The sequence below is a fragment of the Microvirgula curvata genome, from assembly GCF_054781615.1.
On the sequence record NZ_BAAGUB010000028.1, the window covers coordinates 1 to 225,818 of the forward strand.

Annotated in this window: 206 protein-coding genes, 3 tRNA genes and 1 riboswitch (1 of these 210 running past the window's edge); of the genes, 139 read left to right on the forward strand and 70 right to left on the reverse strand. The window is 65.6% G+C overall.

Features of this window, described 5'->3' with window-relative positions:
• Positions 1–217: 217 nt before the first annotated feature.
• From nadB to ACYVG8_RS11055, 6 genes are all read right to left on the reverse strand, one after another.
• Positions 218–1,810 (reverse strand): L-aspartate oxidase, encoded by a 1,593-nt coding sequence (gene nadB, locus ACYVG8_RS11030; protein ID WP_028498729.1) that lies wholly within the window; start codon positions 1,808–1,810, stop codon positions 218–220.
• Positions 1,811–1,942: 132 nt separating this feature from the next.
• Positions 1,943–3,031: a polyamine ABC transporter substrate-binding protein gene (locus ACYVG8_RS11035; RefSeq protein ID WP_036385513.1), complete on the reverse strand. Its 1,089-nt coding sequence runs from the start codon at positions 3,029–3,031 to the stop codon at positions 1,943–1,945.
• 166 nt (positions 3,032–3,197) lie between these two features.
• Positions 3,198–4,541 carry a glutamine synthetase family protein gene (locus ACYVG8_RS11040; protein ID WP_460745808.1) on the reverse strand — a complete coding sequence of 448 codons (1,344 nt, stop codon included), beginning with the start codon at positions 4,539–4,541 and terminating at the stop codon, positions 3,198–3,200.
• Positions 4,542–4,729: 188 nt separating this feature from the next.
• The gene (locus ACYVG8_RS11045) at positions 4,730–4,918 is read right to left on the reverse strand and encodes a hypothetical protein (protein ID WP_146745005.1); all 189 of its coding nucleotides are present in this window, start codon (positions 4,916–4,918) and stop codon (positions 4,730–4,732) included.
• A 148-nt stretch (positions 4,919–5,066) separates the two neighbouring features.
• Positions 5,067–6,494: a hypothetical protein gene (locus ACYVG8_RS11050; RefSeq protein ID WP_460745809.1), complete on the reverse strand. Its 1,428-nt coding sequence runs from the start codon at positions 6,492–6,494 to the stop codon at positions 5,067–5,069.
• Between the two features lie 8 nt (positions 6,495–6,502).
• A complete protein-coding gene (locus ACYVG8_RS11055; protein ID WP_028498724.1) occupies positions 6,503–6,862 on the reverse strand; it encodes a DsrE/DsrF/TusD sulfur relay family protein in 360 nt (119 codons plus the stop codon).
• Between the two features lie 180 nt (positions 6,863–7,042).
• Here ACYVG8_RS11055 and ACYVG8_RS11060 point away from each other — a divergent pair, with 180 nt between their 5' ends.
• From ACYVG8_RS11060 to ACYVG8_RS11075, 4 genes are all read left to right on the forward strand, one after another.
• Positions 7,043–8,179 (forward strand): alpha-hydroxy acid oxidase, encoded by a 1,137-nt coding sequence (locus ACYVG8_RS11060; protein WP_028498723.1) that lies wholly within the window; start codon positions 7,043–7,045, stop codon positions 8,177–8,179.
• 323 nt (positions 8,180–8,502) lie between these two features.
• Positions 8,503–10,800 (forward strand): TonB-dependent receptor, encoded by a 2,298-nt coding sequence (locus tag ACYVG8_RS11065; RefSeq protein WP_051528738.1) that lies wholly within the window; start codon positions 8,503–8,505, stop codon positions 10,798–10,800.
• Positions 10,801–10,870: 70 nt separating this feature from the next.
• The gene (locus ACYVG8_RS11070) at positions 10,871–11,551 is read left to right on the forward strand and encodes a Fe2+-dependent dioxygenase (protein WP_460745811.1); all 681 of its coding nucleotides are present in this window, start codon (positions 10,871–10,873) and stop codon (positions 11,549–11,551) included.
• Positions 11,552–11,573: 22 nt separating this feature from the next.
• The gene (locus ACYVG8_RS11075; RefSeq protein WP_460745812.1) at positions 11,574–14,087 is read left to right on the forward strand and encodes a PepSY domain-containing protein; all 2,514 of its coding nucleotides are present in this window, start codon (positions 11,574–11,576) and stop codon (positions 14,085–14,087) included.
• Positions 14,088–14,339: 252 nt separating this feature from the next.
• Here ACYVG8_RS11075 and ACYVG8_RS11080 read toward each other — a convergent pair whose 3' ends face one another.
• The 4 genes from ACYVG8_RS11080 to ACYVG8_RS11095 all read right to left on the reverse strand — a co-directional run bounded on the left by ACYVG8_RS11080 (position 14,340) and on the right by ACYVG8_RS11095 (position 17,814).
• Positions 14,340–15,947, reverse strand: a complete 1,608-nt coding sequence (locus ACYVG8_RS11080; RefSeq protein ID WP_199489722.1) for a Fic family protein — start codon at positions 15,945–15,947, stop codon at positions 14,340–14,342.
• Positions 15,948–16,029: 82 nt separating this feature from the next.
• Complete coding sequence (locus ACYVG8_RS11085; protein ID WP_028498719.1) at positions 16,030–16,452, reverse strand: ExbD/TolR family protein; 423 nt, start codon at positions 16,450–16,452, stop codon at positions 16,030–16,032.
• Positions 16,439–17,116, reverse strand: a complete 678-nt coding sequence (locus ACYVG8_RS11090) for a MotA/TolQ/ExbB proton channel family protein (protein ID WP_028498718.1) — start codon at positions 17,114–17,116, stop codon at positions 16,439–16,441. The genes ACYVG8_RS11085 and ACYVG8_RS11090 overlap by 14 nt, the downstream gene beginning before the upstream one ends.
• A gap of 14 nt (positions 17,117–17,130) precedes the next feature.
• Complete coding sequence (locus tag ACYVG8_RS11095; protein ID WP_159075944.1) at positions 17,131–17,814, reverse strand: energy transducer TonB; 684 nt, start codon at positions 17,812–17,814, stop codon at positions 17,131–17,133.
• A 198-nt stretch (positions 17,815–18,012) separates the two neighbouring features.
• Between ACYVG8_RS11095 and hslV the strand changes: the two genes are divergently transcribed.
• The 3 genes from hslV to ACYVG8_RS11110 all read left to right on the forward strand — a co-directional run bounded on the left by hslV (position 18,013) and on the right by ACYVG8_RS11110 (position 20,959).
• On the forward strand, positions 18,013–18,546 hold the full coding sequence (gene hslV / locus ACYVG8_RS11100; RefSeq protein ID WP_028498717.1) for an ATP-dependent protease subunit HslV: 534 nt from the start codon (positions 18,013–18,015) through the stop codon (positions 18,544–18,546).
• Between the two features lie 11 nt (positions 18,547–18,557).
• Positions 18,558–19,898: an ATP-dependent protease ATPase subunit HslU gene (hslU, locus tag ACYVG8_RS11105; RefSeq protein ID WP_028498716.1), complete on the forward strand. Its 1,341-nt coding sequence runs from the start codon at positions 18,558–18,560 to the stop codon at positions 19,896–19,898.
• 605 nt (positions 19,899–20,503) lie between these two features.
• Entirely contained in the window at positions 20,504–20,959 is a 456-nt protein-coding gene (locus ACYVG8_RS11110; RefSeq protein ID WP_051528736.1) for a hypothetical protein, read from the forward strand.
• 5 nt (positions 20,960–20,964) lie between these two features.
• Here ACYVG8_RS11110 and ACYVG8_RS11115 read toward each other — a convergent pair whose 3' ends face one another.
• Positions 20,965–21,690, reverse strand: a complete 726-nt coding sequence (locus ACYVG8_RS11115) for a 16S rRNA (uracil(1498)-N(3))-methyltransferase (RefSeq protein ID WP_112692019.1) — start codon at positions 21,688–21,690, stop codon at positions 20,965–20,967.
• Positions 21,691–21,809: 119 nt separating this feature from the next.
• Between ACYVG8_RS11115 and ACYVG8_RS11120 the strand changes: the two genes are divergently transcribed.
• Positions 21,810–22,604 (forward strand): inositol monophosphatase family protein, encoded by a 795-nt coding sequence (locus tag ACYVG8_RS11120; RefSeq protein WP_028498713.1) that lies wholly within the window; start codon positions 21,810–21,812, stop codon positions 22,602–22,604.
• Positions 22,605–22,672: 68 nt separating this feature from the next.
• Here ACYVG8_RS11120 and pyrI read toward each other — a convergent pair whose 3' ends face one another.
• Together pyrI and pyrB are read right to left on the reverse strand one after the other, a co-directional pair.
• On the reverse strand, positions 22,673–23,140 hold the full coding sequence (pyrI, locus tag ACYVG8_RS11125; RefSeq protein WP_036385572.1) for an aspartate carbamoyltransferase regulatory subunit: 468 nt from the start codon (positions 23,138–23,140) through the stop codon (positions 22,673–22,675).
• Between the two features lie 26 nt (positions 23,141–23,166).
• Positions 23,167–24,093: an aspartate carbamoyltransferase gene (gene pyrB, locus ACYVG8_RS11130; RefSeq protein ID WP_028498711.1), complete on the reverse strand. Its 927-nt coding sequence runs from the start codon at positions 24,091–24,093 to the stop codon at positions 23,167–23,169.
• 442 nt (positions 24,094–24,535) lie between these two features.
• Between pyrB and ACYVG8_RS11135 the strand changes: the two genes are divergently transcribed.
• The 5 genes from ACYVG8_RS11135 to waaA all read left to right on the forward strand — a co-directional run bounded on the left by ACYVG8_RS11135 (position 24,536) and on the right by waaA (position 29,291).
• The gene (locus tag ACYVG8_RS11135) at positions 24,536–25,189 is read left to right on the forward strand and encodes a protein-L-isoaspartate O-methyltransferase family protein (protein WP_028498710.1); all 654 of its coding nucleotides are present in this window, start codon (positions 24,536–24,538) and stop codon (positions 25,187–25,189) included.
• Positions 25,189–25,512 (forward strand): rhodanese-like domain-containing protein, encoded by a 324-nt coding sequence (locus tag ACYVG8_RS11140; protein WP_028498709.1) that lies wholly within the window; start codon positions 25,189–25,191, stop codon positions 25,510–25,512. The genes ACYVG8_RS11135 and ACYVG8_RS11140 overlap by 1 nt, the downstream gene beginning before the upstream one ends.
• A 147-nt stretch (positions 25,513–25,659) precedes the next feature.
• Positions 25,660–26,355: a uracil-DNA glycosylase gene (gene ung / locus ACYVG8_RS11145; RefSeq protein WP_460745815.1), complete on the forward strand. Its 696-nt coding sequence runs from the start codon at positions 25,660–25,662 to the stop codon at positions 26,353–26,355.
• A gap of 705 nt (positions 26,356–27,060) precedes the next feature.
• A complete protein-coding gene (waaC, locus tag ACYVG8_RS11150; protein ID WP_460745817.1) occupies positions 27,061–28,020 on the forward strand; it encodes a lipopolysaccharide heptosyltransferase I in 960 nt (319 codons plus the stop codon).
• Entirely contained in the window at positions 28,017–29,291 is a 1,275-nt protein-coding gene (gene waaA / locus ACYVG8_RS11155) for a lipid IV(A) 3-deoxy-D-manno-octulosonic acid transferase (RefSeq protein WP_460745819.1), read from the forward strand. Before waaC ends, waaA begins: the two co-directional genes overlap by 4 nt.
• Before the next feature lie 48 nt (positions 29,292–29,339).
• Here waaA and thiD read toward each other — a convergent pair whose 3' ends face one another.
• Entirely contained in the window at positions 29,340–30,125 is a 786-nt protein-coding gene (gene thiD, locus ACYVG8_RS11160) for a bifunctional hydroxymethylpyrimidine kinase/phosphomethylpyrimidine kinase (RefSeq protein WP_036385506.1), read from the reverse strand.
• A gap of 82 nt (positions 30,126–30,207) precedes the next feature.
• Between thiD and ACYVG8_RS11165 the strand changes: the two genes are divergently transcribed.
• The 5 genes from ACYVG8_RS11165 (at position 30,208) to hemL (ending at position 33,522) form a co-directional block, all read left to right on the forward strand.
• Entirely contained in the window at positions 30,208–30,372 is a 165-nt protein-coding gene (locus ACYVG8_RS11165; RefSeq protein WP_460745821.1) for a rubredoxin, read from the forward strand.
• Between the two features lie 21 nt (positions 30,373–30,393).
• Positions 30,394–31,203 (forward strand): M48 family metallopeptidase, encoded by an 810-nt coding sequence (locus ACYVG8_RS11170; RefSeq protein ID WP_028498703.1) that lies wholly within the window; start codon positions 30,394–30,396, stop codon positions 31,201–31,203.
• 67 nt (positions 31,204–31,270) lie between these two features.
• Positions 31,271–31,687 carry a CopD family protein gene (locus ACYVG8_RS11175; RefSeq protein ID WP_028498702.1) on the forward strand — a complete coding sequence of 139 codons (417 nt, stop codon included), beginning with the start codon at positions 31,271–31,273 and terminating at the stop codon, positions 31,685–31,687.
• 22 nt (positions 31,688–31,709) lie between these two features.
• Entirely contained in the window at positions 31,710–32,201 is a 492-nt protein-coding gene (locus ACYVG8_RS11180) for a CYTH domain-containing protein (protein WP_028498701.1), read from the forward strand.
• A gap of 43 nt (positions 32,202–32,244) precedes the next feature.
• Positions 32,245–33,522: a glutamate-1-semialdehyde 2,1-aminomutase gene (gene hemL, locus ACYVG8_RS11185; RefSeq protein WP_028498700.1), complete on the forward strand. Its 1,278-nt coding sequence runs from the start codon at positions 32,245–32,247 to the stop codon at positions 33,520–33,522.
• A 64-nt stretch (positions 33,523–33,586) separates the two neighbouring features.
• Here the strand turns inward: hemL and ACYVG8_RS11190 are convergent, their stop codons facing one another.
• Genes ACYVG8_RS11190 through lptM form a run of 3 tightly spaced genes read right to left on the reverse strand, consistent with a single transcriptional unit; the run spans position 33,587 to position 35,518 of the window.
• Positions 33,587–34,066, reverse strand: coding sequence for a GNAT family N-acetyltransferase (locus ACYVG8_RS11190; protein WP_028498699.1), 480 nt, complete (start codon positions 34,064–34,066; stop codon positions 33,587–33,589).
• Entirely contained in the window at positions 34,059–35,315 is a 1,257-nt protein-coding gene (gene lysA / locus ACYVG8_RS11195) for a diaminopimelate decarboxylase (RefSeq protein WP_028498698.1), read from the reverse strand. Before lysA ends, ACYVG8_RS11190 begins: the two co-directional genes overlap by 8 nt.
• Positions 35,316–35,317: 2 nt before the next feature.
• The gene (lptM, locus tag ACYVG8_RS11200) at positions 35,318–35,518 is read right to left on the reverse strand and encodes an LPS translocon maturation chaperone LptM (protein WP_084299923.1); all 201 of its coding nucleotides are present in this window, start codon (positions 35,516–35,518) and stop codon (positions 35,318–35,320) included.
• Positions 35,519–35,599: 81 nt separating this feature from the next.
• Here lptM and cyaY point away from each other — a divergent pair, with 81 nt between their 5' ends.
• From cyaY to ACYVG8_RS11240, 8 genes are all read left to right on the forward strand, one after another.
• Complete coding sequence (cyaY, locus tag ACYVG8_RS11205; protein WP_028498697.1) at positions 35,600–35,908, forward strand: iron donor protein CyaY; 309 nt, start codon at positions 35,600–35,602, stop codon at positions 35,906–35,908.
• Positions 35,908–36,327 carry a YqaA family protein gene (locus ACYVG8_RS11210; RefSeq protein ID WP_112692015.1) on the forward strand — a complete coding sequence of 140 codons (420 nt, stop codon included), beginning with the start codon at positions 35,908–35,910 and terminating at the stop codon, positions 36,325–36,327. Before cyaY ends, ACYVG8_RS11210 begins: the two co-directional genes overlap by 1 nt.
• Positions 36,328–36,358: 31 nt before the next feature.
• Positions 36,359–37,156: a 16S rRNA (adenine(1518)-N(6)/adenine(1519)-N(6))-dimethyltransferase RsmA gene (rsmA, locus tag ACYVG8_RS11215; protein WP_028498695.1), complete on the forward strand. Its 798-nt coding sequence runs from the start codon at positions 36,359–36,361 to the stop codon at positions 37,154–37,156.
• Positions 37,157–37,304: 148 nt separating this feature from the next.
• Positions 37,305–38,042, forward strand: coding sequence for an amino acid ABC transporter ATP-binding protein (locus tag ACYVG8_RS11220; RefSeq protein WP_028498694.1), 738 nt, complete (start codon positions 37,305–37,307; stop codon positions 38,040–38,042).
• A gap of 232 nt (positions 38,043–38,274) precedes the next feature.
• Positions 38,275–39,174, forward strand: a complete 900-nt coding sequence (locus ACYVG8_RS11225; RefSeq protein WP_373280113.1) for a transporter substrate-binding domain-containing protein — start codon at positions 38,275–38,277, stop codon at positions 39,172–39,174.
• 91 nt (positions 39,175–39,265) lie between these two features.
• Positions 39,266–40,012 (forward strand): amino acid ABC transporter permease, encoded by a 747-nt coding sequence (locus tag ACYVG8_RS11230; RefSeq protein WP_028498692.1) that lies wholly within the window; start codon positions 39,266–39,268, stop codon positions 40,010–40,012.
• The gene (locus ACYVG8_RS11235) at positions 40,009–40,671 is read left to right on the forward strand and encodes an amino acid ABC transporter permease (RefSeq protein ID WP_028498691.1); all 663 of its coding nucleotides are present in this window, start codon (positions 40,009–40,011) and stop codon (positions 40,669–40,671) included. Before ACYVG8_RS11230 ends, ACYVG8_RS11235 begins: the two co-directional genes overlap by 4 nt.
• 10 nt (positions 40,672–40,681) lie before the next feature.
• Positions 40,682–41,410: an amino acid ABC transporter ATP-binding protein gene (locus ACYVG8_RS11240; protein ID WP_028498690.1), complete on the forward strand. Its 729-nt coding sequence runs from the start codon at positions 40,682–40,684 to the stop codon at positions 41,408–41,410.
• A 257-nt stretch (positions 41,411–41,667) separates the two neighbouring features.
• Here the strand turns inward: ACYVG8_RS11240 and thpR are convergent, their stop codons facing one another.
• Positions 41,668–42,225, reverse strand: coding sequence for an RNA 2',3'-cyclic phosphodiesterase (gene thpR / locus ACYVG8_RS11245; protein WP_051528735.1), 558 nt, complete (start codon positions 42,223–42,225; stop codon positions 41,668–41,670).
• Between the two features lie 266 nt (positions 42,226–42,491).
• Between thpR and ACYVG8_RS11250 the strand changes: the two genes are divergently transcribed.
• The 6 genes from ACYVG8_RS11250 to aroG all read left to right on the forward strand — a co-directional run bounded on the left by ACYVG8_RS11250 (position 42,492) and on the right by aroG (position 47,087).
• Positions 42,492–43,193, forward strand: coding sequence for a YggS family pyridoxal phosphate-dependent enzyme (locus ACYVG8_RS11250; protein ID WP_028498689.1), 702 nt, complete (start codon positions 42,492–42,494; stop codon positions 43,191–43,193).
• Positions 43,194–43,215: 22 nt separating this feature from the next.
• Positions 43,216–44,022: a pyrroline-5-carboxylate reductase gene (proC, locus tag ACYVG8_RS11255; RefSeq protein WP_460745824.1), complete on the forward strand. Its 807-nt coding sequence runs from the start codon at positions 43,216–43,218 to the stop codon at positions 44,020–44,022.
• Between the two features lie 4 nt (positions 44,023–44,026).
• Complete coding sequence (locus ACYVG8_RS11260; protein ID WP_028498687.1) at positions 44,027–44,608, forward strand: YggT family protein; 582 nt, start codon at positions 44,027–44,029, stop codon at positions 44,606–44,608.
• Positions 44,609–44,742: 134 nt separating this feature from the next.
• Positions 44,743–45,042: a c-type cytochrome gene (locus ACYVG8_RS11265; protein WP_460745826.1), complete on the forward strand. Its 300-nt coding sequence runs from the start codon at positions 44,743–44,745 to the stop codon at positions 45,040–45,042.
• Positions 45,043–45,405: 363 nt separating this feature from the next.
• Positions 45,406–45,822, forward strand: a complete 417-nt coding sequence (dksA, locus tag ACYVG8_RS11270) for an RNA polymerase-binding protein DksA (RefSeq protein WP_028498685.1) — start codon at positions 45,406–45,408, stop codon at positions 45,820–45,822.
• A gap of 188 nt (positions 45,823–46,010) precedes the next feature.
• Entirely contained in the window at positions 46,011–47,087 is a 1,077-nt protein-coding gene (gene aroG / locus ACYVG8_RS11275) for a 3-deoxy-7-phosphoheptulonate synthase AroG (RefSeq protein ID WP_028498684.1), read from the forward strand.
• A 98-nt stretch (positions 47,088–47,185) separates the two neighbouring features.
• Here the strand turns inward: aroG and mobA are convergent, their stop codons facing one another.
• The 8 genes from mobA to tkt all read right to left on the reverse strand — a co-directional run bounded on the left by mobA (position 47,186) and on the right by tkt (position 55,083).
• Complete coding sequence (gene mobA, locus ACYVG8_RS11280) at positions 47,186–47,812, reverse strand: molybdenum cofactor guanylyltransferase (protein ID WP_460745827.1); 627 nt, start codon at positions 47,810–47,812, stop codon at positions 47,186–47,188.
• A 269-nt stretch (positions 47,813–48,081) separates the two neighbouring features.
• Positions 48,082–48,546 (reverse strand): molybdenum cofactor biosynthesis protein MoaE, encoded by a 465-nt coding sequence (locus tag ACYVG8_RS11285; protein ID WP_107888959.1) that lies wholly within the window; start codon positions 48,544–48,546, stop codon positions 48,082–48,084.
• Between the two features lies 1 nt (position 48,547).
• Positions 48,548–48,799 carry a molybdopterin converting factor subunit 1 gene (gene moaD / locus ACYVG8_RS11290; protein ID WP_460745829.1) on the reverse strand — a complete coding sequence of 84 codons (252 nt, stop codon included), beginning with the start codon at positions 48,797–48,799 and terminating at the stop codon, positions 48,548–48,550.
• A 184-nt stretch (positions 48,800–48,983) separates the two neighbouring features.
• Positions 48,984–50,048, reverse strand: coding sequence for a class II fructose-bisphosphate aldolase (fba, locus tag ACYVG8_RS11295; protein WP_028498680.1), 1,065 nt, complete (start codon positions 50,046–50,048; stop codon positions 48,984–48,986).
• Between the two features lie 58 nt (positions 50,049–50,106).
• On the reverse strand, positions 50,107–50,739 hold the full coding sequence (locus ACYVG8_RS11300; RefSeq protein WP_028498679.1) for a LysE family translocator: 633 nt from the start codon (positions 50,737–50,739) through the stop codon (positions 50,107–50,109).
• A gap of 45 nt (positions 50,740–50,784) precedes the next feature.
• A complete protein-coding gene (locus ACYVG8_RS11305) occupies positions 50,785–51,963 on the reverse strand; it encodes a phosphoglycerate kinase (RefSeq protein ID WP_028498678.1) in 1,179 nt (392 codons plus the stop codon).
• A gap of 55 nt (positions 51,964–52,018) precedes the next feature.
• Positions 52,019–53,035: a type I glyceraldehyde-3-phosphate dehydrogenase gene (gap, locus tag ACYVG8_RS11310; RefSeq protein ID WP_028498677.1), complete on the reverse strand. Its 1,017-nt coding sequence runs from the start codon at positions 53,033–53,035 to the stop codon at positions 52,019–52,021.
• 62 nt (positions 53,036–53,097) lie between these two features.
• A complete protein-coding gene (gene tkt / locus ACYVG8_RS11315) occupies positions 53,098–55,083 on the reverse strand; it encodes a transketolase (protein WP_028498676.1) in 1,986 nt (661 codons plus the stop codon).
• A 187-nt stretch (positions 55,084–55,270) separates the two neighbouring features.
• Here tkt and ACYVG8_RS11320 point away from each other — a divergent pair, with 187 nt between their 5' ends.
• Entirely contained in the window at positions 55,271–56,029 is a 759-nt protein-coding gene (locus tag ACYVG8_RS11320) for a BPSS1780 family membrane protein (RefSeq protein ID WP_028498675.1), read from the forward strand.
• A 76-nt stretch (positions 56,030–56,105) separates the two neighbouring features.
• On the opposite strand, the gene ACYVG8_RS11325 is transcribed toward ACYVG8_RS11320, so the two are convergent.
• On the reverse strand, positions 56,106–58,130 hold the full coding sequence (locus tag ACYVG8_RS11325) for an NADPH-dependent 2,4-dienoyl-CoA reductase (RefSeq protein WP_028498674.1): 2,025 nt from the start codon (positions 58,128–58,130) through the stop codon (positions 56,106–56,108).
• 226 nt (positions 58,131–58,356) lie between these two features.
• Here ACYVG8_RS11325 and ACYVG8_RS11330 point away from each other — a divergent pair, with 226 nt between their 5' ends.
• The 3 genes from ACYVG8_RS11330 to tolQ all read left to right on the forward strand — a co-directional run bounded on the left by ACYVG8_RS11330 (position 58,357) and on the right by tolQ (position 61,059).
• A complete protein-coding gene (locus tag ACYVG8_RS11330) occupies positions 58,357–59,517 on the forward strand; it encodes an MFS transporter (RefSeq protein ID WP_028498673.1) in 1,161 nt (386 codons plus the stop codon).
• Positions 59,518–59,760: 243 nt separating this feature from the next.
• Positions 59,761–60,318 carry an L-threonylcarbamoyladenylate synthase gene (locus ACYVG8_RS11335; RefSeq protein ID WP_028498672.1) on the forward strand — a complete coding sequence of 186 codons (558 nt, stop codon included), beginning with the start codon at positions 59,761–59,763 and terminating at the stop codon, positions 60,316–60,318.
• A 54-nt stretch (positions 60,319–60,372) separates the two neighbouring features.
• A complete protein-coding gene (gene tolQ, locus ACYVG8_RS11340) occupies positions 60,373–61,059 on the forward strand; it encodes a protein TolQ (RefSeq protein WP_028498671.1) in 687 nt (228 codons plus the stop codon).
• Between the two features lie 62 nt (positions 61,060–61,121).
• On the opposite strand, the gene ACYVG8_RS11345 is transcribed toward tolQ, so the two are convergent.
• From ACYVG8_RS11345 to dprA, 4 genes are all read right to left on the reverse strand, one after another.
• Positions 61,122–61,403, reverse strand: coding sequence for a hypothetical protein (locus ACYVG8_RS11345; RefSeq protein ID WP_112692013.1), 282 nt, complete (start codon positions 61,401–61,403; stop codon positions 61,122–61,124).
• Positions 61,400–63,703 (reverse strand): type I DNA topoisomerase, encoded by a 2,304-nt coding sequence (gene topA, locus ACYVG8_RS11350; RefSeq protein WP_028498669.1) that lies wholly within the window; start codon positions 63,701–63,703, stop codon positions 61,400–61,402. The genes ACYVG8_RS11345 and topA overlap by 4 nt, the downstream gene beginning before the upstream one ends.
• Before the next feature lie 155 nt (positions 63,704–63,858).
• Positions 63,859–64,314, reverse strand: coding sequence for a Smg family protein (locus tag ACYVG8_RS11355; RefSeq protein ID WP_028498668.1), 456 nt, complete (start codon positions 64,312–64,314; stop codon positions 63,859–63,861).
• A gap of 113 nt (positions 64,315–64,427) precedes the next feature.
• On the reverse strand, positions 64,428–65,528 hold the full coding sequence (gene dprA, locus ACYVG8_RS11360) for a DNA-processing protein DprA (protein WP_107888955.1): 1,101 nt from the start codon (positions 65,526–65,528) through the stop codon (positions 64,428–64,430).
• A gap of 236 nt (positions 65,529–65,764) precedes the next feature.
• On the opposite strand from dprA, the gene def reads away from it, so the two are divergent.
• Both def and fmt read left to right on the forward strand, forming a co-directional pair.
• Positions 65,765–66,268: a peptide deformylase gene (gene def, locus ACYVG8_RS11365; RefSeq protein ID WP_028498666.1), complete on the forward strand. Its 504-nt coding sequence runs from the start codon at positions 65,765–65,767 to the stop codon at positions 66,266–66,268.
• Between the two features lie 55 nt (positions 66,269–66,323).
• Positions 66,324–67,253 (forward strand): methionyl-tRNA formyltransferase, encoded by a 930-nt coding sequence (gene fmt / locus ACYVG8_RS11370; protein ID WP_028498665.1) that lies wholly within the window; start codon positions 66,324–66,326, stop codon positions 67,251–67,253.
• A gap of 24 nt (positions 67,254–67,277) precedes the next feature.
• Here fmt and ACYVG8_RS11375 read toward each other — a convergent pair whose 3' ends face one another.
• From ACYVG8_RS11375 to ACYVG8_RS11385, 3 genes are all read right to left on the reverse strand, one after another.
• Positions 67,278–69,251 (reverse strand): peptidase U32 family protein, encoded by a 1,974-nt coding sequence (locus ACYVG8_RS11375; protein WP_460745832.1) that lies wholly within the window; start codon positions 69,249–69,251, stop codon positions 67,278–67,280.
• A gap of 71 nt (positions 69,252–69,322) precedes the next feature.
• Positions 69,323–69,712 carry a hypothetical protein gene (locus tag ACYVG8_RS11380; RefSeq protein WP_028498663.1) on the reverse strand — a complete coding sequence of 130 codons (390 nt, stop codon included), beginning with the start codon at positions 69,710–69,712 and terminating at the stop codon, positions 69,323–69,325.
• A gap of 303 nt (positions 69,713–70,015) precedes the next feature.
• On the reverse strand, positions 70,016–71,878 hold the full coding sequence (locus ACYVG8_RS11385; protein ID WP_107888953.1) for a ribonuclease catalytic domain-containing protein: 1,863 nt from the start codon (positions 71,876–71,878) through the stop codon (positions 70,016–70,018).
• A gap of 71 nt (positions 71,879–71,949) precedes the next feature.
• Between ACYVG8_RS11385 and ACYVG8_RS11390 the strand changes: the two genes are divergently transcribed.
• The gene (locus tag ACYVG8_RS11390; RefSeq protein ID WP_146745004.1) at positions 71,950–73,446 is read left to right on the forward strand and encodes a diguanylate cyclase domain-containing protein; all 1,497 of its coding nucleotides are present in this window, start codon (positions 71,950–71,952) and stop codon (positions 73,444–73,446) included.
• Positions 73,447–73,453: 7 nt separating this feature from the next.
• On the opposite strand, the gene ACYVG8_RS11395 is transcribed toward ACYVG8_RS11390, so the two are convergent.
• Complete coding sequence (locus tag ACYVG8_RS11395; RefSeq protein ID WP_028498660.1) at positions 73,454–75,070, reverse strand: methyl-accepting chemotaxis protein; 1,617 nt, start codon at positions 75,068–75,070, stop codon at positions 73,454–73,456.
• An 18-nt stretch (positions 75,071–75,088) separates the two neighbouring features.
• Complete coding sequence (locus tag ACYVG8_RS11400) at positions 75,089–76,216, reverse strand: EAL domain-containing protein (protein ID WP_028498659.1); 1,128 nt, start codon at positions 76,214–76,216, stop codon at positions 75,089–75,091.
• A 757-nt stretch (positions 76,217–76,973) separates the two neighbouring features.
• On the opposite strand from ACYVG8_RS11400, the gene ACYVG8_RS11405 reads away from it, so the two are divergent.
• The gene (locus tag ACYVG8_RS11405; RefSeq protein WP_051528734.1) at positions 76,974–77,930 is read left to right on the forward strand and encodes a LysR family transcriptional regulator; all 957 of its coding nucleotides are present in this window, start codon (positions 76,974–76,976) and stop codon (positions 77,928–77,930) included.
• Positions 77,931–78,048: 118 nt separating this feature from the next.
• Positions 78,049–79,083 carry a Holliday junction branch migration DNA helicase RuvB gene (ruvB, locus tag ACYVG8_RS11410; RefSeq protein ID WP_028498658.1) on the forward strand — a complete coding sequence of 345 codons (1,035 nt, stop codon included), beginning with the start codon at positions 78,049–78,051 and terminating at the stop codon, positions 79,081–79,083.
• 30 nt (positions 79,084–79,113) lie between these two features.
• Here ruvB and ACYVG8_RS11415 read toward each other — a convergent pair whose 3' ends face one another.
• The 3 genes from ACYVG8_RS11415 to ACYVG8_RS11425 form a co-directional block, all read right to left on the reverse strand.
• Positions 79,114–79,953, reverse strand: coding sequence for a tRNA threonylcarbamoyladenosine dehydratase (locus tag ACYVG8_RS11415; protein ID WP_051528733.1), 840 nt, complete (start codon positions 79,951–79,953; stop codon positions 79,114–79,116).
• 72 nt (positions 79,954–80,025) lie between these two features.
• Positions 80,026–81,084, reverse strand: coding sequence for a M48 family metallopeptidase (locus ACYVG8_RS11420; protein ID WP_107888951.1), 1,059 nt, complete (start codon positions 81,082–81,084; stop codon positions 80,026–80,028).
• Positions 81,062–82,111 carry a YjgN family protein gene (locus ACYVG8_RS11425; RefSeq protein WP_460745836.1) on the reverse strand — a complete coding sequence of 350 codons (1,050 nt, stop codon included), beginning with the start codon at positions 82,109–82,111 and terminating at the stop codon, positions 81,062–81,064. The genes ACYVG8_RS11420 and ACYVG8_RS11425 overlap by 23 nt, the downstream gene beginning before the upstream one ends.
• A gap of 151 nt (positions 82,112–82,262) precedes the next feature.
• Here ACYVG8_RS11425 and ACYVG8_RS11430 point away from each other — a divergent pair, with 151 nt between their 5' ends.
• Complete coding sequence (locus ACYVG8_RS11430) at positions 82,263–83,021, forward strand: TlyA family RNA methyltransferase (protein WP_107888950.1); 759 nt, start codon at positions 82,263–82,265, stop codon at positions 83,019–83,021.
• Positions 83,022–83,045: 24 nt separating this feature from the next.
• Here ACYVG8_RS11430 and ACYVG8_RS11435 read toward each other — a convergent pair whose 3' ends face one another.
• Positions 83,046–83,753 carry a pseudouridine synthase gene (locus ACYVG8_RS11435; RefSeq protein ID WP_028498654.1) on the reverse strand — a complete coding sequence of 236 codons (708 nt, stop codon included), beginning with the start codon at positions 83,751–83,753 and terminating at the stop codon, positions 83,046–83,048.
• A gap of 326 nt (positions 83,754–84,079) precedes the next feature.
• Between ACYVG8_RS11435 and ACYVG8_RS11440 the strand changes: the two genes are divergently transcribed.
• Complete coding sequence (locus ACYVG8_RS11440; protein WP_107888948.1) at positions 84,080–87,007, forward strand: HD domain-containing phosphohydrolase; 2,928 nt, start codon at positions 84,080–84,082, stop codon at positions 87,005–87,007.
• On the opposite strand, the gene ACYVG8_RS11445 is transcribed toward ACYVG8_RS11440, so the two are convergent.
• Entirely contained in the window at positions 87,004–87,645 is a 642-nt protein-coding gene (locus ACYVG8_RS11445; RefSeq protein WP_028498653.1) for a bifunctional 4-hydroxy-2-oxoglutarate aldolase/2-dehydro-3-deoxy-phosphogluconate aldolase, read from the reverse strand. The genes ACYVG8_RS11440 and ACYVG8_RS11445 overlap by 4 nt on opposite strands.
• 171 nt (positions 87,646–87,816) lie before the next feature.
• On the opposite strand from ACYVG8_RS11445, the gene bioH reads away from it, so the two are divergent.
• From bioH to ACYVG8_RS11495, 10 genes are all read left to right on the forward strand, one after another.
• Positions 87,817–88,596 carry a pimeloyl-ACP methyl ester esterase BioH gene (gene bioH, locus ACYVG8_RS11450; RefSeq protein ID WP_331638769.1) on the forward strand — a complete coding sequence of 260 codons (780 nt, stop codon included), beginning with the start codon at positions 87,817–87,819 and terminating at the stop codon, positions 88,594–88,596.
• 111 nt (positions 88,597–88,707) lie between these two features.
• Positions 88,708–89,604, forward strand: coding sequence for a malonyl-ACP O-methyltransferase BioC (gene bioC / locus ACYVG8_RS11455; protein WP_028498651.1), 897 nt, complete (start codon positions 88,708–88,710; stop codon positions 89,602–89,604).
• A gap of 73 nt (positions 89,605–89,677) precedes the next feature.
• Entirely contained in the window at positions 89,678–90,595 is a 918-nt protein-coding gene (locus tag ACYVG8_RS11460; RefSeq protein ID WP_028498650.1) for a patatin-like phospholipase family protein, read from the forward strand.
• Between the two features lie 69 nt (positions 90,596–90,664).
• Positions 90,665–91,261 carry a Holliday junction branch migration protein RuvA gene (gene ruvA / locus ACYVG8_RS11465; RefSeq protein ID WP_028498649.1) on the forward strand — a complete coding sequence of 199 codons (597 nt, stop codon included), beginning with the start codon at positions 90,665–90,667 and terminating at the stop codon, positions 91,259–91,261.
• A gap of 2 nt (positions 91,262–91,263) precedes the next feature.
• Positions 91,264–91,872: a phosphatase PAP2 family protein gene (locus ACYVG8_RS11470; RefSeq protein WP_460745839.1), complete on the forward strand. Its 609-nt coding sequence runs from the start codon at positions 91,264–91,266 to the stop codon at positions 91,870–91,872.
• A 151-nt stretch (positions 91,873–92,023) separates the two neighbouring features.
• Positions 92,024–92,239 (forward strand): hypothetical protein, encoded by a 216-nt coding sequence (locus ACYVG8_RS11475; protein ID WP_112692007.1) that lies wholly within the window; start codon positions 92,024–92,026, stop codon positions 92,237–92,239.
• Positions 92,240–92,304: 65 nt separating this feature from the next.
• Positions 92,305–93,408 carry a hypothetical protein gene (locus tag ACYVG8_RS11480; RefSeq protein WP_146745003.1) on the forward strand — a complete coding sequence of 368 codons (1,104 nt, stop codon included), beginning with the start codon at positions 92,305–92,307 and terminating at the stop codon, positions 93,406–93,408.
• 15 nt (positions 93,409–93,423) lie between these two features.
• Positions 93,424–95,289: an alpha/beta hydrolase family protein gene (locus ACYVG8_RS11485; protein ID WP_460745842.1), complete on the forward strand. Its 1,866-nt coding sequence runs from the start codon at positions 93,424–93,426 to the stop codon at positions 95,287–95,289.
• Positions 95,290–95,292: 3 nt separating this feature from the next.
• Entirely contained in the window at positions 95,293–96,534 is a 1,242-nt protein-coding gene (locus tag ACYVG8_RS11490) for an HlyD family secretion protein (RefSeq protein WP_107888943.1), read from the forward strand.
• A gap of 5 nt (positions 96,535–96,539) precedes the next feature.
• A complete protein-coding gene (locus ACYVG8_RS11495) occupies positions 96,540–98,621 on the forward strand; it encodes a peptidase domain-containing ABC transporter (RefSeq protein ID WP_233495172.1) in 2,082 nt (693 codons plus the stop codon).
• A gap of 66 nt (positions 98,622–98,687) precedes the next feature.
• On the opposite strand, the gene ACYVG8_RS11500 is transcribed toward ACYVG8_RS11495, so the two are convergent.
• From ACYVG8_RS11500 to ACYVG8_RS11510, 3 genes are all read right to left on the reverse strand, one after another.
• Positions 98,688–99,656 (reverse strand): septal ring lytic transglycosylase RlpA family protein, encoded by a 969-nt coding sequence (locus tag ACYVG8_RS11500; protein WP_028498648.1) that lies wholly within the window; start codon positions 99,654–99,656, stop codon positions 98,688–98,690.
• 203 nt (positions 99,657–99,859) lie between these two features.
• The gene (locus tag ACYVG8_RS11505) at positions 99,860–100,324 is read right to left on the reverse strand and encodes a tRNA (cytidine(34)-2'-O)-methyltransferase (RefSeq protein ID WP_107888941.1); all 465 of its coding nucleotides are present in this window, start codon (positions 100,322–100,324) and stop codon (positions 99,860–99,862) included.
• An 82-nt stretch (positions 100,325–100,406) separates the two neighbouring features.
• Positions 100,407–101,195, reverse strand: a complete 789-nt coding sequence (locus ACYVG8_RS11510) for a ComF family protein (protein WP_107888940.1) — start codon at positions 101,193–101,195, stop codon at positions 100,407–100,409.
• A gap of 49 nt (positions 101,196–101,244) precedes the next feature.
• Between ACYVG8_RS11510 and bioB the strand changes: the two genes are divergently transcribed.
• Together bioB and bioF are read left to right on the forward strand one after the other, a co-directional pair.
• Positions 101,245–102,255 (forward strand): biotin synthase BioB, encoded by a 1,011-nt coding sequence (bioB, locus tag ACYVG8_RS11515; protein ID WP_036385495.1) that lies wholly within the window; start codon positions 101,245–101,247, stop codon positions 102,253–102,255.
• Position 102,256: 1 nt separating this feature from the next.
• Positions 102,257–103,402, forward strand: coding sequence for an 8-amino-7-oxononanoate synthase (gene bioF / locus ACYVG8_RS11520; RefSeq protein ID WP_028498645.1), 1,146 nt, complete (start codon positions 102,257–102,259; stop codon positions 103,400–103,402).
• Between the two features lie 53 nt (positions 103,403–103,455).
• On the opposite strand, the gene ACYVG8_RS11525 is transcribed toward bioF, so the two are convergent.
• On the reverse strand, positions 103,456–106,239 hold the full coding sequence (locus tag ACYVG8_RS11525) for a hypothetical protein (RefSeq protein WP_460745845.1): 2,784 nt from the start codon (positions 106,237–106,239) through the stop codon (positions 103,456–103,458).
• 211 nt (positions 106,240–106,450) lie between these two features.
• On the opposite strand from ACYVG8_RS11525, the gene ACYVG8_RS11530 reads away from it, so the two are divergent.
• The 5 genes from ACYVG8_RS11530 (at position 106,451) to ACYVG8_RS11550 (ending at position 113,439) form a co-directional block, all read left to right on the forward strand.
• Positions 106,451–107,527, forward strand: a complete 1,077-nt coding sequence (locus ACYVG8_RS11530; protein WP_460745847.1) for an efflux RND transporter periplasmic adaptor subunit — start codon at positions 106,451–106,453, stop codon at positions 107,525–107,527.
• A gap of 22 nt (positions 107,528–107,549) precedes the next feature.
• Positions 107,550–110,606 carry an efflux RND transporter permease subunit gene (locus ACYVG8_RS11535; protein ID WP_028498642.1) on the forward strand — a complete coding sequence of 1,019 codons (3,057 nt, stop codon included), beginning with the start codon at positions 107,550–107,552 and terminating at the stop codon, positions 110,604–110,606.
• Between the two features lie 33 nt (positions 110,607–110,639).
• Positions 110,640–111,629: a serine/threonine protein kinase gene (locus ACYVG8_RS11540; RefSeq protein ID WP_028498641.1), complete on the forward strand. Its 990-nt coding sequence runs from the start codon at positions 110,640–110,642 to the stop codon at positions 111,627–111,629.
• 156 nt (positions 111,630–111,785) lie between these two features.
• Positions 111,786–112,802, forward strand: a complete 1,017-nt coding sequence (locus ACYVG8_RS11545; protein ID WP_028498640.1) for a class I SAM-dependent rRNA methyltransferase — start codon at positions 111,786–111,788, stop codon at positions 112,800–112,802.
• 421 nt (positions 112,803–113,223) lie between these two features.
• Positions 113,224–113,439, forward strand: coding sequence for a hypothetical protein (locus tag ACYVG8_RS11550; RefSeq protein ID WP_028498639.1), 216 nt, complete (start codon positions 113,224–113,226; stop codon positions 113,437–113,439).
• A 94-nt stretch (positions 113,440–113,533) separates the two neighbouring features.
• Here the strand turns inward: ACYVG8_RS11550 and ACYVG8_RS11555 are convergent, their stop codons facing one another.
• Together ACYVG8_RS11555 and ACYVG8_RS11560 are read right to left on the reverse strand one after the other, a co-directional pair.
• Positions 113,534–115,216: a methyl-accepting chemotaxis protein gene (locus tag ACYVG8_RS11555; protein ID WP_028498638.1), complete on the reverse strand. Its 1,683-nt coding sequence runs from the start codon at positions 115,214–115,216 to the stop codon at positions 113,534–113,536.
• A gap of 13 nt (positions 115,217–115,229) precedes the next feature.
• Positions 115,230–116,324: an HD-GYP domain-containing protein gene (locus ACYVG8_RS11560; protein WP_028498637.1), complete on the reverse strand. Its 1,095-nt coding sequence runs from the start codon at positions 116,322–116,324 to the stop codon at positions 115,230–115,232.
• Between the two features lie 308 nt (positions 116,325–116,632).
• On the opposite strand from ACYVG8_RS11560, the gene ada reads away from it, so the two are divergent.
• The 8 genes from ada (at position 116,633) to ACYVG8_RS11600 (ending at position 126,863) form a co-directional block, all read left to right on the forward strand.
• Entirely contained in the window at positions 116,633–117,709 is a 1,077-nt protein-coding gene (gene ada, locus ACYVG8_RS11565) for a bifunctional DNA-binding transcriptional regulator/O6-methylguanine-DNA methyltransferase Ada (RefSeq protein WP_107888930.1), read from the forward strand.
• Positions 117,710–118,089: 380 nt separating this feature from the next.
• A complete protein-coding gene (gene kdpF / locus ACYVG8_RS11570) occupies positions 118,090–118,185 on the forward strand; it encodes a K(+)-transporting ATPase subunit F (RefSeq protein WP_084299915.1) in 96 nt (31 codons plus the stop codon).
• A 124-nt stretch (positions 118,186–118,309) separates the two neighbouring features.
• A complete protein-coding gene (gene kdpA, locus ACYVG8_RS11575; RefSeq protein WP_460745851.1) occupies positions 118,310–120,028 on the forward strand; it encodes a potassium-transporting ATPase subunit KdpA in 1,719 nt (572 codons plus the stop codon).
• Between the two features lie 11 nt (positions 120,029–120,039).
• Positions 120,040–120,723 (forward strand): K(+)-transporting ATPase subunit C, encoded by a 684-nt coding sequence (gene kdpC / locus ACYVG8_RS11580; protein ID WP_460745854.1) that lies wholly within the window; start codon positions 120,040–120,042, stop codon positions 120,721–120,723.
• 15 nt (positions 120,724–120,738) lie between these two features.
• On the forward strand, positions 120,739–122,820 hold the full coding sequence (kdpB, locus tag ACYVG8_RS11585) for a potassium-transporting ATPase subunit KdpB (protein ID WP_112692000.1): 2,082 nt from the start codon (positions 120,739–120,741) through the stop codon (positions 122,818–122,820).
• Between the two features lie 48 nt (positions 122,821–122,868).
• Entirely contained in the window at positions 122,869–125,538 is a 2,670-nt protein-coding gene (locus tag ACYVG8_RS11590; RefSeq protein ID WP_460745855.1) for a DUF4118 domain-containing protein, read from the forward strand.
• Positions 125,535–126,296, forward strand: coding sequence for a response regulator (locus ACYVG8_RS11595; protein WP_460745856.1), 762 nt, complete (start codon positions 125,535–125,537; stop codon positions 126,294–126,296). The genes ACYVG8_RS11590 and ACYVG8_RS11595 overlap by 4 nt, the downstream gene beginning before the upstream one ends.
• A 78-nt stretch (positions 126,297–126,374) precedes the next feature.
• Positions 126,375–126,863 (forward strand): M48 metallopeptidase family protein, encoded by a 489-nt coding sequence (locus ACYVG8_RS11600; protein WP_281661063.1) that lies wholly within the window; start codon positions 126,375–126,377, stop codon positions 126,861–126,863.
• A 6-nt stretch (positions 126,864–126,869) separates the two neighbouring features.
• On the opposite strand, the gene ACYVG8_RS11605 is transcribed toward ACYVG8_RS11600, so the two are convergent.
• Together ACYVG8_RS11605 and ACYVG8_RS11610 are read right to left on the reverse strand one after the other, a co-directional pair.
• Positions 126,870–127,808, reverse strand: coding sequence for an alpha/beta hydrolase (locus ACYVG8_RS11605; RefSeq protein WP_460745857.1), 939 nt, complete (start codon positions 127,806–127,808; stop codon positions 126,870–126,872).
• A 52-nt stretch (positions 127,809–127,860) separates the two neighbouring features.
• Positions 127,861–128,754, reverse strand: coding sequence for a DMT family transporter (locus tag ACYVG8_RS11610; RefSeq protein WP_112691998.1), 894 nt, complete (start codon positions 128,752–128,754; stop codon positions 127,861–127,863).
• Between the two features lie 85 nt (positions 128,755–128,839).
• Here ACYVG8_RS11610 and ACYVG8_RS11615 point away from each other — a divergent pair, with 85 nt between their 5' ends.
• Entirely contained in the window at positions 128,840–129,424 is a 585-nt protein-coding gene (locus ACYVG8_RS11615) for a helix-turn-helix domain-containing protein (RefSeq protein ID WP_036385490.1), read from the forward strand.
• Here ACYVG8_RS11615 and metH read toward each other — a convergent pair.
• On the reverse strand, positions 129,409–133,119 hold the full coding sequence (gene metH / locus ACYVG8_RS11620) for a methionine synthase (RefSeq protein WP_112691997.1): 3,711 nt from the start codon (positions 133,117–133,119) through the stop codon (positions 129,409–129,411). The genes ACYVG8_RS11615 and metH overlap by 16 nt on opposite strands.
• A 250-nt stretch (positions 133,120–133,369) precedes the next feature.
• Between metH and ACYVG8_RS11625 the strand changes: the two genes are divergently transcribed.
• From ACYVG8_RS11625 to ACYVG8_RS11675, 11 genes are all read left to right on the forward strand, one after another.
• Positions 133,370–134,194 carry a MetQ/NlpA family ABC transporter substrate-binding protein gene (locus ACYVG8_RS11625; protein WP_028498626.1) on the forward strand — a complete coding sequence of 275 codons (825 nt, stop codon included), beginning with the start codon at positions 133,370–133,372 and terminating at the stop codon, positions 134,192–134,194.
• Positions 134,195–134,204: 10 nt separating this feature from the next.
• The gene (locus ACYVG8_RS11630; protein ID WP_281661066.1) at positions 134,205–135,329 is read left to right on the forward strand and encodes a methionine ABC transporter ATP-binding protein; all 1,125 of its coding nucleotides are present in this window, start codon (positions 134,205–134,207) and stop codon (positions 135,327–135,329) included.
• Positions 135,322–135,966 carry a methionine ABC transporter permease gene (locus ACYVG8_RS11635; RefSeq protein WP_107888925.1) on the forward strand — a complete coding sequence of 215 codons (645 nt, stop codon included), beginning with the start codon at positions 135,322–135,324 and terminating at the stop codon, positions 135,964–135,966. Before ACYVG8_RS11630 ends, ACYVG8_RS11635 begins: the two co-directional genes overlap by 8 nt.
• A gap of 60 nt (positions 135,967–136,026) precedes the next feature.
• Complete coding sequence (locus ACYVG8_RS11640; protein WP_460745858.1) at positions 136,027–137,280, forward strand: SfnB family sulfur acquisition oxidoreductase; 1,254 nt, start codon at positions 136,027–136,029, stop codon at positions 137,278–137,280.
• 16 nt (positions 137,281–137,296) lie between these two features.
• Positions 137,297–138,529 (forward strand): SfnB family sulfur acquisition oxidoreductase, encoded by a 1,233-nt coding sequence (locus ACYVG8_RS11645; RefSeq protein WP_460745859.1) that lies wholly within the window; start codon positions 137,297–137,299, stop codon positions 138,527–138,529.
• Positions 138,529–139,884 carry an LLM class flavin-dependent oxidoreductase gene (locus ACYVG8_RS11650; RefSeq protein WP_112691994.1) on the forward strand — a complete coding sequence of 452 codons (1,356 nt, stop codon included), beginning with the start codon at positions 138,529–138,531 and terminating at the stop codon, positions 139,882–139,884. The genes ACYVG8_RS11645 and ACYVG8_RS11650 overlap by 1 nt, the downstream gene beginning before the upstream one ends.
• 363 nt (positions 139,885–140,247) lie before the next feature.
• Positions 140,248–141,222, forward strand: a complete 975-nt coding sequence (locus ACYVG8_RS11655) for a quinone oxidoreductase family protein (protein WP_107888921.1) — start codon at positions 140,248–140,250, stop codon at positions 141,220–141,222.
• Between the two features lie 132 nt (positions 141,223–141,354).
• Entirely contained in the window at positions 141,355–142,137 is a 783-nt protein-coding gene (gene cysE / locus ACYVG8_RS11660; protein ID WP_028498619.1) for a serine O-acetyltransferase, read from the forward strand.
• A gap of 195 nt (positions 142,138–142,332) precedes the next feature.
• Positions 142,333–142,905 (forward strand): DUF6088 family protein, encoded by a 573-nt coding sequence (locus tag ACYVG8_RS11665; protein ID WP_233495170.1) that lies wholly within the window; start codon positions 142,333–142,335, stop codon positions 142,903–142,905.
• Positions 142,898–143,938, forward strand: coding sequence for a nucleotidyl transferase AbiEii/AbiGii toxin family protein (locus tag ACYVG8_RS11670; RefSeq protein WP_460745860.1), 1,041 nt, complete (start codon positions 142,898–142,900; stop codon positions 143,936–143,938). Before ACYVG8_RS11665 ends, ACYVG8_RS11670 begins: the two co-directional genes overlap by 8 nt.
• Positions 143,939–144,025: 87 nt before the next feature.
• A complete protein-coding gene (locus ACYVG8_RS11675; protein WP_107888919.1) occupies positions 144,026–144,604 on the forward strand; it encodes a YqiA/YcfP family alpha/beta fold hydrolase in 579 nt (192 codons plus the stop codon).
• A gap of 3 nt (positions 144,605–144,607) precedes the next feature.
• Here ACYVG8_RS11675 and ACYVG8_RS11680 read toward each other — a convergent pair whose 3' ends face one another.
• From ACYVG8_RS11680 to ACYVG8_RS11690, 3 genes are all read right to left on the reverse strand, one after another.
• Entirely contained in the window at positions 144,608–145,969 is a 1,362-nt protein-coding gene (locus ACYVG8_RS11680) for a sodium-dependent transporter (RefSeq protein WP_028498615.1), read from the reverse strand.
• A 135-nt stretch (positions 145,970–146,104) separates the two neighbouring features.
• Positions 146,105–147,628, reverse strand: coding sequence for a ribonuclease G (gene rng / locus ACYVG8_RS11685; protein ID WP_028498614.1), 1,524 nt, complete (start codon positions 147,626–147,628; stop codon positions 146,105–146,107).
• Between the two features lie 74 nt (positions 147,629–147,702).
• Entirely contained in the window at positions 147,703–148,302 is a 600-nt protein-coding gene (locus ACYVG8_RS11690; protein WP_460745861.1) for a Maf family protein, read from the reverse strand.
• A 221-nt stretch (positions 148,303–148,523) separates the two neighbouring features.
• Here ACYVG8_RS11690 and ACYVG8_RS11695 point away from each other — a divergent pair, with 221 nt between their 5' ends.
• The gene (locus tag ACYVG8_RS11695) at positions 148,524–148,913 is read left to right on the forward strand and encodes a VOC family protein (protein WP_199489719.1); all 390 of its coding nucleotides are present in this window, start codon (positions 148,524–148,526) and stop codon (positions 148,911–148,913) included.
• Between the two features lies 1 nt (position 148,914).
• Here ACYVG8_RS11695 and ACYVG8_RS11700 read toward each other — a convergent pair whose 3' ends face one another.
• Positions 148,915–149,370, reverse strand: coding sequence for a GNAT family N-acetyltransferase (locus ACYVG8_RS11700; RefSeq protein ID WP_051528722.1), 456 nt, complete (start codon positions 149,368–149,370; stop codon positions 148,915–148,917).
• Positions 149,371–149,517: 147 nt separating this feature from the next.
• Between ACYVG8_RS11700 and parC the strand changes: the two genes are divergently transcribed.
• The 9 genes from parC to ACYVG8_RS11745 all read left to right on the forward strand — a co-directional run bounded on the left by parC (position 149,518) and on the right by ACYVG8_RS11745 (position 158,620).
• A complete protein-coding gene (parC, locus tag ACYVG8_RS11705; protein WP_460745862.1) occupies positions 149,518–151,848 on the forward strand; it encodes a DNA topoisomerase IV subunit A in 2,331 nt (776 codons plus the stop codon).
• A 107-nt stretch (positions 151,849–151,955) separates the two neighbouring features.
• The gene (locus ACYVG8_RS11710; RefSeq protein WP_107888917.1) at positions 151,956–152,417 is read left to right on the forward strand and encodes a cupin domain-containing protein; all 462 of its coding nucleotides are present in this window, start codon (positions 151,956–151,958) and stop codon (positions 152,415–152,417) included.
• Positions 152,418–152,481: 64 nt separating this feature from the next.
• Positions 152,482–152,862 (forward strand): fluoride efflux transporter CrcB, encoded by a 381-nt coding sequence (crcB, locus tag ACYVG8_RS11715; RefSeq protein ID WP_028498609.1) that lies wholly within the window; start codon positions 152,482–152,484, stop codon positions 152,860–152,862.
• 78 nt (positions 152,863–152,940) lie between these two features.
• Positions 152,941–153,786: a sulfurtransferase gene (locus ACYVG8_RS11720; protein ID WP_028498608.1), complete on the forward strand. Its 846-nt coding sequence runs from the start codon at positions 152,941–152,943 to the stop codon at positions 153,784–153,786.
• A gap of 146 nt (positions 153,787–153,932) precedes the next feature.
• Positions 153,933–154,934: a sulfate ABC transporter substrate-binding protein gene (locus ACYVG8_RS11725; RefSeq protein WP_281661077.1), complete on the forward strand. Its 1,002-nt coding sequence runs from the start codon at positions 153,933–153,935 to the stop codon at positions 154,932–154,934.
• A gap of 13 nt (positions 154,935–154,947) precedes the next feature.
• A complete protein-coding gene (locus tag ACYVG8_RS11730) occupies positions 154,948–155,772 on the forward strand; it encodes an EAL domain-containing protein (protein WP_051528720.1) in 825 nt (274 codons plus the stop codon).
• 26 nt (positions 155,773–155,798) lie between these two features.
• Positions 155,799–156,629 (forward strand): sulfate ABC transporter permease subunit CysT, encoded by an 831-nt coding sequence (cysT, locus tag ACYVG8_RS11735; protein WP_028498606.1) that lies wholly within the window; start codon positions 155,799–155,801, stop codon positions 156,627–156,629.
• Between the two features lie 12 nt (positions 156,630–156,641).
• Positions 156,642–157,532 (forward strand): sulfate ABC transporter permease subunit CysW, encoded by an 891-nt coding sequence (cysW, locus tag ACYVG8_RS11740; RefSeq protein ID WP_028498605.1) that lies wholly within the window; start codon positions 156,642–156,644, stop codon positions 157,530–157,532.
• Positions 157,533–157,558: 26 nt separating this feature from the next.
• The gene (locus ACYVG8_RS11745; protein WP_028498604.1) at positions 157,559–158,620 is read left to right on the forward strand and encodes a sulfate/molybdate ABC transporter ATP-binding protein; all 1,062 of its coding nucleotides are present in this window, start codon (positions 157,559–157,561) and stop codon (positions 158,618–158,620) included.
• 40 nt (positions 158,621–158,660) lie between these two features.
• On the opposite strand, the gene ACYVG8_RS11750 is transcribed toward ACYVG8_RS11745, so the two are convergent.
• Positions 158,661–160,106, reverse strand: coding sequence for a cobyric acid synthase (locus tag ACYVG8_RS11750; protein WP_234413007.1), 1,446 nt, complete (start codon positions 160,104–160,106; stop codon positions 158,661–158,663).
• Between the two features lie 125 nt (positions 160,107–160,231).
• Positions 160,232–160,409, forward strand: a riboswitch (cobalamin riboswitch).
• A gap of 168 nt (positions 160,410–160,577) precedes the next feature.
• Between ACYVG8_RS11750 and ACYVG8_RS11755 the strand changes: the two genes are divergently transcribed.
• The 13 genes from ACYVG8_RS11755 (at position 160,578) to ACYVG8_RS11815 (ending at position 177,409) form a co-directional block, all read left to right on the forward strand.
• Positions 160,578–160,907, forward strand: a complete 330-nt coding sequence (locus ACYVG8_RS11755) for a (2Fe-2S) ferredoxin domain-containing protein (RefSeq protein ID WP_107888914.1) — start codon at positions 160,578–160,580, stop codon at positions 160,905–160,907.
• On the forward strand, positions 160,904–164,986 hold the full coding sequence (locus ACYVG8_RS11760; RefSeq protein ID WP_460745865.1) for a cobaltochelatase subunit CobN: 4,083 nt from the start codon (positions 160,904–160,906) through the stop codon (positions 164,984–164,986). The genes ACYVG8_RS11755 and ACYVG8_RS11760 overlap by 4 nt, the downstream gene beginning before the upstream one ends.
• On the forward strand, positions 164,983–166,929 hold the full coding sequence (locus tag ACYVG8_RS11765; protein ID WP_460745867.1) for a putative cobaltochelatase: 1,947 nt from the start codon (positions 164,983–164,985) through the stop codon (positions 166,927–166,929). Before ACYVG8_RS11760 ends, ACYVG8_RS11765 begins: the two co-directional genes overlap by 4 nt.
• Positions 166,930–166,962: 33 nt before the next feature.
• The gene (locus ACYVG8_RS11770) at positions 166,963–167,667 is read left to right on the forward strand and encodes a cobalt-precorrin-7 (C(5))-methyltransferase (protein ID WP_028498599.1); all 705 of its coding nucleotides are present in this window, start codon (positions 166,963–166,965) and stop codon (positions 167,665–167,667) included.
• Positions 167,664–169,235 (forward strand): precorrin-8X methylmutase, encoded by a 1,572-nt coding sequence (locus tag ACYVG8_RS11775; protein WP_460745868.1) that lies wholly within the window; start codon positions 167,664–167,666, stop codon positions 169,233–169,235. Before ACYVG8_RS11770 ends, ACYVG8_RS11775 begins: the two co-directional genes overlap by 4 nt.
• Complete coding sequence (gene cbiD, locus ACYVG8_RS11780) at positions 169,232–170,386, forward strand: cobalt-precorrin-5B (C(1))-methyltransferase CbiD (protein ID WP_112691986.1); 1,155 nt, start codon at positions 169,232–169,234, stop codon at positions 170,384–170,386. Before ACYVG8_RS11775 ends, cbiD begins: the two co-directional genes overlap by 4 nt.
• Positions 170,383–171,114 (forward strand): precorrin-2 C(20)-methyltransferase, encoded by a 732-nt coding sequence (gene cobI, locus ACYVG8_RS11785; protein WP_460745869.1) that lies wholly within the window; start codon positions 170,383–170,385, stop codon positions 171,112–171,114. Before cbiD ends, cobI begins: the two co-directional genes overlap by 4 nt.
• On the forward strand, positions 171,111–171,926 hold the full coding sequence (gene cobM / locus ACYVG8_RS11790; protein ID WP_281661084.1) for a precorrin-4 C(11)-methyltransferase: 816 nt from the start codon (positions 171,111–171,113) through the stop codon (positions 171,924–171,926). Before cobI ends, cobM begins: the two co-directional genes overlap by 4 nt.
• A gap of 23 nt (positions 171,927–171,949) precedes the next feature.
• The gene (locus ACYVG8_RS11795) at positions 171,950–172,789 is read left to right on the forward strand and encodes a cobalamin biosynthesis protein (protein WP_234413005.1); all 840 of its coding nucleotides are present in this window, start codon (positions 171,950–171,952) and stop codon (positions 172,787–172,789) included.
• A 71-nt stretch (positions 172,790–172,860) separates the two neighbouring features.
• Positions 172,861–174,402, forward strand: a complete 1,542-nt coding sequence (gene cobJ / locus ACYVG8_RS11800) for a precorrin-3B C(17)-methyltransferase (protein WP_028498594.1) — start codon at positions 172,861–172,863, stop codon at positions 174,400–174,402.
• Positions 174,399–175,487 carry a CobW family GTP-binding protein gene (locus ACYVG8_RS11805; RefSeq protein WP_460745870.1) on the forward strand — a complete coding sequence of 363 codons (1,089 nt, stop codon included), beginning with the start codon at positions 174,399–174,401 and terminating at the stop codon, positions 175,485–175,487. Before cobJ ends, ACYVG8_RS11805 begins: the two co-directional genes overlap by 4 nt.
• Positions 175,488–175,496: 9 nt before the next feature.
• Positions 175,497–176,099, forward strand: a complete 603-nt coding sequence (gene cobO, locus ACYVG8_RS11810; RefSeq protein WP_028498592.1) for a cob(I)yrinic acid a,c-diamide adenosyltransferase — start codon at positions 175,497–175,499, stop codon at positions 176,097–176,099.
• Between the two features lie 2 nt (positions 176,100–176,101).
• Entirely contained in the window at positions 176,102–177,409 is a 1,308-nt protein-coding gene (locus ACYVG8_RS11815; RefSeq protein WP_460745871.1) for a cobyrinate a,c-diamide synthase, read from the forward strand.
• On the opposite strand, the gene pyrC is transcribed toward ACYVG8_RS11815, so the two are convergent.
• Together pyrC and ACYVG8_RS11825 are read right to left on the reverse strand one after the other, a co-directional pair.
• Positions 177,406–178,446 carry a dihydroorotase gene (gene pyrC, locus ACYVG8_RS11820; RefSeq protein WP_028498590.1) on the reverse strand — a complete coding sequence of 347 codons (1,041 nt, stop codon included), beginning with the start codon at positions 178,444–178,446 and terminating at the stop codon, positions 177,406–177,408. The genes ACYVG8_RS11815 and pyrC overlap by 4 nt on opposite strands.
• Positions 178,447–178,463: 17 nt before the next feature.
• A complete protein-coding gene (locus ACYVG8_RS11825) occupies positions 178,464–178,694 on the reverse strand; it encodes a sulfurtransferase TusA family protein (protein WP_028498589.1) in 231 nt (76 codons plus the stop codon).
• A 143-nt stretch (positions 178,695–178,837) separates the two neighbouring features.
• On the opposite strand from ACYVG8_RS11825, the gene ACYVG8_RS11830 reads away from it, so the two are divergent.
• The 5 genes from ACYVG8_RS11830 (at position 178,838) to ACYVG8_RS11850 (ending at position 182,497) form a co-directional block, all read left to right on the forward strand.
• Positions 178,838–179,599: an NRDE family protein gene (locus ACYVG8_RS11830; RefSeq protein WP_107888906.1), complete on the forward strand. Its 762-nt coding sequence runs from the start codon at positions 178,838–178,840 to the stop codon at positions 179,597–179,599.
• Positions 179,596–180,111, forward strand: coding sequence for a CNP1-like family protein (locus ACYVG8_RS11835; RefSeq protein WP_028498587.1), 516 nt, complete (start codon positions 179,596–179,598; stop codon positions 180,109–180,111). The genes ACYVG8_RS11830 and ACYVG8_RS11835 overlap by 4 nt, the downstream gene beginning before the upstream one ends.
• A gap of 3 nt (positions 180,112–180,114) precedes the next feature.
• Entirely contained in the window at positions 180,115–180,846 is a 732-nt protein-coding gene (locus tag ACYVG8_RS11840) for a pseudouridine synthase (RefSeq protein WP_460745872.1), read from the forward strand.
• A 101-nt stretch (positions 180,847–180,947) separates the two neighbouring features.
• Entirely contained in the window at positions 180,948–181,997 is a 1,050-nt protein-coding gene (locus ACYVG8_RS11845) for an AAA family ATPase (protein WP_199905537.1), read from the forward strand.
• A gap of 2 nt (positions 181,998–181,999) precedes the next feature.
• A complete protein-coding gene (locus ACYVG8_RS11850; protein ID WP_107888905.1) occupies positions 182,000–182,497 on the forward strand; it encodes a cysteine--tRNA ligase in 498 nt (165 codons plus the stop codon).
• Between the two features lie 48 nt (positions 182,498–182,545).
• On the opposite strand, the gene ACYVG8_RS11855 is transcribed toward ACYVG8_RS11850, so the two are convergent.
• The gene (locus ACYVG8_RS11855) at positions 182,546–182,731 is read right to left on the reverse strand and encodes a DUF3460 family protein (protein ID WP_028498585.1); all 186 of its coding nucleotides are present in this window, start codon (positions 182,729–182,731) and stop codon (positions 182,546–182,548) included.
• Positions 182,732–182,864: 133 nt separating this feature from the next.
• Here ACYVG8_RS11855 and argH point away from each other — a divergent pair, with 133 nt between their 5' ends.
• A complete protein-coding gene (gene argH / locus ACYVG8_RS11860; RefSeq protein WP_028498584.1) occupies positions 182,865–184,244 on the forward strand; it encodes an argininosuccinate lyase in 1,380 nt (459 codons plus the stop codon).
• A gap of 262 nt (positions 184,245–184,506) precedes the next feature.
• Here argH and ppc read toward each other — a convergent pair whose 3' ends face one another.
• A complete protein-coding gene (ppc, locus tag ACYVG8_RS11865; protein WP_028498583.1) occupies positions 184,507–187,224 on the reverse strand; it encodes a phosphoenolpyruvate carboxylase in 2,718 nt (905 codons plus the stop codon).
• A 108-nt stretch (positions 187,225–187,332) separates the two neighbouring features.
• On the opposite strand from ppc, the gene hemC reads away from it, so the two are divergent.
• From hemC to ACYVG8_RS11900, 7 genes are all read left to right on the forward strand, one after another.
• Positions 187,333–188,253, forward strand: coding sequence for a hydroxymethylbilane synthase (gene hemC / locus ACYVG8_RS11870; protein ID WP_028498582.1), 921 nt, complete (start codon positions 187,333–187,335; stop codon positions 188,251–188,253).
• Positions 188,254–188,489: 236 nt separating this feature from the next.
• Positions 188,490–188,873, forward strand: a complete 384-nt coding sequence (tolR, locus tag ACYVG8_RS11875) for a protein TolR (RefSeq protein ID WP_233495167.1) — start codon at positions 188,490–188,492, stop codon at positions 188,871–188,873.
• Between the two features lie 5 nt (positions 188,874–188,878).
• Entirely contained in the window at positions 188,879–189,763 is an 885-nt protein-coding gene (locus tag ACYVG8_RS11880) for an energy transducer TonB (protein WP_036385481.1), read from the forward strand.
• Positions 189,764–189,765: 2 nt separating this feature from the next.
• The gene (tolB, locus tag ACYVG8_RS11885) at positions 189,766–191,052 is read left to right on the forward strand and encodes a Tol-Pal system beta propeller repeat protein TolB (protein WP_084299909.1); all 1,287 of its coding nucleotides are present in this window, start codon (positions 189,766–189,768) and stop codon (positions 191,050–191,052) included.
• A gap of 89 nt (positions 191,053–191,141) precedes the next feature.
• A complete protein-coding gene (pal, locus tag ACYVG8_RS11890; protein ID WP_028498578.1) occupies positions 191,142–191,654 on the forward strand; it encodes a peptidoglycan-associated lipoprotein Pal in 513 nt (170 codons plus the stop codon).
• A gap of 144 nt (positions 191,655–191,798) precedes the next feature.
• Positions 191,799–192,563 (forward strand): tol-pal system protein YbgF, encoded by a 765-nt coding sequence (gene ybgF / locus ACYVG8_RS11895; protein WP_233495166.1) that lies wholly within the window; start codon positions 191,799–191,801, stop codon positions 192,561–192,563.
• Between the two features lie 4 nt (positions 192,564–192,567).
• Positions 192,568–193,080, forward strand: a complete 513-nt coding sequence (locus tag ACYVG8_RS11900) for a GNAT family N-acetyltransferase (RefSeq protein WP_107888901.1) — start codon at positions 192,568–192,570, stop codon at positions 193,078–193,080.
• Between the two features lie 106 nt (positions 193,081–193,186).
• On the opposite strand, the gene paeA is transcribed toward ACYVG8_RS11900, so the two are convergent.
• Positions 193,187–194,491 (reverse strand): polyamine export protein PaeA, encoded by a 1,305-nt coding sequence (paeA, locus tag ACYVG8_RS11905; protein WP_460745873.1) that lies wholly within the window; start codon positions 194,489–194,491, stop codon positions 193,187–193,189.
• A 166-nt stretch (positions 194,492–194,657) separates the two neighbouring features.
• On the opposite strand from paeA, the gene ACYVG8_RS11910 reads away from it, so the two are divergent.
• Positions 194,658–195,065, forward strand: coding sequence for an HIT family protein (locus tag ACYVG8_RS11910; RefSeq protein WP_460745874.1), 408 nt, complete (start codon positions 194,658–194,660; stop codon positions 195,063–195,065).
• A gap of 53 nt (positions 195,066–195,118) precedes the next feature.
• Positions 195,119–195,991, forward strand: coding sequence for an endonuclease (locus ACYVG8_RS11915; protein ID WP_460745875.1), 873 nt, complete (start codon positions 195,119–195,121; stop codon positions 195,989–195,991).
• On the opposite strand, the gene ACYVG8_RS11920 is transcribed toward ACYVG8_RS11915, so the two are convergent.
• A complete protein-coding gene (locus ACYVG8_RS11920) occupies positions 195,992–196,672 on the reverse strand; it encodes an enoyl-CoA hydratase/isomerase family protein (RefSeq protein WP_028498572.1) in 681 nt (226 codons plus the stop codon).
• A 130-nt stretch (positions 196,673–196,802) separates the two neighbouring features.
• Between ACYVG8_RS11920 and ACYVG8_RS11925 the strand changes: the two genes are divergently transcribed.
• The 11 genes from ACYVG8_RS11925 to ACYVG8_RS11975 all read left to right on the forward strand — a co-directional run bounded on the left by ACYVG8_RS11925 (position 196,803) and on the right by ACYVG8_RS11975 (position 210,946).
• Positions 196,803–198,959 carry a 3'-5' exonuclease gene (locus tag ACYVG8_RS11925; RefSeq protein ID WP_460745876.1) on the forward strand — a complete coding sequence of 719 codons (2,157 nt, stop codon included), beginning with the start codon at positions 196,803–196,805 and terminating at the stop codon, positions 198,957–198,959.
• Between the two features lie 7 nt (positions 198,960–198,966).
• Positions 198,967–200,682, forward strand: a complete 1,716-nt coding sequence (locus tag ACYVG8_RS11930; protein ID WP_028498570.1) for a response regulator — start codon at positions 198,967–198,969, stop codon at positions 200,680–200,682.
• On the forward strand, positions 200,670–201,380 hold the full coding sequence (locus ACYVG8_RS11935; protein ID WP_028498569.1) for a LytR/AlgR family response regulator transcription factor: 711 nt from the start codon (positions 200,670–200,672) through the stop codon (positions 201,378–201,380). The genes ACYVG8_RS11930 and ACYVG8_RS11935 overlap by 13 nt, the downstream gene beginning before the upstream one ends.
• A gap of 168 nt (positions 201,381–201,548) precedes the next feature.
• On the forward strand, positions 201,549–202,415 hold the full coding sequence (gene htpX, locus ACYVG8_RS11940) for a zinc metalloprotease HtpX (RefSeq protein ID WP_028498568.1): 867 nt from the start codon (positions 201,549–201,551) through the stop codon (positions 202,413–202,415).
• A gap of 74 nt (positions 202,416–202,489) precedes the next feature.
• Complete coding sequence (gene rsmB / locus ACYVG8_RS11945) at positions 202,490–203,728, forward strand: 16S rRNA (cytosine(967)-C(5))-methyltransferase RsmB (protein ID WP_028498567.1); 1,239 nt, start codon at positions 202,490–202,492, stop codon at positions 203,726–203,728.
• Between the two features lie 10 nt (positions 203,729–203,738).
• Positions 203,739–204,347 carry a DUF4390 domain-containing protein gene (locus ACYVG8_RS11950; RefSeq protein ID WP_036385479.1) on the forward strand — a complete coding sequence of 203 codons (609 nt, stop codon included), beginning with the start codon at positions 203,739–203,741 and terminating at the stop codon, positions 204,345–204,347.
• Positions 204,347–206,464 carry a sensor histidine kinase gene (locus ACYVG8_RS11955; protein WP_028498565.1) on the forward strand — a complete coding sequence of 706 codons (2,118 nt, stop codon included), beginning with the start codon at positions 204,347–204,349 and terminating at the stop codon, positions 206,462–206,464. Before ACYVG8_RS11950 ends, ACYVG8_RS11955 begins: the two co-directional genes overlap by 1 nt.
• Positions 206,443–207,714, forward strand: a complete 1,272-nt coding sequence (locus tag ACYVG8_RS11960; RefSeq protein ID WP_028498564.1) for a sigma-54-dependent transcriptional regulator — start codon at positions 206,443–206,445, stop codon at positions 207,712–207,714. Before ACYVG8_RS11955 ends, ACYVG8_RS11960 begins: the two co-directional genes overlap by 22 nt.
• A 54-nt stretch (positions 207,715–207,768) precedes the next feature.
• Complete coding sequence (locus ACYVG8_RS11965; RefSeq protein WP_028498563.1) at positions 207,769–208,530, forward strand: HesA/MoeB/ThiF family protein; 762 nt, start codon at positions 207,769–207,771, stop codon at positions 208,528–208,530.
• A 100-nt stretch (positions 208,531–208,630) separates the two neighbouring features.
• Positions 208,631–209,749: a glutamate 5-kinase gene (proB, locus tag ACYVG8_RS11970; protein ID WP_028498562.1), complete on the forward strand. Its 1,119-nt coding sequence runs from the start codon at positions 208,631–208,633 to the stop codon at positions 209,747–209,749.
• A 132-nt stretch (positions 209,750–209,881) separates the two neighbouring features.
• Positions 209,882–210,946, forward strand: coding sequence for an ABC transporter substrate-binding protein (locus ACYVG8_RS11975; protein WP_460745879.1), 1,065 nt, complete (start codon positions 209,882–209,884; stop codon positions 210,944–210,946).
• A 61-nt stretch (positions 210,947–211,007) separates the two neighbouring features.
• Here the strand turns inward: ACYVG8_RS11975 and ACYVG8_RS11980 are convergent, their stop codons facing one another.
• From ACYVG8_RS11980 to ACYVG8_RS12005, 6 genes are all read right to left on the reverse strand, one after another.
• Positions 211,008–211,499, reverse strand: a complete 492-nt coding sequence (locus ACYVG8_RS11980) for a peroxiredoxin family protein (protein WP_460745881.1) — start codon at positions 211,497–211,499, stop codon at positions 211,008–211,010.
• Positions 211,500–211,528: 29 nt separating this feature from the next.
• The gene (locus ACYVG8_RS11985) at positions 211,529–211,936 is read right to left on the reverse strand and encodes an acyl-CoA thioesterase (RefSeq protein WP_233495165.1); all 408 of its coding nucleotides are present in this window, start codon (positions 211,934–211,936) and stop codon (positions 211,529–211,531) included.
• A gap of 107 nt (positions 211,937–212,043) precedes the next feature.
• The gene (locus tag ACYVG8_RS11990; protein WP_028498558.1) at positions 212,044–212,421 is read right to left on the reverse strand and encodes a hypothetical protein; all 378 of its coding nucleotides are present in this window, start codon (positions 212,419–212,421) and stop codon (positions 212,044–212,046) included.
• Positions 212,422–212,482: 61 nt separating this feature from the next.
• Entirely contained in the window at positions 212,483–213,340 is an 858-nt protein-coding gene (locus ACYVG8_RS11995; protein ID WP_156952483.1) for an energy transducer TonB, read from the reverse strand.
• Between the two features lie 47 nt (positions 213,341–213,387).
• Entirely contained in the window at positions 213,388–216,741 is a 3,354-nt protein-coding gene (locus tag ACYVG8_RS12000; RefSeq protein WP_460745884.1) for a bifunctional diguanylate cyclase/phosphodiesterase, read from the reverse strand.
• Between the two features lie 366 nt (positions 216,742–217,107).
• Positions 217,108–217,569 (reverse strand): Dps family protein, encoded by a 462-nt coding sequence (locus ACYVG8_RS12005; protein WP_028498556.1) that lies wholly within the window; start codon positions 217,567–217,569, stop codon positions 217,108–217,110.
• A 61-nt stretch (positions 217,570–217,630) separates the two neighbouring features.
• Between ACYVG8_RS12005 and ACYVG8_RS12010 the strand changes: the two genes are divergently transcribed.
• The gene (locus ACYVG8_RS12010) at positions 217,631–217,921 is read left to right on the forward strand and encodes a DUF167 domain-containing protein (RefSeq protein ID WP_028498555.1); all 291 of its coding nucleotides are present in this window, start codon (positions 217,631–217,633) and stop codon (positions 217,919–217,921) included.
• Here ACYVG8_RS12010 and ACYVG8_RS12015 read toward each other — a convergent pair.
• The gene (locus tag ACYVG8_RS12015) at positions 217,918–218,376 is read right to left on the reverse strand and encodes an FxsA family protein (RefSeq protein ID WP_028498554.1); all 459 of its coding nucleotides are present in this window, start codon (positions 218,374–218,376) and stop codon (positions 217,918–217,920) included. The two genes, ACYVG8_RS12010 and ACYVG8_RS12015, sit on opposite strands and share 4 nt — an antisense overlap.
• Here ACYVG8_RS12015 and cutA point away from each other — a divergent pair.
• From cutA to ACYVG8_RS12040, 5 genes are all read left to right on the forward strand, one after another.
• Positions 218,375–218,725, forward strand: coding sequence for a divalent-cation tolerance protein CutA (gene cutA, locus ACYVG8_RS12020; protein WP_036385476.1), 351 nt, complete (start codon positions 218,375–218,377; stop codon positions 218,723–218,725). The genes ACYVG8_RS12015 and cutA overlap by 2 nt on opposite strands.
• Positions 218,726–218,748: 23 nt before the next feature.
• Positions 218,749–220,569, forward strand: a complete 1,821-nt coding sequence (gene dsbD / locus ACYVG8_RS12025) for a protein-disulfide reductase DsbD (RefSeq protein ID WP_028498552.1) — start codon at positions 218,749–218,751, stop codon at positions 220,567–220,569.
• A 62-nt stretch (positions 220,570–220,631) separates the two neighbouring features.
• A tRNA-Lys gene (locus ACYVG8_RS12030) sits at positions 220,632–220,707 on the forward strand.
• 32 nt (positions 220,708–220,739) lie between these two features.
• Positions 220,740–220,815 (forward strand) — tRNA-Lys (locus ACYVG8_RS12035).
• A gap of 31 nt (positions 220,816–220,846) precedes the next feature.
• Positions 220,847–220,922, forward strand: a tRNA-Lys gene (locus ACYVG8_RS12040).
• 6 nt (positions 220,923–220,928) lie between these two features.
• On the opposite strand, the gene hepT is transcribed toward ACYVG8_RS12040, so the two are convergent.
• Positions 220,929–221,390, reverse strand: a complete 462-nt coding sequence (gene hepT, locus ACYVG8_RS12045; RefSeq protein ID WP_051528718.1) for a type VII toxin-antitoxin system HepT family RNase toxin — start codon at positions 221,388–221,390, stop codon at positions 220,929–220,931.
• The gene (gene mntA, locus ACYVG8_RS12050; RefSeq protein ID WP_036385474.1) at positions 221,380–221,799 is read right to left on the reverse strand and encodes a type VII toxin-antitoxin system MntA family adenylyltransferase antitoxin; all 420 of its coding nucleotides are present in this window, start codon (positions 221,797–221,799) and stop codon (positions 221,380–221,382) included. Before mntA ends, hepT begins: the two co-directional genes overlap by 11 nt.
• 195 nt (positions 221,800–221,994) lie before the next feature.
• Here mntA and ACYVG8_RS12055 point away from each other — a divergent pair, with 195 nt between their 5' ends.
• The 4 genes in view from ACYVG8_RS12055 to ACYVG8_RS12070 are tightly spaced (at most 15 nt apart) and all read left to right on the forward strand, a layout consistent with a single transcriptional unit that may run on beyond the window.
• On the forward strand, positions 221,995–223,659 hold the full coding sequence (locus ACYVG8_RS12055) for a TIGR04028 family ABC transporter substrate-binding protein (RefSeq protein WP_460745888.1): 1,665 nt from the start codon (positions 221,995–221,997) through the stop codon (positions 223,657–223,659).
• Between the two features lie 15 nt (positions 223,660–223,674).
• On the forward strand, positions 223,675–224,625 hold the full coding sequence (locus ACYVG8_RS12060) for an ABC transporter permease (protein WP_112691976.1): 951 nt from the start codon (positions 223,675–223,677) through the stop codon (positions 224,623–224,625).
• Positions 224,622–225,506, forward strand: coding sequence for an ABC transporter permease (locus tag ACYVG8_RS12065; protein ID WP_112691975.1), 885 nt, complete (start codon positions 224,622–224,624; stop codon positions 225,504–225,506). Before ACYVG8_RS12060 ends, ACYVG8_RS12065 begins: the two co-directional genes overlap by 4 nt.
• Positions 225,503–225,818, forward strand: the beginning of a protein-coding gene (locus ACYVG8_RS12070; RefSeq protein WP_460745890.1) for a dipeptide ABC transporter ATP-binding protein. The gene runs 1,328 nt beyond the window's last position; 316 of the gene's 1,644 nt are visible here — the first part of the coding sequence; its start codon is at positions 225,503–225,505; its stop codon lies beyond the right edge, outside the window. The genes ACYVG8_RS12065 and ACYVG8_RS12070 overlap by 4 nt, the downstream gene beginning before the upstream one ends.

Below are 225,818 nucleotides of genomic sequence, written 5' to 3' on the forward strand. Positions count from 1 at the left end.
GACTGTGTAAGCCTTGCTTTTCAGCAAGCGCCTACACTTATCGGTTGTCTGTTTTGTTAAAGAGCGTTTTTCCGAACTGAATCAGCGACTTGCTGCTTCGGCCGGCGCTGCGTTGTGCAGCGAGGAAGCGAACTATACGTCCGCCTCTCCCTTCCGTCAACACCTCTTCGCACTTTTCCTGTCACAAAAAGGTCAAACTACTGTTCGTAAAGGATATTTACTTTGCCGTCTCCGGCACCAGGATCGTGTCGACCGCATCAGCCAGCGTATCCGGATAGTCGCGACTGTAGTGCAGGCCCCGGCTTTCATGCCGCGCCATGGCCGAACGCACGATCAATTCGGCGGTCTGCACCAGGTTGCGCAGTTCGATCAGGTCATTGGTGACGTGGAAGTTGCTGTAGTACTCGTTGATTTCGGTCTTCAGCAGTTCGATGCGGTGCAGTGCCCGCTCCAGCCGCTTGTTGGTACGCACGATGCCGACGTAGTCCCACATCGAGCGGCGCAGTTCGTCCCAGTTGTGCGAGATGACCACGGCCTCGTCGGCATCGGTCACCCGGCTGTCGTCCCAGTCCGGGACCGCCGGTGTCTGCTGCTTGCCGGCCTTGAGGATGTGTTCCGCCGCCGCCCGCCCGATCACCATGCATTCGAGCAGCGAGTTCGACGCCAGCCGGTTGGCGCCATGCAGCCCGGTGCAGGCGACTTCACCCACTGCATACAGGTTGTCGACGTCGGTCTTCCCGCACAGGTCGGTCTTGAGGCCGCCGCAGGTGTAGTGCGCCGCCGGCACCACCGGGATCGGTTCCTTGCAGATGTCGATACCCAGCGCCAGGCAGGTGGCATGGATGTTCGGGAAGTGTTCGCGCACGAAGCTTTCCGGCTTGTACGAGATATCAAGGTATACGCAGTCGAGGCCATGACGCTTCATCTCGAAGTCGATGGCCCGGGCCACGATGTCGCGCGGGGCGAGTTCCGCCCGCGGATCATGGTTGGGCATGAAGCGGGTGCCGTCCGGCAGGCGCAGGATGCCGCCTTCGCCGCGCACGGCTTCGGAGATCAGGAACGACTTGGCATGCGGGTGATACAGGCAGGTCGGGTGGAACTGGATGAACTCCATGTTCGCCACCCGGCAGCCGGCGCGCCAGCCCATGGCGATGCCATCGCCGGTCGCGGTGTCCGGATTGGTCGTATACAGATAGACCTTGCCGGCGCCGCCGGAGGCCAGGATGGTGTGCTGTGCGGTGACGGTGTGGACTTCGTCGAGTTCAATGTCGAGCACATAGGCGCCGAAACAGCGCTTGCCTTCCAGCCCAAGCTTCTGCGCAGTGATCAGGTCGATGCAGATGTGCTGTTCCAGCAGGGTGATGTTCGGATGGGCGCGGATCTTCTGCCCCAGCGTCGAGGTGACCGCGCTGCCGGTCGCATCGGCGGCATGGATGATGCGGCGATGGCTGTGTCCGCCCTCGCGGGTCAGGTGAAAGCCGCGGTAGCTGTTTTCCTCGCCGTCGTCGGGAGAAAACGGCACGCCGAGCGAGATCAGCCAGTCGATGGCCTGGCGCGAGTTCTCGACGATAAAGCGTGTCGCCGGTTCGTTGCACAGCCCGCCGCCGGCCACCAGCGTGTCCTGGATATGCGCCTCGACCGAGTCGCCGGCATCGAGCACGGCGGCGATGCCGCCCTGTGCATAACTCGAACTGGCCTCGAGCAGTTCCTTCTTGGTGATCAGCCCGACCTTTTTCTTCTCGGCCAGATGCAGCGCCAGCGTCATGCCCGCCAGTCCGCTGCCCACGATCAATACGTCGAACGTCATCATCCCGTGTTGCCTGCGCAGTTTGCAATGCAGCGCAGCATAGCAAAAGCGGAACGGGAAAAGCTTATGCCGATTGCCTGAGCCGGCAAGCAGTAGTGCATGCAACCGCTTGCCGGCACCACAGGACGGTTGCCCTTACTTGCGGGTCTTGATTTCCTGCCAGTAGCGGGTAATCAGGCGCTGGGATTTCGGATCGAGCGGCATCTGCACATAGCCGGCGTTGACGGTCGCCGCCGACGGGTAGATCGACGGGTCACTGGTCAGGCTCTTGTCCAGCAGCGGCCTGGCCGCCTGGTTGCCGTTGGCGTAGGTGACCTTGGTCGAGATCGCCGCGATGATCTCCGGCCGCATGATGAAGTTCAGGAACTTGTGCGCGTTGTCGGGGTGTCTGGCGTCTTTCGGGATCACCATGCTGTCGAACCACAGTTCCACGCCTTCCTTCGGCACCAGCGGCTTGATGTCGACACCGTTTTTGGTTTCGATCGCACGCCGCCTGGCAATGTTCAGGTCACCGCCATAGCCGAACACCAGGCACAGCTCGCCATTGGCCAGCTCATTGATATAGCCGGACGACGAGAAGCGGGTGATATGCGGGCGGATGGATTTCAGCAGGTCGGCGGCGGCCTTCAGGTCGGCGGGATCGGTCGAGTTCGGGTTTTTGCCCAGGTAGTGCAGCGCAGTCGGAAAGACTTCTGACGGCGAGTCGAGCACCGACACCCCGCACGATTTCAGCTTCGATACATATTCGGGCTTGAACAGCAGATCGAACTGGCGCTCCGGCAGTTTGCCGCCCAGCGCCTGGTTGACCTTCTTCACATTGATGCCGACCGTGTTCATCCCCCACAGGTAAGGAATCGCATAGGCATTGCCGGGATCGAACTTGGTAGTGGTCTTCAGTACCTGCGGATCGAGGTTCTTGTAGTTGGACAGCTTCGCCTTGTCGAGCTTCTGATAGATGCCGGACTGGATCTGCCGGGCCAGGAAGGCATTGGTCGGCACCACGATGTCGTAGCCGGATTTGCCCGACAGCAGCTTGGCCTGCAGGATCTCGTTGCTGTCGTAGACGTCGTAGCGCACCTTGATGCCGGTTTCCTTCTCGAACCGGGCCACGGTGTCGTCGGCGATATAGTCCGACCAGTTGTAGATATTGAGGACTTTCTCCTCGGCGGCGGACACGAACGGCGATACGGCGAGCAAGGTCAGCAAAAGTGTTTTCTTCAGCATGATGCGGGCTTCTCCTCGTTATGAACGGACCGCGCCATGCGGAGGGCATGACGCGGGTGCTGCCAATACCGAAACATCACCGACTGCGGGCACTCGGCATCCTGCCCGGCAAACAAGCAAAACCCTTGCCCGCCATGGCAGTGCTCAGGACCGCGGGGAAAACCGGCTACACATGCAGCAGCAGATGGCGGCGCTCCCAGGGACTGATCACGCGCGCATACTCTTCATATTCGGCTTCCTTGACTGAACAATAGGCACGCACGAAGCGCTCGCCCAGCACTTCGGCCAGCGGGGCGCAGCCGCGCAGCCACTCGATGGCATCGTCCAGATGCCGTGGCAGTTCGTACGGCATGCCATAGGCGCTGGTCGCCAGTGGCGGCGTCGGCGTGCGTTCCTCGATCATGCCGAGGTAGCCGGCGGCCAGCGAGGCGGCAATCGCGATATACGGATTGCAGTCGACGCCGGGCAGCCGGTTCTCCACCCGCCGGGCCGCCGGGCCGGAATGCGGCACCCGCAGCCCGCAGGTCCGGTTGTCATAACCCCAGCGCACATTGATCGGCGCCGCACTGAAACGGGTCAGCCGGCGGTACGAGTTCACATACGGGGCGAAGAACGGCATCGATTTCGGCAGGTAGTGCTGCTGACCGCCGAGGAAATGCAGGAACAGCGCGGATGGCTCCCCATCCGGACGCGAAAACAGATTGCCGCCACCATCGACGCCGACCACGCTCTGGTGCAGGTGCATGGCGCTGCCCGGCTCGCCCTCCATCGGCTTGGCCATGAAGGTCGCGTACATCGAGTGGCGGATGGCGACCTCGCGCACGATGCGCTTGAACAGGAACACCTGGTCGGCCAGCGCCAGCGGGTCGCCATGGCTGAAGTTGATCTCCATCTGCGCCACGCCGACCTCGTGGATCAGGGTCTCGATCTTCAGTTCCTGGGTTTCACAGTAGGCATAGATATCCTCGAACACCGGATCGAACTCGTTGACCGCATCGACGCTGTACGCCTGGCGCCCGGTTTCCGAGCGCCCGGTGCGGCCGACCGGCGGCTCCAGCGGCAGGTCCGGGTCGGGATTGGTCGTGACCAGGTAGAACTCCATTTCCGGCGCCACCACTGGCTCCCAGCCCCGGGCGCGATACAGCGACAGCACCCGGCGCAGCACGTTGCGCGGTGACAGGTCGACCGGCGTACCGTCGAACTTGTAGCAGTCATGGATCAGCACCGCGGTCGGCTCCAGCGCCCACGGCACCAGCCGCGCGGTGGGCGGATCCGGCATCAGCACCATGTCCGGGTCGACCGGGGCCACATAGTCCTCGTCATCGTCCGGGTAGTTGCCGGTCACGGTCTGCAGCAGCACGACCTCCGGCAGCCGCAATCCTTCGACGTCGTCGTATTTGTCGCGCGGCACGATTTTGCCGCGTGCGATGCCGGTCATGTCCGGCACGATGCATTCCACTTCGGTCACGCGCTGGCGATCAAGCCAGCCGCTCAGGGATTCCTGATTCATGATCAACACTCCGGGCCGCCGACGCGCGACCGGGACGCGCAGGGGCGCACCGGGTCGACGCAGGGGTCGGCAACCGCGTTGGCTGCCCGCACCGGCGCACGCGCCAGCGGACGGCGGCTTGCGGCCGCGGTCCATGCGGGACTTCAATTCGGATGGGGGGGAGTAGCCGGACGGGCCGGCGATGGCGGTCAGGCCGCCGGGGACAGGCAGTCGCCGTGGGTGTCGAATGGCTGGACAAATACGCCGAGTGCGATGCGGGCGCGGCAGACGCCGGCATTGTGCGGCGACACGCGTCTCACCCCGGCGTCGAAATCGGCCAGCGGGTTGTTGAACGTGTAGGCGGCCAGCGGGGCAAAACGCATCGGGTCGGCACTCATCAGGTGTGACCGGCCACGGCTGGCCGGCCGGGTTGCCGACAGCGCGAACGGCACAGGCCGCCCGCGTGCATTTCATCAGCAACGCAGTGAGTTCACTTTACGCCGGGGTCATCGGCGGCGGCAAGGACTATCCGCCGCCTCCGGTACGCTAGTGCAGCAGGTCGCGCGGCGGGACCATGCTGATTTCGAACTGCTGCAGCAGCTCGGACAACTGTACCAGTGCCGCGTCGCGATCCGGTGCCAGATCCGGACTGATCAGCCAGGCAAAACTGGTCAGGCTTTCCCCGTCCCGGGTATGCAGCAGCGACAGCCACCAGGCACTGGCCTGCGGCCGGTACTCGACCTCGGCACGCACGGCGTTCAGGCCGATGCTCTTTTCCAGGTAGGACAGGCAGAACATCAGCCGCTTCACATTGTATTCCTGGGTACCGGTGGCAAAACTCTGCCACAGCGGCTCGGGCTGGAAGATGGTCGCTTCGCCGTAGTCGATCTCGGCGTTCATCGACTGCTCGATCACCGGCATCATCGCATCGAGCAGCAGTTGCGGATCGGCATGCTCTCCCTGCAGCGTGCCGCGCTCGACCGCAAACACGATCCAGTTCAGCGTCAGCCGTGGCAGGTAGTTCTGCCGTTCCTCTTCGTAGCGGCGACGCATGGCATCAACCTCTTCCGGCACGAACACTTCACCGGCATCGAGCGCGTCGGCAACGTGGATCAGCGTCTGGCAGGCCGAGTCGCGCAGCATCCCGTGGGTGAACAGCGCCGGCGAGACGTGCAGCTGCACCTTCGGCGCCAGGTGGTAGTGCTCGCGCAGCACCGCCTCCAGTCCGTCCAGGCCGGGGAAATACCAGCCCTCGCCGGCATGCTCGACGGTGTACATCAGCGGCACCGCCCACAGCTCGTAGGGCTTGAAGCTGCCGTCCGGCCGCGCCACGTCGGGGAAGGCAATCAGTTCGCGCGCGCGCGACAGCAGCGTATTGCGCGCCTGCGGCTCCTCGACCAGCGCCAGTTGCGCCTCGGTGAAGATGCGCGGGTCGTTGCTGTTCAGTGCGGCCTGGGTCTGCACTGCCAGCTGGATGCCGGCGGCCGGGTCGCTGTCGGCACCGCGCGCGGCGGCGGCCAGACTGGCGGCGCGTTCGGCGACACTGGCGCTCTCGTCGGTCTCGCGCTTCATGACCCGCAGCCGGCGGATCGGCTCGGCCTCGCGCTTCTTGCAGGCCTCGTCGATGGCCCAGTAGCAGGCGATGGCGTCGTCACAGATCTTCTGCAGTACCCCGGCGGTCGGCTCGCCATTGCCGTAGAAATTGAAGTCGGTCAGCGTCACGCCGTCATTACAGGCGTAATAGCTGACGTTTTCCGCCTCGTCATACAGCATGGCCGAGCAGAAACCTTCGGCGTCCGAGCCCTTGAATTCGAGATCCTGGACCACGATGCGGCAGACAAAGGTCGGCTCTTCGGTATGGACCAGGTATTCATGTTCTTCGAGACCTTCCGCGTCAACGGCATCACCGAAGATGAACCGGTTCGGCAGGAAGGGATCGCCAGGCAGGGTGGAAGAAGCTTTGATGGTTCGCATGGGCACCCTCAGAACGTCAGGATCTGGTCGGCCGTGCGCATCCAGCCCGCCACGTCGGCCAGCGTGCCGATGGCCGCGCCAGGAACGAAGCCGGCATCGAGCAGGCCGCGGGCGGCCAGGCAGGTCCGGCACAGCCGGATCTCGGCACCGCCGCGCGCCAGTTCCGCCAGCATGTCGCCGAGGTTCTGGGTCGAACCGCCGGTGTCCTGCCCGGCCAGCGCCGCCACCACGGCATCCGACATCAGGAACAGACGCAGGGAAACCGGCTCCGCCTCCGGATCAGTCAGCGCGGCGGCAAGGCGCAGGGCAGACAGGGCGGCTTCATGACCGTAGGGGCTGGCATTGAGGATGAACAGAAAGGATTTCATGACGATACGGCGTGTCGGCCGGCCTGACGGAAAGCGAAGATGAACGAATTATACCGTTACCGCTCAGGCCCGGCCGTTTGCCGGCACATATAAGAAAGCAGCCGTCGGCGCGCACGGCTCTCCCGCACCGGGCGGCACACGGTTAGAATGCGAACCATTATCAGTTCAGTATCCTGCCCCATGCCTCCCGCCCCTCGCCCTGGCTCCATCCCGCGTGACATCGCCGCCGTCGCCGACTACGAACCGTTCGCCCGCCGCTGCCTGGATGACAATGCCTGGGCCTATCTGGCCGGCGGTGCCGCCGACGAGCATACGCTGCGCTGGAACCGCGCAGCCTTCGATGCCATCCGCCTGCAGGGCAGCGTGCTGGCCGATGTCAGCGGCGGACACACCCGGCTGACCCTGTTCGGTCACGACTACGCGCACCCGGTGTTTCTGGCGCCGGTCGCCCATCAGCGCCTGTTCCACCCCGATGGCGAACTGGCAACGGCGCAGGCGGCCGAGGCGATGGAGGCGGCGATGCTGGTCAGCACGCTGGCCAGCACCCGGCTGGAAGACATTGCCCGGGCCGGCCGGGCGCCGCTGTGGTTCCAGCTCTATGTGCAGCCGGATCGCGGCTTTACCCGCACTCTGGTCGAACGGGCCGAGGCCGCCGGCTGCCGCGCGCTGGTGGTCACGGTCGACGCCCCGGTCTGGGGCCTGCGCAATCGTGAGCAGCGCGCCGGCTTTCAGCTGCCGCCGGGGGTGGAACCAGTCAACCTGCGCGGCATGTCCATGCCGGGCACGCCGCAGCTGGCGCCCGGTCAGAGCATGGTGTTTGACGGCCTGATGGCTCATGCCCCGACCTGGCGCGATATCGAAGCCCTGCGCGGGCTGACCCGCCTGCCGCTGATCCTGAAAGGCATCTGCTCGGCACGGGACGCGCAGCAGGCGGCACGCCTCGGCATTGATGGCGTGATCGTGTCCAATCATGGCGGGCGAACGCTGGATACCCTGCCTGCCAGCATCGACGCGCTGCCGGTCATTGCCGACGCGGTCGGCCCCTCGCTGCCGCTGCTGCTCGATGGCGGTATCCGCCGTGGCAGCGACATCGTCAAGGCGCTGGCGCTCGGCGCCCGCGCGGTGCTGATCGGCCGTCCTTATCTGCATGGACTGGCCACGGCCGGGGCGCTCGGCGCCGCCCATGTGATCAAGCTGCTGCGCGAGGAACTCGAAGTGACCATGGCGCTGTGCGGCTGCGCACGGCTGCAGGATATCGACCGTCGCATTTTGTTCACACCGCTGCCAGGCAGGACCAGCGAGCCGGAAAAGCGCTGAAATACAGTCTTTTACCGTTTCTGATACAGAAAATTCTCGTTTCATGACGGTTAATTCTGAGCAAGGTCAATAACACTTGGATTGACCCTTGAAAATAGGAAGCATTATCATTCCACATTCTGAAGCCGATCTTGTAACGAAGCCCTCAAGCAAGCCACCACCGCCCGCCTTTGCGGCGCCCAGGAAGCCAGCCAGAAGATTCTTACAACAACTAAAGCGGCGAAGCCCCGCCCCCGGTCCAGACCGCGTTTTCATGACATGAGCACGACGATCCGGGCCGGCGGACAGCGCTTACGCCGCTATTCCCCGCATGGAGTTCCTGGATGTCGTATATCAAAAGCCGCAAGCACGCGCCTTGTCACCCGCCGCGCCTGAACCGCACCGTCGCGCTGACGGCACTGGCCATCACCCTGCCGGCGACCGCACTGGCGGACGAACCGAAACAACTGCAGGCCGTCGACGTGTCAGCGCCGGCCATCAATCCGGACAGCTATACGGCCGAGCGCGCCGCCTCGACCAAATACACCGCACCACTGGTCGACACGCCGAAGTCGGTAACCGTGATCACCCGGGAAGTGCTCCGCGAAACCAATGCCACCAGCCTGCAGGATGCACTGCGCAGCACGCCGGGCATCACCTTCGGCATGGGGGAAGGCGGCAACCCGGCCGGCGACCGTCCGTTCATCCGTGGCTTCGATTCGCAAGGCAATCTGTTTATCGACGGTCTGCGCGACCCGGGTTCGCAATCGCGTGACATGTTCAACGTCGAGCAGGTCGACGTGATCAAGGGGCCTGACTCGGCCTTCAGCGGCGGCGGCGCGGTCGGCGGCAGCATCAACCTGACCACCAAGCAGGCCCGCCTCGGTGATTTCGGCGAGGTCGATGTCGGCTTCGGCACCGACAAGTACATGCGCGCCACCGTCGACCTGAATCGCCAGCTCGGCGAGACGTCGGCCCTGCGCCTGAACCTGCTTGGCTTCAGGAGCGATGTACCGGGCCGCGACGAGGTCGATCTCAATCACTGGGGCGTGGCGCCGTCGCTGGCCCTGGGCCTGGGCACGCCGACCCGGGTGAATCTGGACTATTACCACTTCCAGACCGACGACATGCCCGACTACGGCATTCCGTACAACAATCCGATCTCGCCGTACCTCACCGTAACCAGCCCCACGGCACCGACCGGCAAGCCGACCGCGAACCCGGCTGCGTCGCAGAACGGCGATGGCGGTCCGCTCGGTGTGGACCGCAACAATTTCTATGGCCTGGTCGATCGCGATTTCCGCAAGACCCGGGTCGACAGCGGCACGGTCAGGATCGAGCATGACCTGAACGACCAGTTCACCCTGCGCAATGCGACGCGCTACACCCGCTCGCTGAACGACTATGTGGTCACCAATCCGGGCGACTCCAGCGCGAATATCGTCAATGGCAGCCCGGCCATGCCGCGCAGCTCGAAAAACCGCCATTCGAGCAGCGAAGTCATCATCAACGCGACCGAGCTGACCGGCCATTTCCTGACCGGCGCCATCAAGCACACCATCGCTACCGGTTTTGAAATCAGCCGTACCGAAGTCGACAATCGCGGCTACACCGTCACCGGCACCTCGAACGCCAATATCCAGAACCCGAACCCGCACGACCCGTGGACCGGCTCGGTGGTCCGCGCGACCGCCGGCACCAAAACCACGACCAACACCCAGGGCCTGTATGCGTTCGACACGCTGACGCTGAATCCGCAATGGCTGCTGAACCTTGGCCTGCGCTATGACCGCTTCGATACCGAGCAGCGTGCGTACACCACCAACGGCACGGCACCGAATGCGGCCAGCAATCTCAGCAGCGACAGCACCTTCTGGAGCTACCAGGCCGGCATCGTGTTCAAGCCGCTCGAAAACGGCAGCATCTACCTGAACTATTCGACCGCCGCCAACCCGCCGGGTATTGCCGCCGGTGACGGCGCCGACTCGATCTCGGCCACCAACAAGGACCTGGAACCGGAAAAGACCCGCAGCATCGAGCTTGGCACCAAGTGGAACCTGCTCGACAACAGGCTGTCGCTGAGCGGTGCGATCTTCAACATCACCAAGACCAATGCCAAGGTCAACGTCGATGCGAACACCATGGCCACGGTCGGCAAGCAGGAGATCAACGGCTTCGAGCTCGGCATCGCCGGCGTGCTGACGCCGAAATGGCAGGTGTTCGGCGGCTACACCTATCTGGACAGCGAACTGAAGGAAACCGGCGGCTCGTACTGGAGCACCCGCAACGGCACCAGCTGGAGCTACAACAACAACGCGGCCAACAAGGGCAACCAGTTCCCGAATACGCCGAAGAACAGCTTCAGCCTGTGGACAACTTACAAGTTCCTGCCGCAACTGACTGTCGGCGGTGGCGCGTACTACATGTCCAGGGTCTACGGCGATCCGGCCAATACCAAGTGGGTGCCGTCGTACTGGCGCTTTGATGCCATGGCCAGCTACGACATCACCAGGAATGTCAGCGTCCGCCTGAACGTGACCAATCTGTTCGACAAGACCTACTACGACAAGGCCTACGTAACCCACATGGTGTCGGTGGCACCGGGACGTCAGGCGGTGCTGAGCGCCAACGTCAAGTTCTGAGTCTGCAGTCCCCCTCCCCGTCCGGTGCCTACCGCACCGGGCGGTTTTTGCCATTCAGGAGATCCGCATCATGATGCTGCACGTACCGGAAGTGCTGAGCCGCGAACAGGTGGCCGAATGCCGCCGCATCCTGGCCAGTGCCGAATGGGTCGACGGCCAGGCAACCGCCGGCATCCAGGCATCGCAGAGCAAACGCAATCTGCAACTGCCGGAGAACTCGCCGGTCATCGAGGGGCTGCGCGAAGTCGTGACCGACGCGCTGACCCGCCATCCGCTGTTTTTCTCGGCCGCGCTGCCGCACCGCATCCTGCCGCCGTACTTCAATCTGTACCAGGGCGGCGGCCAGTACGGCAATCACGTCGACAACGCCATCCGCCGCGCGCGCGGCCAGGGCCCGGCGCTGCGCACCGACGTATCGACCACGCTGTTCCTGTCCGACCCGGACGAGTACGAGGGCGGCGAACTGGTGGTCGAGGACGCCTATGGCGAGCACCAGGCCAGGCTGCCGGCCGGTGATGCCATCGTCTATCCGTCCACCAGCCTGCACCGGGTCGAACCGGTCACGCGCGGCAGCCGGGTCTGTGCGTTCCTGTGGACGCAAAGCATGATCCGCGACGACTGGCGCCGCACCATGATGTTCGATCTGGACCTGACCATCCAGCGCCTGCGCGAACAGGTTGGTGACAGTACCGAAGTGCTGTCGCTGACCAGCCACTATCACAATCTGCTGCGCCAATGGGCCGAGATCTGACGGTCCCGCGGAGACTCCCTTGTTGAAAAAAGTCTGGTTCCAGCTGCACTGGCTGTTCGGCATCACTGCCGGGCTGGTGCTGGCGGTCGTCGGTCTGACCGGCGCCCTGCTGTCATTCGAGGACGAAATCGTCTCGCTGCTCAATCGCGGCAATATCGTGCCGCCGCCTGCCGCCGTCCGGCTCGCCCCCGATGCGCTGGCCGCGCGCGTGGCCGGGCCCGGCAAGCGCATTGCGTTCATCATGCTGCCGGCCGATATCGACCGGCCGGCGCGAATCGCGTTTGCCGGCCCCGGCGGCAAGCGTGGCGAAACCCTGTATCTGAATCCCTACAGTGGCGAACGGATGGCGACGCCGACCGGCGCCGATGCGATGAAGCTGATTCGCGAACTGCACCGCTTCCTGCTTGCCGGTCCGACCGGCAAGTCCATTGTCGGCGCCTCGACCCTGGCGCTGCTGTTCCTGTGCCTGAGCGGGCTGTATCTGCGCTGGCCACGGCTGATGCGGCAATGGCGCAACTGGCTGGCCTTCAAACCGGCCCTGAAAGGCCGTGCCTTCCTGTGGAATCTGCATGCCACCGCCGGTACCTGGGTACTGGTCTGCTATCTGCTGTCGGCGCTGACCGGGCTGTTCTGGTCGTATGACTGGTACCGCGATGCGGTCAACTCGCTGGCCGGCGTCTCCCGCGATCGCGCCGGCGACGGCCCGCCGCGCGGCGAACGCGGCGACAGGCGCGCATCGCCCCGCTTCGACCTGCAGGCCCGCTGGCCGGCCATTGCCGCCGAGGTCGGCAGTTACCAGTCGATGATCCTGCGCCTGCCGAGCAAGCCGGGCCAGCCGCTGCAGGTCAGTTACCAGCGCGCTGGCGCGGCGCATGAACGCGCCTTTGATGTGCTGAAATTCGACCCGGCCAGCGGCGCCCTGCTGTCGCGGGAAAACTACGCCGACAAGCCGGCCGGCGCACAACTGGTCGCCAGCGTGCTGCCTCTGCATACCGGCGCCTACTTCGGCCTGCCAGGTCGCCTGATCCTGATGCTGTCCAGCCTGGCCATGCCGCTGTTCGCGATCACCGGCTGGATGCTGTACCTCGATCGCCGGCGCAAGAAAAAACAGGTCGCGGCAGCCGCGCGTCTGGCCGGTACACCGGCAGCGACGACTGGCGACGCGATACTGGTCTGCCATGCCAGCCAGAGCGGTCAGGCGACCGAACTGGCCTGGCAGACCGCCGCCAGCCTGCAGGCAGCCGGCCGTACCGTGTGCGTCGAGGCGCTGGGCCGCCTGCCGCCCGACGCCATCGGCCGTTATCACAATGTGCTGTTTATCGTCAGTACCTTTGGCGATGGCGAGGCGCCCGACAGCGCGCGGGCATTCCGGAAGCGGATGGCTTTGCCGGCCACGCTCGACGGCGTCCGTTTCGCCCTGCTCGCGCTTGGTGACCGCCAGTACGATGATTTCTGCGCGTTCGGGCGCCAGTTGCAAGACTGGCTGATCCGCTCCGGCGCCAGCGCCCGCTTTGCCCCGATCGAAGTCGATGCCGGTGATCCGGCCGCGCTGGCACAGTGGCAGGCCGCCCTGGCCAGCCATTACGGCGCCGGACCGGTTGCCGAAGCCGAACCGGCCGCGGCCGACTGGCGCATCGTGAGCCGCCAGCACCTGAACCCCGGCAGCCTGGGGGGGGCCACCTACCATCTGGAACTCGCGCCGCCAGCCGACCAGCGCCCGCACTGGACGTCGGGGGATCTGGTCGAAGTCACACCACGCCATGCGCAGGAGGTGGTCGATGCCTGGCTGGCCGCTGCCGGTCTCGATGCCGGTCTGACCGTAGCCGTGGAGGGAGAGTCGCGCCCGCTGGGCGAGTATCTGGCCGATGTGGTGCTGCCGGATCCGGCCAGCGTGAAGGACCGGCCGCTGGCCGGCTGGCTGTCGGGTCTGACGCCACTGCGGCCGCGCGAGTACTCGATCACCTCGCTGCCGGAAGACGGCCATGTTCATCTGCTGGTGCGCCAGGTGCAGACGGCAACCGGCGCCGGTACCGGTTCCGGCTGGCTGACCCGGCATGCGCCGCTGGGCGGCAAGGTCAGCGTGCGCGTACGCCGCAATGCCGGCTTCCACCTGCCGTCGACCGAACGGCCGCTGATCCTGATCGGCAACGGTACCGGACTGGCCAGCCTGCTCGGCCACCTGCGCGCCCGCGCGCGCCAGGGTCAGGGCCGCAACTGGCTGATCTTTGGCGAGCGCAACGCCGACCGCGATTTCTACTATAGAGACGAGCTCGAACACTGGCGCGAACAGGGCCTGCTGGAACGGCTGGATGCGGTGTTCTCGCGCGATCCGTCACCCGGCCGCTACGTGCAGGATGTACTGCGCACGACGGCGGATACCTTGCGGGAATGGCTGGATGCCGGCGCCGCCGTCTATGTATGCGGCAGCCTGAAGGGCATGGCGCCAGCCGTCGACACCGCGCTGCGCGAACTGGTCGGCGAACAGGCACTCGACGAGATGATGGCGGAAGGCCGCTATTGTCGCGACGTGTATTGACTGCCGTTCGGGGTAGGCAGCAACGGCCTCTTTGACCTTGCTGCCCGCCCGGCAGGCATTGGCGTGAGCATGACCGTCTGCACGCGGGAAATACTGACTTTTTATCCACAGGGCAAGTGAAACGGCAGTCGACCGGAGGCGCCCTGACCAGCAATGGCAGGCTTTCTGGCCAATGGGAAAAGTTATCCACAACCGGATACGGACGCCCGCTTACCTGACTTGTCCACAGGAGAGAAAATGCGTGCCCCCTGATCAGTCATCAAAGGCAGCGACTACGGCGTGTACGATTCTTTCCCCCAGTCCGGGTTTCTCCGTCAGGAGCGGGTAGCGCTTGCGCAACTGGTTTGAAATGCAGTTTCCGTTCTGCCGGATACTCCGGATGATTCTGTCGAGCTCGTGGTCCGGGGCTTCGAGAAACTGCTTGACCCCCTTCCTGGCATTGTCATTGGCCTGAAGGAACCTTGCCTCGGCCCGCATTTCATGTGTCAGCGTCGTGTCAATCACCTCCGCAAGGTAGATCACGTGCGCAGTCAGGTCTGGATAGCGCCAGGCTGGCAAGGCGTCGTCGTAGCCGCTGAAATGGAAGTTGTACTCGATTCCATCATCGCCAATAACGTCATTGCCAAAATGATATTGATCCGCGTAGTGCAGCATCAAGGGGCGGGAGAAGCGCTCAAGCACCTGTTCATACGCTGCCCGCGCATGAGTGCTGTTTGTGATTGTCGCCGATACCGGGAGGATGACCGGCGTCGGCAATACCCCGTCCCGCCGCAGTATGTCGTTGATCAGGAAGCGGGAAATACGGCCGTTTCCATCAGCCATCGGGTGGATATAGACAAAACCGAACGAGGCCGTTGCCGCCCGCACAATGGAAGCACTTCCCCTTGTCCTGTCCAGAAAGCAGGACAGGCCCGAAAGCAGCGACCCCGTATCGCTCCAGTGCGGTGCGATGTAGTCCACTACGGGCTGATAACGTTCGGCATGCCCCACGTAGACCGGAGACTGGCGCAATCCATAGCGCAGAGCCGAGTCCCCAAGGATGCCATTCTGCAGAGTAGCCAGTGTTTCCGGTGCAAAGGGGTTGTCATGTTTGCCGCATTCATTCTCCATCACCGCAGCGAAGCGACGGATCCGGTCTTCCTTGTCCTGTTCATGTTCGATCAGAAAGCTGGCCCTGCTTTCCTTCACGGTCAGCCAGACAGTGCTGCGCATGATCAAGTCAATACCGAAAGTTGACTCCAGCTCGGTCAGTCTGGCCTGGATGTCATACTGTTCCGACTCTTTCACACGGTCTGCACGCCGGATAATCGGGCAGAAGTCCCGGTTTCCCGGCAGATTGTCATTCACGCGCCAGCGCTGGTTTCTGACCCGCGCACCCACTACATACTCTTCCGGATCCAGCGCGTCCGTGTAGTTGCCCCTGCCAACATCCGGAACATCCAGTCTGGTCGGCATCAGCCACTCATAAAAGAAGCATGCGCGACGGGCATAGGCCCCTGTTGGCTCTCTGGCAATCCACTGTTCAAGCGCTTCCCTGGCTTGTGGCAAGCGATACAAGCGCGCCAGGAACTCCAGATGCACGCCCTGATAGCGGAACGCAAAGTTCAGATGCTCACTGAAGGTATCACCAGGGCGGTAGCTTTCCGTGTAGGTCTCAACCCGGTGATCGCCATCGGTCGTGGTAGACCGGCTTCGTCCTATGCCGCTCTGCACGGCAAAGGCATGCACGGGAGACACGCCGAGTGCATTTGCCAGCCATTGATAACCGATGAGTTCCATAAATTTGATTATTGCCCATAAAAAACGATTATAAAACAGCGTTTTCTCTGAAATTTGATTACGGAACGCAAGTCTCTGCACCCTCCGTTACGGTAGCGCCCCGACACAGAACGACAAAAAGCCCACCAGCAGGCGGGCTTTTCGATGTGGACAACAGGCCGGTCTACCGCGTGGTTGCCGGCGCCTCGGTCACGAAACCGATCCTGGCAACGCCACCGCGCTGGGCGGAAGCCATCACTTCGGCGACCTGTTCATAACGCGCAGCCTTGTCGGCACGCACGTGAACTTCAATCTCCGGCTTCACGCGCACCGCATCGGCAAAGCGCTTTTCCAGCGATGCTGCGTCGACCGGTTTGTCGTCCCAGAACATCTTGCCCTCGGCATCGACGGCCAGCCGGATGGCTTCCGGCTTGTCCTGGTGCTGGACGGCGGCCTCGCGCGGCAGCTGGATCGGTACCGCATTGGTCAGCAGCGGCGCGGTGACGATGAACACCACCAGCAGCACCAGCATCACGTCGACCAGCGGCGTGGTGTTGATGTCCGCCATCGGGGCCGCACCTTGCGAATGGAAACTACCGAACGCCATCGGTTTCTCCCGTTTGCGTCAACAACTGCGCATGCAGGTCATGCGCAAAACCGTCCATGTCGGCGCTGAGCACGCGATTGGCACGCAGCAGCGCGTTGTAGGCAACCACGGCCGGGATGGCGACCGCCAGACCGGCGGCAGTGGCCACCAGGGCTTCCCCGATCGGACCGGACACGGCGCCAATTGATGCCTGTCCCTCGTGGGCAATGCCGATCAGCGCGTTGTAGATGCCCCACACCGTGCCGAACAGACCGACGAACGGTGCAACGGCGCCAACGGTCGCCAGCCAGGTCATGCCGTTTTCCAGCTTGGCGTTTTCACGCGACAAGGTCTGGCGGATGACACGGGTCAGGTAATCGTCGATACCGCAGGCCTGGCCCAGCGTGCGCGTTGCGTGCTGGCGGTAATGCGCCAGCGCGTCCAGCCCGGCCTGGGCGATGCGCGCAATCGGCGCCTCGGCGTTGTGCACCATCTCGCTGGCGCGCACCCAGTCCGGCGTGGCCCAGAATGCCTGGTCCAGCGCCCGGTTCGCCCGGCGGATCGTGATGTAGCGCACGCTGCGCATCAGGATCAGCCACCAGCTGCTGACAGACATGGCGAGCAAGAGCAGAAAGACTGCGATCAGAATCGCGTCACCCTGGTGAAAAACCAGACTCAGATCCATCGTTTACGACATCCTTAGGTCAAATTGAACTTCATGGGAACCAGCACGCTGCCGGCAACGGCAGTGCTGCCGCGCTTGGCCGGCACGAAGCGCCAGCGCTGCACGGCATCCAGCGCCGCGCGGTCAAGACGGCCGAAACCGCTGGACTTGTGCAGCTTGACGGCGACAGGCGCGCCCTCGGCACTGACTTCAACGCGCAGCATGACGGTTCCCTGCTCGCCCATTTCCCGCGAGATCGGCGGGTAGGACGGCCGGGGGTTGGACAAATAGGCGGCATTGAAGGACGGCGCGACTTCCGCCGTCGATTCACTGCGTTCGGCGCCGCTGCGACTGTCGCTGTGCGAGTCGCTCGACGCCGTCCTGTCAGGGGAAGCATCACTGGCCGCCGACGCCGTGGACGGCGCGGCCTTTTCTGTCGGCACCGGGATTACCGGCGACTTGTCCGCCACCCTGGGCACCGGGCGCGGCTCGCGCTTGACGACCGGTTGCGGCTTGACCGGCGTCGGCTCGCTCCTGGGCGCAGCCGGCGCGGCGGCGGCAGGCGCGGGGGCTTCCTCGGTGATCGGCGCGAGGCTGACATAGTCGATGCGCGGCGCGGTCAGCGTCGTGTGTTCGACCGGCTTGGCGACGGCTGCCAGCAATACGACGTGCAGGCCGACGGCGATCAGGAGCGTGGAAGTTTCTGTCTTGCGATTCATGGCGGACATCATCTTAATGAGAACTTATCTCATGTTCAATAGAAATAAGAAGCTTTCTCACTCGTTTTCCGCATGACGGACGGCCCCGCTGTCGCCCGCCCCCCCGCTTGCAATCCGGCCCGGCGGCTTCATATGCAGGGGAACCCGGCCCGACCCCGTGTCGCGCGCCATTCCCCTTTTTCTTATCAAGGTCATTCCATGCAACAGTTCGACGGCACCACCATCGTTTCGGTGCGCCGCGGCGATCTTGTCGCCCTGGGCGGCGACGGCCAGGTCACCCTCGGCAACATCGTTATCAAGGCCACCGCGCGCAAGGTTCGCAGGCTGCACAACGACTCGGTCCTGGCCGGATTCGCCGGCGGTACCGCTGACGCATTCACGCTGATCGAGCGCTTCGAGGCCAAGCTGCAGAAATACCAGGGCAACCTGCTCGTCTCCGCCATCGAACTGGCCAAGGACTGGCGCTCGGATCGCGCGTTGCGCCGGCTGGAAGCCATGCTGATCGTGGCCGACAAGGAACGCACGCTGGTCATTACCGGCAACGGCGACGTGCTCGAACCGGAACAGGGCATCGCCGCAATCGGCTCCGGGGGCGCCTATGCCCAGGCTGCCGCGCGCGCCCTGTACGAGAACACCGAGCTGCCGCCGGCCGAGGTGGTGAAGAAGGCGCTGGCCATTGCCGGCGACATCTGCATCTACACCAACCAGAACCACGTGATCGAAACACTGTAGGAAAGATTGTTATGTCCTCCCAGATGACCCCGCAGGAAATCGTCCACGAACTCGACAAGCATATTGTCGGCCAGGGAGCCGCCAAGAAAGCGGTGGCCATCGCCCTGCGCAACCGCTGGCGTCGCCAGCAGGTCGAAGAGCCGCTGCGCAGCGAGATCACGCCGAAGAACATCCTGATGATCGGGCCGACCGGTGTCGGCAAGACCGAGATTGCCCGCCGGCTGGCACGGCTGGCCAATGCGCCGTTCATCAAGGTCGAAGCCACCAAGTTCACCGAGGTCGGCTATGTCGGCCGCGACGTCGAGACCATCATCCGCGATCTGGCCGAAGCCGCGATCAAGCAGGCGCGTGACGAGGCGGTCCATCGCAACCGCTACCGTGCCGAAGACGCGGCCGAGGACCGCATCCTCGATGCGCTGATCCCGCCGCCGCGTCAGCCCGGCTTCAGTGGCGAAAACACGGCCCCGGTCGAGCGCCATGACAACGACACCCGGCAGAAATTCCGCAAGATGCTGCGCGAGGGCAAGCTCGACGACAAGGAAATCGAGATCGAGATCGCCGTCAATGGCCCCGAAACCCAGATCTTCGCGCCGCCGGGCATGGAAGACCTGACCAGCCAGATCCAGGGCATGTTCGCCAATATCGGCGCCGGCAAGAAAAAGCCGCAGAAGCTGAAGATCAAGGAAGCGCTGAAGCTGGTCACGGATGAGGAAGCCGCCAAGCTGGTCAATGACGAGGACATCAAGGCGGCGGCAGTCCGCAATGTCGAGCAGAACGGCATCGTGTTCATCGACGAGATCGACAAGGTCACCGCACGCGGAGAAGGCACCAGCGGCGCCGACGTGTCACGGGCCGGCGTGCAGCGCGATCTGCTGCCGCTGGTCGAAGGCACCACGGTCAGCACCAAGTACGGGATGATCAAGACCGATCACATCCTGTTCATTGCATCGGGTGCCTTCCATCTGTCCAAGCCGTCCGACCTGCTGCCGGAGCTGCAGGGCCGTCTGCCGATCCGGGTCGAGCTGTCGGCATTGTCGGTCGAGGACTTCGAGCAGATCCTGACCGCAACCGATGCCTGCCTGACCCGTCAGTACCAGGCGCTGCTGGCCACCGAGGGCACCGAGCTGTCGTTCACTGACGAAGGGATCCGCCGTCTGGCCGAGATTGCCTATCAGGTCAACGAGAAAACCGAGAACATCGGTGCGCGCCGTCTGCATACCGTGCTGGAAAAGCTGCTTGAAGAGCTGTCGTTCGATGCGAAGACCGGTCCGGTCTCCATCGATGCCGACTATGTGAACGCAAAGCTGGAAGGCATTGCCCGGCGCGAGGACCTGGCCCGCTACATTCTGTGACCGGACAGTCTGCAGCAGAAAGGGCCGGCGCGAATGCCGGCCCTTTTTTTGACAATGATATTACGCACGTATCTCATAATATTTATTACAAATCGCACAGAATGGCTTTGTCTTTTCGCCTTGCCGGCAAAGCCTGCCGCAAAAATTTCAGCCCGGATTGCAGCCCGGTCCGGGCCGGTTCAGGCCGCGCTGGCCCGGTTTGCCGCATGCCCGGGGAAAACCTGGCTGCCCGTGGCCAGCCAGCCTGCCTGGCGGGGGATAAGATGGTGGATAACTTTAGCAACGCTCGGCCGGATTGCCGCGAAAACCCCACCGGCATTCCGCCGTATCCGGTGCAATCCCGCCACTGGCGCGGATTTCGTCCGGCCAGGCGCAGGCCATGCCCGCCAGCCACGATGACTGACTCCCCTGTGGATAATATGGGGAAATTTCCGCCGGCAAAGCAATGTCTTTGTTAAGATGAATCCGAGCTTCCAAGTATCAGGCCCATGCCCAAACCCAATCGACTGTCTCATTTTCTGCCTTTGGCGTTCAGGAATGGCCAGAGCATCAGCCGCTTTGCCAAGCACTGCGTACGATGCAATGAACTGGTCACCGCAGATCACATGCACGGCGTCGCGGCCGTGATCCAGAACCGGATAGTGATTGCGGCCAAGGCGCGCTGCCCGGCATGCGATGCCGAGTTCGCCATTTCCTGCGTCATTACCGAGGACAAGAAAGTCCATCGGGTTCTGCTGCCCGGCTGGGTGCTGCGCTGGTGGCTGTCGACAGCCAGGACCGAGGTGCCGCGAACCCGTTCCCGCGACTGGCAATACGAGGAAGAAGCACAGCGCGCACCGGAACCGCCACGTTCACCATCCGTCGACCGCGACAGCGCAACACTGTCACCCGAGGCACTGGGACAGTTCGACGGCGAACCGATCCCGGCCTGGATCAGTGTTGACGGCACCACACTGCATTTCGTCCGCACGGCACCCAAGGGCATCCACGAACCGCTGCGCCCCGGCGAAGTGCTGTTCAACGACCGCCTGATCTACAGCGCGGCACAACGGCCGGCCTGAACCGGTCAGCCAAGGTCGCCCCAGACCGTCTGCAGCGCAGCCGCCGCGGCCAGTGCCGCGGTTTCGGTACGCAGCACCCGTGGCCCGAGCGCCAGTGGCGTCCAGCCCCGGGCAAAGGCAGCCTGCTCCTCACCATCGCTGAGCCCGCCCTCGGGACCGGCCATCAGCCAGACCTTGCCCTGCGGCGGCGCATAGTCGGCCAGCCGCCGGTTGCCGACCGGCGACAGCAGCAGCCGGTGCGATGCCTCCAGCGACTGCTGCAGGAAGGCATCCAGGCTCATCGACGGCAGTACTTCCGGGATGGTATTGCGGCCGCACTGTTCACAGGCCGCCTGCACGATATCGCGCCAGCGTTCGGTCTTGCGCCCGGCGCGTTCCCCGCCCAGTCTCAGCACTGCGCGCTCAGTCACTAACGGCTGAAACACGCTGATACCCAGCTCCACGCCTTTCTGCAGCGTGAAATCCATGCGTTCACCGGTGGAAACGCCCTGCGCCAGACACAGGGTCAGCGGCGACTCGCGGTTGATTGCCAGCCGCTCGCCGAGTTCGACCCGCGCATGTCGCTTGCCGAGGTCACGCAGGATGGCCCTGACCTCGCCCCCGCTGCCGTCAAACAGCCTCATCTCGTCATCGGCGCGCATGCGCAGTACCTGTACGTGTCTGACCACATCGTCCGGCAATGCGTATTCACCGGCTTGCGGAAGCGTCTCGGGGATGAAAAAACGGGGCATGCATACCTCTGGGGGCGAATTCATTGGGTCCGTGCTTTGACACGGCCATCGGCAAGCCGGTATTTTGCCAGTTGAGCGCTGACAATGCCGAGTCGGTGTAGCCGTGGAGAATAATGACAATGCAGGCTGTCGACCAGGTCATCCATCTGTTGCGCGAAATTGCGCAGACAGAGGTCATGCCGCGTTTCCTGCGCGTGTCCGCTACGCGAAAGCATGACGGAACCCCGTTTACCGAAGCCGATCTCGCTACCCAGGAAGCACTGGCCAGGGCACTGCCCGACATTATCGCCGCGCCGGTGCTCGGCGAGGAAATGACGCCGTGTGAGCAGGCGGCCCTGTGGGACAAGGCCGGCGATGCCGGTATCTGGGTGGTCGATCCGATCGACGGCACCACCAATTTCATTCACGGCCTGCCGTATTTCGCCATTTCGGTAGCCTGGATGGTCAATGGCCGCAGTGAACTCGGCGTGATCTACAACCCGGTGGCCGACGAGATGTTCTATGCCGAGCGGGGCGGCGGTGCCTACCTGAACGGCGTCCGCCTGCCGCTGAAGCCATCTCCCGAGCATTTCACCGACACCATTGCCGCGGTGGAGATCAAGTATCTGAAAAGTGGCCGGCTGTCGAACCGGCTGCTGGCCACCGCGCCATTCGGCAGTCTGCGCAATCTCGGCTCGTCGACGCTGGACTGGTGCAATCTGGCCAGCGGCCGCTATGACCTGTACCTGCATGGCGGCCAGCGCCTGTGGGATTACGCGGCCGGCGCACTGATTCTGGAAGAAGCCGGCGGCCGCTCCGCCACCATAGAGAGCGATGACTACTGGTCCAGTCAGCTATGGCACCGGACCGCCATCGCCGCACTGGACCCGCGTTTCTTCGAACCATGGAAGCACTGGATCCGCCTGAACCAGTAATCCTGTTTCACGTGAAACAAAAAGCGCCCCGGGGGGCGCTTTTTCCATCAGCCTGCATTTGCAACCGATTACAGCTCGGCCACGATATCCTGGCTGAACGATTTCTCGCAGTACTGGCAGCGCATCTTGGTGCTGCCATCCTTGGCGCGACGCACGTGAAACACGCTCTTGACCGGTTCGTTGTGCGAAATGCAGTTCGAGTTCGGGCAGGCAAAGACGCCCTCGATCAGCTCCGGCAGATCCAGCGTGTACTTCTCGGCCACTTCGAAGTTGCGGATCACGTTCACCGTTGCATCCGGCGCGAACAGTGCCAGCTGGTTGGCCTGCGACGGCGTCAGCAGCACGTTCTCGATCTTGATCAGGTCCTTCTTGCCCAGGCGACGGCTGGGCAGGTTCAGACCGACATACAGCCGTTCGCCCGATTCCATCAGCTTGAACATGCGCAGGATCTTCACCCCCTGGCCGGCGGTGATATGGTCGATGGCGGTGCCGTCCTTCAGTGCTTCGACTTTCAGCGTGTAATCAATCTTTTCCATCTTGCTCAATCCTTCTTTCCGGCCCATCACAGCGTTTCGTTCAGTACCAGCGCCAGCAGCGCTTCACGGGCGTAGACACCGTTTTCGGCCTGCTGGAAGTAGTACGCGTACGGCGTATCGTCGACATCGATCGAAATTTCATCGACGCGCGGCAGCGGGTGCAGGATGCGCAGATTGTCGCGGGCGCCCTTCAGCGTATCGGTGTTCAGCACGAACTTTGACTTCATGTGCTTGAATTCGGTTTCGTCGAAGCGTTCCTTCTGCACCCGGGTCATGTACAGCACGTCGAGTTCCGGCAGCACTTCCTCGATATTCTGATGCAGGCTGTATTCGATGCCCTTTTCATCCAGCTCTTCGCAGATGTACTCCGGCATGGCCAGCGGCTTCGGGGCAATGAAGTAGAAACGGCAACCGAAGTGGGTCAGCGCCTGGGCCAGCGAATGCACGGTGCGGCCGTACTTCAGATCGCCGACGAAAGCCACCTTCAGGCCGTCCAGCGTGCCCTGGGTTTCGTAGATCGAGAACAGGTCGAGCAGCGTCTGGGTCGGATGCTGGTTCGAGCCGTCGCCACCGTTGATGACCGGCTTGCCATTGGAGAACATCGACGCCAGGCGGGCCGCCCCTTCCTGCGGGTGACGCATCACATAGGCATCGACATACGAGGTGATGATCTTCACCGAGTCGGCCAGCGTCTCGCCCTTCTTGGCCAGCGATGTGTTGCCGCCGTCGGCGAAACCGATCACCGAGCCCCCGAGGCGGTGAACGGCGGTTTCGAACGACAGCCGGGTGCGGGTCGAAGCCTCGAAGAAGCAGCTGGCCACCACCTTGTTTTTCAGCAGGTCATGGCGCGGCTCGCGCTTCAGCTCGCCGGCGACATGAACGACCAGTTCGAGCTCCTCGCGGGACAGGTCCGAGATGGAGATGATGTGCTTTTGATAGAGCGTATTCTTCATGCTTTCCTTCCTTGCAGCACGGCCGCCCCGTGACGAGCGGCCGAAAAAAAAGCCCCAAATCATTGGGGCTTTTAAAAAATCGGATTCCTGATTTCGCGAAACTGAAAAATGTCGCCGCTGTCGACGCATTTCAGCGCGACATTCGCATGAGTAAAGCTGCTGGCTACGACGTACATCATCTGTCCCGAAAAAAATCGCGAAATTATACGTCCGGGAGCCACGCCGGGAAAAGGGGTCCGACGAACGGCTGTTTGCTGACGTCGCTTTCAGGCAAAACAACGTCGCACAGAATTATTTATACCACCTTGAGCACATTTCGCCGCCCCAGGATGGGCGATCCCGGTCGCATGTGGAATAATTCCAAGGTTTGTCTACCCCTTTCCGGGGGAAGCTTGACGCTCACCCGCCGGATACCGCCATCCAGTCTGAACCGGAGCCCTCCATGGATTTCGAAAAAGCCCGCTTCTACATGATCGAACAACAGATCCGTCCGTGGGACGTTCTCGATCAACGTGTTCTCGATCTGCTCGCCGAAGTTAAGCGCGAGGATTTCGTGCCCGCCGGCAACCATTCGCTTGCCTTCGTCGACATGGAGCTCCCGCTGCCGACCGGCGGCAAGATGCTGCAGCCGAAAGTCGAGGCGCGCATCGTGCAGGAAATGGACATCCAGCCCACTGACGTCGTGCTCGAAGTCGGTACCGGCACCGGCTATCTGACCGCACTGCTCGCGCGCAGCGCCCGTCACGTCTATTCGCTGGATATTTCGGCGCAGGCGATCGAGATCGCCCAGGCCAACCTGGCCCGCGCCGACATCCGCAACGTAACGCTCGAAGTGGCCAACGGCAGCGAGGGCAACACGGCCCACGCCCCGTACAACGTCATCGTTATCGGCGGCTCGCTGCCGGTGCTGCCGGAAGCACTGAAGGCACAGCTGGCCCCTGGCGGCCGCCTGTTCGCCACCATCGGTGACGAACCGGTGATGCGCGCCATCCGCGTCGTTCGCGACGCTGGTGGCCAGTACCGTGAGGAAACCCTGTTCGATACCGTGATCGACCCGCTGTTCCAGATCACCGAACCGGAACGCTTCGTATTCTGATGCGGGAAATCTCGCCGCACGACCTGTCCGCCTGGCTGGCCGATCCGGCGCGTGATGCGCCGTTTCTGCTCGATGTGCGCGAACCGGCCGAAGTTGCCATCTGCCGGCTGGCCGACAGTGTCAACATCCCGATGAACCTGATCCCGTCACGGCAGTCAGAGCTGCCCGACGACCGGCCCATCGTCGCCATCTGCCACCACGGCGTGCGCAGCTTCCATGTTGCAGCCTGGCTCGAGCACGCCGGTTTCAGCGAACCGCTGAGTCTGGCAGGCGGCGTCGCGGCCTGGGCGGACCAGATCGAACCGTCGATGCCCCGTTACTGACCGTTCACGCAACAGGCTGCCAAATGGACATCCCCGGATGTCCATTTTTTCGTCCCGGTCGCGCCATGTCATGGGCAAAAGCACGCTCGACGGCACCGGGGCGGACAAGGGACAATTCACGTTGTCCACACAGCCGTCCACACCTTCATGCACAAGTCCCTGCCCTTGCTCGCCCCTGCCCTGTCCCGCGTCCATCCCGACTGGCAAAGCCGCCTCAGGCCTGACATTCTGGCCCGTATCGACCACCAGCTGAGCGAGCGCGCAGCAGCCGGCGAACAGATCTATCCACAGCCTGTGGATATTTTTAATGCACTGCGCGACACCCCGCCGTCCGGGGTGCGGGTGGTCATTCTCGGCCAGGACCCGTACCACGGCGACGGCGAAGCCTGCGGGCTGGCGTTCTCGGTCAGGCGCGGCATCCGCGTTCCACCATCGCTGCGCAATATCTACAAGGAACTCCTGCGCGATACCGGCACGGCAACGCCCCTTCACGGCGATCTGGCGGCCTGGACCCGTCAGGGTGTGCTGCTGCTGAACGGCGTGCTCACCGTGGCGGCAAACCGTGCTGGCAGCCATCGTGAACTCGGCTGGCAGGTCATTACCGACGACCTGATCGATCTGCTTGCCGCCGAAGACAGTCCGCGCGTGTTCGTACTGTGGGGCAAGGACGCCCAGAACAAGCATGCCAGGCTGACCAATCCGCGCCATCTGGTGTTGCAGGGCCCGCACCCGTCACCGCTGTCTGCCTACCGGGGTTTCTTCGGTTGTGGACACTTTTCCCGCATCAACGACTACTTGCGCGAACAGGGCTGCGTTCCGATCGACTGGCATTTGCCGGAGTGAATCCGGGACTGTTTATCCACAAGTGACGTGCACTGCCGTGCGTTGAATATATTAGACGACGGCAAGGTCTTTGATTTGTCACGCTTTTTCTGTTTTCCGGCAATCCCCGCTTCTGGCTGGCTGCGTTTTTTCGTTACGTAATCCGCTTTTTTTTCCACTGCCTGGATGCCGGGTTTCTGCTTGCCTGCTTTTCTTATTCTTTTTTACAGATAGTTATTAAAGAAATGGATGAAGGGCGCCCTGTTCTGTGGATAACACGGTTTTTTTATTGCAGAACAAATGCTTGCCGTTCATGGAAACCGGATGGACTGGCTACGGGTTTGCTGTTGCCCGTCTGTGGATTGTTTTCACCCTGTGGATAGCGGTGACCCTTATGCACAGCCTTGCGCCAGTTGTGTCCGCCAGCCTGTGCATTGTTGTCTGCACGGCTTTTCGTTTGTGCCCGGTTCACATTCTTGTTTGTCCAAATATAAACTGATGATACTGATGTAGTGACTCCTGCCCTGTTGATAACTCTTTTTCCACTGCAAATTCATGGCCTTGGGAGAGTTGTAAACATGTGGGCGAAATGGCCGGAGGCAGTTATCCACTTGTGGACAGTTTTGGGTGTCAGTGGATATCCGTCTTTACCCACAGGTGCGGAAGCGGTTGCCGGTCGCTTTGTCCACATGCCGGAATCGGTCCGGGACGAATACAATGCCGGCCATGAGTCGACTTCTACTGATACGCACTTCGTCGATGGGGGATCTGGTGCATACCCTGCCGGCCGTCACTGATCTGGCGCGACGCTTTCCTGCCATGGCCATCGACTGGCTGGTCGAGGAAAGCTTTGCCGATATCGCCCGTCTGCACCCCGCCGTTGCCGGGGTGGTCCCGATAGCCATGCGCCGCTGGCGCAAGGCGCTGTTTTCCACCGGCACCTGGCGCGAATTGCGGGCGGTAAGGACGACGCTGCGTTCGTCGCACTACGATCTGGTGCTGGACAGTCAGGGGCTGATGAAAAGTGTGCTGTTCGGCAAGCTGGTCCGGGATGCACCGATGGCCGGCTATGACCGGGCCAGCATTCGCGAGCCGATGGCGAGCCTGTTCTACGACAAGCGCTATTCCGTGTCCTGGGAACGCAATGCGGTGGATCGCAACCGTCTGCTGTTCGGCCAGGTCTTCGGTTACGAGCCGGATCTGGCGCAATGCAATTTTGGCGTTCACACCGGCCCGGCGCCGGACTGGTGTCCGGCGCGCTATGCCGTGCTGCTGACGGCGACCTCCAGGGACAGCAAGCTGTGGCCGGAGGCGTCGTGGGTGGCGCTGGGAAGCACGCTGACGGCCCGTGACGGCCTGCAGTGCGTGTTGCCGTGGGGGAATGCCGCCGAGCAGCAGCGCGCGCAGCGGCTGGCCGCCCTGATCCCGGGCGCGCTGGTTGCGCCGCGTGAGCGGCTCGATGTCGCGGCGGCACTGCTTGCGCACGCACAGGCGGTAGTGGGCGTCGATACCGGGCTGACCCACCTGGCCAATGCCGTCGACGTGCCGCTGGTGGCGATCTATACCGATACCGATCCCTTGCGGACCGGGGTGGTCGAAACGTCGCGTTCGCGCAATATCGGCGGTATCGGTCAGTGTCCGGATGTCGGGGCGGTGCTGGCCGTGCTGGCGGAGTGCCGCGCATGAGTGCGGCGCTGGGCGCCTATCGGCTGCTGACCCGGGCGCTGCTGCCTCTGGCGCGGGTCTATCTGCGACGGCGGGCACGCCGGCAACCGGCCTATCTCGAACACTGGGACGAACGTTTCGAACAGAATGCGCCGCCCCTGCCGCAGGGCGGCATCTGGCTGCATGCCGTTTCAGTCGGGGAAACCCGCGCCGCGGCGCCGCTGGTCGAGGCGCTCGGCCGGCGCTTCGATACCCTGCCACTGGTCATGACCCAGATGACGCCCACCGGCCGCGAAACGGCCTTGCAGCTGTTTGCCGACCGGGCGACGGTCAGCTACCTGCCGTACGACACGGCAGCCAATGCTGCGCATTTTGTTGAACGGCTGGCGCCGCGCTTCGGTGTGCTGATGGAAACCGAACTGTGGCCGAATCTGATCCACGCCTGCCATGAACGGCGGGTGCCGCTGTTTCTGGCCAATGCGCGCCTGTCGGAGAAATCGGCCCGTGGCTATGCGCGCATCCGGGCACTGATCGCGCCGGCACTGGCGGCGCTGACCGGCATTGCTGCCCAGAGCGAAGCGGATGCCGAGCGCTTGCGTGCGCTGGGCGCTCTGCGGGTCGAGGTGCTCGGCAATACCAAATTCGATTGTTCGCCACCGGACGGCGTCGAGGCCCAGGTGTCGGCGTTGCGCGCGCTGGCCGGGCCGCGTCCGGTCGTGGTGCTGGCCAGTACCCGCGAGGGCGAGGAAGCCTTGCTGCTGGATGCGTTGCCTGAGGATTTTCCGGCAGTGGTCGTGCTGGTGCCGCGTCATCCGCAGCGCTTCGATGCCGTGGCCACGCTGCTGGCCGAGCGCGGGATTGCATTCCAGCGCCGCAGCGACATGGTGCCGGTTGCCGCCACCACCCGGGTGTGGCTTGGTGATTCGATGGGAGAACTGTTCGGCTGGTATTCGTTGGCTGATGCCGCGTTTGTCGGCGGCAGCCTGCTGCCGCTGGGGGGACAGAACCTGATCGAGCCGGCCACGGTCGGCTGCCCGGTGTTGATCGGGCCGTCGACATTCAATTTTGCCGCCGCCAGCCAGGCCGCTTTCGCTGCCGGTGCGGCGCGTCAGGTCGGGGATGCGGCGGCAGTCTGGTCCGGACTGGGCGCCCTGCTGGCCGATGCCGGTCGCCGGCATGACATGGGCCAGGCCGGGCTGGCATTTGCCGGGGAGCATCGCGGAGCCAGCCAGCGCATCGTCGACTGGATCGCCGGCCACCTGGAAGGACAGTTGATCAGGCAAGGCATATAAAACAGGCCATATGAATTTATTTGGCCAATGTTTATATGTTTGGCATGTTCAGCCCTGATTGACCGGTGGTCTGCCCGGCATCAGCGACCCCATGCCCGGGCGATAGGCATGGTCGAGCGCCTGCTGCAGATACTGCTGGGCGTGGCCGACGGCATCGGTCATCGGCATGCCCTGTGCCAGACAGGCGGCTATGCTGGCCGCCAGAAGTTCATTGGCTCCGCGGACCACGCCGGCGCGACGCGGCCAGCTGTCACGGCGCAGCAGCGCTTCCTTGTGATACAGATGGTTGATGATCTGGCGCGTCGGCGCCTGGGCACCGGTCAGCAGCGTGTGTTCGGCGCCGAGTGCGGACAGCGCGCGGCCGAGCGTGGCGGCATCGGCCATGTTGTCGCTGTCGCCTTCTCCCTCGTCACCATCGCCGAAGCGGCTGGCCAGCAGCGATGACACGACCAGGATGTCGGACTGCGGAATCAGCAGATCGGCACAGGCGGACACCAGATCGTCTTCGCTGTCTTCCTGATGCCCGGACCAGGCCGGTGCCAGCACCAGCGGCACATTGGCGTAGTCGCTGACGATTTCCGCCAGCACGCTGACCGTTTCCGCATCCGCCAGCATGCCGATGACGAAGGCCGAGACCGGCATGTCCTCCAGCACGGTGCGGGCCTGGTCGTTGATCAGCTCCGCATCGGCCGGCACGGCATCGTGCTGGCGCTCGGAATCCGCTGATAACTGGACGGTCGGCACGGCCACCGGATGACAGCCGAAGGCGGACAGGGTCAGGGCGTCTGCGGTAATCCCGGTCAGTCCGGAAGGATCGAAGGCGGAGAAAGTCATTATCACGGGGTGATGCGTCACGGTGCCGGGTCGGTTGGTTGTCGATACAATCGCTATTCTAAGCCCGTATGAGTGACTGACCATGAATACCTGGATGTGCCTGATCTGTGGATTTATCTATGACGAGGCCGCCGGCCGGCCAGAAGACGGCATCGCGCCCGGCACGCACTGGGACGATGTACCGCCCAACTGGACCTGCCCGGACTGCGGTGCGCGCAAGGAAGACTTCGAGATGGTCCAGTTCTGATCTGCGACGGGAGACGGCAAGATGACTAGACGCATGCTGTCATGGGTGCTGCTCGCGCTGCTGACGGCAGGTTGCCAGCAGATCAGCACCACGGCGCCCGGCATGGTAGGGGTGACCCGCAAGCAGACCATGCTGGTGTCCGAGCAGGAAGTGAACCAGGCGTCGGCCCAGGCCTATCAGCAGCAGATGGCCGCAGCGCGTGGCCAGGGGGTGCTGAACAGCAATGCGGCGCTGACCCGGCGCGTGCGGGCGATCAGCAAGCGGCTGATTGCGCAGACGCCCTACTTCCGCCCGGATGCCGCCCAGTGGCGCTGGGAAGTGAATGTGGTGCAGTCGCCGGAGATGAATGCCTATGCAATGGCCGGTGGCAAGATTGCCGTGTATTCCGGTCTGGCGCAGAAGCTGTCGCTGACGGACGACGAACTGGCGGCGGTCATCGGCCACGAGATTGCCCATGCACTGCGTGAACACTCGCGCGAAAAGGCCAGCCAGGCGCAGATGCAGCAACTCGGCGTCGGCCTGCTCGGCATTATCGGCGGGCTGAACAGCAACCAGCTCGGGCTGGCGAACAGCGCGGCCGATCTGGCGTTTGGCCTGCCGTACAGCCGCAATATGGAAAGCGAAGCGGACACCGTCGGTCTGGAACTGATGGCCCGTGCCGGCTACGACCCGCGTGCGGCGGTCAGCGTGTGGAAGAAAATGCAGATGGCCGGCCAGAGCGGCGGCCCCGGTTTCCTGTCCACCCATCCGAATGCCGGTCAGCGCATCGAGTCGATCAGCGCGCAATTGCCGAATGTGCAGCCGCTGTACGAGGCGGCACGACGCAAATAGCGATCGGTCTGATCAGTGTTTCACGTGAAACCCCGTTTTATTTTTTCCGGCACCCGGAGCCCTTTGCATGACCTATCTGTACGTCAAGGCGTTTCACCTTTTTTTCGTGGTCTCCTGGTTCGCCGGGCTGTTTTACCTGCCACGTCTGTTCGTCAATCTGGCGATGGCCGAAGACGGGCGCGAACGCGACCGGCTGCTGCTGATGTCCGGCAAGCTGTACCGCTTCATGACCCCGCTCGGTGTGCTGGCGCTGGCGTTCGGCCTGTGGCTGTGGCTCGGCTTCGGTTTCAGTGGTGGCTGGCTGCATGCCAAGCTGACGCTGGTGGCCGGTCTGGTCGCGTACCACGGCTACTGTCGCAAGCTGCTGGCCGACTTCGTGGCCGGGCGGAATGCGCGCAGCCACAAGTGGTATCGCGTATTCAACGAGGTGCCGGTGCTGGTGCTGCTGGCCTGTATCCTGCTGGTCGTAGTCAAGCCGTTCTGAGCGGTCGGACAAAGGAACTGATATGGGAATGGAAATCGAACGCCGCTTTCTGGTGACGGCGGATGGCTGGCGCGGCCAGGGCGAAACCCGGCGTCTGCGCCAGGGCTTCATGTGCGTGGAGCCGGAGCGGACCGTGCGCGTGCGGGTGATTGGTGACCAGGCGTGGCTGACACTGAAGAGCAAGATCAGCTTCGTGTCGCGCTACGAGTTCGAGTACCCGGTGCCGCTGGCCGATGCCGAAACCATGCTCGACGTGATGTGCGCGCTGAAGATCGAAAAAAACCGTACCCGTATCGAGCGGGACGGACGGGTGTGGGAGGTCGACGAGTTTTTCGGCGACAATAGCGGTCTGGTGCTGGCCGAGATCGAACTGCCGGATGAAGACACGCCGTTCGATCGTCCCGACTGGCTGGGTGCGGAAGTGACCCGCGATCCCCGCTACACCAATGCCCATCTGGCCGGCCACGCATACGCGGGCTGGAGCGCGGAAGAACGGGCCCGCATTCTCGACTGACCGCCGGTTGGCTTGAAACCGGCATCACCCTGCAAGGATAGTCATGACCCGCAGCGAACAACTTTTCGAACGTGCCAAGAAAACCATTCCCGGTGGCGTGAATTCGCCGGTACGCGCGTTCGGCAGCGTCGGCGGTACGCCGCGCTTTATCGAACGCGCCGAGGGCTCGGCGATCTGGGACGCGGATGGCAAGCGCTATATCGATTTCATCGGCTCCTGGGGCCCGGCCATTGTCGGCCACGCCCACCCGGAGGTGATCGCCGCCGTGCAGCAGGCTGCCGTCAACGGGCTGTCGTTCGGGGCGCCGACCGAGGCGGAAATTGATATCGCCGAGGAAATCGCCAGACTGGTGCCGTCGATCGAGCAGGTGCGCCTGGTCAGTTCCGGCACCGAAGCGACCATGAGCGCGATCCGCCTGGCGCGCGGTTTTACCGGTCGTGACAAGATCATCAAGTTCGAGGGCTGTTATCACGGTCATTCCGATTCGCTGCTGGTCAAGGCCGGTTCCGGCCTGCTGACCTTCGGCAATCCGTCGTCGGCCGGTGTGCCGGCCGACTTCACCCGTCATACCCTGGTGCTCGAGTACAACAATGTCGATGAGCTGAGCGAGACGTTTGCCGCCATGGGCGAGCAGATTGCCTGCGTGATCATCGAGCCGTTCGCCGGCAACATGAACCTGATCCGGCCGAGTGATGCCTTTGTCCGCACCCTGCGCGAGCTGTGCACCGCCCACGGTGCGGTGCTGATCTACGACGAAGTGATGACCGGCTTCCGCGTCGCGCTCGGCGGCGCGCAGCAACTGCACGGCATCCGTCCCGATCTGACCACGCTGGGCAAGATCGTCGGTGGCGGCATGCCGATCGGCGCGTTTGGTGGCCGGGCCGACATCATGAGCTGCATCTCGCCGCTGGGCGGCGTGTATCAGGCCGGTACGCTGTCCGGCAACCCGGTGGCGGTGGCCGCCGGTCTGACCACACTGCGGCTGATCCAGGCGCCGGGTTTCCACGACGCGCTGGGTCGCAAGGCGGCGTCGCTGGTCGAAGGGCTGGTGTCGGCAGCGCGCGATGCCGGCGTGCCGTTCTCGGCCGACAGCGTCGGCGGCATGTTCGGTCTGTACTTCGGCGACAAGGTACCGACCTGCTATGCCGAAGTGACCGCCAGCGATCGCGACCGCTTCAACCGCTTCTTCCACCTGATGCTGGATGCCGGCGTCCATCTGGCGCCGTCGGCCTACGAGGCGGGCTTCGTGTCCGCCGCGCACAGCGAGGCCGATATCGCCGCGACGGTCGATGCCGCGCGCAAGGCGTTCGCCCAACTGTAAGAGTGGCGTGCAAGAAAAATCCCGCGAGCATTGCGCTGGCGGGATTTTTTTGTGCCGGATCAGCCTACAGCGGCTTTTCCATCATCAGGTAAGCCTGGCCACACAGGGCCGACAATTCAAAGCCGACGTCGGCATACAGATGGCGGCCGACGTCATTGTCCGGACGCACTTCCAGCGTGACCTTGCAGGCATCGCGGCGACGGGCGGCATCGGCCACTGCTTCGAGCAGCCGGCGGCCGATGCCGAGTCCGCGCTGGCCCGGCAGCACGGCCAGGTCGTGCAGGTTGACCGACGGACGTGCGGCGAAGCTCGACAGGCCGAGCACGCACAGGGCGACGCCGACCGGCGTGTCGCCGGCAAAGGCGAGCACGGCGAAGGCGGTCGGGTGGGTGGCCAGCAGGCGTGGCAGGCGCTCGCGCACCTCGGCGCTCAGCGGCGTGCCGCCGCCCATCGGGTCGCTGGCATAGGCATCGACCAGCGCTACCACGCGGGCCAGATCGTCGGCCGAGCTGAAGTCGGCCTCGCGGAGAGTCAGTTCAGTCATTGCCGTCCAGCAGGCCGATTTCGTTGGCGATCAGTTGCTCGAAGGTTTCGCGGGCACGCACCAGCCGGACGCTGTCGCCGCTGACCAGCAGCTCGGCGCCGCGCGGGCGGGTGTTGTAGTTCGAGCTCATCGTCGCACCGTAGGCCCCGGCGGACATCACCGCCAGCAGATCCCCTTCCTGCACCGCCAGTTCGCGGTCCTTGCCGAGGAAGTCGCTCGACTCGCACACCGGGCCGACCACGTCATAGGTGGCGACCGCGTCGTCGCGGCGGGTGACCGGGCGGATCTGGTGGTAGGCCTGGTAGTACGACGGGCGCATCAGGTCGTTCATCGCCGCGTCGACAATGGCGAAGTGCTTGCCGTCGCCCTGCTTCAGGTACTCGATGCGCGTCAGCAGCACGCCGGCGTTGCCGACCAGCGAGCGGCCCGGTTCGAGCAGCAGCGACAGTCCGCGACCGGCCAGCCGCTGCTTGATGGCTGCCGCGTAGGCGGCGACATCCGGCGGGGTCTCGTGGTCGTAGCGGATGCCGAGCCCGCCGCCGATGTCGACGTGCTTCAGGCGGATGCCGGCCTCGCCGAGCTGGTCGACCAGTACCAGCAGGCGATCGAGCGCGTCGATCAGCGGCGTGGCGTCGGTCAGCTGGCTGCCGATATGGCAGTCGATGCCGATCACGTTCAGGTTCGGCAGCGCGGCGGCGCGGCGATAGGTATCGAGCGCCTGCTCGTAGGCGATGCCGAACTTGTTGTTCTTCAGCCCGGTCGAGATATACGGATGGGTCCTGGCATCGACGTTCGGGTTCACGCGCAGGCTGATCGGTGCCCGCTTGCCGGCCTCCCCTGCCACCCGGTTGAGGCGTTCGAGCTCGTTGACCGATTCGACGTTGAAACAGTGGATGCCGATTTCCAGCGCCTGGCGCATTTCGTCCGCGCTCTTGCCGACGCCGGAGAACACGATCTTGCCGGCTTCGCCGCCGGCGGCCAGCACGCGACGGATTTCGCCGATCGACACGGTGTCGAAACCGGAACCGAGGCTGGCGAAGTGGCGGATGACGGCCAGGTTCGAGTTGGCTTTCAGCGCGTAGCAGACCAGATGGTCGATGCCGGCAAACGCATTGCTATAGGCGCTATAGGCTTGCGTCAGTGCCGATTCGGCGTATACGTAGCACGGCGTGCCGAAGGTGTCGGCGATTTGCGCGAGCGGGACGTCTTCGACGAAGAGTTCGCGATCCTGATACTGAAAAGCTTGCACGGTTATTGATCCTCGGGGAGCTGATCGGGAGTGACCGGTTCGGTTTGCGGAGCGGCAGGTCTGGCCGGCGTCGCCGGTGCGGCGGTCGGTCCCGACTTGTGCTTGGCGGGCGGATTGGTCGGCAGATAGAGCGGACCTTTGTAGCCGCACGCCGAAAGCAGCACGGCGGTCAGCACGAGGGGAACAAGGACGAGTCGGCGCATGGCGGGAGAGTGGCTTGTGGCAAAATCCCGATGTTAACGCAACCTTCGAATGCACGCGGGGCAACCGCGTGGCAAATACCCATGAATGACAGTGAATTTCTTGCCGCTTCCGAGGCGGTGCTTGACCGCATCCTGAATGCATTCGACGACGCCGGCATCGGTGACGCGTTGCGTACCGGCAATGTGCTGACCCTCGAGTTTGACAATGGCAGCCAGATTATCGTCAACCGGCACGAACCGAACCGGGAAATCTGGGTGGCCGCGCGCAGTGGCGGTTTCCACTTCCGCCATGACGGCACGGCCTGGATCGACACCCGCAACGGCGGCGAACTGTTTGCCCGCCTGGGCGAGATGGTGGCCGGTCAGGCTGGCGAGCCGTTCTCGTTCTGATGGATTTTCTCAACAGCATTCCCGCCGACTGGGGGCTGGCCGGCGTGACGCTGTCGGCCTTCCTGTCGGCGACCGTGCTGCCGGGGAACTCCGAAATCGCGCTGGCCGCGTTCCTGTCGGTCTACCCGGAGCAGGCGCTGTCCGCCGTACTGCTGGCGACGCTGGGCAATACCCTCGGCGGGGCCACCAGTGTCTGGCTCGGCCGCGCCCTGCCGCGCAAGGAAACGTCCGGCCGTGCCCTGGCCTGGCTGTCACGCTGGGGCACATCGGCGCTGCTGCTGTCCTGGGTGCCGGTGATCGGTGACGCGCTGTGCGTCGCCGCCGGCTGGCTGCGGCTGCCGTGGCGCCCGACCCTGTTCTACCTCGCCATCGGCAAGCTGGTCCGCTACGGCCTGATCAGCCTGCCCTTCGTGTGGTGATCTCCACACTTCATTTACGCTGACGATACCCATGTCCCGACATATTCCGAAAAAACGCTTCGGGCAGAATTTTCTGCAAGATCCGATCATCATCGACGACATCGTGTCCGCCGTCGCCGCGCGACGCGACGATACGGTGGTCGAGATCGGACCGGGGCTCGGCGCGCTGACGCGGCCGCTGCTGGACCGGCTCGATCATCTGCACGTGGTCGAGATCGACCGCGACATCATTGCCCGCCTGCGCCGCCAGTTCCAGCCGGAACGGCTGACCATCCATGAAGGCGACGCGCTCGAATTCGATTTTGGCACGCTTGTTGCTGGCAAACCGTTCAAGGTGGTCGGCAACCTGCCGTACAACATTTCGACCCCGCTGCTGTTTCATCTGGCCGACTACGCGGAGTCGGTGGTCGACATGCATTTCATGCTGCAGAAGGAAGTGGTCGACCGCATGGTGGCCGAGCCCGCCACGGCCGATTACGGCCGCCTTGGCGTGATGCTGCAGTACCGTTTCGACATGGAGCGCATTCTCGACGTGCCGCCGGAAGCCTTTGATCCGCCACCGAAAGTCGATTCTGCCGTGATCCGCATGGTCCCCCATGCCGCACTGCCGCACCCGGCGCGCGACACGGCGGTGTTTGCCGAACTGGTGGCCTCGGCCTTTGGCCAGCGGCGCAAGACCCTGCGCAACAATCTGCGCGGCCTGCTGGGTGATGAGGATTTTGCCGCGCTGTCGATCGACCCGCAGCGGCGGCCGGAAACGCTGACGCTGGCGGAGTTTGTCGCCCTCGCCGATCGTGTTGCAGTGCAACGCATTGAATCAGGGCAGTGAATCAGCGAATTATGCTGTTGATAGGGTTCGACCTTATTGCCATCGGGTAAGACGCGCCTTACACTCGGCCGAAAATTCTACATGACAAAACGTTACGTCAATTACGTTGCCGAAGAGCACGCGATGACGTGGCAATAGAGGGGAATACGTGATCCGCTTTGTCGACGTACACAAGTGGTACAACAAGGATCTGCACGTCCTGAACGGCATCAACCTGGAAGTGAAACAGGGTGAGGTGGTCGTGGTGTGCGGTCCGTCCGGCTCGGGCAAATCGACGCTGATCCGTTGCGTGAACCAGCTGGAGCCGATTTCGTCCGGCGAGCTGTGGGTGGATGGCAAGAACGTCGTCGACCAGAAGACCGACCTGAACGCGCTGCGCGCCGAAGTCGGCTTCGTGTTCCAGCACTTCAATCTGTATCCGCACCTGTCGGTGCTCGACAACATCACGCTGGCGCCGATGCAGGTGCGGCGGATGTCGCGGGCGAGCGCTGAGAAGCGTGCCGGCGAGTTGCTGGAGCGCGTCGGTCTGGCGCACAAGAAGGACGCGTTCCCGAGCCAGCTGTCCGGTGGACAGCAGCAGCGCGTGGCCATCGCGCGCGGACTGGCCATGCAGCCGAAGGTCATGCTGTTCGACGAACCGACATCGGCGCTCGACCCGGAAATGATTGGCGAAGTGCTGAAGGTGATGAAAGACCTGGCCGATACCGGCATCACCATGATGGTGGTAACCCACGAAATGGGTTTTGCCCGTGAAGTGGCAGACCGGGTGATCTTTATCGACCAGGGCGAGATTCTCGAGCAGGCCAGACCGGAAGATTTCTTCAAGAACCCGCAACACGAGCGGGCAAAACAATTCCTGAAGCAGGTGCTGTCCCCGATGCATTGACCGGGGCGCTTGCGCCACTGCGGGCCCTGCCCTCTTTCCTGCCCTGCGGGCTGGCGGGGGCGGCACGGCTGCGCGATATGAACGGCGCATGCCGGCATTCAGGAAAAACGTTTCTACATTCGCCCGGTGCGGCTCGCCGCACCATGAAATAGGGGTCGGTCCGAGTCAGGCCGGCTGCTGGACCATGGGTGTCGTTCAAAGGCACCCATCACCAAAGAAGGAGAGACTCTTCATGATGCAATTTGCCTCCCGCCTGATCGTTACCGCAGTCGCTGCTGCGGTCGTGTCAGCACCCGCACTGGCCGCCGAACTGACCGGCACGCTGAAGAAAGTCAAGGACAAGGGAGAAATCGTCATCGGCTACCGCGAGTCGTCGATTCCGTTTTCCTACCTTGACGGCAACCAGAAGCCGGTCGGCTACATGATGGACCTGTGTAACCGCGTGGTCGCCGACGTGAAGAAAGAACTGAACATGCCGACGCTGGTGACCAGGCTGGTACCGGTCACGTCGCAGACGCGCATTCCGCTGATGACCAACGGCACCGTCGACCTCGAGTGCGGCTCGACCACCAACTCGGTCGAACGCCAGAAGCAGGTCGCCTTCAGCGTGTCGACCTATGTGACCAGCGTGCGCATGCTGGTCAAGTCGCGTTCGGGCATCAAGTCGATCGACGACGTCGACGGCAAGTCGGTGGTGACCACCACCGGCACCACGTCGGACCGCTACATCAAGCAGAACGAGAAGGGCAAGCAGCTGAACATCAAGAACGTCTACGGCAAGGATCACGCCGACTCGTTCCTGATGGTCGAAACCGGCCGTGCCGCCGCCTTCGTGATGGATGACGTGCTGCTGGCCGGCCTGATCGCCAACTCGAAGAGCCCGAAGGATTACGCGATTGTCGGTCCGGCCCTGTCGGTCGAGCCATACGGCATCATGATCCGCAAGGACGATCCGCAGTTCAAGGCTGCCGTCGACGGTACCCTGACCAAACTGATGAAGTCCGGTGAAATCAACAAGCTGTACAGCAAGTGGTTCACCAGCCCGATTCCGCCGCGCAACATCAACCTGAACCTGCCGATGAGCCCGCAGCTCAAGGAAGCCGTCAAGAACCCGACCGACAAGGGTATCTGATTGCAGTTGGCATGAGCGACAGGAGGCCGCCAGGCCTCCTGTTGTTTCCGGCCTGTGCCCAGGCCGGATCTAGCGTTGGAGTAACAAAGGTATGGGTCAGTATCAATGGAACTGGGGCGTGATTCTCGAACGCGTCCCGGATACCGACGAGTTCTACTATCAGTGGCTGCTGTCCGGCCTGGGCTGGACGGTGGCGACCGCGCTGGCGGCCTGGGTCATCGCGCTGATCGTCGGTTCGATCATCGGTGTCGGTCGCACGGCGCCGAACAAATGGATTTCGGGCATCTGTACCGTGTACGTGGAAATTTTCCGCAACGTGCCGCTGATCGTGCAGATGTTCCTGTGGTTCTTCGTCTTCCCGGAGTTCCTGCCGCAAGCGGCCGGCGACTGGGTCAAGCAGGACATGCCGCTGCCGGAATTCTTCACCGCCGTGTTCTCGCTTGGTGCGTATACCGCCGCCCGGGTGGCCGAGCAGGTGCGGACCGGCATCATGGCGCTGTCGCGCGGACAGAAGAACGCCGGCCTGGCGCTGGGCTTTACGCTGCCGCAGACCTATCGCTACGTACTGCTGCCGATGGCGTACCGGATCATGATTCCGCCGCTGACCAGCGAGTTCATGAACATCTTCAAGAACTCGGCGGTTGCGCTGGTGATCGGGCTGACCGAACTGACGTTCCAGATGCGCCAGATTACCGGTGAATACGCACCGGCCAACCCGATCGAAGTGATGACGATGACCAGTGTGCTGTACCTGATCGTCGCGCTGGCGGTGAACCGCGTCATGGCGTTCATCGAGAAGAAATCCCGCGTGCCGGGCTACGTGGGCGGGGGCAAATGATGAATTTCGATTTCTCCGCTGTCGTTCATGCGCAGGGCTTCCTGTGGCAGGGCCTGAAGTACTCGCTGTCGCTGACGCTGACGTCGACCGTGTTTGGTGTGCTGTTCGGCACCCTGCTGGCCATGGCCCGCCTGTCGTCGATGAAGTGGCTGAACCTGCTCGCGTCCAGCTACGTGAACCTGTTCCGCTCGATTCCGCTGGTGCTGGTGATCTTCTGGATCTACATCCTGGTGCCGCTGATGCTGGGCCTTGATGTCGGCGCCGAGCGCTCGGCCTATGTGACCTTCGCCGTGTTCGAGGCCGCCTATTTCTGCGAGATCATCCGTGCCGGCATCCAGTCGATCTCGACCGGCCAGGTCAGCGCCGGGGCGGCGATGGGCTTCACCTACGGGCAGAACATGCGCTATGTGATCCTGCCGCAGGCGTTCCGCAACGTGGTGCCGCTGCTGCTGATGCAGGTCATCATCCTGTTCCAGGATACCTCGCTGGTCTATGTGGTCGGCGCGACCGACCTGCTGGGGGCGGCCAGCAAGGTGGCAAACCGTGACAACACGCTGGTGGAAATGTACTCCGCCGTTGCGGTGATCTACTTCGTGATCAGCTATGCGCTGTCGCGACTGGTGAAACGGCTGCATGCCAAAATCGCCATCGTGCGTTAAGGAATTCCCCATGATTGAAATCAAGAATATTTCCAAGTGGTACGGCGAGTTTCAGGTGCTGACCGACTGCACGACCGCCGTGCAGACCGGCGAAGTCGTCGTGGTCTGCGGGCCGTCCGGCTCGGGCAAGTCGACGCTGATCAAGTGCGTGAATGCGCTGGAACCGTTCCAGAAGGGCGAGATCATCGTCGACGGCATCTCGGTCGGTGACCCGAAGACCAACCTGCCGAAACTCAGAAGCCGGGTCGGCATGGTGTTCCAGCACTTCGAGCTGTTCCCGCACCTGTCGATCACCGAGAACCTGGCCATCGCCCAGCAGAAAGTGCTCGGCCGCGGCAAGGAAGAAGCGATGAACAAGGGCATGAAGCTGCTGGAGCGTGTCGGCCTGAAGGCACAGGCGAACAAGTTTCCGGGACAGCTGTCCGGTGGCCAGCAGCAGCGCGTCGCCATTGCCCGTGCGCTGGCGATGGACCCGATTGCCATGCTGTTCGACGAACCGACGTCGGCCCTCGACCCGGAAATGATCAATGAAGTGCTGGACGTGATGACCGAGCTGGCGCGCGAAGGGATGACCATGATGTGCGTGACGCACGAAATGGGCTTCGCCAGACGCGTGGCCGACCGGGTGATTTTCATGGACCGCGGTTCGATCGTCGAGGATTGCAGCAAGGACGACTTCTTCGGCGCACCGCGCGGCGAACGCGCGCAGCAGTTCCTGTCGAAGATCCTGAATCACTGATCGCGGGTTTCCGCCCCGGTAATGGACAAACGGTGAGCGCTGGCTCACCGTTTGTCCATCCACCCCGCCCGCGAAGAACGGACGAGCGAAGCGAGGTTTCCCCGCGGCGGCGGGGACGGAAGAGGCCGGATTCAATCAGGCAGACTGCCGTGCTCACGACAGATTCTGTCAGTCGGGCGTGCACCAACGCCACTGCAACCGTCTGTGCCAACCTTTATCAGCAGTCTGACGGTGAGCTGAGGCTCACCGTTCTGCATTTACGGAAGCGGCTGCTGCACCGTTCCGCTTTCACTGTTCTGATCCTGCAGCCGCCCGAACCGGCACATGATCTTGTAGCGCGGGCCGTGCGGCGTCAGGGTCGAGGCGACCAGCGCATAGTGGTCGATGTACCAGTCGAGCGGTTCGGCAAGCGCCTGTGCCGGCAGGGGCTGCTGCAGTGAGCGCAGGACGGTCAGGTGTGCGCGGTACGCGCGTTGTTCCACGTGAAACCCGTTGCCGTTCAGTGTCGAGGTCAGCACCTCGACCAGCTGGCGCAGTTCCGCCGGTGTCTGCGAGGGGGCCAGCCAGCCGGCGCGGGTGGAAAAGCTGCCGGCGCGGCTCAGGGTCAGCGTGAACGGAATGAACGGCAAGGGAGCGGCCAGTGCATTGAGCACCGGCACCCGTGCCGAGGGCATCTCGCCGAGAAAGGCCAGGGTCAGGTGGATCAGCCGGGGCGGGACCTGGCGCCCGCCGCTTTGCGGCAGCAGGGTCTGCGACACGGCGCACAGGGCCGCAGACAGTGGCGGCGGCGGTGTCGCGGCAAAGAACAGGCGCATTTCGGTCTCCCTGGCGGTGGACGCCGTCAACGGTCCGGCTGGCGTGGATTGGACTATCATGGCGATCGGGCATGCTGATGCCTTGGCTTCCCCGCCGACAGTCCGCGACTGTCCGCCGTGGTGGTGCGCGCCGGGGTCTTGCAAGCCGTTGCTGCCCGCCAATCTCCGCAGTCCGGCCGTCAACGCACCGTTTATACTTTCTCCGCGAGTGGCATGACTGCATTCTGAGTTGTAGAAACCGTTTACCCCCACCGCAACGCGAAAACATGACAATGTCCCTTTCTTCCGCGCTGGAGCAGGTGAACCAGCGTATCCGCCTGGCGGAACAAGCCTCGAACCGGCCTGCGGGCAGCGTACGCCTGCTGGCCGTGAGCAAGACCTTTCCCGCCGATGCCATCCGCGACGCCCATGTCGCCGGGCAGCGTGCCTTCGGCGAAAACTATGTGCAGGAGCTGGAAAGCAAGTGCGCCGAACTGGCGTCACTGACCGATATCGAGTGGCATTTCATCGGCCCGCTGCAAAGCAACAAGACGCGCGTCGTGGCCGAGCTGGCACACTGGGTGCATTCGGTCGACCGGCTGAAGATTGCCGAGCGGCTGTCGGCACAACGCCCGGCACAGCTGCCGGCGCTGAACGTCTGTGTGCAGGTCAATGTCTCCGGCGAGCAGAGCAAGAGCGGCTGCGAGCCCGGGCAGGCAATTGCCCTCGCGCAAGCCGTGGCTAAGTTGCCGCGGTTAACGTTGCGCGGGCTGATGTGCATACCGGACCCGCATGCCGACCCGGCCACGCTGGCCGGCCAGTTCTCCCGGCTGGCGGCGCTGCGTGAGCAGCTGCGCGCCGACGGGCTGACACTCGACACGCTGTCGATGGGCATGTCGTCCGATCTGGAAACGGCCATCGGCGCCGGCTCGACACTGGTTCGGGTCGGTACGGCGATTTTCGGTGCGCGCGACTACGGCGTGCGTTAACCCCCCTTTTTCTGGAGCACTCATGAACGTCTTGTTTATTGGCGGCGGCAATATGGCCACCGCCATCATCGGCGGTTTGTACCGCCAGCCCGGAACGACGATCAGCGTGGTCGAACACAGCGAGGAAAAGCGTGATGCCCTGGCGGCGAAGTATGGCGTGACGGCGCTGTCCGCCCTGCCCGCCGCGCTGTCTGCCGACGATGTCATCGTGCTGGCGGTCAAGCCGCAGAACCTGAAGGCGGTCTGCACCGAACTGGCCCCGCGACTGAACGGCGCGCTGCTGGTGTCGATCGCTGCCGGCGTGGATATCGCCACCCAGTCGCGCTGGAGCGGCGGCACGACGCGCATCGTGCGGGTGATGCCCAACACCCCTGCCCTGGTTGGCAAGGGCGTCAGCGGCCTCTACGCGGCGGCAGACGTGGCCGTGGCCGACCGGAACGCTGCCGAAGCGATCATGACGGCGGTAGGTCGCGTGCTGTGGGTCGGGACCGAGAGCGGCATCGACGATGTCATCGCCGTGTCCGGCAGCGGTCCGGCTTATGTGTTCCATTTTGTCGAAGCGCTGGAAGCGGTCGGCCGCGACGTCGGTTTCGATGCCGAGACCGCGCGACAACTGGCGCTGGAAACGTTCGAGGGTGCCATCGCGCTGCTGCGCGACAGCGGCGAGCCGGCTGGCGAACTCAAGCGCAAGGTGATGAGCAAGGGCGGTACCACGGAGCGGGCGATCGCCAGCTTCGAGGATGACCGGGTCAAGGAGGCCATCGTGCGCGGTGCGCTGGCTTGCCGCGCCCGGGCGGTCGAAATGAGCGCCGACTTCTCGCGGAGCTGAGCCGATGCTAGCCGATACCCTGCGTTTCCTGATCCAGACCGCCTCCGACCTGTTCGTGCTGGTCCTGCTGCTGCGCTTCTACCTGCAGCTGGCCAACGCGCCGTTGCGCCATCCGCTGGTCCAGTTCGTCCGTTCGGCCACCGACTTTATCGTACTTCCGCTGCGCAAGCGGATTCCGGCCTGGCGCGGCTACGATACGGCCACGCTGCTGACCGCATGGCTGACCTCGCTGATCGCCATCGTGCTGCTGCTGGTGCTGGCACCGCTGCCGTACAATTTCGCACTGCCATCCAACTGGCTGTCGATGGCGCTGCTGGCGGTACTGTATGTGTTCCGTGCCACGGTCTACCTGCTGATGGGAGCGGTCATCGTCCAGGCGGTACTGTCCTGGGTCAGCCCGTACAATCCGCTGGCACCGTTGCTGGAACTGCTGACGCGACCGTTCCTGCGGCCGTTCCGCCGGCTGATGATCGGCCAGGTGGATCTGTCGCCGCTGGCGCTGCTGATCGTGCTTCAGGTGGTGCTGATGCTGCCGATAGCCTTCCTGGAGCGGATGCTGCTGGCACAATTGCAGTTCGGTGTCTGAGCGGGGCCGACTGACGGCGGTTTATGTCAGTTGCCTAGAGGTTGATCAATATTTTCCAGAAAAATAAAGAGTATGCTGACGCGCACGCGGGGCAGTGTCCCCGCGTGGCCTGATTACCCTGTGGAGAACAATCGATGAAAAAAATACTCGTGGCGTTGACCGTGCTGGGCACGATGACGACCCTGCCGGCGTTTGCCAACCTGCAACTGGCTCAGCAGAAGAACTGCATGTCCTGTCACACCGTCGACAAGAAGCTGGTCGGCCCGGCGTTCAAGGACGTGGCTACCAAGTACAAGGGTGGCAATGAAGCCGCGCTGGTGCAAAAGGTGATGAAGGGCGGATCGGGTGTCTGGGGTCCGGTCCCGATGCCGGCCAACAACATCAGCGAAGCGGATGCGAAGACGCTGGTCAAGTGGGTGCTGTCGCAGAAGTAATCTGGCGCTCCATGCCGGGCGCGGCGGCATCGTCCCCGCCTTGCGTCCGGCGCATCACCGCACGTGGCCGCTTTTCCGCACCATGCTGCTATAAAAGGTGGGCACCGACGGCCACCACCCTCGCCCGTCGCGGGGGAACCTCGCGGACCGCAGCGTCCTGACCTGGCGGGGTTTGTCGACCGTCCGGAGCGGGGATCGTTTTCCCGCTTCACTTTTATTGAAATACCTTGTAGAACGGCATTCCCCCCTCTATATATGTGCGTTGAAACGGGGGAACGGGGCATGTCCCCGCATTGCGGTGGTTGCTCTCAAGCGCTACCACCGGTAATCTGCCCGCCGTTTTCATCTCGCCGGATAACAAATATGGCCAAGCTGACCGAACAGGACGTCCTCAACTGGAACGGCGACGATAGCGACTACATGAACGCCGATCATCTGGAGTTCTTCCGCGAACGTCTCCTGCAGATGCAGGAAGAGTTGATCAACAACGCCAGTGCCACAACCAACCACCTGCAAGAGCAGGAGGCCACGCCGGACCCGGCGGATCGGGCCACACTGGAAGAAGAATACGCGCTGGAGCTGCGCACCCGCGATCGCGAGCGCAAGCTGCTGCAAAAGATCCAGTCGACGCTGAAGAAGCTCGAAGACGGCTCCTACGGCTTCTGCGAAGACACCGGCGAGCCGATCGGCCTCAAGCGCCTGCTGGCCCGCCCGACCGCGACGCTGTCGGTCGAAGCCCAGGAACGCCGCGAACGGCTGAAGAAGCAGTTCGCCGACTGATCCGGCACCCCGGCAATGTCTGGCGACATTGCCGCCATGAGCCTGCGCCGCCCTCACGGGCGGCGTTTTGCTTGCCGGGAATCCTGTCGCCGGTCCATGACGGCGCGGTATCGCGTTTGCACCTGCCGGCAAAGCGCGATAGATTTGATGCCTCGCAACATTTTCCCTCGCAGCCGAAAGCCTTCATCATGCAACGCCAGACCGACGACGTCCGAATCCGTGAGATCAAGGAACTGCTTCCGCCGATCGCCCATCTGTATGAACTCCCGATCAGCGAGGCGGCGTCGGAACTGATTTTTAATACGCGTCGCGATATTTCCCGCGTGCTGCATGGTGAGGATGACCGTCTGCTGGTCGTGGTCGGCCCGTGTTCGATCCACGATACCGCTGCCGCGCACGAGTACGCGAATCGTCTGCAGGCGCTGCGCCAGCAGCACGAAGACGCGCTGGTGGTGGTGATGCGGGTCTACTTCGAGAAACCGCGCACGACCGTCGGCTGGAAGGGGCTGATCAACGACCCGAACCTGGACGAGTCCTACGATATCAACAAGGGCCTGCGCATTGCGCGCAAGCTGCTGCTGGAACTGAACGACCAGGGCATCCCGGCCGCGACCGAATTCCTCGACATGATCACGCCGCAGTACTTCGCCGACCTGATCAGCTGGGGCGCGATCGGCGCGCGGACCACCGAGTCGCAGGTGCACCGCGAACTGGCGTCCGGTCTGTCCTGTCCGGTTGGCTTCAAGAACGGTACCGACGGAAACCTGAAGATCGCCATCGACGCCATCCGTGCCGCCGGCAATTCCCACCACTTCCTGTCGGTGACCAAGACTGGGCACTCCGCCATCGTCAACACCGGCGGCAACCCGGACTGCCATGCGATCCTGCGCGGCGGCAAGGAACCGAACTACTCGGCTGCGCACGTGCAGGCCGCAGCGGCCGAACTGGCCGCCGTCGGCCTGCCGCAGAAGCTGATGGTCGACTTCAGTCATGCCAACAGCCGCAAGGACTTCCGCCGGCAGATGGAAGTCGGCGATGACATCGCTGCCCAGCTGGCCGGTGGCGACGAACACATTTTCGGCGTGATGATCGAGTCGCACCTGGTCGAAGGCCGCCAGGACCAGAAGCCGAACTGCCCGCTGACCTACGGCCAGAGCATCACCGACGCGTGCATCGGCTGGGACGATACGGTCGACCTGCTGGGCACCCTGGCCGATGCGGTCCGCGCCCGCCGGGCGAAGAACGGCGCACCGTCCGGCAAGTAAGCATCGGCAGTGGAGACAGAAACCGCCCCGTGGCATCGGCCACGGGGCGGTTTCTTTCTGTCTGGCGGCTGTGGACAGCACGGTCGAAAAGCCGGCCTTCAGTCGGGCGCGACACCGCCCTGCCCGGCCGCCAGGCTGGCCACATCGTCCAGCGTATTGAGATTGGGGAACGGCTGCCCGAATGCCACCGTGGCGTGGCGCAGGCCGCCCAGCCAGCCGCGGATGCTGCGCCCGCCGCCAAGCAGGTAATCCGCCAGCGACGCGGCCTGGCCGGTCCTGACCATCATCAGTGTCGGGTGCCAGCGCTCACTGTCGCTGGCGGATACGGCGTCGTGGCCGGCTGCCAGGGCATCCAGTAATCGCGAAGCGAAATTGTCCGGCAGTCTGACCGTGTCCACGCTGATGACCAGCAGCGGTTCGCCTGTGGATAACAATGGGGACAATTGTGCCGCGTGCAGGCCGGCCAGCGGTCCGAGCGAGCCGGGAAGCACGTCCGGCAGCACCGGTACGCCCAGTGCCGCATAGTCGTCGAGGTGGCGGTTGGCGCTGATCAGAACCTGCCGCGGCGGCTCTGCCTGGCGTGACAGCGCCGCGAGCGAGCAGCGGATCAGCGGCGTCTGGCCGAGGCGGACCCAGCCCTTGTCGACGCCGCCCATCCGCGATGCCTGGCCGCCTGCCAGGATCAGTGCCGAGTAGGCGCGGACATTTCCGGTCTTATTTTCCATGCAGGAAAATCCGGCCTGAGTTGTGGATAACTTTGTGCATGGAAATTGTCAATACTCTTGTCTTATGGCGGGCTTATTCCGGTTTCACGCAGAACATGCTGTTATTGCAGGATTTTCTGCTGCCATTGCTGAAATGTTTCACGGGAAACATTGCCGTGCAGCCTGTGCATAAAACGGTGGATGAAAATCGCGGTGGCACGGTCTGGGCGGAAGCGGGACAACGCCGCGCTGTGGACAAGTCTATGGATAAAGTGTGGGCAGGGTGTGACTTATTTGGGGGTATCTTCCCAGCGCGCGGCGGCGCTGTCGTCGCTGTCCTTGGCGTCCACCCAGCGCGACTGACCATCCGCTCCCCATTCGCGCTTCCAGAACGGCGCCCGGGTCTTCAGCCAGTCCATGACGAACTCGCAGCCCTCGAAGGCCGCGCGGCGGTGGGCCGAGGCGGTGACGACCAGCACGATGCGTTCGGACAGTTCCAGCCGGCCTACCCTGTGGATAACCGTGACGCCATCCAGTGGCCAGCGGCGGCCGGCGTCATCGATGATGGCCGCCAGTTCGCTTTCGGTCATGCCCGGATAGTGCTCGAGTTCCAGGGCGACCACGTTGTCACCATCACCGAAATCGCGGACCAGGCCGACAAAGGCGGTCACGGCGCCGATACCGGGGCGCTGGTAACGCGCGATCTCGGCGGCAGTATCGAAGTCGTCGTGGCTGACACGGATATGGACGTCCATTTCAGCCTCCGGTGACCGGCGGGAAGATCGCGATTTCGTCGCCCTCGCTGAGCACGGTGTCCACGGTGGCGATCGCCTGGTTGCGGGCGACGCGGAACGGGCGCCCGCCTCCCAGCGCTTCGCGCCAGTTGTCGCCCCGGGCGACCAGCAGGTCGATCAGGGCGCCGATGGTGGTGCCGGAGAATTCCAGGTGTTCTTCCGCGCGGCCGAAGGTGTCGCGCAGGCGGGCGAAGTACAGGATGTGTAGCTGCATGGCGTTTTCAGATGGGTGACAGACGGGGCAACGGAACTATATGCGTTCGACGGCCGGGCTGCCATCGTCCGGACGGCATAGACGACAGAGGCCGTTCGCGGACGAACGGCCTCTGATGCCTGCCCGGGCCATGTCATGCCCACGGCCGGGCGGTCCCCGTTAGCGGGGACGAAAGGTGCGGGATTTAGCGCACGACCTGGGCCAGCGCGCCGCTGGCGTAGCGATTGGCCATGGTGTCGAGGTTGACCGGCTTGATCTTGCTGGCCTGACCGGCCGAGCCGAAGGCTTCGTAGCGGGCGATGCACAGGTCGCGCATCGCGTCGGTGGAGACCTTCAGGAATTTGCGCGGGTCGAATTCGGCCGGATGCTGGGCCAGGAAGCGACGCACGGCGCCGGTGCTGGCCAGACGCAGGTCGGTGTCGATATTGACCTTGCGCACGCCGTGCTTGATGCCTTCGACGATTTCCTCGACCGGCACGCCATAGGTTTCACCGAGATCGCCGCCGAACTCGTTGATGATCTTCAGCCATTCCTGCGGCACGCTGGACGAGCCGTGCATCACCAGATGGGTGTTCGGGATGCGGGCGTGGATTTCCTTGATGCGGTCGATGCGCAGCACGTCGCCGGTGGGCTTCTTGGAGAACTTGTACGCGCCGTGGCTGGTGCCGATGGCGATGGCCAGCGCGTCGACGCCGGTATCCTTGACGAATTGCGCGGCTTCTTCCGGGTCGGTCAGCAACTGGCTGTGATCGAGCACGCCTTCGGCGCCGACGCCGTCTTCCTCGCCGGCCATGCCGGTTTCCAGACTGCCGAGGCAGCCGATCTCGCCTTCGACCGACACGCCGCAGGCATGGGCGAAGTTGACCACGGTGCGGGTCACGTCGACGTTGTAGTCGTAGTCGGCCGGGGACTTGCCGTCACTCTTCAGGCTGCCGTCCATCATCACCGAGCTGAAGCCGAGCTGGATCGAGCGCTGGCACACATCCGGGCTGGTGCCGTGGTCCTGGTGCATGACCACCGGGATATGCGGAAACTCTTCGATCGCGGCCAGGATCAGGTGGCGCAGGAACGGTGCGCCGGCGTATTTGCGCGCACCGGCCGAGGCCTGGACGATCACCGGCGCGTCGACCTTGTCGGCGGCTTCCATGATGGCGCGCATCTGTTCGAGGTTGTTGACGTTGAAGGCCGGCAGGCCATAGCTGTATTCGGCTGCATGATCGAGCAGCTGGCGCAGGGAAACGAGAGCCATGTTTGGATTCTCCAGAAAACGGCGCGCACGGCAGGGGCCGCGCGCGAACGGGTAATGATCAGGCCTTGCTCACGCTGCTCAGCGCAACGCCGGCCACCATGAAGGAACTGCCGGCAAAGCGGTTCACCCAGCGCATCCGCAACGGGCTGGTCAGCCAGTGCTTGAGCCGGGCGCCGCCGGTGGCGTAGACGAACTGCCAGCTGGTCTCGATCACGTAGAACGTGATGGCCAGCACCAGCAACTGCGGGCCTTGCGGCGCATCGGCATGCATGAACTGCGGGAACAGGGCGGTAAAGAAAATGAAAGCCTTCGGGTTGCTCATCGACACCAGAAAACCGGTGCGAAAGCGCTGCTGCCAGCTGGCATCGCGCAGCTGCGGATCGGTCTCGGCGACGGCGGGCGCTTCGACCCGGGCAAACCAGGTGCGCAGCCCGAGCCAGATCAGGTAGGCGGCGCCGGCGTACTTGATGACGGCGAACAGCAGCTCGGACGTGGCCAGTACCGCCCCCAGTCCGGCGGCGGAACCGGCCATGATCAGACCGAGCCCGACCAGCAGGCCGGACATGGTCGGCAGCGTATGGCGCACGCCATAACGAATGCCGTGGGTCATCGCCAGCAGCATGTTCGGGCCGGGAGTGGCCGAGACGAAGAACACGGTCACGACGAACAGGAGCCAGGTATTGAACGACATGGGCCACTCCAGGAGTTGCCGGGCCGGCATCTGCCGGGACCGGGATCAGTGCGAGGCGCGTTCGGCCAGGATGGCGACGGCCGGCAATTCCTTGCCTTCCAGGAATTCGAGGAAGGCGCCGCCGCCAGTGGAAATGTAGCCGATGCGGTCGGTCACGCCGAACTTGGCGATGGCGGCCAGGGTATCGCCGCCGCCGGCGATCGAGAACGCGTCGCTGTCGGCGATGGCGCGCGCCAGGGTCTGGGTGCCACCGGAGAACTGGTCGAACTCGAACACGCCGACCGGGCCGTTCCAGACCACGGTGCCGGCATGGGCGACGATTTCGGCCAGGCGGCATGCGGACTGCGGGCCGATGTCGAGGATCATGTCGTCCTTGGTGACGTCATCGACCAGCTTCAGCGTGTCGTCGGCGTTTTCCGAGAATTCCGGCGCGACGACCACATCGGTCGGCAGCGGCACATCGCCGCCATTGGCGCGGATCTTGGCAATGACCTTCTTCGCTTCGCCGACCAGTTCGGATTCGGCGAGCGACTTGCCGATGCCATGGCCTTCGGCCAGCAGGAAGGTGTTGGCGATGCCGCCGCCGACGATCAGCTGGTCGACCTTGTCGGCCAGCGATTCGAGGATGGTCAGCTTGGTCGACACCTTGGAGCCGGCGACGATGGCGACCAGCGGGCGGGCCGGGGCCTCCAGGGCGCGGCCGAGGGCTTCCAGTTCGGCGGTCAGCAGGATGCCGGCACAGGCCAGGGGCGCAAAGCGGGCAACGGCATGGGTCGAGGCCTCGGCACGGTGGGCGGTGCCGAACGCGTCGTTGATGAAGACATCGCACAGGCTGGCATACGCCTGGCCCAGCTCGGGCAGGTTCTTTTTCTCGCCGCGGTTCAGGCGGACGTTTTCCAGCATCACCACCTGGCCCGGCTTGATGTCGATGCCGTCCTGCCATGCGGTAATGACCGGTACCGGCTGGCCCAGCAGCTCGGACAGACGCTGCGCGACCGGCGCGAGGCTGTCCTCGGGCCGCGGTTCCCCTTCGGTCGGGCGACCGAGGTGGGACATCAGGATGACGGCGGCGCCGTGCTTCAGGCAGTGTTCGATCGATGGCATCGACGCGCGGATGCGGGTGTCGTCGCCGAGTTTGCCGTGTTTCACCGGCACGTTCATGTCCACGCGGATCAGCGCGCGCTTGCCGTCGAGATTGATGTCGGTCAGTTTGTTGAAATGCATGGCCTTGGAGCCCGTTAATAAATTGAGTGGAGGGCCGTAGCGGCCCTCCGGGGGATTACTGACGCGCGGCGAACATCGCGCGGGCAGTATTCAGCATCTGGCAGCTGAAGCCCCACTCGTTGTCGTACCAGGCCAGAACCTTGACCAGGTTGCCGTTGGACACCTTGGTCAGCGTGGCGTCGAAGTGCGAAGCCTCACGGGTGTGGTTGAAGTCCATCGACACCAGCGGCAGCGTGTTGTAGCCGAGCACGCCCTTCATCGGGCCGTCGGCCGCCGCCTTCATCAGTTCGTTGACTTCGGCCACCGTGGTGTCACGGGCCGCTTCGAAGGTCAGGTCGACCAGCGACACATTGATGGTCGGCACCCGCACCGAGAAGCCGTCGAGCTTGCCGGCCATGTCCGGCAGCACCAGGCCGACGGCCTTGGCCGCGCCGGTCTTGGTCGGGATCATGTTCTGGGTGGCGGAACGGGCGCGACGCAGGTCCTTGTGGCGGACGTCGGTCAGCACCTGGTCGTTGGTGTAGGCGTGGATGGTGGTCATCAGGCCCTTGACGATGCCGAGGCTGTCATTCAGCGCCTTGGCGACCGGTGCCAGGCAGTTGGTGGTGCAGCTGGCGTTGCTGACCACGGTCATGCCGGCGCGCAGCACGTCATCGTTGACGCCATAGACCACGGTGGCATCGACGTCATCGCCGCCCGGCGCCGAGATCAGCACCTTCTTCGCGCCGGCCTCGAGGTGGACGCGGGCCTTTTCCTTCGAGGTGAAGGCGCCGGTGCATTCGAGCACCAGGTCGACATTCAGCGCCTTCCACGGCAGTTCGGCCGGGTTGCGGGTGGCGAAGAACGGAATGGCGTCGCCGTTGATGATCAGGTGGCTGTCGTCATGGCTGACTTCGCCGGCGAAACGGCCGTGGACGGTGTCGAAGGCGGTCAGGTGCGCATTGGTAGCCAGGTCGCCGGAGGCGTTGACCGCCACGACTTCAAATTCGTTGCGCAGATTGTATTCGTAGATGGCGCGCAGGACCTGGCGGCCGATGCGGCCGTATCCGTTGATGGCAAGGCGAAGAGCCATGGCGTAGATCTCCAGTCATTCGTAAAGGGTGCGGCGGCGCCCGCAGGCGCCGCCGGTCAGGCTTACAGTACCGATTTCACCGTGGCGACGACGTTGTCGACGGTAAAGCCGAAGGTTTCGAACAGCACCTTGGCCGGCGCGGATTCGCCAAAGTGGTCGAGGCCGACCACGGCGCCGTCCAGGCCGACGTATTTGCGCCAGCCGTCCGGGTGGCCGGCTTCGATGGCGACGCGCGGCAGCGCCTTCGGCAGCACCGAGGCGATCCAGTCCTTGCCCTGGCGGTCGAACACACTGGTCGACGGCATCGACACCACGCGAACCGGAATGCCCTGCCCGGCCAGCGCGGTCTGCGCCTTCAGTGCCAGCTCGATTTCCGAGCCGGTGGCGATCAGCACGGCACGGGCATTGTCGGCATCGCGCAGCACGTAGCCGCCGCGGCGGATTGCGGCCACCTGACCGGCATCACGCGGGATGAACGGCAGGTTCTGGCGACTGAAGATCAGCGTGCTCGGGCCGTCGTTGCGCTCGATGGCAGCCTGCCAGGACACGGCGGATTCCACCGTGTCGCACGGGCGCCAGGTGTCCATGTTCGGGATCAGACGCAGGGTGGCGACCTGTTCGACCGGCTGGTGGGTCGGGCCGTCCTCGCCCAGACCGATCGAGTCGTGGGTGAACACGAAGATCGGGCTGATCTTCATCAGCGCCGCCATGCGCAGTGCATTGCGTGCGTATTCGCTGAACATCAGGAAGGTGGCGCCGTACGGCTTGAAGCCGCCGTGCAGGTACAGGCCGTTCATGATTGCGGCCATGCCGAACTCGCGCACACCGTAGTACACGTAGTTGCCGCCTTCGGCGCTGTTGGCGTCCTTCGAGCCGGACCACAGCGTCAGGTTCGAGCTGGCCAGGTCGGCCGAGCCACCGAGCAGCTCCGGCAGCTTCGGCGCGAAGGCTTCAATGGCGTTCTGCGATGCCTTGCGGGTGGCCAGCGTCTCGCCCTTGGCGGCGATCTGCGCGACCACGTCGGCGGCGAAGGCGGCCCAGTCGGCCGGCAGCTTGCCACCGATGCGGCGTTCGAATTCGTCGGCGAGGGCCGGGAAAGCGGCACGGTAGGCATTGAAGCGCGCGGTCCAGTCGGCTTCGGCGGCATTGCCGCTGTCGCGGGCGCTCCAGCCGGCATAGATGTCGGCCGGGATCTCGAACGGCGCATGCGGCCAGCCGAGGAATTCGCGGGCGGCGGCGATTTCGGTCGCGCCCAGCGGGGCGCCGTGCACGTTGTGGCCGCCCTGCTTGTTCGGCGCGCCCATGCCGATCACGGTCTTGCAGCAGATCAGCGTCGGCTTGCCGGTTTCGGCGCGGGCGGCGTCGATGGCCTTCAGCACGGCGTCGACATCATGGCCGTCGACGTTGCGGATCACGTGCCAGCCGTAGGCTTCGAAACGCTTCGGCGTGTCGTCGGTGAACCAGCCTTCGACGTCGCCGTCGATGGAGATGCCGTTGTCGTCCCAGAACGCGGTCAGCTTGGACAGGCCCCAGGTGCCGGCCAGCGAGCAGGCCTCATGGCTGATGCCTTCCATCAGACAGCCGTCACCGAGGAAGACCCAGGTGCGGTGGTCGACGATGTCGTGGCCCGGCCGGTTGAAGCTCTTGCCGAGCACCTTCTCCGCCAGCGCCATGCCGACCGCGTTGGTGATACCCTGCCCCAGCGGCCCGGTCGTGGTCTCGATGCCCGGCGCATAGCCGTATTCGGGATGGCCCGGCGTCTTCGAATGCAACTGGCGGAACTGCTTCAGGTCGTCGATGGACAGATCGTAGCCGGTCAGGTGCAGCAGGCTGTACAGCAGCATGGAGCCGTGCCCGTTCGACAGCACGAAGCGATCGCGGTCGGCCCACTTCGGGTTGGCAGGGTTATGCTTAAGGTGATGCTTCCACAATGCGACGGCAATGTCCGCCATCCCCATCGGCATGCCGGGGTGGCCGGAATTGGCTTGTTGCACTGCATCCATGCTGAGAACGCGAACGGCGTCAGCGAGCTCTTTGCGCGTGACCATCAAAAAAACCTCGGAAGAGTGGCTGTGTAGGCGGGCCTGCCGCGCGGCACGGCGTCCGGGTCGGAGGGTCACCGGAGGCGCAGGACGCGAAAGCCTGCAAAAAAATCATGCGATTATCGCCGAATGACGACGTGGGCGGCAACCTTCCGCCTGCATCGAAGCTGTAATAAGCCCTGAGGGAGTTTTCATGCAGTCCACCCCGTTGCCGGAAGTCCGGCGCGTTCCTGCCAGTGCCGGTCGGCGCTGGATCGTCGCCGCATGGCGTCTGTTCCGTGACTATCCGCTGCCATGGATCGGCATCGGTGTTGTCTTCATGCTGATTCAGCTGGTGCTGAGCATGGTGCCGGTGCTCGGCCAGTTGCTGGCCGCGATCCTGACCCCGGCACTGATGGCCGGCGGCGCCGTGGCTGCGGCCCGCGCTGCGCGCGACGAACGCCCGCGCGTGCTCGACCTGTTCGGCTGTTTCGAGTCGCAGCGGGCGCTGCCGTTCTTCGTGCTCGGCGCGATGTACCTGGCCGCATCGGTACTGATGTACCTGGTGTTTTTCTCGCTGGCGGCCATGCTGGGCTTCAGCATGCCGACCGGCACGCTGGCGCCCGAGGACCCGGCGCTGCTGGGCGAGGTGGTGTCGGCCCTGCTGGTGGCGGCACTGCCGGCGACCTTCCTGCTGACGATGGCCTTCTGGCTGGCACCGATCCTGGTGCTGTGGCACGGACTGGCGCCGCTGGCTGCGCTGCGCGAATCGTTCACTGCCAGCGTGCGCAACTTCGGCGCGTTCTTCGTCATGTTCCTGTGGATGATGGCGCTGATGATGCTGGCGGCCATGCTGCTCGGCCTCGGCATGCTGGTGTTCACGCCGCTGGCGCTGCTGGTGCCGGTCGTCGGCTACCACGACCTGTTCGGCAGCGGGCGCGAGACCGGCCAGAATGTGGATGTCATCGGCTGATTGACCTGCACCAGAACGACAATGGCGGCCTGATGGCCGCCATTGCTTTTGCTTCGTTTGCTGCCCCCGGGGGCGATCAGATCGACAGTGCCAGTTGCGTGCCCTGCAGGATGGCGCGCTTGGCGTCGAGTTCGGCCGCCACGTCGGCGCCGCCGATCAGGTGCACGGTCTGTCCGCGCGCCTGCAGCGGCTCGACCAGCTCGCGCAGCGGGTCCTGACCGGCACAGATCACCACATTGTCGACCGGCAGCACCTGGGTCTCGCCCTTGACGGTGATGTGCAGGCCGGCGTCGTCGATCAGGTCGTAGCTGACGCCGTTGACCATCTTCACGCCGCGCATCTGCAGGCTGGCACGGTGGATCCAGCCGGTGGTCTTGCCGAGGCCGTCGCCGACCTTGCTTGCCTTGCGCTGCAGCAGGTACACCTTGCGCGGACTGGCATGCGGCGCGACCCCGGCGGGAGCCAGGCCGCCGCGATGGGCCAGCGCCATGTCGATGCCCCACTCGCGGGCGAAGGCAGCCGGGTCGAGGCTGGTCGATTCGCCGCCCTGGGTCAGGTATTCGGCGGTGTCGAAGCCGATGCCGCCGGCGCCGATGATGGCGACGGTCTTGCCGACCGGTTTCTTGTGCTTCAGCACGTCGACGTAGCTGAGCACCTTCGGGTGTTCGATGCCGGGAATGGCCGGCAGGCGTGGCGCGATGCCGGTGGCCAGGATCACCTCGTCGAAGCCGGCCAGGTCGTCGGCGCCGACGCGGTGGCCGAGGCGCAGCTCGACGCCGGTCAGCTCGATCTGGCGACGGAAATAGCGCAGCGTTTCGTTGAATTCTTCCTTGCCCGGAATCTGGCGGGCGATATTGAACTGGCCGCCGATCGCGTCGGCCGCGTCGAACAGCGTCACCGCATGGCCGCGACGGGCGGCTTCGGTGGAAAAGGCCAGGCCGGCCGGGCCGGCGCCGACCACGGCCAGGCGCTTGCTGCGGGCCGGGGCCGGCGGCGTGACCAGCACGGTTTCGTGGCAGGCGCGCGGGTTGACCAGACAGGAGGTCAGCTTGCCGGCGAAGATGTGGTCCAGACAGGCCTGGTTGCAGCCGATGCAGGTGTTGATCTCGTCGGCGCGGTTTTCCGCGCTTTTCTGCACGAAAGCCGGGTCGGCGAGGAACGGGCGCGCCATCGACACCATGTCGGCGCAGCCGTCGGCGATCACGCGTTCGGCCACCGCCGGGTCGTTGATGCGGTTGGTGGTCACCAGCGGGATGCCGACCGAGCCCATCAGCTTGCGGGTTACCCAGGCGAAGCCGGCACGCGGCACCATGGTGGCGATGGTCGGGATACGGGCCTCGTGCCAGCCAATGCCGGTATTGATGATCGTGGCGCCAGCCGCTTCGACCTGCCGGGCCAGGGCGACGATTTCGTCCCAGCTCGAACCGTCGTCGACCAGATCCAGCATCGACAGGCGGTAGATGATGATGAAGTCGGGGCCGGTCGCGGCGCGCACGGCACGAACCGCCTCGAGCGCAAAGCGGCAGCGGTTCTCGAACGAGCCGCCCCACTCGTCGTCACGGTGGTTGGTGCGCGTGGTGAGGAACTGGTTGATCAGATAGCCTTCCGACCCCATCACCTCGACCCCGTCATAGCCGGCATCGCGCGCCAGCACGGCGCAGCGGGCGAAATCGGCCAGGGTCTGGCGGATGTCGTCCCCGGTCATGGCCAGCGGCGCGAACGGGTTGATCGGCGCCTGCAGCGCGGATGGCGCATGCGGTTCGGGCTGGTAGCTGTAGCGACCGGTATGCAGGATCTGCAGCGCGATCTTGCCGCCGGCTTCGTGCACGGCGTCGGTCACGACACGGTGGCGCGCGCCCTCGGCGGCGCTGGTCAGTTCCGACCCGCCGGCATACACCCGCCCCTTTTCGTTCGGCGCGACGCCGCCGGTCACGATCAGGCCGACGCCGCCGCGTGCGCGTTCGGCATAGAACGCCGCCAGCCGCTCCGGGCCGTCGGGCAGCTCTTCCAGTCCGGTGTGCATGGACCCCATCAGGACGCGGTTTTTCAGGGTGGTGAAGCCGAGGTCCAGCGGGGCAAGCAGGTGCGGATAGGCGGTCATGTTTTTCTCCACGGAGGGGGCGTGCGGGTCACGGGAAGGCGGATGGCCGACGGCTTGGCCATGGTCCCGAACATACCGGCGGCCGTCGATGCTGTCAAACGACCGTTTGATTCTTTGGGCTTGTCATGGCCCGGGTGCCAATGGAATAGTAGGCCCGAATGCCGACAAACCCCGCCATGCAGTCAGAACGAGCGGCGGTCGCGGTGGAGAAATGGGGAAAAACGTCATGCCATTGACGCGCGTATTGTGGTTCGCCGGGGTCATCATCACCCTGGCCATGGGCATCCGTCACAGCTTCGGCCTGTTCCTGGAGCCGCTGTCGGCCGGCGGCGGACGGGAGACGATCGCCTTTGCCTTTGCGATCCTGAACCTGCTGTGGGGCGCGGCGCAGCCGTTCGCCGGCGCCTGGGCCGACCGTGCCGGCGCGCGCCGGGTGCTGGTGGCCGGCGCCCTCGCCTACGCCGCCGGTCTGTGGACGCTGGCGGTGCCCGGCATGCCGCTGCTCGGCAGCGTGATGATCGGCATCGGTCTGGCCGGCACGACCTATGGCGTCGTGTTCGGCGTGGTCGGCAAACTGGCGCCACCGCATCGCCGCAGCCAGGCGATGGGGCTGACGGCGGCCGCCGGCTCGCTGGGCCAGTTCCTGCTGCTGCCGGCCGGCCAGTGGGGCATCGATCATCTCGGTGCCAGCCCCACCCTGCTGGTGTTCGCCGCGCTGACGCTGCTGATCGTGCCGCTGGCATGGCCGTTGCGGGTCGAGGGGATCGAGCGACCATCGCAGCCGGTCGGCGACGCCTTCCGCGAAGCGATGCGTCATCCCGGTTTCCTGCTGCTGTCGGCGAGTTATTTCGTCTGCGGTTTCCAGGTGTCCTTCGTCGGCGTCCACCTGCCGGCCTTCCTGGCTGATCGCGGGCTGTCGTCCTCGGTCGGTGCGCTGAGTCTGGCACTGATCGGGCTGGCCAATATCGTCGGCACCTGGCTGTTCGGCCATATGGGCGCGCGGCACGACAAGTCGCGGCTGCTGTCGGGCATTTATGCCTGTCGTGCGCTGGCCATCGTGCTGTTCGTGCTGCTGCCGGTGACGCCGGCCAGTGCCATTGCCTTCTCGGCCGCCATCGGTTTCCTGTGGCTCGGCACCGTGCCGCTGACCAACGGCATCATCGCCGGCATCTTTGGTGTCCATTACCTGTCGATGCTGGGCGGGCTGGTGTTTTTCGCTCACCAGCTCGGCAGTTTCTTCGGCATCTGGCTTGGCGGGCGGGTGTACGACAGCACCGGCAGCTACGACCCGGTGTGGTGGGCCAGCGTGGTGCTGGGGGTGATGGCGGCGCTGCTGTGCCTGCCGATTCGCGAGCGACCGCTGCAGCGCGCGGAGGCCGGCGCATGAAGTGGCTTGGCGGTGCGCTGATCCTGGCCGCAGTGCTGCTGGCGCTGTATGGCTATACGCGGCCGGAGGCGGCGCTGGTCTACGGCAATCTGGTCGGGATGTGCCGTTAGCGGGCTGCGCTGCGCCCGTTCGCGCTTTTTTGTGGCCTGCCCCGGGGCCGGCCGTCTGGTATTCTTTTGCGCTTCTGCCTGCATCCGGGCCGGCAACGTGCCAAAATGGCGCCGTCGTCCCATTTTTGCCGTCATGTACCGCTTCCCTTCCGCCTCTCTCCTTCGTCAGACCCGCAGACATCTCAAGCGCGGCGGCGTGATCGCCTACGCGACCGAGTCATGTTTCGGACTGGGTTGTGATCCGCGCAATGCGCGCGGGCTCAAGGCCATTCTGCGCATCAAGGGGCGGCCGAATCACAAGGGAATGATCGTGGTCGGCGCCGGGGTGGAGGCGTTTCGCGGCCTGATCCGCATGCCGGACACGGCCGGGCGCGCGCGTCTGGCCACGCGCTGGCCGGGTCCGACCACGTTTCTGCTGCCGGCCGGTCGTCAGGCGCTGCCGTGGCTGCGGGGCCGGCATACTACGCTGGCCGTTCGCGTCTCGGCCCATGCCGGCGTGGCCGCGCTGACCCGCCGGCTGGGGCCGCTGGTGTCGACGTCGGCCAATGTGGCCGGCAAGCGTTCACTGCGCAGTGCCGCTGCGTGCCGGCATGCGTTCGGTGACCGCCTGCTGACGCTGCCGGGCCTGGTCGGCCGTCGTCGTCGCCCATCCACCATTATCGATTTTGCCAGTGGGCGTGTATTGCGATAGCTTTCGCACGCCAGTTAAAGTCCTAACTCGTCTAAGACAAAGGTTCTCTCAGTCGTGGAAACCACCCAATCCCTGTCGGTCGTCAAGCTGTTGCTGGATGCGAGTCTGCCGGTTCAGTTCATCATGGCCCTGCTGATGGTCATGTCGGTCCTGTCGTGGACCCGCATCATCATGAAATGGATCGACGTGCGCCATGCCCGTCTGCATACCGAGGATTTCGAGCGCGCGTTCTGGAGCGGTGCCGACCTCAACCACATGTACCAGCAAGTGTCGGGCAAGAAGGACGGCATCGGCATGGAAAAGATCTTCCAGGCCGGCTTTGCCGAATTCGTCAAACTGCGCCGCCAGCCGGGCGGTGAGCTGTCCGACACCATGGACGGCACCCGCCGCGCGATGAAGGCCGCCGCCCAGCGCGAGCTGGACGAGCTGGACCGCCATACCGCCTTCCTGGCCACGGTCGGCTCGGTCAGCCCGTATATCGGCCTGTTCGGTACGGTCTGGGGCATCATGCATGCGTTCATCGGGCTCGGGAACGCCGGCAATGCGACGCTGGCCACGGTCGCTCCGGGTATCGCCGAGGCGCTGATCGCCACCGCCATCGGCCTGTTCGCCGCCATCCCGGCCGTTGTCGCCTACAACCGCTTCGCCTACGACATCGACCGCTTCGCCAACCGCTTCGACACCTTCATGGAGGAGTTCTCGAACATCCTCCAGCGTCAGGCGACCAAGGCCCCGAACTGAGGCTGACCCGACAAGAAAACCGCCCGGACATCACTGTCCGGGCGGTTTTTTTTGCGGGGTGCTCAGCGTGGCGCGGGCGGACTGGCCGGCGGGGTGTCCTGCCCGGCCGGGCGGGTCGAGGCGATGCCGGCGCTGCGCGGCGTCGGCCGCTGATCGTCGAGGGCGGCACGGCGGCCGATGGCGAGCGGGCTGGTCGAGACCGGCACCGCGGCGCGAATGGCGTCGTACGGCGTTGCCGTGGCGCGCGGACGGTCCGTGGTGTCCCCGGACCCGGCCGCCAGTGCCGGCAGGCCGGTGAAGGCGCCGGCCATGGCAGCAAGGACGATCAGGCGCTTCGGCATCATTCTTCCGCCGTCTTCGCTTCCGGCGGGGCAATGACCTCGCTGTAGCCGCATTCCTTCTGCGGGCACACCTTCTCGGTACCGCGACGCTTGGTGGTCTTGATGGTCAGGATCGGCCAGCCGCATTTCGGGCAGGTCTCCGCCACCGGCGGGTTCCAGGTCGCGTACTTGCACTTCGGGTAGGTGTTGCAGCTGTAGAACAGCTTGCCGTAGCGGCTCTTGCGTTCGATCAGGTGACCGGTCTTGCATTCCGGGCACTCGACACCGGTGTCGCGCGGCTTTTCCAGCGGCTCGATGTGCTTGCACTTCGGGTAGTTGGCGCAGCCGATGAACTTGCCGTAGCGGCCCTTCTTGACCACCAGCTGACCCCCGTCCTCCGGGCAGACCCGGTCTTCGATGATGACCGGTGCTTCTTCTTCGGCGGCGGCCTGCTCGGCGGTTTCGTTCAGGTTGCGGGTGTAGTCGCAGTCCGGGTAGCCGGTGCAGCCGATAAAGCGACCGCGCTTGCCGAAGCGGATGTTCAGCGGCTTGCCGCACTTCGGGCAGGCTTCGTCGAGGCTTTCGGTGGTGACCTCGGCGCGGCTGATGCTTTCCTTCTCGGTGATCTGCTTGTGGAATCCCTTCCAGAAGCCGTCGAGCACCGGGATCCACTGGCGCTTGCCGGTGGAGATATCGTCAAGCTGGTCTTCGAGCCGGGCGGTGAAGTGATAGTCGACGTACTGGGCGAAGTGCTCGGTCAGGAACTTGTTGACGATCTCGCCGGTATCGGTCGGCTGGAAGCGCTTCTTGTCGAGGATCACGTACTCGCGATCCTTCAGCGTCGAGATGATCGACGCATAGGTCGACGGACGGCCGATGCCATATTCTTCCAGCGTCTTCACCAGCGACGCTTCCGAGTAGCGCGGCGGCGGCTGGGTGAAATGCTGCTCGCCGGACAGTTTGTCCACCGGCAGCACGTCGCCGACTTCCAGCAGCGGCAGCTTGGCGCTGTCCTCGTCGTCGTCGGCGGTATCGTCGACGTCTTCCTGGTACACGGCGATAAAGCCGGCGAAGGTCTGCACCTGACCGGTGGCGCGGAACACGCCGTCACCGACCGCGATGTCGACCGCGGTGGTGTCGAACTTTGCGGCGGTCATCTGGCAGGCCAGCGTCCGCTTCCAGACCATGTCGTACAGTTTGAACTGGTCGGCAGTCAGGAATGGCTTGACCGATTCCGGCGTGCGGAAGATCGACGTCGGGCGCACGGCTTCGTGCGCTTCCTGGGCGTTCTTGGCCTTGTTCTTGAACACCGACGGCGTTTTCGGCAGGTAGTCGGCGTCGAAGTGCTGGCCGATGTAGAAGCGGATCTCCTCGACCGCGTCGTTGGCGAGCGCCACCGAGTCGGTACGCATGTAGGTGATCAGACCGATCTGGCCCTGGCCGACGTCGATGCCCTCGTACAGCTGCTGTGCGGTGCGCATGGTGCGGTCGGTGGTCATGCCGAGCTTGCGCACCCCCTCCTGCTGCAGCGTCGAGGTCGTGAACGGTGCGGCCGGGTTGCGCGATTTTTTCTTCTTTTCCACCGCCGTGACCGCAGCGTCGTGGCCGGACAGCGCGGCCAGCACCGAGGCCTGGGTGGCTTCGTCGGGAATGTCGAACTGCTCGAGCTTCTTGCCCTGCCACTCGTTCAGCTTGGCGCCGAATTTCTGCCGGCCCTTGTGGCTGTCCAGATGTACCGACCAGTATTCCTGGGCGGTAAACGCACGGATTTCGATCTCGCGCTCGCAGATCAGGCGCAGGGCCGGGCTCTGCACGCGGCCGGCGGACAGGCCGCGACGGATCTTCTTCCACAGCAGCGGCGACAGGTTGAAGCCGACCAGATAGTCGAGCGCACGGCGCGCCTGCTGGGCATCGACCATGTCCTGCGAAATTTCACGCGGATTGGCGACGGCTTCCAGCACCGCGTTGCGGGTGATCTCGTGGAACACCACGCGCATCACCTTCTTGTCCTTCAAGAGCTTCTTGTTCTTGAGGATTTCCATCAGGTGCCACGAAATGGCTTCACCCTCGCGGTCCGGGTCGGTCGCGAGATAGATGGTGTCGGCTTCGCGCACGGCGGCGGCGATGGCGTCAACGTGTTTCGAGTTCCGCGCGATGATCTGGTACTTCATCGCGAAGTCGTGTTCGGGGTCGACCGCGCCGTTCTTGGGCACCAGATCGCGAACGTGACCATAGGAGGCGAGTACCTCGAAATCGGACCCGAGATATTTTTTCAGTGGCTTCGCCTTGGACGGCGATTCGACGATCAGCAGATTGGCGGACATGGAGTTCGAGACGTCAATAGTCCCTAAATGTATTCGGGAAAGCGGCGCCAAATGCAAGCGCCGGCCGGGTGAAGGGCGCGATGGTAGAGCCTAAAGCCGTTCGCTCACAAGCGTTCGGCGCTTTCGGTGCGGTCCGGGACGATGCCGGACCGGCGTTATTGCAACGGTGGCTGACCGTCGATGGCGACCATCAACTCGTCGGCCACCAGAATGTCGATGTCGGCAGCGTGACGCCACAGAACGGCCAGGGTGGCAAGGCGGACGGCATCGAGATCGAGATCGTCCGAGGGCAGTGCCATCAGCCGGTCGATCAGTTGCTCCCGCTGCAGATTGGTCAGGGCGCCGGCCGTATCGAGAAAGTGGATGAACCCCTGGGTATCGACCGGCAGGTGTTCGCATTCGCTGGCGCTGAACATGCGCGTGGCGGTGCTTTCCGCAAACACGATCGGCGACGCATCGTCGGCGGCCAGTTCGGCCAGCCAGTCCAGCGCATCGTCGATTTCCTCGTCTTCGAAACCGACTGCGGACAGTTTTTGCGCCAGGTGTTCCGGTTCGGGACAGGCGGCGAAGTCGCGGTATTCCTGGACAAGAAAGGCAATGATATCGAGCATGGCGGCGGCTTTTTCAGTGGAAACAAAGGGCGGTGAGGCCCGACGCCGGCGGCGACTCGCACCCTGCCCGTCGCGTGGAGCCCGAATTCGGCTCCGGCATGAACGGGCGGGCGTCAAACGACCCGCTGGTAGCGGCCGCCCGGTAGCGGGGCGACCCGTCCAGCGAGCTCTAGCGGCAGCAGCATCGCCAAAACCCCCTCCACCGTCAAGCCCGTACGTTGCGCCAGGGTATCGGCATCGACCGGATCGAAGCCCAGCGCAGCCAGCAGCCGCGCGTCGCCGGCGGCGAATTCACTCTCCGGGACGGCGGCGGGTCCGGCGACCGGCGGCAGTGCCGGCAAGGGCGGCAGTTCGGCCAGGATGTCATCCAGCGACTCGGTCAGCCTGGCGCCGTCGCGGATCAGCGCATGGCAGCCGCGCGACAGTGGCGAGTGAATGGACCCGGGAATGGCGAACACTTCGCGGCCTGCCTCGGCAGCCTGGCGCGCCGTGATCAGCGAGCCGCTGCGCAGGCCGGCCTCGACCACCAGGCAGCCGGCGCCGAGCCCGGCGATGATGCGGTTGCGGCGCGGGAAATGGGCGGCCAGCGGCGGCGTGCCGAGCGGAAACTCGCTGACGATCAGGCCGTGACCGGCGATGCGTCGCGCCAGCGGCCGGTTGCAGGCCGGATAGACGCGGTCGATACCGGTGCCGATCACGGCGACGGTGGCCGCCGGGGTGTCGACCGCGCCGTCATGGGCCGCCGCGTCGATGCCGGCGGCCAGGCCGCTGACGATGGTATAGCCGGTGTCGGCCAGCGCCCGGGCGAAGCGGCCGGCATCGCGGATGCCCTGCGCGCTGGCATGCCGGCTGCCGACGATGGCGAACAGCGGCCGGGACAGCAGTTCGCGCCGGCCGTGCAGGAACAGCAGCGGCGGCGCGGCCGGCGACTGTGCCAGCGCCAGCGGGTAGTCTGCGTCGAGCCGTGTCTGCAGCGAACGGGTCGCGTCGGCGGCCAGCCAGTCGGCTGCCGCCTGGCGCGCAGCCCGGCTGTCGTCGCCGGCAATCGCCGCGGCCAGCTGGCGCGATACGACGCTGGCCAGCTGCCGGGGCGGCGCAGCGCAGATGGCCTCCGCCGTGCCGAATGCCTCCAGCAGGGCATTGAACCCGATCGGACCGAGGCCCCGGACATGGAACAGATGCAGCCAGGCATCGTGGCCGGTCAGCAGGCTCATGGCCGTATCGCCACGGCGATAAGGTCTGGCGTCGTCACAGCCGATATAATGGAAAAGCGCATGGAAGCCTCTTGCCGGACGAAACGGACAGCACCATGTTGCAGATGAACGACAATGACGGGCGGCGCCGACGGTCAGGCTGTCCGGAATACCGGGCATGACCACGGTGCGGCGAGGCCCCGCCGCCTCCGGCGACCCGTCCCCAGACAACGCAATGTATTAGATAACATCACCCTATGGCGCTGCTCAACATCCTGAATTACCCGGACGACCGTCTGCACACCATCGCCAGGCCGGTGGCCGAGGTGGACGATCGCATCCGCACCCTGATCGACGACATGGGCGAGACCATGTACGCCGCGCACGGCATCGGCCTGGCGGCGACGCAGGTCGACGTGCACGAACGCCTGCTGGTGATCGACCTGTCCGACACCCATGACGAACTGCAGGTGTTCATCAACCCGGTCATCACCCATCGCGATGGCGAGGTGGTGTACGAGGAAGGCTGCCTGTCGGTGCCGGGCGTCTACGACAAGGTGACCCGTGCCGAGCACGTGATCGTCGAGGCGCTGGACCGCGACGGCAAGCCGTTCACGCTGGATACCGACGGCCTGCTGGCCATCTGCATCCAGCACGAGATCGACCACCTCGACGGCAAGGTCTTCGTCGAGTACCTGTCGCCGCTGAAGCAGAACCGGATCCGGAACAAGCTCAAGAAGCGCGAACGCCAGAGCATGTAGCGTGGTCGCACCGGGCCTGGCGCCCGGATTTCGCTTTTTCAGATCGGATCGTCACATGAAACTCATCTTCGCCGGCACGCCGGATTTCGCCGCCGCCGCCCTGTCCGCGCTGCATGCCGCCGGACACGACATCGCCCTGGTGCTGACCCAGCCCGACCGGCCGGCCGGCCGTGGCATGAAGCTCAAGCCGTCGGCGGTCAAGGCGCGCGCGCTGGAACTGGGACTGCCAGTCAGCCAGCCGCAGACGCTGCGCGATGCCGGCGCCCGGCAAGCGCTGCACGACATCGGGGCCGACGTGATGGTGGTGGCCGCCTACGGGCTGATCCTGCCGCAGGCGGTACTGGACATCCCGCCGCTCGGCTGCCTGAACATCCATGCGTCGATCCTGCCGCGCTGGCGTGGCGCCGCGCCGATCCAGCGCGCGCTGCTGGCCGGCGATGCCGAGTCCGGCGTCACCATCATGCAGATGGAAGCCGGGCTGGACACCGGTCCGATGCGGCATGTCGTGCGCACGCCGATCAGCGCCACCGACACTGCCGCCAGCCTGCACGACCGGCTGATGGCGCTGGGCGCGGCCGCCATTGTCGAGGTGCTGGCCGATCCGGCCGCCTTCCCGCCCTGCACGCAGCCGGAAGCGGGCGTCACCTATGCGGCCAAGCTCGACAAGGAAGAGGCCCGGCTCGACTGGACCCGGCCGGTGGCGGAACTCGACCGTGCCGTGCGCGGCTACTGCCCGGTGCCGGGCGCGTGGACCACGCTGGGCGGCGATCTGCTGAAAGTGTGGGGGGCGAGCCCGGCCGACGGGCGCGGTGCGCCTGGCACGGTGCTGGAAGCCGGCCACGACGGCCTGCTGGTCGCTTGCGGTGATGGCGCGCTGCGCCTGAGCGAAGTCCAGCCTGCCGGCGGCAGGCGCCTGGCGGCCAGTGCCTTCGCGGCCGGCCGGCACGGGCTGGTCGGCCAGTTGCTCGGCACCGACCCTGCATAAGGGCGGTCGCCCGGGCCGCTGACCCTACGGCTGCTTGCGGTGGAAGGTCAGCGGCTGGACCGGCACGCTGGACGGCGGCGGGGCGTTGAAAATGTGTTTCTTCATCTTGCCCATGACGTGCATTTCGCACGGCTTGCAGTCGAAGGTCAGGGTATAGGTCTCGCTGCCGGACTTCAGTGTCATCGGCTCGGCGCGGATCTGGCCCTTGACGCCGATGACCCCTTTGGCCTGCTTCGGGCACAGGTTGTAGCTGAAGCGCAGGCAATGCTTGGTGATCATCAGGCTGACCTCGCCCGGCTCCTCGTGCGCCTCGTAGGCCGCATCGATCAGCGTGACGCCGTGGCGGGCATAGAACGCCCGGGCCTTGTCGTTGTACACATTGGCCAGATACGACAGTGAGGTCTCCGGATACGGCACCGGCGGTTCCAGCGGCGCCTTGCGCGGCGGGCGCGGCCAGTTGGCGATGCGCGCGGCGGCCAGCCGGGCGACCACGTCGCGGCGCAGGGCGTTGATGGCCGAGGCCGGCACGAACCAGGCCGAGGCCAGCGCCAGCTCGACGCCGTGGGCGACGAACATGGTGCTGCCCAGCTTGGCCAGGCTGTCGCGCAGCCCGGCTTCCGCCCGCGCGGCGTCACGGGCCGGTTCCAGCGTCAGCGCCATGGCGGCCGATGCCGTCCCGCCATCCTCGTCGGTGGCAGTCAGTTTCAGCCCGTCGGGCTGGTCTTCCAGCTTCAGCCAGACGCCGACCCGGCGCTCGGCCGACTTGCGTGTCAGCGCCTGCTCCCAGGCATGGTCGCGGTTGCGGCTGACTTCCGTGCCCGGCTTCAGCCCGTCCAGCGCGCGCATGCCCTCGTTTGGATACACCCGCCAGCGCGTGGTGCCGTTCTCGCCAGGACCGGTCATTTCGACGGTATTGGCCTGCATGCCGTGCACTTCGCGCTTTTTCATGTAGTTGAGGCCGTCGCCGTTGGCGAGCGGCTCGGTGGCGTCGATCTCGAACCAGTCCTGGGCCAGCCGCGTTACCGTGCCGACCGGTACGCCGATAAAGGTCGGCGAATCGAAGGCGCCGATATCGTCATGGCGGCCGTTGACGAAATAATCGGTATGGCCGCGATGGAAGGACTTGTCGATATCCGGCGTGAACAGGATCTCGCTGCGGCCGCTGGAGGCGCGCGCCAGTTCCGGGCGGCGTTCGAGGATCTCGTCGAGCAGCAGCCGGTAGTGGGCGGTGATGTTCTTGACGTAGTTGGCTTCCTTGTAGCGCCCCTCGATCTTGAACGAGCGCACGCCGGCGTCGATCAGCGCTTCCAGATTGGCGCTCTGGTCGTTGTCCTTCATCGACAGCAGATGCTTGTCGAAGGCGACCACGCCGCCACTGGCATCGGTCAGCGTGTACGGCAGCCGGCAGGCCTGCGAACAGTCACCCCGGTTGGCGCTGCGGCCGTTGTCGGCATGGCTGATATAGCACTGGCCGGAAAACGCCACGCACAATGCGCCGTGGATGAAGAATTCGAGTGTGGTGTCGGCCGGCAGCGCATCGCGCACGGCGCGGATCTGCGCCAGCGTCAGCTCGCGCGCCGGCACCACCTGGGAAAAACCGGCATCGGCCAGGAAGCGCGCCTTTTCCGGTGTGCGGATGTCGCACTGGGTGCTGGCGTGGAGCTGGAGCGGTGGCAGGTCGAGTTCCAGCAGGCCCATGTCCTGCACGATCAGCGCATCGACGCCGGCCTCGTACAGCTGCCAGACCAGCTGGCGCGACGGTTCCAGCTCGGCATCGTGCAGGATGGTGTTCAGGGTGACGAAGATGCGGGCGTGGTAGCGGTGAGCGAATTCGGCCAGACCGGCGATCTCGCTCACCGTGTTACAGGCGTTGTGGCGCGCGCCGAACGACGGGCCGCCGATGTAAACCGCGTCCGCGCCGTGCAGGATCGCCTCGCGGCCGATGTCGGCGGTCCTGGCGGGCGCGAGCAGTTCAAGCTGGTGGGCGGGCAGGCTCATGACGTGGTCGTCCGGGGTCGGTAGGAAAAGGGCGGCAGTATAACGGATCGACCGGGCGCCGCCGCGACCGCTCACGTGCCGCTGTGTGCCGCCTGCCCGTACAGGTAGCCGGGAAACACGCAGATCGACACGTCGGGCGCGTCGACCTCGTCGCGGTGGCCGAGGAAGATCCACAGCTGCTGACCGTCGCTGAGGAGGCGGTACACCGGTTGCCCGGCACTGTAGAACATCAGTTCGCGGCCGCGAAAGCCGTCGAGCGGCATCATCGGTTTGCGCGGGGTATCCAGCAGCATGGCGGCGGCATCGGTGTCGAGCGAACGCAGGCGACGGCAGTCGTCGATCGCCACGGCGGTGAACATCAGCAGCAGCGGGATCGGCAGCAGGATCCAGGCGGCATTGACGAGAAACAGGGCGCCGCAAATGGCGGCACCGGTGAAAAAGAACGCGCTGTCGAACTTCACGGGACTCTCCGGTAAGGGCGCCTGCAGTGGCGTCCGGACGTGTCCCCTTGACGGACGAGGGGGCGAAAACGGTGTCGCGACCCTCCGCCTGGCCAGGCTGTCGGGCCGGGCCTGACACCACTTGCAATAATGGCATACGGACGGCGTGATTGCCGTCCGTGATCGGGAGGGATTCTAGTGGCAGTCGGCGCGCGTAACGAGTGCAAGTGACTGAGCAGAAAGGGAAATGGCGCAATTGTGTAGCGTTGCGTCGCGCCGGTGCCGCCGACGGCCGGCGAACCGGCCCTGGCGGCACCACTGGCGTCAGGCGCTTTCCGGCGTGACCTTGCCGAGCACGCGGAATTCGATTTCCAGCGCCAGCTCGTCGATGCGTGCCACCTGCAGCCGCACCCGCTCTCCGGATGCCATTTCCGGCAGACCGGCCACGCGCGTGGCCATCGGCAGGCCGTCGAGGCGGACCAGGTCGTCCTTGATCCACTGCGCGGTGATGTCGCTCACGTTTTCCTGACTGAACCAGCGCAGGCACCAGAAGCGCTCCATCTGGTACTGGAAATCGCCATAGGCGTTGTAGGCGACGTCGAAATCGCGCAGCCGGGCGAACAGGTCGGGGTCACCGCGCTTGTAGCGCGGGGTCTCGCCGCGAACCATGGCCACGATCTGCTGCTGGTTGACGAAGTCGGCCGCGCGGCGCAGCGGCGAGGTCGACCACGCGTACTGCGGCACGCCGAGGCCGACGTGCGGTTCGGCGGCGGTGGTCATGCGTACCTTGCCGGCCGTCTGTGCCCGGTACATGGCCGGGATGCCGGCGGCGGCCAGGTCGCCGCCCCAGGTGGCGTTGGCCAGGATCATCAGCTCGGACACCAGCTTGTCCATCGGCGCGCCGCGGCGGCGCGGCGTCAGCACCACCTTGCCATCGACGATGGCGAAGTTGTAGTCGAGACGCTGCTGCTGGTTGCTGTCGGCCTTGCCGCGGCCGACTTCCAGCGCGTTGGCGAATTCCCACAGCACGCGCAACTCGTGCTTGTATGGATAGTCGCGGCCCGGATCGTGGGCCAGCGTGTCTTCGTTGAATACCGTTTCCAGCCAGTCGTGGCGCAGGTTGGCGGTGATTTTCACGCTGTCGACCCGGCTTTCGTGGCCGAGGATGCGATAGTCGTCCGGCGCCACCTCGAAGTACACGCTGACCGCCGGGCAGTGCCGGCCTTCGGCCAGCGTGAACTGCTGGACCAGCGAATCAGGCAGCATGGTGATCTTCTCGCCGGGGAAATACACCGTCGACAGGCGCTGGAAGACCAGCTTTTCCACGTCCGAATCCGGACCGACGCCAAGCGTCGGCGCGGCGATATGGACGCCGATGCGCCAGTTGCCGTTGTCGAGGCGGGTCAGCGACAGCGCATCGTCGATCTCGGTGGTAGCGGAATCGTCGATCGAGAACGCTTCGACACCGGCGTCGGGCAGGCCGGCCGGCATCTCGACCGCCTCGAACACCGGGAAGCCGCGTCCGCGCGGGAAGTGCTCCATGATGAAACCGGCCAGCAGATAGTCGGGCACCGACGAAATGCCGCCGCGCTCGGCCACCAGCTTCAGCGGCGACACCTGCAGTGCCTTGCTGGCGGCTTCCAGCCCCTTCCATTCCAGCGTGTTCTTGTCCGGACGCCACAGCAGCGACATCAGGTGCGGCTTCCACTCTTCCGGCAGCTGGCCGGCGCGGCAGGCGTCGACCCAGCCGTCAATCTGCTGCTGCTGGCGCTTTTTCTTCTCGATGCCGGCCAGCGCAGCCTGCAGCGCCTCGTGCGGGGCGGCCTTGTAGCGGCCCTTGCCCTTCTTGTAGAAATACATCGGGGCGCCATGCACGCGCAGGGCAATCGCCGCACTTTCCAGTGCTGACGGCTTGTGGCCGAAATAATCTTCTGCCAGCGTTGCCGCATCGAACTCCGCGTCGCCGCAGCACTCCCACAGGAAGTCGATGTCGATTTCCGCCGCCTGCTGCTCGGCTGCAGGCAGGAAATCGGCCAGGGCCGAGCTAAAGCGCAGCAGGATCGCTGCCGATTTGATTTTGGATCGCTTGCCGTGAGGGGCCTCCACCTGGAGGCTGGTATCGTTGTCGGTCAGGACGGCGCCCACTTTGAATCCGCCGTCTTCCTCGTAAAATACGTTGGTCGCCATCGCCTTGACCGCATTGCTGAAAAAGGCGGCGATTATAACAGCGGCGCCTGACTGTGCGCCCGGAGCCCTGCATGCCAGACCTGTCCCGAGAATTGACCGACATCGAGCGGGGCCTCGCCTTGCTGGGCCGTGGCTGGGATACGCCACTGGCGGCTCACCTCGCCTATCTGGCGCTGAACCTGAAATGCCAGGCCGAGCGCGATGGCGAGGATGAGCTGGTCGCCGCTGCCCAGACCCTGGCGCATTCACTGCACGATGCCGTTCGCGAGGCCAGGCAGACCGGGCACCCGCCGGCCGACCTGACCCAGGCGCTGGCGGCCCGCCTCGCCCGGCTCAAGGCCAGCCGCAAGCTGGCCTCGCCGCCGCCGGGCCTGCCGGTGGTGCATGGCGGCATCCTGCTGCTGGCCGGGCCCGGCGATGACGTCGCGGCGCTGGAACAGTCGCTGGCCCGCTATGGCGTAACGCTCAGCGTCCACCCGGACCCGGATGCGCTGATCGCCGCGCTGGACACTTTTCAGCCGGCCGCGCTGGCGCTGGTGCGTACCGACAGCCGCCACGATGCGGCGATGTCGGCGCTGGCGCGGACCCGGCTGGCCCACATACCGTTCGTCGTCCTGTCGCCGGAATCGGACTTTGCCAGCCGCATTGCCGCCGTCCGGCTGGGGGCGAGCGTGTTCCTGCCATGGCCGGTCGGTCACGACGAACTGCTGACGGCGCTGGCGGTCCCGCTGGCGGACAGCCAGCCGTTGCGCGTCCTGGTGATCGACCCGCAGGTCGATCTGGTCCACTGGTATGCCGACGCGCTGACCGCTGCCGGCATCGAGGTCCTGCTGGCCTCTTCCGGCGCCGAAGGCTACGACAGCATGTTGCGCAATCACCCGGACGTGCTGCTGGTCAACCGCATCCTGCCCGACTGCGACGGCCTGGATTTTGCCCGGGTGGTGCGGCAGACCTGCCCGGTACCGCCGATGCCGGTCCTGATGCTGGCCAGCGAGGCGCTGCAGCCGCAGCGACGGCTGTCCGACGAAAGCATCGAATACTGGCTGGCGCGGCCGGTCGCGACCGATGAACTGCTGGTGGCGGTCCAGCGTGCCGGCCGCCGCCGCCGGCTGCAGCTCGGACTGAGCCAGCGCGACGCGCTGACCGGGGCGCTGACGGTCCAGGCGCTGTGCGAACGGCTGGACGAGGAACTGTCGCGCGTGGCACGCAGCGCGCAGCCACTGGTGCTGGCGCTGGTCGACCTGAACGGCTTCTCGTCGTTCAACCGGCGCCGGGGCTATGCCGCCGGCGACCGGGTGCTGGCGACCTGGGCGCGCTTCCTGCGCAAGCGGCTGCGCCGCAACGACCTGATCGGGCGTGTCGATGGCGACGCCTTCGTGCTGGTGCTGCCCGATACCGGGCTGGAAGCCGCGCAGGCGCTGCTCGACAGCCTGTCGCTGGCCTTCTCCGAGCTGGCGCTCGGTGACGGCGACGCCGCCGAACGGCTGTCGTTCAGCATGCGTCTGTGCGAGGCAGATCCCCGGCTGCCGGCTGCCGAGCAGCTGACCACGCTGGAGACGGACGTCTGAGGCGACACTAGACGCGGAAGGCCTGGAGGGTGTCCTGCATCTCGGCGGCCGCCTCGCGCAGGGAGGCGGCCGACGCCGCCGTATGCGTGGCGCTGGTATGGCTCTGCTCGGTCATCCGGGCGATATGTTCGACCCCCTGGGCAATGCTGGTGCTGGTCAGCGACTGTTCGCGCATCGAACCGGAAATTTCCGCCACCTGGGTCACCGTGCCGTCCGTGCTGTCGATGATGCGCTGAATGGCGACCGTGGCCAGTTCCGCCTGGCTCATGCCGTGGCCAAGCAGGGACACGACACCCTGCATCGACTCCACGGTTTCATTGGCCCCCTGCTGGATCAGGCGCACGGTCCGGGTGATCTCCTGCGTCGAGGTTGCCGTTCGCTCGGCCAGCATGCGGACTGCATCGGCGACCACGGCAAAGCTGCGGCCGGACTCGCCGGCGCGGGCGGCTTCAATCGCCGCGTTCAGCGCCAGCAGATTGGTCTGTTCGGCGATATCCTTGATCACGGCGATGACCGTGCCAATGGCCGCAGTATGGGCCTTCAACTGCTCGATCTGGCCTGCGGCCAGCTGCACGGTCGACTCGGTGTTGCGGAAGCCGCGGATGGTGTCGTCGATGACTTCGCCGCCATGGCTGGCTTCCTTGCCGGCCTGCTGGCTGCTGTGACTGGCCTGTTCGGCGCGGTCGGCCGCATGGGTCACACTGACGGTCATCTGCTCGACGGCCGCCGACATGCTGGCCGCCGATTCGCTGACCTGCAGCGAGGCCTGCGAGACGTCAGCCGAGGCGGCTGCCACCGTTTCCGCCGCTGCATTCACATTGCTGCCCAGGGTGTGGAGGCGCTGGAAACTGCCCTGCAGTACGTCCAGCAGCCCGTTCAGCGCCTGGTAGGTCTCACTGATTTCGTCTTGTTGCCGGCGCCGGAAGCGGCGGGTGAAGTCGAAATCCCGGGCAAGCTGGTTCAGCCCGTCGCGCAGGGACGTCATCGGCCCGTAAATGGTCCTGACCGCCCAGATGCCGCCGCCCAGCAGCAGCAAGACGACCACGGTTGTCACCCCCAGCAGCACCAGTCGGGCATTGTCGATCGATTCGTCCACGTCCTGCTCGGACTGATCCAGCACCGAGATGTTGAAGTCGACGGTTCGCTTGAAGGTCTCGAGGGTTACTTTCCCTTGAGGGCGTGTGGCCTGGGCGATCATGGCGGCCGCCTGGTCGGTCTGCCCGAGGTCGGACAATGCCAGCACCTGGTACATCAGCGCCTGATAGCGCTCCACTTCCGTCTGCAGCACCTTGATGTTGGCTGTGTCCTGCGCATTCGTGGCCAGGTTGTCGGCATAGTATTTGAAGTGCTCGTTCAGCCATTTGCTGCCTTCGGCGATATTCGCGCGCAATGCGGCCTTGTCTTCGGCGTGAAGGCTCAGGACATGCAGCAGCATATTGTGGCGCAGGGTTGAAAACTGGTCCTGCAGCTCTGCCAGTGCCTTGACCGACGGCAGTGAATCGTCGGTGATGCTGGCGATGGAGGTCCGGATGCTGCCGAAGGCCAGCAGGGCGGAAAGGGACACAATCAGCAGGCCGATGATGCCGGTGCTGCACAGCGCATAGAGGCGGGTCGATATTTTCATGTGTGACTCGGAGGAGGCTCAGTGAGGTTCGAGCTGATTCAGCGGAACGGGTTTTTCGATCGCATAGCCCTGGGCATAGTCGATGCCCAGTCCGGTGACGCAGTCGAGTACCTGCATGTTCTCGACCTTCTCGGCCACGATCTGCTTGCCGAGGTGCCGGCAGGTTCGGCACAGCTCGCGGACCAGATCGCGGTTCAGCGGGCTCTGGTCCAGGCCAATGATGAAGCTGCCGTCGATCTTGACCAGGTCGACGGGCAGGTCGCGCAGATAGGACAGCGTGGCGCTGCCGCTGCCATAGTCGTCCAGTGCGAAGCGGTAGCCGTACTCCCGCAGCCGCTGCATCACGGCGATGGCGCGCGGCAGATCCCTGATGCGGCTGGTTTCCGTCAGCTCAAAGCAGATTTCCGCCGGATTGATGCGGTGCTCACGCTGGCGGGCTTCGATGAACGCGGGCAGGTCGGTTTCCGTCAGGCTGTGCGCGGACAGATTGATGGCGGTCCACCGGCACGGCGTGTTGCCGCCCGGACGATGGTTTGCCAGCCAGGCATAGGCGCGGTCGACGACCCGGCGATCCAGCTCCGGCATCAGGCCGAGTCTCTCCGCCTCCGGCAGGAAGGAGTCCGGCATCCACAGCGCGCCGTCGTGGTCGGTCAGGCGGGCCAGGATTTCATGGTGATAGCAATCGCTGCCGATCGAGTCGAGCGGCAGGATGCGCTGCGAGTACAGCGTGAGACGATCGGCTTCCAGTGCCCCGCGGACCCTGTCCTCCCTGCGCAGCGGCTCGATTCTCTCGTCCAGTTGTTCGGCGTCGTCGATCAGCGTCAGGCGGGAGTGGGCGGCCGGCCCGGCCCGCTGGCTGGCCACCAGCGCCCGGTCGATGAGGCTGTCCGGCGAATGGACGGGGGTGTGGGCCGCCAGCAGGATGAGGTGGACCGGGATCGGCAGTGACTCGCTCGAGCGCATCTGGCGCACGCTGGTGATGCGGGCCAGCAGGGCATTGCCGAGGATCTGCAGGTCCTGCCCGGCCTGGTACGGAAGCACAAAAGCCAGACTGTCATCGGCAATGTGGCAGCTGTGCTGTTCCAGCAGATCGCAGATCAGCCGGATTTGCGCCTGTGCGCGGGCCCGTCCGTCAATTGCCAGCATGGCGTGGTAATCGCTGAGAGTCAGTACGCCAAGGGCAAAGGGCTGCCGATTGGCGGGAGAGCGTAATTTCTCCTGCAAGACGTTCAAAATTTTCCCCGTCCTTGTCAAATTTCAACCGGGTACCGAAGAGGTAACCGCTCGTTCCGGAAAAATGCCTGGTGTGCCCGGAACATCGGCCTGCGGATTTTTATCTTGAATCAGGGCAGGGGTTCTGCGGAATGGTGTTAATTATATAGTTGCTGCAAAAAAACACCTGTTGGTTATTCAGGTAAATCATTTATGGGATGCCGGCAGATTATATGGTGGAAATCCGTTTTATTTATCCGGCGCGAGGAAAACAGCCAGCATTTTCTGCAAAAACATATGTCTATGGGATCGAATAGTTTTTATGCTACTTGCGTCAAGGACACGGTAATGTAGTGACGGTGCGAGGCTGCCAAACGCCGGAGCCAGTGCGTTTTTATTACATTGCAATTTTTGGATGCCGGAAAACTTGGATTTTGCATCGCCTGTTTTCTCGCCTGCCAGAAAAAGCCGGTAGCCGCCGCTCGTCCGAAGTCTATTGTCTGGCAACTTACATACACCTATGATTGTAAACGTGGATTGCAGCTATCTGGCCTTTCGGTGACAGACAGTGAGCAGTGATTGGAAATAGGTGGTGGCTTCATCCCTGATTCCCCACACGGTGGCGACGGGACGAAAGCTCATTCTCCTTCGCTTTGAAGGCCTGATCGAAATAACAATTGGTTTTATTCCTATGGACAATTACAAAATCCTGCACCCGGAGTGCGTGCTTGCCTTTGTGGCACTGGGCGAAGAAGGTTCTTTTACCGCCGCAGCGGCAGCACTGAGAGTCAGTCATTCCGTCGTCAGCGAGCGCATCAAGAAACTCGAGACCTACGTGAATGCACAATTGGTGCTGCGCACGACACGGAGCATGTCACTGACACCTGCCGGCGAGAAATTCCTGCAGGCCTGTCGGCGGATCATTGATGAATACCGTGATGCGGTGGCCGTGGTCCGCAGCGATCACGAATATCCGCACGGGCTGTTGCGCATTGCCGCGCCGGATTATCTGATCCTGCACTATCTGACCGAAAGTGCCGTGGCGTTTGCCGGACAATACGCGGAGGTCACGTTCGACCTGATGGCCACGGAAAACCACATCGATCTGCTGGCCTCGCGGGTCGACATCGACATCCGCGTCGGCCAGCCGCGGGACTCCAGCCTGCATGCGGTCAAGCTCGCGGACTGCCGCCAGAGCCTGGTGGCCAGCCGCGACTATCTGACGCGTCACGACCGGATCTGCACGCCGCAGGATCTGCTGGAGCATTCGCTGATCGCGCATGAAACCAGCGCGCAGTCCTGGCACTGGGTGTTCTCCCGTCCCGGTGACAAGGACGAAAAAGTGCTGGTCAAGGGGCGTCTGCGCGCCAACAGCACCAGCATCATGCGGAATCTGGCGCTGGCGGGTGGCGGTGTGACGGAACTGCCGGACTTTCTGGTCGCCGACGATCTGGCGGCCGGCCGTCTGGTCCATGTGCTGCCGGAATGGAACCTGTCGGCCGGGGGCATCTATGCCATCTACCCCAGCCGCAAGCACCTGCCTGCCCGGGTACGCCTGTTTATCTCCCTGCTGCGCGAGCAGTTTGGCGCGGCCCCGGCATTCAAGCGCCGGCTGCTGGGGGCGATGGCGGCATCCGCCCTGAATTGAACGGGCGGCTGTCAGCCGAATTCTGACCAGCATCGGGCTGACGGCGGCTACACTTGGCACATTTCCGCGCATGGCCGCGTTGTGCCGACGGGGCCGCCAATCCGCAAGAAGCCAGCTCATGATTGAAACCGACTCCCTTACCAGCGGTGCGCCCGAACGCGTCGTTGCGCCCCGCCCGCTGTCCAACCAGGAAGAAGCGCTGGAGCGTGCACTGCGCCCGAAGCAGCTCGACGACTATGTCGGCCAGCACAAGGCGCGCGAACAGCTGACCATCTTTATCGAGGCGGCCAAGATGCGCGGCGAGGCGCTGGACCATGTGCTGCTGTTCGGACCGCCGGGGTTGGGCAAGACCACGCTGGCCCATATCGTGGCGCGCGAGCTGGGGGTCAACCTGCGCCAGACCAGTGGTCCGGTCCTGGAGCGTGCCGGCGACCTGGCGGCGCTGCTGACCAATCTGGAACCGCACGATGTGCTGTTCATCGACGAAATTCACCGCCTGTCGCCGGTGGTGGAGGAAATCCTCTATCCGGCGCTGGAGGACTACCAGCTCGACATCATGATCGGCGAAGGGCCGGCCGCCCGTTCGGTCAAACTCGACCTGCCGCCGTTCACGCTGGTCGGGGCGACGACCCGCGCCGGCATGCTGACCAACCCGCTGCGCGACCGCTTCGGCATCGTGGCGCGGCTGGAGTTCTATACCGCCGACGAGCTGAAGCAGATCGTGACCCGGTCGGCCGGTCTGCTGAACGTGGATCTGGCCGATGACGGCGCCTTCGAGATCGCCCGCCGTGCCCGCGGCACGCCGCGGATTGCCAACCGCTTGCTGCGCCGGGTGCGCGACTACGCCGACGTCAAGCACGACGGCCGCGTGACCGCCGCCGTTGCCGATGCCGCTCTGGCAATGCTCGATGTCGATCCGGCCGGGCTCGACGTGATGGACCGCAAGCTGCTCGATGCCATTCTGAACAAGTTTGCCGGCGGGCCGGTCGGCCTCGACAACGTGGCCGCCGCGATCGGGGAATCGACCGATACCATCGAGGACGTCATCGAGCCATATCTGATCCAGCAGGGCTATCTGCAGCGTACGCCGCGCGGCCGCATGGCGACGGCGCTGTCGTGGAGCCATTTCGGGCTGGATGCGCCGTCCGTCTAGGGCTGTGGCAGCCGGGGCGGGGACTGCCGGTCAACAGCTGGTGTGCTGTTCCGTCGTTTGCCCGCCGGTGTTGCCGTCCGTCGCCTCGTCCCGGTTTGCCGGCGCAACCCGGGTCAGCCGTGCCAGTACACGGCTGACCGCGACCAGGCCGAACACGGCGGTCACGGTGACTGCCGAGCCATAGCCGGCACAGGCCAGTCCCTGCGGGGCGGTACCGGTGTCACAGGCGGCGCCGGCCTGCGGGCGGCGTATCGGCTCGGCCGAATACACGCACTCGATGCCGAATTTGCGCCCGGCCTCGCGCGGGAAACCGTAGCCGCGGCGCAGCGTATAGCGCAGCCGGGCACAGACGGCGTCGCCGGTCACCCGCGACAGGTCGTCGACCTGCACCCGGGTCGGGTCAACGCGGCCGCCGGCGCCGCCGCTGACCACCAGCGGGATTCGCGCCCGGTGACAGTGCGCCGCGATCGCTGCCTTGGCACGAATGTCGTCGATCGCATCGACAACGGCGTCGAACGGGCCAGCCAGCAAATCGGCAACGTTGTCGACGGTGACGAAATCCTCGATCAGCCGGATCTCGCACTGCGGGTGGATGGCGCGCAGGCGGGCGGCCATGGCCTCGACCTTGGGCTGGCCGAACACGCCGTCCAGCGCATGGATCTGACGGTTCACATTGGATTCGTTGACATTGTCCAGGTCGATCAGTGTCAGCCTGCCGACCCCTGAGCGGGCCAGCGCCTCCGCTGCCCAGCTGCCCACCCCGCCGATCCCGATGACACAGACGTGCGCCGCGCGGATGCGAAGGGCGGCATCGTCGCCATACAGACGGTTCATCCCGCCGAATCGGCGGTCAAGGTCGGGCGCGGTCATGGCAGGCAAGTTCTTGAAAAAACGGCGGATGCTAGCGCCGGTGCCGCCCCGGCGCAAGCATCGCGTCGTCTATCAGCCCGGGAAGCGCTCGCGGTCCGCCTGACGCAGCCGGGCAATTCGTCCGGCGGTGTCCGGGTGGGTCGATGCCCACTCCATGTTCCGCTGGTGCGCATCCGCCGCCGATGGCGCATGTGCGGCGTCGAGCCGGCCAAGCAGCGCGGCCAGCGGCGCGGCGTGCAGGCCATTCATATGCAGCAGCCGGATCGCGTATTCGTCGGCCTCGGTCTCGTCGTCGCGCGAATGGCGCAGTTCGAGCCAGGTGGCCGGCAAGACCGCCAGCAGGCTGGAGAAGTCGCCGAGCCAGAAGGCGAATGCGCTGCCGACCACCGTGGTCTGCACCATCTGCCGCAGCGCGTGTCGCCGGTCGACGTGGCCTGCCTCGTGCAGCAGCACACCGATCAGCGCGTCGTCATCGCGGCTCAGGGCCACCAGTTCGTCGGTCATGACCAGCGTGCCGCCCGGCAGGGCAAAGGCATTGGGACCGATGTCACTGGCGCGGAACAGCAGCGGCCCGGCCCCGGCCGGCACACCGTCCAGCGCGGCGAAACGCGCCCGCAGCGCCGCCTGCCGGCTGGCCGGCAGCGTGGTCGGACGCATCAGGCTGCGATCGAGCAGGTCGAGCGTGGACGCATCCATCACCGTCGTGACCGAATCCGGCACGGCGGCGGCCAGTTGCGCCGACACCCATGGCAGGGCGAAGCGGTAGCCGCCGACGATGACGGCGACCATCAGCAGCAACGCCAGCAGCGCGGCCCGCCAGTGTTGCTGCCAGCGGTCGATGCGGCTGGTGCGCATGCCGGCCTGCACCAGCAGCCGTTCCAGCCCCTGCTGATCGTCGACTTCGCACAGGCTGCCGTCGGGAAAACCGAGCTGGCGCGGGGCATGACGGTGGGCATCGGACAGCTGCACGCTGCGCGGTGCGACCTCGAAGGCGATGCCGTCGCCCTGCACCTGCAGCGCGCCATGGCGGAACGACAGCACCACCGCGCGGGCCTGCGCGGTCTTGCCGTCGAACAGACGGGCATCGACCCTGGCCGGGCCGGCCGGATCAGAGACTGATATCGATGTCATACCAGTCCGTCATGGCGTCGCCAAGCGCAGAAACACCTTGCGTCTGGCCGGCGGCGAAGCTGTCGAGCGGCACGCTGGCGGCCACGCTGACATGCTGCAGCCGGTAGCGCAGCAGACGGATGCGGGCGAACGGGTAGAACAGGCCCAGAGTGACGATCATGCCCAGCAGGTTGGTGACCAGAATGGCCAGCAGCGGCAGCGTGCGCACGTCGCTGCGGAAGCGCAGCGCGTCGTCGCCGAGCGTGGTGCCCGACCAGACCAGGTTCTGCAGCGATGCCACCATGAAGGCGTTGATGGCGAAGATCCCGGCATAGGCCGGCAGCGCGATCATCAGCAGGCTCGACACGGCCGGCATTTCCAGATTGCCGCCATCCAGCAGGATCGAGGTCAGCGTGGCGACAATGACGCCGGTGACGATCAGCATGCCGATCACGGCGAACATCAGTCCGTACACGCTGCCGGTGCGCAACCGGATATGGAACGGGGTGCTGCCGTAGCGGGAGTGCTCATGCTGGTATTGCTTGAAGCGCTGGTAGGCGATCGGCGCCAGCAGGCCGCACGAGACCAGGGCCAGCACCGGCCACAGCAGCAGCGTCCGGTAGGCGCCAGCCAGCCGGCCATCGAAACCGAAGCGCAGGCCGCGATGGCTGGTATAGGCCATGCGGAAGCTCAGCGAGCGCATGATCAGCCAGGGCAGGACGGCGACGAACAGTGCGCTCAGTACCAGCGACAGCAGCGGCAGGATGCCCTCCAGCACCTGCGTCACCACCACCAGCGCGAAGACGATGATGCGGCCCTTGAGGATGGAGAGCGGGTTGCCGTGATAGTCGAAACCGTGGCCGTCCAGCTGCGTGTTGCGGTACAGGTAACGCAGCGTGCGCACCTTGGCCCAGGCGGAATAGATGCCGAGGGTGAGGATGGACAGGAACAGATTGACGATCCAGATGCGGAAATATTCGCTGCCGGTTGCGGTGAAAGTCAGCGGCGTGGCGTCGGCCATCGGTGCGTCGTCGGGTATAAAGGTCATAATTTGCATGATTTTTTGATCGAAACGGCATGGTAGCAAGGCTTGCGGCGCTCCGGGATCGGATGAGTCCTAAATTGCGCGGCCGGCGCTTGACAGCGTGCAGCCGGGTGCCGACCATCGCGACCCTGTCCGTTACCGTCGATAAAACGCCATGCCGCGTGCCGATCTCCTGCTGGTTGAACTGGGTTTTGCCTCGTCGCGCACTGCCGCGCAGCGGCTGATTGCCGCCGGGCGCGTCAGCGTCGCCCGCCATGATGGCGCCCATGTCCTGAAGAAGCCGAGCGATACGCTGCATGCCGGCGACGATATCGTCGTCACGCCGGACCCGGCCGACCGCTATGTGTCGCGTGGCGCGCTGAAGCTGGCCGGTGCGCTGGCACAGACCGGCGTGCGTGTCGACGGCGCGATCGCGCTGGATGTGGGCCAGTCGACCGGCGGCTTCACCGACTGCCTGCTGCAGGCCGGTGCGGCACGGGTGGTCGGCATCGACGTCGGCCACGGCCAGCTGCATCCGCGCATTGCCGCCGACCCGCGCGTGGTGGCTTTCGAGGGCATCAATGCCCGTGCCCTGGACCTCGACGCCATTCGTGCCGCGGCCGGGGCCGGGCATGTCGACCTGATCGTGTGTGACGTGTCCTTTATCTCGCTGACCCTGGCGTTGCCGCCGGCCCTGCCGCTGCTGGCGTCCGGCGGTGTGCTGCTGAGTCTGGTCAAGCCGCAGTTCGAGGTCGGGCGTGACGGCGTCGGCGGCGGCGGCATCGTGCGTGACGAGAGTCTGTACGCCGGGGTGGAAACCCGGATTCGTGCGTTGCTGGCCGAACACGGGCTGCAGGTCCTGCACTGGCTGGACAGCCCGATCCTTGGCGGCGACGGCAACCGTGAATTCTTCGTGGCAGCCGTGCGCCACTGAGCGCACGGCGGTCATTGCCGCCGGCTAACCCGGCGTGCCGCGCAGGGCGGTGACTTCGTCCGCCGTCAGTTCGCGCCACTGGCCTTCGGCCAGGTCGCCCAGTGTGACCGTGCCCACGGCAACCCGGTGCAGCGCTTCGACGCGATTGCCGACGGCGGCCAGCATGCGCTTGACCTGGTGGTAGCGGCCCTCGCCAATGACCAGCGTCAGCCGGCGGGCGTCGACGCGTTCGCACTGCCGCGCGGCGACCGGTGCCGGATCGTCGCGCAGCACCACGCCGCCGAGCAGCGCGTCGATCTGCGCGTCGTCGATCTCGTGCCGGCAGGTGACCAGATAGGTCTTGGGCACGTGGTGGCGTGGCGAACTGATCCGGTGCAGGAGCGGTCCGTCATCGGTCAGCAGCAGCACGCCGGTGGTGTCCTGGTCCAGCCGGCCGACCGGCTGGACGCCGCGTGCGGCAAACCGGGCCGGCAGCAGCGAGAACACGCTGTCGTGGGCCTGTGGCTCGCGCGAACATTCATGGCCGGCCGGCTTGTGCAGCAGCAGGTACAGCGATGCGCGCCAGACGGCGGCTTCGCCGTCCACGGCATGGTGCAGGCCATCCGGCTCGAAGGTGGCTGTCGGGCGGGTGACGATTTCGTCGCCGACGGTCACTCGTCCGGCGCGTATCCACTGCTGGCACTGCTTGCGACTGCCCCAGCCCTGGCTTTGCAGCAGGCGGTCGAGCTGCATCAGACCCGGGCGAGATTGCGGAAGGCCAGCGCCGCCTGTCTGGCGGCTTCAAGTGCGGCGGCCAGGCGTTCGTTCGGGACCGGCAGGGACGGGGAAGGTGACGGGATCGGCGAAGTCATGGTGCAGTGCAGTAAAAAGAGTGGCGCGGAGCATAGCGCTCCGGGCGGGCCGCGGCAAGCAAGAGGTTGATATGTCAGCGGTTTTCTGTTGCGATTACGCAACCGCGTGTGTCATTGCACAGAAAGGGCGAGGCGACGAACGGCATATTCTCACTACCGCCTTCTATAACGAATCTGGACTGTTCCCTCCCAACTTTGCGGGACATCATGCGCAACCGGCTTTTCCATGCCCAGGTCTACCTGGCCTCCCTGTTCGTCGTGCTGATCCTGGCTGCCGGCGGCATCCTGACCTGGTCGCACTATCGCGATTCGACCCGGATGCTGCTGGATGCGACCACGCATATCTTCACCGCCTCGTCCGACTCGGTGCAGGTGCATCTCGACCAGGCAATGAGGCCGTCCGGGACCCTGTTGCGCCAGCTTGGCCAGGGACCGCTGGCCCGGGCCGGGTCGCTGGCGCAGCGCCAGGCCTCGCTGCCGGTCCTGCTGGCACTGCTGAAAGACTTTCCGCATCTGTCTGCGCTGTACGCCGGCTACGACACCGGTGATTTCTTCCTGGCGCGGCGGCTGGACAGCGCGGCCCTGCGCGAGCGTCTGGACCTGCCGGCGGAGGCCGCTTTTCTGGTACAGAGCATCGAGCACCGGCCGGATGGCGTGGCCGATGCGCGCTGGATCAGCTACGACAGCCGGGGCAATGAAATCGCCAGCCTTGCCCGGCCCGGTTATGTGTTCGATCCGCGCACCCGGCCGTGGTACCAGCATGCCGTCCACAATCCCGGCCTGCATACCATGACCGGGCCGTACCTGTTCTACACCAGCGGTACGGCCGGGATGTCGTTCGCGCGCGAAGCCGTGCCGGGCGTGGTGGTCGGTCTGGACATGGAACTCAGTGACCTGTCGGCCCTGCTGACGCGGCAGAAGGTGTCGCCGAGTGCCGAGATCGTGCTGTTCAGCGCCCAGGGCAAGGTGCTGGCCTACCGCGGCGACCCCGGCCATCCGGCGGCGACCCCGGCCGGCAAGCCCGAGCTGCCGGATCTGGACGCGCTGGGTTCGGCACCGCTGGCGGTCTTCTCCCGCCATGCGCTGAAACCCGGCGAAACCCACTTTCAGGTCGATGGCCGGGACTGGTTTTCATCATCGAGTGCGCTGGCGACCGGACATGGTCCGCCGCTGTATCTGGCGGTGCTGGCGCCGATGGACGAATTGCTGGTGGCCGCGACCCGCCAGCGCAACCAGTCGCTGCTGCTGACGGGATTGCTGGCACTGCTGTTGCTGCCGGTGTCGTGGTGGATCTCGCGCCGGGTGTCACGGCCGCTGGCCGAGCTGGCCGAGCGCACCCGGGCGATCCACACCTTCGATTTTTCGCAGTCGGCGCGGGTCCGGTCGCGGGTGCGCGAAATCGACGACCTTGGCCAGGCGCTGGAATCGATGCAGGGGACAATCCGCAATTTCCTCAATATCGGTCTGGCGCTGGTGCGCGAGCGCGATGTCGAGTCGCTGTATGCACGGGTGCTGCAGGAAACGCTGGATGCGAGCCAGGCCGGTGCCGGCGTGCTGTATCTGCTCGACGAGTCGGCCGCGCACCAGCTGCTGCCGGTCGGCAGCCGGGTGGCGGGGGGCGGGCAGCCCATCCTGCCGTGCCTGTTGCTGGAACAGTATCCGGATGCCGCGCTGGCCCGGGCCCTGGCCAGCGGCGAGACCTCGATCGAACGGCTGGCGGCCGCATCGCCGGCACTGGCGTCGTTCGGCCCCGGGCTGACGGCACTGGCCGGCACGGACGGGGTGACGCTGGTGGCGGTGCCGCTGAAAAACCGCGACGGCCGCGCCATTGGTGCGCTGGCGCTGTTTGTCGGCGAGGCGGCCAGTGCCAGCCATGAGCGGATCGCCTTTGTCGAGGCGCTGTCCGGGCTGGCGGCGGCGATGATCGACAACCAGCGCTTGCTGGCAGGGCAGAAAGGGCTGCTGGAGGCGTTCATCAAGCTGGTGGCCGGGGCCATCGACGCCAAGAGCCCGTATACCGGCGGCCACTGTCAGCGGGTGCCGGAGCTGACCAAGATGCTGGCGCGTGCGGCCTGCGACGCGAACAGCGGGCCATTCGCCGACTTCCGGCTGTCCGGCGACGAGTGGGAGGCGATTCATATCGCCGCCTGGCTGCACGACTGCGGCAAGGTCACCACGCCGGAATACGTGGTCGACAAGGCGACCAAGCTGGAAACACTGCATGACCGCATTCACGAGGTCCGCATGCGCTTCGAGGTGCTGAAGCGCGATGCCGACATCGACTACTGGCGCGGCGTGGCCGAAGGCGGTGAGGCGATGCTGCTGGCCGCCGCCTGCGACGCGCGCAAGCGCGAACTGAACGACGAGTTCGCCTTTGTGGCCGCCTGCAATATCGGCGGTGAATACCTGTCGCCGGACAAGATCGAGCGCCTGCAGCAGATTGGCGCCCGCCACTGGACCCGTACGCTGGACGATACGCTCGGCATCAGCCAGGACGAGGCGCGGCGCAAGGGCGCGCGCATCCCGCCGCCGGTGGCCGAAGCGCTGCTGGCCGACAAGCCGGAACACCTGTTCGTGCGCAAGGAAGCCGAGGTCCATGGCGAAGGTAACCCGTGGGGATTCCGGCTCGAGATTCCCGAGTACAAGTACAACCGGGGCGAGCTGCACAATCTGTCGGTGTCGCGCGGCACGCTGACGCCGGAAGAGCGCTACAAGATCAACGAGCACATCGTCCAGACCATCATCATGCTGTCGCAACTGCCGTTCCCGCCGCACCTGAAGCAGGTGCCCGAGATCGCCGGCGGCCATCACGAGAAAATGGACGGCACCGGCTACCCGCTGCGGCTGAATGGCGGGCAGATGAGCGTGCCGGCACGCATGATGGCCATTGCCGACATCTTCGAGGCGCTGACGGCCGTCGACCGGCCGTACAAGGAGGGCAAGACGCTGTCGGCGGCGCTGGCGCTGATGCGCGGCATGCGCGACGGCGGGCATATCGATCCCGATCTGTTCGCGCTGTTCCTGACCAGCGGCGTATACCGGCGCTATGCCGAGCGCTACCTGCGCCCGGAGCAGATCGACGAGGTCGACGTGGCCCGGCTGCTGGAGCCTGCCCCCGCGCCTCCGCAGGGCTAGCCGGCCCGGCAGTCCGCCAGTGCCTCGCGCGCGGCGGCGGCGTTGTCCTCGATCCACGCCCAGTCGCGCCGCTGCAGGTGGTCGCCGGTCGCGATCCAGCCGGCGCCGATGGCGGCCACGCCATCCTGGGCGATAAAGCTGTCGGCATTCAGCGCGTCGACGCCGCCGGACACGATAAAGCGCAGGTCGGGCAGGGCCTGGTGGAAGGTGGCGACCTGGGCGACGCCGCCCTGGATCGGCACCGGCCCCAGCCGTACCCGGCTGAAGCCGGCTTCGCGGACCGCCATCGCTTCCGAAATCGTCGCCACGCCGGGCAGGTAGAGGACGCCGGCGTGACTGCGCGCCACGGCCTGCAGGCTGGGCGTGCTGCCGGGGCTGGAGATGAAGCGGGCCCCGGCTTCGACCGCATGGGTATAGGTGGCGGCGTCGATCACGCCGCCGATGCCGACGACCATCTGCGGGCACTGGGTGGCGATGGCGCGAATGGCGGCCAGGGTGTCGGCGCCGTGCCAGCGCAACTCGACCAGCGACAGGCCGCCGGCGCTCAGTGCGCGCGCCAGCGGGACGGCGTCGAGCGGGTCCGGCAGCGACACTTCGGGAATCAGCGGTACTCGGGCGAAATGGGCGTCTAGCGGCATGGGCGCATCCTGGGTTGGCATGAGGGGCCGCGCGGGGCGGCGGGCTGTTCGCATGGTGAGGGCGGCCGGCCCGGTTACAATACGGTTTTGACCCGTTGCCCGTCTGCCGGATGACTCTCTCTTCCCACGCTGTTACAGCCCGCATTATCGCGCCCGTCGCGCCGCTTGCCCATGTCCGCTGAGGCGCCGCTGATCCATTTCGAGACCCGGGGCCAGGGCTCTGACGTCGTGCTGCTGCATGGCTGGGGCCTGCACGGCGGCGTCTGGGACCGGATTGCCGACCGGCTGGCCGAACAGCATGCCGTGCATCTGGTCGACCTGCCCGGCCATGGGCTGAGCCCGGCCCCGACCCATGCCACGATCGACGCGGTGACCGGGCGGATTGCCGACGCTTTCCCGCTGCCGGTGCACGTGGTCGGCTGGTCGCTGGGCGGTCTGGTCGGCCAGCACTGGGCGGCGACCCGGCCCGATGCCGTGCGTTCGCTGACGCTGACTGCCACCAGTCCGCGCTTCGTGCGTGCGCCGGACTGGCCGCATGCGCAGGAGGCGGCGCAGATCGAGGCGGTCGGCGCCAGCCTGGCCACGGCGTTCGATGCCACGCTGACCCGCTTTCTTGCATTGCAGACCCTGGGTTCGGACTCGGCGCGCGAGACGCTGGCGACGCTGCGTCGCGACCTGTTTGCCCACGGCCGGCCGCAGGGGCTGGAGGCAATGCTGGAGGTGCTGGTCCGCAGCGACCTGCGTGCCGGTGCGGCGGCCATCGCCTGCCCGACCCTGTTGCTGTTCGGTCTGCGCGACGCCATCACGCCGATCGGCGCCGGCCGCTGGCTGGCCGGGGAGATCGCCGATTCGCGGCTGGTCGAGTTTCCGCGCGCCAGCCACGCGCCGTTCCTGTCGCACGAGGCGGATTTTCTCGCCGCGCTGACGACGTTCCTGGCGGAACATGACTGACCCGACCGTCCGTCCCGTGGTGGCTTGGCATCCCGGCCGGCTGCCCCCATCTACCCGCGTTATGGTTTCCGACAATGCGCATATTCGCCCGTCGCGGGCAGGCTGAATCCGATGAGCTCTGAATCGTTCTACACCGACAAATCGCGCGTCCGCGCCTCGTTCGACCGTGCCGCGCGCAGCTATGACGGTGCCGCCGTACTGCAGCGCGAGGTGTCGGACCGCATGGCCGGCCGCCTTGACCTGATCCGGCATGCGCCGGGGGTGATCCTCGATGCCGGCAGCGGCACCGGCTATGGCGCGGCAACCCTGCGCGACCGCTATGCCGATGCGCGGGTGGTCGAATTCGATCTGGCGCTGTCGATGCTGCAGGCGTCGCGCGCCAAGCAGATGCCGGCCGGCCTGCTGAAGAAGCTGTTCACCCGGGCGCCGGCCCAGGTCTGTGGCGACCTGGAAAACCTGCCGCTGGCGACCGGCTCGGTCGATATGGTCTGGTCGAACCTGGCCGTGCAGTGGATGAATACGCCGGACCGGGTTTTCGCCGAATTCCACCGCGTGCTGAAAGTCGACGGCTTGCTGATGTTCTCGACACTCGGTCCCGACACGCTGAAGGAACTGGGCGCCGCCTTTGCCGGTGTGGATGCCGCTACCCACGTCAACCGCTTCATCGACATGCACGATCTGGGCGATGCACTGGTGCGTGCCGGCTTTGCCACGCCGGTCATGGACATGGAAAAGATCGTGCTGACCTATGACGACGTAAAAGGCGTCATGCGCGACCTGAAGGCCATCGGCGCGCGCAACGCGACCGAGGGCCGCGGGCGCGGGCTGATGGGCAAGCATGCCTGGGCACGGGTCGAGGCCAACTATGAGCAGTGGCGCCGGGAAGGACGGCTGCCGGCCACCTATGAGGTGGTATACGGCCATGCCTGGCGACCGGCCGCAGCGCCGAAGCGCAAGCTCGACGATGGCCGGGACATTGTCGAGTTCATGCCCCGACGTCCGGCGTAGAATGGCCGGACGTCAGCTTCCCTTCACCTGCTTCCTTCACGCTGGCGGCTTTTCGCCGCCCGGTCTGCCCATCATGCAACGCCGTCGTTTCCTCGCCGCTTCCCTGTTCCTGCTGCTTTCCGCCTGCGCGACCACGCCGCCGCCGGAGCCGGTTACCCCGCCGGCGGCACTGCCCAAGCCGCGCATTGCGCTGGCGCTTGGCGGTGGTGCGGCCAAGGGCTTTGCCCATATCGGCGTGATCAAGGTGCTGGAAGCGCATGGCATCCATGCCGATATCGTCACCGGGACCAGTGCCGGCAGCGTGGTCGGCAGCCTGTACGCGGCCGGCTACAGCGGCTTCCAGCTGCAGAAGGTGGCCCAGCAGCTCGACGAGGCCGACCTGCGCGACCTGACCGTGTCCAGCCAGGGTTTCATCAAGGGCGAGGCGCTGCAGGCCTACGTGAACCGGCTGGTCGGCAATCGCAATATCGAAAAGCTCGGCAAGCCGTTTGGCGCCGTTGCCACCGACCTGTCGTCCGGTCGCCGGGTCGTGTTCCGGCGCGGCAATACCGGCCAGGCAGTGCGTGCGTCGTGCAGTATCCCGAATGTGTTCATCCCGCCGGTGATCCAGGGGCGTCGCTATGTCGACGGCGGCCTGACCAGCCCGGTGCCGGTCTCGGCCGCGCGGGAAATGGGCGCAGACCTGATTATCGCCGTGGACATTTCCGCCCGCGCCCGCAACGGCAAGGCCGAAGGCTTCCTCGGCCTGCTCGACCAGAGCGTGACCATCATGGGCGAGCGGCTGCTGAACCAGGAGCTGAAGGATGCCGACGTGGTGATCCACCCGTCGGTCGGCCAGATCGGCGGCGCCGATTTCGACGCGCGCAACCGTGCCATTCTCGAAGGCGAAAAAGCCGCGCAGCAGATGATGCCGCTGATCCGTGCCCGCATCGATGCCAAGGCGCGCGAACTGGCTGCCGCGCAGGCGGCAACCCGGACCGTCTCCCGCTAGCGTCTGGCCCCGTGGCCGCATTCCGGGCGACAATCCCCGTTTTCCCCTTCTAGCAAAGAACACGACGCCATGATCGGACGCCTTGCCGGCACCCTGCTGGAAAAACACCCGCCCCAGATTCTGATCGACGTCGCTGGCGTCGGTTATGAAGTCGACGTGCCGATGAGCACCTTCTGCCTGCTGCCCGCGCCCGGCGCGGCGACCACGCTGTGGACCCATCATGCGGTGCGCGAGGACGCGCAGCTGCTGTACGGCTTCGCCAGCCGCGCCGAGCGTGAAGTGTTCCGCCAGTTGATCCGCATTTCCGGTGTCGGCGGCAAGCTGGCGCTGGCGCTGCTGTCCAGCCTCAGCGGTGACGAGCTCGCGCTGGCGGTCGAGCGCGACGACATCAAGGCGCTGTCGCGCGTGCCCGGCATCGGCAAGAAAACCGCCGAGCGGCTGATCCTCGAACTGCGCGGCAAGCTGGTTGCCTCCAGCGGCGTGCCGTTGCCGATGGTCGCCGGCAATGCCGTCAGCGAGATCGACCCGCGCGACGACATGGTCAACGCGCTGCTGGCACTGGGCTACAACGCCCGCGAGGCTGATGCCGCGCTGAAGGGCGTGCCGGCCGGCACCGACGTCGGCGCCGGTATCCGCATGGCGCTGAAGGCGCTGGCAAAGGGCTGAGCATGAAGTGGCCGGGCTGGATCGCAGCGGCGGTATTCGTCGCGGTGGCGACAGGACTCAATACGCCGCAGATGGCCGCGCTGGACCAGTCCGTCTTCCGCGGGCTGGCCGCTGCGCCGGCGCCATTCCTGTCGTTCGCCTATGGCTGGGATCTGGCAGGCAAGGCGCTGCCGACACTGGGCATCGCCGCGCTGGTGGCGGCACTGGCCTGGCGGGCCGGCCGGCAGCGCGATGCAGGGTTCCTGATGCTGGCTGCTGCAGGGGCCTGGGGCGTCAATGGTGCGCTGAAACTGGTGGTCGAGCGCCCCCGGCCGCCTGGCATGGCGGATGTCGGTACCTTCGGCAGCTCGTTCCCGAGCGGTCACGCGATGGGCACGACCGCCCTGTATGCCGCGCTGGCCTGGCTGCTGGCGTCCCGCCTGCAGCGTCCGGGCGCGCGGATCGCCGTCTGGCTGGCGCTGGCGGCCTGGCTGACGCTGACCGCCCTGACCCGGCCGGCGCTGGGCGTCCACTACTTCAGCGACGTGCTGGCCGGCACCGCCGCCGGGCTGGCCTGGGTGGCGCTGTGCGTGAGCTGGCATGCGCGAAGCATGGGAAACGAATGTCAATAATCATATGCCAATTCAAATGGCATTAATGGTTTTTTTGCCACAGTAACCAGCCACACATGTTCCGCAACTTTTGACTGAATCTTTCCTTCTGTGCAGTCTGGATTCGCCACTCTATTCCGAGAGGCAATTTCGACCGCAATGGAGGTTTGAAATGAAAGGCATGGAAAACACGGGCCAGGCGATGGCCAGTCATGGGGCCAATACGGAGGCCACTTCCGCAATGGAAGCCGGAAATGTCCGTACGCTGGCGGGAACGCTGATGCGTGAACTTGCTCCGTCCGAGCTGGATCTGGTGGCGGGTGGTGTATTTGCGTTTGCTGGTGCTTCCCAATATCGAGGTGGGGGTGACGTAATTATTATGGCTTGACCTGAGTCGATCGCCTCTGTCCTTTGCCATGGATGGGGGCGGTCAGCCCGTGGGGTTTTCTCATTATGGCAAAGAAAATTCTGATTATTTCCCACCCGCTGGATCTGCATGCGGCAGCGGTGTCCTTTTCGCTCAAACTGGCCGGCCACCAGGTTGAAATCTGGTATCCGTCCGAGTTTCCTGCCTTCCAGACAGTGACGTACCGTATTGATGCGCAGGAGGCGAGGCTGGAAATCGGCGAGGCAGAGGCATTGCATCATGCCTTCGACGTGATCTGGAACCGGCGGCTTGCCGCCCCGGCCATGGCGAATCATCTGCATCCCGCGGATGTGGAAGCGGCGGCCAGGCAGAGCCGCTGGTTTCTTGAATATCTACCGGACTTGCTGCCGTCCGCCCGCTGGGTCAATCCTTTTGCAAGCTGGCGCCGGGCCGAATACAAGCCGCTGCAACTCCGGATCGCAAGGCAATGCGGATTCCGGCTGGCACCCACCCTGATTTCAAATAGCCCGTCGCGAATCACTGCTTTCTTTCATCAATATGCCGGGCAGGTGGTGGCGAAGCCACTATTGCCTGAATGGAGGGAAATGCACAATGGTGGCATTCGCGCCCTGCATGCCGAAGCCTTACTGGAATCGCATCTTGAAAATGTGCAGCGGCTACAGGCCATGCCTTACGTGTTTCAGCGAAAAATCGATATTGATTACGAGATCCGGGTCACCGTACTGGGTCGCGAACTGCTTGCCGCCCGGATAGCGCGCAGCGGCAATCCGGACGTGTCGGATCTGCATCTGGACACCACGACGGCGGCGTGGCTTGCGTTGCCGCGCAAGCTGGAACGCCCGTGCCGGGCCTTGATGTTGGCCATGGAGCTCGAGTTCGCCTGCATCGACCTGGCCGTGGACCGGTCGGGCATGGTGTTCTTTCTTGAGGTCAACCAGGCCGGGCAGTTCCTCTGGCTTGACCAGGCCTTGCCGGGTCGCAATGTGTTGCGCCGCTTTTGCGCGTTTCTGACCGGGAATGACGGGGCATGGCTGGATCGTATCCGGTCTTTCCCGGACACGCTGGCCTGCCACGAATTCAGGGATGCCTTGCGGCATACCCTGCGGACGACCCGGAATCATGAGGGTCTTTTACCGGCGACGGCGGCGGCAAGCCTGCGCCAGTCGTGAGTGATGGAGGTTTGCATGACCACATCGATCCGTAGCGCCCCCCGATACGAAGCTCATGGCCGCGGTCGGCAGTTGCAGGCGCTGCCCGACACGCTGGCCAGGCTGCTTGAGTGTCTGGTCAATCAGCCGGAACCCTTGTGCCCGGGTCTGTCGCCCGATGGGCAGACGCTGTTCCATCTCCGGAGAGAGGACGCCGGGGCGTCCCTGATTGCCAGGGAGGTGGCCCGCGGCCTGGAAACCGTGCTGATCCGGCAGGACGCCTCCCTGTTCGCGCAGTACCCTTCTCCGGATGGCCGGTACCTGGCTTTGGGTGTGTCGCCGGGCGGCATGATTCATGAGTCTGTCCTCGTCATGGATCTGGCCACTCGGCAGATACAGTCGGTTCAGACCAGTCAGGACGCAATCTGCAGGGTGGCCGGCTGGTTGGATACCAGCAGCCAGCTCGTGGTCTGGACAGACGGCTTTGCGAAAATGACCTGCGGGCTTTATGTGATTGAAGATGATGGGGCATGGAGTATTCTGTTTGCCGCGCCTGGGGGTAGCCGACTGGCTGACGCTTCTCGCGATGGCAAGCGGGTATTAGTCATCCATTGTCCCCAGCGTGGTCAGGTGCATTTGTACGAGGTCGTTCTTGCGACGCGACAAGCGAGGCTGCTGACGCCGCTTGAACCTGAGGCGGAAGTGGTCTTTGCCCACTATTCGGGATGCGGGAAATACATCCATGTGGTCAGCAATCTCGGGGCTGACCGCCATTATCTGGGCACGATTCAGGTCGGTACCGCGCAGCCGGTGCTGCCAACACCGCTGTATGCGAGGGACGACGCGGATCTGAGCTGGTTTGCCCCGCTGGGGCAAGGAACGGCGGCGGTCATGCGCTGGACGTCTGCCCGTTCGGATGCGCTAGAGACGGTCAGCATGGTGGGGCCGGTGCTCAAGTCGCTGGGCTCGCGCGAATTCGCCAGTATCCCGGGCCTGTCTGTCGCAAGCCAGGCGGCACGGATTGCCGTGTGCGCCGAGCGTGCCTCGCGACCGGCCTCCATCGAAGTGAGGGATCTCATGTTACGGGTGCAGGGGCCTGAAAATCCGAATGCCGCCCTTGCTGGTTTCGTGATGCAGGAGCCTGAATTCGTTGAATTCAGTGCCCACGATGGGCTGCTGCTGTCCGGCTGGCTGTACCGTGCGCCGCCGGCGGAGGGCCAGGCGCCGCGGGTCGTGCTGTATTTTCACGGCGGGCCCGAAACGCATGAACGCGCCGAATTCAGACCGCTGTTCCAGACGCTGCTGGCGGCCGGCATTTCCGTGTTTGCACCCAATGTCAGGGGCTCGACTGGACGGGGCCGCCACTTCAGTGAACTCGACAATGGTGCGCTGCGTCGGGATGCGCTTCTGGATATCGGCAATTGTGCCGAGCTGATGCTGGCGCATGAAATTGGCCTGCCGGGCCGACTCGGCATCATGGGGGAATCCTATGGCGGTTATATGACGCTGGCTGGCCTGGCCGCCTTCCCTGAGTACTTTGCCGCCGGAGTCAGCATCTGCGGGATCAGCAATTTCCTGACCTTTTTCGAGCGGACGGCGGTCTACATAAAAGAGATCTCCAGGCGCGAATATGGCGATCCAGACACCGAGCGGGACATGCTGAAAGCGCTGTCGCCCTGCTACCGGTTTGCGTCTGTCGAGGCACCGATTCTGTTCATTCATGGCGAGAACGATGGCAACGTGCCGTATACGGAATCGCTGGAGGCCTTCCGGACCCTGGTCGGGCTCGGCAAGGACGCGGGTCTGTTGAGCTTCCCGGGAGAGGGGCACAGCGTCTCCGGCAAGAAAAACCAGATAACCGAGCGCGACCATACGGTCCGGTGGTTTCTGCAGTTCCTGTAGGCCATGCGACTCTTCCGCGCCGCGGTCCTCGTCCACGATGACACACGACAGTACGGACGTATCGTGCTGGCGCGGCCAGTGAGTTTTGCCTGGCTGACCGGGCTGTTTGTCGCCATCGCCGTGTCGATCGGGCTGTTTCTGGCCGGGTTTTCCACCACGCGCAAGGTTCAGGTCGGCGGGGTGCTGCTGCCGCGCGACGGGTTGATCGGGGTGCTGCCGGCACAGTCCGGCAGGGTCATGGAAGTTCGGGTGCGGGAAGGACAGGAGGTGGCGGAAGGGGATGTGCTGTTCGTGCTGGGCAATGACCGGACCAGCGCTACCCGGGGAGAAGCCGGGGTGGCGATGACCGAGCTGCTGACTGCGCGACGCGACAGTCTGGTCCGGGAACGGCAGTGGCTCGATCGGCAGGCGATGCAGAAGCACACGGCCCTGCGGCGGCGGGTGAGCGAGTTGACGCACGAGCTCCGTCGAATCGATGCGCAGATCGCCTTGCTGCGCCGCCGTGTTGATCTGGCCGGGCAGTCCGTGGCGCGCAGCCGCGAACTGCTGCTGGCCGGTTTCATTTCCGCCGCGGGTGTGCAGGATGCGGAATCGGGATGGATAGACCAGCAGGCCCGGCTCAGTGACTTGCAACGTATCCGCGCGTCTGTGCTGCGCGAGCGGGATACCGTGCGGGCCGATCTGGATGATACGGTCATACAGGCGCGACGCGATGCGGCTGCCGTGCAGCGGCAGGCGGATGGCGTGGAGCAGGACCTGACCGAGAACGAGGCGCGGCGGCGACTGCTGGTGCGTGCGCCACATACCGGCAGGGTCAGCGGCATGACGGCGCAAGCGGGCCAGGTCGTGGCGGCGGAGCAGTCGCTCGCCTGGCTGCTGCCACGGGACTCGCGGCTGGAGGCGGAGCTGTATGCGCCCTCGCATGCGGCAGGCTTCGTCAGACCGGGCATGGTCGTACTGATTCGCTATCAGGCCTATCCCCATCAGAAATTCGGCCAGTTTCGCGGCATGGTGCGCGAGGTCTCGCACAGCCCGATCAGCGGGAGGGCGCCACTGGACCGTGGCGAGCAGGATGAGCCGCGCTATCGCATCCGTGTGACGCTGGCCCGGCAGCACGTGACCGCATATGGCCGGCCGGAAGCGCTGCGGCCGGGCATGAGGCTGGAGGCGAGCCTGTTGCTCGAACGGCGAAAGCTCCATGAATGGGTGCTGGCGCCGCTCTACAGCTTTCATGGGCGGATGTGATGCGCGTGCCGCTTCGGCTCGCCTTCTGGCCGCGCCGGCGCCTTCCCGTGGTGCTGCAGACCGAAGCCGCGGAGTGCGGGCTGGCCTGCCTGGCCATGGTGGCCGGCTTCTGGGGGATGACGCTGGACCTGCTCAGCCTGCGCCGCCGTTTTCCGGTATCCCTGAAGGGCGTCACGCTGAAAGGGTTATTGGCTATGGCTGCAGGGCTGGGTTTTCAGGCGCGTCCCCTGACGCTGGAGATGGCCGGTCTGCCGTACCTGAAGCTGCCGTGCGTGCTGCACTGGAACATGAACCATTTTGTGGTGCTGAAGGCGGTGGGGCGCGGGCAGGCGCGGATCCACGATCCGGCCGTCGGTGAACGCCGGCTGTCCCTGGCTGCAGTTTCCCGGCAGTTCACCGGCGTGGCGCTGGAGCTGGCGCCGGGGTCGGCATTCCGGAAAGTAGAAGCAAAACGGTCGTTTACCCTGCGCTCGCTGATGGGGCGGATAGAGGGACTCGGATGTGGGCTCGGGCAGATGCTGCTGCTGGGGCTGGCGTTGCAGGTGTGCGCGCTGGTGCTGCCGTTCTATCTGCAATGGGTGGTTGACGAGGTGCTGGTCTCGTCGGACCGCGACCTGCTGACCGTGCTGGGCTCGGGCTTTCTGTTGCTGGTACTGCTGCAGACCGCCATTGGCGGGGTCCGCAGCTGGGTGACCACGGTGCTGGCCACCAGCCTCCACTTCCAGTGGCTGGGCAATGCGTTTGCCCACTTGCTGCGTCTACCGCTGCCGTGGTTCGAAAAGCGTCATCTTGGCGACATCGTCTCGCGTTTCAGCTCCATCCAGCACATCCAGCAAAGCCTGACGACGCAGCTCGTGGAAACCCTGCTCGACGGTCTGCTGGTCATCGTCACGCTGGGGATCATGGGGATGTACAGCGCCGGTCTGGCCATGGTGAGCCTGATCGCCGTCGCGCTGTATGTGTTGCTGCGCCTGGTCCTCTTCCGTGCGCTGAGGGATGCCACCGCCGAACAGGTGCTCCATGCGGCCCGGCAAAATACCCATTTCATTGAATCGGCTCGCGGCGTGCAAAGCCTGCGGCTGTTTCATCGTCAGGAAGTGCGTCGCATTGGCTGGATGAATATCCTGGCCGAACAATTCAATGCCGACCTGCGCGTCGCCCGGCTGTCGGTCTCGTGTCAGACCGCCAGCACCTTGCTGTTCGGTGCGGAGCGGGTGGTCGTGGTCTGGCTGGCCGCGCTGGCGGTGATGGACAACCGTTTTTCCGCCGGCATGCTGTTCGCTTTCCTCAGCTACAAGGACCAGTTCAGCCAGCGCATGGCTGCGCTGATCGACACGCTGTTCGAACTGCGCCTGCTGCGCCTTCATGGCGAACGCGTGGCGGATATCGTGCTGACTGAGCCGGAGCCGGAGCGGAACGGGATGGAAACCGACCTGGCCCGGCTGCCGATGACGCTGGAGATCCGTCGTCTGGGGTTTCGCTACGCCGACACTGAGCCTTATGTGCTGAGAAACATCAATCTGCACATTCCCGCCGGTCAATGCCTGGCCATTACCGGTGCCTCGGGCTGCGGCAAGACCACCTTGCTGAAGCTGATTCTGGGTCTGCTTGAGCCCACCGAAGGCGAGATTCTGGTCGGAGGCATTCCGCTCGGACGGTTGGGTCTGAACAATTACCGTCAGCTGCTGGGGACAGTCATGCAGGATGACTCGCTGTTCGCCGGCTCGATTGGCGACAATATCTGCTTTTTCGACCCCCAGCCGGACCCCGGGCGCATCCGGCAATGCGCCGAACGGGCAGCGATCCATGAAGACATCATGGCCATGCCGATGAATTACCACACGCTGGTCGGCGATATCGGAACCGGTCTGTCCGGCGGACAGAAGCAGCGCGTGCTATTGGCTCGGGCCCTGTACAAGCAGCCCAGATTGCTGGTGCTGGATGAGGCGACCAGCCATCTGGACGTGGAAAACGAACGACGGGTCAACACCGCCTTGCGCGGCATCGACATGACCCGCATCCTGGTGGCTCACCGGCCGGAAACCCTCGCCATGGCCGAACGTGTCGTTATTCTCGAATCACCATGAAACATGGCCCCGGCTTTTCGAGCCTGGGGCCATGTCTGTCATGCCTGTCTTGCTGCACCCGGGGGGTCAGCGCATCACCACCGTCTGGACCTTCAGCGCCTGTGCGACTTCGCGGGCGCGGGCCGGGCTGACGAACGGGCCGAGGCGGACCCGGTACAGGCCGTCACGGTCCACGATCTCCAGATCGCCTTCCTGGTTCTCGTCATTGATCATCGCCTGCAGCCGGGTACGCTGCGCTTCGGCATTGGCCTGGCTGCCGAAGGCACCCAGTTGCAGCCAGATACCGGCCGAGTCCATCGACTTGCGGGTCGTGGTGGCGACGGTATCGTTGGCGATGGTCGCCGGACGCGACACCGGCATCAGCGCCGAGGCGAACGGACGGGCATCAGCCGGCTTCGGCAGATCGTTGGCGGCCAGGCGGGTCGTGCTGTTCACCCGGTCGTCCGGCCATACGCGTTCGACGCTGACACTGGCGCTGCCGGTGTCGACGTAGCCGAGCTTGTAGGCGGCCGCATATGACAGGTCGATCAGGCGTCCCTTGTGGAACGGGCCGCGATCATTGATCCGCACCACAACGGTCTTGCCGTTGCGCTTGTTGGTGACGCGGACAAAGCTGGGAATGGGCAGGGTCGGATGCGCGCCGGTCATGGCGAACATGTCGTAGGCTTCACCGGACGAGGTCCGCTTGCCGTGGAACTTCTTGCCGTACCACGAGGCGGTGCCGCTGGCCTGGTACGGTTTGTTGCTGGTGTCCGGTGTGTAGTTGACGCCGAGGGCGGCGTACGGACGGTTGGCCCAGCGATGGTTGGGTTCATCCACCGGAATGGCGTCGGGGATGCTGTCGAGGTTGGCCGGGACCAGGTCGCCGGGACCGTCGTCTAGGTAGTAACCGCCGCCCTTCTTGGCGGGGATGAACTTCTTGCCGGCGTACTTGCCGGCGGAAGCGGTCTTGTTGTTCGGTGCCGACGATGTAGAACAGCCGGCAAATATCAGCGTGCTCAGCAGCGCGAGCCACAGCCATCGTAAAGGCTTCATCGGCACTTTCCTTATGCTGTTGCGCGGGGTGCGCAAGGTTGATGGGAACGGGATGTCGCTAATGCTCTTTCTGTAACCCGAGGACATGAATGGCTTGATAGGCGAGGCCAGCGGCCCGCCACAAGCGTTACTGGACGAACGGCAGGCAAAATGCTGCACTGCAACCCGTCATTGACCCGCCGCCCGCGTCGGGCGGGGACGTGTCAGGCGGCGCCGGAAAATCCGTGCTGCCGCCAGGCTTCGAACACCGTCACCGCGACGGCGTTTGATAGGTTCAGGCTGCGTTGCCCTGCCCGCATGGGCAGTCGCAAGCACCTGTCTTCGGCAAATCCCGCCAGCACCGGATCGGGCAAGCCGCGGGATTCCGGACCAAACACGAACACGTCATCGGCCTCGAGCGCAACGGCATCGGGGCGACGGTTCGCCCTGGTGGTCATGGCAAACATGCGGCGACCGGACAGCGCCTGTCGGCAGGCGTCCCAGTCGCGGTGAACGGTCATTGTCGCGTACTCGTGGTAGTCGAGCCCGGCGCGACGCATGCGGGCATCGTCCAGCGGAAAGCCCAGTGGCTCGACCAGATGCAGCTCGCAACCGGTGTTGGCACAGAGGCGGATGACGTTGCCGGTATTCGGTGGAATTTCCGGCTCAAAGAGGACGACGGCGAACATGTGGAAAAGATTGTGCAAGCGCATCAAGGGCTTGGTCAAGCCAGCCCCCCTGCCGGCACGGCAAAAACGGGGCGCGCGAGGGTCACGGCCGGGTCGTCGGCAATGGATTTTCACCGTTGGCGCCGATTTGGTGGTAGGCGGTTTCCGCAGCGGCCTCGCTGGCGCCCGGCGTGCGCGCCAGCACCCAGCCGTCGACACGGGCGGCACCGGCGCGCAACAAGGCGCGGGTTGCCGCCGACAGGGTCGCACCGCTGGTGACGACGTCGTCGAACAGGGCGAGGACGAGTCCGTCCAGCCGGCCGTTGACGGCGAAGGCTCCGCGAGGATTCCGCCGTCTCGCGGCCAGTGTCAGCCCGGCCTGGGCCGAAGTGTCTCTGATCCGCAACAGTTGCCGGTCGATGACGGGAATCTGCAGCCGGCGGGCAAGCGGACGGACCATTTCCTGGCTCTGGTTGAAGCCTCTTTGCGCCTGTCGGGCCGGGTGCAGGGGCATGGGGATCACCGCATCGACCGGGGCGACCCGTCCGGACAGGCCCTGTACCGCCAGTTCGGCCAGTGCGGCCACGCTGGCAAGGTCATGACCGTATTTGCAGCGGTACAGCAAGGCGTCGAGCGGGAACGCCAGCGTCCAGCCGGCCGTCAGCCGGGCAAAGGCCGGGGGATGGCGCAGGCAGCGCGGGCATGGCAAGGCCGCGGGCGACGGGGCGGCGCAGTGCGGGCAGGCCGGAGACGGCGGCCGCAGCAGCGCGTTCAGGCAGGGGGCGCAGACCGGATTGCGGGCGCTGGCAGCACAAAAGATGCAAATCTGTTCAAAATTTACACAGTTGTTCAGAAAATGGCGCAGCCAGTTTGACAGCGTGATGTGCTTCATCGACGATGACCCCCATTCCGTCAGACAACGACACGAGCAAGTATCCGCCATGAACACACCGTCCCGTCCGCTGGAATTCCAGCAGCCCGCCACGCCGCATCCCCAACTTGAATACTGGAGTGTGTGCAAGGTCGAGGCCCTGTTCGAAACGCCATTCCTCGACCTGGTCCATCGCGCCGCAGAAGTGCACCGTCGCCTGTTCGATCCGCGCGCGATCCAGCTGTCGACCCTGCTGTCGATCAAGACCGGCGGCTGCCCGGAAGACTGCGGCTACTGTCCGCAGTCGGCCCGTTTCGATACCGGTGTGCAGAGCCAGAAGCTGCTGGATGTCGAAGAAGTGCTGGAAAAGGCCCGGCTGGCCAAGGCGCGCGGCGCCAGCCGTTTCTGCATGGGGGCGGCCTGGCGCGGCCCGAAACAGAAGGATGTGGACAAGGTCAGCGAAATCATCAGCGCGGTCAAATCGCTCGGCATGGAAACCTGTGGCACCTTCGGTCTGCTGAAGCCGGGCATGGCCGAACAGCTGAAGGAATCGGGCCTCGACTACTACAACCACAACCTTGATACCTCGCCCGAACACTACGAAGACATCATTCATACCCGCGGCTTCGACGACCGCATGGATACGCTGGGCAAGGTGCGGGGAGCGGGGCTCAAGGTCTGCTGCGGCGGCATCGTCGGCCTGAACGAAACGCGCAAGGAACGCGCCGGCCTGATCGCCAGTCTGGCCAACCTCGATCCGCAGCCGGAGTCGGTGCCGATCAACCAGCTGGTCAAGGTCGAGGGTACGCCGCTGGCCGATGCCGAAGAACTGGACTGGACCGAATTCGTGCGCACCATCGCCGTGGCGCGCATCACCATGCCGACCAGCTTCGTGCGCCTGTCGGCTGGCCGCCAGCAGATGCCGGAAGCGATGCAGGCCATGTGCTTCATGGCCGGGGCCAATTCCATCTTCTATGGTGACAAGCTGCTGACCACCGGCAACCCGGAAGCCGACCACGACGCCGAACTGATGGCCAAGCTGGACCTGTACCCGTACCAGCAGCCGGAAGCTGGCTGCTGACGTGCCGCGTCCTGCCGAACTGGCCGACCGCCTGGCCGACCTCGACGCGCGTTACCGCCGTCGCCGGCGTCCCCGGGTCGACAGCCCGCAGGGGCCGCATATCGTGGTGGATGGCCGAACGTACCTGACGTTCGCCAGCAACGACTATCTGGGCCTGGCCAGTGACGCGCGATTGATCGACGCACTGGCCGACGGGGCGCGCCGCTTTGGCGCCGGCAGCGGATCATCCCATCTGCTGACCGGACACCTGGCGGCGCATGACCGGTTCGAGCGGCACTTTGCCGATTTTGTCGGCCGCGAGGCTGCCCTGCTGTTCTCAAGCGGCTATCAGGCCAATACCGGTGTGGTCGGTGCGCTGGTCGGGCGCGGCGACACGGTGTTTTCCGACCGGCTCGCCCATGCGTCACTGATCGACGGCTGCCGTCTGTCCGGCGCCGAACACGTGCGTTTTCGCCACAATGACCTCGACGGGCTGGAAAGCCGGCTGGCGGCCCATCCCGGCGGCGCGCGGCTGATCGCCGTCGATGCCGTCTACAGCATGGATGGCGATCTGGCGCCGCTGGCCGACCTGCTTGCGCTGGCCGAGCGCTACGATGCGTGGCTGTATGTCGACGATGCACACGGCTTCGGCGTACTCGGTGACGGTGGTCGCGGCAGCCTGGCTGCCGCGGGGCTGGACAGTCCGAATCTGGTGCAACTGGCCACCTTCGGCAAGGCGGCCGGTCTGGCCGGGGCGGCCGTGGCGGGCACGGCCACGGTGATCGACTGGCTGGTCAACAGTGCGCGCACGGCAATTTTCACCACGGCCTGTCCGCCATCGCTGGCCCACGCGCTGACGGTGATGCTCGATGTGGTCGGTCAGGCCGATGAACGCCGTGCCGACCTTGAGGCGCGCATCGTGCAGCTGCGAGAGGGTGCCGCTGCCCGCGGCCTGGCGCTGCTGCCGTCCCGCACCGCGATCCAGCCATTTCCGTGCGGCGACGACGCCGCGGCACTGGCTGCGGCCGCACGGCTGCGGGAACGCGGCATCTGGGTGCCGGCGATCCGCCCGCCGACGGTGCCGGTGGGCAGCGCACGCTTGCGGGTGTCGCTATCCGCCGCACACAGCGCGGCCGATGTCGAGGCGTTGCTGGACGGCTTGAGCTGATCACTGCGAGGGAGAGCGCCGGCGCGGCGCTCTCCACTTCGTCTTATCTGGGCTCAGCGTGGCGTCAGGTCGTCACCAAGGTCGGGCATTTCGTCCGGCCACGGCGTGTCCGGCTCGGGTTCCGGTTCCATGGCGGATGGCGGCATCACTTCCTCGTCGAAGCTCAGGTCCGGCAACTCGAAGGCCGGCGCCGGCGAAGCGGCCGGTGCGGGAACCGGCTCCTGTTCCTGTTCTGCTCCCGCCGCCGGTTCCTCTGGCAGCGACAGTGACGGGGGCGCCTTCGGCGTCAGTTCGACCAGTACCTCGACCAGATCTTCGGCGCCTTCGACCGGTTCGCCACGCTGCACGCTGCCAATCATGTCGACCAGCACGGCAATGATGTCGGCGCCGATTTCCAGTACCGGTTCCGGGTGGAAGCGGCTGGCATCGAGGGCGGCGGCGAAGGCGGCAGCCAGCGAGCCCAGTGCGGTTTCGCCGGCCGCTTCGGCCTCGGCGGCCAGTGCCTGGGCGGCCTGGACCATGTCGTTGTCGATGCCGCCGCCGGCAGAGGCGCGCGAGCGGCCATGGATCAGTTCGGTCAGGTGCGCCTGAGCGGCGACGCCCAGCGCGGCGCGCTCGATGGCCGCGTTGCTCGGTACGTCGGCATCGGTGGGCGCTGCATACAGGTGTGGCACCTCGGCAAGCGAAATCGAGGCTGGAGCGGGAGGTGGCGCCGGAACCGGGTCGGCCGGCGTGGCCGACAGCGATTGCATGTCGGCAGCCAGCTGCTGCAGCTCGCCTTCCGGCAACGGGGTTCCGGCCTGTGGCATCTCGGTCAGCGCGCGCTGATGCGCTTCCAGCGCCTCGATATCGTCCTCCCCCAGTTTCGGCCAGCGCTTCAGACAGTCAGTCAGGTTGTCGAGCGCTTCGGCAACCCGTTCGCCCTCGTCGGCCGCGGGGCCGCAGACCGGCAACTCATCGGCATGCGTCAGCAGCGCGCTGGCCAGCCTGGCCAGCGCCGGGGTGCCGAGGGACGGCAATCCGTCATTCAGGGTGACCAGCGCGTCGCGGAACAGATTGAAGTGCGAGGTGCTGCCATTGGCGATCCGCTGCCAGTTCGACTGCAAGGCGGCGGCCAGTGCGGCGAAGACGGCGGCCTGCGGGTGAGGCTCGATCGACAGCGCCTGGCGCGGTGCGGCAAACGGGGCGCTGGCGATCAGCGGCAGCTCCGGCAGCGGGGCGGGTACAGGTCGCGGCGACTCGGGGATACCGGTTTCCGGCGCGGCGTCGGCGGCCGGGCATTCATCGCCGATCGACAGTTCGGGGATATCGGTGGCTGGCAGTGCATCGCCGATGGACAGTTCGGGGATGGCTGCTGTCGGCGCGTCATCGGTGGGCGGGAGTGCGTCACCGATCGTCAGTTCCGGGATACCGGTTTCCGGCGCGGTGTCGGCGGCCGGGAGTGCATCGCCGACGGACAGTTCGGGAATGTCGGCTGCTGGCGCGGCGCTGGCGGCCGGGAGTGCATCGCCGATGGACAGTTCAGGAATATCGGCGGTCGGCGCAGCGTCGGCGGCCGGGAGTGCATCGCCGATGGACAGTTCGGGAATATCGGCTGCCGGCGCAGCGTCGGTGGGCGGGAGTGCGTCACCGATCGTCAGTTCCGGGATACCGGTTTCCGGCGCGGTGTCGGCGGTCGGGAGTGCATCGCCGATGGACAGCTCGGGAATGTCGGCTGCCGGCGCAGCGTCGGTGGCCGGGAGTGCATCGCCGATGGACAGCTCGGGAATATCGGCTGCCGGCGCAGCGTTGGTGGCCGGGAGTGCATCGCCGATGGACAGCTCGGGAATGTCGGCTGCCGGCGCAGCGTCGGTGGCCGGGAGTGCATCGCCGATGGACAGCTCGGGGATATCGGCGGTCGGCGCGGCATCGGTGGCTGGCAGTGCGTCGCCAATGGACAGTTCGGGGATGGCCGCTGCCGGCTCGTTGATCGGCAATAGCGGGGGAACTTCCATCCGGGTCGGCAGCGCATAGCTGCTGGACGGTGCAACCCAGCGCACCGACTCGAGCCGCTCATGAACCGGCGCGTCTGTCCCTGCATCCGGAACGGCCCAGTCCAGGGACAGGTCGGGGATATCGGCATCGGGCTGTGGAGGAGCGATATCGTCGATGGTCGGGATGGCATCGACCGGGTCCAGCGTCGGGATGGCCGACACCCCGGATGGTGGCGGTATCGCGTCGTCGACAGTCGGGATGGTATCGACCGGGTCCAGCGTCGGGATGGCCGGCCCCCCGGATGGTGGCGGTATCGCGTCGTCGACAGTCGGGATGGCATCGACCGGGTTCAGCGTCGGGATGGCCGGTGCGGCCGGCGCCGGTGCATTCAGGTGGCGGCGCAGGGCCGCGGCCGTTTCGCCACCGCCGGTTACGCTGATGCGCTGCCATAGCGACAGGGCCAGCGCCTCGGGCAGGGTAAAAGTCTGCGTCGCCAGGCTGCGCACCTGCTGCGACAGGGCATTGAGAATTTCGCGCGTGGCCGGCGACCGGTCCTTGCACGATTCCAGCGCGCCTTCGGCCAGCCAGCAGAATTGTCTGGCGACCGGATCGCGCTGCAGGCTACCGAGCACGGCCAGTGTTTCGCGCATCAGATCCATTGCCTGCTGGTGGCCGGTTCGTCCCCACAGCAGCAGGCCGCGTTCGAACTGGTGCTGCTGATCGGCCGCCAGCTGCGCGCGCGATTCGGGCGGCACGTCGAGCGCGATCAGGAAGCGGGGGGCGGGGCGGGACAGGCGTTCGGCTAGCTCGGCGGCATTCATAGGAGGCAGGGTCGTTGCGGCGGCAGTGATGTCGTCGGTCAATTGATCGGTCAATGACAGGGGATATTAAACGAGGTTGCCGACAAACCCTACCGGTGTGCTACCGACGGCTGACTTTGTGGCCGGTTCCGGCATGAGTGGCAAGACGATATTCAGCTTCACAGCGTATGCTTGCCGGATTTTTCCGAAGCCATGCGCCTGCCCGTCAGGTGCGTGGTCGACCCCTGATTTTCACCGGCTCGATATCCTGCCCATGCCCCGTTTGCTGCCTGTCCTGTTGACACTCCTGATTGCCGCCTGCTCCGGTGGTGCCAGGGATGACGGTCCGAAGGGGCCGCCACCGGTGTCGGTTTCGCTGGAAACCGCCCGTATCACGCCGATCGAGCAGCGCGCCCGTGCGCTGGCCGTGGTCGAGGCGATCAATGCGCCCGACGTGGTGGCCGAGGTCGACGGCCGGGTGATTGCCGTGCTGGCCGACGTCGGTCAGTCGGTACATGCCGGTCAGCCGCTGGCGCGGCTGGATTCGGCCGATGCTGCCAGCAAGCGGCTGGCGGCCGAAGCCGATGTCGCCCGGCTGGCCGCGCTGGCCGGGCAGGCGGAGAGCGAATGGCGTCGCGGCCGCGAACTGGCCGGACAGGGCTTCATTTCTGCATCGGCGGTGGACGACCTGGCCGCCAAGGCGCGTGCGGCGCGGGCGCAGCATGCTGCAGCCAGCGCCCAGGCCGCCCAGGCGCGTCGCGATGCCGCGCGGACCACGGTGCTGGCGCCGATCGCCGGTCGCATCGATGCCCGTCTGGTCGGCGTCGGCGACTACGCCACCGCCGGCAAGCCACTGTTTGTGCTCAGCGGCGAACAGGGCGGTCTGCGGCTGCGGCTGGGACTGACCGGGCGCGATCCGCAGGCCATCCGGCCGGGACTGACGGTGCGGGTGTATCGCGACAATGCCGGTCCGCTGGACGTGCAGGTCAGCGATGTGCGCCCGGCAGTCGACAGCAACAGCGGCGCAATCATCGCGCTGGCCGCCCTGCCGGCCGGCAGTGGCCTGACCGCCGGCCAGGCATTGCCGGCAGATCTGGTGCTGGCCCGCCGCGACGCCCTGTCGGTGCCGCAGATTTCGGTGGTCGACCGGCCGGCCGGTCGCGTGGTCTATGTGGCGGCCGGCAGCAAGGTCTCTGCCCATCCGGTCAAAACCGGGATCGAACAGGACGGTCGCATCGAAATTCTCGACGGGCTGAAGGCCGGCGACCGTGTCGTCGCCGATGGCGCCGGTTTCCTGACCGACGGCGCGGCGATCCGCGACAAGTCGGCACGGCCGGAGGCGGCCAGATGAGCGGCGCACGGCGGAGCCCACGATGAAGATTGCCGAACTGTCCATACGCCGCCACGTGCTGGCGTTCATGATGTCGGCCGTGCTGATCCTGTTCGGCGTGGTCGCCTTCGAGCGCATCGGCATCGACCGTTATCCGAATATCGACCAGCCGGTAATCTCGGTCTCGACCCGGCTCGACGGCGCCACGCCGGAAGTGATCGACCAGTCGGTCACCCAGGCGATCGAAAGCGCGGTCAACAGCGTGCCCGGCGTCGACCTGATCGAGTCGACCTCGCAGGCCGGTCGCTCGTCGGTGAAGATCACTTTCAATCTGGACAAGAACGTCGACGTGGCCTTCAACGAGGTCCAGGTCAAGGTCAGCCAGGCACAGCGCCAGCTGCCCGATGCGGCTGACGCGCCGGTGGTGTCGAAGACCGACGCCAATGCCAGCCCGATCATCTGGCTTGGCCTGACCGGCGACCGTACTGCCAAGCAGCTGTACGCGTATGCGGACACGGTCATCAAGAAGCGGCTGGAGACCATCGACGGCGTCGGCGAGGTCATCATCCGCGGACGGGGCGAGCGGGTGATCCGCGTCGACCTCGATCCGGTCAAGCTGGCCGGCTTCGGCCTGTCGCCGATGGATGTGGACGCGGCCGTTTCGCGTGAGCACCGCCAGGCGCCGGGCGGCACGCTGAAGGAAGGCGACCGCGAATACCAGGTCAACCTGAACCTCGAATACACCACCATCGACGAATTGCGCGAACTGGTGGTCGGCTACCGCGGCGCTGCCGCCATCCGGCTGGCCGATGTCGCCGTGGTGGCCGATGGCGAGGGGGACGTGCGCAGCATCACCCGCTTCAACGGCCAGCCGGGGGTGAATATCGGCATCATCCGCGTGACCAACAGCAATATGGTGGCGGTGGCCGATGGCGTGCTGGACAAGGTCGAAAAGGAAATCGTGCCGGCGCTGCCGCCGGGGGTGAAGCTGACCGTGGCGTCGAACGATTCCAGCTTCGTGGTTGAAATGGTCAATGCGCTGGAAGACCACCTGTTCGAGGGCACCCTGCTGGCTGCGCTGGTGGTATGGCTGTTCCTGCGCAATCTGCGTTCGACCCTGATTGTCGCGCTGGCGATTCCGGTGTCGCTGCTGGGCGCGGTCGCGCTGATGTACTTCCTTGGCTACACCTTCAACACCATTACCCTGCTCGGCCTGCTGCTGCTGATCGGCGTGGTGGTCGACGACGCCATTGTGGTGATCGAGAACATCTGGCGGCTGCGCGAGGAAGGCGAGACCGACAGTTTCCGTGCCGCGGCGGAAGGCAGTCAGCAGGTGGTGTTCGCGGTGATTGCCGCCACCTTCAGCCTGGTGGCGATCTTCGCGCCGGTGGTGTTCCTGTCCGGGCTGATCGGCCGGCTGTTCAATTCCTTTGCCGTCGTGGTCGTCGCCGGGGTGATGGTGTCGCTGTTCGTGTCGGTGACGCTGACGCCGATGCTGGCCAGCCGGATGCTGAAGACCATGCCGCATCATGGCCCGCTGTACCGCCGGCTGGAAGCGGCGTTCCAGCGCCTCGAGGACGGCTACCGCGGCATGCTGCGCTGGACGCTGTCCCATCGCGGGCTGGTGCTGGCGGTGGCTGGCGCCAGCGTGGCCGCCAGCGCGCTGATTTTCATGGTAATGAAGACCGAATTCCTGCCGGAAGAGGACGAAGGCCGCTTCCTGGTCAGCATGAAGACGCCGATCGGGGCGTCAATCGACTACACCGACCGCAAGACGGCCGAGCTGGAGAAGATCATCCGCGCCCAGCCCGAAATCGGCAGTTTTCTGTCCATCATCGGCGGCTTTGGCGGCGGGCAGGTCAACCAGACCACCTTCGTCGTGCGCCTGAAACCCAAGGCCGAACGCCAGCGCTCGCAAAGCGAGCTGATGGCGGCGATGCGCAAGGCGTTTACCCAGGTGCCCGGCGTGCGGCCGTCGGTCTTCCCGTTTCCGCGCATCGGTGAAAGCCGGGGCGGCAAGCTGCAGTTTTCCGTGGTGGGGCCGGCGCTGGATGTCGTCAGCCAGTCTGCCGATGCCCTGGCCACCCGGCTGGGCGCCGACAGCCGCATTGGCCGGCTGGACAGCGACGTCGACCTCGACCAGCCGCAGCTGAAGCTGGATATCGACCGCGCCGCTGCCGCCCGGCTGGGCCTGTCGACCCAGTCGATCAGCGATGCGGTCAATCTGCTGACGGCCGGCACCACGCCGGCACGCTTCTCCGACAGTGGCGAGCGCTACGATATCCAGGTGCGGGCGCTGGAATCATCGCTGGACCGGCCCGATACCCTCGGCGCGGTGTTCCTGCGCGGGCAGGACGGCAAGCTGGTGCGGCTGGACAGCGTCGCGCGCATCCGCCATACGCTGGGCCCGACCCAGATCCAGCGCCAGGATCTGCAATATGCGGTCCAGTTGAAGGGCTCGCCGACCGTGGCGCTGGCCGATGCGGTCAAGCTGGTCGATGCCGCTGCCAGGGCACTGCCGCCCGGTTACCGGGTCGAGTATCTCGGCGAGGCGCGCGAGCTGTCGCGCACTGCCGGTCAGCTGGCGTTTACCTTCGGCTTTGCCAGCCTGCTGCTGTACATGATCCTGGCCAGCCAGTTCAACTCCTTCCTGCAGCCGGCGCTGGTGATGCTGGCCGAACCGCTGGCCGTGGTGGGCGGGCTGCTGTTGCTGTGGATTACCGGGCATACGCTGAACGTGTACTCGGTGATCGGTCTGATCCTGCTGATCGGGCTGGTGGCGAAGAACGCCATTTTGCTGATCGACGTGACCAATCAGCAGCGTGCGGCCGGGCTGGCGGTGGACGAGGCCCTGCTGAAAAGCTGCCCGATGCGCCTGCGGCCGGTGCTGATGACCTCGCTGACCGTGATTCTGGCCATGCTGCCGGCCGCGCTCGGTTTTGGCGCTGGCGCCGAGACCAACGGGCCGCTGGCGGTGGCGGTGATCGGCGGCATGATCAGCTCGACGCTGCTGACCCTGTCGGTGATCCCGGCTGCCTATTCACTAGTTGAACAGTGGCATGCCCACCGCCTGCGCGACCGGAGCGGCAACAAGGCATGACGCGGGACGGGTCGCCGCGCGTATCATGCAGCGATGAACCCAGACCTCGTGCCTCCTTTCGCCGGGCTGACGCCCGATTGCCTGCTGACCGCGCTGGAAAGCGTCGGTCTGCAGGTCGACGGCAGCCTGCTGGCGCTTAACAGCTTTGAAAACCGCGTCTACCAGGTCGGTATCGACGACGGCGCACCGCTGATCGCCAAGTTCTACCGTCCCGGACGCTGGAGCGATGCGCAGATTCTGGAGGAGCACGCCTTCGTTGCCGAACTGGCCGAACGCGAGATCCCGGTGGTGCCGGCGCTGCAGATCGGCGGTGCCACGCTGCACCAGCATGACGGCTACCGCTTCTCGGTATTCCCCCGCCGGGGCGGGCGGGCGCCGGAGCTGGACCGGCCGGAAGTCCTGTCCTGGCTGGGGCGGTTTCTCGGTCGCATCCACGCCCAGGGCGCGGTGCGCGATTTCGGGCAGCGGCCGACCATCGATATCGTCAGCTTTGGCGAGACGCCGCTGGCCTGGCTGAAGGAACACCAGGTCATCTCGGGCGATCTGCACGATGCCTATCTCACGGTGGCGGCACAGGCGCTGGACGGCGTGCGCCGGGGCTTCGACCGCGCCGGCGATGTGGGCCGGCTGCGGCTGCATGGCGACTGCCACGCCAGCAACGTGCTGTGGACCGATGCCGGCCCGCACTTCGTCGACTTCGACGACAGCCGCATGGGCCCGGCGGTACAGGACCTGTGGATGCTGCTGTCCGGCGAACGTGACGAGCAGCGGCGGCAGCTGACCGACCTGCTGGTCGGTTACGAGGATTTCTGTGATTTCGACAGCCGCGAACTGCACCTGATCGAACCGCTGCGTACCTTGCGCCTGATCCACTACAGCGCCTGGCTGGCGCAGCGCTGGCACGATCCGGCCTTCCCGGCCGCCTTCCCGTGGTTTGCGTCGCCGCGCTACTGGGAAGAGCGCATCCATGAGCTGCGCGACCAGATCGACGCGATGAGTGCGTCGCCGCTGTGGCAGGGGTGACGACAGCCACGCGGGATGGGCACTGGCGGTGACGGTGGCGTCGGTCCGTTCCTCATAGAGTCGTCAGTCAACGACCTGTATCATGCGCCCATGTCGCTATTCTAGGGCCGGTCCGCGGCTTGCCCGGCGTCCGGCTCCCTATTCCAGAAAGTTTTCATGTCCGCTCCCATTACCGAACTGCTGCAGCGTGCAGCGGATCAGCGATCCGACCTGATCGCGCAGCTGCACGCGCAGGATACCAATGCCTATCGTCTGTTCCATGGCAGTGCCGAGGGCCGTCCCGGTCTGTCGGTCGACCGCTATGGCGACCTGCTGTTGCTGCAAACCTTCCACCATCCGCTGGAAGCCGACGAGCATCAGGCCATTCTCGAGTTCTACCAGACCGCCCAGCCCGGCCTGACAGCGGTCTACAACGATCGCAGCGGCGCCAATTCGCGCGTCGGCAACCGGCTGGACCCGGAAGCGCAGGCGGTGGCGGAGCAGCCGCGCCTCGCGCGTGAACTCGGCATCAGCTATCAGATCCAGGCGCGGCATGCCGGTCAGGATCCGTGGCTGTTCCTCGACCTGCGTGCCGGCCGGCGCCGGGTGATGGAGCTGGCCGAAGGCAAATCGGTGCTGAACCTGTTTGCCTATACCTGCGGTGTCGGCATTGCCGCCGCCAGGGCCGGGGCGGCATTTGTCATGAACGTCGATTTTGCCGAATCCAGCCTGGCGATCGGCCGCGCCAACGCCAAGCTGAATGACCTGCCGCACCGTCCGCGTTTCGTGCAGAGCGACGTGTTCGCCGCCGTGCGCCAGCTGTCCGGCATCGGCCAGCCGGAACGGGTGCGCGGCAAGCGCATGCCGCCGTTCCCGACGCTGGAACCGCGCCAGTTCGATCTGGTGTTTCTTGATCCGCCGCGCTATGCAAAGAGCCCGTTCGGCGTGGTCGACCTGGTCAATGACTATGCGGCGCTGTTCAAGCCGGCACTGCTGACCACCGCCCCGGGCGGCACGCTGATCTGCTGCAACAATGTGGCCCAGGTCGATCGCGACACCTGGCTGGCGCAACTGACGCGCAGCGCGGCCAAGGCCGGCCGTCCGGTCCATGATGTCGAGTGGATCGTGCCGGAGGCCGATTTCCCGAGCTACGACGGTCAGGCACCGCTGAAGATGGCGCTGCTGCACGTCTGAAGACTGCTCCGTAGATGGGCACCGACGGTCTCCGTGGCGTCGGTGCACGCCTGACTGACAGGCGTCTGCCGTGGACACGGCAGTCTGCCTGTTTGAATCCTGCCTCTCCCGTCCCCGCCGTCGCGGGGAAACCTCGCTTCGCTCGTCCGTTCGCTGTGGACGGGCAGTCTGACGCCGCAGGCCATTCTGGCTGCGGCGTTTTTCATGGCTGGCTGTGAGCGGATTAAGGCGGGATTAAATAAATGCAATAGTAGTTCAGAATTTTTGAACAATGTGTTCGATCATTTGCGCTATCTGTTTCGGTTGCTGATAACTATTATTCAGCCATGGACTGAACACCGCAGTAAAACAAGCCGCGCAGTTCAAATGGATTGTGAGAGCAATCACATCGACATACAGAATTCAATATTGAGGCATCATCATGAAAAAAATCATTCTTCCGCTGATTTCCCTGAGTCTGCTGGCCGGCGCTGCTTTTGCTGGCGGTGAAGGCATGAATAATCTGCAACGCATGCGCATGGAGAAGGAACAGGCTACCCAGGCAGCGCCGGCCAAATCGGCAGAACAGATTCAGGCTGCCAATGATTATGCGGAAAAAGTGATCAAGGCGAATCCGCACGATTATCAACGTCATTGATTTACCCGGTTTAATTAAAAAAAGCCACTGTATTAACAGTGGCTTTTTCTGTTTCCGAATCTCGCCGGAAAATCCGGCGGCGGGGTCTGGCTGGCTAGGTGTTCGCCACTTTTTCCGGCTCAAAATAGTCCACAAGGTTCTTGAGTTCGCCGGCGGTGCGCTTGAGCTCCTCCGAGGCCAGCCAGGCACGCTGCGCCTCGCCCCGGTTCTCGACGATCAGTTCGGCCACCTGGCGCATGGCGCCGGCCACCTCGTCGGCGCCAAAGGCCGCCAGGCGGGTTGCCGTGGCCAGCTCGCGGGTTTCGCCCACCAGCGTCTGACCGATGCCACTGGCGTCGAATTCGCCGGCCAGATTCAGCAGTCGCTCGGCCCGTTCGCTGAGGTCGCTGGTCTCCGCCACCGCGTCGTCCAGCGAGCGGACTGCCGAATAGACGCGGTCATGCTGCTCTTCCGAGTGCTCGGTGACCTCGTACAGCGCAATGTTCAATGTGGCGCAGTGCTGGTGGATGCGCCGGGCGGCCAGGGCAATCTCGTCGATCATCACCTTCAGGTGCAGCTGCATCACGGCCGCGGCATGGTTCAACTGGCCGCTCTCCCCGGTGCCGGACAGGTCGATCTCGCCCTGCAGGTCGCCCTGGGCAATGCGGTTCAGCCGGCGGATGGACGCATTGAGCGGGTCGACGATGCCGCGGATGAACATATGGCCGACCAGCGCGACCACCGCCAGCCCGAACAGGATGCCGCCGATGGCAAAATTGCGGATGCGGTTGTTGCGCGCCAGCGTGTCCTCGTATTCCTGCCGGGCCGCGGTGATCAGCGAATTGCGCAGGTCCACGGCCGCCGTGGTGGCCGCCTGCTCCAGCGGCAGCACGCGCTGGCTGACCAGCTGGTCGACCCGCTGCGGGTCGTCACGTGCCGCGGCCTGTTCCACCGGCAGCAGCCCGTCACTGGTGTAACGGTTCAGCGCTTCGGTCAGCAGGTACATCTGCCGGGTGACCTGATCGGCCGCGCCGGTCAGCTGGCCGAGCAGCGAGTTGATTTCGTCGCGGTTGGCGCGCAGCTTCGCCACCTGGCTGTCCAGCGCCGTGAGCTGGCTGTCCTGGCCGGCCTGGCTGCCTTCCTGCCGGGCCAGGCGGATTTCGAGCATGGTGGCGCGGCTTTCGCTGAGCCGGGTTTCGATCTTGCCGATGGTGGCCACCGGTTCCAGCTGCGCGTGGTACAGCCGGGAGAATGCATCGTCAGCCAGTTTGAGCCCGCCGATGCCCAGCGCACCGCCGGCCAGCATCAGGAAGGCCACGAACAGGCTGCCGGCGCGCATGCCATTGCGGATGCCGAGCCAGGCCGGCGGACGCGGGCGCCGCCGGACGGTGCCGGCCGCCATGTCGCGGTACAGCGCTTCCGCGGCTTCGATGGCGGCGGGCGTGGCGTGCTTGCGCACCGACATGTAACCGATGACCTGGTCGTGGCGCTTGACCGGCACGACGCAGGCGTCGACCCAGTAGTAGCCGCCGTCCTTGCAGCGGTTCTTGACGATGCCGCGCCATGGTTGACCGCGTTTCAGCGTGCTCCACATGTCCTCGAAAGCGGCCGGCGGCATGTCCGGGTGGCGGACGATGTTGTGGTTCTGGTGCAGCAGCTCGTCGAGCGGATAACCGCTGACCTCGACGAACGCGTCGTTGGCATAGGTGATGGCGCCCTTGAGGTCGGTCTTGGAAACCAGGGTTACGCCGGGAGGGATGTCGGTTTGCCGGGAGGTAACGGGCAGGTTCTGCTTCATGACTTGGGCTTTCTTATGATTTCATCCACAGGCGCTTGAGCACCAGCGCGGCGGAACGGCATTCCTCGACGCGCAGCGAGCCGGTAATGCCATGGGCGGGGTCGGTCGAATCGCGACGCTGCGGGCGCAGGATCGGCATGCCGCTGCTGTCGTACAGACTCCACAGGTCCATCGGTTCATTCTGCTTCTGCCGCGAACGCACCACGGCGAATTCGCCGTTCGCCAGTCGTGCCAGCGTGCCGGGCGGGTGCATGGTCAGGGTCTTGATCGACAGCTGCACCAGCGGATCGTCATACAGTCGGGCGCGCTCGAGGAACAGGGATTTCAGTGCATCGCGCGGGAACTGTCCGACCCGGTTCGGCCGCGGCGTCACCATGGCCGCATAGGAGTCGGCAATGGCCAGCAGGCGGGCGCCGGGCAGGATGGCGTCGCCGCTCAGGGCGCGCGGATAACCGGAACCGTCGGTCCGCTCGTGGTGCTGGCGGACCAGTTCGAGCCACAGCGGATCGGTCACGCCCATCGTGGCCAGCAGGGCGGCCGAGCGTTCGGGGTGGCTGCGTACCAGCGCGGCCTGCTCCGGCGTCAGCGCCCCGGCCTGCTGGTCGAGCTGCGTCTGGACCGGCAGCAGGGCCAGGTCGCGCGTCAGTGCTGCACAGGCCAGCGACAGGCGGGTCGATTCATCCAGTGCCATTTCGCGCGCGGCCACTTCGACCAGCGTGGCGCCAAGCAGCTGCTGGATTACCAGATACGGGTGCTGGCGATCCAGGTGCAGGGCGGCCAGCAGGGCGTCGGCGTCTTCGCTGCAGGCGTCGATGATGCCGCGCGCCAGGGCAAGGACGACCTGCCGCAGCTCGGCCTGCAGCGAGGCGGCCAGCAGGTGGGCATGCAGGCGCTTCAGTGTCAGCGCCAGGGTGTCGGCCCGGGCGAAGACCGGGTCTGCAGCCGGGGGCGGCACGACGTAATCGGGAAGGGTGGGAACCGGCTGCCCGGGGTTGTCGGCTGGCGGATCGGGCGCATAGGCACCGCGCGCCAGCAACGAGTCGATATGGCGCGGGATGCTCAGCACATAGCCCTCGCGCAGCAACAGGTTGCCATTCTCGTCATACAACGGCCAAGGCAGAGGCTCGTTCAGGACCAAATCGCTTTGGCGGATGCGTCGCATGGTGGATTGTCAGCCAATGGATCATGTGAAGGACGCTTCTTATGACATTCAATTCTTTTGATGACGATAAAATTTGTGGAGCACTTTGATCTGCATCAAGCACATTGGCATGGTCCCCGCTGCCAATCAGGTTTTCCCCTGCGGCAAACTGTCCGCGGCCGGTGCTGGCACCGGATTCGGTCGCAAGAAACGGGGCGCTTGCGATCGAATTCGCCGCTACAGTGGACACTGTCCCCCGTGCCGCCGGACCTGTCATGACCCTTGACCCACTTACCGATCTTCCGCGCATCGACGGCGATGATGCCCGCTGGGCGGCGGTGCAGGCCCGTGATGCCCGTGCCGATGGCCAGTTCGTCTATGCCGTCACCACCACCGGGGTTTACTGCCGGCCCAGTGCCTCGGCGCGGCTGCCGAAGCGCGAGCATGTCGTGTTCTTTGCCACCGCACAGGATGCCGAGGCGGCCGGCTACCGTCCGAGCCGCCGCCTTTCCGCCGACCAGAGCGCGGCCGCCGCCCGCCGCGCCACGCTGGTGGCCGGGGCCTGCCGGCTGATTGAAGCGGCGGAGACACCGCCGGTGCTGGCCGACATTGCCGCCCGGCTGGGCATCAGTCCGTTCCACTTCCACCGGCTGTTCAAGGCCGAAACCGGGCTGACACCCAAGGCCTATGCGAATGCGTTCCGCGCCCGTCGGCTGCGGGCGGAACTGGGCGGGGCGGCCTCGGTCACGGCCGCCGCCCATGAAGCCGGCTTCAACGCCAGCAGCCGTTTCTATGACTCCTCGGCAGGCCTGCTCGGCATGCGGCCCCGCGACTACCGCGACGGTGGCCGGCACGCCGAAATCCGCTTTGCCGTCGGCCAGTGCTCGCTGGGGGCGATTCTGGTGGCGCAAAGCCAGCGCGGGTTGTGCGCGATCCTGCTCGGCGATGACCCGGACCGGCTGCTGCGCGAATTGCAGGACCGGTTTCCCCGCGCCACGCTGATCGGCGGCGATGCCGGCTTCGAGCGGCTGGTGGCCGAGGTGGTCGGTTTTGTCGAGGCGCCGGCGCTGGGCCTGAATCTGCCGCTGGACGTGCGCGGCACCGCTTTCCAGGAACGGGTGTGGCTGGCGCTGCGCGACATTCCGCCGGGCACGACGGTCAGCTATGGCGACATCGCCGCGCGCATCGGCGCGCCGAAGGCGGTTCGCGCCGTGGCTCAGGCCTGCGGTGCCAACTGCCTGGCGGTGGCCATCCCCTGTCACCGCGTGGTGCGCCGCGACGGCGATATCTCCGGCTATCGCTGGGGCGTCGAGCGCAAGCGCGAACTGCTGCGGCGCGAAGCGGGCGGCTGACCTGCCCCGGGCCTCATGGCGACGGACCGGTCCTGGCCGAGACCGCCACTGCAGCGGTATTGCCGGGCCGCCAACAGCAATTGGCTTCGACCGCGGAAAACGGATCAGACCTGATTATGGTGCCATTCACCCGGGCCTCGGTATCAGCGCAGGTTCCGGGCATTCCATATGCGATTTTTACAGGTTTGCCTGAAATCAATTTCCCGGTTCTATATCAAAATCCCTACTCTCCCGGTTCGTGCTTGGAATGGTTGGCTGTGCTTGCGATTACCGTTTTTAAAAGCAGTAATCGAACCGCAAAAGCGACAGAGTATGAAGCCTGAAATCCATAGCATCCGATAAGGCATGCATGCATGCCGTGCCTTGATTAGGAGCTTAACATGGGCGCAAATTTCATCAATATATTGGCGGGTGTCATTTCAATCGGTCTGTTTGCCTATCTGTTTTTTGCGCTGGTAAAGGCAGAAAAGTTCTGAATGGCGGACCCTGAAAACCTATCAACTACTCCTGGGTGACGTATATGGGTGACTTAGTTTTCGTGGCCGTGACGCTTGTGTTTTTCGCATTCGTTGCCGGTTTCATTATCAGCCTTGAAAAAATATGATGGGTACCAGCATGGTTGGCGATATTACTCAATTCGTCGTTATCCTTGCGATCATGACCGGCCTGGTCGTGGTGCTCGGGAAATGGATAACGCATCTTTTCACCAGTCCGGCACACAATATTCTCGAACGGGGGACCTACCGGCTGCTCGGAGTGAACCCGGAAGAGAAAATGTCCTGGAAGCGCTATGGCATGGTTCTGGTGCTCAGCAACGCGGCAATGATGTTGCTGGGTTATCTCATTTTGCGCGTGCAGGATTTCCTGCCCGGCGACCTGCTTGCACGAGCCGCGCAGACACCGGATCTGGCCTTCAACACGGCAGCCTCCTTCACGACCAATACCAACTGGCAGGCCTATTCGGGTGAATCGAGTCTCTCGAACTTTTCGCAGATGGCCGCCATTACGTTCCTGATGTCGATCAGCGCCACCACCGGCCTGGCCGCGGCGGGCGGGTTCATGCGCGGCCTCAGCCGCAAGAGCACGACGGATATCGGCAACTACTGGGTCGACTTCACCCGTTCGCTCTATCGGCTGCTGCTGCCAGCCAGTTTCGTGATGGCGCTGGTCTATGTGTGGCAGGGCATGCCGCAGACGCTGAGCGCCGATGCGGTCGCGACCACGCTGGAGGGCGTCAGGCAGCAGATCATTCTGGGCCCGGTAGCCAGCTTCGAGACCATCAAGCATATCGGCACCAATGGCGGTGGCTTCTTCGGCATGAATGCCGCGCATCCGTTCGAGAACCCGACGCCGCTGACCAATACCCTGCACATGCTCAGCATGCTGCTGATTCCGTCGGCGCTGACCTATGCCTTTGGCTCGATGATTCTGCGCCGGCGCCAGGGGTGGACCTTTTTCGCCGCTTTCCTGGTGATGTTCCTCGGATTTCTGACCCTGATCTACAGCGCTGAGCAGGCAGGCAATCCGCTGCTGACACCGATGGGGGTCGATCAGACCCAGAGTGCGACATCGGGTGGCGGCAATATGGAAGGCAAGGAAGTGCGTTTCGGCATTGCCCAGACCAGCATGTTCGCCACCGTCACCACGGCGGCCACGACCGGTTCGGTGAATTCGATGCACTCTTCGCTGACGCCGCTGGGAGGCCTGGTTCCGATTGCCCAGATGATGTTGAACAACGTGTTCGGTGGTATCGGGGTGGGCTTCATCAATCTCATCACCTACGCGATCCTGACGGTCTTTCTGGTGGGCATGATGATCGGGCGCACGCCCGAGTTTCTCGGCAAGAAAATCGAAGCGCGGGAGATGAAGTACGTGATGCTGGCCATTCTCGCGCACCCGCTCAGCATTCTGGGCTTCACCGCGATCGCCTGCCTCATGCCGTCCACGCTGGACAGCCTCTCCAATATGGGGCCGCACGGCTTCAGCGAAGTGCTTTACGCCTACACCTCGGGCACGGCCAACAACGGTTCCGCCTTTGCCGGCCTCAATGCCAATACGCCGTTCTTCAATACGACGATCGGTCTTGCCATGCTGGCGGGCCGCTATCTGACCCTGCTGCCGATGCTTGCCGTGGCAGGCGTGATCGCTGCCAGGAAAGCCGTTCCCGAAGGTCCCGGCACGCTTTCGACGGCGACGCCGCTGTTCGCCGGCCTGCTGGTGTTCATTGTCATCGTCGTCGGCGGGCTGACCTTCCTGCCAGCGCTCGCCCTCGGTCCTATCGTCGAGCACCTGATGATGCTCTCTGGCGCGACATTCTGAGGACTGATCCCATGCATAACGCAAAAACCATCGTCAAAACAACGAATCCGGCGTTGCTGCCGCCGTTCAAGGGCATCGCCCGGCCGGTGATCGTCTCTGCCGTGTTCTTCATGCTGCTGACCGGCATCGGCTATCCGCTGGCCACGACCGGGGTCGCCAACCTTCTGTTTCCCGACCAGGCGCAAGGCAGCCTGATCGTGAATGACGGCAAGGTGGTGGGGTCGCGCCAGATCGGCCAGCATTTCACCAGGATGGAGTACTTCCACAGCCGGCCGAGTGCGACGGTGGGCGCCGACCCGGCCGATCCGTCCAGAACCATCGACCAGCCCTACAACGCCGCAGCGAGTGGCGCGAGCAACCAGGGGGCGATCAGCAAGAAGCTGCTCGCGGCCGTTGACGAGCGCACCAGGACCTACCGGGCAGTGAATGGACTGGCGACTGACGTTGCCGTTCCGGTCGATGCCGTAACGGCCTCGGCTTCCGGTCTCGATCCCCACGTCTCGGTCGCCAATGCGCGGCTGCAGGCGCCGCGCGTCGCCAGGGCGCGTGGCCTCCCGATCGGGCAGGTCCTTCGACTCGTGGATCAGCATACCCATGCGCGCCAGCTCGGTCTGCTTGGCGATCCGCGCGTCAATGTCCTGGAACTCAACCTCGCGCTCGACGCGGCCGCTCCGGCCCGGCCCGCCGCGCAATAAGACAGGGGTGTCAGCATGTCCTCCACAGATACAAGCTTGCCGCAAGGCGAATTCACGGGCAGCACTTTCAGGCCCGTCTCCCGGGTTGCGGTGATCGGCGAGGCGTTCTGCAAGCTGTCGCCGCGCGTGCAGCTCAGAAACCCGGTGATGTTTGTCGTCTATCTCGGCAGCATCGTGACCACGCTGCTCGGCATTCAGGCGCTGGGCGGCGACGGGGAGGCGCCGGCGGGGTTCATCTTCGCCATCGCCGCCTGGCTCTGGTTTACGGTGCTGTTCGCCAACGCCGCCGAAGCGCTGGCCGAAGGGCGCGGCAAAGCCCAGGCCGACGCATTGCGTTCCACCCGCAAGCGGGTGGTCGCCCAGGTGCTCAAGGAGCCCCGGCGCGACAGCCAGTCCTGGCCGGTACCCAGTGATGAACTGGCCGTTGGCGCCTTTGTGCGCGTCGAGGCGGGCGAGATCATCCCCGCCGACGGTGAAGTGCTGCAGGGGGCGGCATCGGTCGACGAGTCGGCGATCACTGGCGAATCGGCGCCGGTCATTCGCGAGTCCGGCGGCGATTTCTGCTCGGTCACGGGCGGCACCCGCGTGCTGTCCGACTGGATCGTCATGCGGGTCACGGCCAGACCGGGCGAAGCCTTCCTCGACCGCATGATCGCCATGGTCGAAGGCGCCAAGCGGGGCAAGACGCCCAACGAGATCGCGCTCAACATCCTGCTTGTCGCCCTGACCCTGATCTTTCTGCTGGTCTGCGTGACGCTCCTGCCGTTTTCCAGCTTCGGCGCGATCGTCAACGGCGCGGGGTCTCCGGTGACCATCACGGTGCTGATCGCCTTGCTCATCTGCCTCATTCCGACCACCATCGGCGCCCTGCTGTCGGCGGTCGGTGTCGCCGGCATGAGCCGCATGATGAAGGCGAACGTGCTCGCCACGTCCGGCCGCGCGATCGAGGCGGCTGGTGACGTCGACGTGCTGCTGCTCGACAAGACGGGCACCATCACGCTCGGCAATCGCGAGGCCTCGGCCTTTATCCCGGCGCCCGGCGTGACCGAACAGGCGCTGGCCGATGCCGCACAGCTTGCCTCACTGGCCGACGAGACGCCTGAGGGCCGCTCCATCGTTATCCTGGCCAAGCAGAAATTCAATCTGCGCGGCCGTGAAGTGCAGGGGGCGGAAACGATTGCCTTCAGCGCCCATACCCGCATGAGCGGCATCAATATCGACGATCACCAGATCCGCAAGGGAGCGGCGAGCGCGATCCGCACTCATGTCGAATCGCTGGGCGGCATCTTCCCGCCGGAGCTCGCCAAGCTTGTCGATGAGGTTGCCAGACGTGGCAGCACCCCCCTGGTCGTCTCGGACGGCAGCAAGGTGCTGGGCATCGTTGAACTGAAGGACATCGTCAAGGGCGGCATCAAGGAGCGCTTCGCCGAGCTGCGTGCCATGGGCATCAGGACGGTGATGATCACGGGTGACAACAAGCTCACCGCGGCGGCCATTGCCGCCGAGGCAGGGGTCGACGACTACCTGGCGGAGGCCACACCCGAGGACAAGCTGCGGCTGATCCGCAAGTACCAGGAGGAAGGCCGGCTGGTCGCCATGACGGGTGACGGTACCAATGATGCGCCAGCGCTGGCGCAAGCGGATGTCGCCGTCGCCATGAACAGCGGCACCCAGGCTGCCAAGGAAGCCGGCAACATGGTGGACCTCGACAGCAATCCTACCAAGCTGCTGCGTGTCGTCGAAGTCGGCAAGCAAATGATCATGACACGCGGTGCGCTGACGACCTTCAGTGTCGCCAACGATCTCGCCAAGTACTTTGCCATCATCCCTGCCGCGTTTGTCGCCACCTATCCGGCGCTGGGGGCGTTGAACATCATGCATCTGCACAGCCCGGGCTCGGCGATCCTGTCCGCGGTGATCTTCAATGCCCTGATCATCGTCGTGCTGATTCCCCTCGCCCTGCGTGGCGTGAAGTACCGGGCGGAGCCGGCAAGCCGCCTGCTGACGCGGAACCTGCTCATCTATGGCCTGGGCGGACTGATTGCGCCGTTTATCGGCATCAAGCTGATCGACCTCATGCTGACGCCCTTCTTCTGATCCCGGTGCGATAGCGGCATGAACCCTGCGGAAAGGAAAACGGAATAGATGATGACCGAGGACCGCCCGGACCCCGACGCACTCCTGCAGGTCATTGGCGACGACCCGCACCGTCCTCGTCGAGGCCAGCTGAAGATCTTCTTCGGCGCCTGCGCGGGGGTGGGCAAGACATACGCCATGCTCCAGGCTGCGCACCAGCTCCGGGCCGAAGGCACGGCGGTGGCGATCGGCATCGTTGAGACGCACGGGCGGGAGGAGACGCTGGCACTCACGCAAGGCCTCCCCATGCTGCCGCGGCGGGAGATTCAGACGAATGGCCGGCTGGCGACGGAATTCGATCTGGACGGTGCGCTGACGGCCGGCTATCAGTTGCTGGTGGTCGACGAACTCGCCCACTCCAACCTGGCCGGCAGTCGCCACGCCAAACGCTGGCAGGATGTCGAGGAGCTGCTGGACGCGGGCATTGACGTCTACACGGCCTTGAACGTGCAGCACCTCGACAGCCTGAACGACGTTGTCGGCGGGATCGTGGGCATACGGGTCCGGGAAACCGTGCCCGACCGGATTTTCGACCGCGCCGCAGACGTGGTGCTGGTCGATCTTCCCCCGGACGACCTCCTGGCGCGCCTGAGTGCCGGAAAGGTGTATCTGCCGCCCTCCGCCATGCAGGCGCGTCAGCATTTTTTCCGTCGCGGCAATCTGATTGCCCTGCGCGAGCTTGCCCTGCGCCGAGTGGCGGACCGGGTCAACGCGGATGTCCGGGTGTACCGGATCTCGCATGCGATCCGCACAGTCTGGCCTACCCGGGAACTGCTGATGGTGTGCGTGAGCGCCGACAGCGCCCAGGAAGCGCTGATCCGGGAAGGGGCAAGGCTTGCCCAGCAGCTTCAGACCCAATGGGTCGTTCTGCATGTGGACCCGCCCCATGAGAGCGGCGACCCCAAGGCACAGGCCGCACTGCTGCGTCTGGCAGCCTGTGCGCAGCATGCCGGCGCCGATTTCGTGAATATCGCGGGACAGGATGTGGCGCATGCGATCCTGAGCTACGCCAGACAGCGCAACGCGACCAAGCTCATCATGGGCAATACGGCGGCACGGTCTTTCCTGCCGTTTCAGTCGCGGCTGGCGGAACGCATCGCCCGAACCAACCCCGAGATGGGCCTGGTCCTGCTGCGCATCGACGCGGCGCAGCGGCCGATCCGGCGCTGGGAGCTGGAAAAGCCGGCAGGGCATGTCAAGGCGCTGTCGATTGCGACGCTGGCCTGCATCCTGATCGTGGCGGTCGCCAGTCAGCTGCTGCGGTTTTTCGATCTCTCGAACGTGGTCATGCTGTTTCTGATCACGGTGGTGTTCACCTCCCTGCGGCTGGGGCGTCTTGCCGGGGTATGGGTCTCCCTGCTGTCGGTCGCATTTTTCGACTTCTTCTTTGTCGAGCCCCGCTTCTCTTTTGCCGTTACCGACACGCAGTACGTATTCACTCTCGGACTGATGCTGGCGGTGGCGATCATCATCGGCCAGCTTGCTGCCAGGCTGCAGCGGGAGGCGAAGGGGGCGCGGGAAGGCGAACGGCGCGCTTCGGCACTGGTGCGCGTGACGCGTGACCTTGCCGGCGCCATCGCGGTCGAGCAGGTCGTGGAGGTTTGCCGGGAGACGGTCGAGCCGCTTTTCGGGACGCAGGTGGTCCTGATCCTGCCCGACAGCGACGGCCAGCTCGTCGCGACCCGTCATGCGGACTTCGTCGAGCTGTCGGTCGCCCAGTGGGCATTCGATCACGCCGAGGAGGCCGGACACGGTACGCAGACACTGAATGGCGCACTGGCGCTGTATCTGCCGCTGGAAGGGCCGATGGCGCCGCGGGGCGTGCTCGCCGTGGAACCCGGTGACACGCTGTTGTCGGGCACGCCCGACAGCAGGCGGCTGCTGGATGCCTGCTGTTTTGCCATCGCCCAGGCGCTGGAGCGCATCCACTTCGTTGACATTGCCCAGGACACCATCGTCCGCATGGAGGGCGAGAAGATGCGAAACACGCTGCTGTCCGCCGTTTCACATGACCTCAAGACCCCCCTCACCGCGATTCGCGGGCTGGCCGAGACCCTGGAACATCCGGGGGGACTGGCGGAGTCCGAACGAACGGACATCGCCAGATCCATCCGCATCGAGTCGGACGAGTTGCGACGGCTGGTCTCCAATCTGCTGGATCTTGCGCGCATACAGAGCGAAGGGGTCAGACTGCACAGGGAATGGCATGCGCTCAGCGAGATCGTGGGCTGTGCGCTGGCACGATGCACCACGGCGCTGCAGCCCCGGACGCTGGTGACCGACCTGCCGCCCGACCTGCCGCTGGTGGAGCTCGATGCCGTACTCATGGAGCGCGTGCTCGCCAACCTTCTGGACAATGCCGCAAAGTACACGCCGCCAGACAGCACGATCAGGATCCGGGGCCTGTATTCCGGCGACTCGATGTACCTGCTGGTCTCCGACGATGGCCCCGGACTGCCGGCCGGTGATCCCGAGCGGCTGTTCGAGTCTTTTACCCGCGGGCAGAAAGAGTCTTCCATCGCCGGCGTCGGCCTGGGCCTTGGGCTGTGCCGCACGATCATCGCTGCGCATGGGGGCAGCATCAGCGCAAAGCCGCGCAAGCCGCATGGCGTCACTTTCGAAATCCGCCTGCCGTTGCGCATTCCGCCCGCGGTCGACAGCGATGAGGTCAATGCATGAGCAAGCCGAAGATACTGATTGTCGAGGACGAAGCGAATATCCGGCGCTTTGTCCGGATTGCGCTGGAGCAGGAGGGAATGAGCGTTTTCGAGGTGCCCTCGGGGGCGCAGGCCCGGATGGACGCCGTGACGCGCAGGCCCGATCTGATCATCGTGGACCTTGGTCTTCCGGACGGGGACGGAAAGGACCTGATCCGCGAGTTGAGGAACTGGGTTTTTTCTCCCATCCTCGTGCTTTCGGCCCGGGAGCGCGAAGACGAAAAGGTAGAGGCGCTCAATGCCGGTGCGGACGACTATCTTGTCAAACCGTTTGGCGTGCCGGAGCTGGTCGCGCGGATTCGCGCGCTGTTGCGCCGTTCGCAGGTCGTGTCCAATACCGATGTGGCCTCGTCGCGCATCCGGTTCGGCAATGTCGCGGTCGATCTCGCCACCCATGAAGTGATTCGCGATGGCAAACCGGTGCATCTGACGCCCATCGAGTTCCGCTTGCTGACGTCGCTGATACGCGGGCATGGCAAAGTGCTGACCCACAAGCAGCTTCTGCGCGACACCTGGGGCGCGCCGTATACCAACCGTCCCCACTACCTCCGCGTTTACATGATGCAGCTGCGGCAAAAGCTTGAAAACGATCTCTCCCAGCCAGAATTCCTGCTTACCGAACTGCAGGTCGGCTACCGGCTGTCCGGCATGACGATCGAAGGCGAAATCCCGGCGAACGCCCCCGGCTCCAGTCCATGGCCCCCCGGACTTCCGCCGTAAGCACGGGCTCCGCGCCGGGCGGGTCCTTGCCTGCGCATGCTCAAGACACACCGGTCACCGGCCCGTACAATCCGCGCCATGTCCGATCTTCCCTACCTGGCCGGCTATGCACCGGCCCTGCTTGAGCGCGTGCGCGACCTGCGTGATGGCGGCAAGCTGCGCGCCTGGGTCGAGCAGCGTCACCCCGACCGGCACGCGGTGCAGACCGACAAGGCGCTGTACCAGTACGTCGATGCGCTGCGCCAGCGCCATATGCGCAATGCGCCGCTGCTGTCCCGGGTCCAGTTCGACAGCCAGCAGCACCCGATGCGCGGCACGCTGGGCACCCATACCTTCGTGTCGCGCACCCAGGGTGGCAAGCTGAAGGCCAAGCACGAAATCCGCATTGCCGCGCTGTTCCGTGATGCGCCGGCGGCCTTTCTGCAGATGATTGTCGTGCACGAGCTGGCGCACATGAAGGAGAAGGACCACAACAAGGCCTTCTACCAGCTGTGCTGCCATATGGAGCCTGACTACCACCAGCTGGAATTCGACATGCGGGTGTGGCTGACCGTGCGCGAGGGCTGAGCGGGCTCAGTCGCCCTGCAGGAAGCCGGCAATGCGCCGGTAGACGGCGGCGCATTCATCGGCGACCAGGTTCTCCAGGTTCAGGAACGCATGCACCATGTCGTCGAAGTGCAGCCGTTCGCAGACAATGCCGGCCTGTTGCAGCCGCGCCTGGTAGGCGATGGCTTCGTCGCGCAGCGGGTCGAAGCCGGCGCTGACGATCAGCGTGCGCGGCAGGCGCTCGATAAATGGCGCGTGCAGTGGCGAGGCGTCGCGGCGGTTCTCGCTGTGCTGGAAATAGTTGTCGAAATACCAGCTGACCCGGCTGCTGTGCAGCAGGTATCCCTCGGCATTTTCCTGTATCGACGGCAGGCTCAGCGTGTAGTCCAGGCTCGGATAGATCAGTACCTGATTGCTGATGTGCAGTGCCGGATCGAACTGCGCCAGTGTGCTGATGCTGGCGCACAGCGCGCCGCCGCCCGAGTCGCCGATCAGGGTCAGCTCGTGCCGGTACGGCAGCTGGCGCCGTTCCAGTGCCGCCCAGACGCCACGCGCCACGGTGTGGCCGTCGTTCAGGCCGGCCGGGTACGGGTTTTCCGGCGCGAGCCGGTACTCGGCCGAGACCACCACCTGGCCGGTTGCGGCGGCCAGCCGGCGGCAGACCGGATCGTAGACGCTGACACCACCGGCCATATGGCCGCCGCCATGCAGGAACACGATCACGGCGCGTTCCTCGGTCGGTGCCGGGTGATAGATGCGCACCGGCACGGTGTAGCCCGGACCGGGAATCAGCTCGTCATTGACCCAGGCCAGCGGCGGGCCGGGCTGGACCTGCAGGAAGGTCATCCCGGCCAGTCCTTCACGCGCGCTGATTGCGGTCGGCAGATAGCCATTGGCGATCAGCGCGGCGTTGCGCTGGTTCAGATCGGCAAGCCACGGGACGAGTTTGGGGCTGACTGCATGCATGGCGGTTTCCGTTAGTCGGATGGAATAATCCTGACTATAGCCCGGATCCCGTTCACTGGGCCTGCCGCTCGCCCCACTGGCTGATCAGCACGCTGACCACCACCAGTGCCGCCCCGGTGATCACCAGCGGTGTCAGCGTCTCGCCGGCCAGCCAGCCGATCCAGCCGGCCCAGACCGGTTCCATTGCATAGATGATGGTGGCGCGGGTGGCCGGCACGGTCTTCTGCGCCCAGTTCATTGCTACCTGGATCAGCGCGGTGGCCAGCCCGATGCCGGCGACGCAGGCAATCAGGCCCGGATGCGGCTGCGGCAGCGGTTCGCCGGACACCAGCATGCCGGTGGTCGCCAGCAGCGACACCACCAGCAGCTGCACCGTCGCCACCCGGCGCGGTTCGCAGGCGTTCGCATAACGGCTGATCAGGCAGATCTCGAACGCGATGACGGCGGCGCCAGCCAGGGTCAGCCATTCGCCCGGTCCGAAACCGAAATCGAGCCCGCTCGGATCGGACAGCAGCGCCAGACCGGTGAAGGCGATGACGATGCCGGCCCAGGACCAGCGGCTCGGATAGCGCTTGAACAGCAGCCATTGCATCAGCGGCACCAATGGCACATACAGCGCGGTCAGAAAGGCGGATTTGCTGCTGGTGATGCTGCTCAGCCCCGAGGTCTGCAGGCTGTAGCTGAGGAACAGCACGCTGCCGATCAGGATGCCGGAACGCAGCTCGATGCGGGTCAGCCCGCCGAGCAGCCGCCATGACAGCAGCAGCGCCACCAGCCCGGCGACACCGAAGCGCAGGGCAACAAAACCGAACGGGCCGGACCATTGCAGTGCGGTCTGCACGGTCAGGAAGGTGCCGCCCCACAGCAGGGTGATGCCGACCAGGGTGGCATCGGGCAGCAGGGAGCGGGGCGGGGCCAGCGGAGCGGCCGGGCTGGAGGCGGTCATCGATAGTGGGCGTTTGTCTGACAACAGGACTGGGCAATATACTGCGCATTTGTTCTGCGGCGCAATATATTGCACAATCCGGCCGATGAATACCGACTCCGTGCTTGCCAATGTGTCCCGCAATGTTCGCCATGCCCGCCGTCTGCGCGGCTGGAGCCAGGAGCGGCTGGCTGGTGCCGCCAGCGTCAGCCGGCGCATGCTGGTCGGCATCGAGACCGGCGACAGCAATGTCAGCCTGGCAACGCTGGACCGGCTGGCGGCCGCACTCGGCCTGAGCTTTGCCGAGCTGGTGCGGCCGGCGGACGGCGAGGGTCCGCCACGGGCCGCGCCGCTGCAGGTCTGGCAGGGCGCCCTGCCTGACAGCAAGGGCATCCTGATGGAGAGCCTGACCCACAACGGGCAGACGGTCGAACTGTGGGTCTGGCGGGTGGCGCCGGGCGATCGCTACGACGCCGAGGCCGATGCGCCGGGCAGCCACGAAATGGTCTGGGTGACCGATGGCGAGCTGGTGCTGCAGCAGGGCGAGCGGGTCTGGCGACTGGCGGCCGGCCAGTCGCTGACCTTTCATTCCGACATCGACTACAGCTACCGGAACGAGGGGACGGAGACGGTGCGTTTCAGCAAGAACGTGATCGTCGCTGCCCCGCCGGTCCCTTACTCCGGGTCGTAGCCGAGGTTCGGCGCCAGGTCGCGTTCGGCCTGCTGCAGCGTGACACCGCGGCGGGCGGCATAACTTTCCACCTGATCACGCCCGAGCTTGCCGACGCCGAAATACTGGCTGTCCGGATGACTCAGATAGAAGCCGCTGACCGCTGCCGCCGGCGTCATTGCATAGCCATCGGTCAGGTCCATGCCGATGGCGCGTGCATCGAGCAGGTCGAACAGCGCGGTCTTGACCGTATGGTCCGGGCAGGCCGGATAGCCTGGCGCCGGGCGGATGCCGCGGTACTGCTCGTCGATCAGCGCTTCATTGCTCAACTGTTCGTCGGCGGCATAGCCCCAGAACTCGCGGCGCACCCGCTCGTGCATCAGCTCGGCGAACGCTTCGGCAAAGCGGTCGGCCAGCGCCTTCAGCAGAATGGCCGAGTAGTCGTCGCCGGCTTCCTCGAAACGGCGCACGTGCTCGTCGATGCCCAGGCCGGCGGTCACGGCAAACGCGCCGACATAGTCGGTGACGCCGCTGGCCTTGTCGGCGACGAAGTCGGACAGGCACCAGTTCGGTTTCACGTCGTTGCGCGGCATCTGCTGGCGCAGTCCGTGCCAGGTCAGCAGGCGTTCGCCCGTGTCCGGGTGATACAGCGCGATATCATCGTGATCGACGCGGTTGGCCGGGAACAGGCCGATCACGGCATTGGCGGTCAGCCAGTCGCCGGCGATGATCTCCTTCAGCATCGCCTGGGCATCGGCGAACAGCGCGCGCGCCGATTCACCGACGATCTCGTCACTGAGAATGCGCGGATAACGGCCGGCCAGCTCCCAGCTCTGGAAGAACGGCGTCCAGTCGATATGGCCGGCGATCTCCGCCAGCGGATAGTGGCGGAATTCGCGCACGCCGAGCCAGGCCGGCTTCGGTGGCGTGTAGTGGGCGAGGTCGAGCTTGTAATCGTTGGCGCGCGCGGCGGCGATCGAGGCCAGCCGGCCTTCGCGGCGGTTGGCGTGGCCGTCGCGGGCGCGCTGGTATTCGGCGGCGATTTCGGCCACGAACGGTTCGCACAGCGTGTCCGACAGCAGGTTCGAGCACACGCCGACCGCGCGGCTGGCGTCGGCGACGTAGATGACCGGATGCGCGTAGTGCGGGGCGATCTTCACCGCCGTATGCACCTTGGACGTGGTCGCGCCGCCGATCAGCAGCGGCAGGCTGAAACCCTGGCGCTGCATTTCCCTGGCGACGTGGCTCATTTCCTCCAGCGACGGCGTAATCAGGCCGGACAGGCCGATGATGTCGGCCCTGTGTTCGATGGCGGCGTCGAGAATCTTCTGGCACGGCACCATCACGCCAAGGTCGATGACCTGATAGTTGTTGCAGCGCAGGACCACGCCGACGATGTTCTTGCCGATATCGTGGACGTCGCCCTTGACCGTGGCCATGATGATCACGCCCTTGGCCGGCGCGTCGGCCAGCCCCATGCGGATCTTTTCTTCTTCGATGAACGGTTCGAGGTGGGCGACTGCGGCCTTCATGACCCGGGCCGACTTCACCACCTGCGGCAGGAACATCTTGCCGGCGCCGAACAGGTCGCCGACCACGTTCATGCCGTCCATCAGCGGGCCCTCGATCACATGGATCGGGCGCTCGCAGGTCAGCCGGACCTGTTCGGTATCCTCGACGATAAAGGTGGTGATGCCCTTGACCAGCGCGTGCTCCAGTCGTTTGGCGACCGGCCATTCACGCCAGCTCAGGTCCTCGCCCCTGGCTTCCTTCGCGTCGCCCCGGAATTTCTCCGCCAGGGTGATCAGGTGTTCGGTCGCGTCGCCGCCGTCCTTCGGCGTGCGCATCAGCACCACGTCCTCGATGCGTTCGCGCAGGGCCGGGTCGACTTCGTCGTAGACCTCCAGCGCCCCGGCATTGACGATGCCCATGGTCATGCCGCGCTGGATGGCGTGGTACAGGAACACGGCGTGGATCGCCTCGCGCACCTTGTTGTTGCCACGGAACGAGAACGACACATTGGACACGCCGCCGGAAATCTTGGCATGCGGCAGGTTCTGCTTGATCCAGCCTGTGGCTTCGATGAAATCGAGACCGTAGCGTGCGTGTTCCTCGATGCCGGTGGCAACGGCGAACACGTTCGGGTCGAAGATGATGTCCTCGGCCGGGAAACCGACCTCGTCGACCAGGATGCGGTAACTTTCGGCGCAGATCTCGACCTTGCGCGCATAGGTGTCGGCCTGACCGCTCTCGTCGAAGGCCATGACGATGACCGCTGCGCCATAGGCGCGCAGCAGGCGTGCCTGCTCGACGAACTTGTCGCGGCCTTCCTTCATCGAGATCGAGTTGACGATGCCCTTGCCCTGGATGCACTTCAGCCCGGCCTCGATCACGTCCCACTTCGACGAGTCGATCATGATCGGCACGCGGGCGATGTCCGGCTCGGCGGCGATCAGGTTCAGGAAGCGGACCATGGCGGCATGCGCATCAAGCATGCCCTCGTCCATATTGATGTCGATGACCTGGGCGCCGTTTGCTACCTGCTGGCGCGCCACATCGAGCGCCGTCGGGTAGTCGCCGGCCAGGATCAGCCGGGCAAAGGCCCTGGAGCCGGTGACGTTGGTGCGTTCGCCCACGTTCACGAACAGGTCGCGGTCGCCGATATTGAACGGTTCCAGACCGGACAGCCGGCATTTCGGCTCGATGACGGGCCGCTGCCGCGGCGGCAGGCCGTCGACCGCGCGCGCCATGGCGGCAATGTGGTCCGGGGTGGTGCCGCAACAGCCGCCGACGATATTGATCAGTCCGGACTCGGCCCATTCGCGCACTGACGTCGCCATGTCGGACGGTTCCAGATCGTAGCCGCCGAATGCATTCGGCAGACCGGCGTTCGCATGGACCGACACGAAGCTTTCGTTGATCCGCGACAGCTCCTCGACATACGGCCGCAGCAGGTCCGGGCCCAGCGCACAGTTCAGGCCCATGCTCAGCGGGCTGGCGTGGCGCAGGCTGTTGTAGAACGCCTCGGTGGTCTGGCCGGTCAGTGTGCGGCCGCTCTGGTCGGTAATGGTGCCGGAGATCATTACCGGCAGCCGTTCGAGCGTCGGGCGGGCGTCGAAATAGCGGCGGATGGCGAACACCGCCGCCTTGGCATTCAGCGTATCGAAGATGGTTTCGACCAGCAGCAGGTCGGCGCCGCCGGCTACCAGGCCATCGATGGCCTCGGTGTAGGCCACCACCAGCTCGTCGAAACTCACATTGCGGTAGCCGGGATCGTTGACGTCCGGGCTGATGCTGCAGGTGCGGTTGGTCGGGCCGAGCACGCCGGCGACAAAGCGCGGTCTGGCCGGATTGCGTGCCGTTTCGGCATCGCACAGCCCGCGTACCAGCGCTGCCGCACTGCGGTTCATCTCGTGGACCAGCGCTTCCATGCCGTAATCGGCCATGGCGATCGACGTCGCATTGAAGGTGTTGGTCTCGATAATGTCGGCGCCGGCATCGAGATAGGCCTGGTGAATGCCGCCGATCACGTCCGGGCGCGTCAGCACCAGCAGGTCGTTGTTGCCTTTTACGTCGCTGGGCCAGTCGGCAAAGCGCTCGCCGCGATAGTCGGCTTCCTCCAGCTGGTGGCGCTGGATCATGGTGCCCATGCCGCCGTCGAGAATCAGGATGCGTTCGGCAAGCAGGGCGGACAGGCGGGCGGATCTATCGGGCATGGCGGGGCGGCTGACGGCAACGGAGACTGGGTTGGCGAGTCTACCATGCACGCCGCGCGCGCTCAGGACGACGGTCTTTTATCGATATAACGATTTGCATCGGTTTTTTTATAACCAGAAGAAATTAACAAGCCGACTAACAGTATTTAAAAACATAAAAAAACTTGCTTTCATCGATAGCGAACCCGACGGAAAACCCGGCGGGCAACCTGATGCCAGGCCCTGAACAGGCCTTTGCGGGAGTCGCTACATGAACAGCAGAACTGCAGGAAACCGGGCCGCGCCGACGCGGACGTGGCTGGGCGCCGTACTGGCGCTGACCCTGATGCTGCCACTGGCGGGACAGGCGAAAGACGCGCCGATCCGGCTCGGCGTGACGCCGACGCCGCAGGTCGAATCGCTGCGGATTGCAGCGCGCGAGGCCAAAGCACAGGGGCTGGAGGTCGAACTGGTCGAGTTCAACGACTGGAATACCCCGAATGCCGCACTCGCCAATGGGGATATCGACGTCAACTACTTCCAGCACATCCCGTTCCTGGAAAACGCGAAGAAACAGGGCGGCTACCGGCTGGTCGCCATCGCCCCGGGCACGCTGACCCAGATCGGGCTGTACTCGAACAAGTACAAATCGTTCAGCCAGATCCCGACCGGCGGCACGGTGGCGATTGCCAGCGACCCGGTCAACGGCGGCCGCGGGCTGCTGATGCTGCAGAAGTCCGGCCTGATCCGGCTGAAGCCCGGCGTCAGCTACAACGCCAGCGTGCAGGACATCGTCAGCAATCCGAAGAAGCTGAAAATCATCGCGCTGGAAGCGACCCAGCTGGCACGCTCGCTCGACGATGTCGACCTGGCCCAGGGCTACCCGATCTTCCTGAAGCTTGCCGGCCGCAATCCGGACAATGCACTGCTGTTCGACGGCATCGACAACAAGCTGTACGCACTGCAGTTCGTGGTGCAGCCGAAGGATGCGAACAACCCGCGCATCCGCAAGTTCATCGACATCTACCAGCACTCGAAGGCCGTGCGCGCGTCGCTGGATCAGGTGTTCGGCAAGCTGTACGTACCGGCCTGGTAAGGGAGACGTCATGACTTCGCTGACCGATCTGCCGCCGGACCTGCATGCGCTGCTGCAGCCGGCACAGGCCGAAGCCGCCTCGACGGCACGGGTGGCGTTCGAGCATGTCGGCCGCCGCTTCGATACGCCGGCCGGTGCGGTCGACGCGCTGCACGATATCGACTTCCCCATTCATGCCGGCGAAATCTTCGGCATCATCGGCCGCAGCGGTGCCGGCAAGTCGACGCTGGTGCGGACCATCAACCAGCTGGAACGGCCGACGTCCGGCCGGGTGCTGGTCAATGGCGTCGACCTGGCCACGCTGGGCGAGGATGCACTGGCGCAGGCACGTCGGCGCATCGGCATGATCTTCCAGCATTTCAATCTGCTGTCGTCCGGCACAGTGGCCGAGAACATCGGCCTGCCGCTGCGTATCGCCGGCGTGCCGAAGCGCGATATCGCGGCGCGGGTCGACAGCCTGCTGGAACTGGTCGGCCTCAGCGCCAGGCGCGATGCCTACCCGGCCACGCTGTCCGGCGGGCAGAAACAGCGGGTCGGCATTGCCCGCGCGCTGGTCCACGACCCGGACATCCTGCTGTGCGACGAGGCGACCTCGGCGCTTGATCCGGAAACCACCCACTCGATCCTGGCCCTGCTGCGCGACATCAACCGCCGGCTCGGGCTGACCGTGGTGCTGATCACCCACGAAATGGAAGTCATCCGCGAGGTGTGCGACCGGGTCGCGGTGCTGGAAAAAGGCCGGGTGGTCGAGCTGGGGCCTGTGTGGCGCGTCTTCGGCGCGCCGCAGGCGGAGGCCACCGACGCCCTGCTGCGCCCGCTGGCGCACGACCTGCCGGATGACCTGCGCGATCGCATCACTGCCACGCCGTCCGCCGTCGATGACGATCTGCTGCTCGATGTCCGGCTGGATGGCGCCAGCGGCGACGATCCTGACCTGGCTCGCGTCGCCGCCGCCCTCGGCCGGCGGGTCCGGCTGCTGCACGGCGGGATCGAACGCATCCAGGGCCGGCCACTGGGCCGGCTGGTGCTGGCGCTGGACCCGGCCGGCCTGTCCTCACCGGCGTCGGCACTGGCCGCGAGCCTCGGGCTCGGCGCGGAGCGCGTGCGCGTTCTCGGATACCTGAATCATGCTTGAACTCTATCTGGAAGCTTTCTGGCAGACCCTGCAGATGGTCGGGGTGTCGGCACTGGTGTCCGGCGTGCTCGGCATCGTGCTGGCACTGGTGCTGGTGACCACCGGCCCCGGCGACCTGTACCCGTCCCGGGGGCTGAACCGGGTGATCGGCACCGTGGTCAATGTGTTCCGTTCCGTCCCGTTCATCATCCTGCTGGTGGTGCTGCTGCCGTTCACCCGGCTGGTGGTCGGCACCACCATCGGCGTGTGGGCGGCGGCGGTGCCGCTGTCGGTGGCCGGCATTCCGTTCTTCGCCCGCATTGCCGAAGTCAGTCTGCGCGAGGTCGACCGCGGCCTGATCGAGGCCGTGCAGGCGATGGGCGGCAAGCGCCTGCACGTGATCCGCCATGTGCTGCTGCCGGAGGCCCTGCCCGGCATCGTCAGCGGCCTGACCATCACGCTGGTGGCGATGATCGGCTCATCGGCTATGGCTGGTGCGGTCGGCGCCGGCGGACTCGGCGATCTGGCCATCCGCTACGGCTACCAGCGCTTCGACAGCGAGGTGATGTTCTCGGTGCTGGCCGGTCTGGTCGCCCTGGTCTGCCTGGTCCAGGCCAGCGGCGATTTCTGGGCCCGGCGGCTGAATCATCGGCTGTAACGACTTCTTTCCTTCCCTGACATCCTGCGCCGTCGTCACGGTGGCGCCCGAGGAATTCCCATGTCCGTACCGCTTCATCCCCCCGTTCCCGGCGTCGTCTCGACCCGACTGCCGACCGTGCCGGATCCCGCCGGCGTCCACCGCATCACCAGCGATGCCGAGGCGATCGAGGTCGCCCGCGCGCTGGCCGCCGTCTTCGCCGATGGCGCCTCCGACCGCGACCGTCACCGCCGGCTGCCGTGGGACGAACTCGACCGCTATTCGGCCAGCGGGCTGGGCGGCATCACCGTGCCGCGCGAATACGGCGGGGCGGCGGTGTCGCATGTGACGCTGGCCGAGGTGTTCCGCATCCTGTGCGCCGCCGATCCGGCACTGGGCCAGATCCCGCAGAACCAGTTCGGCGTACTCGCCGTGGTGGCCGAGCTGGCCAGCGACGCGCAGAAGCGGCGGATCTACGCCGACGTGCTGGCCGGCAAGCGGTTCGGCAATGCCGGGCCGGAGCGCGGCACCCGGACCATCGCGGTCCAGACCACGCGCCTGAGCCGGACCCCGCTCGGTTTGCGGCTCAGCGGGACGCGCGCCTATTCGACCGGGGCGCTGTTCGCGCACTGGATTCCGACCCGGGCGCTGGACGACGACGACCGGCCGATTCTGGTGCTGGTGCCGCGCGAACGCGCCGGCGTCAGCGTGATCGACGACTGGTCGGCCTTCGGCCAGCGCACCACCGCCAGCGGTACCGTGGTGTTCGATGGCGTGGCCATCGACGACGAGCTGGTGCTGCAGGCCTGGCAGCTGGCCGACCGGCCGGGCCTGACCGGGCCGGTGTCGCAACTGATCCAGGCCGCCATCGACGCCGGCATTGCCCATGCGGCGCTGGAGGATGCCAAGACCTTCGTGCGCGAGCATTCGCGGCCGTGGGTGGATGCCAGTGTGGCGCGCGCCAGCGACGACCCGCACCTGATTCATGACGTCGGCCGGCTGACCATCGACCTGCATGCGGCCGAGGCGCTGCTGGCCGATGCCGGCGAAACCCTGGACCGGATCGCGGCCGGCCCGGTGACGGCCGACAGCAGCGCCCGCGCCTCGGTCGCCGTGGCCGAAGCCAAGATCCTGACCACCGAAATCGCGCTGGCCGCCAGTGAAAAGCTGTTCGAGCTGGCCGGCTCGGCCGCGTCGCGCAGCACGCACAACCTCGACCGGCACTGGCGCAACGCCCGCACTCACACGCTGCACGACCCGGTGCGCTGGAAATACCACCTGGTCGGCAATTACTACCTGAACCGGGCACTGCCTGCCCGTCATCAATGGAACTAAGGCGAGGGCTCACGACATGACACACACTGCATCCCTCCAGACGCCGCTGCAGCCGGCTCCGGCCCCGCTGACACCCGCGCAACGGATTCGCGACGATGCCGAGGCGGTGGCGGTCGCCATCGAACTGGCCAGCGTTTTTGCCGTCGGCGCATCCGATCGCGACCGTGACCGGCTGCTGCCGTGGAACGAACTCGAACGCTTTTCCCGCAGCGGGTTGTGGGGCATTACCGTGCCGCGCGAATACGGCGGCGCCGGTGTCTCCAGCGTGACGCTGGCCGAGGTGGTGGCCACCCTGTCTGCCGCCGACGGCTCGCTGGCGCAGATTCCGCAGAACCATTACTACGCGCTGGAAGTGCTGCGCGTCGGCGGCAGTGAGGCGCAGAAGCGCTTTTTCTACCAGCAGGCGCTGGCCGGCTACCGTTTCGGCAATGCGCTGGCCGAAATCGGCCACAAGGATTTCCGCCGCCGCACCCGGCTGATCGCCGACGGTGACGGTTTCCGCGTCGACGGACGGAAGTTCTATTGCACCGGGGCGCTGTACGCGCACTGGATTCCGACCCTGGTGGTCGCCGACGACGACACCCAGTACCTGGCCTTCGTGCCGCGCGAGGCGGATGGCGTGTCCATCGTCGACGACTGGGACGGTATCGGCCAGCGCGTGACCGGCAGCGGTTCGGTGGCTTTCGAGCAGGTGCGGGTCGAGGCCGACTGGGTGGTGCCGTTCTCGGCATCGTTCACCCGGCCGACGCCGATCGGGCCGTTCGCCCAGTTGCTGCATGCCGCCATCGATACCGGCACGGCGCGCGGCGCATGGGCGGCGACGCTGGACTTTGTCCGCACCCTCGCCCGGCCATGGATCGACGCCGGTGTCGATCGTGCCAGTGACGATCCGCTGGCCATCGTCCAGGTCGGCGACCTGGCCGTGCGCCTGCATGCGGCCGAGGCACTGCTGCGGCGCGGCGGCCGCTTCGTCGATGCGGCCCAGGCGCAGGCCAGCGACGACAGCGTGGCCGAAGCGTCGGTGGCGGTGGCCGAGGCGCGCGTGCTCAGCACCGAAATTGCGCTGAAGGCCGGCAACCGCCTGTTCGAGCTGTCCGGCACCGCGGCGACTTTCGGCGAGCACAACTACGACCGCTTCTGGCGCAACGCCCGCACCCACACGCTGCACGATCCGGTGCGCTGGAAATTCCACGCCGTCGGCAACTTCCACCTGAACGGCGCGCGTCCGCCGCGTCACGGAGCCCTGTAATGAGCAAGAAACAGTTGCTGATCAACGCGTTCAACATGAACTGCGTGGGGCATATCAATCACGGGCTGTGGACGCATCCGCGCGATGACTCGGTCGATTTCAATACGCTGGGCTACTGGACCCGGCTGGCGGCCACGCTGGAGCGCGGGCTGTTTGACGGCCTGTTTATCGCCGACATCATCGGTGTCTACGACGTGTACCAGCAGTCGGTCGACCTGACGCTGAAGGAATCGATCCAGCTGCCGGTCAACGATCCGCTGCTGCTGGTGCCGGCGATGGCCGCCGTGACGCAGCACCTGGGTTTTGGCGTGACCGCCAACCTGAGCTACGAACCGCCGTATCTGTTCGCCCGCCGCATGTCCACGCTCGACCACCTGACCGGCGGCCGCGCCGGCTGGAATATCGTCACCGGTTATCTGGACAGCGGCGCACGGGCGATGGGCCTGCCGGCCATGGATGCACACGACCAGCGCTACGAGCGTGCCGACGACTACCTCGAACTGCTGTACAAGCTGTGGGAGGGCAGCTGGGAGGACGGCGCGGTACGCCGCGACAAGGCGGCGCGGATCTATGCCGATCCGGCCCGGGTGCATCGCGTCCGGCACGAGGGACCGTTCTACCGGCTCGATGGCTATCACCTGTCCGAACCGTCGCGGCAACGCACGCCGGTACTGTTCCAGGCCGGCGCGTCCGACCGCGGCCAGCGCTTCTCCGCCCGCCATGCCGAAGGCATCTTTATCGCCGCGACCGACAAGGCGGGGACGCGCAAGCTGGTCGACAGCCTGCGCGCGCAGGCCGTCCGTGCCGGCCGCCGTGCCGAGGACCTGAAAATCTTCATCGGGGTGTCGGTGGTGGTCGGCAGGACCGCGCACGAGGCACAGCAGAAATTCGACGAGTACTGGCAGTACGCCAGTGCCGAGGCCGGGCTGGCCCACTTCGCCAGCAGCACCGGGGTCGACTTCGCCCGCTACGGGCTCGACGATCCGATCGACTACGGCAACAGCAACGCCATCGAGTCAGCTGCGCAGACCGCGCAGGCCAGTGCGCTGACCAGACGCAAGCTGCTGGAACGCTTCCGCCTCGGCAGCCGTTATCCGACCCTGGTCGGCGATGCAGCCAGCGTGGCCGACGAACTGGAATCCTGGCTGGAGGAAACCGGTATCGACGGCATCAACCTGACGCGGACGGTGACGCCGGAAAGCTACGAGGACTTTATCGAACTGGTGATTCCCGAACTGCAGCAGCGCGGTCGCTTCAAGACCGCGTATGCCGAAGGCAGCCTGCGCCACAAGCTGTTCGGTGACGGCGACCGGCTGCCGGCGCGGCATGTCGGGGCATCGTATCGGTGGGGGTGAGTCAAGGAGAAGGCCATCGCCTGGCCGTATGCAGGATGCGCAATACCCGTATTTGGGTATCAACGACGCCAAAATCAGTATGTAGCCTGGATGAATGACAAATTCCCGCGTTCCTTCGGCGGGTGGTCTCGGCGATCAAACTGTCCAGCAACAGCGCAACGCGGGGATTGTCTGCTTCTCGGCATCGACGTGGATGACAACGGTCGTTTCGGACATGTTCAGCCCTCCTGCTCTGATCGCCCGCTTCAGTATGGGGCGTGTCCGGTGGCGGAGAAAATCGGCCGCTGGTGCGTGCGGCCGCACGACATGAAATTTGTCAGGCGCTACAATCGACAGGTCAACCCTATTGATTCGGAGTGCCCGATGAGTCATGCCATCCGCTTCCACACCGTGGGCGGCGCCGACGTGCTGCGCTGGGAAACCGTCGACGTGCCCGCGCCGGGCGCAGGCGAAGTCACCGTCCGGCACACTGCCATCGGGGTCAACTTCATTGATACCTATATCCGCAGCGGGCTGTACCCGGCCCCGCTGCCGTCCGGTCTCGGCACCGAGGCCGCCGGGGTGGTCGAGGCGATCGGCCCCGGCGTCGACGGTATCGCCATCGGCGACCGCGTCGGCTATGTCGGCGGGCCGCTCGGCGCCTACAGCGAGCGGCGCAATCTTGCCGCCGACAAGCTGGTCCCGCTGCCGGACGGCATCAGCGACGAGATCGCCGCCGCCAGCATGCTGGCCGGCATGACCGCCCGTTACCTGCTGAAGTGCACCCGGCCGGTCCGGCCCGGCGACACGCTGCTGTGGCATGCCGCCGCCGGCGGCGTCGGCCAGATCGCAGTGCAGTGGGCGAAGGCGCTCGGCGCGACCGTGATCGGCACCGTCGGTTCGGACGCCAAGGCCGACATCGCCCGCGCGCTCGGCGCCGACCACGTCATCAATTACCGGCGCGAAAACTTCGCCGAGCGGGTGCGCGACATCACTGGCGGCCACGGGGTGCCGGTGGTGTTCGACTCGGTCGGCAAGGACACCTTCGCCGGCTCGATCGACAGTCTGGCGCTGCGCGGGATGCTGGTCAGCTTCGGCAATGCGTCCGGTGCGGTGCCGCCGTTCAGCCCATTGCTGCTGTCGCAGAAGGGCTCGCTGTACCTGACCCGGCCGACGCTCGGCCATTACACTGCCACCCGCGCCGAACTGCTGGAAACCGCCGCCGACCTGTTCGACGTGCTGCTGTCCGGCCAGGTCCGGGTCCAGCCCGGTCAGCGTTATGCGCTGAAGGACGCGGCGCAGGCGCACGCGGACCTGGAAGCACGGCTGACCACCGGTTCGACCATTCTGGTGCCCTGAACCACAGCCGATTGAATCCTGCCCCTTTCGCCCCCACGCTGGGGGAGACCCCGTTCACGCTCGTCTGTGGCGTTGACGGGGGTTCCGAACCCTCTGCCCCCGCCGGCCCGGCCGGTTTTTTCGGAGATAGTAGTGAGTTTTCAGCCCGACCCGCTCTGGCAATCCATCCGCGACGAGGTCGAACGCGCGGCCAGACAAGAACCGTTGCTGGCCAGTTTCCTGCACATGACCGTGCTGCGGCACGCGTGTTTCGAGGACATGCTGGCCTTCCACCTGTCGAGCAAGCTGGCGTGCAATGTCATGGACGGCCGGGCACTGTACGAGCTGCTGTGCGAAGGCTTCGATGCCGACCCGCATCTGGCCGATGCCGCCCGGGCCGACCTGACCGCCTGCTTTGACCGCGACCCGGCCTGCGACGCGTACTCGACGCCGCTGCTGTACTTCAAGGGCTATCACGCATTGCAGAGCTACCGGGTCACGCACTGGCTGTGGAATGCCGGCCGCGTGTCGCTGGCGCTGTTCCTGCAGAACCGGGTCTCGGAAAGCATGGGGGTCGACATCCATCCGGCCGCCCGTTTCGGCCGTGGCATCCTGCTCGACCACGCGACCGGCTTTGTCGCCGGCGAGACGGCGGTGGTTGGCGACAATGTGTCGATCCTGCAGGGCGTGACGCTCGGCGGGACCGGCAAGGAGTGCGGTGACCGCCACCCGAAGATCGGTGCCGGCGTGCTGCTTGGCGCTGGGGCCAAGGTGCTTGGCAATATCCGCATCGGCGAAGGCGTGAAGGTCGGTGCCGGCAGCGTGGTGCTGGATGACGTGCCGCCACACGTGACCGTGGCCGGCGTGCCGGCCCGCATCGTCGGCCAGTCGGCCGAGGACATGCCGGCGCTGGAGATGAATCACAAGCTGGGCTGAGGCCCTCTTCCTGGCGGGCCTGTGCTTCGTGCAGGCCCGTGCCGGATTGCCCGGTTATCCAGAACAGGCGTACCTTGCCATCCAGGGCCGCCAGACCGCTGTGCACGGGGCACGTTATTGCTTTCATGATGTCAGAAACTGGAGTACTGTTTCTGACAAATGAGGTGCCCTGTGAATACGTTGCCCGAAACCATCATGCAACAAGCCCGCTCTCTCCCCGAGGGGGGCGTCCTGTCGCCAAAGGCATTCCTGCACCTGGGCAGCCGGGCCGCCATTGATCAGGCGTTTTCCCGGCTGGCAAGGGCCGGCCGGCTGCTGCGCGTGGCCCGTGGTGCCTACGTTGCTCCTGTATCCAGCCGGTTCGGCGTGCGTGCACCTGCTCCTGAAAAGATCGTTCTGGCCCTGGCCACGCAAAGTGGCGAGATCGTCGTGCCGCATGGCGCCAGTGCTGCCAATGCGCTGGGGCTGACACAACAGGTGCCTGTCCGGGAGGTTTACCTGACGTCCGGCCGGACGCGCAAACTGGTGCTTGGTCGCTCGGAAGTGCTGGTCAAGCATGCTCCGCACTGGATGCTGGCCCTGGGCGCACGCCCGGCGGGCGCAGCGGTGCGTGCCCTGGCATGGATGGGGCAAACGCATGCCAGTGAGTCCCTGGCTTTACTGCATCGCACACTTTCCAGTACCGAGTGGCATGCCCTGACCACGGCACGGGCAACCTTGCCGGGCTGGATGGCGGCGGCCATCGGCCAGGAGGCAATGCGTGGCTGAACACTTTTTCAGCCTCAGCCAGGAAGACCAGCGTGAAGCGCTGGAACATGCCCGCGCCCGATCAGGCCGCCCGGCTCACCTGCTGGAAAAGGACATCTGGGTGGTCTGGGCGCTATGCGCTCTCTTCGACTCGCCCTCAGCAAGTGACCTGACCTTCAAGGGCGGTACTTCGCTCTCCAAGGCCTACAGGATTATCGACCGCTTCTCGGAAGACATCGACCTTACCTGCGACATCCGAAAGCTGATCCCGGATCTGCTTGCTCACCATGGAGAACTGCCGGCCAGCCGCAGCCAGGCCGACAAATGGACCAGGGCCGTCCGGGATCGCCTGCCCTACTGGATCACAAAAGACATATTGCCCGTCCTTCAGCAAGCACGTGAGCGTGATCACCTTGACGTGCAGATCGAGCCCGGCGGCCAGGATAATGACAAACTGCTGCTGCGCTATCCTGCCTTGACGCAGGGTACGGGCTATGTGGCGCCGGTCGTCACGCTGGAGTTCGGCGGTCGTGCTACCGGAGAACCCCACCAGATACATCACGTTACCTGCGATATGGCCGAATGCCTGCCGGATCTCACCTTTCCGGTCGCTTTCCCGCAGGTGATGAGTGTCAGCCGGACCTTCTGGGAAAAGGCGACCGCAGCGCATGTGTTCTGCGCACAAGGGCGTATTCGAGGCGGACGGTATGCCCGGCATTGGCACGATCTGGCTGCGATTGCGCGAAGTTCCCATTTCACGGCAGCCATTGCCGATCATGAGGTGGCAATCGCTGTTGCCCGCCATAAATCGCACTTTTTTATTGAAAAAGATGCCAGCGGCCAGATCATTGACTATGTCGCAGCAGCTACAGGGAAGCTGAGCATCGTCCCCGAAAAAAACGCCCGGGCCGCTCTTGCCGAGGATTATGCGGCCATGCTTGCTGACGAGATCATGCTGGGCGACGCATTGCCTTTTGACGAGCTGCTAGAGGCATGCGCCGACCTGGAAGCAAAGGCAAACGAGGAAGCTTGCAAGCTCGCCAGCGGGAAATGAAAGCGCAGAAAAAAGCTGATGCAGGCGTCCGGGGTGGAAGCCGCTTTCCGCATGCCGTCGCCTCGCCGCTTGTGTATGCTTTACAGCATGAATACCCACATCCTCTACCTGCACGGCTTCCTGTCCAGCCCCGCGTCCGAAAAGGCGATGATGCTGGCCGGGCACATGGCCGACCGTGGACTCGGTCACCTGTTCCACGCCCCGCTGCTGCCGTCCGAACCGCTGGCGGCCATGCTGGCCATCGAAGCGGAGATTATCGACTTCGAGTTCGAGCCGTTCATCATGGTCGGGTCGAGCCTGGGCGGCTATCTGGCCCAGATCATGGCGGAGAAGTGGAATGCGCGCGCGGTGCTGGTCAATCCGGCTGCCTATCCGTACCGGCATGCGGATGAATATGTCGGCATCCACACCCACCATCACACCGGCGAGCAGGTCGTGGTGCGGCGCGAGTACTTCGACATCCTGCGCCAGGCGGAGCCTGCACGGATCACGCCGTCGCGCTACTGGCTGCTGACATGCACCGGCGACGAAGTGCTCGACTACCGTGATGGCGTCGAGCGCTTCGCCGGTTGCCGCCAGACCCTGCTGGACGGCGGCGACCACAGTTTCCCGCAGTTCGGCGACTACCTGGACCAGATCCTCGCCTTCGCCGCCGAGGAAGGCTGACGGTCAGAAGTCCTTCAGCCCTTTCAGCATCACCAGGGCGATCAGCACCGGCGACACCCAGCGCAGCAGGAATACCACCACCCTGACCACGCCGGCATTGGCCAGCACGCCGCCGTTCGACAGCGCGTCGATGGTCTGGTTCTTGCCGAGCACCCAGCCGACGAAGATCGCCAGGCCGATGCCGCCCAGCGGCAGCATGATGTTCGAGCTGAGGAAGTCGTACAGGTCGAAGAAGGTCATGCCGAACGGCTTCACGTCGGCCAGCAGGCTGTGTGACAGCGCGGCGGTCGAGCCCAGCGCCGCCAGCAGCAGCACGCTGACCACCACGGCACGGATGCGCGACCAGCCGAACTTCTCGCTCAGCACGGCGACCGGGACTTCCAGCAGCGACAGCATCGCCCCGGTCGAGGCGATCGCGGTCAGCACGAAGAACACCACCAGGAACACGCTGCCGCCCGGCATGTTGGCGAACACGGCCGGGATGGTGATGAACAGCAGCGACGGACCGGCTTCCGGCTTGAAGCCCAGCGCGAACACGGCCGGGAAGATGGCGATGCCGGCGAGGATCGAGACGGTCAGGTCGGCCAGCATGACCCGGGTCGCGGTGGCCGGGATATTCTGGTCGTCACGGAAATAGCTGCCGTAGGTCATCATCGTGCCCATGCCGATCGACAGCTTGAAGAACGCCAGCCCCAGTGCGGTCAGCACGGTGGCGGTGGTGATCTTGGAGAAGTCCGGCGCGAACAGGAAGTGCAGACCGGCCATCGCGCCCGGCAGCGTCATGCTGCGGATGCCGATGGCGATCAGCAGCAGGAACAGCACCGGCATCAGCCGTTTGGTGACGGCTTCGATGCCCTTGGACACGCCCATCAGGATGATGGCACCGATAAACACCAGCACCGCCCATTGCCACAGCAGCGCCTCGAACGGGCTGTTGATCATGTGCTCGAACGCGGCGCCGGCCACGGCCGGGTCGGTCGTCAGCACATGGCCGGCCGCCGACTTGAATACGTAGGCGAACACCCAGCCGGCCACTTCGGAATAGAAAGCCAGGATCAGGAAGGCAGCAAGCCCGCCCATCGCCCCGATCAGCCACCACGGCTGTCCGCGCGGCGCGAGGCGTTCCAGCGTGGTCACGGCATTGGCCTTGGCGCGCCGGCCGAGCATGATTTCGACGATCATCACCGGCAGGCCGACCAGCAATGTCGCCAGCAGGTAGACGACCAGGAAGCTGGCGCCGCCATTGGCACCGGTCAGGTAGGGAAATTTCCAGATATTGCCGAGACCGACGGCCGAGCCGAGGGTCGCGGCCAGCACGCCGAACGAAGACGTGAAACCGTCGCGCTGAGTAGAGGGGGTAGACATACTGGTTGGCACAATCTGCGAGCGATCCGGGTCGCGAAGGCGCGATTGTGCTGAGATCGCGGCATGCCGGCAAGAATCTGGCGCAAGGAAACGTGAAATTTTTGCCGGACGGCGCCATTCGCGCCGCGCCGACGCTCAGTTCGACATCAGGACCACGTCGAATTGTTCCTGAGGATACTCGGTTTCCACCTGCAGCGTGACCGGCTTGCCGACGAAATCGGCCAGCATGGCGAGGCTTTGCGACTCCTCGTCGAGGAACAGGTCGATGACCGGCTGGGCGGCGAGAATGCGGAAGCCGCGGGCCGAGAACTGGCGGTTTTCCCGCACCACTTCGCGCAGGATTTCATAGCACACCGTCTGCGCGGTCTTGATCTCGCCCCGGCCCTGGCAGGTCGGGCAGGATTCGCAAAGCACGTGGGCAAGGCTTTCCCGCGTGCGCTTGCGGGTGATTTCGACCAGCCCGAGGCTGGTGAAGCCGTTCAGCGTGACCCGGGTGCGGTCACGTGCCAGCGCACGCGCCAGTTCGGTCAGCACCGCTTCCCGGTGCTGCTCGCTGTCCATGTCGATAAAGTCGACGATGATGATGCCGCCCAGATTGCGCAGCCGCAGTTGCCGGGCGATGGCGTGGGTGGCTTCCAGATTGGTCTTGAAGATGGTGTCGTCAAAGCTCTTTACCCCGACGAAGCCGCCGGTGTTGACGTCGATGGTGGTCATCGCCTCGGTCTGGTCGATGATCAGGTAGCCGCCGAACTTCAGGTTCACCCGCCGCGACAGCGACTTGTCGATCTCGCTTTCAATGCCGTGCAGCTCGAACAGCGGCCGCTCTCCGGCATAGCGCTCGATCTTGCGCAGTGACTGCGACACGTACTGGGCGGCGAACTCGACCATGCGGCCATGGTTTTCCGTCGAGTCGACAACGACCTTCTCGGTGGCCTCGCTGACCATGTCGCGCAGCACGCGCAGCGACAGCGGCAGGTCCTGGTACAGCAGCGACTGCGCCGGCTGCGTTTCGGCCCGGGCGCGGATGTCGGTCCACAGCTTGCTCAGGTAGCCGATATCGGCCGCCAGTTCGTCGTCGCTGGCGGTTTCCGCGCTGGTGCGGATGATGTAGCCGCGCGGCGAGCCTTCCGGCAGCAGCGATTCCAGCCGGGTTTTCAGGCTGGTCCGGTCGGTTTCGGCTTCGATCTTCTGCGAAACGCCGATATGTTCTTCCTGCGGCAGGTGGACCAGGAAACGTCCGGCCAGGCTGACCTGGGTGCTGAGACGCGCGCCCTTGCTGCCGATCGGGTCCTTGATCACCTGCACCAGCACGGTCTGGCCTTCAAACAGCATCTTTTCGATGCGCTGCGGTTCGCTCGGGTGCTGGCGCTGCTCGAGAATGTCGGCGATATGCAGGAACGCCGCGCGTTCCAGACCGATCTCGATAAAGGCCGACTGCATGCCGGGCAGCACGCGCTTGACGCGGCCGAGATAGATATTGCCGACGATGCCGCGGCTGGCCTCGCGCTCGATGTGCAGTTCCTGCACCACATTGTCTTCCAGCACCGCCACGCGGGTTTCCTGCGGGGTGATGTTGACCAGGATCTTTTCTGCCAGTCGCATGCTGTCGCGCGTCGGCAGCGGAATCGGCTGTGAAGTGGGGTGGTCTTTCAACGACATGTCGGCCTCCGGCAATGGCAATCAGCTGCGTCCGCCGGATGCGGGCGGTCGCTGGAAATAAGGGAGCGGTGCGTTCAGGCCGCCAGCACGTCGATACCGAAGGTGGCCAGCAGACGTCCGGTTTCATGGACCGGCAGCCCCATCACCCCGGAATAGCTGCCTTCCAGATAGGCGACGAACAGTCCGGCCCGACCCTGGATGCCGTAGGCGCCGGCCTTGTCCATCGGCTCGCCGCTGGCGACGTAGGCGTCGATCTGCCGCTCTGTCAGCACCGAGAACGTGACCTTGCTGACCGAGGTGGCGACCTCGACCCGGCCGCCCAGCCGCACCGCCACCGAGGTGAACACCTCGTGCACCGTGCCCGACAGGCGGCGCAGCATCCTGCGCGCCTCGTCGGCATCGGCCGGCTTGCCGAAGATCTCGTCGCCGAGCGCCACCGTGGTGTCCGCCGCCAGCAGCGGCCGTGCCGGCAGGCCCTCGGCCTCGACCACCGCCCAGCCTGCTGCGGCCTTTTCCCGCGCCAGCCTCACCACGTACTCGCGCGGGCTTTCGCCGTAATGGCGCGACTCGTCGATGTCGGCGCGAATGCGCGCCGTCATCAGGCCGAGCTGATTGAGGATTTTCTTTCGTCGCGGGCTGGCGCTGGCGAGGTACAGAGTGTGCACGGCAGTCATGATGTCGGGGTGGGAAGCAGAACGCAGTTGGACAAGGAGATTACCACGCCGGGCGTTGCCGGGCCGGGGTGATACGCGCTGAAACGACGCTCGCGTGCCATTGCCGGCGCCGTCAGGCGTTGTCTGTGATCAAGGGGGGTGTGCGTTTGTCGCCGGCAAGGCAGAATGATGGCATATCAGCCTTTCTCCGGACCTCCGGGCAACTGGCAAGGAGCCGCATCATGAAGCTGGACCAACTGGACCATGTGGTTCTCACCGTCGCCGATATCGAGCAGACCTGCCGTTTCTATTCGATCGTACTGGGCATGGACATCGTTACCTTCGCCGAGCGGCGCAAGGGGCTCAGTTTCGGCACGCAGAAAATCGACCTGCACCTGCACGGGCACGAATTCGAACCCAAGGCGGACCATCCGCTGCCGGGCTCGGCCGATTTGTGTTTCCTGACCTCGGTGCCGATCCACGATGTCATCGCCCATCTCGACGCCTGCGGCGTGACGGTGGTGGAAGGCCCGGTCCATCGGACCGGGGCGACCGGCATGCTGCTGTCGGTGTACTTCCGCGATCCGGACAACAACCTGATCGAGGTCGCCAACCGCGACCCGTCGCTGTAAGTCAGGCCGGACGGCACATGTCCCGGTGCAGGATGCCGCCGTCGTCATAGGCGTCGCCCTGGTCGACGAAACCGAACTGGCGGTACAGGCCGATCTTGTCGACCTGTGCCGACAGCCACAGCGGCGTGCCCGGAAAGTGGCGGGCAGCAGTGTCGAGTGCAAGCTGCATCAGCTGTTTGCCCAGTCCCTGGCCCCGGCCGGCCGGGGCGATGACCACGCGACCGATGGCGACTTCGCCGTCGCGCTTGCTGCCGGGCGGCAACAGGCGTGCATAGGCCACCAGCGCGCCGCTGCCATCGCGACCGAGCAGGTGCAGCGCCGGGCGGTCGAGGCCGTCGAGGTCGCCGTAGATCGACGCCTGTTCGACGACGAATACCTGGTCGCGCAATTGCAGCAGGTCGTACAGGTTGTCGACGCCGAGTTGCGGAAAAGTCAGAACGGTCCAGTCAGTCTGCATGATCGTGCTTTCGTGCCAAGGCGGAAGAATCCGCCATGATAGTCGCCGGATCCCGGTCCGCGTACCCGGTCCATGACCTGCGGGCGCGACGGACCGGGTCGTAACCGATAGAATCCGCGACGAGATGAACTTCCTGACCGCATTGCGATGAACGATCTGTTCGAACCGGCCGGCACCGTCCCGCCGGCACCGCCGGCGCCGGTAGCCGACGAGGCCGCCGACCACCTGCCTCTCGACACCTACGCCGAGCGCGCCTACCTGGAATACGCGATGAGCGTGGTCAAGGGGCGTGCGCTGCCCGAAGTGGCCGACGGCCAGAAGCCGGTGCAGCGTCGCATCCTGTACGCGATGAAGGAAATGGGCCTGTCCACCGGCGCCAAGCCGGTCAAGTCGGCGCGCGTCGTCGGTGAAATCCTCGGCAAATACCACCCGCACGGCGACAGCTCGGCCTACGAGGCACTGGTGCGGATGGCGCAGGACTTCACGCTGCGCTACCCGCTGATCGACGGCCAGGGCAACTTCGGCAGCCGCGACGGCGACGGGGCGGCCGCGATGCGTTACACCGAGGCGCGGCTGACGCCGATCGCCGATCTGCTGCTGTCGGAAATCGACCAGGGCACGGTGGATTTCATCCCGAACTACGACGGCGCCTTCGAAGAACCGCAACTGCTGCCGGCGCGACTGCCGATGGTGCTGCTGAACGGCGCCTCCGGCATCGCCGTCGGGCTGGCGACGGAAATTCCGCCGCACAACCTGACCGAAGTCGCCGCCGCCGCCGTGGCGCTGCTGAAGCAGCCGGATCTGGATACCGCCGCGCTGATGGCCTACGTGCCGGGCCCGGACTTTCCGGGCGGCGGGCGCATCATCACCCCGCCGGAAGACATCCGCGCCGCCTATGAACACGGCCGCGGCTCGGTCCGCGTCCGCGCGTGCTGGGAGGTCGAGAAGCTGGCCCGCGGCCAGTGGCGGATCATCGTCGGCCAGCTGCCGCCGGGCAGCTCGGCGCAGAAAGTGCTGGCGGAGATCGAGGACGCGACCAATCCGAAGGTCAAGACCGGCAAGAAAACCCTGTCCCAGGACCAGCAGAACCTGAAGGCGCTGATGCTGAGCCAGCTCGACCGCGTGCGCGACGAGTCGGACAACAAGCATCCGGTGCGGCTGGTGTTCGAGCCGAAGTCCAGCCGGCAGAACCCGGACGACTTCATGACCCTGCTGCTGGCGCAGACCAGCATGGAACAGAACGTTTCGCTGAACCTGGTGATGATCGGGCTGGACGGCCGCCCGCGCCAGAAGGGGCTGCGTGCCATTCTGAGCGAGTGGCTGAGCTTCCGCGTCGATACCGTTACCCGCCGCCTGCGCCACCGGCTCGGCAAGGTCGACCAGCGCATCCACATTCTCGAAGGCCGGCTGCTGGTCTTCCTGCGCATCGATGAAGTGATCCACGTCATCCGCGAATCGGACGAGCCGAAGTCCGAACTGATGGCCGCATTCGGCCTCAGCGAGATCCAGGCCGAGGACATCCTTGAAATCCGCCTGCGTCAGCTGGCGCGGCTGGAAGGCTTCAAGCTGGAAAAGGAACTCGATGCGCTGCGCGAGGAAGGCGCGCGTCTGTCGCACCTGCTCGGCGACGAAGACGCCAAGCGGGCACTGGTCATCGCCGAAATCGAGGCCGATGCGGCCAGGTACGGCGACAAGCGCCGCAGCCTGCTGCAGCCGGCGGAGAAGGCGGTATTGACCCAGACCGTGGCCGACGAGCCGATCACGCTGATCCTGTCGCGCAAGGGCTGGATCCGTGCCCGGGTCGGCCACAGCGTCGACCTGGAATCGCTGTCGTTCAAGGATGGCGACGGGCTGCATACCGTGGTCGAGACGCGCACGGTATGGCCGGTGGTGGTGCTGGACAGCCAGGGCCGCGCGTATACCGTGGATGCGGCCGAAGTGCCGACCGGCCGGGGCGACGGCGTGCCGGTCACGTCGCTGATCGAAGTGCAGGACGGGGCGCAGGTGGCCGAGCTGGTTGCCGCGCCGGAGGATGCCCGCTTCGTCATCGCCGGTTCCGGTGGCTATGGTTTTGTCGCCCGGATGGGCGACATGGTCAGCCGCAACAAGTCCGGCAAGGGCTTCCTGTCGCTGGACGGAAAGGAAACCCCGCTGCGGCCGCTGCCGCTGCCTGCCGCGACGCCTGCCGGCGCCCTGCTGGCGGTCGGGACCAGCGAGGCGCGGGTGCTGGCCTTCCCGCTGGCCGAGCTCAAGCCGCTGGCCAAGGGCCGTGGCCTGATGCTGGTACAGCTCGACGACGGCGAGACCACGACTGCCGTCGGCATCGTCAGCGGTGCCAAGGCGACGCTGACCGGCACGCTGCGGACCGGGCGCGAGGACAGCTTCAACATCATGCTGGCCGACTATATCGGCAAGCGTGCGCGGCGCGGCAAGCTGCTGCCGAAGCGCTGGCAGATCAGTGCGATCCGGGACTGCTGACGACGGCTGATGCCGGTGGGCTGTGGCCTGCCGGCTTTTGTCGTTCCCGAGTGACGGCGATGGACTACAACGGATAAGTAGCCGATCAGCCGACGCGGGGACGACCGATGCGCGCAATATACTTGCTGGCCCTGCTGCCCATGCTGCCTCCGGCGCTGGCAGCGCTGCCGCCTGGCGTTATCGAACGTGCCGGCTCGGACGTGTCGTGGCGCATGGCGACCCGGGCGATGCCGAAGGGCGCGCTGGTCACGGCGCTGCAGGGCAACCCGGAGCGGGCCGGCACCTACTCGGTGTGGCTGATGCTGCCGGCCGGCTACCGGATCGGCCCGCACTGGCATTCGCTGGCGACCAATTTCGTCGTGCTGTCCGGCGGGCTGTATGTCGGTTACGGCAATACGGTCAAGGCCGGCGCCGCCGACGAGCATCGCAGCGGCGCCTATCTGTACCTGCCACCGGCCACCCACCACTATCTGTACACCCGGCAGATGACCGTGCTGCAGCTGTATGGCGACGGGCCGTTCGACATCCACTATCTCGATCTGGCCGACGACCCGCGACTGGGCAAGTGAGGCGGGGCTACCCGGCGCCGTCCTGGCGCGCTACCCTGCCGGTTTTATTTGCTAGCGCCTGCTCATGAGTCCCCTTGCCTTTCTCTATGTCGGCATCGGCGCCGCCGTCGGTGCCTGGTGTCGCTGGGTGTTGAGCCTGCTGCTCAATCCGCTGCTGGCCAGCCTGCCGCTCGGCACGCTGGCCGCCAACTGGATCGGCGCGCTGCTGATGGGCGTGATCATGGGGCTGTTCAGTCATTTCGGTGACTGGCCCGATGCGATGCGACTGGCGCTGACGACCGGTTTTCTCGGCGGTTTGACGACATTTTCGACATTTTCCGCGGAAATGTCGGGCTTTATTCTGGCCGGCCAATGGGCCAGCGTCATGATCGGCATCGGCCTGCACGTCTTCGGCTCCCTGCTGCTGACACTGACCGGTCTGTTGCTGGTGCGGGTGCTGGCGTAGCGCGCACGACGGCATGCCGGCTTGCCAGCGGCGGGGGCAAGGGACTTTAATGGTCACACTGTGTAACGGAGTGTGACCATGTACCGAACACTGATTTCCGTGGACGAACTCGCGGTGTTGCCGCCCGAATCCGTCCTGCTGATCGACTGCCGGCACCAACTGGCCGACCCCGATTACGGCCGCGGCGCCTATGCGGCCGGACACCTGCCCGATGCGCATCACCTGCACCTGGACTATCACCTGTCCGGACCGACCTCCGGCAGCAACGGCCGTCACCCGCTGCCGGACCGGCAACGGCTGGCAGTGGTATTCGGTGCGCTGGGACTGGCACCCGGCATCCAGTGCGTGGCCTATGACGACGCCGGCGGCATGTTTGCCGCGCGGCTGTGGTGGCTGGCGCAATGGCTGGGCCATCACGAGGTGGCCGTGCTCGATGGCGGTATCCAGGCCTGGACCGCCGCCGGCCATCCGCTGACCCGGGCGGAAGCCGGCTCGCACCCGCCGGTGCGTTTCCTGCCGCGCGATGGCGGCATGCGTACGGTGACGGCCGACGAGGTGCTGGCCAATATCGACCGGGCGCAGTTCCAGCTGGTCGATGCGCGCGGTGCCGACCGCTTCCGTGGCGAGAATGAAACCATCGACCCGGTCGGCGGGCATATCCCTGGTGCGATCAATCATCCGTTTGCCGGCAATCTGGCCAGCGACGGCCGCTTCAAGCCGGCGGCCGCGCTGCGTGACGAGTGGGAGACGCAGCTTGGCGGACGCCCGCCGCAGCAGGTCGTCCACCAGTGCGGTTCCGGCGTGACCGCCTGCCACAACCTGCTGTCGATGGAGTATGCGGGCCTGAACGGCAGCCGCCTGTATCCGGGCTCGTGGAGCGAATGGGTGGCCGCGCCGGGCCGGCCCTGCGCGACCGGCGCCTGAGCGCCGAAGCCCCCTGTTGCCGGGTCCGGACGGGGGGCTGGTTATTCTCAGACAATATAAAACTATCGCTAAACAGTATTTATTGTAATTAAGGCGAATTGCGTAAGCTCTCTGGCATTGTCCGAAATCAGCCCAGGAGTTGCCGCATGGTCAGCCGCCTTTTGTCCCGCCTCGTTGTCGCCGCCGCACTGGCCGGCAGCAGTGTTGCCGCCATCGCCGATGTCACGCTGCTGAACGTCAGCTACGACGTGATGCGCGACTTCTACAAGGACTACAACCCGGCATTCCAGAAGGCATACAAGGCCCGGACCGGCGAGACGGTCACCATCCAGCAGTCGCACGGTGGCTCCAGCAAGCAGGCGATGAGCGTGGTCAACGGCCTGGCGGCCGACGTGATCACCATGAACCAGGCACCGGACATCGACATCCTGGCCGAACGCGGCAAGCTGGTGCCGGACAACTGGCAGAAACGCCTGCCGGATCACGCCGCGCCGTTCAGCTCGACCATGATCTTCCTGGTGCGCAAGGGCAACCCGAAGCAGATCAGGGACTGGAACGATCTGGTCAGGCCGGGTGTACAGGTCGTGATCCCGAACCCGAAGATTACCGGCAACGGCCGCTATACCTATCTGGCCGCCTGGGGCCAGGCGAAGCGCCACGGCGGTGATGCCGCCGCGCGCGACTACGTGAAGAAACTGTTCGCCAACGTGCCGGTGCTCGATGCCGGCGGCCGTGCCGCTACCACCACCTTCATGCAGCGCCAGATCGGTGACGTGCTGGTCACGTTCGAGAACGAGGCGGAAATGGTCGCGCGCGAATTCGGCCGCGGCAGCTTCGACGTTGTCTACCCGGCCGTGTCCATCCTGGCCGAAAGCCCGGTATCGGTGGTCGACAAGGTGGTCGACAAGAAGGGCACCCGCAAGGAAGCCACCGCCTACCTGGAATACCTGTGGAGTCCGGAAGGTCAGGAAATCGCGGCGCAGAACTACCTGCGCCCGCGCAACAAGCAGGTGCTGGCCAGACATGCGGCCCAGTTCCCGGCGATCAGGACCTTTACCGTCGAGGAAACCTTCGGTTCGTGGAAGCGGGCGATGGACGTCCACTTCAAGGACGGTGGCGTGTTCGACCAGATCTACAGCAGCAAGTAAAAGGCGTTATCCGGTGGCCATCTCCGTCGATCTGCTCAATCTGCTGAACCAGCGCTTCGCCAGCGACGACACCCCGGTGTTCGTCGCCCGCCATGGCGTGGTGGAAGCGGACAGCAACGGTCTGCGTCTGACCAGTGCGTTCCAGCCCATCCTCCGCGCGACCGACAACAGCGTGCTGGGCTGGGAAGGACTGCTGCGGGCCTTCGACGAGCACGGCGCACCGCTGGCGCCGGAAGCAGCCTTCGACCGGCTCGGCGTCGGCGAGGCCATGGCGCGTTTCGACCGCATCTGCCGCAGCCTGCACCTGGCCAACTTCGTCGCCCAGCAGCCGAAGGACGCTTACCTGTTCCTGAATCTGCACCCGCGTCACCTGCAAAGCGTGTCCGGCGAGTACGGCCGGACCTTCGAGTGCATCGTGCGCGAGGCCGGTCTCGAACCGGGCCGCGTGGTGCTGGAGATCCTCGAACACGCGACGACGGACGAGGTGCGCCTGAGCCACGCAGTCAGCAACTTCAAGACCCGCGGTTTCCTGATCGCGCTGGACGACTTCGGCGGCGATGACAACGGGGTGTCGGAGCGGCGGCTGTTCAGCCTGCGTCCGCATATCGTCAAGCTTGACCGCCGGCTGCTTGACGGCAGCCGTGCCAGTCCGAGCTACCTGCTGCCGAAGCTGGTGCGGGTGGTCAACGGACTCGGCGCGCATGTCGTCGCCGAGGGCATCGAGACGGCGTCGCAGCGCGCGCTGGCCGAAGAAGCCGGCATTCCGTTCCTGCAGGGCTATCTGTTCGGGCGCCCGGCGCCGGGACTCGACGGCGCGGTGGACGCCCTGGCCGCCTGACTTCAACCTCTAGCCCGAGTACATACATGTCGTTCAAAAAACACAGTGTCCTGCCCGGCTTCGGCCTCGGTCTCGGCTACAGCCTGTTCTGGCTGTGCCTGATCGTGCTGCTGCCGATCGCCGCGCTGGTGCTGAAAACCACCGACCTGGGCCTGGCCGGCTTCTGGAGCACGGTCACCACCGACCGGGTGCTGGCCTCGCTGCGGCTGTCGTTCGGCGCCTCGCTGATTGCCGCCAGCATCAACGGCGTCATGGGCCTGCTGGTGGCGTGGGTGCTGGTCCGCTATCCGTTCCCCGGCAAGCGGATCATCGACGCGCTGGTCGATCTGCCGTTTGCGCTGCCGACTGCGGTGGCCGGCATCGCGCTGACCACCATCTATGCGCCCAATGGCTGGTTCGGCCAGTGGCTGGAGCCGCTCGGACTGAAAGTCGCGTTTACCCCGCTGGGCATCGTCGTGGCGCTGACCTTTATCGGCCTGCCGTTCGTGGTGCGGACCGTGCAGCCGGTGCTGGAAGACCTCGAGGCCGAGCTGGAAGAGGCGGCGACCTGTCTCGGCGCCAGCCGGCTGCAGATCTTCACCCGGGTGATCCTGCCGACCATCCTGCCGGCGCTGCTGACCGGTTTTGCGCTGGCCTTTGCCCGCGCCACCGGCGAGTTCGGCTCGGTGATCTTCATTGCCGGCAATATTCCGATGGTGTCGGAAATCACGCCGCTGCTGATCATCGGCAAGCTCGAGCAGTACGACTATATCGGCGCGACCGCCATCGCCGTGGTGATGCTGGTCATCTCGTTCCTGATGCTGTTTTCCATCAACGGCATCCAGTGGTGGGCCAGCCGCCGCCACGCCGCGCGCTAACCGGAGAGAACCATGTCCAATTCCGCTTCGAAGCGCACCCGGGCCACGACCGAGCCGCTTGCCGTCCGCTGGGCACTGATCCTGCTGGCGCTGCTGTTCCTGACCCTGTTCCTGTTCGTGCCGCTGATCAGCGTGTTCTGGGAAGCGCTGTCCAGGGGCTGGGACCTGTACCTGGCCGCGCTGACCGACCCCGAGGCCGTCGACGCGATCAAGCTGACGCTGATCGCCGCGCTGATCTCGGTGCCGCTGAACCTGGTGTTCGGTGTCGCCGCTGCCTGGTCGATCGCCAAGTTCGAGTTTCGCGGCAAGAGTTTCCTGACCACGCTGATCGACCTGCCGTTCTCGATCAGCCCGGTGGTCGCCGGCCTGATCTACGTGCTGCTGTTCGGCGCGCAGGGCTGGCTGGGCCCGTGGCTGGCCGAGCACGACATCAAGATCATCTTCGCCGTGCCGGGCATCGTGCTCGCCACCGTGTTCGTCACTTTCCCGTTTGTCGCCCGCGAACTGATCCCGCTGATGCAGGCCCAGGGTACCGACGAGGAACAGGCGGCGATCGTGCTTGGCGCCTCGGGCTGGAAGACGTTCTGGAAGGTCACGCTGCCGAACATCAAGTGGGGTCTGCTGTACGGCGTGATCCTGACCAATGCCCGCGCGATGGGCGAGTTCGGTGCGGTATCGGTGGTGTCCGGCCATATCCGCGGCGAAACCAACACCATCCCGCTGCATGTGGAGATTCTGTACAACGAATACAACTTCGTCGGCGCCTTCGCCTGCGCGTCCCTGCTGGCCCTGCTGGCCCTGGTCACGCTGGTGCTGAAGTCCATCGTCGAATGGCGCGCCACGCGCCAGCAAAGCGCGGACGTGCCGCTGGAAGCCCGCGCCCGTCTTGCCACCGCTCACTGAATTGAAAGAATGACGGGAAAGATCGCATGAGCATCGCCATCCGCCAGATCCAGAAGACATTCGGCGACTTCGTCGCCCTCGACAACGTCAACCTCGACATCGCCTCGGGCGAACTGCTCGCCCTGCTCGGGCCGTCCGGCTGTGGCAAGACCACGCTGCTGCGCATCGTCGCCGGCCTGGAAACGCCGGACAGCGGCCAGATCCTGTTCCATGGCGAGGATGCGACCGAACGCCATGTGCGCGAGCGCAAGGTCGGTTTCGTGTTCCAGCATTACGCGCTGTTCCGCCACATGACGGTGTTCGAGAATGTCGCCTTCGGCCTGTCGGTACGGCCGCGTGCGACCCGGCCGCCGAAGGAGGTGATCCGCGAGAAGGTCATGTCGCTGCTGAAACTGGTGCAGCTGGACTGGCTGGCCGACGCCTACCCGTCGCAGCTGTCCGGCGGCCAGCGGCAGCGGATCGCACTCGCCCGTTCGCTGGCGGTCGAGCCCAAGGTGCTGCTGCTCGACGAGCCGTTCGGCGCGCTCGACGCCAAGGTGCGCAAGGATCTGCGTCGCTGGCTGCGCCGCCTGCACGATGAAATGCACATCACCAGCGTGTTCGTGACCCATGACCAGGAAGAGGCGCTGGAAGTGTCCGACCGGGTGGTGGTGATGAACCACGGCCGCATCGAGCAGGTCGGCAGCCCGGCGTCGATCTATGACGATCCGGCCTCGCCGTTCGTCACCCAGTTCCTCGGCGACGTGAACCTGTTCCACGGCCGGGTCGAAGCCGGACGCGTGGCGATCGGCGACTACCAGCACAAGCTGGAAGATGCGACCCGCGATGGCGATGCGACCATCTACGTGCGTCCGCACGATCTTGAAGTCAGCCGCGACGAAGACCGCGCGCTGGCCAGCGGCACCGTCGAGCACATCCATGCGGTTGGCCCGGTGGTGCGGGTCGAGCTGAACAGCCTGAGCGGGCAGGTTATCGACGTGGCGCTGAACCGCGACGATTACCGCGCCCTTGGCCTGATGCTTGGTGACCAGGTGTTCGTCCGGCCGAAAAAAGTGGCGGTATTCGTCGACGAAGGCGCGAACATCTGAGTTGTCGCCGGGGGCAGGCCCCGCTTCGCGCGTCCGCGCTTCAGTCCGGCAGCCAGTCGGCGATGCGGGTGATGTCCAGGTTCTCCTCGATCAGGTTCGCCAGCCGTTCGATATGCGCCTCGCGGAGCGCAGGGTAGTCGACGGGCACCGCGTCGGGCAGGCCGGCCCAGTGCAGCAGGGCGAGGCAGGCTTCCGGATGGTCGAACAGGCCGTGCAGATAGCTGCCCAGCACCTGGTCGTCGGCCGAGACCGCCCCCTCGTTGCCGTCGGCCAGCCGGATCGCCGGCCGGTCCAGCGCCGGGCCGGTCGACACGCCCATGTGGATCTCGTAGCCGGTGACGGCGGCATGGCCCGAGGCCAGCCATCCCTGCCGGCGTTCGAGCTGCTTGTGCGCATCCAGTGTCGTTTCCATGTCGAGCAGGCCGAGTCCCGGCGTGCTGCCGGCCGCACTTTCCAGCCCGAGCGGGTCGTGCAGCTGGCGGCCCAGCATCTGGAAGCCGCCGCAGATGCCGATCAGCCTGCCGCCGTAGCGCAGGTGACGGTCGATGGCGGCCTCCCAGCCATTGGCGCGCAGCCAGCCGAGGTCGTCGCGGACGTTCTTGCTGCCCGGCAGCACGATCAGGTCGGCCGGCGGAATCGGCTGGCCGGCGGGGACCAGCTGGAATTCGACCTGCGGATGCAGGCGCAGCGGGTCGAAGTCGGTGTGGTTGCTGAGACGGGGCAGGGCCGGCGCGATCACGCGCAGTATCCGCTCGCCGCTGGCCGCCACGCCCTGCGTGCCCTGGCTCAGGCTGTCCTCGGCCTCGATATGCAGTCCCTGCAGGTACGGCAGGACGCCGAGCACCGGCTTGCCGGTTTCGCGCTCCAGCCAGTCCAGTCCCGGCTGCAGCAGGGCGATGTCGCCGCGGAAACGGTTGATGACCAGGCCGACCACGCGCCGGCGCTCGCTGTCCGACAGCAGCGCCAGCGTGCCGACCAGATGGGCGAACACGCCACCCCGGTCGATATCGGCCACCAGGATCACCGGGCAGTCGACCGCTTCGGCAAAGCCCATGTTGGCGATATCGCCATCGCGCAGATTGATCTCCGCCGGGCTGCCGGCGCCTTCGACCAGGACGCAGTCGCAGCTTGCCGCCACCCGGCTGTGGGCTTCGAGCACCACGCTCAGCGCCCTGGGCTTGAAGCGGTGATAGGCGGCGGCGTCCATATTGCCGATCGAATGGCCAAGGACGATGACCTGCGAGCCGGTATTGCTGTTCGGCTTCAGCAGGATCGGGTTCATGTCGGTATGCGGTTCGATGCCGCAGGCCAGCGCCTGCACCGCCTGCGAGCGGCCGATCTCGCCGCCATCGACGGTGACCGCGCTGTTCAGCGCCATGTTCTGCGGCTTGAACGGCATGACCCGGATGCCGCGCCGTATGAGAAAGCGGCACAGGCCGGTGACCAGGGTGCTTTTGCCGGCATCGGAGGTGGTGCCCTGGATCATGAGGGTTCTGGCTGGCATGGCGGCGGGGACGGGTGAATGAGGACGGCCATTATAGGGGTGTCGCCTGCGCCGGGCGTGGCGGACGGCCGATCCGGCACAAACGCGGTACCCCGAAATCACGTATTATCCGGCGCTATTGCTGATGGTGCCCTTCGGGGTGAAACGGGAATGCGGTGTAAGACCGCGGCTGCCCCCGCAACTGTAAGTGACGAGCCCGCTTGACGATGCCACTGGACGATTCCGGGAAGGCCGCGCGGGTGATGACGCACGAGCCAGGAGACCGGCCATCGCCTTAGTCGACGTGAGTTGAAACCGGGCGGGGTGCACCGGGGGAAACCGCCAGCGGCCGTTCCGGCTGCGGCGCCTCGCTCGCGGCGACGCCCCCTGCACGAGGACGTCCTCCATGGCCCTGCCACCGCGCCGCTTCCGCCTTCCATCGTCGTTCTGCCCTGCCGCCGCACGGGTGCCGTCATGAGACGCCACGACCGCCATGTCCTGATGTGTACCGGCCCGCGCTGCACCGGCAACGGCGTCGAGGCCGAGGCGATGTTCAAGGTGCTCGGGCAGGCGATCGACGCGCGCGACGGGCTGTGCGTCAAGCGCACCCGCTCGCACTGCTTTGCCGTTTGCAGGGAAGGGCCGATCGCCGTCGTCTATCCGGACGGCGTCTGGTATCGCCAGGTTGATGCCGCCGCCGTCGAGCGCATCGTCGACGAACATCTGGTCAACGGTCGCCCGGTCGAGGCGCTGGTGTTCCACCGGCTCGGAACCGGCGATGTCGGGCAGGAGGCGGGCCAGTGAACACTCCCGTTTCCCGCGGCATCGTGCTGTTGACCCACGCCGGCACCGACCTGACCGCGCTGCAGCGCGTGCGTGCCGAACTGCCGGACGGTTTCGTGCCGGTCTCCGGCGTCAACCTGCAGACCATCGTCTGCCCGGACGGCATGGCCGCCGTGCTGGCCGGTCCGGTGGCGACTGCGCGCGTCGTCATTGTCCGCGTGCTGGGCCGCACCAGTGCCATTCCCGGTTTCGACACTCTGTGGAAGGACGCCCGCGCCCACGGACGCGCCCTGATCGTGGTCAGCGGCACCGGCGAGCCGGACCCGGATCTGGCAGCACAGTCGACCGTCCCGCCGTCCCTGCAGCATGAAGTGACCGCCTACCTGCAGGCCGGTGGCACCGGCAATATGGCGCAGCTGCTGCGTTTCCTTGCCGACTACCTGCTGATGACCGGCTTCGGCTACCTGCCACCGACGCCGCTGCCCGAGCACGGCATCCACCATCCGGAACTGTCGGCCGACTGCTCGCTCGACGACTGGCTGGCGATCCGCCGGCCGGACTGGCCGACGGTCGGCATCACCTTCTATCGCGCGCACTGGGTCAGCGGCAACACCCGCTTTATCGACAGCCTGGTCGACGCCCTGGCCGCGCAGCAGCTGAATGCGCTGCCGGTCTATACCGCCTCGCTGCGCACGCTGGACGGTGACGGCATGCCGGCGGCGATGCAGTTTTTTGTCGGAGCGGACGGCACGAGCCGCATCGATGCACTGATCAATACCACCTCGTTCGCCATGGGCGACGTGAACGCCGACGGGCCGACGCCGACCGGCTGGTCGGTGGCCGCTTTCGAGCGCCTTGACATCCCGGTGGTGCAGGCAATCACCAGCAGCATGACCCGGGCGCAATGGGAGCAGTCGGAACGCGGGCTGAATCCGCTCGACACGGCGATGAACGTCGCACTGCCGGAGTTCGATGGCCGCATCGTCAGCGTGCCAATGTCGTTCAAGCATGCCAGCGACGGTGCGCCGGCCGAACAGACCGACTATGCGCCGCTGCCCGACCGGGTGCGGCGCGTGGCCGGCATCACCGCACGGCTGGTACGGCTGCGTCGGGTGCCAGCCGCCGACAAGCGCATCGCTTTCATCTTTACCAACTCGAACAGCAAGGCGTCGCAGATCGGCAATGCCGTCGGCCTCGACTCGCCGGCCTCGCTGTTTGCCATGCTGCATGCGATGCAGGCGCGCGGCTATCGCATCGACGGGCTGCCGGACAGCAGCGATGCCCTGATCCACGAACTGATCGACCGCGGCGCCTATGACGAGGCCTATCTCAGCGACGACCAGCTGCGGCGGGCCGTGGCGGCCGTACCGGCGGCGCGTTACGCCGAGTGGTTTGCCGAGCTGCCGGACGCACTGCGCGAGCGGATGAGCGCGCGCTGGGGTGCCGCTCCGGGCAGTGCCTATGTCCATCAGGGCCGGCTGGTGTTTGCCGGGCTGGAATACGGCAATGCATTCGTCGCCCTGCAGCCGCCGCGCGGCTACGGCATGGACCCGGATGCGATCTACCACACGCCGGACCTGCCGCCGACCCATCACTATCATGCACTGTACTGCTGGCTGCGCGACGACTGGCGGGCCGATGCCATCGTCCACGTCGGCAAGCACGGGACGCTGGAATGGCTGCCGGGCAAGGGCGTCGGCGTGTCGGAAAACTGCTTCCCGGATGCGCTGCTCGGCGACATGCCGCTGTTTTACCCGTTCATTCTCAATGACCCGGGCGAAGGTTCGCAGGCAAAGCGCCGCGCCCATGCCGTGGTTATCGACCACCTGACGCCGCCGATGACCACCGCCGACACCTACGGGCCGCTGGCACAGCTGACACAGCTGGTCGACGAGTACTACCAGGTCGAGATGCTCGATCCGGGCAAGCTGCCGCTGCTGCAACAGCAGATCTGGGATCTGATCAAGGCCTCGAATCTCGATGCCGATCTGGCGGCGATGATGAAGCACGACCACGACCACGACCACGAGCCCGCCCCGGCACCGGCCGCGCCGACGGGCCTGTACCGGCCGAAGCCGGCGTCATCCGCCGCGCCCGGTGCCGGCAAGTACCGCATTGCCACGCCGGCAGCCGCGCACCCGCATGACCATGATCACGGCCATCACCACCACCATCATGATCATGACCATCACCACGATCATCACCACGATCATGACCACGACTGGGACGCCACGCTGAACGATGACGGCGTGCCGCTGACGCTGGCCGGCATGGACGGTGTCGATGTCGCCCACCTGATCGAGGATATCGACGGCTATCTGTGCGAGCTGGGTGCGGCGCAGATCCGCGACGGCCTGCATGTGCTGGGCCGCTCGCCGGATGGTGAGGCGCTGGTCGACATGATCTGCGCGCTGGTGCGCCTGCCGAACCTGGACGTGCCCGGCCTGCCGGCCGGGGTGGCGGCGGCGCTCGGGCTGGTGCTGGAGACGCTGCAGGCCGACAAGGGCCGGCGGCTGGAGCCGGTACCGCCCTTGCTGGCAGCGCTGGCCGATGCGCCGGTGGTGACCCGTGCCGATGCGCTGGATGTCATCGCCGCGCTGGGCCGCCGGCTGGTGGCCGGGCTGGCCGGACACGGTTTCGACCCGGCGGCGGTCAGCGCGGTGCTGGCGGCCGTGCTGCCCGGCGTCGTCGCCAGTGACGACATGGCGCGCACGCTGGCGTTTGTCTGCGCCGAACTGGTGCCAAACCTGGCGCGAACGCGCGAGGAAATCGACAACCTGCTGCACGGACTCGATGGCGGCTACGTGCCGGCCGGGCCAAGCGGCGCGCCGACGCGCGGCATGGCCCATGTGCTGCCGACCGGGCGCAATTTCTACTCGGTCGATCCGCGCGGATTGCCCTCGCAGGCCGCCTGGCGCATCGGCGCCGAGCTGGCCAGCGAGGTCATCGCCCGCCATCGCCAGGACACCGGGCATGATCCGGAGTCGGTCAGCATCAGCGTCTGGGGCACCAGCGCCATGCGTACCCATGGAGACGATATTGCCGAGATCCTGGCCTTGCTCGGTGTCCGGCCGACCTGGCAGGCCGAGAGCCGGCGCGTGTCCGGCATCGAGGTGATCGGACTGGCCGAACTGGGCCGGCCGCGCATCGACGTCACTGTGCGCATCAGCGGTTTCTTCCGCGATGCCTTTCCGCACCTGATCCAGCTGGTCGATGATGCGGTGCGGACGGTCGCGCTGCTCGATGAACCGGTCGATCGCAACTTTGTCCGCAAGCACTACCTGGCCGATCTGGCCGGCGAGCTGCTGGGCCGGCTGCCGCGTGACAGCGCCAGCCGGCGCGCGCTGTACCGGGTATTCGGTTCAAGACCGGGCACCTATGGTGCCGGCATCCTGCCGCTGATCAACGAGCAGAACTGGCAGGACGATGCCGACTTCGCCACCGCCTACGTCAACTGGGGCGGCTATGCATACAGCCGCGATGACCAGGGCGTCGACGCCCGCGACGACTTCCGCCACCGGCTGTCCGGCATCGAGGTCGCGCTGCACAACCAGGACAACCGCGAACACGACATTTTCGACAGCGACGACTACCTGCAGTACCACGGCGGCATGATCGCCACCATCCGCAGCCTGACCGGCCGCCAGCCACGGCAGGACTTCGGCGACACCCACGATCCGGCCAGCCCGACCGTGCGCGGACTGAAGGAGGAAGTGCTGCGGGTATTCCGTTCGCGCGTCGCCAATCCCAAATGGATAGACGGCATCCGCAAACACGGCTACAAGGGCGGACTGGAACTGACCGCCACCGTCGACTACCTGTTTGGCTACGATGCCACCGCGCACGTGGTCGACGACTGGGTGTACCAGCAACTGGCCGAAACCTACGCGCTGGACGCCGACATGCAGGCCTTCTTTGCCGACAGCAATCCGTGGGCGCTGCATGCCATCACCGAACGCCTGCTGGAAGCCGCGCAGCGCCAGCTGTGGGCCGAACCGGCGCCGGACACGCTGGAGGCGCTGCGCGCGCTGCACCTGCGCAGCGAGGCAATGCTCGAAGCCCGCGGTGACATTCCGCGCATTGGAGTCGACAAGGCATGAAACACGCTTATCCGTTTGTCGCCATCGTCGGCCAGCCGCAACTGAAGCGGGCGCTGCTGCTGTGCGCGATCGACCCTTCGCTCGGCGGCGTGCTGATCCGTGGCGACAAGGGCACCGCCAAGAGCACCGCCGCGCGCGGGCTGGTCGATGTGCTGCCGCCGATCACCCGGGTGCCGGGCTGCGCGTACAACTGCGCGCCGGATGCGCCGCTGGCCGAGTGCCCGCATTGCGGCGATGGCGCCACCCCGGTTGCCGTGACCGCGCCGGTGCCGTTCATCAACCTGCCGCTCGGCGCCACCGAAGACCGCGTGCTTGGCAGCCTCGATTTCGAGCAGGCGCTGAAACACGGCCGGCAGGCCTTCAAGCCCGGCTTGCTGGCGGCTGCCCACCGCGGGTTGCTGTATATCGACGAGGTCAATCTGCTGGCCGACCACCTGGTCGACGTGCTGCTGGACGTGGCGGCGATGGGCGTCAATACCGTGCAGCGCGAGGGGCTGTCGGTCAGCCATCCGGCCCGCCTCACCCTGCTCGGCACCATGAATCTGGAAGAAGGCGACCTGCGTCCGCAATTGCTGGATCGCTTCGGCATGATGGTCGAAGTCAGCGCGCCGCGCGATGCGGCGGTGCGGGCTGAAGTGGTGCGGCGGCGGCTGGCGTTCGAGGCCGATCCGGCCGGCTTTGTCGCCGGCTGGCGCGCGGAAACCGATGCGCTGCGCGACACGATCCGTGTCGCGCAGGCCGGTCTGCGCCGGGTGACGCTGTCCGATGCGCTGTTCGATTTCGTCAGCCAGCTGTGCTGCGAATTCGAGGTCGCCAGCCTGCGTGCCGACATTGTCATGCACAAGGCGGCGCGGGCGATGGCAGCACTGGACGGTCGCGAGGTGGTCAGTGCCGAAGACGTGCGCGATGCCGCCGGGCTGGTGCTGCCGCATCGTCGCCGGCGCAAGCCGTTCGAGCAGGCCGGTCTCGACCACGACAAGCTGGAGTCGCTGACCCGGCAGGCAGCGGCGCCGCCACCGCCGCCGTCCGATGGCCAGGACGGCCCGCCGCCCGATGACGACGCCACCCCTGCTCCCGCCGCCGATGAGCCGGACGATGAGCATGACGGGGACGGCGGGTCCGGCGTGGCGCCGGAGCGGCAATTTGCTGCCGCCGGGGCAGACGACGTCGCCCGCATCGACCTGCTGGCCCGTCAGGCGCATGAGGCCAGCGGCCGGCGCAGCAGCGTGGTCGGCGCCCGGCGCGGTCACTATGTGCGTGCGGTGCCGGACGAGGCGCCGGACCAGCTGGCGGTCGATGCCACGCTGCGCCATGCGCTGCTGCGCGACCCGCAGGCTTTCGGCGTCACCCGTGCCGACCTGCACGCCAAAGTCCGCGTCGGCACCCAGGCCAGCCTGATCCTGCTGGTGGTCGACGCGTCCGGCTCGATGGCCGCGCGCCGGCGCATGGAAGCGGTCAAGGGCGCGGTGCTCGGCCTGCTGCGGGATGCGTACCAGCGCCGTGACCAGGTCGCGGTGATTGCCTTCCGCGGCGACGAGGCCGAGCTGGTGCTGCCGCCGACACGCCAGGTCGAACAGGCGGAACAGGCCCTGCACGAACTGCCGACCGGGGGCCGTACGCCGCTGTCGCATGCGCTGCGGCTGGCCGCCGACACCCTGGCCCGGCATGGCGACACGCTGACGCCGCTGCTGGTGGTGCTCAGCGACGGCCGTGCCAATGTGGCGCTGGATGTGCATCTCGATCCGTGGGCCGAGGCGCTCGGGCTGGCCGGCCGGCTGGCGGAGAGCGGCCTGCCGGCGCTGGTGCTGGATACCGAGCAGGGTTTTGTCCGGCTGGGCCGCGCGCGCGAACTCGCGCAGGCGCTGCAGGCCGACTATGTACCGATGGACCAGTTGTCGGCCGAGGTGCTGGCGCTGTCCATCCGTGAACGCCAGGGCCGGTAAGGCACGGCGATTCCACTCAAATCAGGAACTGACATGATCATTTGCATAGGCGCCGGCCCCGGCGATATCGGCTACCTGCCGCAACGCTCGGCCGGGCTGATCCGCGACGCGGACGTGATCGCCGGCTTCGACGCGGTCGTCAATGTGGTGCGGCCGCTGATTCCGGCCCGTGCCGAGGTGGTGCTGATGGGCTACAAGGACCAGGTCGCGCAACTGGAACACGTGGCGCGCCTGCACCACGCCGGCAAGCGCTGCGTGGTGGTGTTCATGGGCGACATTCATTTCAGCGGCTTCCAGTATCTGGAACGGGTCGAGCGCGCCTGCGGCCATCCGGTCGAGACCATGCCCGGCCTGTCGTCGGCGCAGGTGCTGGCATCGCGCGCCAGGGTGTGCTTCGACGAAACCACCTTTATCACCTTCCATCGCCGTGGCGACCTGACGCCGTTCAAGCGCCATCTGGTCCATGTGCTGGAAGACCAGCGCAACGCCATCGTCATTCCGTGCCCGTGGGATGCGGCGCGCTCGTTCATGCCGTGCCATATCGCGGCCTATCTGCTGGAAAACGGCATTTCGCCGGCGCAGCCGACCGAAGTCTGGGAAAACCTGACCCGCGGCGAAGCCGAATGGCATGGCACGCTGGCCGAATGCGCGGACAAGACCTTCTCCGACATGAGCATCATGCTGATCCGCACGCTGCAGCCGATGGCGAGCCAGATCGAACCGGCGGAGGCCGCATGAGTGACGGCAGCGACTACGCGATCGTGCTGGCCGGTCACGGCAGCCGCGATCCGGACGGCGTGCGCGAGTTCATGGCGCTGGTCGGGCTGTTGCGCGAGCGCGCCGCCGGCCGGCCGGTCACGCACGGTTTCCTGGAATTTGCCGCGCCGACCCTGGACCAGGCGGTCGAGGCGGCCATCGCCGACGGTGCGCGGCGACTGGTGATGGTACCCGGCGTGCTGCTGGCTGCCACCCATGCCAAGAACGACATGCCGAGCGAGCTGCTGGCGCTGCAGCGCGCCCATCCCGGTGTCGATTTCCACTTTGGCGCGGCAATGGACCTGCATCCGAAACTGCTGGAACTGTGCCGGCTGCGGCTGATCGAGGCAGAGGCGCGCACGGCGCGCACCGTGGCCCGTGCCGATACCTGTCTGGTGGTGGTCGGCCGCGGTACGTCCGACCCGGATGCGAACTCGGAAATCTCCAAGCTGACGCGCATGCTGGAGGAAGGCATGGGCTACGGCGCATCGTTCGTCTGCTATTCCGGCACGGCGCGGCCGCTGGTCGCCGACGGGCTCCGGGCCGCCGCGCTGCTCGGCTATTCGCGCATCGTGGTGCTGCCGTATTTCCTGTTCGATGGCGTGCTGGTCAAGCGCATCTACGCGGCTGCCGCCGACCTCGCCGCCCGCCACCCGGAGATCGAAGTGTTGCCGGCCGGCTATCTCGGCGTGCATGCGCACGTGGCCGACGCATTCCTCGATCGCGCCCGCGAAGGCGTCGACGGGCGGGCGACGATGAACTGCGCGCTGTGCAAGTACCGGGTGCAGATCGTCGGCTTCGAGGAACAGGTCGGTCTGCCGCAGCAGGGCCATCATGGCGGCGTGCGCGGGCTGCTGGCGCGCGACGATGCGCCGGCGGAGGCGGTGCCATGGCCCGCGTACCAGCCGCACCCGATCGAGGCGGAAAGCATGCGCCTCATCGACGCCGGTCGCGACTGGTCCGGTGTGCCGGACGACCACCGCATCGTGCTGCGGCGGCTGGTGCATACCAGCGGTGACTTCGACATTGTCGACGACCTGTATTTCTCGCCCGGCGCGGTCGAGATCGGCATGCGTGCGCTGCTGCGCTGCCGGCGCATCGTGACCGACGTCACCATGGTGCAGACCGGACTGAAGCGCGCGGTGCTGGATCAGCTTGGCGTCGACACCTGGTGCGGCGTGCACGATGCGGAAACCCGCTTGCTGGCCGACGCGCACGGCATCACCCGCTCGGCCGCCGGCATCCGCCGCGCGTGGGAGAAATTCGGCAACGAGGTGGTGGTGGCGATCGGCGACGCGCCGACCGCGATCATGGAACTGGTACGGCTGGTGCGCGAGCACGGCTGGCGGCCGCAGCTGGTGGTCGGACTGCCGGTCGGCTTCGTTGGCACGCGCGAATGCAAGGAGGCGCTGCGCCGGCTGATGCAGGTGCCGCGCATCACCAATCGCGGTACGCGCGGTGGCTCGCCGTGGGCGGCGTCGGCGGTCAATGCGCTGATGATCGAGGCGATCGACCACGTGTATCGCCAGCAGGCGGACGCCGTACGATGAACGCCCCGGTGCGCCGTCCGTACGATCTGGCCACGCCGGCGCCGAACGGCCTGCGACGCGGCCGGACCACGGGCAGTTGCGCCACGGCAGCGGTCAAGGCCGCGTTGCTGCTGTTGCTGCGCGATGTCCGCGCCAGCGAGGTCGACATCAGCCTGCCGGACCCGGCGTTCTACCTGACCGTGCCGGTACAGGCGGTCGGGTTGCTGGACGGCGGCGCGGCCCGTGCCGAGGTACTGAAGTACGCTGGCGATGACCCGGACAACACCGATGGCGCGACGATTTTTGCCACGGTGACGCCGAACGGCAGCGGTGAACTGCGTTTTCTCGCCGCCGCCGGCGTCGGCACCGTCACCCTGCCCGGCCTGCGCATTCCGCCCGGCGAGGCGGCGATCAATCCGGTGCCGCGCGAGATGATGCGGCGGGCGGTGGCCGAGGTGCTGGCCGGTGCGCCGGACCCCGGCTTCGACCTGGCGATCGGCTGCGTAGATGGCGAGAAGATCGCCCGTCGCACTTTCAATCCGATGCTCGGCATTGTCGGCGGCATTTCCATCCTCGGCACCAGCGGCATTGTTGAACCGATGTCGCTGGCGGCCTGGATGGCGTCGATCGAAATCTATATCCGCGTGGCGCTGGGCGAACTGCCGGACGCCATCGCCTTCACCCCGGGCAAGATCGGGCGCGGCCATGCGGCGCAGGTTCTGGGTCTGCCCGGCACCCGGGTGGTGCAGATCGCCAACTTTGTCGGCACGTCGCTGGACTATGTCGAGGCGACGCTGCAGGAACGACAGGCCCGGCTCGGTACCCTGTGGGTGCTCGGCCACCCGGGCAAGATTGCCAAACTGCTCGACGGCGTGTGGGACACGCATTCGGGCAAAAGCGGCATGGCCATGGGCGGCGTGGCCGCCGTGGCCGCCGAATCCGGTTTTCCCGCCGCGCTGGTGACGCGCATCGGGGCAGCCAATACCGTGGAGAATGCAGTGCAGATCATGGCCAATGATGCCGGCGACCGCGCCCGCGCGTTCTGGAGTGAAATCGAACAGCGGGTGGCAGCGCGGATGCAGACGCGGGTGCCGAGCGTCGACCGGGTTGCCGTGCGCCTGTTCAGCATGGATGGCACGCCGCTGGGTGAAGCGGCAGGGGAGGCGGCATGAGCCAGTGCGGACGTTTCTTCGGCGTTGGCGTCGGCCCCGGCCCGGCCGGGCTGGTGCCGGTTGCCGCCCTCGAGGCGCTGCGCGGCGTCGACCTGATCTACCTGCCGCGCGCGCGCGGCAGCGAGGTGTCGGTGGCGCGACAGTGCCTGGCCGGGCTCGGGCTGGCCGACGACCGCCTCCGCGAAATCGAATTCGAGATGGACCCGGACCGCCGGGTGCTGGCGACGCACTATGCGGCGCTGGCGGCAACGGTGGCTGGCGAGCTGCAGCAGGGACGTGACGTCGCCTACCTGACCATTGGCGATTCGATGACCTACTCGACCTACGGCTATCTGCTTGCCGCGCTGCGCGAGCGGCTGCCCGGGCTCGAACACCGCACCTTTCCCGGCGTCACCAGCTTTGCCGCGACCGCGTCGGCACTGTCATGGCCGCTGGGCGAAGGCAAGGAACGCATCCTGATCCTGCCGTGCCCGGACGACATGACCGCGCTGCGCGCCGATATCGACAGCCACGACATCGTGGTGCTGATGAAAATCGGCGCCCGGCTGGGCGCGGTACTGGATCTGCTCGACGACATGGGCATTGCGCGGCATTGTGCCTTTGCCCGCCGTATCGGCCTGCCCGGCGAAGTGCTGTGCGATGACGTGAGCCGGCTCGATGCGTCGGCCAGCGGCTATCTGGCCACCCTGCTGATCCGCCGCGAGGCGAGAGAGAGACGACACGCATGAAAGTCTATTTCATCGGCGCCGGTCCCGGCGCTGCCGACCTGATCACCCTGCGCGGCAGCCGCCTGCTCGGCCGCGTGCCGATGGTGCTGTATGCCGGTTCGCTGGTGCCGGCCGAAATGCTGCAGCATTGCCGCGCCGATGCCGAGATCCTCGATACCGCCGAGCTGTCACTCGACCAGCAGGAAGCCTGCTATCGCCGCGCGCGTGATGCCGACCTGGACGTGGCGCGGCTGCATTCCGGCGATCCGGCCATCTACGGCGCGACCGCCGAGCAGATGCGCCGGCTGGAAGCACTCGGCATCGACTACGAGATCGTGCCCGGCGTGTCGTCGTTTACCGCCGCCGCCGCCGTCCTCGGCAGCGAACTGACCCGGCCGGCGGTGTCGCAGTCGGTCATCCTGACCCGGGTGTCCGGCCGGGCGTCGGCAGTGCCGGAGCGGGAGTCGATCGCCCGTTTTGCCGAGCACCAGGCGACCATGTGCATCTTCCTGTCCGGCCAGCGGCTGAAGCAGACCGTGGCCGACCTGCTGCTGCACTACCCGGCCGATACCCCGGTGGCGCTGGTGCGGCGCGCCAGCTGGCCGGACCAGACGATCCACCGCGCCACGCTGGCGACCCTGCTTGGCGGGGTGCGACAGAAGGACTGGCTGCTGACCACGCTGCTGCTGGTCGGCCCGGCGCTGTCACGCGACGGCGGGATCGAATCCAGCCTGTATGCGGCCGGTTTCACCCACCTGTTCCGCGACGGCAGCGACCGCAAGAAGCCGCGCGTGCGCCGTCGCACGGCGCCGGCAGCGGAGGACGCGAAATGAAGCCACCCGGACACACTTCTGCCATGACATCGCTGCGCCCCGCCGTGGTCGCCGGCAAGCTGAGCCCGTGCGCGGTCTGGCTGGTGCGGCCGGATGCGCAGCCGCTCGGCGAGCGACTGGCCACCGCACTTGATGCCGACTGCGTCCGGCCATGGCTGACACCCGGGCTGTCGCCACTGATCCAGTTCCGGCAGCAGTTTGCGTTGCGGCGGCAGTGGGTACTGGTCATGGCCAGCGGCATTGCCGTGCGCTATCTGGACGGTCTGACCGCCAGCAAGCATACCGACCCGGCGGTAGTGGTGCTCGATGAAGCGGCGCGCTTCGCCATCCCGCTGCTGTCCGGTCACGAGGGCGGCGCCAATGCCCTGGCCTACCGGCTGGCGCGACTGACCGGTGCCGTCCCGGTCGTGACCACCGCGACCGAGGCGCTGAAACCGCTGACGCTCGGCATCGGCTGCCGCCGCGGCAAGTCGGTCGACGAGATCGAACGTGCGGTGCTGCAGGTGCTGGATGGCCGTCCGCTGCGCATGGTGCGCGAGGTCGCCACCATCGACCTGAAAGCCGACGAACCCGGCCTGCTGGCGTTCTGCATCCGCTACGACCTGCCGTTGCGCGTCATCGACCGCGACGATGTCGCTGCCCGGGCATGGCTGAACCAGCCGTCCGACTGGGTGCGGCGCCATGTCGGCGTCGGCGGCGTGTGCGAGCCGTGCGCGCTGATCGCCAGCCCGCGCGGGCAACTGGTCGTGCCCAAGACCGCGGTCAATGGCGTGACCGTCGCCGTCGTCGACGATGGCCAGACCGCCGACACTGCCGGACCCTACCGGCCGCACTGGCGCCGCTGCCTGCCTGACGACTGCTAGGACGCCTTGCCGATGCAGCCTGTTTTCCTTCCCTTGCCGTGCTTCCGGCGCGGCAGCCTGAAAGCCATCCAATGAGCGGCAAACTTTATCTGGTCTCCGTCGGCCCGGGCAGTCATGAACTGATCCCGCCGATGGTGAAGACCGCCCTGCAGGCCAGCGACGTGGTCGTCGCCTACGAGCTGTATCTGACCTGGATCCGGCCATGGATTGCCGGCAAGGACATCCGCACCCTGCCGCTGACCCAGGAGCGCGACCGCGCGCAGCTGGCGATCGCCGAAGCCCGCGCCGGCCGGACCGTGGCGCTGGTGTCCAGCGGCGACATCGGCGTGTACGCCATGGCGGCGCTGGCATTCGAGGACATGGCCGACGATGACAGCTACGAGGTGCAGCTGATTCCCGGCATCACCTCGGCCAATGCCTGCGCATCCCTGCTCGGTTCGCCGCTGTCGCACGATTTCGCCACCCTGAGCCTGTCCGACCTGCTGTGCCCGTGGGACTGGATCGAGACCCGTGCCCGCCATATCGCCCAGGCCGACCTGGCGGCGGTGTTCTACAACGTGCAGAGCCGCCAGCGCCAGGAAGGCGTCTACCGCATTCTCGACATCATGCTCGAACACAAGCGGCCCGGGACCCTGTGCGGCATCGTCCGCAATGCCTACCGCGAGGGCCAGTCGGTCGAGATCGCCACCCTGGCCGAGCTGCGCACCCGCCAGTTCGACATGCTGACCACGCTGGTGATCGGCAACCGCTTTACCCGGCGCAAGCGCGACTGGATCTTCACCCCGCGCGGCTACGGCAACTGGGATGACACGCCGGACACGGTCACGGCGGACAGCCTGCCCGATGGCGCCGTGTGGGTGTTCTCCGGTACCGGTGACGGCAATGCGCTGGCACGCGAGATCGCCGGCCGCGGCCATGCGGTGGTGGTGTCCAGCGCCAGCGACTACGGTGCCGAACTGGTCGCGCAGGACTGCCCGGGCCTGACGCCGCTGGCCGGCCGGCTCGGCATCGAGCGCCGGCGCGAGCTGCTGGCCCGCAGCCGGGCGCGCTTCATCGTCGATGCAACCCACCCGTACGCGGCCGACATGTCACAGCAACTGATCGCGCTGGCAGCCGGGCAGAACCTGCCGTATCTGCGCTACGAGCGACCGGATGCGTGCGATCCGCACCCGGCCAGGCACTGCACCAGCATGGCCGGGGCGGCCGCACTGGCCATGGCGCACGGCCGGCGCATCTTTCTTGCCACCGGCAGCAAGGATCTGGCCGATTTCGTCCAGGCCGACGGTGCCGGCCAGCACGCCTGGTTCGTGCGCCTGGCACCGGACCCGCTGCACCTGCAGCGCGCGCTCGACCTCGGCATTCCGCGCTCCCGGCTGTGCGCGATGCAGGGGCCGTTCTCGCAGCAGGCCAACGAGACGCTGTGGCGCGACTGGGGCATCGACTGCGTGGTGACCAAGCAGTCCGGCGCGGCCGGCGGTTATCCGGCCAAGGCCGCGGCGGCGGCGGCGCTGGGCATTCCGCTGATCGTGGTCGACCGGCCGCAGGTCGATTACCCGGCCATGGCCACCGATTTCGGCGCCGTTCTGGCCGCTTTGCCGGAGATTGCCGCATGAACCGCATTCCGGTCACCCTCATCACCGGCTTTCTCGGCGCCGGCAAGACCACCTTGCTGTCGAACCTGATCCGCACCAGCCGCAACCGCCGGCTGGCCATCCTGGTCAACGAATTCGGCGAGGTGTCGATCGACGGCGCGCTGCTGCGCGACGATGGCCGCAGCGCGGACGCGGAAATCCACGACCTGCCGAACGGACTGATTGCCTATGGCGACGATCAGGACTTTCTGCCGACGCTGCAGGCCCTGTGGGCGCGGCGCGAGCAGATCGACCATATCCTGATAGAGACCTCCGGTCTGGCCCTGCCGACTGCGGTCATGGAGCGCCTGCAGGGCGACGACCTGGCGCCGTATTTCGTGCTCGACGCCACGCTGGCGGTGGTCGATACGCCATTGCTGCTGGCCGGCGATTTTGATCCGGCAACGGATGGCGATCCGGTCGCCAGCCTGTTCCGGCAGCAACTGGCCAGCGCCGACATTGTGGTGCTGAACAAGATTGGCGGGCTTGACGACGACGCGCTGCTCGACGCCGAAGCCCGCGTGCGCGGGCTGGCGCCGGCGATCCGCTTTATCGAGCTTGCGCATGATGCGCGGCTGGATACCCGGCTGACGCTCGGCCTGCACCTGCACGAAGTGGCCGGCAGCGGCCATCGCCACTACGGCCCGGTCGCCACCCTGCCGGGGCTGAACCTGCGCCCGCTGTCCGACCAGCGACCGCTCGACGGCCACAGCCATGGCGGCCTCGGCGCCCACAGCCACGGCCTTGCCACCCATCGCCATTTCCATGAGCAGGACCCGGGCTGGCAGTCGTTTACCGTCAGCAGCACCGAGGCGCAGGATGCCGACACGCTGCGCCGGGCGCTGATCGCCATCGCCCGCTGCGAGCCGCTGCTGCGCATCAAGGGCTTCGCCCCGGCAGCCGGCGGCCGGTTGCGCATCCAGGCGGTGCGCAGCCGGGTCGACGTGCAGCTGCAGGACGCCGACACCCCGGTGCGGCCGGCGCAACTGGTGTGCATCGGCTACCACCCGAGCCGTCCGCGCGTGATCGAACAACTGAACGAACTGACCGGCACCCGCTGGCGTTAGGAGATCTCCATGAAAACCGATCCGGCTTCCCACCAGCGCATGACCGAGCGACGCAAGGCCGGCTTCGACAAGAAGCAGGCTGCTGCTGCCGGCGAAAAAGGCCTGCTGATCGTCCATACCGGCATCGGCAAGGGCAAGAGCAGCGCCGCCTTCGGCATGGGGCTGCGCGTGGTCGGCCACGGCATGCGGCTCGGTGTGGTGCAGTTCATCAAGGGCGCGCTGCATACCGCCGAGCGCGATCTGCTCGGCGGCTTCGACAACTGCGATTTCCTGACCGTCGGCGACGGCTACACCTGGAACACCCAGGACCGCGACGCCGATATCGCCACCGCCCGCCGGGGCTGGGACGAGGCGCAGCGGATGATCGCCGGCGGCGACTACGACATGGTGATCCTCGACGAGCTGAACGTCGTGCTCAAGTATGACTACCTGCCGCTCGACGAAGTACTGGCGACCTTCGCCGCCCGCCCGGCCGCGCTGCATGTGGTCGTGACCGGCCGCCATGCGCCGGACGCGCTGATCGAGGCGGCCGACCTGGTGACCGAGATGCGGCTGGTCAAGCACCCGTACCGCGAGCAGGGCATCAAGGCCCAGCAGGGTGTCGAGTTCTGAGCATGGGCGAGCGCATTCGCCATTGCCCGGCGCTGTTTCTGACCGCGCCGGCGTCGCACCAGGGCAAGACCACGCTGTGTGCCGGGCTGGCCCGTCACCATCGTGACCAGGGCCGTCGGGTACGGGTGTTCAAGACCGGGCCGGACTTTCTCGACCCGTACATTCTGGAACGCGCATCCGGCCAGCCGGTCCACGCGCTCGACCTGTGGATGACCGGCGAGCAGGACTGCCGCCAGCGGCTGTACCAGGCTGCCGGCGATGCCGATCTGATCCTGATCGAAGGCAGCATGGGACTGTTCGACGGCACACCGTCGAGCGCCGACCTGGCAGCGACCTTCGGCGTGCCGGTGCTGGCGGTGATCGACACCACCGGCATGGCGCAGACCTTTGCCGCCGTGGCGCACGGGCTGGCGAGTTTCCGGCCCGACCTGCCGTTTTATGGCGTGCTGGCCAACCGCGTTGCCAGCGAGCGCCATGCCGAAATGCTGCTGCAGGCGCTGCCGCCCCATCTTCGCTGCGTCGGCTGCGTGCCGCGCGACGAGACAATGACCCTGCCCGAGCGCCATCTGGGACTGGTGCAGGCGCAGGAAATCGATGATCTGGAACACCGGCTGAAGATTGCCGCCACGCAGATTGCCGCCACTGCGCTGACAACGCTGCCTCCGCCGGTTGCCTTCGCCCCGGTCGGGTGCCTGCCACTGGCGCCACGACTGGCCGGCGTGCGCATCGCCATTGCCCGCGATCGTGCGTTCTCGTTCCTGTATCCGGCCAATGTCGAGTGCCTGACCGCGCTGGGGGCCGAACTGGTGTTTTTCTCGCCGCTGGCCGACGAGCCACTGCCGGCAGCCGATGCGGTCTACCTGCCGGGCGGTTACCCGGAGCTGCACCTGGACGCACTGGCGGCGAACCGGATCAGCGCGGACACGCTGCGCGCGCATGTCGACGCCGGCAGGCCGCTGTATGCCGAATGCGGTGGCATGCTCTATCTGCTGGACCGGCTGACCGACGGCGCCGGCCACGGCGCGGCCCTGCTCGGCCTGCTGCCGGGACAGGCCCGGGTCCAGCGCCGGCTGGCCGGCCTCGGCCTGCAGGCGGTCGAGCTGGATGGCGGCACGCTGCGCGGGCACACCTTCCACTACTCGCGGCTGGACACGCCGCTGACGCCGCTGACCCATGCCCGGCGCGCAAGCGGCGGGGCGGCCGGCGAGGCGGTCTATCGCCATCGCGGCATTACCGCCAGCTATCTGCACGCCTACTTCCCGTCGCAGCCGGAGGCGGCCGCGCGGCTGTTCCTGCCCGCCGGGGCCTAGTCGACCCGCTTCCAGCGCATGGTTTCGCCGGCGCGGAACGGGACCAGCTGCTGATCGCCATACGGCAGACTGTCCGGCACGGTCCAGCTTTCGCGCGCCAGGGTCAGGGTGCCGGTGTTGCGCGGCAGGCGGTAGAAGTCCGGGCCGTGGTGGCTGGCGAAAGCTTCCAGCCGGTCCAGCGCGTCGGCATCCTCGAACACCTCGGCATACAGCGGCATCGCCGCCAGCGCGGTGTACATGCCGGCGCAGCCACAGGCGGTTTCCTTCGCGTGCCGGGCGTGCGGTGCGCTGTCGGTGCCAAGGAAGAACTTCGGCGACCCGCTGGTGACGGCGGCGACCAGCGCGCGGCGATGTTCCTCGCGCTTCAGGATCGGCAGACAGTACAGGTGCGGACGAATGCCGCCCTGGAAGATCGCATTGCGGTTCAGCAGCAGGTGATGGGCGGTGACGGTTGCCGCCAGATTGTCGCCGGCGGCGGCGACGAACTCGGCTGCCTGGCGGGTGGTGATGTGCTCCATGACCACCCGCAGCGTCGGCAGTTCGCGCAGCAGCGGCATCAGCACGGTGTCGATGAAGACCGCTTCGCGGTCGAAGATGTCGATCTGCGGATCGGTCACCTCGCCGTGAACCAGCAGCGGCACGCCGCGCTCGGCCATGCGCTCCAGCGTCTTCATGCACTTCTGCAGGCTGGTGACGCCGGCGTCGGAGTTGGTGGTCGCCCCGGCCGGGTACAGCTTCAGCGCGTGGACAAAGCCCGATTCCGCCACCCGGTCGATTTCGTCCGCCGGGGTGTTGTCGGTCAGGTACAGCGTCATCAGCGGCGTGAATGACAGGCCGGACGGCAGCAGCGCCGCGGTGATCCGGTCGCGGTAGGCGGCCGCCAGCGCGACGGTGGTGACCGGCGGCTTCAGGTTCGGCATGACGATGGCGCGGGCGAATTCGCTTGCGGTATGCGCAACGACGGCATGCAGTGCCGCTTCGTCGCGCAGGTGCAGGTGCCAGTCGTCGGGGCGGGTCAGGGTCAGGAATTGGGTCATCGGCAGGGCTTCCGTGATTACTTGCGACGCAGCACGAGACGGAACTTGCCGTCATCGGTCTGACCGGACTCGACCAGCACATTGCCGGTCTGGCGACAGAAGGCTTCGAAATCGGTCGGCGCGGCCGGGTCGGTGGCGATGACCTCCAGCGTCTGGCCGCTGGTCAGCGTGGCCAGGGCCTTCTTGGCACGCAGCATTGGCAGCGGGCAGGACAGGCCGCTGACGTCGAGCTTGTGATCGGGGATCATGCGTTTCTCTAACGGGGAATCGGGCAGGAGCCCATGTTACCCGGCTGCCGCAAACGCTGAAAGTTGCGCCCGCGCTGGTCGCGGGCCGGCCGGGCCGGGTATCCTTCCGCCGTTGCGGCATTTCGCCGTCGGACAGGTTGACCATGTGCCTCATTGCTCTTGCCGTTCATGCCATTCCCGGTCAGTCGCTGGTAGTGCTCGCCAACCGTGACGAGTTCGTCGCGCGTGAATCCGCGGTGGCCGACTGGTGGGAAGATCGCCCCGACACGCTCGGTGGCCGCGATCTGGTCGCCGGGGGCTCGTGGCTGGCAATCCGTCGCGACGGCCGTTTCGCCGCCGTGACCAATGTCCGTCAGGGCCGTCCGGGCAGCGGCGAAAAAAGCCGTGGCGAGCTGGTCACGTCGTTCCTGGCGTCCGATCTGTCGCCGGCAGCCTATGCCCGGGAACTGAAAGACCTTGCGCCGGCCTATGCGCCGTTCAATCTGGTGTTCGGCCATGCCAACGAACTGCTGGTTTTCCACAGCCCGACCCGCGAGCTGAGCCGGCTGACGCGCGGCGTGCACGGCATCAGCAACGGCCGTCCCGATGCGCCGTGGCCGAAAACGCGCCGGCTGGGCGAGCATCTGACCGGACTGAGCCGGCTGCCGTCGCAGGACACCCTGTTCGAGTGGCTGTCCGATACCGAGGAAGCCGGTATCCATGAATTGCCGAATACCGGCGTCGGCACGGCGCGCGAGCGCTTTCTGTCGCCGGTATGCATCCAGGGTGCCGATTACGCGACCCGCGCCAGTACCGTGGTCGCCGTCGACACCCGTGGCCGGGTCTCGTTCTGCGAACAGCCCTGGCATGCCGGCCGGCCGCTGGGCCGGCGCCCATTCACCTTTACCCTGGAGTCGCGTCCGTGAACGCCATTCGTTTTCTGCCCGTCATCGCGCTGGCCTTCGTCACCCTTGCCCATGCCGGCGACAACAGCGGCGAATACAACCGCAACTATGAATGGAAGCCGGACGAGGTCAAGCAGGACACTGCCGTCACCCTGCCGGCCTGGGTCGCCGACGACGGCTGGCTGCCGTACAACGCCGGCCGCATGCACAAGAACCGTTATTTTGTCGCGCCGTCGTCAATCTCGCTGGTGGCCGACGGCAGCGTGCGCTATGCGCTGAAGGTGGTCAGCCCCGAAGGCGCGCAGAACTATCTGTATGAAGGCATGCGCTGCGAAAACAGCCAGACCATCCGCTATGCGACCGGCCGGCCGGAATCGAAGAGCTGGCGGATGAGCCCGAAGTCCGAATGGCGCAAGCTGATTCCCGGCGACGTGCCGCAGGTGCAACTGAAGTATGACGTGTTCTGCCCGGACCAGGACCGGCCGGTGGTGTCGGTCGAGCAGGCGGTCAAGCTGCTGCAGAACAACCGCTGACCGGTGGCGCTGGACATCCTGTACCGCGATGACGATCTGGTCGCGGTCCACAAGCCGTCCGGGCTGCTGGTTCACCGCTCGGACATCGACCGTCACGAAACGCGCTTCGCCGTGCAGAGCGTGCGCGACCAGCTCGGCTGCCGGGTCTACCCGGCCCACCGGCTCGACAAGCCGACTTCCGGCGTACTGCTGTTCGGGCTGACGCCGGCGGCGGGCCGGGCGCTGTCGCAGGCGTTCGAGGCGCAGACCGTCGACAAGCGCTATCTGGCGGTAGTGCGTGGCTGGCCGGACGAGGGCGGGGAAATCGATCATCCGCTGCGGCGCATCGTCGATCACTACGCGCCGGGCGAAGTCCACGACGACAGCCCGCCGCAGGCGGCGCTGACGCGGTTTCGCCGGCTGGCGACCATCGAGCTGCCATGGGCGGTCGACCGCTATCCGAGCTCGCGCTACGCGCTGGTCGAACTCGATCCGCAGACCGGCCGGCGCCACCAGCTGCGCCGGCACCTGAAGCACGTCAGCCACCCGATCATCGGCGATGCGACCTATGGCAAGGGCCGGCACAACCGCGCGTTTGCCGAGGCATTCGGCGTGTCGCGGCTGCTGCTGGCCTGCATGCGGATGTCGTTCGCCCATCCGGTCGATGGCCGGCCGCTGACCGTGGCGTGTCCGCTGGCCGCGGATTTCCTGCAGGTGGTCGACGCGCTCGGCTGGCGCGACGCGCTGCCGGACTGACATGGTCGGGTTACCGAGGGAACCGGGCAACCACGCCCGCAGTGCCCATCGTGGCGAGTCCCGGTATTCTCTCTCGTGACGGGTTCTGACTGGCGGTAAAAATGATGCTGAATCGGCTTGAAATCAAGAATTTTACTGTCTTTGCCGAAGCGGATCTCCGCTTTGGCAAGCAGCTCAACCTGATCGTTGGAGAGAACGGTGCAGGAAAGACACACCTGCTCAAACTGGCCTATGCACTTTTGGCCACCAGTTGGGAGGAAGGCAGCAAACCCCATGCGACCGCGCCGACCAAGACCGTGCTGCAGGCAAGCATCGCCGAAAAGCTGACCGGGGTATTCCGGCCGGAAGCATTGGGACGTCTGGCGCGGCGCAAACAGGGGCGTGAACGCTGCGACATCCAGTTCGCATTCGACCAGCCGGATCTGGATATAAATTTTGGCTTTGCGACCAACAGCAAATCGGAAGTCAGCATCGCGCAACTTCCCGAGCAATGGCTGAATGCGGCACCTTGCTACCTGCCGACGCGAGAATTGCTGACAATTTATCCGAACTTCCTTGCTGTTTACGACAATCATTATCTGGAATTCGAAGAAACCTGGCGCGATACCTGCCGTTTGCTGGGTGGGCTGTTGCAAAGAGGCCCCAAAGAAGCCCGTGTCAGGGAACTGCTGGAACCTCTGGAGGCCGCCATGCAGGGCAGCATGGAGCTGGACCGGAATGGACGCTTCTATCTGCGCAACGCCAGTGGGCGCATGGAAATTCCACTTGTGGCTGAAGGCCTGCGCAAACTGGGCATGCTGGCACGCCTGATTGCGACCGGTGCCTTGCTGGATCAGGGGTATCTGTTCTGGGATGAGCCGGAAGCAAACCTCAATCCTCGCCTGATCAGGCAGATCGCCAGAACCATTGTTGAATTAAGCGAGAACGGCATTCAGGTATTCATTGCCACGCACAGCCTGTTTCTGTTGCGTGAGCTGGAAATTGTGCTGGCAGAAAGGCCATCATCGCTCGATACGCGATTCTTTGGTTTGCAGCGGCTGGACAATAGCGTGACCGTCCAGCAAGGACCAAGTCTGTACGATATCGGTGACATTACCGTTCTCGAAGAGAGCCTGCTTCAGTCAGACCGTTATCTGGCAATGGGGGATTGAAAATGCTGACGCTGAATATCGACGGTCTGCTCTTTCACTTTCCCGCAGGCTGGCTGGCGAGCAAATATGATGAATGGACGTTTTACCGCAAACACTTCTCCCGGCAGCGGGGAGGCATCAAGGCCGTTGATGTATTGGCGCTGTCAGCGGAAAACGTCGCGTATCTGATTGAGGTGAAGGATTATCGTCACCCGGATACGGAACGGCCATCGGCGTTGCCGACAGCCATCGCCGACAAGGTGCTGCACACCCTGGCCGCCCTGCTGCCAGCCAGACTGAATGCCAACGAGCCGGCTGAGCAGGCGTTGTGCAAGGCGGTGCTGGGCTGCTTGAAACTGCGCGTGGTCGTACATATCGAGCAGCCTGCCCGGCACAGCCCGATCGTGGACCCTGCCGATATTCAGCAACAGCTCAAGCGGATGCTGCGGGGTATCGACGAGCATCCGAAAGTGGTCTGCACAGCAAAGCCGGGCAAGGTCGGCTGGAGTGTTGCCTGCTGAGGATGACGGGGCCGGTACGCGCTATCGCTGGCAGGCCCGATTTCATCTTCAGTCCGGGTTGTACACGTACGGCTTCTGCGCCACGGCCGAGGCGCGGAAACGGCGCTGCTCGTCGATATCCAGGTTGCGGTCCCACAGCGTCAGGCGGAATGCCTGCCGGTCGGCGACGACCTGCGGGTTCTTTTCCAGGAAGGCGTTCATGAACTGGGTCAGGTCGGACTGGTAAGCGGCCATGGCGGGGATCTCGTGTTGGGGACGGCTGACGGAAGCGGCATTGTACCGCAGCGCCGCCGTGTCGCGGCCCGACCGGCGCCACAACTGCCGTATACTCTGGGCTTTCCGTTCCATCGGGTTTCAAGGGGTTGTCATGAGCGATAACAAGGCGTGGTCGGGCCGCTTTGCCGAGCCGGTTGCCGAACTGGTGAAAACGTATACCGCCTCGGTGGGCTTCGACAAGCGCATGGCCGAGTTCGACATTCAGGGCTCGCTGGCCCACGCGACCATGCTCGCCCGCGCCGGCGTGCTGTCCGACGCTGATCTGGCCGCGATCCGCGACGGCATGGAAGCCATCCTGGCCGATATCCGCGCCGGTCGTTTCGACTGGTCGGTCGACCTCGAAGACGTGCACATGAACGTCGAAAAGCGTCTGACCGACAGGATCGGTGATGCCGGCAAGCGCCTGCATACCGGCCGCAGCCGCAATGACCAGGTCGCGACCGACATCCGCCTGTACATGCGCGACGCCATCGACCGCATCGTCACCCATATCCGCGAACTGCAGACCTCGCTGCTGGATCTGGCCGAGCCGAATGCCGCCACGGTGATGCCGGGCTTCACCCACTTGCAGGTCGCGCAGCCGGTCACCTTCGGCCATCACCTGCTGGCCTATGTGGAAATGCTCGGCCGTGACGCCGAACGCATGATCGACGCCCGTCGCCGCGTGAACCGTCTGCCGCTCGGCGCTGCCGCCCTGGCCGGTACCACCTACCCGATCGACCGCCACTACACCGCCGAACTGCTCGGTTTCGACGATGTGTGCCAGAACTCGCTCGACGCCGTGTCCGACCGTGACTTCGCCATCGAAGTCACGGCGGCCGGCAGCCTGGTCATGCTGCACCTGTCGCGGCTGTCCGAGGAACTGATCCTGTGGATGAGCCCGCGCGTCGGCTTCATCGATATCGCTGACCGCTTCTGCACCGGCAGCTCGATCATGCCGCAGAAGAAAAACCCGGACGTGCCGGAACTGGTGCGCGGCAAGACCGGTCGCGTCACCGGTCACCTGATGGGGCTGCTGATGCTGATGAAGGCGCAGCCGCTGGCCTACAACAAGGACAACCAGGAAGACAAGGAACCGCTGTTCGACACCGTCGACACCCTGGTTGATACCCTGCGCATCTACGCCGACATGATGCGCGGCATCACCGTCAAGCCGGAAGCGATGCGCGCGGCCGTGCTGCAGGGCTTCGCCACCGCGACCGACCTGGCCGACTATCTGGTCAAGAAGGGCGTGCCGTTCCGCGACAGCCATGAAGTGGTCGCCCGTGCGGTCAAGCTGGCCGATACCCGGGGCTGCGATCTGGCCGACCTGTCGCTCGACGTGCTGAAGGAGTTCTCGCCGCTGATCGAGCAGGACGTGTACGCGGTACTGACGCCGGAAGGCTCGCTGGCCCAGCGTGACCACGTCGGCGGCACTGCCCCGGCCCAGGTCCGGGCGCAGATCGCGCGCTGGCGCGGATTGCTGGCGTAACGGCCGCGCATGAACAAAGAGGGCGCCTTCCGGGGCGCCCTCAGGCTGTCCATCCACCCCGTCCACGAAGAACGGACGAGCGAAGCGGGGTTTCCCCGCGGCGGCGGGGACGGAAGAGGCCGGGTTCAATCAGGCAGACTGCCGTGCTCACGGCAGATCCTGTCAGTCGGGCATGCACCGACGCCACTGTGAATGTCGGTGCTCACCTTTATGAGCAGTCTGAGGGCGCCCCGGAGGCGCCCTCTTTGCTGGTGGGCAGGACCTAACCGCTGTTGCGCAGTCCGGCGGCCAGACCGTTGATGGTCTGGTGGATTGCATGCAGGTGGCCGTCGTGTTCCGGCGCTTCGCGCAGCGCGCGCAGGAACTCGATCTGCAGCAGGTTCAGCGTGGTGAAGTACGGCAGGCGTGAAGCCAGACTGCGTGCCAGCGTCGGGTTGTCGGCCAGCAGGTGGTCGGCGCCGGTGATGGCGAAGTACATGTCGCGCGACAGCTCGAACTCCTTGCGGATCATGCCGAACACCCGGTTGCCGAGCTCGGCGTCCGGCACCAGTCGTGCGTACTCGGCGGCGATGGTCATGTCGGCCTTGGCCAGCACCATTTCCATGTTCGACAGCGTGACGCGGAAGAAGGCCGAATCGCGGTACAGCGCCTTCAGGCGAACGATGCCCTGCTCGCCGTGGCGCTCGATAAACGCGGCCACCGCGCTGCCGACGCCGTACCAGCCCGGCAGCATCACCCGCGACTGCATCCAGCTGAACACCCACGGAATCGCGCGCAGATCGGTAATCGACGACAGCGTCTTGCGCGATGCCGGCCGGCTGCCGATGTTGAGCTTGGCGATCTCGTTGATCGGGGTGGCAGTCAGGAAATAGTCGATGAAGCCGTCGGTGTCGATCAGCCGCCGGTAGGCGTCATAGCTGTCGCGCGCCAGCTCGGCGAAGATCGACTCGTCGGTCGGGCAGGCCGGCACCGGCGCCAGACTGGCTTCCAGCGTCGCGGCGAGGATGGATTCCAGATTGCGCAGGCCGATGTCGCGGTCGGCATACTTCGACGCGATGACCTCGCCCTGCTCGGTGATGCGGATCTGGCCCTGCACGGTCCCGGCCGGCTGGGCGACGATGGCCTCGAAGCTCGGACCACCCCCACGGCCGACCGAACCGCCCCGGCCATGGAACAGGCGCATGCGCACGCCGGCCGTGTTGAAGACGGCGACAAGCTGTTTCTCGGCCGCATACAGGCCCCACTGGCTCATCAGGTAGCCGCCGTCCTTGTTGCTGTCCGAGTAGCCGAGCATGACTTCCTGCACATGCTGGCGGCTGGCGAGCAGCGCACGGTAGAACGGCAGCGCAAACAGCGACTGCATCACTTCGGCGGCGTTTTCGAGGTCGGTAATGGTCTCGAACAGCGGAATGATGTTGGCGCGCGCCTGCGGGGCGCCACTGGCGTCCAGCGGCAGCAGGCCGGATTCCTTCATCAGCAACGCCACTTCGAGCAGGTCACTGGCCTCGGCACAGTTGGAAATGATCAGGTTCGGCAGCGCGCCCTCGCCATAGCGGTCCTGCATGTCGCGGGTGGCGGCAAACAGGTCGAGTTCGCGGCGGGTGCCGTCCGAATAGTCGACGAACGGCGACATCAGCGGCCGGGCATGGGCCAGCTCGGCCAGCAGCCATTCGCGCTTGCCGGTTTCGTCGAGTCCGGCATAGCCGGGCTGGCCGGCGGCGGTGAACAGCTCGGCAACCGCGCCGCCGTACAGGTCGGCGTGCTGGCGCTGGTCGAGCGGCATCAGGAAGAAACCGAACACGCCCACCGCGCGGCGCAGCCGGCGCAGGCGGCCGTCGGCCAGCAGGCCGCTGCCGTGCGAGGTCAGCGAGTCGGCCAGCGCCTTCAGGTCGGTGGCGAAGGCATGGCGGTTCGGGTACGGCTCGCCATCGCCGAAGCGCGAGCGGAAGGCGACCTCGCGCTCATGGGCGGTGGCGGACAGCCGGGCGATGATGGTGGCGATCGCGCGGCGATACGGTTCCTCGTCGCGGCTGACGGCGGTATCGGGCGAGATCGCCGCCAGTTCGGCCACGGTGTCGCTGACCGCGACCAGCCGGTCCGACAGCGACAGTTCGCGGTACAGCCCTTCCAGCTCGTAGCCGTAGTGGTCGAACACCACCTCGGCCTGGCGGCCGAGCGCGTAGCGCAGCAGGCCGGCATTGACGTTCGGGTTGCCGTCGCGGTCACCGCCGATCCAGCTGCCGATGCGATAGAAGTTCGGCAGATCGAGCCGCACGCCATACGCGCGCTCGATGGTGTCCTCGGTCTGCGCGTACAGCGCCGGCAACGCATCGAGGAAGGTCAGCGGGTGATAGGCGATGCCGTTTTCGATCTCGTCCTTGACCGTCAGCTTGAACGGGCGGATTTCCGCCGTCTGCCACAGGGTCAGCAGTACGCGCTTGAGCTTGATTTCGAGTTCGGCGACTTCATCGTGGTCGAGCTCGGGCTGGCCGAGCTGGATCAGGAACTTGCGGATGGCACGCTGGCAGTCGAGCGTGGTCTGGCGCTGGACCTCGGTCGGGTGCGCGGTCAGCACCGGCACGATCTGGGCATGCTGCAGCAGCGACTCGACGTCGGCGGCGCGCACGCCGCGCTGCTTGAGCACGACCAGCGCCCGCTCCAGGCTGCCGGCCTGCGGCGGTGAGCCGGCACGCTTGTGGGCCAGCCGGCGCCGGTTGTGGTGCAGGTCCTCGGCCAGATTCTCCAGCTGGGCCAGCAGTCCACAGGCGCGCAGCAGCGTGTCGGTGACTTCCGGCGACAGCGTGGCCAGGTGGGCGCGACAGTCGGCCAGACTGTCGACATGGCTGGCCAGATCCGGCACGCTTTCGACTTCGTCCCAGATCGCGTCACCGGTCTGCTCTCGCACGACATCGGCCAGCAAACGGGCCAGACGCCCCCGGTCCCGCGTCAGCGGGACATCCTTGTCAAGTTCAACACTCATCGGTCTGCGTTATCCTTGCGGGTGATCGGTCGCCGTGCATGTTCCCTATCGAACATCCGGACGGCCATGATGTTGGATTGGAAACACGTTAACACAGGAAAAACCCTCATGACGCAACTCGTGATCGCCAGCCGCGAGAGCCCCCTGGCGATGTGGCAGGCCGAGCATATCCGCGACCGCCTGACCGGGCTGTATCCGGACCTGCAGGTGTCGATTCTCGGCATGACCACCCAGGGCGACCAGATTCTCGACAAGACGCTGAACAAGATCGGCGGCAAGGGGCTGTTCGTCAAGGAGCTGGAACAGGCGCTGGCCGACGGTCGTGCCGACCTAGCCGTGCACTCGATCAAGGACGTGCCGATGGAGCTGCCGGACGGTTTTGCGCTGGCGGCGATCTGCGAGCGCGAAGACCCGCGCGATGCCTTCGTGTCCAACACCTACGCCAGCCTGGCCGAACTGCCGCCGGGCAGCGTGGTCGGCACGTCGAGCCTGCGGCGCGAATGCCAGTTGCGCGCGCGTTTCCCGCAACTGGACGTCCGGCCGCTGCGTGGCAATGTGCAGACCCGGCTGCGCAAGCTCGACGAGGGCGAGTACGACGCGATCCTGCTGGCTGCGGCCGGCCTCAAGCGGCTGAAACTGGACGCCCGCATCCGCGCCGAACTGTCACCGGCGGACAGCCTGCCGGCCGTGGGCCAGGGGGCACTCGGCATCGAGATCCGTGCCGGCCGGCCGGACCTGATGGCCTTGCTGGCGCCGCTGAATCACCCGGTCACCTACGCCTGCGTCAGTGCCGAGCGGGCCATGAGCCGGGCGCTGGGCGGCAGCTGCCAGGTGCCGCTGGGCGGCTACGCGACCCAGGACGGCGACCAGCTGACGCTGCGCGGCTTTGTCGCCACCACCGACGGCCGCACCATGCTGACTGCCGAAGTCAGCGCGCCGGCCGAGTATGCCGATGCGCTGGGTCGTGCCGTGGCCAGGAAGCTGCTGGACCAGGGCGCGGACGACATCATGGCGGCGCTGCTGGACTGAACCCCCGCGCCAGCGGCCCGGGAAACGCCGCCGACGGCGGTTTTCCGGGCCGGCGGCGCGGCGGGAATGTGCGGAAATGTCAATAAATGTGACATTCGATAGCGGTTTTTGCCGATTTCGACCCGGCGGGTTTCGCATGTAACAGGCACGAGCGCCGGCTTTTGCTATCATGACGCTTCTCGATCGATCCAGAATCGCGTTTTCAGTCCATGCTCAATCGCCGTCCCCGCCGTTCCATGAACCAGATCAATGTCGTCCCGTATATCGACGTCATGCTGGTCCTGTTGGTGATCTTCATGGTGACCGCGCCCATGTTCGCCCCCGGTGTCGTCAATCTGCCCTCGGTCGGCAAGGCGGCGCAGGTGGAAACCGAACCGCTGCAGGTCACCGTCGACAAGGACGGCCGCTTCGGACTGGCCGACAAGGGCAACAGCAGCCAGTTCGACGATCTGGCCGGGCTGACCTCGGATATTCAGGGCCGTCTGGCCGACGGCACCAACCGCCCGGTGGTGATCTCCGCCGACAAGACGGTCGCCTATGAAAAAGTCATGGAAGTGATGAGCGCGCTGCAGAAGGCCAAGGTCGAACGCGTGGGCCTGCTGGTCAAATCGGAGCAATAGCGCCGATGACGGCTGCCAATACCCGCAGCACGAGCTTTGCTGTTTCGCTCGGGCTGCATCTTTTCATTCTGCTGCTGCTGACGCTGTCATTCCACCCGGAAACCCGGACGGTGAATGCACCGCCGGCTGCGGTTGAATTGTGGAGCGCGCCGCCGATGACGCGCGGCGTCGTCATGCCCGACCCGACCCCGGCGCCGGTGGTCGCGCCCGAGCCGACCCCGACCCCCGAACCCGATGTGACGCCGGAAGTCCGGACGCCGGACATCGCCGTGGCCAAGAAAAAACCGGAACCGCCGAAGCCCGAGCCCAAGCCGGAAAAGAAGCCGGAACCTAAGCCGGAAAAGAAACCCGAGCCGAAGCCGGAGAAAAAACCGGAACCGAAGCCCGAGGCCAAACCGGAAAAGAAAGCCGACGCCAAAAAGGCGACCCCGGCCGAGCCGGCGAAAAAGCCGGCGGCGAAGAACGCCCGTCAGGGCAGCTTCGACGTCGATGACGAGCTGGCCGACCTCGGCAGCACCAATACCAAAGTCCGGCCGAACAGCAACCGCACCCAGGCCGGCAGCAAGGATGGCGTGCCCGGCGGCAGTGCCGGTGGCATCGGCGCCGGCGGCAGTGGCGGCAAGGGCTACGAAGGACTGGTGGTGGCCCGCGTGCGGCCGCTGGTCCAGGTGCCTGACGGTCTGAACGGCAACCCGACGGCGGTGGTGCAGGTGACCCTGCTGCCGTCGCTGGAAGTCCGCGACGTCAAGCTGGTGCAGTCGTCCGGCAACCCGCAATACGATGAGGCCGTGCAACGCGCGGTCATGGCAGCCCGTACCTTCCCGGCGCTGCCCGCCGGCATGTCCTTCTCGGACGTGCGGGTGATGAAGCTGAAATTCCGACCGAAATAAGGATGACGATGCGCACTCACTGGCTGACCCGACTGTTCGTTCCCGTGCTGATGCTGTTGGCTGCGGGCGTTGCCCGTGCCGAAATGACGGTGGAAATCGTCGGCGGCGGTACCAACCAGCACCCGATCGCGCTGCCGGTGTTTGCCGGCGAAAACCTTGCCCCGGGTGGGCTGACCCCGATCATCCGCAATGACCTGGCGCGCACCGGCGTGTTCCGCTTCATCGATCCGAACAGCGTCGCCAACAAGCCGACCGAACCGGGCCAGATCGCCTATCCGGACTGGAAGACCGCTGGCGCGTTCTCGATCTCGGTCGGCAAGGTCCAGCAGCAGGGCGACAAGCTCGCCGTCAGCTTCTGGCTGATGGACGTCGCGCAGAAAAAACAGCTGACCGGCGGCAGTTTCTCGATTACGCCGCGGCAGAGCCGCCAGCTCGCCCATACCATCGCCGACATGATCTACCAGGCGATTACCGGCGAGCGCGGCATCTTCGGCACCCAGATCACCTATGTCAGCAAGTCGGGCCGCGACCACTACGAACTGCGGGTGGCCGATGCCGACGGCGCCAATGAACAGACCATCCTGCGCTCGAAGGAACCGATCCTGTCGCCGTCGTGGTCGCCGGACGGCGGGCGCATCGCCTATGTGTCGTTCGAGACGCGCAAGGCGGTGGTGTACGTGCACAACCTGGCTGCCGGCACCCGCCGCGCCGTGGCGAATTTCAAGGGGTCGAACTCCGCGCCGTCGTGGGCGCCGGACGGTTCCCGCCTGGCCGTCGCGCTGACGCTGCCGGGCAACACCCAGATCTACCAGATCAACGCTGACGGTTCCGGCATGCGCCGGCTGAGCCAGAACGCGTCGATCGATACCGAGCCGACCTATACCCCGGACGGCAGCCGCATCCTGTTCACCTCGGACCGCGCGGGCGGCCCGCAGATTTTCAGCATGCCGGCGGGTGGCGGCGCGGCGACGCGCCTCACCTACGAAGGCAACTACAATGTGTCGCCGAGCGTCAGCCCGGACGGCAAGAGCTTCACCTTTGTCCGCCGCGAAGGCGGCCGCTACCGGGTGATGCTCCAGGATTTCGGCAGCAGCCAGGCCAACTACGTGTCGACCACGCAGTACGACGAGTCTCCGAGTTTTGCCCCCAACGGCAAGATGATCCTCTATGCGACCGATCAGGGTGGTCGCGGCGTCCTCTATACGGTGACCCGCGACGGCAGTACCAAGACGCGCCTGGGGGCCACGGGAGACGTGCAAGAGCCTGACTGGGGACCCTTCCCGCGTTGACACCGGCCTCAGGCCGGCATGACTGACACGAGAATCGCCCTTCTACCGAATTCCTCGTCACATAACCAAAGCATAAAGGAGCCCTAGCGATGCTGAAGCAAACCCTCACCGCTGTTGCCGTTGCCGCCCTGCTCGCCGCCTGCGCAAGCACCAAGCCGGCCGATTCCACCAACGCCAATGCCGGCGCCAACGCCGGCAACGGCGGCGCTGTCGCCGGCGGCACTGCCGGTCAGCAGATCGATCCGCTGAAGGACCCGAACAACGTGCTGTCCAAGCGCAGCGTGTTCTTCGGCTTTGACAGCTCGGCCGTCAGCAACGAGTACAAGCCGGTGGTCCAGGCCCACGCCGAGTACCTGAAGCAGAACAGCAACCGCAAGGTGCAGATCCAGGGCAACACTGACGCCCGCGGCAGCCGCGAATACAACCTGGCACTGGGTCAGCGCCGTTCGGAAGCCGTCAAGCAGATGATGCGCGTGATCGGCGTGCCGGAAGCCCAGCTGGAAGCCGTCAGCTTCGGCAAGGAAAAGCCGCGCGCCACGGGTAACACCGACGCCGACTTCGCCGCCAACCGTCGCGCCGACGTCGTTTACGACGGCGAGTGATCGCGTGCCGGCATCCTGATGCCGGCTGTGTTGCTGCCGGTCCCGCCCGCCGTTCGCGGCCCGGGACCGGCCGGCAATTCCCCGACCCGGATGCGGCTGTGGCAACATCCGGGTTGTTCGTTTTTACAGCGACCCTATCCGCCCATGATCCGACGCCTCCCTATTGCCCTCCTGCCGGTGCTGTTGGCCGCCGGCTGCGCCTCGACCACCGATCTCGACGTGACCCGCGCACAGATCGTGCAGCAGCAGCAGCGGCTGTCGCAGATCGAAACCAAGATTTCCAACGACAAGCTGCTCGACATGATCAATCAGGTCGGTTCCCTGCAGGCCGAAGTGGCCAAGCTCAAGGGGGACGTCGAGGTGCTGAACTACAATCTGCAGACCACGCAGAAACGTCAGAACGACCTGTACAACGACCTCGACCAGCGTCTGACGCCGCTGGAAGGCAAGACCGCCGCCACGCCGGCGCCGGGTGCCGACAGTGCCGCGCGCACTGACGACGGTGAGGCCGCCGCCGCACCGACGCCGACCGCCGATCCGGTCGGGGCCGAATACGACAAGGCGCTGGCGCAGCTGCGCAACCGCAATTTCAAGCAGGCGATTCCGGCGCTGAAGACCTTCATCAACGCCAACCCGACCGCGAAGCAGACACCGGACGCCCGTTACTGGCTTGGTGTCGCCTATAACGCCGAGCGCCAGTTCCAGCCGGCGATCGATACCTACCAGCGCTTTATCGAACTGAGCCCGACCCATGCCAGGGTGCCGGATGCCATGCGCAATATCGGCGGCTGCCAGCGGGATCTTGGCGACACGGCACGGGCGAAGTCGACCTGGCAGCAGCTGATCAAGAAATATCCGAACAGCGATGCCGCCCAGAAGGCGAAGCAGCAGCTGTCGGCACTGAAATAGACCGATGACGGCGTACGTGCGCGACGAGACGCCGGCTGATGCCGGTGCCATTGCCGCCGTGGTGACGGCCGCGTTCGACGGCCACCCGTACAGCGATGGCACCGAGGCAGCGCTGGTGACCCGGCTGCGTGCGGCCGGCGCACTGAGTGCCAGCCTGGTGGCGGTGGATGAGGCCGGCGAGGTGATCGGTCATGTGTCCAGCTCGCCGGTGGTGCTCGATGCCGATACCGGCGGCTGGGAAGGACTGGCGCCGCTGTCGGTGCATCCCGACCACCAGCGGCGCGGTGTCGGCAGCGCGCTGGTGCAGGCGCTGTTCGGGCGCTTGCGCGCGCAGGGTGCCGCCGGCGTGGTGGTGCTGGGCGATCCGGCCTACTACCACCGCTTCGGCTTTGCCGCCCGCGACGGGCTGCGCTGCGAGTTCGACGTACCGGCCGGTCACTTCATGGCCATGGCGCTGACGGCGAGCGTCGTGCCGGCGGCCATCGTCCACTTCCATCCCGTGATTGCCGCCAGTTGATGCGCCTGCTGCGTGCGCTGGCCGAGTTCGTCGTGCTGTTCGTCGGCCTGCTGCTGTATATCGTGATCGGCGTGCCGCGCGCGCTGTGGCAGGGCTGGCGCCGACGCTAGACGTCGCCGTCCTGCGCCTTCGGCAAGCGGGTGACCAGCAACTGGTCGATCTTGTAATTGTCGATGTCGACCACTTCGAACTTGTAGCCGGCGAAACTGACGCAGTCGGTCCGTTTCGGGATCTTGCGCAGCATGTACATCATGAAACCGGCCACCGTTTCGTAATGCTCGTCATCGGGGAAGGCATCGATGTCGAGCACGCGCATCACGTCGTCGATCGGCGTTACACCATCGACCAGCCATGACAGCTCGTCACGCTGGACGATCTGCTCTTCCTCGACGCTGACCAGATCGCCCATCACCGTGCTCATCACGTCGTTCAGCGTGATGATGCCGACCACCAGCGCATATTCGTTCAGGATCACGGCGAAATCCTTGCGCGCGCTCTTGAAGCGCGACAGGATCTCCGACAGCGTCAGCGTGTCCGGGATCAGCAGGGCCTGGCGCACGGTCGGTTCGGTCTTCAGCGAAATGCTCTGGCCGTTCAGCGCGCGCACCAGCAGATCCTTGGTATCGACATAGCCGACCACATTGTCGATTGCATCGTCGCAGACCAGGAACTTCGAATGCGGATTGGCGGCGATGGTGCGGCGGATCAGGTCGTTGTCGGCCAGCAGCGGCAGCCAGACGATGCTTTCGCGTGCGGTCATCGATGACGACACGGTCCGGCTTTCCAGCTCGAACACGTTTTCAATCAACTGGTGTTCGCCGGCGTGCAGCACGCCGGCCTCGGCGCCGGCTGCCATCACGGCGATGATATCGTCCGAGGTGATGTCGTCGGAGCGGGCCATCGGCACCTTCAGCAGGCGGAAAATCAGGTTGGCCAGGCCGTTGAACAGCCAGACCAGCGGCATGCACCCCTTCACGCAAGTCAGCATCGGCCCGACAATGCGCACCGCGATCAGTTCGGGGAACAGCAGGCCGAGCCGTTTCGGCAGCAGATCGGCGATCAGGATGAACAGGCTGGTCACGGTCAGGAACGACAGCACAAAGCCGATGGCGGCGACTTCCGGTCCCTGATAGAACAGGCTGACCAGCCGGGCGTAATACGGCGTGAATGCCGGTTCGCCGACGATACCGCCGAGAATCGCTACCGCGTTGACGCCAATCTGCACCACGGTAAAGAAATGGCCCGGCTTTGCCTGCAGGTCCAGCACGCGCTGGGCATTGACCATTCCTTCATCCGCCCACTGGCGCAGCCGGATCTTGCGTGCCGCCGCGAGCGAGATTTCCGAAATGGAAAAAAACATGCTGACGGCAATAAGGGCGGCGATAAGGAGAAGTTGCTGCAGAAAGCTCATAGGTAAGTCCGGGTCCTGTCCGACAGGGGGTCAATACCCATTCGGGAGTGCGTTGGAGACGACTACAGCATAACGTCGGATAGCCGGGTGCAGTCAATTTTCGGATGCCTGTCCGTGCCGTCGCTGGGTATCATCCGGGTTCGATCCTCCTGTCTGCGGATGCGCCATGTCCTGTGTCCTGTGTGAAACCCCGTCCTCGCCATTGCTGTTCGAAGACACCCGGCTGCGCGTCATCCTGGTCGACGACGAGCCCGATTACCCCGGCTTCTGCCGGGTGCTGTGGAAGGCGCACGTGCGCGAGATGACCGACCTGGCCGCTGCCGACCGTGCCCACCTGCTCGACTGGGTGCTGCGGGTCGAGGCCGCGCTGCGCGCCGAGCTGAATCCGGACAAGATCAATCTGGCCAGCCTCGGCAATGTGGTGCCGCACCTGCACTGGCATGTGATTCCGCGCTTTGCCGATGACGCCCATTTCCCGGCGCCGGTCTGGGCCGCACGCCAGCGCGATGGCGTTGCCCATGACGTCGACGGGCTGGCGGCGCGGCTGCGCGCAAGACTGTCTGCAACGGAATAAGTTCGCCAGCGTCTACAATAGCGAACTTTCCGCTGTCGGCTGTCCGGTTTCTGATGTCCAAATCGTTATTTCTGTTCGCGGCCTGTTGCGTCGCGACGCTTGCCGCCTGTTCCGAACAGCAGGCGCGCGACCTGGCCCATGGTGCAATCGAGGAAGGCTCACGCCTGATCAGCGAACAGGTCGGCGAGTGGCTCGGCAAGACGCTGGACGGCGCGCTGACACCCGCCGCCGATCCGTCCGAACCGCAGGCGGTCGAGCTGGTGTCCGGCAACAAGGCCGTCGGCCATCGCAACTTCGTCAATGCCAAGAAAATCCTGCCGCGCATCTATGCCGGCATGGAAGAAGATTTCTACTGCGGCTGTCGCTACAGCGGCAAGGAAGTCGATGCCACCAGCTGCGGCTACCGGCCGCGCAAGAATGCCGAACGCGGCCAGCGCATCGAATGGGAGCACGTGGTGCCGGCCTGGGTGCTGGGCCACCAGCGGCAATGCTGGCAGAACGGCGGTCGCAAGCAGTGCGCGAGCAGTGACCCGCTGTTCCGGATGGCCGAGGGAGACCTGGTCAATCTGGTGCCGGCGGTCGGTGAAGTCAACGGCGACCGCAGCAACTTCCCGTACAGCGTCTGGGCGCGCAACCCTGCGCCGGTGTACGGCAGTTGCCGGACGGTAGTCGACTTCCGCCTGCGCCGCGTGCAGCCGCGCGAGGAAGTGCGCGGGCGCATTGCGCGCATCCAGCTGTACATGCACCAGCGCTACCAGCTGCGCCTGTCCAGCCAGGACCGGAAACTGTTCTGTGCGTGGGCGAACGCGTATCCGGTCGATGACTGGGAGCTGCGCCGCAACGAGCGGCTGGTGCGCTGGCAGGGGGAAGGCAACCCGCTGGTCGGCGACACCACCCGTCTGGCGGCGCTGTGCGCGGCAGGCTGATCAGTCGGCCAGCAGGGCATCCCAGCGCGGGCCGAGCAGGCTGCGCTTGATGGTCGCATAGGCACGGCGGTTCTTCTTGGCCAGCTCTGCGGCCATGGCCAGCGAGGCCGGCTGCAATACGTCCGGCGCATGGGCGGCTTCGACCAGGCCGAGGCGGGCAGCTTCCTCGCCGCCGATGCGGGCGCCGGTCAGCGCCAGACGGCGGCGTACCGCCTCGCCGGGCAGATTGTTCACGCAGGCGACCATGGTCGGCGACAGCGCCAGGCCGAGATCGACCTCCGGGAAACACAGGAAGCCCCGGTCGGCGCGCATGGTACGGAAATCGCAGGCCGAGGCAATCAGCGCACCACCGCCAAAGGCGTGGCCGTTGATGGCCGCCAGCGTCGGGCAGCCGAAGCGGGCCAGACGCTGCAGCAGCTGGTCAAGCCGCGGCACGAAGGTGTTCAGCAGGAACGGCATGCCGCCCTGACTCTGGATATAGTCGAGATTGATGCCGTTGCTGAAGAATTTCTCGTCGTCCGCCGTGATCAGCAGCGCGACATTGCCGCTTGCCGCTTCGACCGTATCGAGATGGGCGTTGAACTCGTCGAGCGTGCTGTCATCGAGCATGTTTGACGCGTCGGCGTTCTGGAACGTGAGGACAAAAACGTCGCCGGTGCGGTCGAGGCGGAGTTGCGGCATCGGGGAATCTCCTTTGTGGATATCGATCCATCATGCCTCAAACGGTCGTTTGAATACAAGCGCAGCGCGTCGGAGGGCAATCGCTTGATAGAATGGGCCCAAATTACCTAATCCATGGCTAAGCAGACAGATGAATTCCGAATTTCTGGCCGGTCTGAACCCGGCGCAGCGCGAAGCGGTGACGACCCCGCATTCCGCACTGGTGCTGGCCGGCGCGGGCAGCGGCAAGACCCGCGTCCTGACCACGCGGATCGCCTGGCTGATCCGCGAGGGACTGGCCAGCCCGGCCGGCATTCTCGGCGTGACCTTTACCAACAAGGCCGCGCGGGAAATGCAGACCCGTCTGACTGCCATGCTGCCGGTCAACCCGAAACAGATGTGGATCGGCACCTTTCACGGGCTGGCCAATCGCCTGCTGCGCCTGCATCACCGCGACGTTGGCCTGCCGGCGACCTTCCAGATCCTCGACAGCCAGGACCAGCTCGCGGCAATCAAGCGGTTGCTGAAGACGCTGCAGCTGTCGGATGAGACCTACCCGCCGCGCCAGGTGATGTCGTTCATCAACGGCAGCAAGGAAAAGGGGCTGCGGGCGGACCGCTTTGCGCCGGCCGATCACTTCGAGGTCAAACTGACGGAAATCTGGCGGGAATACGACCGCCAGTGCCGGCGCGAAGGCGTGGTCGACTTTGCCGAGCTGCTGCTGGCCTCGTACGAACTGCTGTCCGGCAACACCGCACTGCGCCAGCATTACCAGAGCCGCTTCCGTCATATTCTGGTCGATGAATTCCAGGATACCAACCGCCTGCAGTACGCGTGGCTGAAATGTTTTGCCGGCGACGACAACACCGTGTTTGCCGTCGGTGACGACGACCAGTCGATCTACGCGTTCCGCGGCGCCGAAGTCGGCAATATGCGCGACTTCCTGAGCGACTACGCGGCCGGCGAGCCGATCCGGCTTGAACAGAACTACCGCTCGACATCGCGCATCCTGGCCGCCGCCAATGCGGTGATCGCCAACAACCGGGGCCGGCTCGGCAAGACGCTGTGGACCGATGCCGGCGAAGGCGAGCAGATCCGCGTCTACCGCGGCTGGAGTGATGGCGAGGAAGCCGAATTCATCGCCGAGGAGGCGCGGGCGCTGAAGCGCGAAGGCGTGTCGCTGGCCGACGTGGCGGTGCTGTATCGCAGCAACGCCCAAAGCCGGGCGCTCGAGCACGCGCTGTTCCAGGCCGGGCTGTCGTACCGGGTCTATGGCGGGCTGCGTTTCTTCGAGCGCCAGGAAATCAAGCATGCGCTGGCCTACCTGCGCCTGCTGGCCAACCCGGCTGACGACAATGCGCTGCTGCGCATCATCAATCTGCCGGCGCGCGGCATCGGTGCCCGCACGGTGGACGGCATCCAGATGGCGGCCCGCGACAGCGGCGACAGCCTGTGGCAGGCCGCCTGTCAGGTCGGGGGCCGTGCGGCGGCCAGCGTTGGCCGTTTTGTGCTGCTGATCGAAGAACTGCGCACCGCGGCCGACACACTGGGCTTTGCGGAGCTGGTCAGCCACGTGATCGACGCCAGTGGCCTGACCGCGATGTACCAGGCAGACAAGGACGGCAGCGAACGGCTGGAAAACCTGAGCGAACTGGTCAATGCCGCCGTGTCCTTCGTCCCGGACGATCCGGCACAGGCGATGGTCGAATTCCTTGCCCACGCGTCGCTCGAATCGGGTGACCACGAGGCCGCCGCCGGCGAGGAGGCGATCACGCTGATGACCGTGCATGCGGCCAAGGGGCTGGAGTTCGACAGCGTGTTCCTGACCGGGCTGGAAGAGGGACTGTTCCCGCACGAGCAGAGCTTTGCCGATCCGGACGGGCTGGAGGAAGAGCGAAGGCTGTTGTATGTCGCCATTACCCGCGCCCGCCGCCGGCTGACCTTGAGTTATGCTCAGACCCGCATGCTGCACGGACAGACACGCTATCCGCTGCCATCGCGCTTTCTGGACGAATTGCCCCCCGAACTGCTGCATCCGATCAATATCGAACCGGTCGCGCGCAAGCCGGTCGAAACGGCCGCCCCGTGGGCACCGACCGGGCGCAAGACGCGCACACCGGTCAGGACAGCCGCCCCCGAATGGGTCGGCGGTTTCCGGGTCGGCCAGACCGTGACTCATCCGAAATTCGGCCTGGGTGTCATTACCGACGCCGAGGCTGGCGGTGGCGAGTCGCGGGTAGAAGTGAATTTTCAGGACGCAGGACGTAAATGGCTCGATCTGCGCTACGCCAAACTGTCCGCTGTGTGAGATCCCTATGACCGATGACAAGCCCAACCGAAACAACGCCAGCTACCAGTCCATTTCCAGCGTCAAGGCGGCCAAGATCGCGCCGCGCGACGACAATCTGTACGCGAAGAAGCTGTTCCTGATTATCGACAACGTGCCCGAGATGCAGCGGGCGGTGTCGATGACCCTGTCGACCTTCGGCGCCAACAAGGTCGAGTACGCGACGCGGATCTCGGATGCATTCAACAAGCTCGGCCGCTTCGACTTCGATGTGGTGCTGTGCGACTACGACCTCGGCAACGGCTATGACGGCCTGCACCTGCTGGAGGAAATCCGCGAGCGCAACCTGATCAAGCAGTCTTGTGTGTTCATGATCGTGACCGCCGAGGCCCGCATCGAGCGGGTGGTCAGCGCGGCGGAACTGTCGCCGGATGCCTATCTGCTGAAGCCGTTTACCGGCGAGCAGTTGCGGGTGCGGCTCGAACGGGCGATGCGTCGCCGCGATGCGCTGCGCGTGGTCGACCAGTCGATCATGAAGGACGAGTACCTGAGCGCGATTTCCGAATGCGACAAGCGCATTGCCGCGCGCGATGAATTCCTGCTCGACTTCATGAAGCTGAAGGGCTCGCTGGAACTGAAGATCGGCGACTATCTCGGCGCGCAGAGCCTGTATCGCGACGTGCTGAAGATCAAGGCGCTGCCGTGGGCCAAGCTGGGTCTGGGCAAGACGCTGGTGTCGACCCGGCAGTACGACCAGGCGCGCGAGCTGTTCGAGGAAGTGCTCGAGGAAAACTCGCGCGTGATGGAGGCCTACGACTGGCTGGCGCGCATCTACGAAGCCAAGCACGACACGGCCAACGCCAAGAATACGCTGGCGACCGCGACTGACCTGTCGCCAGTGGTGGTGCGCCGGCAGAAGAAGCTTGGCGAGGCGGCGATGCAGGATGGCGACTTCGCCACCGCGCAGCAGGCGTTTACCCGCACCATCGACCTGGCCAAGTATTCGACCTACCGCTGTCCCGAGGATTATGCCGCGCTGGCGCGGGCGCAACTGGCGTCGAACGACGGCAAGGCCGCGCAACAGACCGTTGCCAATCTGCGGCGCGAATTCCGCAATGACCCGGTCGCGAACTGGGTTTCGACCGTGGTCGAGAGCGAAGTGGCGACCCAGGCCGGCCAGCCGCATCGCGGTCGCGAACTTCTTGATGACGCAATCGAAAAATATCGCGATCTGTCGCCTATGCTGAATGAAAACGCGCGTCTGGAACTGGTTCACGCCTGCTACAAGAGCGGGCGGGAAGACGCTGCGGTTCACGTGGTGCAGCAGATGGTGAAGAACAACCATGACGACGAGTTGCTGCTGGAACGGATCGAACAGGTTTTCAATCAGGTTGGTCGTCCGGAAGCAGGCAAGCAGCTGATTGCAGAGAATGTCCAGTCGGTCGTTGATCTCAACAACGAAGCAGTCCGGCTGGCGCAGTCCGGTGAAATCGAGGAAGCGGTGGCCCTGTTCAACAAGGCGGTGGACGAATTGCCGTCCAATTCGCAAATCATGCTGAACGCGGTCAACGCCATTCTCGCTTTCGTTCACCGCAAGGGCTGGCACGAAAGTCATGTGGCGAGGGCGCACGAATTACTCGAACGCGCCCGCCGGGCCGACCCCGCAAACGTCAAGTTCCAGCGCCTGCTTGTTGCCTATCGAAATCTCATCGAAAAGCACGGCAAAACCCAATGGATGCTCTGACCGCAATCGTTATTGACGATGAACCCCAGGCCCGCGAGCGGTTGACCCTGCTGTTGGCGGAGGCCGGTGTCGATGTGGTGGCGACACTGGCCGACGCCGGCGCGGCGCTTGACTGGCTGGGCAGCAACGGCAATCGCGCCGATGCCGCCTTTGTCAATGTCCAGATGCCACGAATGGATGGCGTCACCCTGGCCGGCAAACTGGCGGCGCTCCCCCATCCCCCCGCGATTGTGTTCGCGTCTTCCCAGCCACAGCCGCCTGCGTTCGCTGTCGACGGCCTGACCGTCGACCATCTGCTGAAGCCGGTGCGGCGCGACCGCCTGGCCGCCGTGCTGGCGCGGCTGATGTCGCGCCCGTCGTCCCCGGCGGGCGGCGCACCGGGGCACTTCAGCGTGATCGAGCGTGGTCATGTCAGACTGGTGCCGATCGAATCGGCGCTGTACCTGAAAGCCGAGCTCAAATACGTGACCCTGCGCACCCTGACCGGCGAGCACCTGCTCGACATGCCGCTGACCCAGCTCGAGGAAGAGTATGGTGACGCCGTGGTGCGCGTGCATCGCAACTGCCTGGTACTGCGGCACGCCATTGCCGGATTCGAGCGCAATACCGACGGCGCCTGGTATGTGATGCTGAACGGCTCGCCCGAGCGCGTGCCGGTCAGTCGCCGGCAGCAGTTCGTGGTCAAGCTGTTCCGCTGATCCGTTCCGGCTCTAAGTGTGACTTAAGCGCCCGGATCAAGAATCAGGAGCCGGCAGATCCGGTTTCCGGCAGGGCGTTCCGCTCCGCAGCCCGGGACCGGGGCTTGAAATCCTGCCCGGTCGACAGCATTCAATACCGGAGATATCCGGCACGGAGAAAAGTCCACAATGAGCAACAACTGGTTGAAAACCACCATTCTGATGGCAGGGATCATGGCACTGTTCATGGTCGTCGGCGGCGCCATCGGCGGCCGGGGCGGCATGCTGATTGCCTTCCTGGTCGGCGGCGGCATGAACCTGTTCGCCTACTGGAATTCCGACAAGATGGTGCTGCGCATGTACAACGCGCACCAGGTCGACGCCAGCACCGCGCCCGAATTTTACGGCATGGTGGCGGAACTGGCGCAGCGCGCCGGGCTGCCGATGCCCAAGGTCTACATCATCGACGAGGAGCAGCCGAACGCGTTCGCGACCGGCCGCAATCCGGAGAACGCCGCTGTGGCGGCCACCACCGGCATCCTGCGCCTGCTCGACTATCGCGAACTGCGCGGGGTGATGGCCCATGAACTGGCTCACGTCCGCAACCGCGACACGCTGATTTCGACCCTGTCCGCCTCGGTGGCCGGTGCGATCTCCGCCCTGGCCAATATGGCGATGTTCGCGTCGATCTTCGGCGGCCGTGACGACGAGCGCGGTTCCAACCCGATCGTGATGCTGCTGGTGTCGATCCTGGCGCCGATCGCCGCATCGCTGATCCAGATGGCAATTTCCCGTACCCGCGAGTTTGGCGCCGACCGCGGTGGTGCCGAAATTTCCGGCGATCCGCTGGCGCTGGCTGCCGCGCTGCGCAAGATCGAGTACTACGCGCAGGGGCGCTTCATGCCGGCGGCGGAGGCCCATCCGGAAACCGCGCAGATGATGATCATCAACCCGCTGGCCGGTGGCAGCAGCATCAGCGAGCTGTTCCGTACCCACCCGCAGACCGACGAGCGCATTGCCCGCCTGGAAGCGATCGCGCGCGGCGACTGGTCGTGACTGCCATCGCGCCGTATAATCCAAACTATTGATTATGAAAGCAGCCACGGGCAACCGTGGCTGTTTCTTTTGCCATGTACCAGAATCAGCTGCTCGCCGCCCGGATCCTCGACACGACCCTGGACGGTCACAATCTCAACGACGTGCTCGGCCGGCTTGCCGCCGGGGTCGACGGGCCCGAACGCGCCCAGTTGATCGACCTGACCCATGGCGCGCTGCGCCGCTACGGCAGTCTGCGCGCCCGCCTCGACCGGCTGCTGTCGCGACCGCTGACCGAGCCGCTGATCGACCGGCTGCTGATCGTCGCGCTGTACCAGCTGGAAGCGACGCGGGCGGCGCCGTACGCCGTGGTCGACCATGCGGTCCGTGCCGCCGAGAAACTCTCGCCGCGGCTCAAGTCGCTGGTCAACGCGGTCCTGCGCAATGCGCAACGGCGCAAGGACGAGCTGGATGCCGAGCTGACGCGCGACCCGGTCGCCTTCTGGAACCACCCTGAATGGTGGATTGCCCTGGTGCGCCAGGCCTGGCCGCGTGACTGGAAGAAAGTGCTCGACGCCGCCAACCAGCATCCGCCGATGACGCTGCGGGTCAACCGGCGCCAGATCAGTGCCGATGGCTACCTGCATGAACTGGCCGATGCCGGTATCGAGGCCGAGTCGCTGGGCGGCGATGCCGTGCGCCTGCTGCGGCCGGTGCCGGTGGACCGCCTGCCGGGTTTCCAGAGCGGACGGGCCTCGGTACAGGATGCGGGCGCCCAGCGTGCCGGCAGCTGGCTGGACGTGACCGACGGCATGCGCGTGCTCGATGCCTGCGCCGCGCCGGGCGGCAAGACCGGTCAGTTGCTGGAATGCCACACCCTGGATCTGGTGGCGCTGGACCACGACAGCGAGCGCCTGCGCCGGGTGACCCAGAACCTCGAACGGCTGTCGCTGCAGGCGACGCTGGCGACCGGTGACGCGGGTGCGCCGCAGGGCTGGTGGGATGGCCGGCCGTTCGACCGCATCCTGGCCGATGTGCCGTGCTCGGCCTCCGGCGTGGCACGCCGTCATCCGGACATCAAGTGGAACCGCCGCTCGAACGATATCCGCGCCTTTGCCGCAACGCAGCGCCGCATCATGGACGCGCTGTGGGGTCTGCTCGCCCCGGGTGGTAAAATGCTTTACGCTACCTGTTCGATTTTCCCGGGGGAAAACCGCGAACAGATCGACGCGTTCCTTGCCCGTCATGACGACGCCGGCCTGGAGGGCGACGAGCAACTGCTGCCCGACTCCGACCATGACGGTTTCTATTACGCCAGGATCGCCAAGCGCTGAAAGGCTTTGCATGTCCCGTGGCCTTGCGCTACTCCTGACCCTGTTTCTTTCGCTCGCGGCGCTGATGCCGCTGGCGGTTCACGCCGCCGATCCGGCGCCGGTCGAATCCAGGATCGCGCAACTGGTCATCAGCGATGGCGCACTGGCCGTCAACAGCCGTTTTGCCCTGCACCTGAACCCGACCCTGTCCGATGCGCTCGAACAGGGTGTCATGCTGACCTTTCGCCTCGATTTCGAACTGACCCGCCCACGGACCACCGCCTGGTGGCGCTCGCTGGGCGACTGGTTCGAGCCGACCGCCACCCAGCGCTACCGGCTGTCCTGGCACCCGCTGACCCGGCAGTACCGCGTCGGCATCGGCCAGGGCAACCTGTACCTGAGTTTTGCCCGGCTTGACGACGCCCTGGCCATCATCGGCTCGGCGCGCAGCTGGCGTGTGCTGCCACGCTCGGTCGTCGGTCGCTCGCCGCTGAAAGACTTCGCCGGTCGCATCCGGCTGACGCTCGACACCACCCGGCTGCCGAAGCCGTTCCAGCTGAACATCATCAAGTCGAACGACTGGGCGCTGGATTCGGACTGGATTCCGCTGACCAGCGGGCAGGGCGAAGGAGACGACTGATGCGCCCCTGGCTGATTGCGCTCGGCGTACTCGGGCTGGGCCTGCTGTACCTGCTGGCCATTGCGTCCGGCAGCACGTCGAGCCTGACCGATTACTACTGGTGGATTTTTGCGCTGAACGGGCTGCTGGTGCTGGGGCTGGTGGCGGTGCTGGGGCGCGAGCTGTGGCGCATGCGCCGTGCCGTGCGCGAACGCGTGTTCGGCGCCAAGCTGACGCTGCGCATGACCAGCATGTTCGCGCTGGTGGCGGTGCTGCCGGGCATTCTCGTGTTTACCATGTCGGTCCAGTTCCTGAACCGCAGCATCGAAAGCTGGTTCAACGTCCAGGTCGAAAGTGCGCTGGACCGCGGGCTGAACCTCGGCCGCTCGGCGCTGGATGCGCTTCTGGCCGATCTGGCCGCGCGCAACAGCGTGGCCGCCCGCGAACTGGCCAACGCCACGCCGGCCCTGCAGGCCGAACGGCTGGACCGCCTGCGCTCACAGCTGGGCATTCGCCAGCTGGCGCTGTTCGACAGCCGCGACCGGTTGATCGCCTATTCGTGTCCGGACAACAACATGTCGCCGCCTCCGCCGCCGGCGGCGAGTTTTGGCGGTGCGCTGGATGCGACCAGCGAGTGGCGCGGCATCGAGGGCGGCGGCGGGGCGACGCTGCTGCTGAAAGTGGCCCAGCGCATCAACCGCATCGGCTACGGCGATACGGTCACGCTGGTGGCCGTGCAGCCGGCGCCGCAGCAGCTGGCGGTCGATGCCGAGCAGGTCGAAGCGACCCGGGCCGATTACCGCAAGCTGGTGCTGGCGCGGGACGGGCTGAAGGAGTTCTACCGGCTGACGCTGTCGCTGACCCTGCTGCTGTCGCTGTTTGCGGCCGTCGGGCTGGGGGCATTGCTGTCGCGCCGGCTGTCGGCACCGCTGTCGGCGCTGGCTGCCGGCACGCGGGCGGTGGCCCAGGGCGACTTCTCGCGCCAGCATCCGATCTACCGCCGCGACGAGCTCGGCATCCTGACCGCGCTGTTCAACCGGATGACGCGGCAACTGGCCGATGCCAAGCAGGCGGAAGAGGCCGCGCGCGAACAGATCGAGGCCAACCGCGCCTATCTGGAACGCATCCTGGCCGCGCTGTCGAGCGGCGTGCTGGCCTTCGATGCCGACCTGCGGCTGACGGCTGCAAACCAGAGCGCGTCGCGCATTCTCGACTGGGACCTGAACATGCTGGCGCTGACGCCGCTGCCGGAATGGCTGGCGTGGGCACCGGCGCTGGAAGCCTTCGTGTCGTCGGTCTACTCGAGGCTGGACCGTGACGAAAGCGACTGGCAGCAGCAGATCGAACTCAGCGACGGCCGGCTGCTGCTGGTGCGCGGCGGCCTGCTGCCGGATGGCGCCGGGCGGGTGGTGGTCTTCGACGAAGTGACCGATCTGGTCCGTGCCCAGCGCGATGCGGCCTGGGGCGAGGTTGCCAAGCGGCTCGCCCACGAGATCCGCAACCCGCTGACACCGATCCAGCTGTCGGCCGAACGGCTGGCGATGAAGCTCGGCAACAAGCTCGATGCGCACGACGCCGATTTCCTGCAACGCTCGACCGATACCATCATCAAGCAGGTGGCGGCGCTGAAGGGCATGGTCGACGCCTTCCGCGACTACGCGCGCGCGCCGGCCAGCCGGATGGCGGCCACCGACCTGAATGCGATCGTGCGCGAAGTGATGATGCTGTACGAATCCAACCCGTCGGTACGGATGGATCTCCACGACGGCGAACTGCCGATCCTGGCCGATGCCGCCCTGCTGCGCCAGGTCATACACAATCTGGTCGTGAACGCGCAGGATGCCACGCTTGACGTTGCCGAGGCGATCATAGAAATTAGGACGTTCATTGCAGATCAACAAGTTGTGATGACGGTGACCGACAATGGCGCCGGCTTCCCGCCCGAAATCCTGCCGCGCGCATTCGATCCCTATGTCACCAGCAAAGCCAAAGGCAGCGGCCTGGGGCTGGCGGTGGTCAAACGAATCATTGAAGAGCATAAAGGCAGTATCAGTGCCGGCAATGTGTCGCCCCATGGCGCACAAATGCGGGTGATGCTGCCCCTATCGGAGACACCATGCGTAGCAGTGACATCCTGATCGTTGACGACGAGGTCGGCATTCGAGAGCTGCTTTCCGAGATCCTGCTCGACGAAGGCTATACCGCCGCCGTGGCCGAGAACGCCGAAATGGCCCGGCAGTTGCGCAACCAGGTGCGCCCGGCGGCCGTGCTGCTCGATATCTGGATGCCGGATTGTGACGGCGTCACCCTGCTGAAGGAGTGGGCCAAGTCCGGCCAGCTGAACATGCCGGTCATCATGATGTCCGGTCATGCCAGCATCGACACCGCGGTCGAGGCGACCCGCATCGGCGCGTTCGATTTCCTCGAGAAACCGATCGCGCTGGCCAAGCTGCTCAGCACCATCCAGCGTGCGCTGAAGTATGGCGACATGCAGGCGGCGCAGGCGCTGGACCTGAACAAGCTCGGCAAGAGCGCGCCGGTCCAGGAACTGAAAAAGAACCTCGAACGCGTTGCCGCGCTGAAGACGCCGGTGCTGCTGTCCGGCGAGCCGGGGGTCGGCTTCGAGCTGGTCGCGCGCTTCCTGCATGCGCAGAATACGCCGTGGGTCACGGTCGCCAAGCCGGAGACGCTGGCGGATGCGCCGCTCGACCTGCTGCAGAAAGCCAACAACGGCGTGCTGTGGCTGGGCGACATTGCCTACCTGAACAAGAAGGCGCAGCAGGGGCTGCTGTTCCTGCTGTCCAAGCTTGATCGCTACAACGCTCGCGTGGTCTGCGCCTGCAGCCGGCCGCTGTCCGACCTGCTGGTCGATCCCGAGTGCGACAACCGGCTGCTGACCACGCTGGCCAGCGTGATCGTGCCGATTCCGGCGCTGCGCGAGCATGCCGAGGATATTGTCGATCTGGCCAACCAGATCGTTGCCGAACTGGTCGAGAGCAAGCAGACCCCGCTGAAGCGCTTTACCACGGCGGCGCTGAACGCGTTGCGCCAGTACGAGTGGCCGGGCAACCTCGAACAGCTCAAGGGCATCGTCAAGAGCCTGGCGCTGACGGTCGAGGACGACGAGATCGACGCGCCCGACGTCCTGCGCGTGCTGTCGCAGTTCAAGGTCGAGAAGCCGATCGAGGAGCTGGGCTTTGACTTCAACCTGCCGCTGCGCGAGCTGCGCGAACAGATCGAGCGTCGCTACTTCGAGCATCACATCTCGCTGGAGAAGGGCAATATGAGCCGCGTGGCGCAGAAGGTCGGGCTGGAACGCACCCACCTGTACCGCAAGCTCAAGCAGCTCGGCGTGCGCTTCCAGCGCAAGGTGGTCGAGGAAGCCTGACCCTCCGCCGAATGGCGGACTGCGCCAGACGGCAAAACCCGGCACAATCCCGGCATGGACGACACGCAACTGATCCGCTATTCGCGGCATATCCTGCTGCCCGAGATCGACATCGATGGCCAGCAGCGCCTGCTCGACAGCCACGCCCTGATCGTCGGTGCCGGCGGCCTCGGCAGCCCGGTGGCGCTGTACCTGGCCGCCAGCGGCATCGGCACCCTTACCGTCTGCGATGACGACGATGTCGATCTGACCAATCTGCAGCGCCAGGTCGCGCATGCGACCGACCGCATCGGCGTCAACAAGGCCGCCAGCGCGCGCCAGCGCATGCTGGAGCTGAACCCGGACATCGTCGTGCACGACGTGGCCGAGCGGCTCGATGGTGCGGCGTTGCTGGCGCGGGTGGCGGCAGCCGACATCGTGCTCGACTGCTGCGACAATTTCGCCACCCGGCATGCAGTCAACCGTGCCTGCGTCGCCACCGGCACGCCGCTGGTTTCCGGCGCGGCGGTGCGCTTCGACGGCCAACTCGCAGTGTTCGACTACCGCCAGCCCGACATGCCGTGCTATCACTGCCTGTTCCCGGACGAGGGCGATGCCTCCGACGGCCCGTGTGCGCTGTTCGGCGTGCTGGCGCCGCTGGTCGGGGTCATCGGCAGCCTGCAGGCGATGGAGGCGATCAAGCTGCTGGCCGGCATTCCGTCGGAGGCCGTCGGCCGCCTGCAGCTGCTGGACGGCAAAAGCGGTGAATGGCGGCGCATGCGGCTGGTCCGCGACCCGGCCTGTCCGGTCTGCGGCACACAGGCTGCCGTTCCTTGATCTGGTGGCCTACAACCGGCGCGCCGAACGCGCGATAATCGGCACTTCATTGCGGCGGCTGGCTTGACCGGACCGCCGTTCGTCTTGTCTGGAGAATTACATGCAGTCGGTCATTCACGCCGCCACGCGCATCGTGGTCAAGGTCGGTTCGAGTCTGGTTACCAACGATGGCGCAGGGCTGGACCATGCCGCGCTGGATCGCTGGGCCGGGGAAATCGCCGACCTGATGCGGCGTGGCAAGGCGGTGGTGCTGGTCAGTTCCGGCGCGGTCGCCGAGGGGGTCAAACGCCTCGGCTGGAACGCCCGTCCGACGGCGCTGCACGAGAAGCAGGCCGCCGCCGCCGTGGGCCAGATGGGCCTGTGCCAGGCCTATGAACAGGCGTTTTCCGCCCACAACCTGAAAACCGCCCAGGTGCTGCTGACCCATGAGGACCTGACCCACCGTACCCGTTATCTGAACGCGCGCTCGACACTGAACACGCTGCTGGCGCTGAACGTGGTGCCGATCATCAACGAGAACGACACCGTGGTGACCAGCGAAATCCGCTTTGGCGACAATGACACGCTGGGCGCGCTGGTGACCAACCTGATCGAAGCCGATGCGCTGGTGATCCTGACCGACCAGCGCGGTCTGTACACCGCCGACCCGCGCAGCAACCCGGCGGCCGAGTTCGTCCATGAGGGGCAGGCCGGCGACCCGGCGCTGGAAGCCATGGCCGGCGGCGCCGGCAGCAGTGTCGGCACCGGTGGCATGCTGACCAAGATCCTCGCCGCCAAGCGCGCCGCGCGCAGCGGCGCCGCGACCGTGATCGCCAGCGGGCGCGAAGCGAACGTGCTGTCGCGGCTGGCCGATGGCGAATCCATCGGCAGCCAGCTGGTGGCGACCTCGGACCGGATGATCGCCCGCAAGCAGTGGCTGGCCGACCACCTGCGGCTGGCCGGTGCGCTGGTGCTTGACCGTGGCGCCGTGCGCGCGGTGGGCGAGCAGCACACCAGCCTGCTGTCGATCGGCGTCAGCGAGGTGCAGGGCGACTTCCTGCGCGGCGATGCCGTGGCCTGCGTCGACGAGGACGGCAACGAAGTGGCGCGCGGGCTGGTCAACTACTCGTCTGACGAGTCGCGGCTGATCATGCGCCATCCGACCCGCGATATCGAGGCGCTGCTCGGCTATGTCGGTGAACCGGAACTGATCCACCGCGACAACATGGTCAACGTCTGACGCTGCGCCGGACGTCCGATGCAGGCACTGCGGCCGTCTGTTGACGGCCGCGTCGGCATGTCCCCCCGTTTTTCCCACCCACCCCGCCGGCCCGGCCCGCTCCGGGCGATGCCGGCACAGGAGCCCACCATAATGAAGAAGCTCGTTCTCGCCGCCACGATCGTTGCCCTGTCCGGGAGCGCCCTGGCGAGGGATGTGCTGCGCGTTTTCAACTGGAACAACGAAATCGCCCCGGTGACGATCAAACGTTTCGAGGCACAGTGCAAGTGCGATGTGCAGGAAGACTATTACGGCGACAGCGAGGAAATGCTGGCCAAGCTGGCCGCCGGTGCGACCGGCTACGACATGGTCGTGCCGACCACCTATGCGATGCAGGCACTGATCAAGCAGGGCAAGACCCAGCCGCTGGACCGGGCGAAACTGCCGAACTTCGCCAACCTGAATGCCGGCTACCTGAAGCTGAATGCCCCGTTCGACCCGGGCAATGCCGTCGGCGCGCCGCTGCTCGCCAGCATTACCGCCCTTGGCTACAACAGCGAGAAAATGCGCGCCCTCGGCATTCCGACCGACAGCTGGGCAGCGGTGTTCGATCCGAAATACCTGGGCAAGCTCAAGGGACGGGTGACCGTGCTCGACAGCCAGCGCGAGCTGATGAGCGCGGCACTGATGTATCTGGGGCGTGACGCCAACAGTACCAGCCCGGCCGACCTGCAGGCCGCCGCCGCGGTGATCCGCAAGGCCAAGCCGTACTGGGCCGCGTTCAACAATCAGAGCTATATCAAGGAACTGACGGTCGGCAATATCTGGCTGGTGCACGGCTTCACCAACGACTTCTTCCAGGTGATGCACGATGCGAAGGCAGCGAAGCGCAACTTCACCATCGGCTACAACCTGCAGAAGGAAGGCAATATCCTCGGGCTGGACAACCTGGTGATCCTGAAGAACGCGAAGCGTCCGGACCTGGCGCTGCAGTTCATCAACTTCCTGCTGGACGGCAAGAATGCGGCCGACGTGTCCAACATCATGGGGTCGGTCAACCCGAACCGGGCAGCGCTGAGCTACCTGCAGCCGGAGATCAGGGCCAACAAGGTGATCATGGCCGATCCGTCCCGCGACAGGCTGGTACTGCTGAAGGACCTTGGCGCAAAAGACCGGCGCGAGCTGAACCGGTTGTGGACCGAAATCAAGGCACGCTGAGACGGACCTGAGGCCGGGGCGCCGACGGCATTCAGCCCGCTGGTGCCCCCGGCTGCGCCGGTCAGGCGGCGATCGCCTGGTCGATCAGCTGTCTCAGTTCCCTGAAATCGGGTTCGCCGAGATAGCGCTTGATCACCTGGCCGTCCTTGCCGACCAGGAAGGTCGACGGGACCAGCTGGATGCCGCCCCAGGCCTCGGCCAGCTTGCCGTCGCTGTCGAGCACGATCGGGAACGGCAGCTTGTTCTCGGTGACGAAGGTCTTCACGTAGTTGGGCGGGTCGTAGTTCATCGCCACGGCCAGGGTTTCGTATTTCCCCTGCGGCGCCAGCTGCTGGTAGATCTGCCTGAATTCGGTCATTTCCTTCACGCAGCCGGGACAGCTGGTGGCCCAGAAATTGACCAGCACGACTTTGCCTTTCAGCGAGTCGGTCGTCATCTTCCGCGCATCCATCGACGTGTAGGTCACCGATGGCGCCGGATCGCGGCTGGTCAGCGCATAGCCGGCCACGGCCACGACCGCGAGCACCAGGACGGCGGCAATCGCCTTCTTCATTCAGATTCCCCTTGCAGTGGCCGCCGGGTTCAGTCCTCGGCGGCGAGCCGGTCCATCAGGGCGCGGATCTCGCCCTCGATGGTGACGGCACGATTCTGTTTGCTGTCGAACAGGACGAAGGTCACGTCGGCTTCGGCCACCACCGTGTCGCTGCCCTGCAGACGGATCACCTGGCGGATGACGGCCGAGCGGTTGCCGACGTCCCTGACCGCGGTATCGACGGTCAGGATCTCGTTCATCAGTGCCGGGCGACGGTAGCTGATGTTGATATTGACGACGACGAAGGCCAGACCGGTCTGCATGAAGCCGTACAGATCGGTGTGCACATCGAAGTAGGCCCAGCGCGCTTCCTCGAGAAATTCCAGGTAGCGGGCGTTGTTGACGTGACCGTACAGGTCGAGATGATAACCGCGAACCTTTATGTCGGTCTGATGCATCGGAGTCTCCTTTGTCGAATGGCGGGGGGTGGCCGTGTGGCCACGAACGAGTTCAAACGCTCGTTTTCCCGCCATTACAGCACAGTCGGGTTGCCGCCGGGCAAGCCTTATTCGGCGTCCGGCAACTCGATGTCATCGTAGGCTTCGCGTTCCAGCGGCTCATCGCACAGGTCGGTCAGCACCGACGACAGTTCGATCTCGAACCACTGCGAGAACAGGTTCTGCGTGCGCTTTTCCGGCCACAGCGTGTCGTCGGCGCACCAGTCGGCCAGCTCCGCCTCGAAAATGTCCGGCCAGCGCTGCTTCAGTACGGCGCGCAGATCGTCGTAGTCCTCGATGGCCGGCACCAGCAGCGCATTGCTGTCGCGGCGCAGATTGACCAGGTTGACCTCGTCGGCATCGATTTCGAACGGCAGGCCGAGCAGCCAGTCGACGAACGGTTGTCTGGGCTTGACGATGATGACGCTGCGATTGACTTCGTACATGGGGCTCTCCGCAAAACGCCATTGTAAGCGCTGCGGCAACCGGGCTGCGAGAGGGGAACGCTCAGTTTCCGGCTGCGAACTGGTTGTCGCGGGTGAAGTTCCAGCTGCGGATGATGGCCAGCTGGTCGTAGTCGCGGGCCAGTGCCGGCGGGAACGGGGCAAACGGTGCCGCCAGCCGGACGATGCGGATTGCCGCGTCGTCCAGCTCCGGATGGCCGGAGCCGCGCTGGATGCGGACATCGATCAGCGACCCGTCGGCGCGAATGTCGACCCGCAGCTTCAGACGGCCGTAGACCCCCTTGTCACGGGCATCCTGCGGGTAGTTCAGGTTGCCGACGCGTTCCATCTTCCGCCGCCAGTCCTCGGCATAGCTGGCGAAGACCGCATCGCGGGTCGTGGCGCTGATGACGGCGCGACGGGAGGCGGCACCGGCCGCCGGTGGTGCCGCCGTGTCGCTGTCCGCCCGCGCCAGAGCCCTGGCGTCGGCCAGCAGGTCGCCGGTAGTGAACGAGGGGGTGCCGGTTCGCGGTGTTGCCTGGTGTGCCGGAACGTGACGCGATGGACGGGGTGCCGGTTCGCTGGCAGGGATGTCGGCGGTCTCGGGTCTGGTGCGGGGGGCTGGTTCGCGGACCGGGCGGTCGGCTTTGGCTTTCGGTGCGTCATGGCGCCGCTGTGGCGTGCTGTCCGGCCTGACCGTTGCCGGCGCCGGCGGCGCGGCGACGGTGGCGCGAACCGGCTTGTCGTGCGCTGCGCCGGCGCTCAGCACGACTTCGAGCGGCACCGGGTCGGCCGGCAGCGGCAGTGCCGGCTGCCAGCGGATGCCGATGACAATGGCCACATGCACGGCAAACGACACCCCCACCGCCAGCCAGAGCGGCGCGTGTCGGGGCGATGAGTCGTAGGTGAGATCCGGGTGCACGATGGTCGGGACGTCCTTGCGCGGCGTACGCCCTCCGGCCGTGCAGCTCAGGACGCGGGGGGCGAGATGGCGGTCATTTTAGCATGGGCGTCATTCGATGCCGTCAGCCGCGCGGTCATGGCGCCGGCTGACAGCGGTTCGCCGACCGCAATGCCCTGCACATGCCGCAGGCCGAGCCGGGCCAGCATCGGCAGTTCGTCCAGGTGCTCGACGCCCTTGGCTGTCAGCGGCAGCCCCAGCGCGCACAGGAAGGCCGCCAGCGCCGGTACCGCGCGTCCGTCGGCAAGCAGGTGCTGCAGGCGGGCGCGGTCGAATTTGAGCCTGACCAGCGGCGGCTGGCACAGCAGCAGCAGGTCGAAGGCGGAGGCCCCGAAATGATCGACCACCACGCGCACGCCGAGGGCGGACAGTGCCGCGAACTGACGGCGGGTATGGACGATATCCTGCACCAGCGAGGCCTCCGGCACCTCGATCTCCAGCCAGGCCGCATCCAGCCGGTTGTCGGACAGCGCCTTGGCGATATGCTCGGTCAGTGCCGGATCGGCAAACTGGCGCGGGCTCAGGTTGACTGCGACCGGGCACTGGATCAGGCCGTTGTCGCGCCAGTGGCGGGCCTGTCCACAGGCGGCGTTCAGGGTCCAGCTGGTCAGTTCGGTGGACAGGCGGATATCGTCGGCGAGTGCGATGAAATCGGCTGCCGGTCGCAACAGGCCGGCCTCGTCACGCCAGCGCAGCAAGGCCTCGATGGCGATGACCGAACCGGTCCGGATATCGTGTTCGGTCTGGTACCACAGTTCGAAGTCGAAAGTCTCGATCGCACGGCGCAGCGCCTGCTCGCGTTCGCGCCGTTCGATCACTTCGGCCTGCATGGTCGGGGCGAAGAAGCGCCAGCCATGCCGGCCGTGGGTCTTGACGAAATACATGGCGGCATCGGCGTGGCGCATCAGCAGATCGCTGTCGCTGCCGTCCTGCGGGCTCAGCGCCACCCCGATCGATGCCGGCGACTGGACCTCGTCGCCAGCCAGGCTGAACGGCTCGTTCAGCGTGGCCAGGATCTTTTCCGCGACCTGGGCGGCATCGCCCGGGTCGGGAATCCGGCTCAGCAGCACGACGAACTCGTCACCGCCCAGCCGGCCGATCACATCGCTGGCGCGGACCACGCCGCGCAGGCGCTGGGCCACCTCGCGCAGCAGGAGGTCGCCGGCGGCATGGCCGAGGCTGTCGTTGACCTGCTTGAAATTGTCCAGATCGATGAACATCAGCGCATTGCTGCTGCCGTCGCGCTGCGACTGCAGCAGTGCCTGCTCCAGCCTCTCACTGAATGCGGCCCGGTTGATCAGGCCGGTCAGCGGATCGTGCTCGGCGAGGAAGCGGATACGGGCCTCGGCACGGCGCCGTTCGGTCAGGTCGGTCAGCGTGATGAACAGATGGCGGGTTTCGCCCAGGGCATCGGTGACCGGCGTCTGACGCTGCCAGCAGGCGAGCAACTGCCCGCTGGCGGTCAGGAAGGGCCGTTCGCCTTCCCAGGCCTGATTGTCAGGCGGCGTTTCGCAGTGGCATTCCGGGCCGCTGAGGCGGGCCAGCGACGCGCCGATGGCCTGGGTGCGGGACATGCCGGTCAGGCGTTCGAACGCGTGGTTGACCTGCAGGATGTTGCCCCGGGTGTCGCAGATCACCATGGCGTCCGAGCTGTGCGACAGCACATGGGCGGCCAGTTGCAGCTGCTCGACCGCCTGATGCTGGGCACTGACGTCGACATAGGTGCCGACCCAGCGCAGGACGCGCCCGTCCCGGGTCGATTCGATCGGTTCCATGGTCGAGACCATCCAGCGCCAGTTGTCGCCGTCGCGGATGCGGAATTCGCTGCGGCGCGGAATATCCCTGAACGCCTGCATGGCGCAGAAGGCATCGGCGATCTTCTGCCGGTCTTCCGGATGGATGCGGTCGATCCAGTCAGTCCGGATCGGTGAAATGTCGTGCTCGCCGGCGACCGGATAGTCGAAAAAGCGGGCCATGGCCTCGTTGCCGCTGGCGCGGTTGCGGGCAAAGTCCAGATCGACGTAACCGATGCCGGCAGCACTGAGCGCGGACTCGATGCGGCGTTCACTGTGCAGCGCCGTGGCCTCGGCGTGCACCAGCCGGTCGATGTCGCTGATCATCGCCAGATAGTGCGCCTCGCCGCCGAGATCGAGCCAGGACGCACAGACCAGCGCCCGCCAGCGGCTGCCGTCGCTGTGCCGCATCCAGAATTCCTGCGCCAGCGGCTGATCGAGGGTGGTGACCAGCGTGTCACGGTCGGCCGGATTGTCCCACAGCCACAATTCGATCGAACTGCGGCCCAGCATTGCCTGTCTTTCCACGCCGAACATCTCGCACATGCGCGGATTGCAGTCGACGATATGGCCGTCGGACGCGCGGATGATCGCCACACCGGACGGCATCAGCATCAGTGCCCGCGACAGGATGGCGCCCTGGTCCCGTTTCTGCGCCTCGGTACTGGCCAGCAGGTTTTCCAGTTGCTGGTTGCGGGCGCGCAGCGCGGCGACCAGCACGGTCACGATCTGGCCCATCGCCGCACCGGTCAGCAGCAGCAACTGATCGGTCATCTGCTGCTGGAACGACTGGTGCTGCGTGCCCCAGCCGAGCAGCAGGCCGGCCTGGACCAGCAGGCACAGCAGCGCAACCTCGCGCTGGCCGAAGCGCAACGCCATCCAGATCACGGTGATGAAGTGCAGGTAGATGAATGCGTGGTAGGCCAGCGGTTCCGGCTGGTTCAGGACCGGCAGTACGCTGGCCAGGGTGACGGCCAGGATCAGCGCAAGTTCCTGCTGCCGCCGGCCGGCCGGCCATGGCGTGCCGCGCCAGGCGATCAGCAGCGGAGGCAGCACCGCCAGTGACAGCAGATCGGCATTCCACCACGGCAGGATGGCACGGGTCAGCGCGCCCCATGGCAGCAGGCCGCTGCCCACGCAGATGGCAATTGACAGCAGGGCAGTGGTCAGCGTGATGGCGCCGACCGTCAGCAGGGCCAGGATCAGGTCGCCGAGATCGAGGCGATCCCAGTGCCGGTGGCGCCAGCGCCCGAACAGGGTGCCGATCAGCCCGCTGTGTCCGGCTGACAGCAGCGCCAGCAGCAGCAGTGCCGGCCACAGCGCCAGCGGCGTCTCCGGCAGCATCGGCAGCGTCATGCCGAAAGCCAGCGCCGGCAGCATGCGCCAGCCACCCCACAGGATCGCGACCAGGGACAAGCCGCTGGGCAGCCAGATAAAAGCGATGAATCCCGTGCTGAACGGGAATTGCAACGAAATCCAGCTCGCCGCGGCGGCGCCGAGGGTGGTGAACAGCAGTGAGGTAATGCCGGTTGACGTGCTGGCGACAGACAGGAAGGAAGGGGCTCGCATACAGGGACCGCCCGCGCGCTGCATGATGATGGACACCCTTTGTTGTAAATGGTGGATGCCCATGCCATAAGTCGCGAGCGACGGACGGTCATTTCACTCGTGGCATTTTCCTGCCGCGACGGCGCTACAATTGCAGTCCGCCATGGGCCGGAACGGCAGGAACATGTCGCGGTGAGCAGGGTGGGCGGGCCCGCCGCCAGCCTGCCGCTGCCCACTGTCCCCCGCCCTCGCTGCCGCGGGGAAACCGCGTTGCGCCCGCCCGCGCTGCGCGCCGGTTTGATCCGTCGTGCATGAGGCGGCGTTGACGGCGGGCAAGAAAAAAGCCCGCAGGCAGGCGGGCTTGGCGGTTACCGGTTACTGTCGCGCTCAGTCGAGCAGGCTGCGCAGCATCCAGGCGGTCTTTTCGTGCACTTCCAGGCGCTGGGTCAGCAGATCCAGCGTCGGCTGGTCATTGGCGGCCTCGACCGCGGCGAACTGGCCGCGGATGGTACGACACACGGTTTCATGGCCGTTCACCAGCAGTTCGATCATTTCGGTGGCCTTCGGCACGCCGTCGGTGTCCTTGATCGACGTCAGCCTGGCGAACTCGCCGTAGGACGCCGGGGCCGGGAAGCCCAGCGTGCGGATGCGTTCGGCGATCTGGTCGTTGGCGATCCACAGCTCGTTGTACTGTTCCTCGAACATCAGGTGCAGGGTGCGGAACTGCGGGCCGGTCACGTTCCAGTGAAAGTTGTGCGTCTTCAGGTACAGGGTGAAATTGTCTGCCAGCAGGCGCGAGAGTCCGCTGACGATGGTGCCGCGATCTTCCTTGCTGATACCGATATCCATAATGAAACCTCCCTGTTGAGTGCTGATAAAATTCGCAACCGCGAAGCAGAACGGATACGACATGAACTGGTTGACCACAGGCCCCGATTTTGCGCGGCTGACACTGCATGTCCAGCCCGGCGCCAAAAAGACCGAGACCGCCGGCCTGCATGGCGAGGCGCTGAAAATTCGTCTGGCTGCCCCGCCGGTGGACGGCAAGGCCAATGCCTGCCTGCTGGCGTTTCTGGCCGAACGCTGCGGCGTGTCCCGCGCGGCAGTCCGGCTCAGGAGCGGCGACAGCAGCCGCCGGAAAGTGGTCGAGCTGGCCGGGCATTTCGAAGCGTCCGACCTGGCCCGACGATTGTTGCCTTAAGGTTTACGATCGGTCAATTGCGTAGGCTGTTCGTCGACACGGGTGTATTCGCCATCGATGGTGCCGTCGTCGCGCTGCGGTGGCCGGCCGAACGGGTCGGCACGGAAATCGCCGCCAATCGGGCCGGCCATGATTTTCGGCCCCTTGAACGGCAGCAGCAGGAGCAGCGCCAGGACGTCGCTGATGACGCCGGGAAAGATGAACAGCAGGCCGGCGAACACATAGCGCAGTGGCCACAGCAACTGCCACAGCGATGTCTGCTGACCATTGCGCATGACCGACGACAGCGTCAGCAAGGCGCCGAGCTGCTGGTTGCGCAGGATCAGCACGCCGATGACCGCACCGGCGAGCAGGGCCAGAAACACCGGGCCCCCGCCAAAGCGGCCGGCCAGGGCGATCAGGGTGGCGAGCTCGATGAGCGGGAACGCCAGAACAAGCAGAAAAAGGTATTTCATGGATGAGAGCAGTCGGTTGAGCGAAGTGCTGGTCGGGCTGGTCAATGTGCCAGATATCGAGTGTGCGCGTCTTGTTGCCAAAGAACTGGTCGGCTCGCGGCTGGCCGCCTGCGTGAATCTGCTGCCCGCCGTCGAATCGGTGTATCGCTGGGAGGGCCGGGTGGAAACCGCCAGCGAAGTGACGCTGGTGATCAAGACCGTGCGGGCTGCCTGGCCGGCGCTTGAGCGACAGGTGCAGGCACTGCACCCGTACGCGGTACCGGAAATCCTGGCGCTGCCGGTCACTGCCGGCCTGCCCGCCTATATAAACTGGGTCGCCAGTGAGTCCATTTCAAGCACTGACGCGTGATAAACCACAGAAAAAACCTGCGCATGCCCTCCGTACTGAATCCTAGAACCCTGATCCGCATCGTGCTGGCCTTCGTGCTGGGACTGTGTTCGCTGTCCGCGCTGGCGGTCAATCCCGACGACCTGCTGCCACCGGAACGTGCCTTTGCGCTGACGGCCACCCGGCAGGGTGACACGGTCACGCTCGACTGGCGCATTGCCGACGGCTACTACCTGTACAAGGAGCGCATCCGGGTTGCGACCGAGCCGGTGCTGGAACTGGGGACCACGCTGGCCGACGGCACCCTCAAGCAGGACGCGTTCTTCGGTCGCTCGGAAATCTACCATGGCCGCAGCCAGGCCACGGTGACGCTGCCGGCCGGCGCACCGCGTCCGCTGGTGCTGGTGGTGTCGCAGCAGGGCTGTGCCGATGCCGGCGTCTGCTATCCGCCGGAAACGCGGCGGCTGACGCTCGGCGCCGACGGCGTGCCGGCCGGCGGTGAGCAGGGCGATGACCTGCTGTCGCGCTTCGTGTCGGCGGCCGGTCTGGGCAGTGCGCCGGCCACACCGGCTGCCGCACCGGCAGACACGGGCGGGCTGGCAAAACTGGGCTGGATTGCGCTGCTCGGCAGCTTCTTTGTAGCTGGCCTCGGGCTGGCCTTTACCGCCTGTCTGTATCCGATGCTGCCGATCGTGTCGGCCATCGTCGCCGGCCAGGGTGAGGCGGCGCACGGCTGGCGCGGTTTTGTGCTGGCCATGGCCTATGTGCAGGGACTGGCACTGACCTATACCGTGGTCGGCGTCGCCGCCGGGCTGACCGGCAGTCTGCTGACGGTCTGGCTGCAGCGACCGGAGGTCGCCATCGTGGCCGCCGTGCTGCTGCTGGTGTTCGCGCTGGCGATGTTCGAGGTGATCAATGTGCAACTGCCGGCCAGCCTGCAGGCGAGAATGGCGTCGGCATCGAACCGGATGACCGGCGGACGCCTGCTGTCAGTGTTCGCGATGGGCGCGCTGTCGGCACTGATCGTCGGCCCGTGCGTGGCGCCGCCGCTGGCGGTGGCGCTCGGCTATATTGGCGCCAGCGGCGATGCCGTACGGGGGGGCGCCGCGCTGTATGCGATGGCGCTGGGGCTTGGCGCGCCGCTGCTGCTGCTCGGTGCAGCCGGCGGCAAGCTGCTGCCGAAAGCCGGCGGCTGGATGCAGGCGGTCAAGGGCGTGTTCGGCGTGCTGATGCTGCTGCTGGCGATCTATCTGCTGTCGCCGTGGCTGCCGGCTCCGGTGGCCCTGCTCGGCTACGGCGTGGTGCTGGTCGGTGCGGCGGTGTTTGCCGGCGCGTTCGACGCGCTGCCGGCGGGTCATCATGGCGGCCGCCGATTCCTGAAACTGCTGGGCCTGCTGGCGGCGATTACCGGCGTGATCCAGCTGGTCGGCGGCCTGGCCGGTGCCGACGATCCGTTGCGCCCGCTGCTGCCGCTGACTGCGCGCGCGTCTGCCGCGACCGTCACGGTTTCCCATCCGGCCTTTACCCGGGTGGACAGCCCGGCGGACTGGGAGCGCTTTCTGGCTGCCAACCGCGGCCGCCCGGTCATGCTCGATTTTTATGCCGACTGGTGCGTCAGTTGCAAGGAGATGGAACGGGACACGTTCAGCGATCCGCGCGTGGCCACCGCGCTCGGAAAGTTCGCGCTGGCGCAGGCCGACGTGACCGCCAATTCGCCGGCCCACCAGCAACTGCTGAAAAACTTCGGCCTGTACGGACCGCCGGGCACGATTTTCTTTGACATCAAGGGCATGGAGCGCGACCGGGTCATTGGCTACCTGCCGCCGTCGCCGTTTTTCGACCGGGTGCAGGCGCTGCTGCGCTAGCGTGTCGACAAAAAACACTTGACGAGGTGTCCGGGGGCTCGTTATATTGCGCCCCTCTGTTGGGGTTGTTAGCTCAGTTGGTAGAGCAGCGGACTCTTAATCCGTAGGTCGAAAGTTCGAGCCTTTCACAACCCACCAGTTTCCCCGGCAACGGTTCTTCCGTGGCCGACGGGTTGTTAGCTCAGTTGGTAGAGCAGCGGACTCTTAATCCGTAGGTCGAAAGTTCGAGCCTTTCACAACCCACCAATTTTCCCGGCATCGGTACCCTCGATGTCGTGGGTCGTTAGCTCAGTTGGTAGAGCAGCGGACTTTTAATCCGTTTGTCGCAGGTTCGAGCCCCGCACGACCCACCAATCGCTTCAAGCATCAGGCCTGGTCTTCGTGACCGGGCCTTTTTGTTTTTCATTGTCCGTTGCATGGGCAAGCAGCGCGGCAGTGAACTGCAGAAAATCATCCAGATGCAGGGTGATGATGTTGATCGTGATCGGTACCAGCAGGCTCTGGTAGTCATGAGCGGCAAGATTGCGGAAACCCACCATGCGTTTCAGCTTCCCGGCCAGTCCGGTTTCCAGCCATTCCGCTTGCGCCAGCAAGGTGAACACATCGCGGGCGCTCTGCGGGATGCGGAGTCGTTCGCGCCGGATCAGATGGTGGCCGGCGCCGAGCGCTGCTTCGCAGGCGCGCTGGATATTGAGGACGGCAGCATCCTGGCGCGTGTAATCGGTGTCGAAGCCCGCACCGGCAGCGGCGTACTCCTCGCGGGCACGTCCGACGCAGCGCTCGATCGTGGCGACCTTGTTCAGCAGTACATCATCGACCATATACGCGCCCTTCCGTGGCGATATCGTGCAGCAGTCCGGCCCTTGCCTCATCCAGGGCGATTTTTTCGCTCATGACAAAACACTCGAACAGTCCTGCCTCCGGTTCCCGGGCCCACAGGCGTCGCCCGGTCGTCAGCACCTGATACTGCATGACCGTACTGGCTGCTCTCAGGTCCAGCAGGTCGACTGGCCAGTCGCTCAGTCCGGCCAGCTGTCCGGCCAGCTCCCATAATTGCAGCGGATCGGCGTAGCCGTCGACCAGCACGGCGAGGTCAAGGTCGCTGTCCGGCCTGGCCGTGCCCTGCATCCGGCTGCCGAAGGCATAAATGCCCATTACGCCAGGCAGGGCATCGCGAAGTCGTTGGCACACGGCTTCAAGGCGACTATCTGGCAGGGCTGAATCGGGCATGGGCATCTCCTCTGCTGCATCTTAACGCGCATCCCGTCACTGGGCCCATTGCGGGGGAGGTCCACGCCGTGCGAGCGCGGGGTTGCCTGCACTCTTTTATTCCCATTCCAAATAAACAATCCACTTAATCTGCCAGCAAGGTTATATGGGTCCGGTAGCATGACTTTCCTTCGACTGTTGTTGTCAGGGAAAGAAATGAACGTGTTTTTCAGCAAGCGTACCGGGGTCGTGAGCGCCATTGCCGCCGTGGCCATGGCCGGTCTGGTGGGGGCGTGCTCGAAGCCGGCGGAGGCGCCAGCTGCCGAGGGGGCGGCGCCGGCCAGTGGTGGCACGCTGGTCTATCTGGAGCAGCAGCCGCATACCAGCCTGTATCCGCCGGCGGGGGGCTTCTACCCGAATGGCGGCATCCTGAACCAGATTACCGACAAGCTGACCTGGCAGAATCCGGCCACGCTGGAGATCGAGCCGTGGATTGCCGAGTCGTGGACGGTCAACGACCAGGTGACCGAGTACACGTTCAAGCTGCGCCCGGGCGTGACCTTCTCCGACGGTTCGCCGCTGGATGCGGCCGCGGTGGCGAAGAACTTCGATACCTACGGGCTCGGCAACAAGGTGCTGAAGCAGCCGGTGTCCGAGGCGATCAACAACTACGAGCGCAGCGAGGTGCTCGACCCGCTGACGGTCAGGTTCCACTTCCGCAAGCCGTCGCCGGGATTCCTGCAGGCGACATCGGTCATCGGCTCCGGTCTGGTATCGCCGGCGACACTGGCGCGGCCGTTCGAGGAGCTGGGTGACGCGACGCGGATCATCGGTTCCGGTCCGTTCGTGGTCAGCAGCGAGACGCTGGGCAAGGAGCTGACGCTGACTGCGCGCAAGGACTACCGCTGGGGGCCGGTCAGACTGGCGCATCAGGGCCGGGCGCGGCTTGATGCGATCAAGGTGGTGGTCACGCCGGAGGACAGCGTGCGCATCGGCGCGCTGCTGGCCGGTCAGGCCGGCTTTATCCGCCAGATCCAGGCCTATGACGAGAAGCGGGTGCAGGCGCAGCGGTTCCCGGTGTATGGCGCGGCGACGCGCGGCGTCAACAACAGCATCAACTTCCGTCCCGACAATCCGCTGGTGGCCGACCTGCGCGTGCGCCAGGCGCTGCTGCACGCGACCAATGCCAGGGAAATCGTCCAGACCCTGTACTCGGCCAATTATCCACAGGCGACCTCGGTCATCGCGGCCGGTGCGGCCGGTCATGTCGACCTGTCGGCCAGCCTCGGCTTCGACGACGGCAAGGCAAAACGGCTGCTGGACGAGGCCGGCTGGCTGACCGGTGCCGACGGGCTGCGCCACAAGGAGGGCAAAACACTGGCGCTGACCGCCTACGAGTCGCTGCCACAGCCGCAGAACAAGGAAATGCTGCAACTGGTGGCGCAACAGTGGCGCAAGGTCGGGGTCCGGCTCGACATCGTGGCCGGCGATGCCGGCAGCAAGACCCTGGACAACCTTGATCCGGAAAAGGCGCCGGTCTATCCGACCATGGTCGGCCGTGCCGATCCCGACGTGATCAAGAGCCAGTACTACCCGGGCAACCGCAATGCGCTGCTGCAGAAGGGTGGCGTCAGCGACAAGGTCCGGACCTTCGAAGATGCGCGGCTCAACCGCCTGCTGGACGACATCGCGGCGGAAACCGACCGCAAGCAGCGGCTGGCGCTGGTCGGCGAGGCGCAGCGCTACCTGATCGATCAGGCCTACGTGATCCCGATCTTCGAGGAGCCGCAGGTCTATGCCGGTGCGCCATGGGTCCGCGATACCACCTTCGAGGCGGTCGGCCGGCCGAGCTTCTACACCACCTGGCTTGCGCCGCACTGACCGGAAGGAGCCTGCATGTCGACAAGCCATTCCCTGCCGGGCCGGCTGGGCCAGGCGCTGCTGGTGCTGTGGGCGACCTTCACCCTGTCGTTCCTGCTGCTGCAGGCGCTGCCCGGTGACGCGATCCTGATCAAGTTCCTGAATCCGGACCTCGGACTGAGCCCGGAGCAGGTGGCCGACATCCGTGCGTCCTACGGGGCGGACAGCCCGCTGGCGGAGCAGTACCTGCATACGCTGGTCAACTTCCTCGGCGGTCATTTCGGCTACTCGGTGCAGGCCGGCGTGCCGGTCAGCCAGAGCCTGGCCACCAGCCTGCCGCCGACGCTGCGCCTGGCCGGGCTGGGCTTCCTGCTGGCGGCGGCGCTGGCGGTGGTGCTGGCCGTCCTGTCGACCACTGCGCGTGGCGCGTGGCTGCGCGAGGTCATCCGTTCGCTGCCGTCGCTGTTCATTTCGGTGCCGGTGTTCTGGCTTGGCATCATGCTGATCCAGGTGTTCTCGTTCCGGTTCGGGCTGATTCCGGTCATCAATCCCGGCCCGTGGGAAGGGCTGGTCCTGCCGACACTGACACTGGCACTGCCGATTTCGGCGCCGCTGGCCCAGATCCTGATGCGCAATATCGACGAGGTGCTGACGCAACCGTTCGTCGCCGTGGCGCGGGCCAAGGGCGCCACGCGCAACGGCGTGCTGTGGCGGCACGTAGCCCGCAATGCGGTGCCGCCGACGCTGACCATGGCCGGCATCCTGTTCGGTGAGTTGCTGGCCGGCGCGGTAGTCACCGAGGCCGTGTTCGGTCTCAACGGCCTCGGCAGCCTGACCCAGCAGGCGGTCGGCAATCAGGACACGGCCGTGCTGCAGGCCATTGTCGTGTTTTCCGCCACCGTCTTTGTCGTTATCAACCTGATCGTGGATCTGTTGCTGCCGGTGCTCGATCCCCGATTGCGCCGCGAGGCGGGAGCCGCATCATGAATACCCCCCTTCTGGCGCGTGTCGCGCTGACCTCTTCCGGCGGACGTGCCGTCCGCCCTGTCCTGCAGCGTGCCGCAGCCCGGCTGCGCCGGGTGCCGCCGACGCTGGCACTGGCCTGGCTGGTGATGCTGCTGGTCGCACTGTGGGCGCTGGCGCCGGGCCTGTTCACGCCCCACAGCGCGACCCAGGGCGTGGCCGGCCAGCAACTGCTGGCGCCCGGCGCCGGTCATCTGCTGGGCACCGATGCGCTGGGGCGCGATCTGTATGCCCGGCTGGTGTACGGCGCCGTCCATTCTCTGTCCGGCGCCTTTGTCGCCGTGGCGGTGGGGCTGCTGTTCGGCACCCTGCTCGGGTTGATTGCCGGTGCGCTCGGTGGCCGGACCGATGCCGTGATCATGCGCATCGTCGACGTCCTGCTGTCGGTACCGGCGCTGCTGCTGTCGCTGAGCATCATCATCCTGCTCGGCTTCGGCACCCTGAATGCGGCCATTGCCGTTGGCGCCGCCTCGGTGGCCAGCTTTGCGCGGCTGGCGCGCTCGGAAAGCGTCCGCGTGCGCCGTTCGGATTATGTCGAGGCGGCATTCGGCAGCGGGGGCCGCTTTTCCGCCGTGCTGTGGCGGCATGTGCTGCCCAATTCGCTGACCTCGGTCATCGCGCTGGCGGCACTGCAGTTCGGCTCGGCCATCCTGTCGATCTCCACCCTGGGCTTTCTCGGCTACGGCGCTCCGCCGCCGACGCCGGAATGGGGGCTGCTGATTGCCGAGGGCCGCAACTACATCGCCAGCGCCTGGTGGCTGACGACGGTACCCGGCCTGCTGGTGGTGGCGGTGGTGGTCGCGGCCAACCGCATCAGCGTGGGCATGAGAAAGGAGTTGTCATGACGGTTCCGGTGCTTGAACTCGACCAGGTGTCCATCAGCTATCGCGATGGTGACCAGTGCCGGCGCGTGGTGCACGAGGTGTCGTTCTCGGTCGGTCCCGGCGAGGTGGTGGCCCTGGTCGGCGAGTCCGGCTCGGGCAAGACCACCACGGCGCAGGCGGTGATCGGCCTGCTGGCCGGCAATGGCCGGCTGGAGCAGGGCGCGATCCGGCTGAATGGCACCGATATCGCCGGCTGGTCGCCGGCGCGCTTCGACAGCATCCGCGGCCGCGTGCTCAGCCTGATCCCGCAAGACCCGACCAGTTCGCTGAATC

Bases quoted from the DNA above. Each gene is read 5' to 3' on its own strand.
- nadB (WP_028498729.1), bottom strand. From the start codon at position 1,810: ATGATGACGTTCGACGTATTGATCGTGGGCAGCGGACTGGCGGGCATG.
- ACYVG8_RS11035 (WP_036385513.1), bottom strand. From the start codon at position 3,031: ATGCTGAAGAAAACACTTTTGCTGACCTTGCTCGCCGTATCGCCGTTC.
- ACYVG8_RS11040 (WP_460745808.1), bottom strand. From the start codon at position 4,541: ATGAATCAGGAATCCCTGAGCGGCTGGCTTGATCGCCAGCGCGTGACC.
- ACYVG8_RS11045 (WP_146745005.1), bottom strand. From the start codon at position 4,918: ATGAGTGCCGACCCGATGCGTTTTGCCCCGCTGGCCGCCTACACGTTC.
- ACYVG8_RS11050 (WP_460745809.1), bottom strand. From the start codon at position 6,494: ATGCGAACCATCAAAGCTTCTTCCACCCTGCCTGGCGATCCCTTCCTG.
- ACYVG8_RS11055 (WP_028498724.1), bottom strand. From the start codon at position 6,862: ATGAAATCCTTTCTGTTCATCCTCAATGCCAGCCCCTACGGTCATGAA.
- ACYVG8_RS11060 (WP_028498723.1), top strand. From the start codon at position 7,043: ATGCCTCCCGCCCCTCGCCCTGGCTCCATCCCGCGTGACATCGCCGCC.
- ACYVG8_RS11065 (WP_051528738.1), top strand. From the start codon at position 8,503: ATGTCGTATATCAAAAGCCGCAAGCACGCGCCTTGTCACCCGCCGCGC.
- ACYVG8_RS11070 (WP_460745811.1), top strand. From the start codon at position 10,871: ATGATGCTGCACGTACCGGAAGTGCTGAGCCGCGAACAGGTGGCCGAA.
- ACYVG8_RS11085 (WP_028498719.1), bottom strand. From the start codon at position 16,452: ATGGCGTTCGGTAGTTTCCATTCGCAAGGTGCGGCCCCGATGGCGGAC.
- ACYVG8_RS11090 (WP_028498718.1), bottom strand. From the start codon at position 17,116: ATGGATCTGAGTCTGGTTTTTCACCAGGGTGACGCGATTCTGATCGCA.
- ACYVG8_RS11095 (WP_159075944.1), bottom strand. From the start codon at position 17,814: ATGAATCGCAAGACAGAAACTTCCACGCTCCTGATCGCCGTCGGCCTG.
- hslV (WP_028498717.1), top strand. From the start codon at position 18,013: ATGCAACAGTTCGACGGCACCACCATCGTTTCGGTGCGCCGCGGCGAT.
- hslU (WP_028498716.1), top strand. From the start codon at position 18,558: ATGTCCTCCCAGATGACCCCGCAGGAAATCGTCCACGAACTCGACAAG.
- ACYVG8_RS11110 (WP_051528736.1), top strand. From the start codon at position 20,504: ATGCACGGCGTCGCGGCCGTGATCCAGAACCGGATAGTGATTGCGGCC.
- ACYVG8_RS11115 (WP_112692019.1), bottom strand. From the start codon at position 21,690: ATGCCCCGTTTTTTCATCCCCGAGACGCTTCCGCAAGCCGGTGAATAC.
- ACYVG8_RS11120 (WP_028498713.1), top strand. From the start codon at position 21,810: ATGCAGGCTGTCGACCAGGTCATCCATCTGTTGCGCGAAATTGCGCAG.
- pyrI (WP_036385572.1), bottom strand. From the start codon at position 23,140: ATGGAAAAGATTGATTACACGCTGAAAGTCGAAGCACTGAAGGACGGC.
- pyrB (WP_028498711.1), bottom strand. From the start codon at position 24,093: ATGAAGAATACGCTCTATCAAAAGCACATCATCTCCATCTCGGACCTG.
- ACYVG8_RS11135 (WP_028498710.1), top strand. From the start codon at position 24,536: ATGGATTTCGAAAAAGCCCGCTTCTACATGATCGAACAACAGATCCGT.
- ACYVG8_RS11140 (WP_028498709.1), top strand. From the start codon at position 25,189: ATGCGGGAAATCTCGCCGCACGACCTGTCCGCCTGGCTGGCCGATCCG.
- ung (WP_460745815.1), top strand. From the start codon at position 25,660: ATGCACAAGTCCCTGCCCTTGCTCGCCCCTGCCCTGTCCCGCGTCCAT.
- waaC (WP_460745817.1), top strand. From the start codon at position 27,061: ATGAGTCGACTTCTACTGATACGCACTTCGTCGATGGGGGATCTGGTG.
- waaA (WP_460745819.1), top strand. From the start codon at position 28,017: ATGAGTGCGGCGCTGGGCGCCTATCGGCTGCTGACCCGGGCGCTGCTG.
- thiD (WP_036385506.1), bottom strand. From the start codon at position 30,125: ATGACTTTCTCCGCCTTCGATCCTTCCGGACTGACCGGGATTACCGCA.
- ACYVG8_RS11165 (WP_460745821.1), top strand. From the start codon at position 30,208: ATGAATACCTGGATGTGCCTGATCTGTGGATTTATCTATGACGAGGCC.
- ACYVG8_RS11170 (WP_028498703.1), top strand. From the start codon at position 30,394: ATGACTAGACGCATGCTGTCATGGGTGCTGCTCGCGCTGCTGACGGCA.
- ACYVG8_RS11175 (WP_028498702.1), top strand. From the start codon at position 31,271: ATGACCTATCTGTACGTCAAGGCGTTTCACCTTTTTTTCGTGGTCTCC.
- ACYVG8_RS11180 (WP_028498701.1), top strand. From the start codon at position 31,710: ATGGGAATGGAAATCGAACGCCGCTTTCTGGTGACGGCGGATGGCTGG.
- hemL (WP_028498700.1), top strand. From the start codon at position 32,245: ATGACCCGCAGCGAACAACTTTTCGAACGTGCCAAGAAAACCATTCCC.
- ACYVG8_RS11190 (WP_028498699.1), bottom strand. From the start codon at position 34,066: ATGACTGAACTGACTCTCCGCGAGGCCGACTTCAGCTCGGCCGACGAT.
- lptM (WP_084299923.1), bottom strand. From the start codon at position 35,518: ATGCGCCGACTCGTCCTTGTTCCCCTCGTGCTGACCGCCGTGCTGCTT.
- cyaY (WP_028498697.1), top strand. From the start codon at position 35,600: ATGAATGACAGTGAATTTCTTGCCGCTTCCGAGGCGGTGCTTGACCGC.
- ACYVG8_RS11210 (WP_112692015.1), top strand. From the start codon at position 35,908: ATGGATTTTCTCAACAGCATTCCCGCCGACTGGGGGCTGGCCGGCGTG.
- rsmA (WP_028498695.1), top strand. From the start codon at position 36,359: ATGTCCCGACATATTCCGAAAAAACGCTTCGGGCAGAATTTTCTGCAA.
- ACYVG8_RS11225 (WP_373280113.1), top strand. From the start codon at position 38,275: ATGATGCAATTTGCCTCCCGCCTGATCGTTACCGCAGTCGCTGCTGCG.
- ACYVG8_RS11230 (WP_028498692.1), top strand. From the start codon at position 39,266: ATGGGTCAGTATCAATGGAACTGGGGCGTGATTCTCGAACGCGTCCCG.
- ACYVG8_RS11235 (WP_028498691.1), top strand. From the start codon at position 40,009: ATGATGAATTTCGATTTCTCCGCTGTCGTTCATGCGCAGGGCTTCCTG.
- ACYVG8_RS11240 (WP_028498690.1), top strand. From the start codon at position 40,682: ATGATTGAAATCAAGAATATTTCCAAGTGGTACGGCGAGTTTCAGGTG.
- thpR (WP_051528735.1), bottom strand. From the start codon at position 42,225: ATGCGCCTGTTCTTTGCCGCGACACCGCCGCCGCCACTGTCTGCGGCC.
- ACYVG8_RS11250 (WP_028498689.1), top strand. From the start codon at position 42,492: ATGACAATGTCCCTTTCTTCCGCGCTGGAGCAGGTGAACCAGCGTATC.
- proC (WP_460745824.1), top strand. From the start codon at position 43,216: ATGAACGTCTTGTTTATTGGCGGCGGCAATATGGCCACCGCCATCATC.
- ACYVG8_RS11260 (WP_028498687.1), top strand. From the start codon at position 44,027: ATGCTAGCCGATACCCTGCGTTTCCTGATCCAGACCGCCTCCGACCTG.
- ACYVG8_RS11265 (WP_460745826.1), top strand. From the start codon at position 44,743: ATGAAAAAAATACTCGTGGCGTTGACCGTGCTGGGCACGATGACGACC.
- dksA (WP_028498685.1), top strand. From the start codon at position 45,406: ATGGCCAAGCTGACCGAACAGGACGTCCTCAACTGGAACGGCGACGAT.
- aroG (WP_028498684.1), top strand. From the start codon at position 46,011: ATGCAACGCCAGACCGACGACGTCCGAATCCGTGAGATCAAGGAACTG.
- mobA (WP_460745827.1), bottom strand. From the start codon at position 47,812: ATGGAAAATAAGACCGGAAATGTCCGCGCCTACTCGGCACTGATCCTG.
- ACYVG8_RS11285 (WP_107888959.1), bottom strand. From the start codon at position 48,546: ATGGACGTCCATATCCGTGTCAGCCACGACGACTTCGATACTGCCGCC.
- moaD (WP_460745829.1), bottom strand. From the start codon at position 48,799: ATGCAGCTACACATCCTGTACTTCGCCCGCCTGCGCGACACCTTCGGC.
- fba (WP_028498680.1), bottom strand. From the start codon at position 50,048: ATGGCTCTCGTTTCCCTGCGCCAGCTGCTCGATCATGCAGCCGAATAC.
- ACYVG8_RS11300 (WP_028498679.1), bottom strand. From the start codon at position 50,739: ATGTCGTTCAATACCTGGCTCCTGTTCGTCGTGACCGTGTTCTTCGTC.
- ACYVG8_RS11305 (WP_028498678.1), bottom strand. From the start codon at position 51,963: ATGCATTTCAACAAACTGACCGACATCAATCTCGACGGCAAGCGCGCG.
- gap (WP_028498677.1), bottom strand. From the start codon at position 53,035: ATGGCTCTTCGCCTTGCCATCAACGGATACGGCCGCATCGGCCGCCAG.
- tkt (WP_028498676.1), bottom strand. From the start codon at position 55,083: ATGGTCACGCGCAAAGAGCTCGCTGACGCCGTTCGCGTTCTCAGCATG.
- ACYVG8_RS11320 (WP_028498675.1), top strand. From the start codon at position 55,271: ATGCAGTCCACCCCGTTGCCGGAAGTCCGGCGCGTTCCTGCCAGTGCC.
- ACYVG8_RS11325 (WP_028498674.1), bottom strand. From the start codon at position 58,130: ATGACCGCCTATCCGCACCTGCTTGCCCCGCTGGACCTCGGCTTCACC.
- ACYVG8_RS11330 (WP_028498673.1), top strand. From the start codon at position 58,357: ATGCCATTGACGCGCGTATTGTGGTTCGCCGGGGTCATCATCACCCTG.
- ACYVG8_RS11335 (WP_028498672.1), top strand. From the start codon at position 59,761: ATGTACCGCTTCCCTTCCGCCTCTCTCCTTCGTCAGACCCGCAGACAT.
- ACYVG8_RS11345 (WP_112692013.1), bottom strand. From the start codon at position 61,403: ATGATGCCGAAGCGCCTGATCGTCCTTGCTGCCATGGCCGGCGCCTTC.
- topA (WP_028498669.1), bottom strand. From the start codon at position 63,703: ATGTCCGCCAATCTGCTGATCGTCGAATCGCCGTCCAAGGCGAAGCCA.
- ACYVG8_RS11355 (WP_028498668.1), bottom strand. From the start codon at position 64,314: ATGCTCGATATCATTGCCTTTCTTGTCCAGGAATACCGCGACTTCGCC.
- dprA (WP_107888955.1), bottom strand. From the start codon at position 65,528: ATGAGCCTGCTGACCGGCCACGATGCCTGGCTGCATCTGTTCCATGTC.
- def (WP_028498666.1), top strand. From the start codon at position 65,765: ATGGCGCTGCTCAACATCCTGAATTACCCGGACGACCGTCTGCACACC.
- fmt (WP_028498665.1), top strand. From the start codon at position 66,324: ATGAAACTCATCTTCGCCGGCACGCCGGATTTCGCCGCCGCCGCCCTG.
- ACYVG8_RS11375 (WP_460745832.1), bottom strand. From the start codon at position 69,251: ATGAGCCTGCCCGCCCACCAGCTTGAACTGCTCGCGCCCGCCAGGACC.
- ACYVG8_RS11385 (WP_107888953.1), bottom strand. From the start codon at position 71,878: ATGGCGACCAACGTATTTTACGAGGAAGACGGCGGATTCAAAGTGGGC.
- ACYVG8_RS11390 (WP_146745004.1), top strand. From the start codon at position 71,950: ATGCCAGACCTGTCCCGAGAATTGACCGACATCGAGCGGGGCCTCGCC.
- ACYVG8_RS11395 (WP_028498660.1), bottom strand. From the start codon at position 75,070: ATGAAAATATCGACCCGCCTCTATGCGCTGTGCAGCACCGGCATCATC.
- ACYVG8_RS11400 (WP_028498659.1), bottom strand. From the start codon at position 76,216: ATGCTGGCAATTGACGGACGGGCCCGCGCACAGGCGCAAATCCGGCTG.
- ACYVG8_RS11405 (WP_051528734.1), top strand. From the start codon at position 76,974: ATGGACAATTACAAAATCCTGCACCCGGAGTGCGTGCTTGCCTTTGTG.
- ruvB (WP_028498658.1), top strand. From the start codon at position 78,049: ATGATTGAAACCGACTCCCTTACCAGCGGTGCGCCCGAACGCGTCGTT.
- ACYVG8_RS11415 (WP_051528733.1), bottom strand. From the start codon at position 79,953: ATGACCGCGCCCGACCTTGACCGCCGATTCGGCGGGATGAACCGTCTG.
- ACYVG8_RS11420 (WP_107888951.1), bottom strand. From the start codon at position 81,084: ATGACATCGATATCAGTCTCTGATCCGGCCGGCCCGGCCAGGGTCGAT.
- ACYVG8_RS11425 (WP_460745836.1), bottom strand. From the start codon at position 82,111: ATGACCTTTATACCCGACGACGCACCGATGGCCGACGCCACGCCGCTG.
- ACYVG8_RS11430 (WP_107888950.1), top strand. From the start codon at position 82,263: ATGCCGCGTGCCGATCTCCTGCTGGTTGAACTGGGTTTTGCCTCGTCG.
- ACYVG8_RS11435 (WP_028498654.1), bottom strand. From the start codon at position 83,753: ATGCAGCTCGACCGCCTGCTGCAAAGCCAGGGCTGGGGCAGTCGCAAG.
- ACYVG8_RS11440 (WP_107888948.1), top strand. From the start codon at position 84,080: ATGCGCAACCGGCTTTTCCATGCCCAGGTCTACCTGGCCTCCCTGTTC.
- ACYVG8_RS11445 (WP_028498653.1), bottom strand. From the start codon at position 87,645: ATGCCGCTAGACGCCCATTTCGCCCGAGTACCGCTGATTCCCGAAGTG.
- bioH (WP_331638769.1), top strand. From the start codon at position 87,817: ATGTCCGCTGAGGCGCCGCTGATCCATTTCGAGACCCGGGGCCAGGGC.
- bioC (WP_028498651.1), top strand. From the start codon at position 88,708: ATGAGCTCTGAATCGTTCTACACCGACAAATCGCGCGTCCGCGCCTCG.
- ACYVG8_RS11460 (WP_028498650.1), top strand. From the start codon at position 89,678: ATGCAACGCCGTCGTTTCCTCGCCGCTTCCCTGTTCCTGCTGCTTTCC.
- ruvA (WP_028498649.1), top strand. From the start codon at position 90,665: ATGATCGGACGCCTTGCCGGCACCCTGCTGGAAAAACACCCGCCCCAG.
- ACYVG8_RS11470 (WP_460745839.1), top strand. From the start codon at position 91,264: ATGAAGTGGCCGGGCTGGATCGCAGCGGCGGTATTCGTCGCGGTGGCG.
- ACYVG8_RS11475 (WP_112692007.1), top strand. From the start codon at position 92,024: ATGAAAGGCATGGAAAACACGGGCCAGGCGATGGCCAGTCATGGGGCC.
- ACYVG8_RS11480 (WP_146745003.1), top strand. From the start codon at position 92,305: ATGGCAAAGAAAATTCTGATTATTTCCCACCCGCTGGATCTGCATGCG.
- ACYVG8_RS11485 (WP_460745842.1), top strand. From the start codon at position 93,424: ATGACCACATCGATCCGTAGCGCCCCCCGATACGAAGCTCATGGCCGC.
- ACYVG8_RS11490 (WP_107888943.1), top strand. From the start codon at position 95,293: ATGCGACTCTTCCGCGCCGCGGTCCTCGTCCACGATGACACACGACAG.
- ACYVG8_RS11500 (WP_028498648.1), bottom strand. From the start codon at position 99,656: ATGAAGCCTTTACGATGGCTGTGGCTCGCGCTGCTGAGCACGCTGATA.
- ACYVG8_RS11505 (WP_107888941.1), bottom strand. From the start codon at position 100,324: ATGTTCGCCGTCGTCCTCTTTGAGCCGGAAATTCCACCGAATACCGGC.
- ACYVG8_RS11510 (WP_107888940.1), bottom strand. From the start codon at position 101,195: ATGAAGCACATCACGCTGTCAAACTGGCTGCGCCATTTTCTGAACAAC.
- bioB (WP_036385495.1), top strand. From the start codon at position 101,245: ATGAACACACCGTCCCGTCCGCTGGAATTCCAGCAGCCCGCCACGCCG.
- ACYVG8_RS11530 (WP_460745847.1), top strand. From the start codon at position 106,451: ATGCCCCGTTTGCTGCCTGTCCTGTTGACACTCCTGATTGCCGCCTGC.
- ACYVG8_RS11535 (WP_028498642.1), top strand. From the start codon at position 107,550: ATGAAGATTGCCGAACTGTCCATACGCCGCCACGTGCTGGCGTTCATG.
- ACYVG8_RS11540 (WP_028498641.1), top strand. From the start codon at position 110,640: ATGAACCCAGACCTCGTGCCTCCTTTCGCCGGGCTGACGCCCGATTGC.
- ACYVG8_RS11545 (WP_028498640.1), top strand. From the start codon at position 111,786: ATGTCCGCTCCCATTACCGAACTGCTGCAGCGTGCAGCGGATCAGCGA.
- ACYVG8_RS11550 (WP_028498639.1), top strand. From the start codon at position 113,224: ATGAAAAAAATCATTCTTCCGCTGATTTCCCTGAGTCTGCTGGCCGGC.
- ACYVG8_RS11555 (WP_028498638.1), bottom strand. From the start codon at position 115,216: ATGAAGCAGAACCTGCCCGTTACCTCCCGGCAAACCGACATCCCTCCC.
- ada (WP_107888930.1), top strand. From the start codon at position 116,633: ATGACCCTTGACCCACTTACCGATCTTCCGCGCATCGACGGCGATGAT.
- kdpF (WP_084299915.1), top strand. From the start codon at position 118,090: ATGGGCGCAAATTTCATCAATATATTGGCGGGTGTCATTTCAATCGGT.
- kdpA (WP_460745851.1), top strand. From the start codon at position 118,310: ATGATGGGTACCAGCATGGTTGGCGATATTACTCAATTCGTCGTTATC.
- kdpC (WP_460745854.1), top strand. From the start codon at position 120,040: ATGCATAACGCAAAAACCATCGTCAAAACAACGAATCCGGCGTTGCTG.
- kdpB (WP_112692000.1), top strand. From the start codon at position 120,739: ATGTCCTCCACAGATACAAGCTTGCCGCAAGGCGAATTCACGGGCAGC.
- ACYVG8_RS11590 (WP_460745855.1), top strand. From the start codon at position 122,869: ATGATGACCGAGGACCGCCCGGACCCCGACGCACTCCTGCAGGTCATT.
- ACYVG8_RS11595 (WP_460745856.1), top strand. From the start codon at position 125,535: ATGAGCAAGCCGAAGATACTGATTGTCGAGGACGAAGCGAATATCCGG.
- ACYVG8_RS11600 (WP_281661063.1), top strand. From the start codon at position 126,375: ATGTCCGATCTTCCCTACCTGGCCGGCTATGCACCGGCCCTGCTTGAG.
- ACYVG8_RS11605 (WP_460745857.1), bottom strand. From the start codon at position 127,808: ATGCATGCAGTCAGCCCCAAACTCGTCCCGTGGCTTGCCGATCTGAAC.
- ACYVG8_RS11610 (WP_112691998.1), bottom strand. From the start codon at position 128,754: ATGACCGCCTCCAGCCCGGCCGCTCCGCTGGCCCCGCCCCGCTCCCTG.
- ACYVG8_RS11615 (WP_036385490.1), top strand. From the start codon at position 128,840: ATGAATACCGACTCCGTGCTTGCCAATGTGTCCCGCAATGTTCGCCAT.
- metH (WP_112691997.1), bottom strand. From the start codon at position 133,119: ATGCCCGATAGATCCGCCCGCCTGTCCGCCCTGCTTGCCGAACGCATC.
- ACYVG8_RS11625 (WP_028498626.1), top strand. From the start codon at position 133,370: ATGAACAGCAGAACTGCAGGAAACCGGGCCGCGCCGACGCGGACGTGG.
- ACYVG8_RS11630 (WP_281661066.1), top strand. From the start codon at position 134,205: ATGACTTCGCTGACCGATCTGCCGCCGGACCTGCATGCGCTGCTGCAG.
- ACYVG8_RS11635 (WP_107888925.1), top strand. From the start codon at position 135,322: ATGCTTGAACTCTATCTGGAAGCTTTCTGGCAGACCCTGCAGATGGTC.
- ACYVG8_RS11640 (WP_460745858.1), top strand. From the start codon at position 136,027: ATGTCCGTACCGCTTCATCCCCCCGTTCCCGGCGTCGTCTCGACCCGA.
- ACYVG8_RS11645 (WP_460745859.1), top strand. From the start codon at position 137,297: ATGACACACACTGCATCCCTCCAGACGCCGCTGCAGCCGGCTCCGGCC.
- ACYVG8_RS11650 (WP_112691994.1), top strand. From the start codon at position 138,529: ATGAGCAAGAAACAGTTGCTGATCAACGCGTTCAACATGAACTGCGTG.
- ACYVG8_RS11655 (WP_107888921.1), top strand. From the start codon at position 140,248: ATGAGTCATGCCATCCGCTTCCACACCGTGGGCGGCGCCGACGTGCTG.
- ACYVG8_RS11665 (WP_233495170.1), top strand. From the start codon at position 142,333: ATGCAACAAGCCCGCTCTCTCCCCGAGGGGGGCGTCCTGTCGCCAAAG.
- ACYVG8_RS11675 (WP_107888919.1), top strand. From the start codon at position 144,026: ATGAATACCCACATCCTCTACCTGCACGGCTTCCTGTCCAGCCCCGCG.
- ACYVG8_RS11680 (WP_028498615.1), bottom strand. From the start codon at position 145,969: ATGTCTACCCCCTCTACTCAGCGCGACGGTTTCACGTCTTCGTTCGGC.
- rng (WP_028498614.1), bottom strand. From the start codon at position 147,628: ATGTCGTTGAAAGACCACCCCACTTCACAGCCGATTCCGCTGCCGACG.
- ACYVG8_RS11690 (WP_460745861.1), bottom strand. From the start codon at position 148,302: ATGACTGCCGTGCACACTCTGTACCTCGCCAGCGCCAGCCCGCGACGA.
- ACYVG8_RS11695 (WP_199489719.1), top strand. From the start codon at position 148,524: ATGAAGCTGGACCAACTGGACCATGTGGTTCTCACCGTCGCCGATATC.
- ACYVG8_RS11700 (WP_051528722.1), bottom strand. From the start codon at position 149,370: ATGCAGACTGACTGGACCGTTCTGACTTTTCCGCAACTCGGCGTCGAC.
- parC (WP_460745862.1), top strand. From the start codon at position 149,518: ATGAACGATCTGTTCGAACCGGCCGGCACCGTCCCGCCGGCACCGCCG.
- ACYVG8_RS11710 (WP_107888917.1), top strand. From the start codon at position 151,956: ATGCGCGCAATATACTTGCTGGCCCTGCTGCCCATGCTGCCTCCGGCG.
- crcB (WP_028498609.1), top strand. From the start codon at position 152,482: ATGAGTCCCCTTGCCTTTCTCTATGTCGGCATCGGCGCCGCCGTCGGT.
- ACYVG8_RS11720 (WP_028498608.1), top strand. From the start codon at position 152,941: ATGTACCGAACACTGATTTCCGTGGACGAACTCGCGGTGTTGCCGCCC.
- ACYVG8_RS11725 (WP_281661077.1), top strand. From the start codon at position 153,933: ATGGTCAGCCGCCTTTTGTCCCGCCTCGTTGTCGCCGCCGCACTGGCC.
- cysT (WP_028498606.1), top strand. From the start codon at position 155,799: ATGTCGTTCAAAAAACACAGTGTCCTGCCCGGCTTCGGCCTCGGTCTC.
- cysW (WP_028498605.1), top strand. From the start codon at position 156,642: ATGTCCAATTCCGCTTCGAAGCGCACCCGGGCCACGACCGAGCCGCTT.
- ACYVG8_RS11745 (WP_028498604.1), top strand. From the start codon at position 157,559: ATGAGCATCGCCATCCGCCAGATCCAGAAGACATTCGGCGACTTCGTC.
- ACYVG8_RS11750 (WP_234413007.1), bottom strand. From the start codon at position 160,106: ATGATCCAGGGCACCACCTCCGATGCCGGCAAAAGCACCCTGGTCACC.
- ACYVG8_RS11755 (WP_107888914.1), top strand. From the start codon at position 160,578: ATGAGACGCCACGACCGCCATGTCCTGATGTGTACCGGCCCGCGCTGC.
- ACYVG8_RS11765 (WP_460745867.1), top strand. From the start codon at position 164,983: ATGAAACACGCTTATCCGTTTGTCGCCATCGTCGGCCAGCCGCAACTG.
- ACYVG8_RS11770 (WP_028498599.1), top strand. From the start codon at position 166,963: ATGATCATTTGCATAGGCGCCGGCCCCGGCGATATCGGCTACCTGCCG.
- ACYVG8_RS11775 (WP_460745868.1), top strand. From the start codon at position 167,664: ATGAGTGACGGCAGCGACTACGCGATCGTGCTGGCCGGTCACGGCAGC.
- cbiD (WP_112691986.1), top strand. From the start codon at position 169,232: ATGAACGCCCCGGTGCGCCGTCCGTACGATCTGGCCACGCCGGCGCCG.
- cobI (WP_460745869.1), top strand. From the start codon at position 170,383: ATGAGCCAGTGCGGACGTTTCTTCGGCGTTGGCGTCGGCCCCGGCCCG.
- cobM (WP_281661084.1), top strand. From the start codon at position 171,111: ATGAAAGTCTATTTCATCGGCGCCGGTCCCGGCGCTGCCGACCTGATC.
- ACYVG8_RS11795 (WP_234413005.1), top strand. From the start codon at position 171,950: ATGACATCGCTGCGCCCCGCCGTGGTCGCCGGCAAGCTGAGCCCGTGC.
- cobJ (WP_028498594.1), top strand. From the start codon at position 172,861: ATGAGCGGCAAACTTTATCTGGTCTCCGTCGGCCCGGGCAGTCATGAA.
- ACYVG8_RS11805 (WP_460745870.1), top strand. From the start codon at position 174,399: ATGAACCGCATTCCGGTCACCCTCATCACCGGCTTTCTCGGCGCCGGC.
- cobO (WP_028498592.1), top strand. From the start codon at position 175,497: ATGAAAACCGATCCGGCTTCCCACCAGCGCATGACCGAGCGACGCAAG.
- ACYVG8_RS11815 (WP_460745871.1), top strand. From the start codon at position 176,102: ATGGGCGAGCGCATTCGCCATTGCCCGGCGCTGTTTCTGACCGCGCCG.
- pyrC (WP_028498590.1), bottom strand. From the start codon at position 178,446: ATGACCCAATTCCTGACCCTGACCCGCCCCGACGACTGGCACCTGCAC.
- ACYVG8_RS11825 (WP_028498589.1), bottom strand. From the start codon at position 178,694: ATGATCCCCGATCACAAGCTCGACGTCAGCGGCCTGTCCTGCCCGCTG.
- ACYVG8_RS11830 (WP_107888906.1), top strand. From the start codon at position 178,838: ATGTGCCTCATTGCTCTTGCCGTTCATGCCATTCCCGGTCAGTCGCTG.
- ACYVG8_RS11845 (WP_199905537.1), top strand. From the start codon at position 180,948: ATGATGCTGAATCGGCTTGAAATCAAGAATTTTACTGTCTTTGCCGAA.
- ACYVG8_RS11850 (WP_107888905.1), top strand. From the start codon at position 182,000: ATGCTGACGCTGAATATCGACGGTCTGCTCTTTCACTTTCCCGCAGGC.
- ACYVG8_RS11855 (WP_028498585.1), bottom strand. From the start codon at position 182,731: ATGGCCGCTTACCAGTCCGACCTGACCCAGTTCATGAACGCCTTCCTG.
- argH (WP_028498584.1), top strand. From the start codon at position 182,865: ATGAGCGATAACAAGGCGTGGTCGGGCCGCTTTGCCGAGCCGGTTGCC.
- ppc (WP_028498583.1), bottom strand. From the start codon at position 187,224: ATGAGTGTTGAACTTGACAAGGATGTCCCGCTGACGCGGGACCGGGGG.
- hemC (WP_028498582.1), top strand. From the start codon at position 187,333: ATGACGCAACTCGTGATCGCCAGCCGCGAGAGCCCCCTGGCGATGTGG.
- tolR (WP_233495167.1), top strand. From the start codon at position 188,490: ATGAACCAGATCAATGTCGTCCCGTATATCGACGTCATGCTGGTCCTG.
- ACYVG8_RS11880 (WP_036385481.1), top strand. From the start codon at position 188,879: ATGACGGCTGCCAATACCCGCAGCACGAGCTTTGCTGTTTCGCTCGGG.
- tolB (WP_084299909.1), top strand. From the start codon at position 189,766: ATGACGATGCGCACTCACTGGCTGACCCGACTGTTCGTTCCCGTGCTG.
- pal (WP_028498578.1), top strand. From the start codon at position 191,142: ATGCTGAAGCAAACCCTCACCGCTGTTGCCGTTGCCGCCCTGCTCGCC.
- ybgF (WP_233495166.1), top strand. From the start codon at position 191,799: ATGATCCGACGCCTCCCTATTGCCCTCCTGCCGGTGCTGTTGGCCGCC.
- ACYVG8_RS11900 (WP_107888901.1), top strand. From the start codon at position 192,568: ATGACGGCGTACGTGCGCGACGAGACGCCGGCTGATGCCGGTGCCATT.
- paeA (WP_460745873.1), bottom strand. From the start codon at position 194,491: ATGAGCTTTCTGCAGCAACTTCTCCTTATCGCCGCCCTTATTGCCGTC.
- ACYVG8_RS11910 (WP_460745874.1), top strand. From the start codon at position 194,658: ATGTCCTGTGTCCTGTGTGAAACCCCGTCCTCGCCATTGCTGTTCGAA.
- ACYVG8_RS11915 (WP_460745875.1), top strand. From the start codon at position 195,119: ATGTCCAAATCGTTATTTCTGTTCGCGGCCTGTTGCGTCGCGACGCTT.
- ACYVG8_RS11920 (WP_028498572.1), bottom strand. From the start codon at position 196,672: ATGCCGCAACTCCGCCTCGACCGCACCGGCGACGTTTTTGTCCTCACG.
- ACYVG8_RS11925 (WP_460745876.1), top strand. From the start codon at position 196,803: ATGAATTCCGAATTTCTGGCCGGTCTGAACCCGGCGCAGCGCGAAGCG.
- ACYVG8_RS11930 (WP_028498570.1), top strand. From the start codon at position 198,967: ATGACCGATGACAAGCCCAACCGAAACAACGCCAGCTACCAGTCCATT.
- ACYVG8_RS11935 (WP_028498569.1), top strand. From the start codon at position 200,670: ATGGATGCTCTGACCGCAATCGTTATTGACGATGAACCCCAGGCCCGC.
- htpX (WP_028498568.1), top strand. From the start codon at position 201,549: ATGAGCAACAACTGGTTGAAAACCACCATTCTGATGGCAGGGATCATG.
- rsmB (WP_028498567.1), top strand. From the start codon at position 202,490: ATGTACCAGAATCAGCTGCTCGCCGCCCGGATCCTCGACACGACCCTG.
- ACYVG8_RS11950 (WP_036385479.1), top strand. From the start codon at position 203,739: ATGTCCCGTGGCCTTGCGCTACTCCTGACCCTGTTTCTTTCGCTCGCG.
- ACYVG8_RS11955 (WP_028498565.1), top strand. From the start codon at position 204,347: ATGCGCCCCTGGCTGATTGCGCTCGGCGTACTCGGGCTGGGCCTGCTG.
- ACYVG8_RS11960 (WP_028498564.1), top strand. From the start codon at position 206,443: ATGCGTAGCAGTGACATCCTGATCGTTGACGACGAGGTCGGCATTCGA.
- ACYVG8_RS11965 (WP_028498563.1), top strand. From the start codon at position 207,769: ATGGACGACACGCAACTGATCCGCTATTCGCGGCATATCCTGCTGCCC.
- proB (WP_028498562.1), top strand. From the start codon at position 208,631: ATGCAGTCGGTCATTCACGCCGCCACGCGCATCGTGGTCAAGGTCGGT.
- ACYVG8_RS11975 (WP_460745879.1), top strand. From the start codon at position 209,882: ATGAAGAAGCTCGTTCTCGCCGCCACGATCGTTGCCCTGTCCGGGAGC.
- ACYVG8_RS11980 (WP_460745881.1), bottom strand. From the start codon at position 211,499: ATGAAGAAGGCGATTGCCGCCGTCCTGGTGCTCGCGGTCGTGGCCGTG.
- ACYVG8_RS11985 (WP_233495165.1), bottom strand. From the start codon at position 211,936: ATGCATCAGACCGACATAAAGGTTCGCGGTTATCATCTCGACCTGTAC.
- ACYVG8_RS11990 (WP_028498558.1), bottom strand. From the start codon at position 212,421: ATGTACGAAGTCAATCGCAGCGTCATCATCGTCAAGCCCAGACAACCG.
- ACYVG8_RS12000 (WP_460745884.1), bottom strand. From the start codon at position 216,741: ATGCGAGCCCCTTCCTTCCTGTCTGTCGCCAGCACGTCAACCGGCATT.
- ACYVG8_RS12005 (WP_028498556.1), bottom strand. From the start codon at position 217,569: ATGGATATCGGTATCAGCAAGGAAGATCGCGGCACCATCGTCAGCGGA.
- ACYVG8_RS12010 (WP_028498555.1), top strand. From the start codon at position 217,631: ATGAACTGGTTGACCACAGGCCCCGATTTTGCGCGGCTGACACTGCAT.
- cutA (WP_036385476.1), top strand. From the start codon at position 218,375: ATGGATGAGAGCAGTCGGTTGAGCGAAGTGCTGGTCGGGCTGGTCAAT.
- ACYVG8_RS12015 (WP_028498554.1), bottom strand. From the start codon at position 218,376: ATGAAATACCTTTTTCTGCTTGTTCTGGCGTTCCCGCTCATCGAGCTC.
- dsbD (WP_028498552.1), top strand. From the start codon at position 218,749: ATGCCCTCCGTACTGAATCCTAGAACCCTGATCCGCATCGTGCTGGCC.
- hepT (WP_051528718.1), bottom strand. From the start codon at position 221,390: ATGGTCGATGATGTACTGCTGAACAAGGTCGCCACGATCGAGCGCTGC.
- mntA (WP_036385474.1), bottom strand. From the start codon at position 221,799: ATGCCCGATTCAGCCCTGCCAGATAGTCGCCTTGAAGCCGTGTGCCAA.
- ACYVG8_RS12055 (WP_460745888.1), top strand. From the start codon at position 221,995: ATGAACGTGTTTTTCAGCAAGCGTACCGGGGTCGTGAGCGCCATTGCC.
- ACYVG8_RS12060 (WP_112691976.1), top strand. From the start codon at position 223,675: ATGTCGACAAGCCATTCCCTGCCGGGCCGGCTGGGCCAGGCGCTGCTG.
- ACYVG8_RS12065 (WP_112691975.1), top strand. From the start codon at position 224,622: ATGAATACCCCCCTTCTGGCGCGTGTCGCGCTGACCTCTTCCGGCGGA.